The sequence below is a fragment of the Sphaerisporangium sp. NBC_01403 genome (genome assembly GCF_045040145.1).
GTDB lineage: Bacteria > Actinomycetota > Actinomycetes > Streptosporangiales > Streptosporangiaceae > Sphaerisporangium > Sphaerisporangium viridialbum.
This window is the reverse complement of sequence record NZ_CP109534.1, coordinates 4340215-4570900: the sequence shown is the minus strand read 5'-3', so window position 1 is coordinate 4570900 and position 230686 is coordinate 4340215. Positions and strand designations below refer to the sequence as shown.

Below are 230686 nucleotides of genomic sequence, written 5' to 3'. Positions count from 1 at the left end.
AGGCTCAGGCGGCCGCGCTACCCGCTCCCGTCGCCTGCTCCGGCTGCTGGCAGCCCGCCCTGCAGACAAGCTGGCAGTGGCAGCTCTCGTCCCTGCCGACCACCCCCTTCGCCGATGTGCAGATGTACGACATCGACGGCTTCGAGGCGGGCAGCGCGCTGGTCAAGTCGCTGCACGACACCAAGCCGGGCCGCGGGGTCGTCTGCTACATCAGCGCCGGATCGTACGAAGACTGGCGTCCTGACGCCGCGCAGTTCCCCGCCTCCGTGCTCGGAAAGGCTCTCGACGGATGGGCGGGCGAGCGCTGGCTCGACATCCGGCAGTACGCCGGCACGCTCGGCACGATCATGAAGGCCCGCCTGGACAGGTGCAAGGCCGCCGGGTTCGACGCGGTCGAGCCGGACAACGTCGACGGCTACACCAACGACACCGGCTTCCCGCTGAAGGCGTCCGACCAGCTCGCGTACAACTCCTGGCTGGCCAACGAGGCGCACAGGCGCGGCCTGTCCGTGGCGCTGAAGAACGACAACGAGCAGATCCCGCAGCTCCTGCCGTACTTCGACTTCGCGCTCAACGAGCAGTGCTTCCAGTACTCCGAGTGCACCACCGCCGACAACGGCTCCTACGGATACGACCAGTTCGTCAACGCGGGCAAGGCCGTGTTCGAGGTGGAGTACAGCCTCGCCACCTCGAAGTTCTGCACCAAGGCCAACAAGGCGAACTTCAACTCGTTGAAGAAACACCTGAACCTGGACGCCTACCGCGTTCCGTGCCGTGGTGCCTGAGTACGACCTGCTGGTCGTCGGCGACGCCAACCCCGACGTGGTGCTCACCGGAGCGCCACGTCGGCCGGCGTACGGTCAGCGCGAGGAGCTGGTGGAGCGGGGCGAGCTGGTGCTCGGCGGGTCCGGCGCGATCACGGCGTGCGGCGCCGCGCGGCTCGGGCTGCGGACGGCCTTCGTCGGCCGCGTCGGCGCCGACGCCGCGGGGCGCCTGGTCCTCGGGATGCTCGCCGAGCGCGGGGTGGACACCCGTCACTGCGTCGTCGACGAGCGCCCGACCGCGCTCACCGTGGTCCTGGCGCGGGAGGGCGCGGGCGGGCGGGCGATCCTCACCGCGCCGGGGTGCCTGCCGTACCTCACCGCGGACGACGTGCCGGGGCACCTGCTCAGGGCCGCCGCACATGTGCACGTTTCGTCGTACTTCCTCCAGCCGGGCCTCGCCGCCGGGCTCCCCGCGCTGTTCGGGCAGGCGCGCGGCACGACCAGCCTGGACACCAACGACGACCCCGCGGGGGAGTGGCGGGGGCTGGACGAGGTGCTCAAGACGGCCGGCGTGCTGCTGCCCAACGCCGCCGAGGCGCTCGCGATCACCGGCGAGCCCGCCGTCGAGAAGGCCGCCGAGGCCCTCGCCCGGCGCGGCGTGCTGCCGGTCGTCAAGGACGGCCGCGACGGTGCGCTGGCGTGGGCCGACGGGGCCGCCGTACGGGTGCCCGCGCCGTACGTGCCGGAGGCCGAGATCGCCGACACCGTCGGCGCGGGCGACTCCTTCAACGCCGGATTCATCGCGGCCCGGCTGCGCGGCCTGGACCTTCCCGGGAGCCTCCGCGTCGCCGTGGCCTGCGGATCGCTGTCAACCCGTGCGGCAGGCGGAACCGCCGCCCAGCCCACCTGGGACGAGGTGCACAACCAGTGAAGATCGTATTTCTCGGCGCCGGGAGCGTCGAGTTCACCCAAGGGCTACTGGCCGACCTGTTCGGCTTTCCCGAGCTGCGCGAGCGGGACGACCTGGAGATCGCTCTCCACGACATCGACCCCGAGCGCCTGCGGACCGCCGAGGCCGCCGCGCACTACATCGCGGCAGCGGGAGTCTCGGCTCCGCTCCCGGTGAAGATCACCGCGCACCTGGAGCGGCGGCCCGCCCTCGAAGGGGCCGACTTCGTGATCAACATGATCCAGGTCGGCATGATCGGCGCGACCCGCACCGACTTCGAGATCCCCGCCCGGTACGGGCTGCGCCAGACGATCGGCGACACGCTCGGCGTCGGCGGGATCTTCCGGGCGCTCCGCACCTTCCCGGTGCTGGAGGGCATCGGCCGCGACATCGCGGAGCTCTGCCCCGGCGCCTGGCTGCTCAACTACACCAACCCGATGGCCATGAACGTGTGGTACCTCAACGCGGCCACCCCGGTGCAGAACGTCGTCGGGCTCTGCCACTCGGTGCACTGGACCATCCACGACCTGTCCGAGCTGGTGGGCGTGCCCATGGACGAGGTGTCCTTCCTCGCCGCCGGGGTCAACCACCAGGCGTGGGTGCTGCGGTTCGAGCGCGCGGGGCAGAGCCTCTACCCTCGCCTGGACGAGGCCATCGAGCGCGACCCCGGCCTGCTGCGCAGGGTGCGCGTCGACATGTACCGGCGGCTCGGCGTCTTCCCGACCGAGAGCAGCGAGCACTCCTCGGAGTACGTGCCGTGGTACCTGCACAGCGACGAGGAGATCGAGCGGCTGCGCATCCCGGTGGGCGACTACATCGGCATCAGCGAGGAGAACGTGCGGCGGTACGAGGCCACCCGCGACGCGCTCGGCGCCGGGAGGCCCATCACGGTCGAGGCCACCATGGAGTACGCGCCGCAGATCATCCACAGCGTCGTGACCGGCGCCCGGCGCGTGGTCTACGGCAACGTCGTCAACCGCGGCCTGATCGGCAACCTCCCGCCCGGGTGCGTCGTCGAGGTGCCGTGCGTGGTGGACGCGCTCGGCGTGCGGCCGATGGCGGTGCCCGACCTGCCGCCGCAGTGCGCGGCGCTCAACCGCGCGTACGTCGCCGTCAACGAGCTGACCGTGCGCGCGGCCCTGGAGGGGCGGCCGGACCACATTCGGCACGCGGTGATGGCGGACCCCAACGCCTCCGCCACGCTGACGGTCGAGCAGATCTGGGCCCTGTGCGACGACATGGTACGGGCGCACGGCGACCTGCTCCCTGAGTCACTGAGAGGTGCCGTGTGAGCGGATCGCCGGCGCGCGGAACGACCGAGGAGGAACCGGTGAAGACCATTCCCGTAAGGAGGCCCCGGTGAGCCGGGCCTGGCGGAGCGGCACGCTGGCGGCCGTCGCGGCCGGGCTCGCCGCGGTCGTGGGGCTCGCGGCCTGCGGCGCCCCGGCCGAGGAGGCCGCGGGCCCGGTGAAGGTGGTCTGGTGGCACGGCCAGGTGGAGACCCAGGCGAAGGTGATCCAGGATCTCGCCGCCGACTACAACCGCACCCATCCGGGCGTCCAGGTCGTCCCCGCCGTCGGCACGACCAATGTGGACGACATGCTGCAGAAGGTGCAGGCCGCGCTCGCCGGCGGCGACGCGCCCGACATCGCGTACATGTACGGATCCTGGTCGGCCCACCTGGCCAAGAGCCCCAAGGTGTACGACCTGACCAAGCTCGTGAAGGACCCGGCCTTCGGGTGGGACGACTTCTGGCCGTCGGAGCGGGCGGCGGCCGAGGTGAACGGGAAGGTCATCGGCGTCCCCGCGATCGTGGACAACCTCGCGGTGGTCTACAACAAGAAGCTGTTCGACGCGGCGGGCGTGCCGTACCCGTCCAAGGACTGGACCTGGGAGGACTTCCGCGCCGCCGCCGCGAAACTGACTTCTCCCGAAAAAGGCGTATATGGCACGGCATATCCGGTCACCGGGAGCGAGGACACGGTATGGCGGTTCTGGCCCATGCTCTGGCAGCAGGGCGGGTCGATCGTGTCCCCGGACGGCAAGACGGCGGCGTTCGACACGCCGCAGGCCGTTCAGGCGTTGACGCTCTGGCAGTCGATGGCGCGTCAGGATAAGTCCGTATATCTGGACCAAAACGGGGAGAAGTTCCTCCCGCTGTTCCAGAGCGGGAAGGTGGGCATGGTCATCGCCGGGCCGTGGGCACTCCTCGACTTCATCGACCACAAGATCTCGTACGGCGTCCAGGTGCTGCCCGGCTACGGCGGCAACCACGAGACCATCGCGGGTCCGGACAACTGGGTCGTGTTCGACAACGGCTCGAAGCGGACCAAGGCCGCCACCGACTTCCTGACCTGGATCACCCGGCCGGAGCAGGACGCCCGCTGGACGCTCGGCCTCGGCAACCTGCCCGTCCGCAAGGCCACGATGGAGCTCCCGGCGTACAAGCAGTTCGTCAAGGACTTCCCCGACGTGGACGTCTTCACCGCCAACCTCGACAACGCCAAGCAGGCCCGTCCGGCGCTGGAGAGCTATCCGGAGTTCTCCGAGAAGGTCGGCGACGCGATCGGGCAGGCGCTGATCGGCGGCACGCCCGTACAGCAGGCGCTGGACCAGGCGGCCAAGGACGCGGGCCGCGTGCTCGCGAAGTCGCGGTGAGCGTGACGGTGGGCGTCAGGCGGGTGCCCGTCCGCGCCGGCGCCCGCCGCCTGCTTCCCGACCTCACCGGCTGGGGCTTCGTACTCCCGGCCACCCTGGTGATCGTCGGCCTGTCGCTCTTCCCGGCCGCGTGGGCGCTGCTGCTCTCCCTCCGCGACGGCGACCTGATCTCCGGCGGCGCGTACGTGGGCCTGCAGAACTACCGGGACATGCTGGACGACCCGGACCTGCTCGCCGCCACCGGGCACACCCTGCTGTACACCGTGCTGTTCGTCCCCGGCTCGGTGATCCTCGGGCTGCCCCTGGCGCTCATGCTCAACCGGCCCATCCGGCTCATCGGGTTCTACCGTACGTGCATCTTCGTCCCGTACGTCGTGTCAGCCGCCGCCACCGGGATCCTCGCCAACTTCGTCTTCGACCCGGAGTTCGGCATCGCCAACACGGTGCTGCGGGCGGTGGGACTGCCGCCGCTCGGGTTCCTCCAGGACCCCGGCCAGGCGATGATCGTGCTCGTCGTCATCTCGCTGTGGGGCGGCATCGGGCTCCCCGCCGTGGTCTACCTCGCCGCGTTGCAGGACATCCCGCGCGAGCTGACCGAGGCGGCGCGGGTGGACGGGGCCTCGGGGCGGCACGTGTTCCGGTACGTCATCGTGCCGCAGCTCCGCCCGGCCACGGTCTTCCTGGTGATCTGGCAGACGATCGACGCGCTCCAGCTCTTCGACCTCGTCTACACCACCACCAAGGGCCAGCCGCTCGACTCCACCACAGTGATCGTTCTCTACCTGTACCAGCAGGCGTTCCAGCTGTTCCACTCCGGGTACGGCGCGGCGGTGGCGTACGGGCTGTTCGTGCTCACGCTCGCGGTCTCCTCCGTCGCCCTGTGGTACTCGCGCCGAGGGGAGGCCCACGCATGACCACCGCGACCGGCCCTGTCAGTCCTGCCGGCTCTGCCGGCCCTGTCGGCGTGGTCGGCGTGGTCGGCACTGAGAACCCTGGGAGCCGGGGCGCGACCGGCGGCGGCATGCCGGGAGGGAAGAGCGGGCGGCCGTGGCTGGCCCATCTCATCCTGATGCCCACCGCGCTGGTCTTCGCCGCCCCGCTGGTGTGGATGGCGCTGACGGCGTTCATGCCGGACACCGACATCAACCGCTACCCGCCCCGCGTCTGGCCGTCGCACTTCACGCTCGCCGGATTCGCCCGGATCTTCACCGAGGACGACTATCCGCGCTGGCTGATGAACACCGTCCTCGTCTCGGCCGTCGCCGTGGCCGGGCACCTGGTGCTCTGCTCCCTCGCCGGGTACGGCTTCGCCCGCCTGCGGTTCCGGGGCAGGACGCTGACCTTCGCCCTCGTCATGGCGACCGTCATGGTCCCGGCCCAGGTGCTGATGATCCCGACGTTCCTGATGTTCCGTAACCTCGGGCTGATCGACACGCTCGGCGCGGCCTTCGTCCCCTGGCTCGCCTCGGCCTTCGGCGTCTTCCTCATGCGGCAGTTCTTCCTCTCACTGCCGCGCGAACTGGAGGAGGCCGCGACGATCGACGGCTGCTCCCGCCTCGGGGTGTTCTTCCGGATCGTGCTCCCGCTCGCCCGGCCGGCCCTCGCGACGCTGACGGTGTTCACGCTGCTGGGCGCGTGGAACGACCTGATCTGGCCGCTGATCGCCATCAGCTCGGAGGACACCTACACCCTCCAGATGGGCCTCGCCACCTTCGCCGGCGCCCGCCACACCGAATGGTCCGCCCTCATGGCCGGCAACCTCGTCGCCACCCTCCCCCTGGTAGCCGCCTTCATCCTGGCCCAGCGCCACTTCGTCGCCACCATGAGCTTCTCCGGCCTCAAGTGACCCCGGCGGGCAGTGACGAAGTACTTCCCGGACAGCAGGATCTGTCCGTACGACCACGAACCGGCGCCATTCGGAACTCGCTGAAAGTAAGCGCCGTGCCATTAGTGTGACGGGGGCCGGACTTGGCGGGGGTCGCTGGGGGCGATTTGGGCGGGCCTGGAGAGGGAGGTCTCTGCGCTGCCCTGGCCTGGTCGATGTGTGGCCGTTTGATGTCTGCCGATGCCATCGGTTCGGATCCGGAATGCGATGGTCTGAGTCGGCGCGGCCTGGTCTTTCCGGGTGCTTTTATGCGCTGTCGAGCGGGACTACTTCAGTGATTTCAAGGGAGTGGGTCGCGGGGCTGTCGATGTGGATTCTCGTATTGGGCTTTGGCGGGCTGTTCTTTCTTAGTCCCAGGTGGTGCCAGCGGTGCGCGAGTAGCTGTCCCAGGTGGTGCCGGCGGTGCGGGAGCGGGAGTCCCAGGTGGTGCCGGCGGAGCGGGTGGAGGTGACCGAGGAGAAGATGGAGTTGGTCATTTCTCTGTCTCTTTTCGTGTGGGCTGTGTATTTGTTCTCGCACAACCAACTCTGCGGGAATCGCGACCCGCAAACCAGATGAACGGGCGGCAGCAAGCTGCACCGCCGTGACCGCTTCCTGCCACCCCCGGGCCAGACATCCGCCCGAGAACCCGCACGCGCGACGTAGCCGCAGGTCGGACCGCTCGTCCACAAGTGACGCAGGCCACGACGTCGCGGAACCGGCTGGTACGCGGTCACGCCGGCACGTCCTGGAGCGTGCCCCGCGCGGACCTGGGGCCCGCGTCGCGGGGGCACTCCGGCGGGCCTGGATATGGCAGAGGCCCTTGAAGGGAGATCTGGCCGGTGGGTCTGGGACGAGAATGTCCCGGCGTCACACCTGCGCCATTTGGATGACTGAGGCTTCGATGCTCACCGATGCCACCGGTTCGTAATCACGGTGGTCTTAGTCCCGGTTGAGCAGAGCCTGTCCAGAAACTTTCTGACGTACTGTCGAGCGGAAATATTTTCGGTCGTAATGATAGAACTGTGACTTTCTTAGTCCCAGGTGGTGCCGGGAGTGCGGGAGTAGCTGTCCCAGGTCGTTCCGGCGGTGCGGGTGTAGGAGTCCCAGGTGGTTCCGGCGGTGCGGGCGGAGGCGGTGGAGTTCGTCATTTCTTCGGCTCTTTTCTTGGGGGCTGTGTATTTGTTCTCGCACAACCAACTCTGCGGGAATCGCAACCCACAAACCAGACGAACCGGCGGCAGCAAGCTGCACCGCTGTGACCGCTTCCTGCCACCGCCACCCGGGACATGCCAGTCTGAGCCATAACCCCAGGTCAGGACGTCAACCTGCCTGCGGGCGCGAGCGCGCGAAGGTGGTCCCGCTCGTTCGTGATGCGGGGACCGCACGGCCGGGCGCCTGGGAAACGCGGGACGGTCCGGCCGCGCGGCCTGGCCCTCGCCACTCTGCGGCCGGGCCGCGTTCCAGCCGCGTACCGAACACTAATCCTTTCGGTGGAGGGCCCGCAAGGGATATGCCTGTTCCGTTATGGCGGATAAGGTCGGTCCTTCGAGCGGTGAGGCTTTCATGGTGGGTCGGCGATCCGGTGGGCCCTGGCTTCCACCGGGCCGCCGCTCACGTGGCCACCGATGACCCATGGCCAGGTCGTCGCCGGGCTCCTAGGATTCAGTGGTGCTCGTCGTCGGCGCGCGCTTCGCGCGGGTCGAGGAGCGAAGGGAAGTCACCGGGAGGTCTCCCGGGGATGATGGCTCCTACAGAAAGATGTCTGACGAATGTTGAGCAGTCTCGTCGAGAGCATCCGGAGTGGTGCGATCGAGGTGGTCGACCTCACGGCCCCGCTGAGTTCGGAGACGCCCACCCTCATGCTTCCCGAGCCCTTCGGGAACACCGTGCCGTTCCGGCTCACCGAGATCAGCCGGTACGACGACCGGGGCCCCGCCTGGTACTGGAATGACATCACCACCGGCGAGCACACCGGCACCCACTTCGACGCGCCGGTCCACTGGGTGACCGGGCGTGACGGCGAGGACGTCTCCCAGGTGCCGCTCGCGCGCCTGATCGCCCCGGCGGTGGTGCTCGACTTCGCCGCCCGCGCGGCCGCGGACCCCGACTTCCTGCTGGAGATCGAGCACGTCAAGGAGTGGGAGAAGGCCAACGGCCCGCTGCCCGACGGCGGCTGGCTGCTCTACCGCACCGGGTGGGATTCGCGGTCGGGCGACCAGGCGAGCTTCCTCAACGCCGACGAGACCGGGCCCCACACTCCGGGCATCTCGGTCGAGTGCGCCAGGTGGCTCGCCGAGGAGGCCCCGATCGGCGGGCTCGGCGTGGAGACGGTCGGCACCGACGCCGGGGCCGCGCACTCCTTCGACCCGGCCTTCCCCTGCCACTCGTTCCTGCTCGGCGCCGGCAAGTACGGTCTGACGCAGCTCCGCAACCTCGATCGGCTGCCCGTCACAGGCTCGGTGGTCATCGCTCCGCCGCTGCCCATCGTGGGCGGCTCCGGCAGCCCGGTGCGAGTGCTGGCGCTCGTCGAGCGATGATCGTCGCAAGGGCCGTCGGCGGGGTGCTGGCGGAGCTGGGGGTGGACACCGCCTTCGGCGTGGTCGGCAGCGGCAACTTCCACGTCACCAACGCCCTCGTGGAGCACGGCGTCCGGTTCGTCGCCGCCCGTCACGAAGGCGGCGCGGCCACCATGGCCGACGCGTACGCCCGCATGAGCGGCTCGGTCGGCGTCCTCAGCGTGCACCAGGGTCCCGGTCTGACCAACGCGATGACCGGCATCACCGAGGCCGCCAAGAGCCGCACGCCGCTGCTCGTCCTCGCCGGCGAGGCGCTGGAGCCCCGGTCGAACTTCCACATCGACCAGAGCGCGCTGGCCGAGGCGGTGGGCGCGGTGCCCGTACGCGTGGAGTCGCCCGCCACCGCCGTCGCCGACACCGTGCGGGCCTTCCGGCTGGCGGCGCACGACCGCCGGGCCGTCCTGCTGAACCTCCCCCTCGGCGTGCAGGGACAGCCGGTCGAGGGCGGCCTTGAGCCGCTCCCCGCCGCCGGTCAGAGCGCCCCGAGTCCCTCACCCGAGGCGGCGGCGGAGCTGGCGAAGGTGCTGGCCGGGGCGCGGCGTCCCGTCTTCGTCGCCGGGCGCGGGGCCCGGCACGCGCGGAGCGAGCTTGAGGAGCTGGCCGCCCGTACGGGTGCGCTGCTCGCCACCTCGGCCGTCGCCCGGGGCCTGTTCAAGGGCTCTCCGTGGAGTCTCGACGTCAGCGGCGGGTTCGCCTCCCCGCTGGCCGCCGAGCTGATCCGCGAGGCCGACGTCATCGTCGGATGGGGCTGCGCGCTCAACATGTGGACGATGCGGCACGGCGCGCTGATCGGGCCCGCCACCACCGTCGTCCAGGTCGACCTCGACCTGGACGCCCTCGGCGCCCACCGTCCCATCGGGCTGGGCGTGCTCGGCGACGTGGCGGCCACCGCGCGGGCGGTGACGGCCCTGCTCGCCGAACGCGGCTCACCGGCCGCGGCGGAGCCTCAGGAGCCGGCCGCGGAGGGGTACGGCCGTCGCACGCCCGCCATCGCCGAGAGGATCGCTCGCGAGGTCGCCTGGCGGGACGTGCCGTACGCCGACGAGTCTGGTGACGGCCGCATCGACCCCCGCACGCTGTCGATCGCCCTGGACGACCTGCTACCCGAGGAGCGCGTCGTCAGCGTCGACTCGGGGAACTTCATGGGTTACCCGTCAATGTTCCTGTCGGTGCCCGACGAGTACGGCTTCTGCTTCACCCAGGGCTTCCAGTCCGTGGGCCTCGGCCTCGCCACCGCCGTCGGCGCCGCCCTGGCCCGGCCCGACCGCCTGCCCGTCGCGGCCCTCGGGGACGGCGGCGCGCTCATGGGCATCGCCGAGCTGGAGACCGTCGTACGCCTCGGCCTGCACATGGTGATCGTGGTGTACGACGACGAGGCGTACGGCGCCGAGGTGCACCATTTCGGCCCGGACGGGTATCCGCTGGACCAGGTGCGGTTCCCGCCGGCCGACATCGCGGCGATCGCCCGGGGGTTCGGGTGCGCGGCGGTGACCGTGCGCGAGCGCGCCGACCTCGCGGCGGTGTCCGGCTGGCTGGACGGTCCGCGCGACCGGCCGCTCCTGATCCAGGCCAAGGTGACGGCGAGCCACGGCTCCTGGTGGCTGGAGGAGGCCTTCCGGGGCCACTGAGACGCCAAGTTACTCACGCGTAGGTTACGGTGCAGGCATGGCCGACATCCTGTACCCCCTGGTGATCGGGACAGCGCGAGGGCTGTTCAAGGCGCTCGACCTCAAGATCGAGGTGAACGGCGCCGAGCGGGTGCCGAGGAGCGGCGGCGCCGTGCTGGTCAGCAACCACGTGAGCTACCTGGACTTCATCTTCGTCGGATACGGCGCCTACCCCTCCCGCCGGCTCGTGCGGTTCATGGCCAAGAAGGAGGTCTTCTCCAACCGGATCTCCGGGCCGCTGATGCGCGGCATGCGCCACATCCCGGTCGATCGGTCGGCGGGTGCGGGCGCGTACGGCAGCGCCGTGGCCGCCCTGCGCGCGGGCGAGGTGGTCGGCGTGTTCGCCGAGGCGACGATCAGCCGGTCCTTCACGATCAAGGACATCAAGAACGGCGCCATGCGCATGGCGTCCGAGGCCGAGGTCCCGCTGATCCCGGTCACGGTCTGGGGGACGCAGCGCATGTGGACCAAGGGCCGCCCGAAGGCCCTCACCCAGCGGCACGTGCCCATCACGGTCGACGTCGGGGAGCCGTTGTTCCCCAAGCCGGGGCAGGACATCGCGGAGCTCGCGGACGGCCTGCGCACCCGGATGTCCGAGCAGCTCGACCGGGTGCAGCGGAGCTATCCCGAGATCCCGCAGGGCGTGTGGTGGCAGCCCGCCCACCTGGGCGGCACCGCTCCGACCCCCGAGGAGGCCGCCGCCCTGGACGCCGCCGAGCAGCGGGCGCGCCGCCGGGGCTGACCACGGGCCACCGCAGGCCGTGCCGTAACGTGACCTTATGCAGCGAATGAGTGACAGAGAGTGGCGCGAGTTCGTGCTCGAAGGGACGCGCACCGCGAAGATCGGGGTCACCCGGGCCGACGGCCGCCCGCACGTGACGCCCGTGTGGTTCGTCCTGGACGGCGACGACCTGGTGTTCACCACCAGCGGCACCGGCCAGAAGGCCAAGAGCCTGCGCCGCGACCCGAGGGCCGCCGTGTGCGTGGACGAGGAGCGGCCGCCGTACGCGTTCGTCATGATCGAGGGCACGGCGGCGATGTCCGACGACCTCGGCGAGCTGACCAAGTGGGCCACCGTGCTCGGCGGGCGCTACATGGGCGAGGACCGCGCCGAGGAGTTCGGCAGGCGCAACGGCGTGCCGGGGGAGGTCGTGGTGCGCATCCGCATCGGCAAGGTCATCGCCGTACGCGACATCGCCGCCTGAACCGGTCTACTCTCATCTGCGGGATCGCACCCCCCGCTGGCCTCCGAGCCGGCTGGACGTGACGGCTTCCGCTGCCCGGCACCTCTGCCTCGATGGTCCAGGGGACGTCGTGGGCGAGCAGCCAGGCTGTGTATGCATGCAATCTGCATGCTAAATTGGTGGCATGGGAACGATTCAGATTCGCGATGTCTCCGATGCGACCGAGCGGACACTGAAGGCACGGGCCGAGCGCGAAGGCAAGTCACTGACGGCCTACGTGCGCGATCTTCTGAACGAGGAGGCCGCCACCCCCACTCTGGACGAGGTGATGGCCAAGATCGCTTCTGATGAGCCGGTGCCTTATGACCCTGACTTCGTCCGCGAGACGATGCGAGAGGGTCACCGGTGAGCCTGGTCGTGGACGCCTCGATCGTCTTCCGCCTGCTGGCCAACGTGAAAGGCGACGATCTTCTCCGCCAGCGGTTGGCCCGCAAGCTGCACGCCCCGGCCTTGATCGACGTCGAGATCGCCTCGGTGGTGCGTGGGCACGTGATCACCAGTAAGCCGGAGGTGCGGATCACTGAGGCCCGTGCCCGGGTCATGCTGGAGCGCTACGCGCAGCTGAAGATCGTCCGGCACTCGATGCTCCCTCTGCAGCCGCGAGTGCTGGAGCTTCGGAACAACCTCACCGCCTATGACGGCATGTACGTAGCGCTCGCTGAATCACTGGGCGTGCCGCTGCTCACCGATGACGCCAAGTTCGCCGGCTCGGCGGGGCACCGAGCGGAGATCCACCGCTATCCGCCGCCGTTGGTATAGATCGCCGGGCGCTCCTGGCGCCCCGGAGCGTTCATCGGGCCGGGGGTCAGCCCATGTGGGGGTAGCGGTGGTCGAGGGGTGGGTTGAAGGTCTCCTTGATGGCGCGGGCGTTGACCCAGCGGATCAGGTTGAAGATCGACCCGGCCTTGTCGTCGGTGCCGGAGGCGCGGGCGCCGCCGAAGGGTTGCTGGCCGACGACCGCACCGGTGGGCTTGTCGTTGATGTAGAAGTTGCCGGCCGCGAAGCGCAGGCGCTCGGTGGCCGAGGCGATGGCGTACCGGTCCTGCGCGATGATCGACCCGGTCAGCGCGTACGGCGACACGCTCTCCATCTGGTCGAGCACGGTGTCGAAGCGGCTGTCGTCGTACACGTGGACGGCCAGGATCGGGCCGAAGTACTCCTTGACGAAGATCTCGTCCTCGGGGTCGGAGCCTTCGAGGATGGTCGGCCTGACGAAGTAGCCGGTCGAGTCGTCGTACGAGCCGGTGAGCACGTCGATCGAGCCGGTGGCGCGCGCCCGGTCGATGGCGGCCTTGTTCTTGGCGAAGGACCGGGAGTCGATGACGGCGCCCATGAACGTCGACAGGTCGGTGGCCACGTCGCCCACCGTCAGCGACTCGGCGGTGGCCACGAGGTCGTCGCGGATCGCCGACCAGATCGAGCGCGGGATGTACGCCCGCGAGGCCGCCGAGCACTTCTGGCCCTGGTACTCGAACGCGCCGCGGATCAGCGCCGTGGACAGCACGCCGGGGTCGGCGGAGGGGTGGGCGAGCACGAAGTCCTTGCCGCCGGTCTCACCGACCAGGCGCGGGTAGCCCCGGTAGGAGGCGATGTTGGCGCCGACCGTTCCCCACAGGTGCTGGAAGGTCGCGGTGGAGCCGGTGAAGTGAATGCCGGCCAGGTGCGGGTCGGTCAGCGCGACCTCCGAGACGGCCGCGCCGTTGCCGGTCACCAGGTTGATGACGCCCGGCGGGAGCCCGGCCTCCTCCAGCAGCCGCATCGTGAAGTGGGCCGCGAACTGCTGCGTCGGCGAAGGCTTCCAGACGACGACATTTCCCATCAACGCCACGGACGTCGGCAAATTTCCGGCGATGGCGGTGAAGTTGAACGGCGTGATCGCGAGCACGAAGCCTTCCAGCGGCCGGTACTCCATGCGGTTCCACACGCCCGGCGACGAGATCGGCTGCTCGGTGAGGAGCTGGCGGGCGAACGACACGTTGAAGCGCAGGAAGTCGATCAGCTCGCACGCGGCGTCGATCTCCGCCTGCTGCGCCGACTTCGACTGGCCGAGGATCGTGGCCGCGTTCAGCGTGGCGCGGCGCGGCCCGGCGAGCAGGTCCGCCGCCTTGAGGAAGATCGCGGCGCGCTCGTCGAACGACAGCGCCCGCCAGGCCGGGGCGGCCTTCAGGGCCGCGTCGATGGCGGCGCGCACGTCGGCGGCCGAGGCGTCCGCCGTACGGCCGAGCACGTGGGCGTGGTTGTGCGGCTGCACGACCTCGATCGTGGCGCCCGCGCCCATGCGCTGCTCGCCGTCGATGGTCATCGTCAGGTCGATCGCGGAGCCGGAGAGCTCCTTGACGCGGCTCTCCAGCGCGGAACGCTCGGCGCTGCCGGGGGCGTAGCCGTAGATCGGCTCGTTGACCGGGACGGGGACGTTGCTGACGGCATCCATGGAAGACCTCACTTGGAGCGGAGTGAACGCAGGAAGAAGGCGACGTTGGCGGGACGCTCGGCGAGGCGGCGCATGAAGTACCCGTACCAGTCGTCGCCGTAGGGGACGTAGACGCGGACCGAGGACCCGGCGCGGGCGAGCGCCTCCTGCTTGTCGGTCCTGATGCCGTAGAGCATCTGGTACTCGAAGGTGTCGCGTTCACGTCCCACGCGGTCGGCCAGCAGCTCGGTGATGGAGATGAGCCGGTCGTCGTGCGTGGCCACCATGGGGTAGCCCTTCCCCTCCATGAGGATACGCAGGCACCGCACGTACGCCTTGTCCACCTCCCCCTTGCTCTGGTGGGCCACGGAGGCCGGCTCGGCGTACGCGCCCTTGACCAGGCGGACCCGGGACCCCTCGTACGCCAGCTCGCGCAGGTCGGCCTCGCTGCGGAACAGGTAGGCCTGGACGGCGACGCCGGTCGCGGGGAAGTCCTCGCGCAGCGCGCGAAGGATCGACAGCGTGGAGTCGACCGTGGTGTGGTCCTCCATGTCGAGGGTCACGGTCGTACCGGCGTCGCGCGCGGCGGCGCAGATCTCCCTGGCGTGATCGAGCGCCATGCCGTGGCCGAGCACCTGGCCGACGGCCGACAGCTTGACCGAGACCTCGGCGCGGCCACCCAGCCCGAGCGGGCGCAGCGCGTCGAGCACCGTGACGTAGGCCTTGACGGTCTCCGCGGCGGCCTTGGCGTCCCTGGTCTCCTCGCCGAGGTGGTCGAGGGTGACCGACAGGCGGGCGTCGGTGAGGCGCTGGACGGCGGACAGCGCGTCCCCGGCGTCCTCGCCGGCGACGAACCGGTCGACCACGTGCCGGGTCACCGGGAAGCCTGAGACGGCGCGGCGCGCGAGCGGGCTTCGCGATACCGCGAGAAGTACGGAACCGAGCATGTTCACCACCATAAATCCGCAGCTCAAAGCCTTCCATGGACATCCGCCACGGGCCACGACTACCCCCTTCATACAGATGTATGACAATGGGCAGGTGGACCTGCAGGAAATCGTGGACGACATCGCTCGCATCCTGGACGCCTCGGCGACGCTGGAGGACCGCACCTTCCAGTTGCTCGCGTACGCGGCCCAGAGCGGCGACATCGACACGGTGAGGAGCGAGTCGATCCTGCGCCGCCGCGCGTCGGACGAGGTGCGCGCCTACTTCGAGGGCTTCGGCATCGCCTCGGCGGCCGGCCCGGTGCGCATCCCCGCCGACGAGGGGCTCGGCGTGCTCGCCAGGGTCTGCGTCCCGCTGCGCCACCGTGAGGTGACCTACGGGTATCTGTGGCTGCTCGACTCCGGCATGCTGAGCGACCTGCGCCTGGCGAGCGTGTCGCCCCTGGTCGGCCGGGCCGCCGCCGTCCTCGCCCAGGAGGCCCGCAGCCGCCAGGACCTCGGCGCCCGCCTGCGCGACCTGCTTTCACCCGACCCGGAGGTCCGCGCCTCCGCGGGCCTGGACATCACCGGCCCCGTCGCGGCGATAGCCGTACAGGCCGCGTCGGGACGGGTGGCGCCGCTGTGGACGCTGCCGCGCGGGGTGCTCGCCGACGCGGGCGACCCCCTCACCGCCGTCCTCGCCCCCGCCGCGCAGGCCCGGGCCGTCGCGGCCAGGGTGCGGGGGATGTACGGCACGGCCGCCGGCGTCGGGGGCGCCCGCGACGACCAGGCGGAGGCGTGGCGGAGCTGGCGGGAGGCGACGCTGGCCCTGCGCGCCGCCCAGCGGGTGCCGAGGTTCGCCCCCGTCGCCGCCTGGGCCGACCTCGGCGTCCACCGCGTGCTGGTGCGGCTGTCGGGGGCCGAGCTGGCGGACCTCGCGGCCGAGGCCGGAGCGCTGGACGGCGAGCTCGCGCGCACGGTGGAGACCTACCTCGACCGGGGCGGGCAGGCGCGCGAGACCGCCGCGCGGCTCGGCGTGCACCGCCAGACCCTTTACTACCGGCTGGCGAAGGCCGAGCGCGTCACCGGGCTCGACCTCGCCGACGGCGAGAGCCGTCTCCTGCTCCACCTCGGCCTCAAGGCGGCCGAGCTCCTCAGGGGCCCTGGCAGCCCCTCGCGTCACGGAGCGCGGTAGATCTTGACCCAGTCGACGAACATCGACACCGTCTTCGGTGTCGAGGAGTCGCGGCACGGCGACCACTGGTTGCAGACCACGTCGTTCTGCAGCGTCAGGTGCATCGGCCGCCCCTCGGGAACGCGCGGCCCGGTGTAGTCCCAGGTCTGCTTCCCGTCGAGCCAGAAGGTCAGGCGTCCCGGCAGCCAGTCGACGGCCACCGTGTGCCACTGGGTGAAGTCGGCGCGCATCTGGCTCTGTGCCTGCTCGGCCTCGCCCCTGTGGATGTAGATGCCGCCGGTGCGCCGGGTGGGGTCGATCACCTCGGCGAAGTCGATCTCGGAGTACTCGCCGCCCTGGCTGCTCGGCCACAGCAACGTGACCAGGGAGTAGCCGGCGCCGGCCTCGCCGCGGAAGCGCACCTCCCACCGGCCGTAGGTCTGGGACAGGTGGCTCGCGACGCCGCCCGAGAGGTCCTTGCCGTCGTAGAAGCCGCCGGTCATCTGGAGCATGCCGTCGTGGACCGCCGTCGCGCGGGCCGTGCGGGGGTTCACCTGGGCGTCGGGGGAGTCGTACACCTCCCACTTGTTCCTGTCGATCTGCGTGCCGTCGAAGTTCTCCACGAACACCGGGCCGCCCCACCTGGCGTCCGGCCGCGCCTGCACCCGCTCGCCGGCGGAGGGGGTGGCGCCGGGCTGCCCCGGGGTGCGGTCGGCGGCCGGGGGAGGGGCGCTGGGGGGCCTGGACGAGAGGCCGCCCGGCGGCGGAGGAGCGTCCGGCCCCCCGTACGGGCCGTCGCCCGAGGCGGGCGGGGAACCGGGCCGCCCGTACCGGTGGTCGTAGACCGGGGGCGGGGGATAGCCGGGGGCGTCGCCCTCACCGGGGCCCGCTCCGGAGGGGCGGCTCCCGTAGGGCGGGCGGCTCGCGACCGGGCCGGCGTGCGGAGGGTGGCTCTGCGCCGCGGCCGGGGGAGAGGCCGTGCCGTGCGCGGCCGGCGGGCGCGTCCGGCCCTGGGAGTGGCCGCCGTACGGGCCGTCGCCGCCCGGGCTGGGACAGAGGCTCAACGTCGTCGCCGCTACGATCATGTATGCGCTACGAATCGACATGCGCCCATGAAAGCAAGCATCTTCCCCTGATCACAGTGTTATAGCCATTTGGCGTTCCCGGCGGGCTCGCACAGCTTCACGGATCCGGTGGTTAGCCCCACACTTAGCGTTGTGTCGGATTTCGAGGTTCTTGTTCTAGGTTCCGGGCCCGGCGGGCAGAAAGCGGCCATCGCCGCGGCCAAGCTGGAGCGCCGCGTCGCGATCGTCGAGCGTCGCAACATGATCGGCGGGGTGTGCATCAACACCGGCACGATCCCGTCCAAGACCATGCGCGAGGCGGTGCTCTACCTCACCGGCCTCAACCAGCGCGAGATGTACGGCCAGAGTTACCGGCTCAAGGAAGACGTCACGGTCGCCGACCTCACCATGCGCACCTCCCACGTGGTGGGGCGTGAAGTGGACGTGATCCGCAGTCAGCTCTCGCGCAACCACGTCACCACGCTCGTCGGCTCCGGCAGGTTCGTCGACCCGCACACCATCGAGGTGGTCGACGAGTACGGCAAGGGAAGCAAGGTCACCGCCGACAAGATCATCATCGCCACCGGCACCCGGCCGGCCCGCCCCGAGAGCGTCGAGTTCGACGACCGCACGGTGATCGACTCCGACGGCATGATCCGGCTGGAGCGGGTGCCGGACTCGATGGTGGTGGTCGGCGCCGGGGTGATCGGCATCGAGTACGCCTCCATGTTCGCCGCCCTCGGCACCAAGGTCACCGTGGTCGAGCGGCGCGAGCGCATGCTCGACTTCTGCGACCTGGAGGTGGTCGAGGCGCTGAAGTACCACCTGCGGGACCTCGCGGTCACCTTCAGGTTCGGCGAGACGGTCGCCGCCGTCGAGCGCAGGGCGCGCGGCTGCGTCACGGTGCTGGAGAGCGGCAAGAAGATCCCCGCCGAGACCGTGATGTACTCGGCGGGCCGCCACGGCGTCACCGACGGGCTCGACCTCGAAGCCGCGGGCCTGGGCGCGGACGACCGGGGCCGCATCTCGGTCGACGAGCACTACCGCACGACCGTGCCGCATGTCTACGCGGTGGGCGACGTCATCGGCTTCCCTTCGCTGGCCGCCACGTCCATGGAGCAGGGCCGCATCGCCGCCCACCACGCCTGCGGCGAGCCGCTGAGGGCGATGTCACACCTCCAGCCGATCGGCATCTACACCATTCCCGAGATCAGCTTCATCGGGAAGACCGAGGACGAGCTCACCAAGTCCCTCATCCCCTTCGAGGTGGGCATCTCCCACTACCGGGAACTCGCGCGCGGGCAGATCATCGGCGACACGTACGGCATGCTCAAGCTGCTGGTGTCGCCGGACGACCGGGCCCTGCTCGGGGTGCACGTCTTCGGCACAGGGGCCACCGAGCTGCTCCACATCGGCCAGGCGGTCATGGGCTGCGGCGGCACGGTGGACTACCTGGTGGACGCGGTGTTCAACTACCCGACCCTCGCCGAGTCGTACAAGGTCGCGGCTCTGGACGCCATGAACAAGATCCGGCGGATGGCCCGCTTCGCCGAGTGAGCGCGAGTACCGCACACGCGTGAGCCCGCGCCACCGGAGGGTGGCACGGGCTCGGATCGCGCGGGGGGAGCGGATGACCGCTCAGGCGGCCTCGGCCTCCTCGACCTCCACCTCGACCTGGTGGCGGCCGGTCACGTTGTCGTAGACGCGGACCAGCTCGCGGCTGATGCGCTCCATCGAGTAGCGCGAGCCTGCGCGGTCGGCGCCGGCGAAGCCGAGGGCGGTGCGGCGGGTGAGGTCGCCGAGGAGCCGGCGGGTGCGGCGGGCCAGTACGGCGGGGTTGTCGGGGCGGATCAGCATGCCGGTCACGCCGTCGACCACCGAGTCGAGGTGGGCGCCGGCGGCGGAGGCGATGACGGGGACACCGCAGGCCATGGCCTCAAGGGCCACCTTGCCGTTGGGAACCGCGATCGGCAGCGAGAGCACCACGTCGGCGCTGCGCATCAGCTTGGCGACGCCGTTGTGGGGAACGTGGCCGAGCAGGGTGACGCGGTCCTCGACGCCCACCTCCTTGGCCAGCAGGCGCAGGCGCTCCAGGTCGTGCTCGGTGTCGGGGGCGCCGGCCACGGGGCCGCCGGCGATCAGCAGTTCGGCGCCGGGGATGCCGTCGAGCGCCCTGATCGCGGTGTACGCGCCGCCGCCGGGGGTGATGTGGCCGACGTGCACGAGGCGGGGGCGGTCGCTCCGGGTGAGGGCGGGGCCCTGGCGGCGGAAGCGCTCGATGTCGACGCCGTGCGGGACGACCGCGATGTTCTTGCGCGGCACGCCCATCCGGATCAGCTCGGCGGCCTCGTCGTCGCAGGAGGCGATGACCGCGTTGGCCCGGCGGCCGATCGCGCGCTCCAGCCGCACCCGTGCCGCCTGGCCGCGGTCGGCGCCGGGCCGGATGCGGGACGATCCGAGCTGGTGGAAGGTCTGGGTGATGGGTACGTCGAGGCCCTCGGAACCGGCGATGGCGGCGAGCCCGCCCGTCCAGGAGTGGGCGTGGACGACGTCCGGGCGGTCCTTGCTCCACCGCTGCATGAGCTGCGCGCTGAAGTCGGAGATGTACGGCATGAGCGCGTTCTCCGGGAGCGGCTCCGCGGGGCCCGCCGTGAGGTACTCGATGGTCACGCCGGTCGCCACCTTCACCCGCGGCTTGCGGTCGGCGGCGTTGCGGCGGGTGTAGACGGTCACGCGGTGGGCACCGCTCAGCTCACGGGCGATGGCCGGGATGTCGGCGGGAAGATCGTGCACGGAGACGATGGCGATGTTCATGGCACACCTCAGGAGAGCCGGGTCGTGTCGACCCACAGACGTACTGAGTTGTGCCTGCGTCTTAGGCACTGAATCTGTGACTCAGTGTACCGACGTCCGGAACCAGGGAAACCCCTCAAGGTAAAAAAATCTCAAGAAAGGTCGTGCTCCGGTACATCTTCGGCCGCTGACCTGCGAACTTTCCGGCGAGCACTCACAAACCGGACGGCACGCACGGTCATCAAGCCTCCTCCCCGGGGAGCCGCAGACCCGGCAGGCCGTCCCAGCCGATGAGCCGGATGAGGTGCCCGACGTGGCCCGCGAGCGGGCTCAGCACGAGCACCCGGCCGCCGGGGAGGCCCGAGGCCGCCTCGGCGAGCACGCGGAGCCCCGCCAGGTCGACCCGCTTCCTGGACGGGCGCAGGGCAGGGCCCCCTCAGCGGGTGCGGCGCAGGGCGAGGATGGTGGTCTCGTCGAGCACCTGACCGCCGCAGAAGGCCTGGTGGTCCTCCTCCACGGCCTTGACGACCGCGCCCGCCGACTGCCCCGTGCAGCGCGTGAGCACCTCGGTGAGGCGCCCCTCGCCGTACGCGAGCTCGGCCTGGCCGGACCTGCCGCGCGAGCCGGCGAGCCCGTCGGAATACAGCACCAGGGTCTCGCCGAGGGCGACGCTGATCTCCTCCACGGGGATCTCCGCGCCGGTCTCGATGCCGAGCGGCATGCCGCCTCCCAAGGTGAAGCGCACCCCGCCGTCGCCCTTCAGCACCGCGGGAGGGTGGTTGCCCGCCGACGCCAGCCGGACGCGGCCGCCGCGCCTGCCCGGGGTGACGAACCCGGCGGCGACCATGACGAACATGCCGGTGTCCTGCATCACCAGGGCGTCGTTGAGCTTGGCCACCACCGCTCCCGGGTCGTCCTCCCACACGCTGAGCGTGCGCAGGCCGCCGCGCACCATCGCGGTGACCGACGCCGCCTCATCTCCCTGGCCGACCACGCCGCCGACGGCGAAGCCCCAGCCGTCCTTGACGCGGAAGACGTCGTAGAACTCCCCGCCGATCGCTCTCGGCCCGGCGCCCGTGTGGTACGCCGCCGCCGTGTCGTAGCCGGGGACGTCCGGCAGGTTGCGGGGGAGCACCCCGGTCTGGAGGGTCTCCGCCGCCTGGGACCTGCCCTGGAAGAGGCGCTGGGCGCGCAGCGCCAGCCCGATGTGGGCGCCGGCGTCCTCCATCAGCGCGAGGTCGGCGAGGCCGAACGGGGGCCGCTCGCGCAGCCGCAGCAGCGTGACGACGCCGTGGGTCTCCCCACCGGCCCGGATGGGGACGCTCAGCACCGACCCGGCCCGCGTCGTGTGCAGGACCGGGGTGCCGTCGGGCAGCACGCCGAGCAGCGAGTCGTCCTCGACCATCTCCTGCACCACACCGCCCTCGCTCGCGAGCACATGGGCGACGAGCGGGGCCGCCGAGGGGTCCATGCGCTCCAGGGTCTGCACGAGGCGGGCCACCGGCTGGTTGGTGGGCCCGATGACCAGCGACCGCTGCGCCGCGCCGTTGCGCACGACGTCGGCGAACACCCAGTCGGCGGCGTGGGAGGCGAGCAGCCGGCCCGCCCTGATGAGCGCGACCGGCTCGCTCAGGCTCTCCTCGTCCAGGAGCAGCCGGGTGAGCTGCGACATCAGCTCCTGGCGCCGGGCCGTGCCCATGACGATCGACTCTTCGGGCGCCGGCTCCGGCTCGGCCTCCTGGCCCGGCTCCGGCATCCGCACCTCGACGGGAAGCGCCACCGCGGCGATCATCTCCTGGGGCTCCCCGGGCATGCGGAGCTGGGTCAGGACGAGCCGTACGTTGTGGGCGCGGCCCTGGTGGGCCAGCCGCGTCGGGAAGGCCGCGGTCTCCCCGGTGTGGAGCACGGAGGTCAGGTGGGAGCGGAAGGCCGCCCGGCGCGAGACGTCCACCAGCAGCGGGAAGGCCCGGCCGGTCAGGTAGCCGTCCGGGCTGCCGAGCAGGCGGGACGCCTCGGCGTTCACGCGGCGCACCGTGCCCGCGTTGTCGAGCACGATCACCGGCACCGGCATCGTGCGGTAGATCGTCCGCAGCAGCTTGAGCTCGCGGTTGGAACCGCTCTCCTTGCCGCCCGGCCTGCGACGCGACTTGCCGAGCTCGCCGATCGAGGCCCGCAGGAGGTCGCGGGCGGTCTCCAGCTCCACGAGCGCGGCGTCCAAGGTCGGACCCGGGTCGCCCGGGTAGGCCGAGCGCGTGTCGCGGAGGGAGGATATGCGGGCCGTGAGGCCGCTCAGCGCCTGTTCGAGCGCGGGAACATCAGTAGGGTCGGTCAATTGTGGTCCTTCGTATGGCCGAGGGGAGCGTGGGTTCCCCTGCTAGACCGTACGTCAAGAAGGGGCTCCCCATCGATGAGCACCTCGCGGTTGGAATTAACCTGGCATTCAAGGGAAGCGGGAGCCTTGTATGGAGACCATGAGGATGTTCAGCCCCACCCTCGCGCGTGACCTCGCGGCCCTCGGCCGCGTACACGAGGGCACCTCCATGGAGAGCGTGCTCCGGGGGATCACCGGCGCCGTGGCGGTGGGCGTGCCCGGTTGCGCGGGCGGCACGGTCGAGCTGCGGCGCGAGGAGCGGCTCATGCTCTCAGCGTCCCACAGCGACCTGATCGCCCTGGTCGACCGGGAGCAGGCGCTCGGCGAGGGCCCGTCCGCGGAGGCGCTCGCCACCGGCAGGAACGTCGTGGTCACCGACGTGCTGCTCGACACCCGCTGGCCCCGGTACGCCGCGACGGCCGTCAAGCACGGAGTGCGCTCGATCCTCGTGCTGCCGATCGCCGTCGACGGCGCGACGCTCGTCCTCGGCCTGTACGCCGTGCGGCCGGGCGCGTTCGCGGGCGGCTCCGCGGAGTCGCTCGCCACCCTGCTGACCGAGCAGCTCACCGTGGCCCTCGCCAACATCTCGGACTACGACGACGTGCTCACCGACGCCGCGCAGCTCCAGGAGGCGCTCGCGGGACGCGCGGTGATCGACCAGGCCAAGGGCATCATCATGCACGCCAGCGGCTGCTCGGCGGAGGCGGCCTTCGACGAGCTGCGCCGCCTGTCGCAGCACCACCAGGTTAAGGTCGCCGACCTCGCCCGCCTGCTGGTGACCGAGCACCAGAGCAAGCACGGCGGGGCCGTGCCGTCCTGACCCGGGGCCGTCGCTCCTCATGATTCGCGGGACTCCAGCGCCACGCGCCGGGGTGGATCAGGCCTTGAAGGCCTCCAGCGCCTCGTCGAGGGTGTCGTACAGGGGCAGGCGCTGCGCGAGGCCGGTCACCCACATCACCTTGGAGTTGGAGTACTGCACTCCGACCAGGGCGAAGTGGCCCTGCGCCGCCATCGTGCGCTGCCAGTGGTGCACGATCAGCCCGAGCGCGCGGGAGTCCATGAACGTGACGCCGGCCAGGTCGAGCACCAGGTCGGGGCCGTAGTCGTCGGCGATCTCGGCGAGCCGGTCGGTGAACTGGTCACGGGTGGTCGCGTCGAGGATGCCGGTCACCTTCACGACGGGCACCCCCTCGGCGACCGCCGAAGTAAGGGTCAGGGCCGAATCTGCCCTATCTGGAACGGTCACCACGCGCCTCCTCGCCGCTTCCCTGGCGCATGGCGCCAACCCCCTCGGGGGGTCAATCGCAACATTACTGTTGCCCGGGGGGTAGCAATACTCTTGATTTTTAGGGAATACTGGAGCCGAGGTCCAGCAGAGGGCCTCGTCTCGACAGTAGTACGCGAGGCGATGGCGGCTCTGCATGGGCATTGCCGGTTGCGCCTCGCTTGCAAGGCATACGAGGGAGCAGCAATGGCTGCCGAGGACCGCACTTTCCCCCAGACCGACGTCACCGCCGAAGACCTCCTGCGCGAGCTCGTGGAGCCGGGCATCACCGAGGCAAGGCGAGCGCGGCTGCGCGAGATGATCGTAGAGATGCACCTCCCCATGGCGAGGGAGATCTCCCGCCGGTACCTCCACCGGGGCGAGCCCATGGAAGACCTGCTCCAGGCCGCGTACGTGGGCCTGATGAAGGCGATCAACGGGTTCGACGCCGAGCTTGGGCACAGCTTCAGAGGCTATGCCATGGTGACCATGACCGGCGAAGTGAAGCGGCACTTCCGGGACAGGACCTGGGCCGTCCGGGTCCCGCGTCTTTACCAGGAGCGGCGCTCCGAGCTCAACCGGCTCGTCGCCGACTTCACGCAGGAGCTCGGCAGGTTCCCCACCGTCGCCGAGCTGGCCAAGCGCATGGGCATCTCCGAGGAGGACATGCTCCTCACGATGGACGCCTCCGCCGCGTACAGCACCCTGTCGCTGGACGCCCCGATGGGCGCCGACGACGACGCCGCCGCGCTCGGGGACCTCATCCCGGACGAGGACGACGAGCTGGCCACGCTCGTGGACCGCGAGGCCATCAAGCCCCTGATCGACCAGCTGCCGGAGCGGGAGCGCAACATCCTGCTCCTGCGCTACTACGGCAACATGACCCAGGCCGAGATCGCCGCCGAGTTCGGCATCTCCCAGATGCACGTGTCCCGCATCCTGCGCAAGGTTCTCGACCAGCTCCGGTCGCAGCTCGTCGCCACTTGCTGATTAATCCGCCCCTCCCTGGGCACTCAACCGCCGAACAGAAGTTACGCGGAGGGGGCACTTCCCTCACGGACCGGCAACCCGGGGTATCTTCGTCGGTGTAAATCGGCGGCCCCAGGGTGCAGGGCGACCTTTCCTAAGCTGATCGCTCTTGGAGGCGGTTATCGGGTGAACGAGGACGAAGTCCCTCCTCCCCGCTTCCTCACGGACGGGAGCGGCCCTTCGCCGCTCCCGTCCGGCGCGGCGGTCAGGGAAATGACGTTCTGCGTGGGAGACCTCCCGGACGTTCGAGACTTCGCCGCCCTCCAAGCCCGCAGGGCGGGCATGGTCGAGGGGGACGTCGGCGACTACCTGGTCGCCGTCAACGAGGTCGCCACGAACGCCGTGACGCACGGAGCCGCCAAGGCGCGGGTGCGCGTGTGGTGCGAGGGCGGCGACCTCCTGATCGACATCCACGACGACGGCCACTGGATCCCCGGCGAGCCGCCGGGCATGGTCGCTCCGCACGACTACTCGACCAGCGGGATGGGCCTGTGGGTGGCCAGGCGGCTGGCGAAGAAGCTCATCCTGAGAACCGGCGCAAACGGGACAAATGTCGTGATGCGCTTCAAGATCTGACAAACCTCTGTATGTCGGTCTCCAGTGGGGTACGTCCCGGGGTATGACTCAGCGAATCCCTCGCGTGCTCGTCGTGGGAGGCGGCTACGTCGGGATGTTCACGGCCCTCCGCCTGCAGAGGAAGCTCCGCCGCGACGAGGCCCGCGTGACCGTGGTCGACCTGGACTCCTACATGACCTACCAGCCCTTCCTGCCGGAGGCGGCGGCCGGGAGCGTGGAGCCGAGGCACGTCGTCGTCTTCCTGCGCCGCGTCCTGCCGAGATGCGAGATCCTCAGCGGCAGGGTGACCAGGGTCGACCTCGCCTCGCGCACGGCCGACTTCGAGCCCTACGGGGGGCCGGGGCGCCGGCTCGAGTACGACTATCTCGTGTTCGCGCCCGGTTCGGTCTCCCGGACGCTCCCGATCCCCGGCCTCGCCGAGTGCGGCATCGGCTTCAAGACCCTGGAAGAGGCCATCCACCTGCGCAACCACGTGCTCGCCCAGCTCGACCTGGTGGCCTCGACCACCGACGACCGGGTACGGCGGCGGGCGCTGGCGTTCGTCTTCGTGGGTGCCGGCTTCGCGGGCGTGGAGGCCCTCGCCGAGCTGGAGGACATGGCCGCCGAGGCGTGCCGCTACTTCCCCGCGATCAAGCCGTGGGACATGCGGTGGATGCTCGTCGAGGCCACCGACAAGATCCTCCCGGAGGTCGGCCCGGAGATGGGGCGGTGGACCGCCGAGCAGCTCCGCGGGCGCGGCATCGAGGTGCGGACCGAGACCCTGCTCAGATCGGCGGAGAACCACCACATCGTGCTGAGCGACGGCGACGAGTTCGACGCCGACACCCTGGTGTGGACGGCCGGCGTCAAGCCGAACCCGCTGGTCAGATCCGGCGACCTGCCGCTCGACTCCCATGATCGGGTCAAGGTCGACCCGTGCCTCGTCGTCGAGGGCACCACCTTCGCCTTCGCGGCCGGTGACTGCGCCGCGGTTCCCGACCTGACCAGGCCGGGGGAGACCACCGCGCCCAACGCCCAGCACGCCGTACGGCAGGCCGGGCGGCTGGCCGACAACCTCATCGCCACCCTGCGCGGCGAGAGGCGCAAGCCGTACGTGCACAAGAGCGTCGGCTCGGTCGCGAGCCTCGGACTCTACCGGGGCGTCGCGAACGTCTACGGGCACCAGGTCCGCGGGTTCCCCGCCTGGCTGCTGCACCGGGCGTACCACCTGTCGAAGATCCCGACGTTCAACAAGAAGACCCGCATCCTGGTGGACTGGACGCTCGGGTTCTTCTTCAAGCGCGAGATCGTCTCGCTGGGCGCCATGCAGGACCCCCGCCAGGAGTTCGAGCTCGCCGCCCGCTCCGGCTTCCGTGCGTCCCGCGAACGCGCTCCGGCCCACTCGGGAGCGGGCAGGTTCGGCGGCTAGCTCTTCAGGTCCGGCGTGCTTCGGGATGCGGCGGGTGGGTCCGGCGTGCTTCGGGATGCCGCGGGTGCGTCCGGCATGCTTCGGGAGGTGGCGGTTCGGGCGGGCAGGCGAAAGGGCGCCGCCCCGGTGGGACGGCGCCCTTCCTCTCAGACCGTGCGACCCGAGGCCCGGTTGGGTCGGCACGGCGTTCTCGGTGCGTCGCGCCCTGACTGCCCCGTGGGGCGGCTCCGGCGCGTCGCAGGCTCAGCCGTTCGGGGGAGCGCCGCTGATCTCGGAGAGCGGCGACGAGGGCTCACGCTCCAGCGCCATGTCCCCGAGGGAGACGATGCCGACGGGACGGCCGTGGTCCACGACCGGGACCCGCCGGACGGCCTTCTCGCGCATCAGCCGGATGACCTCGTCGGCGTTCTGGTCGGGCCGTACGGTGACCAGCTCGGAGCTGCACAGCGCGCCCAGGGGGGTCGATTCGGCGTCCCGGGCCTCGGCGACGGCGCGTACGACGATGTCGCGATCGGTGACGACCCCGCACAGCCGGTCGTCCTTGGTCACGAGCACGTCCCCGATGGCCTGGTCCCGCATGAGGCGAGCGGCCTTGGAGACCGACGCGTCGGCGGGCAGGCAGATCGGCCGGTGCGTCATGACGTCCCGTACCTTCTGGTTCATCCTGGACACCCCATCTCTGCTTGCTCTCTGTGGGCCGGCGACCGGTTGTCCGTGGGCCGGCGGCTTGCTCTCTGGGTCAGCGGCTTGCTCTCTGGGTCAGCGGCGGGCACGCCCGCGCCAGGTGCCGCCGACGGTCGAGGTGCCGATGCCGGCCTGGTGAAGGGCCAGCAGGCACAGCCCGAGCGCGATCAGCGCCGTGGTGGAGATGCCGATGCTGGTGCCGATGAGGCTGAAGAGGAAGGCGATACCGAAGACGATCGCCGCGACGATGGCAAGCATCGATTACCTCGCTTCTCGTGAAGCCGGGGAGCTTCCGTGCCCGGCGGTGGAGTAGGACGGTCCGACGAGCTCTTCGAGCAGGGAGCGGTAGTCGCGCAGTGCCAGCCGGAGCTGCTCGGTGTCACCCTGGTCGCTGTTCTTCCAGCGGTCGACGAGCCCCTGCCTGCGCGAGGTGAGGGCCGTGACGGCCTCCTCGACGAGCTGGTCGGCCCGCTCGACGGCGTCCCTGGGGTCGTCGACGAAGCCGGCCTGGACCTCGCGCCAGCGCTGCTGGAAGTCGATGGATCCAGTACCCGCGCCCGCCGTGCCGTGCACGTCGTTGTCGTTGACGCCTTCGCTCGCCGCGAGGACGGGCTCCGGCTCCAGGTCGGGTACGCCGGCCGTCAGGCTGTCGTCTTCGTCGGACCGGGTCGGGTAGTCGGCCTCATCCGGATACACGATCAGATCGGCCTGCTCGTCCTGCTTCACCCGCGGGCCGTCGCTCTCATCCTCGCCTAGCCCCGGAAGATCGTTCCGATCGGGGAGGTCGTTCGGTCCGGTGAGGTCATTCCGGTCACGGAGGTCATTCCGGTCGTCGAGGTCGTTCGGGTCCGTACGGTCGTCCGCCGTGCCGGCGGGGTCCAGAACCTGGCCGGTCTCCGGGTCGCGGAGCGGTTCGTCCGTGGTGTCTCGGCGATAGGATTCCATCGCTGGTCAGCCTCCCTGGGTGTTGCGGTGAGCGGTACGGTCCTCGGCCAGTCGCCTGTCGTCCACGGAGCCCCGCTGATCGGGACTCACGGCCGCCCTGTGATCGGATGCCACGGCTTCACGGCCGTCAGGGTCCACGGTTCCCCGGTCGGGGGCGACCGCCGCCCGCTGGTCCGGGTCCAGAGCCGCACGGCGGTCAGGGTCCACAGTCGCGGTGTGGCCGGAGTCCAGAGCCTCGCGGCCGTCGCGGTCCACGATCCCGTTGTGGCCGGGGTCCACGGTCTCCCGCTCGGCGTGGTTCGAGGCGACGGTGTCCTCCAGAAGCTCCTCGAACAGGGCGCGGTAGTGCACCATGGCCTGCCGCAGCTCCTCGGTCGACGCCTCCTGCCTGGCCGCGCGGCTGCTGATCTCGTGGGCCTTGCGGTAGTGGTCGAGGGTCGGGCCGTGGGCCACCGACAGGTCGGACACCTGCTGCTCGAATCCCTCGGTGGGGTAGCCGCGGTCGGCCATGACGGCGGTCACGAGGTGGTCCGCCTCGGTGACGGCGAAGCCGGGAGCGTCGACGAACCGCTCCTGCACCTCGGTCCACTTCTTCGAATAGGTCGATCGGGTCTCGGGGGCAAGCGGCCTGATGTTCAGCTTCGCGTGACGCTGCTCCCTTTCGAGCAGTTCCTGCTCCGCCTCGCGGCGGTTGTCGCGTTCGCTCAGCGTCCGCTCGTACTCGGGGCCGAAGCGCTCTTGGAGCCGGCGCCTGCGCTGTTGCTGCGTCACGAGGTAGCCGACGGCCAAGATCGCCACCACCGCGGCTACAACGACGGCCACCCAGGTGATGGTCATGTCTGCCTCCGGTTATGTGTGCCTTTGTAACCCCCCGACTGCCCGAGATGGAGACCGCAAAACAGAGTCAACGCATGCGTTTGGTCAAGCAACACCCCCCGAAACCACCACGGCCACCCGCCAGGCACCCCTCCGAACCCACCACCCCCCGAACCCGCCACGGCCGCCCGCCTGGCACCCCCGAACCCACCACCCCGCCGTCCACCCGGCACCCCCCGAGGACGAGTCCACGCTGTGCTCGCTCACGGCCCTGCCGAAAGGGTCCGACACCTCGTTCGTCACGACCCCGGACGGTACGCCGCTACCCCTCGTCCCCTTCCGCTCCTTCCACTCCTTTCGCAGGGACGTCTCGTCGCTGGGAGAGCCTCTCCAGCGCCTCGTCCAGGACGGACCGGATGTGGGAGTCGCCGGCGGCGGGCACCTCGTAGAAGCCCTCGTCCTGGCCGTAGGCGATGTCCAGGTCACCGTCGACCAGCCGCTGTGCCCAGCGCAGAGCCGTGTTGATCTTTGTCTGCGGCACGTCACCGCCCTGGGCGATTGCGGAGAGGTTCCGGAGGTTGGTCGCGGGCCCGGTCTGGTTGTGGACGCGGTTCAGCTTCCATGGGATGGCCTTGCTGTGGTCGAGCATCGGCTTGGCCAGGCCCGCGTTCCGCTTGGCCTGCAGGACCCCCGACTCGGTCACCCCGAAGTGCTCGGCCAGCTCCGCGTTGGACCGTCCCGCGGCGACGAGCCGCCGCAGCTCTTCCCGGTCGATATGAGCCTTCCGCCCCATGAGCCCATCCCACTCTCGATCGCCCCACCAGTGACACAGCCCTATGTTCCCGGCCCCCTGATCATCCGTCATCCCATGGCGTAGTCCCGTGAGATCGCATGGCGTACCCCCTGAGGCACCCATTCCCCGGCCCGGTCGGCACTCTCGTACGGCGAACCAGCCACCACGGCCGGGGGAGGCGTACGCACGACCCCTCGATCTGCGCTAAGGTTGTTCTCGCTCGCCTAGGTGAGCAACGGGACGTAGCGCAGCTTGGTAGCGCACTTGACTGGGGGTCAAGGGGTCGCAGGTTCAAATCCTGTCGTCCCGACCAGGTTTTAGCTGGTCGGCAAGGGTTTCGGAGTTTCTCCGGAGCCCTTTTTCCGATCTTCGGGAGCCAACTGGAGTCAAGTGCGCTCAGGGTGTTACGCAGGTGGCAGGCTCCTCGCTCGACTTCGTCGGCTCTCCCCGGCCCCTTGGCCTGTGACCGGTGGCAAGCATCGACGGCGCTGGTTGTTCGCGGTTCACTCCGTCCTTCAGAGACCTAACGGGTATATGGACAGCTAGGTGCGGTGTCGGTCCTTGAGGGTGCCACGTTCGGCTGGCGTGGGCAGGATCACGTCGGCGCCGCCCTCGTAGGGTGGTACAGCCAGCGGGGCCGAGGAGCACGTTGCTGATCTCGTCGTCTGCGACCGCTCGAAGTACGGTGTCGAGGATGCCGGGCCTCCACGGTCGTGTCTCGGCGGCGTAGAACTGCGTGTAGGTGCGGAATTCGGGATCCTCGTCGGGCTCTTCGATGAGGATCTGCCAATGCTGTGCTGCCGGCACGACCTCTGATCGTCTTGGCGCCGCTGGGGGGTGAGTGCTGGAGTGTTCGTCCATTCGGTCGTAATTTACGGCCTGGACAAGGTGGGGTAGTGGTGCCGCGCTACCTACACGGAGTTGTGATCGGCCGCCGGAGCCGCGGACGGGGCGAGCGGCAGGACATACTCCTCGGCCAGCTTCGCCAGGTGCAGCGGGAGCGGCCGGGAGAGGGGGTAGTACTCGTCGTGGAAACGCAACTGGTGGACGGCCGCCGCGACCACGGCGGGCCGGTCCGGAGTCGTGTCAGTGCGCCCAGCGGCCGCTAGAGCTGCCTCGGACAGGCAGCACAGCACGGTGAGTTCCAGCGCTTGAGGGTTCCAGGCCGTGGCCGCCGGGCCGTGTGGCCACTTATCATCGGAAACCAACTTGCGGAGATCTCGCCGTACAGTGCCCGCAGTCGGCGGCTTGCCGACGGTGCTGACGAACACCCGGTGGTCCGGGCCTGCGTCCTGTGCCGCCCACAGACCTGCGGAGAACCCCGGCGTCTCCTCCTTGGTCTCACCGGGTGCGTACCACTGGGACGTCTCACCACGGTTGTTGGCGTCCCGGAGCAGCACCATCCGCAGGTCCGTCCCGTAGAGCGCGAGCCGGGTGGGCGGCTCCCCCTGGAAAGTGACCATGTCCCTGGCCAGCTGCCCGTTGTTCAGACCGGGCCAAGCCTCACGTAGGTTCCCGCTGTTCACCAGGAGTAGGGTTGGTCGGTTGCGCACCTGGTAGAGCAATGACCTGATCTGGCGCTCGACCTCGTCGCGTCGCGCATCTGTGGTCGCAGTGGCCCGACCTGATCGGGTATGTGCTGCGGCGCCGCCGGTGGCGAGGGTGAGCAGCAGTTGGGCGTAAGGCACCCACTCTTTACGGGCGTCGTCCCAGCCGCGCACGGGGTGCGTCAGATCGTGTGGGCGTATAAGGAGGGCGACCAACTGCTGTCCGGCCTGGCGGGTCGGCCCGTTAGCCTGCCGCCGGACGTGCCAGAGTGCGAGGTACTGAAGGTCGTCCGCCAACTCCTCGTCCAGCTGCTGATCGGGTGGCACTACAGCGCCGAGCTGGCGCATGCCGTCAGCTAGCGCGGAGCGGGCGCGCAAGGAGACGGGCCCCTCGGCGTCTTCCGGTACGACGATGAACTGGCTGACCCGGCCTGCTGCGGCGCAACCGTGCCGCAGTGCGCTTTTAGGATCGGAGTCCTGCGCCAAGAACCGCTCGGGGCCCAGCGTCTCCACGATCGCCAGCGCCACCGGTGCCGTTCGGGGACTGAGCTGGGAGGCCAGTTGTGTGGCGCGTTTCTGCACGGCTTCGGCCAGTGCCTGGGCTCGTGACCGACCGGATCCCCTGTCGATCTCCAGCGGTGCGCCCAGAACCTCGAGTGGCCGAGCCCGGAGCGCGACGCGCAGGTCACCGACCCGCCACTCGTGGTCGCCATCCACTCTGGCGAGAACAGGTGGGAGGCCCAGCCACTCACGGAGTGCTGCTACCACCTCGTCCCGAGTCTCTTCGGTCTGCCAGAGCACGTCCACCAGAAGCGGCTGTCCATCGAGTGCGGCTCGCACTGCGTCGCGTCGAGCCTGCACGCGCTGCCGGGAGCGCGTCTCCTGCTTCTCTGAATCCTTCGTCTGTGCAGTGGGTAGCAGGGCAGGCTTGGACTTCCGGTGCGCGCGTTCGAGGTTGGACACCCGGCGTAAGAGAGGTCGAAGGCCATCTTCGACCCAGCGGTCAAGCAGTGATCGTTCGAGCGGCATGAGTCCGGTACCGACACCGTGCGGGCCCATCGCGGTGCTGTGCAGGATGCCCGCCGCAACCCCGTCCCGGCCCTCAAGCCAGTCGACCGATTCGGCGATCAGCTCGGCTGGCTCGGGGTAGACGCGCAGCACATCCAGGTTGGGCAGAAGGTCGACGAGGCTCTGCCGGCTCCAAGCGAGCATGCCGAGACGGCGGTCGAAGGCCAAGGAATTGGCGGTGAGCCGTCGGCGCGAACCGTTGGCGCCTGGCCACGGTAGCGGCGTATCGAGCAGAACGGTTGCGCCGCGGCCCTCCGGCAACTGGACAGGCGACCGAGTGGCCCAGCGGCGGATCCCGTACGAGACGTGCACTCGAATCCGTGCGGCGAATGGCACTGTCTGGACGGTGACGGTCACCACTCCCGAGTAGTACCAAGTGCGCTTTCCCTGGGTGTACATCCGCGGTGGCCAGCTGACAAGCTCGACCCCTTGGCCGCGGGTGACCAAGCGGAAAGAGAGGTCGACGCCGTTGAGATGGAGGGGGCGGGCGGCGAGCATGGCGCCGATCCGCTCGGGCAGCAGATGGTAGAGCCTACGGTCGGGCTGGGCTGTGCCACCCGGCGAGAGCTCCGCTGCAGTGAGGTCTACAGACTCACGCCGCCACTGCGGGGTGCACTGATCGATCAGCGCCAGCGCCCGGTCCAGGGCATCTCGGTGATCGGCCACACGCTCAGCGTCGGATTCGGTACTGGGCGGCAGAGTCATCACCCAGGAGGCCAGCAGTGGGGCGACCAACTCGGCGGGCATCTCCTCGGACGCGTAGAACCAGGGCACCTCGGCACTGCCGCCGACTCCGCGGCCGGTGGCCACCAGCCCCGGGGCGGTGGCCCGCAGCAGGTCGTTGAGCTTGCTGATCGGCAAGCCCATCGGTTGTTCCCGGCGGCGCCACCGTCGGCGGTAAAGGTCCATGAATCCGGCTCGCAACTCCTCGGGGAAGCTGATGACCCGGTACTGCTCAGTCCAAGGCATGGCCTCCGGGTCCGGTTCATATGCGGTCATACTGATCAGGTGGTACATGCGGTGCTCCTCTCATCGATGGACTGTGTGAGGCAGCGGTCGAGTGCTGTCCACATCGGCCGGTAGAGCGCCTGAACGATGTGGCGGTCGGCCGCAGCCTTGGAGGTGCCCGGGGTGAAGTAGGGCTCCAGTACGGCATGGATGCTGTGCAGGAGGCTGGTCTGCGGCGTGTCCAGCTGGCCGACGGCCAGGTTAGGCGCGAACGCGGCGTCGACGAAGGCGACTCGGGTGGGCACGGCACCGCGCACGGAGCGGCCTATCACCTGCCAGATCAGCACGAGCAGGTCCCAGGTGACCTGTTCCCGATCATCACCCAGCCGGCTCCACGCCATGCTCCTGGCAAGTACTTGGTACCACTGGGAACGGGCCAGGTCTCTGACTTTGCGGGCACCAAGGCCCAAGGTGGGTTCACCCTGGACCCACCTGTCGAACTCCCCGCCGTCGATGGCCCGTACGATCCAGTCGTTGATCGCGTGCACGGCGAGGCCGAGGTCATCGGGACGTGGGTTGGGCCGGGCGAGGAAGTAGATCGACCCGATCGCGGCGTGTCGGCGATCGAGGTCGAGGATGTTATGTCCGCGCTCCACCGCCAATAGGGGGGCCACCAGGACGTCGGCACTGGTGGTGGACAGCGTCTCGACGTCGCCACGGCGCAGCACGGGCGCGTGACGCTCATCATCGTCCGACCAGATACCGGCGTCGGAGTCGTCGTCGGACACCAGCCGACGGACGCTGCCCTTCCAGCGCGTGTTGAGGGTGTGGAGGGTGTCCGCCACGACCTTGGCCTCCTCGTAACTGCCGACAAGCAGCAGGATGTGGCGGCGATTCTCTGGGAGGAGCCTCAACTCCTCCTGCAGACGGCTGATTCCAGCGTCGTCCTTGCCGAGGGCGATGGCCATCCGGCGCAGGATGTCCGCTCGCCGGTCGAGTGGCTCACCTGAGAGCCGCTGCGCCTCGTTAGGCTCATAACACGAGCAACCCGCGCGGCACTCACAGTCGTCGCGGACGAACTCGAAGCGAAACTCGCTCTGTTCGGCGATCCGGTCCAGTTCCTCCGGGGCTGGTTCGATGATCACGCCGATTGGCACTGAGATGTGGTAACGGCTGGAGCGCCCGGCCCAGCTGCTGCCCGACATCAGTAGGACATTGGTGCCGGGGCGGCCGTCTATCGTGGGGAGGTCGGGCATCGCCCTAAGCAGTTCCCGGCCGACTCCGCTGCACCGGAAGAAGCGCAGCTCTCCGCTGCGTATGCCGCCACGGTCCGGACCGTCCATCAGGAATTGGAAACCGATCACGTTACCCATGGGCGCTTCGGGCACCATCGGTCCATAGTCGAGTGGCCTGCGGTACATCTCGTTGAAGCCCAGGTTGAGTGCCTTGGCGACGCGTGGCCACATGGCGTTGATCAGGGCGAGTTTGGGCTCCAGTGCACTGAGCAGCAGGGTGAACTCGAAGTGGGCCATCAGCAGGTCAAGCCATTTGTCAGGACTTTCGGGCAGGCGGTCCTTCCTTCGGCGCTTGGTCGGCTTGTGTCTCGTCCGGTCCCGCCCTGCTGCCTGAGTTCGCTCGCCATTGGCGCAGGTACGCAGCTCCTGGTAGCGTCGCCGGCCCTCGTTAGTCTGCTCCAGCAGCGGGCCGAGGTCGAACAGGTCGTAGAGCACCTCCTCCAGCCGCCTCCGAGTACGCTCTCGGTAGTTGGTATGGAGGAGTTCGCCGAGCAGGCCGGTGAGCTTGAGGCCGTCCTCGGTGGGCTGCCGCCGGTCACCGAACGGGTTCTCTCGGAAGGCGTCGAGGATCTCGGTCAGTCGACGTCGCGCCTCCCGGTAGGGGTGGTCGGCGTCGGGTTCCGCTGCCTTGGTCGACGTGTCGTCGCGGTCTTCCGGCAGCGGGTACCGCTCCTCCAGCAAGCGGAGTTGGAGTGTCCACGCGCTGAAGTACCCGGTCCTGACCCAGCTGCGCAGGTCGACGTCGCGCACCAGCATGGCGACCAGTCGGTCGGCTGCGGTCTGCGTGGTGTTGACGGCGGCCGACCAGTTCTCCACCTCTCGGTCGGACAGCTGGATCCGGCCGGCGCCGGCCAGTTCGCGGATGCGGTGCTGGTTGACGTCGTCGAGGAAGGATCGGGTGTCGGGGCCGCCGCCGATCAGCGGAATGGCAGGCGCAAACATCCGGTCGAACTGCATCTGGACCCGGTCCGCCTCGTCGACGATCACCAGGTCACTGCGCCGACAGGCGAGTTCGAGGTAGCGGATGCGCTCGTGGTTCTGCGGGTGCGGCACCGCCGAGTCGACAAGGCTGGCCGACGTGGCGACCCAGATGGCCGCGCCGACCAGCTCGCGAGCGCCGTGGTGGCGGGGACAGCCGGACCAGAACGGACAGGCTACCCGGCGCCGCATCCACGGGTCGTCCGCGTAATCGCCGCGACGGCTGGGCGGATGCAGCCTGGCGCATGGCGCCTCGCCAAAACCTAGGAGGTCGTCGGTGAGTTGGTCGTCCGCGTGCCGCAGCGCGTTCAGGGCGCAGGACGTGCTCAGGTACGCGAACCCGGGGTCGTCGTGGATAAGCAGGTTGCGCTTGCCACGGCCGACCAATCGGCGATGCAGCCGCTCCGCGTGTTCCTGGCGGCCTGATGCACCGAGCACTGGAGCGGCCGACCCGGGAACGTACATGTTGTACAGCTGGACCAGCTTGAGCTGTTCGGCGACGTCTCCGACGACGATGGTTACCCGGAGCTCCCGACGGGCCAGGTGTACTGCCAGTATGTCCCGCAGGGTGCTCTTGCCAGCGCCGACGATGCCCAGCATGTGCTGGATCCGCGCCACCTCGAACCTGTCGTCGAATTGAAACTCATCGTCCTGGCGAGTAAAAAGATGGATTGCTTTCAGCCGACCGACCCAGTTTGCGGATTCTATCGAGTCCATGAATGCCGCAGTCTCCAGCAGTTCGTCCCGGTGGAAGGTCAGCGGCTCTCCTCTGTTCGCTGGCAGGGCCTCGAGGTCGTGGCTGACCGGCGGCGGCGTTACATGCTTGGGCAGCTGGACGGTGGTGAGGCGTCGGCCGATCGGGAAGGCGTGTCGGCCAGCCTCCGCGAACCTAAGGGGCCGTCCGGCGAACGCCGGTGCCTCGCGCAGCAGCCGCTCGTAGGTCTCCCAGCGGTCCGGCGCCACCGACAGCGATAGGCGCCGGCTGGCCGGCCGGTCCGGGTCCGCAACCTCGTAACCTCGCAGCTGGCGGTCAAGCCGCTGGTACTCCTGGAGTGCCTCGGTCCAGGCCAGTCGACGGCCCCAGGTCCACAGCGTGTGCCGGGCCGTGCGGAGGGTCTGCTGCTCAACCAAGTCGACGGCTCCCCGGGCCCGCGCGAACGGGTATCCACTGAACAACGTCCAGGCGTCCGCCGCCGGCGCGCCGGCGGAGAACCTCTCCTGTAGGAGGAGCCCGAACTCGATCTCGCACAATGAGACCAGCCGAGCGGTCTTCAGCTGCGGGGCGGCGTCCGAAAGGCGGTCGATCACTTCGCCTAGGGACTGGACGGTGCTACGCATTGTTTCTCCTCATTCGATTGGTCGGCTGCGGTGCAGTGAACTCGCTCGCGGACAGCAGGCGCACCCGTGCATCGACCGGCAGTGCGCGGTCGAAACCCTGTCGGTACCAGGGGTGCACCGCCAGGTCGTCCGGCACCACGACATCCAGCGGTTCGCCGAGTTGGGCAGCGATCTTCGCCGTCTGCAGGGCGGCTGGCGCCGGTTGTTCTCGATCGTGGACCTGAAAAGCGCGGAGCGTTCTATCCCGATCGGTGACGTAGTGGACGCCCAAGCCAAGCGGGAGCAGCCGGGGTTGCTCCGCGAGCCGCTTGCGAACGGTCAGTTCGGTGCGGCCGGGGAGCGCTAGGAATAGCCGCAACGCGAGTGGCAAGGCCAGAGCTTGTCGGGGCTGATGGGATGTTTCGAGCTTGCCGTCACCCTGTGGGCAACCCCCCTCGCACCAGAGACCATCCGCCATGGACTTGGCGAGCAGTCCGCAGTCGGTACAGCGGTGCACCAGCCCATCGGCTGAGAAACAGTCGGGTACGGAACCGTAGAGTTGCTTTACCAACCTCCAGGTCAGGGCCACAGCTGGCTGGAGCATCTCCACTGGGTCGAAGCGGAGGATGACCGCCCGGCGGATCAGGAAGTCGCGGCACGCTGCGAAGCGTTCCGCAGTGCCGCAGGCGGCGGCCAGTTCGGACAACAGGGTCTCGGCCTTCTGTTCCAAGCCGCCGTGCGGCCCCAGGGAGGCCAATTCGGCACAGGTCCGGGTCGGCTCACCCGCCGCCGGGTGGATCAGGCGGGCGTTGGAGGTCAGAAAACCGCTGGGCAGTGCCAACGGCCATTCCGTCGGCCTGCGCTCCCGGCACCACCGCAACAACTCGGGCACTCCAGCAGGCATTGGCAGGCTCTGGATCAGTCCTGCCAACACCATGCGATCCAAGGCCAGCTGGAGGCTAGGCGGGTAGGGCAGCTGGAATGCCGACGACCGGGCTATTGAGGTCAATTCGATCACGCCGCAGGCGACCGCGACCAGTAGGTCGATGTCCGTCTGTTCGTGCTTAGTCATCGGCCCGCGTCCGGTCCTGCCGACTGCATCTGCCGCGCCGAGCACCACCTGGCCATCTCGCAGGTCGCACAGTCGCGGCCGGGAACGGCCTCGAAAAGGGTCTCGGAGTGCCAGCCCGACACCTGCTCGCGCAACACCGCCTCGGCGGTCGTCTGGATCGTGAGGGCGAACGGGTCGAGGGTGCGCAGGTCGACGCCGTTGGGGCGCAGCACTTCAAGTTCGACCCGTCCTCTGGCCTGCGGGCCGGGCAGCACGCCACCGCCGATGATCCGGACGGCGAGAGCCAGTTGGGGGTAGGTGGTCATCACGTTGCGGCAGGAGCGGTCGCTGCCGGAGGTCTTGGTCTCTCGCCAAACCCAGGAGTTCCCATCCTGGTACAGCAAGTCAGGCTCCGCCAGGACGAGCAGGTCAGCTGCAGTGTCGTCGAACGCCAGCCGGGGTTCAGTCCGGATCTCCGCCTGCGGTCCGGCCGTGCGCAGCGGGCATACCTCGGCGTGGTGGCGCAGCAACTCGGCGCCCAGTTGCCGCTCCTCGCTGGGGAGTTGGTAGCCCTCGGGTACCCAGTCCGCTGGAATCTCGGGGCTGCACAGCGTGCGCGGCTGTCGGCCGTGTTGCGCGGCGAGGAAGGCATGGACGGCCCGCCCGCGCTCAACGGCTGCGCCTCGCTCCGCGATGTCGTCGACCGGGAGCCGCAGGCCGCGCAGATAACTACGGGCCGGACAACTCCGGTACCCCCTGCTGGTGGTCGAGGACCAGCTGCGACGGGGCCGGCTCCGATCAGCTATCCCGAGCAGCCCCGCGGCTCTTGGAAGCGCCGGGCAGACCGGCGCGACGGCGCACGAGACACAAGCAGTGCCGGGTCGGTATTCCCGACTGTCGAGCAGTGCGCGGACGGCGGGTGCTCCTTCGGCCCGGTACACGGCCAACGCCTCGTCCCGGGTTCCGCTGAAGACCAGATCTGTGCGGCCGTCTGACAGGGCGAACTGGACGACCCTGACCCGTTCGAGCCGGGGATCCGGGTTTCCCTCCGCCGCAATCAGAGCGGCCACTGCACGTTCCGCCGCACTGCGCGTACGGAGGCGGTTGACTGGCAGGCGAAGTTCGCGCAGTCGGCCGTCGCCCGACTCGAAGCAGCGGCCCCAAGCGGTGATTCGGTACTCCACGGTGTTCGAGCCGTCGCCGATCGGGCGGCGGTACCGGTAGACCCATGGGCTGGGGGCGGGGCGGAGAGCCGGGTCTGCCGGGAACGCCTCTCGGTACATTTGCACTGCGTGTTGGGTCCACTGCTCTAAGCCATCGTGCAGCGGACGCCGCCGAGCGGCGCGTGGTGCGCTCGGTTGTAGTTTTCCCAGTGGCCGTTCGAGTTCGTCGGCCGCGGTCATGAATGGGCCGTTGGGGAACGACTCGAGCGTCTCAGGTTTCCAGGCGGCCCGCTCGCGCGCCCGCAGTCCGCGAGCCTTGAGTGCGTCGGCCGCCGGACACCGGTACTGCTCCGGACCGAACATGCCGAGGCGTATGTCGACAACGGTGGGATTTCCGACGAGACCGTCGGGTGGCCAACTCCCTGTCATAATGTCCTCACTTCTCTGCACCCCGGGTATGGCCGAGCCGCCCGGGGATTTCCTTTTCCGTATGGAGCGGATGCGTTGCTTACTGGGACTCTCCTCAAAGACCGCTACCGAGTGCTGAAAAAGCTGGGCGAGGGCGGTGAGGCCGAAATCTTCGTCGCACGGGACGAACAGCTTCGGCGGAACGTAGCGGTTAAATTCCAACTTCCCCGGGCCTTCGAGTCCACGGAGACTTATGTGTACAACGGCAAACGGATCGAGCGGGAGCGCGAGCGACTCGCAGACCTCTTGGACGTTCGAGGAATCCCCCGGGTTCTCGACCAAGGCCATCTCGACGGAGGCCGTGGTCGCCAGTACCTCGTTATGGAGCTCGTCGCTGGCGTCACGGTCAAATCCTGGATCGCAGCGCACCAGCCAGTGCCGACCGCCCCGGCCGTAGCGGTTCTCGCACAGCTCTGCGAGACCCTTGCCGATCTCCATGCCAAGGGATACGTCCACTGCGACGTCACGCCGAACAACACGATGGTGCAGCCCAACGGTCGGGTTTGGCTACTGGATGTCGGCATTTCCGTCAGAGCTGGGGAGCTCAACGATTTTCCCAGCGGCAGCCCCGGCTATGCCGCACCGGAACAGTACGATCGGGCGGCGGTGCTGACTCCACAGGTCGATGTCTTCGCCCTCGGCGTGATGCTTTTCGCGATGATTGTCTCAGAGCTGCCGTACAGCGGCCTGGGAGTCCCGCTTGACGGCATTGCCGCGGCCTTTCCGAAGGACTTCCGGGCTCAGATGACCGACGAGCTGCGAGACCTGGGGCTTGCCATGGTCTCGGTCGACCCGCGCGAACGGCCGAATGGCATGGGCAAGGTGTTGCGCCTCCTGCAGCCAATGCTGCCGGCACCTGGCTCCCCAGCCGCGCCAAAGGCCACTCGCCCCGATCCGACGGCCTACTACCGCCTCGGGTCGTCAGCGCCGTGATTCGCTCGCGGGAGACACACCACCGGTTCGCCGTCACGGTAGGCGCCGTAACCGCTCTACGGCTGCGTCGGTGTCGATCTCACCGTGTTCACGCAACAGGAACTGAGCTCGTTCGATCATCTCCTCCGCCTTACGGGGGCGGCCAGCACCGCGGTGCGCGTCCGCGAGCCAGACCAGCGTTCTGGCTTCCCTGCTCCAGTAAGTCAGCGACTGGTACAGATTGCGAGCACGCTCGAAGTTCGCGACGGCGGCCTCGTGCTCTCTCAGAGCCACTTGGATCCGACCTAGGCTGAACAGCGCATGCGCCCAACCGTTGAAATCGTCTGTGCCTTCCAACAAGCTCAGTGACTGGCGGCAGTACTTCAAGCTCTCATCGTATTGGCCCAGGTCATATCGGACGCTTGCGATTCCGTTCAGTGCGGCTCCTTGGTTGAGGAGGTCGCCGAGCTCCGCGAACGCGGATAGAGCAACAGTGAAGTGCTCCAGTGCCTCGCTCGGTACACCGCTCTCACGGAGCACGACGCCAAGGATGTGGCGGCCCATGGCGGCGCCTGGGACGTCTCTGTTTTCCTCACTTACTCGTACGGCGCTGCGTAGTTCTCGCGTCGCCTGCGCAAGGTTTCCAAGACCACGATGGGTTCCGGCGCGCATTCGGTGAACCATGGCCACGTCTGCTGGCCGCGCCACTCTCTCAGCGGCTGCGAGGGCGCTGGTCAGGTACTCAAGAGCGTCCAGATTGCGACCGGAGCGCCACTGGAACGTCACGAGGGTCATTGACAGTAACCACGTGTAGCGGTCGAGTCCGCGCTTCATGGCCAGCCTGACCGCAGCCGTCAGTGTCGAGTACTCAGCCTCAAACCAGGACATCGCGTCCGCCGCGTGAGCCGGAGCGACGACCTTGACGCCCTGGGGCTCGCCGATCGGTAGTCGACGGCCTGGGTCCAACCTGCAGTCGCAGACCCAGGCGTTGTGCAGCAGGAAGTACAGCACCTGTTGTACTACCCGGGCCTGCTCGGCTTCGTCCTGCAAGTCCGCCAGTTCGGCAGCGTAGACGCGGACCAAGTCATGCAGGGCGTAACGTTCGAAAATTGGCTCGGTCACCAGGCTCATCCGCATCAGATCGTCGATCGCGTCGTTGGCGCCGACAGCGTCGTCCGGTGGGAGCGCTCGAAGCGCCGCCCAGCTGATCGTCGGCCCGGGGTGAAGCGCCAGTTGCCAGAAGAGCTTTGCCGCTGGCACTGACAGCAGCTTGTGGGAAGCCTCCAGTGACAAGCGCACGCTCAGGTTCTCTGAGCCCAGATCGAGGGAACGCAACCTGGTGCTTTCCTGCCGTAGTTCGCGGACCATGCGTGCAAGTGCCTGCGCTGGGCGCCGTGCGATTCGCGCAGCCATGATCCCCAGTGCCAGGGGTACGCCGGCGCAGTGTTCGACCAGGTCGTCGACGAACGGGACGACCGTGCGCATCTGGTCCTCACCCAGCCGGGTCCGCAGCAGTTCGGTGGCATCCTGCCGGTCCAGCGGAGCGAGATCGATGAGTTCAGCGCCTTCTCTGATTGCCAACCCGTGCATTTGGTGACGGCTGGTGACGACCGTTGCGCTGGCCCCTAACCCGGGCAGCAGCGGGCGAACATGGTTCTCGTCGCGTGCGTTGTCCAGGATCAACAGGACCGCGCGATCCGCGAGCGCGGTCCGGTAGGCGGAGACCATGCCGTCCATCGTTGGAGTTTTGGGTCGCGCTCCGAGGTCGTTCAGGAATCTGGCGAGGATGGGGCCGTGCCGTTCTGGCTCCCCTGGGGAGAATCCGCCGAGGTCGGCGTAGAGGATTCCGTCGGGAAAATCCTGCTCGACGAGAGTCGCTGCCTGAATAGCGAGAAAGGTCTTCCCGACACCTGGCATGCCGACGAGCGCGGCGACTCGACTCCGGCCGGGCGTTCGGCCCAGGAGCGTTGCCGCGAGCCGGTCGAGTTCGGGCTGACGGCCGACCCGCTCGACGGGATGCAATGGAAGTTGACGGGGCTTCGGGCGGACCATTACGGGTGAGACGGCGGCTGTGGGACGGTCTGGATCCCCTGCCTCGTCGTTGAGCAGCAGGTGGACAGTGGTTCGCCCGAATCGGTGCTCCCAGGAAGCAAGCAACTGCTCGATCTGGTCTTGTCGGCCGAGGGCACGTAGAGCGTGAACCTTGAGTTCTAGCAACGTTCCGCTGTCCGGCCAGTGTTCCAGCGCCGAGTCGACCCGGGCGAGCGCAGGCAACGCCTTCTTACATTCCAGTTCGGCGAGGACGCAGGCGGCCGTGGCCTCGCGCAACTCCTCGGTGAGTTTGATTCGTTTCTGTTTGAATCCCTCGCCGGATAGGTCCTCCAGAGGCGTTCCACGCCACTCGCCGAGCGCCGATCGGAGCGCCTTGAGTCGCGCTGTTGCGTTCTCCGCGGCGTCTGCGGCGCGCCGGAATTCCTTAAAGCGGGCATAGTCGATGCATTGTGGATCGGCCCGGATCTGACAGAACCCACGTTCGTTACGCTGGGTGACCCCTGGCAGGGATTGTCGCAGGTGATGAAAGCATTGACGAATTCGGTTGGCGTTTGAATCCTCGCCCGGCCACAGGCAGCGTGTGACGCTAGCGTGTGACGCGCGGTGACCGGGTGCCAGCAACAGGACAGCGAGGAGTTCGAGAGCCTTCCCGGACTTCATCTCGACCGGTTGCCCCGCTTGAAGGGCAGCCACTGGCCCTAGTACGCGAAATTCCATAATTATCAGCCCCATTCCAGCGGCGGCGCGCCGCGATCGGCCGGCACTAGAAAGCATGCCACGGGGCTCCACGCACCCATTAACGTTCGGCTAACGCTTGTGGTTTGGCAGTTCCCTAACCCATCTGCCACGCTGTCGTCATCCCACCCCACTGTTCCGGCGGCTTGCCGGATGACCTGGGCACGTGCCTAAACATAGCTATGGGAACCCAAATACGGCTTTATGGCGCAAACCCGGACGCCGGGGGGCGCAACGCCCAAAATAGGAGAACCTATGAATTTCATGCAGTGCAAGCGTGTTCGGCGCGGCATCTGGCGCTCGACACCGAGCCGACGGGTCAAGGCAACAGTGCCTCCTCGGCGCCCCCGGCCCCGCCCGGCGTCTCAGCCACCTCGTAAGCCAGTCTCGATCGTGTGGCGCGGCGGATTCTAGAGGTCGGCCCGCTTCGCAGCTGAATGGATCTTTGAAGGCGAACCGTTTGCTGGAATCGAGTAAAGCCGCGTCGCTGTAGAGACCGGCCTGAATTGCACAGGGTCGGCGCGGAAGCAGGTCGAAGAACGCCTATCGGGAGGTGGGTCGGGGAAGCCCGGCCCACCTTAGGTGTTTCTGCCGTCGGTCGGGAACGGCTTGGTCGCCAACTTTGGTGGTGCTGAAGGGGCTCCTCCGCGTTGACCTCGGTGACGATCGCAGCCCGGCACTGCGAGGTGTGCTCTTCCTGCTGTCTCAGAATGTCGAGGTGGACGCCCTGCATACGCCAAGAGCCGCCTTCAAACTGTACGAGGCCTGTTTCACGCCTTTGAGCGGGGAGCCAATCTGGGGAGCCAACGCTTTCAAACTGGTTCCGACCGCTTCCGACCTGACCGGAAGTTTTCCCAGGTAGAAGGCTCCCCGTCCGACGCCCTCAGATCTTCCCAGACACCCAACTCGTGGCTGGGGGTCAAGGGGTCGCAGGTTCAAATCCTGTCGTCCCGACCAGTTCTTAGCTGGTCGCAGCAGGTCAGGGCCTTGTCTCACTTCGGTGAGACAGGGCCTTTCTGCTGCCCGTCTCACAATCACTCACATCCGCTTATCCGAGCAGGGCGTCCAGCCGATCGGCGGCGACCTTCAGGTGACCGGCGTCCAGGCCCTGGTCGGATAACGCCTTGCGAAGTTGGGTGATCAGCTCGACCGTCGTGGCGGCGATCGCGTTCTGTGAGGTCTTCGGCCGCTTGGAGCGAGGCTGGAACGCCGCCTCGCCCTCGGCGCGGTAGCGGGCGATCAGCTTGGACACCCAGCCCCTGGACACCCCGGAGGCGCGGGCGACCTCTGCCTGCGAGCGACCCTCGACGACAACCGCAGTGATCACAAGTTTGGCCTTCGACGCGGCCCGACTGTCGACCGCCGAGATTTCCTATGTCCTGAACCAGGATACTGTCGTCCCGACCGGGTAACACCAGGTCGGCAAGGGTGTCACGAGATCACGTGACACCCTTCCTCGTTGATGAGTGACTACGCGCCCGGACGCACACACCACCCGGCGGACAACCCCTTGGTTTTCCCCGGAAACGGTATGCCCTCAAGCTCACCGACATCGCCGCCCTGCTCCTCGAAGCCGACCCGTACGCCCATCCCTGCGGCACGCACCCGCAGGCCGGCATCGCCGTCACAAGAGCGCCCACACGAACGTCTCGGCGGCACGCACAATCCTCCCCGCGAGGTGACCAAGCTCCGGACGAGTACGGCTGACCTGCAAGGTCATCGGCTCGCTCGGGCGATGACCTCCTCGGTCGTCAGCGGCGCCCTGGGGTGATGGGTCAGACACAGAGGTGTACGCACCTTCGTGAACCTCGCGCCCTCAGGTGCGACGTAGAACTGGCCGCTGCGAAGCGAACCGATGTCATCGGCCCTGCCGCCTTTGACGCGGGCCATCGCCTTCGCGGCCTCGATCTGTACATCCGCATTGAGCAGGCCGTAGAACTGTGTCGCGGCGTTGCCCGGGATCCGGTTGTGCAGGCCCTTAGGTGCCTGGGTCGCGAACACCAGCCCGAGCCCGTATTTCCGGGCCTGGGAAGCCAACGCGAGTGTGCTCTGCGTGCACGCGGTCGTAGCGCCCGAGGGGGCGAAGGTCTGCGCTTCGTCCATGACGAAGAGCCCACCGAGGGGCAGGTCACCGGCGGGGTTCTTCTTGATCCAGGCGAACAGCGCCATCTGCAACTGGTTCACGAAGGACTGCCGCTCGGAGTCACTCTGTAGCCCCACGAAGCTGATGACCGAAACCCGGGCCCGCTTTCCTGCGGCCGGAGTGAGAAGTCGCCCTGGATCGACTGGCTCACCTTCTCCTCCGAACAGTGGATCGGTCACGACAGCAGCCCGGAGAACCTGGGCAAGCCCATCCGCGATCTTCGCCGCTCCGCTGATCTGACTGACGTCCTCGGGGAAGTCCGCGAGCAGATTGATCAGCCCGTCGAGGCCGCCATTCTTGTACTTTCCGAAGTGGACAACCGCCTCCATGAGCACCGCCCGAGCGACCTGGGACTTGCTGCTGCCGCCTTCCGCCTTCGCTCGTGGGGTGAGCGCCGCCATGGCGGCGTGAACGGCTTCGTTGAACTCGTCGACGTCGTCCCGGACGCTGGAGAAGTCGGGCAACGGCTGGAAGGCCAGCGGACGGCCCTTCTCCCTGCGTGGTGTCCAGACCACGACATCGGTGTCCGCGATGTAACGAGCCGCCCGGCCCCTATCACCCGGGCCCCAGGCGGAAGGCTCCTCCGGCCATGCGTCGCCGAGACGGGCGAGGTCATTGTTCGGGTCGAGCACGATCGAGGACACGCCCTGAAGGGCGCACTCTTCGATGATTCGCCTGATCAGAACGGTCTTCCCCGAGCCGGATCCCGCGAAGATCGCAATGTGCTTACGGAGCGCCTCCAACTCGACGGAGACCGGATGCCCGCCATCGTCTGAGCGCCCCACGGTCAGCGACGGCACCCCGACCGGCCGGCTTTCCGGAGAGTCGTCCGAGGTACCGGTCTCGTGAGTCGGCAGAGGCTTCGCCTGCGCGGGCGGCCCCTCAGGGGCTTTTGGGGCTCGAGGCTCCTGCGAAGCAGTTGGATCCGGCCAATCACTCAAGGCGTCCTTGAGGAGCTTGAGGTCGGCGGTGGGTTTCCTGCTGGCGATCCACTGGTCGAGGTGCGGGACGCTCTCCGCGAAGAGATCCCGCAGGGCGCACAGCACAGTGAGATCCTCTTCGTCGGCCGCGATCACCCGACCGCCCCTGGCGTGGAAGCCGGCAACTGCTTCCTGGGTGACCGGCCCGGAGTTCCACGGAATGTTCCGGATGATGATCAACCGACGCTTGGGACTCTCCTCCGCGAGACCGGCTTTGAGCGCCGCCTTTCGGAGCCGAGTCAACGCCGCGAGATGGTGCGTGGCGGCGATGCCGCGGAACGCCCAATGGATCTCATCTTCAGTCGCCTCGTTCAGGACTTGCTTGAGACCGGCGTGAAGAGAGGTCTTCCGGCCCATCGGCGGGTCGACCCGGTAGCGCGCGAACGTCCCGCGCTGCTCCACGATCCAGGCCCGGAGGCCCGCCGAAATCAGGCCAGGAAGAACCGTGTCCTCCAGTTCGGCATCCAGCGCTCCACTGACGTCGGCCGAATCGGCCAGCATCGCGAACTTGATGTCGATCGCCCGAAGCACTTCCTCCTCGGGATCATGCTTCATAAAACGATCGTCCACGTTTGAGGGCGTGTCGAGGCTGTCCAGCTCAGTGATCTCGCCGCCCTGGAGCAGACACTTCTGGATGTGCTTGTATAGACATTCCAGGACCTCACGCGGAGTGTAGAACGGAGCCCGCGCGAAGGCCTCCGGCTTGATCGGCCACGTTGGATATGGCCGGTCGAAGCCAATGTCCTTGAAGTGCTCCGCGAGTCGCACGGTGACGAGCTCCGCCCCAACCTCAGGAGTCGGAATGCGCCGAAGGAACGTGGCCTTCCGAAAGCGGTCCTTGAAACTTTTGACAGCCAGCTCCTCAAGAATCGTCCACGTCTCCGGCAGGCAGGAGAGAACCGTCAAGGTTCGGCTGGACACCTCACGGAGGTTGGTCAGCCCATGAGCGAACTGAAGAACCGCCGAGGTCGCCGGACTGTTGGAGCTGCCCTCGGCAAAGAGGCTGCTCTGCGCGATGAACGCGTCGAGTTGGTCGAAGGCCATGACGCTCGGGCCAGTCAACGCCAGCAGCCGCGAGATGTCACGGACGATCTCCTGTGGAGATTTGCGGACCTGCCGGAATCCCCACCCCAGCCGGTAGCTCTCTCCATCCTCGATTGAGCAGATGTAGGACTCGCCGATGTCCGCCAGGGCATCGTCATTAGCCCCTAGGAGCACAAGAGCCCGAGCGACGTCTTGTGCCTCTCTGCCAACCCGGCGATCGATTCTGCAGAGGGATTCGATGAACTGATCGAGATCTTCGCGGGTGACCATCTGGTTACCGATAATCGTCTGATGGGTCTTTCGCGGGAGCTGCATCAGGCCTGTCAGATTGCGAAGAAACCGCTTGAGCTGGGTCTCCTCATCTGTGCCCACCCGAGCCAGCCCGTCCTGGATGGACACGACGGCGCTTTCCCAGAAGTTGCGGGCGTCGAGAATGCCCATGAGGAAGAAGTAGCCATCGCGCTGGATGGCCTGCTCACGCAGCCAGCTCATCAGGTGCGTCTTTCCGCTTCCGGCGCCACCCTCAAGGACCACCCCGATCGGGCTGGTCACGGGAGAGTCGGCGGCGGCATCCAGTCCCGAGCGAAGAGCGTAGGAAGCCGCCGGGTGCATCTCGGGCACGTGGAACGGTACCGGCTGCCAGACATCCTCACTGGCGTTGACGGTCGAGAAGATCTTGAGACTATCCAGCGCATACCATTCGGTAACCATCGTCACGCTCCGACGCGGAACTGATGGTTGGGTGTGCTGCCAATGATGATCGCGGCAGCGTGGTCTTCGGGCCTCAGGTCACCCACGATCGCAACGGGCTCGATGTCCGCACGCCCTGCCAGCATCATGGTGCGCAGAACGTCGTCCTGGAGATCCCGATCGATGTCGGCCAGGAGGGCTCGCAGCTTGGTCATCGCGGCCCACCGCCCAGCACCGGGCGTGATCTTCGCATAGGCCTCGCGAATCCGGCCTTCCACTTCCTCCGGCGACACTGTCGTCACCGGTGTCTGAACGGGTTCCTCGACGATTGAGATCGCTGCTTTGGGCGCCAAGAGGGACCGCAGATACAGAAGAGCCAGCGCCTTGCCCGACCGGGAGGACACTGGGACTCCCTTGCGTACCTCCTCGATCGCGCGATCTTCACCAGCCGGTGTGATCGCGTACCACAGAGCGCGATTGGCTTTGGTTTCCGACTCGATCAACTTGGCGTCGATGAGACCCGCACGGTTCTTGGCATCGAGCTCCAAGCCCCATTCATCCTTCAGATTCCTGTGGGGCAACGTGGTTCCGAGCTCCCTTAGCACGAGCAGAGCTGCGACCTGCCGGTACGTGAGTCTTTCTTCGGACATCAGCCTGCTCCTTCGCTCATTCCGAGGCGTCGCGCCCGGAGAAATTCGTCGATGTGGCGCAAAACCCCCCGTAGGTCGCCCATCACCTGCTGGTTGGTGAATCGCAACACCGTGAACCCGTCACGTTCCAGGTGCCGGTCACGAATCTGGTCACGCTCCATTTGGGCGGACGTCGCGTGTTCCGGTCCGTCGAGTTCCACGACGCACTTCTCCCGGACCCATATCAGATCCGTGCGAATCATGACGAACAACGGGTCCTTAGACTGATACGTCTGATTCCAGGTCCGGCCTTGAGCCCAGTCGCATTCCGCCAGGGCCGCCTCCAGCGCCTGCTCCACCGTGCTCCCCGCGTGCGGCCTTCCGGCGATCGGCGGCACTCCCATCGTCGCGGTGAGCGGCGGTGCCGTCATCTCTTCGGCCAGTCTCCTGACCGCTGCGGGTACCTCCAGGTAGAGGGTTTCGACGCGGCGTAGTTCGGGGCCGACGAGCCAGATCCCCATGCCGCTCCGGTGCGCCAGCCATTCGCATCCGGAAACCAGGAGCGTCTCTCCATGGGAGGTCAGCTTCTCCGGCACATAGATGACCAGCGCCGCCGATTCGCGGCCGAACGTGGAGGCGATGACCCGGGCCAGACCAGCCGCCCGCGACTCCGTAGGGAACGATCGTCCCTTTGGACCGCGCCGCCCGGGAACCAATGGGCCGCGGTGCTGGATGGCCCGGGCGGCGAGGTCGGCCAGGAACGGTCCGAAATGACGGGTGCTTGATGCGAGGCGCATCGCGAGGATCCTCGCCGCCGCCATTCCGCCACCGCCGGGGCCGGAGAGCCCCTCCCCTCCGGGTAACCAGGCCGGGAAAAGCCCAATGGCCAGTATTTCCAGATCGCAGAGGATGGAGTCCACCACCTCTGAGACCGAATCACCTTCAGCTGCGGCGTAGGTGATGACGGCGGGGCCGGTCTCAGGTAAGGGATTCAATAACAATTCCATCACATTGGCGTCAATGTTGGAATCGACTCCGGCAAGGCGGAGCACCCTCCCGACCGGGAGATCGCCCCACGACAATGGCACACCGGCTCCCTCTGGACACTCCTCTGAAAACGTGACTTTGCGAAGGGTATAGGGCACGCGAGGTGACGAGTAGGAACTCCAAAGATGTCGTCCGTTTCGGAGGTTACAAAACCATCCAAACGGTCATGCTGCGATGGCGTATTCCGCCTCGTTGTCTGAGAGCACTTTGACGCCTGATCCAGCGGTCCGGATAGTGACCGGGGCTACCGTCCAGAGCACCCTCCGGATCCGGATCAGACAGGGCATCGATGATCCGGAGCGAGGTGAAGCCCGGATTCGTGGGGTTCGTCAGCGACAGCGGCAGCCGATCCGGTAGGCGCCGTACACGTCGGAAGGGAATCTGCAAAGTTTGCCTGGTACAGGTGTGTCCGTATGTTTTGTGGATGGGAGGCTTGGCGATGGACGACGAAATGCAGTTGATTTGGGCGTTGGCCTTCTGCGATGTTCAGTTCCCGGGACCGGGCGGCGGAGTGGATCAGCGCCCGCCGACTGACAGGGATGCTCACCGAGTACCCGCTCGACGTTCCGGTCTACGACTGGGCTGTTGACAGAGGGCATCTGGGTGACTATGAGCTGAAGCGCGATCGAGCGGATGAAGCACACTGGTTCCGACAAGGCGGGGTAGACGTTCCGGATCGTTGCGCGGGCCGGAGCATCGCCGCTGTCGAAGACCACGCTGGTGAAGTCCAGGTCGTGACCCTGCCAGGACACCGCGGCGTTCTCGCGCAGGTAGGCGGTGATCAGGCGGATGATGGTGTGCCGGACCTCGCGCAATCCGGCGAATAAGGCGCCAAGTCCTGACGTCGCTCGCAGCTCTGACGAAGGCGTCCAACGTGCAATCTCGGTTCACCCCGGTTCTGCGGCGGCTGCGGATTGCGAACCGGCCAGCAGATCGGGCAACTGGCTGGTCGCTGCAGCCATTGCCAGCATGTCCTGGTACGCGCGCCAGTGCGCGATCTGGCCGTCGCGGACCTTGAGTACGCCGATGAAGGGAGCCGAGGCGCGCTGCCCGGTGGCCGGATCGGTCCCGGACAGCTCGTATTCGGTGATGATCACGTCGGGGTCGGTGGTCTCATATACCACGACCTTCCCCACCTCCAGGCGTACCGGCAGGGCGGCCCGGCCGGCGCGGGCGAAGGCGAGGAACTGCTCACGCCCGACAAAGCGACGCGGCCTGCCGAGCAGGGCGTTTCCGCCTCGGTGATGATTTGACCCTTATGCCTGTTTTCCTACCGACGGGTCACGGCCCGCTCGCGCCCCTGACGCTCGGATGCGGTCATCCCCTGCGGACACGGTTGAGATGCGGGATGCCTTCCTCGTCGACGAACAGGCTCTCGTTGGTGGGATATCCGGCGTCGGCCTCGGCAGCGACTGTCTTGAGCCGGTCATGCGGCCGATCGCAGAACGTGGTGGCGTGGAAGGCCGGAGCCTGGTCGAAATCCGGCGCGAGCAACGGACGGCTCATGTCGTCGGCCGCTCCGCTGACTCGATGTTCGACCTACGCGCTTGTCGGGGGCATTGGATGCGTCACGCGGGTGAGCGTGGAGCATCTTTCGCTCCGACCGGTGTGACGAGGCCGGTCTCGTAGGCCAGCACCACGGCCTGAACCCGATCCCGCAGGTGGAGCTTGCCTAAGATGTGCCCAACGTGGGTCTTGATCGTATGCTCGGACACGACGAGTTCGGCCGCGATATCCGCGTTGGTAAGGCCTTTGGCGACAAGGGTGAGGACCTCCGTCTCTCGTGGGGTCAGGTCGGCCAGCCGCTCCGGGCGCACCGGCGGTGTCGACCGGTCAGCTCGGATGAAGTCGGCGATGAGCCGCTTGGTCACGGCTGGGGCCAGCAGAGAATCGCCCGCGGCGACGACCCGCACGGCTGTGACCAGTTCGGTCGCGGTGGCGTCTTTGAGGAGGAATCCGCTGGCGCCCGCGCGGAGCGCCTGGTAGACGTACTCGTCGAGGTGAAAGGTGGTCAACACCAGCACCTTGAGCGGCTGGTTGGCCGGCGGCTCGAGACCCGCCGAGAAGTCCAACGCCGGTTCGTCGTGCGTGGACCGCTCGAGCAACCGGCGGGTCGCCTCCAGCCCGTCCAGCTTCGGCATCCGGATGTCCATCATCACCACATCCGGTCGCTCACCCCGCCGGCTCAGCTCCGCGATCGTCGCCAGCGCCTCCACACCGTCCCCGGCGGTCCCCACCACTGAAAGATCCGGCTGCGCGTCCAGCAGGAACGTGAATCCTTCCCGCACCATGGCCTGGTCGTCGACGATGAACACCCGCGTCACCACAGTGCGCCACAGTGGTCGGTGGTGACCGGCACTGCGGCGCTGACAGTGAACCCGCCGTCCGGTCGTGTCTCAGCGGCCAACTCGCCACGCACGATCGCTATCCGTTCACGCATCCCCGCGAGACCGTGCCCGGACCCCGCTGGTGCCAGCCGGGTGGGCCGGGGCGGCGGTTCGTTGTCCACCCTGATCCGCACCTGGTCCGCCGCGTGCCGCAGCTCGACCCGCACCGGCGCTCCCGGGGCGTGCCGCCGCGCGTTGCTCAGGGCCTCCTGTACCACTCGATACAGGACGAGGCCAACGGTGGGCGGCACCGGGTGGGGGTTCCCGTGCACCGTCAGCGTCGCCGGCACGCTGGAGGAGTGAGCCTCGGCCACCAGGGCTTCGATGTCACCCAGGCCGGGCTGCGGTGTGAGGTCCACTTCGTCATCGTCGCGGCGCAGGACGCCAAGGAGCTGGCGGGTCTCGTTGAGCGCCTGCCGGGTGGCGTCGCCCACCGCGGCGAACTCAGCGCGCACCGGATCATCATCCGGCGCCGACCGCAGGCCGGCCAACCGGTATGGCGCGGTCTCCGTCCGCACCGCGATAAGGGACAAATGGTGCGCGATGATGTCATGCAGCTCACCGACGATGCGGGCCCGCTCCTCCAGCACGGCCCGCCGGGTCTGCTCCTCGGCCACCGACCGATTCACCATGTCAAGTTGCTGTTCGATCCGGTCCTGCCGGCCGACGCCCAGGCCGGCCAGCGTGGCGGCGCCTACCGCCAGAATTCCCGATATCACGGCTCCGGACAGCGGCCCGGTGCCGACCGCCACCCCTGCTGGGACGACCAGCAGGAGGCTGACCCCGGCGACGGCCAGGTCGCAGGGCAACGGACAGCGCGCGATCGTCATCATCAGGACCGGGAGATACAGCAGCATTCCGGGTGTCCAGGGTGACCCAAGGTCGCGCCCGCCACCCCCGTGGGCGAGCACCGCCGCAACGGCCAGTGTCAGCACGGTGCCCACGACGGTAAGCCGCCAGGCCATCAGCGGGCGGCGCCGCATGATCAAAACCGGAATCATGTGAAGCAGGACGACGACCGGCACCACCGCGCCCCCGTAATCGGGGAGATACCCGTTGCTGACCTCGCCCGCGAACAGCGCTGCCACCGCTACCACGAGCAGCACCCGCTGGGCATACCGTCTCCGGCCGGTGCCCCAGGCGGACGGCGCCAGGTCCCGGTCCCTCCCGGTGATCAGCACGTATCGCACCGCGTACCCTGCCCGGCCGGCAAACCCGCCGAGACCAGCCCCGCCTACCGTGCTGTCCACACCGGCCAGGCTAACCAGCGGAAGACCCGTCCGCATCGCTCCGTGGGGCGATCCTCACCATCACCATCAGGTCGCATATCGGCCGCGCAGGCGGCGACGGGGATGAGGCGGAAGATCAATCAGCAGACCGACGCTGATGAGTCCCCGCAACTCCCAGCCTTGCCGCATGGGTACCGCAGAGCTGACATCCTCGCCCGCCCGGTCAAACGCAACCGCCATCGCCGATCCCTCCCCGCGCCGCCTCGCTCGGATGCTTGCCGGCTTCGGGTCACTGTGGATCGCTTGCGCGCTCGCGACCGCGCTCGCCAGCGAACTGGGCCGGCCGGGCGGCATCGACCTGATCCGCCCCACCTTCAGCGAGCTGATCTTCACCGACCTCGGCGCGCGCCTGGTTGGCATCAGTATGGTCGCGCTCGCCTCCGCATCGATCTGCATCGCTTTCGCGCTGATCGACCTGCAAGCGCCGGCCGACCGCCTCGCCTGGGTGCTGATCGCCGGCTGGACCGGCGCTCTGGTGCTGGCCGCGATCTTCCCAATGTCGCCGGTGGGAGCGCTGCCGACCTGGTCTGACGCATTGCACCGTTACACAGCACTTGTCGGGTTCGTCTGCCTGCCGGTGGCCGGGCTCCGGCTGGCCCGTCGATTCCGAACCGATCCCCACTGGCGATCGACGGTAGCCCTCGTCCGACTGCTCTCCACGGCGAGCCTCCTCGGCATCGCCGCGTTCGTTGCCACATTCATCCCGACCAATGACCCTATGTGGCTGCTTGGCGCACGGCAGTACAGCGGCATCACCGAACGCCTACCGCTGGCCACCAACATCGCGTTGCTGGCCACACTGGCGGCGGCAGTACTGCATGCCGCCGCTCCGCCTGGAGCGCGGCGAAGGTGTGGTGGGTGTGGCGCAGCACCGGGTCCCGGACGTGGGCAAGACAACGCGCCGTCTTAGGCGTCGAACATCGCGAAGAGGGTGTTGAGGCCTTCCGCCAGGAGCGGGTGCGTGAAGATCGCGTCCGCCAAGGCGGTGTAAGTGAGCTTGCCCAGCATGGCGACCTGGATCATGGTCAATATCTCGCCGCCTTCACTGCCGAGGACCGCGCAACCCAGGATCCGCCCGCTGTCCGCGTCGACGACGGCCTTCATGAAGCCGCGCGTCTCCCCGGTCTCGATGGCCCGAATGACGGCGCTCATCGGGAGCTTCGCCACCCGGATCGCGCGTCCTTGCGCCTTGGCCTCACGCTCGGTCATGCCGGCGCGGCCAAGCTGCGGGTCGATGAACACCGTGTACGGGACGATCCGGTCCCGCGTGCTCGCCTTCTCGCCCCTGATGAGGTTGGCGTGCAGGATGCGGTAATCGTCGTAGGAAAGGTGGGTGAAGGCCGGGCCGCCCTTGACATCCCCCATCGCGTAGACGCTGGGGATACTGGTTTCCAGGTACTCGTCGACCTCGATGAAGCCGTGATCGTTGACACGGATGCCGGCCGCCTCGAGGGTGAGCGCCTCGGTATTCGGGATGCGGCCGATGGCCGACAGCAGATGCGAGCCTTCGAACTGTCGCTCACCGTCCTCCGTGCGAACGGTGAGGCGCAGGCCGCCGTCGACCGACTCAACCCGGACCGGCGTCGACGAGATCAGGACCGTGATCCCGTCATCGCGCAAGATAGCGGCGACCTCGTCCGAGACGTCCTCGTCCTCGAGCATCATCAGACGCGCCGCGCTTTGGATGATGGTCACCTCGCTGCCGAACCGGCGGAACATCTGCCCGAACTCAAGCCCGATGTAGCCGCCACCGAGGATGATCAGGTGCTCCGGGAGTTCGTCCAACTCCATGATCGATGTTGAATCGAGCACGGGGACGTCGCCCGCGCCGCTGATCGCCAGCGGCTTGGGCCGGGCACCCGTGTCGATGACGACCACCGGCGCGCTGATCTGCCGCGTCCCGCCGTCCGTCAAAGCGATCTCGACCGTCCTCGGCCCCGTGAAATGGGCCTCGCCTTCGATCACGTCAAGCCCGTCCTGCGCCAGACGGCTCACGTAGTTCTGTCGCGCACCGGCGACCATGGCCCGTTTACGCTCGCGCACCGCGGCCAGGTCCACCGATACCGAACCAATACGCACGCCGTACTCCGTGCCGCGGCGCGCTTGGTAGGCGAGGCGCGCGCTGGCGACCATCGTCTTGGTCGGGGTGCACCCCGTGTTGACGCAGACGCCGCCGAGCTGGTCGCGCTCGGCCAGCGCCACCTTCTGGCCCGCCTTCGCCAGCTCGACGGGCAGGAACCGGCCGCCCTGGCTGGTCCCTATCACGATCGCGTCGTAGCGCTCATCGGCCATTGCGTCTTCTCCCCGCGCCGTCTTCCGCATGCGTCACCAGCTGTCGTACGCCCCGGCGGATCAGTTCTCCTTAGCGAAAAGCCGGTTGCGCGCAGCGAGCCACTGTTCGCGTGTACCGGTCTTGTCACTGATCATGGTTCCTCCCCCGGGCTACCGCGGTTGATAGTGGGTTGAGACACCGTGGGCGGCACGAACTGACCGATGACCGTCCGGCCTGATCGGTGTCACTACTTCTCGTACCCACCCGCGGGGCGCAGGGCCGCTGGCGGGGAGCCCACGCCCCCGTCTCCACCAGACCTTTGCCCGCTTGCGCGCGATGTACCAGCCGAGTTGGGCCAAATTGGTGCGCAGGCCGTACCCGCCACACCGGGCGTCTGACGACAGCCATGACGACAACGACGACACACAACAGCACATGGACACCGGCCGGGATCGCGGGCGGGGTCGACCAGGTCGACCAGGTCGACCACTGAGGCGGTACGGCGGGTGGTGGCGCGGTCAGGGTTTGCGCGCGAGGCCGCCGGCGCAGGCCACCATGCCGCTTGAACTGCATGGATGAGGTATTCGGCAGGCGCACAGACCACCCACGCGCAGGCGGCCTGATCACCATCAGTGATCGAACAGAGCCCCGCAGGATCTCTGCGGAGCCGCACTAGGACGCCCTAATAGTTGACCAACGTCCGCCGCGCCGTACCCGCACGGTGATACGTCCGATTCCCCGACAGATACGGACATGTCACACGTTGGTCGCAAATTTCCACCGAGCTATGACAAAAGCGAAAAATCTCGTAAACATGATCAACGCCCTCTCGGGGTCCACATGGAGGGCACTCAAGATCTTGTGGCCACCCCCACACTTTTCCGAAAGGCCTGGAATGAACTCTAGGTCGGGCAGACATGCCCTCGCCATCACAGCAGCAACCGCCGTCATCGCCGCGATCGGTGCGGTCCTCACACCGACCGCGGCGGTGGCGGACACGGTCGGCCCTAACCTCAGCTACGTCGTCAACGCCGTCGACAAGGGACACACGGCGGGTGCCGCCGCCGCGGCGACCGAGGCCGGCGGGCAGGTCATGATCTCGTACGCGCAGATCGGCGTGGTCATCGCGCGCTCCACCGACCCCTCGTTCGCCCAGAACGTGAAGACCGTCGCGCACGGCGACGCCGTCCTCTCCGCGGGAGCGACCCGGACCGCGGCCCTGCCCGCCATGGCCGAGAACACCGAAGAACTCGACGAGTACGTGCCGGACGCTCTGGAGAACGCGACCCGCCAGAGCGACATGATTCTCATCGGCGCGCGCGCGGCCCACGGGGTCGACCTGGGTAGCCCCACGGTCACCGTCGGCGTTCTGGACGACGGAATCGACGCCAATCACCAGGACCTCGCCCCGGTGGTGGACCAGTCGAAGTCGGTGAACTGCGTGGGGACCGGCGCCCCGGACACCACGCCGGGCGCGTGGCGGCCTACCAGCGTCACCGCCGATTACCACGGAACGCACGTGGCCGGGACCATCGCCTCGGCGAAGAACGGCGTCGGCATCGTCGGTGTCGCGCCCGGCGTCAAGCTCGCCTCCATCAAGGTCGTCAACTCTAGTGGCTTCATCTACCCGGAGTACGCGATCTGCGGCTTCATCTGGGCAGCCGAGCACGACATCCAGGTGACGAACAACAGTTACTACATCGACCCGTGGCTGTACTGGTGCGAGAGCCAGGCCGACCAGGCACCGGTCGTCGAGGCGGTCCGGCGCGCGGTGAACTACACCACCGGGCACGGCATCCTGAACGTGGCGGCGGCGGGCAACGAGAACCAGGACCTCGCCATCAAGACGGTCGACACCACCAGCCCGGACGACACCACCCCGGTGCGGCGCACCCTCGACCCCAGCTGCATCGACCTGCCGGGCGAACTGCCCGGCGTGGTGACGGTGTCGTCCGCCACCCAGCCCACCGCCCCTGCCTCCGCCGTCGGGCCGTGGTACCCGGGCCTGACCGCGCAGCCGGCCCGATCGTCGTTCTCCAGCTTCGGGCTCGGGATCGTGGACGTGGCCGCCCCCGGATCGAGCATCTATTCCACCTCGCCCTCGAGCGGGGTGAGCAGTTACCGGACGCTGTCCGGCACCTCGATGGCCTCGCCGCACGTGGCGGGCGTCGCCGCGCTGCTGGTGTCGAAGCATCCCGGAGCTACCCCCGACTACGTCGCCGAACTGCTACGCAAGCAGGCCATTCCGCTCGCCTGTCCCACCTCCGGCACCGATTTCATCCAGGGTCGGTGCAAGGTTGACCCGGCGCACCCCGCAGTCAACGGTTTCTTCGGGTACGGCCTCGTCAACGCCTACAAGGCGGTCACCGAGGCCGAGGACGTGACACCGCCCACCGTCACGGTTACCGGAGTCAGCCAGGGCGAGCAGATCGTCCTTGGTAAGCCGGTGGCTCCTGCCTGCTCGACGACCGACGATGACAGCGGCGTGGCTCAGCCCGCCACGCTGTCCGTCATCGGTGGACCCACGGTGAACTACTTCACCGCCACCTGCTCCGGCGGTCGGGACCGTGCCGGCAACCGGGCCGCCCAGGTCAGCGTCACCTACCAGGTGGTCTTCGACTGGCGGAACTTCGGGGCGCCGGTCAGCGTCGACAAGGTCAACGTCGTGAAGGCCGGCAGCGCCGTTCCGATCAAGTTCGGCCTCGGTGGCGACCAAGGGCTCGCCATCTTCGCGGCGGGCTTCCCCGCGCTGCGCGCGACGGCGTGCGACACCTCGGCTCCGCGGGAGGTGGCCGAGCAGACGGTCACCGCGGGTTCGAGCTCCCTGACGTACGACCCGGTTGCCAAGCAGTACCAGTACGTCTGGAAGACGGAGAAGTCCCTGGCGAAGACGTGTGGGCGCCTGGAGGTCACGTTGACCGACGGCACCACCCACACGGCGAACTTCATGTTCTCCTAGAATCCGCCTCCGGCGGCGGCCCGGGGCAGGCGCCCTGGGCCACCGCCGGATCTACAGGTCGGCGACTTGCGAGGCGGCCAGCGGCGCGGGGCCGGCGTCCAACATCTCGACGGCTGGCTCGCGCGGCTGCGACGGGATCTTCTGGTGGCCGGGGGATACCGACGACGAACCGGGTGTGGCCGCTTCCCGCGCCTGGACCCCGCCCGCGCGATCCCCTTCGACCCAGGCCGACCCCGCGCTGCTGTGCCCAGTGGGCTGCCGGATGCGCGCCTGGCCGGCCCCTGCTTCCACCACTCACATGTGGAGCGGACCGGTCTCACGCGTCCTGTCCGATGTCCTCGTTCCACAGGTCCGCGTTGGCGGCAATGAACTCGGTCATGAGCGTGACGCACTCCTCGGAGTCGAGGACGAGCACGTCCACGCCGCTCCCGGCGAGCCATTCGTGCTGCCCGGTGAAGGTACGGCTCTCGCCGACGACCAGGCCGGTGATGCCGAACTGGCGGATCAGCCCGCTGCAGTACCAGCAGGGCGACAGCGTCGTCACCATCGTGGTTCCCCGGTAGGTCCGCTGGCGGCCGGCGGCGCGGAAGGCGGCCGTCTCGCCGTGGACCGACGGGTCGCCGTCCTGGACGCGACGGTTGCGGCCCCGGCCGAGCAGCCGGCCGTCCGCCGCGAACAGCGCGGCGCCGATCGGGATGCCGCCCTCGGCGTACCCCGCTCTGGCCTCTTCGAGCGCCACGCTCAGCATGGCGTCCGGACTGACAACGTTGCTGGTCATGAACCCACTATCCCCGCCAAAGCGACCGCGAGCACACCCCGGCTCTCCGCCGCTCGGGGCTCCAGCGGTGTCACGCGTGCGAGGCGCCGTGCGCAGACACCCCCGGCCGGCGCGCGAGCCTTGCGAGGCGTCGTGCGCAAACCGGCCGGGGTCGGTCGCGGGGCCACTTCCGGTGGGCTACGGCCCGGAGGGGAGCCCGTCCAGCTCAAGCAGGCGGCGCCGTATCTCGGTGACCTGGAGCGGCTCGGCGATCCCGTCCCACGGGGAGAGCGCGTCCAGCCCCTTGTCGCGCTGCGCCCTGGCGTTCCGCGGCTCCGCCGTCGCCAGGCGCAGCCGCGCCAGCGCGGTGGTCACCCCGGTCGCCGGGAGCCGCCGCAGCGCCGACCGGAGAAGCCTCGCGGCCTCCTTGCGTCTGGTCTCCGGCAGCGTGGCCGCCTGGTGTACCTGGCAGCGTGCCTGGCCGATGGTGTCACCTGACCGCGCGTACAGCTGGACCGCCTTCTTCCAGCCCGCCGTGGCGTCGTGCGCCCGGTCGAGGTACCAGTTGACGAGCGCGAGCAGCTCGCGGGCGTGGGCCTCGGCGTTTACGTCGCCCGCGTGCCGCGCGATGTGGAGCGCATGCACCAGCGTGCCCAGCGCGTCGGTGTACAGGCGGTTCGCCTCGTCCGTCCGGCCCTGCGAGGCGCTCACCTGCCCCCGGCGTATCTGCAGGACCGCCAGGTTGATCCATCGGGTGGCCTGCCCCGCGGCGTCGCCCCCCGGTAGGGCCTGGCCGTACCGGACCAGGGAGGCTTCGACGGCGGCGAACTCGTCGCCGGTCGCGAGCAGCGTCGCCGCGCGGGCCAGGTGGATCTGCGCCGGCCAGGACTCGACGCCCTCGCGTAGCCCCGCGGCGCTGTCGAGGTGCTCCTGCGCCGCGCCCGGCTCGCCGAGCACCAACGCGATCAGGCACAGGCGCAGCTCGGCGGTCGCCCGTACGTCGGCGTCGCCCAGCGCCTTGGCCGCGGACGCCAGGGCGCGGGCGGCCTCGCGGCGCTCCTTGTGGCGCTGTTCCAGCAGGAACCACACCTCCAGGGCGTCCGCGATCCGCCACAGCGGACCCGCGGCCCAGGCGGCAGGCCGGCGTGTCCGCAGTATCTGCAGCAGCGCCTTGTCCTCGACCTCGAACCAGTCGCGGGCCTCCTGCCTCGGGAGTAACTCGGCGAAGGAGTCCGCCCGGTCGGCGAAGCGCTCCACCAGGCGCTGCCACGCCGCCTTCCACTCGTCGTCCGGCGCGGTCACGATCGCGCGGGCGGCCTCCACCACCCGGATCCGGGACTCACGGACCTTCTCCACCAGGCCGTGGTGGCTCAGCTCCTCCATCGCCTGCTCCACCTCGCGCATGGACACGCCCGCGAGCGCGGCGGCCGCGTCGCCGCCGAGCTCGGCGATCGGCGCGCGCGCCAGCAACGCCAGCAGACGGTGCGCCGCCGGCCTCACCCGCCGCACCTGCATGTCGAGCAGCACCTGGAGGGTGCGGTCGTGCGCGCCCTGTTCCAGGTCGGCCACGAGTGTGGCTATCGTGACGTGCGGATTCTTCGCCAGCCAGCGGCCGATTCCGACCGCGATGGCGGGCCTGCGCAGGAACAGGCCCGCGAGCCTGCCGGTGGCCGAGGGATCGGCCTCGACGCGGTCCGTGGCGATCTGGGAGCGCAGCAGCGCCACGCCGTCGCGGGGGTCCAGGAGGCCGACCTGCACGACGGCGACGCCCGTCGGGACCGGGTCGTCCGCGCCGGCCTTCGGATCGCCCGCGATGATCACCCAGCTTCCCGGCACGCGGCGGGGAAGCCACTCCACCTGACTCCACCGTTCGACGTTGTCCAGCACGAGCACGCCGCCGGCGTCCCGGAGTGCGGCGAAGACCTCCTGCCCGGCCTCCTCGGGGTCGTCGATCGACCCCAGTGGGTGGCCGAGCGTGCGCAGGACCCGCTCGATCACGCTCGTGGTGTCCTCGGGCTCGTCGCGGTCCTGCCCGCGAAGGTCGGCGTAGTACTGCCGGTCGGTCTCGGGCGCCAGCCTCCACGCGGCGTTGACGGCCAGCGCGGAGGTGCCTATGCCCGCCACGCCCCGCACCACGACAAACCCCCGGTCGACGGCGCGGTCGATCACTTCGCCGAGCTCGGCGTCCCTTCCGATCAGCGGCTCGACGCGTGAGGGAAGCCCCTGAGGGGAGCTCGGCGGCGGCGGCACCTTCTCGCGTGAGCGGAGCCATTTGATGGCAAGCAGGAACAGGGCCCCGCCGATGAGGAGCCAGACCGGGATCAGCGGCCTGAAGAAGGCGAGTGCCAGGTCCATGAGCGCGGCCCCGCCGACCGAGGAGCCGAAGGCGATGGCCAGAACCAGGAGCTCGTTGCGGTTCTTCGGTAGTGCCGAGCGCAGCGCGGCCACCCACGGCTTGGACTTCCGGGGCGGCCCTTCGGGGGGCGCGGTCGCGGGTGAGCTCATCGGCGCACTCCCTGTGTCAGTCCCTTGACCAGCCATCGCCCGGTCGCCGCGAGCAGCAGCACCGGCACCGCGGTCAGTACGACCCCCTGCGCGGCGAGCGCGCCCGCGGACGTCGCGAACTGCCGCGCCTGCTGGAGCAGGACCAACGGAGCCTGGTCGGCCGCGGGCCAGCTCAGCAGCAGGCCCATCACCAGGTCGTTCCACGCGAGCACGAACGCGAGCACCGCCACCGTGACCACGGCGGGCCCGCTCTCGGCCGTCATCTGGAACATCGCGGAACGCCCCTGGGCGAGCGGACGCAGGACCACCGGGCGGGGCACCGACATGAAGGCGGTGCGCAGCAGCAGCACGCCCAGCGGGAGCACCAGCGCGGCGTGGACCAAGCTGAGGATCACGGTGCTGCCCAGCCACGTGCCCAGCGCCGTCCCGAGCGGCACGGCCAGCACCTGCGGCGGCAGTACCGCGAGCACGACCGCCACCGCAGCGACGCCTCGCCGCGTGCGCCGGGGCAGCTGGCCGGGCGTCAGCGCGTACGCGGCCGGCACGGCGAGCAGCACCACCAGAACGGAGACCAGCAACGCCCGCTGCGCCGACGCCCCGAGCGCGTCGGCGAAGGCGCCGTCCGCGAACGCCTCGCCGTACGACCCGGGACCGTAGCCTCCGGTCCACCAGCCCGAGGTGGCCGCCGCGTCAGGAGATCGCCACGAGGTGAGAAGGAGCGTGACGAAGGGGAACGCCCACACCACGGTCACCACCGCTGAGATGAGCCGTACGGCCCATCTCGGCCGCCCCGGCGCCGGGGCCCGCCCGCCCTCCTGGGGGCGTACCGCCTCCGGCCAGTCACGGCGCAGCCGCCACAGCACGAGCGTCACCACCGCGACCGCCAGCGCCGTCAACAGGATCGCGAGCGCCGACGCCCGCCCGTCGCCGAGATCGTCGCGGTGACGCCACCAGAAGAGCCCCACGACGTCGACCTCGGCCTGAACCGAGCCGGGCGCGCCGATCAGGACCAGGTCGAACACGCGGGCCGCCGCCGTGAGCACGACCAGCATCACGAGCGCCGCGGTCGGGAACAGGGCGGGGAGCACCACCGTGCGCAGCCGGCGGAGCATCCCGGCGCCGAGGACGCGGGCCATGCGCAGCAGGTCCGCCGGCACGTTGGCCAGGCCGACGTGGAACACCAGGAACGCCAGCCCCGTCCACTGCCACACGAACGCAAGGCCGAGGACCAGCCAGATCCAGCGGGTGCCGAGCATGATCGGGCCACCGGGCAGCAGGGCGCTCGCCACACCTCGGGCGGGATCGGCGTCGAAGATCAGGCGGAAGGCCACACCGGCTGTCAGCGGCGAGGTGACGGTGGGCAGGCCCAGCACGACCAGGAGCAGGCGTCGTGTGCGCGGCCCGGCGTCTCTGGCGAGCCATGCCAGCCCGAGACCGACGCCGCAGACCACCAGCGCGAGCGCGAGCCAGACGGCGTTGTGGAGCAGGGCCACCCAGACGTCCCGATCGGTCAGGACCTGCTGGTAGTCGGCTCCGACAGGAGCACGGGTCACGCTCGTCACGAGGGTGGCGGCCAGGGGCGCGAGCAGCACGGCGGCCGTGAGCAGGACCGCGGGCAGCAGATATCCCCATGCCGTCCACCGGCTCGGTCCGTGCCACCTGGCCGGTGCGCGCGTGTCGTGACGCGGCGCCACCTCGAACAGGAAGGAATCACCGGCCGCCACTACGAACCCCCCGCCTCGCTCAGCGCGGTCAACGCGTTCATCGCGCGGCCCACGGCCGTGTCGGGCTTTTCATCGCCGACGGTGACCGAGGCGAACAACTCGGTCAGCACCCGCCACAGGCCCTGGCCGTCGCCGCCCGCCAGTGGGCCGGTGAGCTGATCGGAGAGGTCGAACTCGACGTTGCCGCGCACCTGCTGCGCAAGCTCCTTGAGCTGATCCGGGTAGTCCTGGTCGTACCGCGGGTTGAGCGACAGGAAGCCCCCGGCGCCGGCCCACTTGCCGAGCCGGGTGGCCTCGTTTCCGGTCAGCCTCTCGAGCAGCTGCCTGCCGCGCTCTCCGCTGGACTTCAGCGCCACCACGGCGTCGCCCCCGACCAGCACGGGCGGTTGCGGGCCGCCGTGCCCGGGGAAGAGGAAGTGCTTCGCCGGAGGCGGCTCCCCCTGTGGGCGGGGCGTGTAGCGGTCGATGACCGGCCAGGCGAAGTCGCCCGCGGCGACCATGTCCGCGCGGCCGTACCGGAAGACGTCGAGCACCGACTCGTGGAACTGGGTGGCCAGGGCCCGCCTGCCTCCTCCAGGGAGAAGATTCTTGATGGACCACAGCCTGGCCAGGCAGCAGAGCGCATGTCTCACGGATGCGCTGGACCAGAGCGTGGGCTGGTCGTTCAGTCTTCTGTACGTGTCGCGGTCGATGCCGACGAGGACGTTCTCGAACCAGTCGCTGAGCACCCAGCCGTCGGCGGCCCCGATGGCGAGTGGCGGATGCCCGCACTTGGCCCGCGCCTCGCACGTTCGCACCCACGCGTCCCAGTTGGCGGGCGGCTGCGTAGGGGGCCCCTGCCGGTACCACACCAGTGACTTGTGCGCGACCTTGAACCACGCACCCTTGACCGACCCGTCGTTCTCGTTCCACAGGAGGCGAGGCCAGAAGGAAAGGTCGTCCGGGGAGGAAATCGTCTGCAAGCGATCGCGGATGGCTTTGTCCTGCACCAGCCCCGGCCGGGACACTATCGCGACGTCGGGCGTGGCCGCCGGGGCCACCGGGTTTCTGAGCAGGGCGGCGATGTTGTCCCCCGCCGAGTACACGATGGTGTTGGGCTCGTCCAGGACCTCGCGGAAGCGGCTCAGCTCCCAGCCGCTCCACACCACCGCGATCCGCAGCGGGGCCTCGCCGCCGCACCCGGCGAGCCCCGCGGCCGCCAGGCCCGACAGCACGGCGAGCGCCCGCCTACGATCCATCGGCATCGACGACCTCCCAGGAGCCGGTGGGCGTGCGGAGCGTCTCCACCCGGTGCCTGTCATCGCTCACCACCAGGACCGGCAGGTCGGGATAGGCCTTCAGGCTCTCGCTCACCGCCGCGTGACAAGGGGTGTATCCGGCGCGGTCCTCGATCACCACGGCCCGCGCCGCCTGCCAGTGACACATCGCGCGGGCGAGCGCCACCCGGAGCCTTTCGTCGGGGGAGAGCTCGTGGGGCCGCCATGCGAGGAACCCCTGGAGGTTGAGCCGCCCGGCCACGTAGTTCACCTGCCCTTTGTGGAAGCCGCCGCCGCGGGGGCCGCGCAGCCCGAACGCGATGTTCTGCTCGACCGTCAGGTGGGGGATCAGGCCGCCGCCCGCGGGAACCAGGGCGATGCCGCGCGCATCGGCGGGCAGCGAGATGATCTCGCGTCCGGCGATCCGTATCCTGCCCCTGAGCGGCCACGCCTGTGCGAGCAGCACGTCGGTGAAGGCCTCCGCGTCGGCGGCGTCGCCCGCCAGCACGACCGCGGTCTCTCCGGCCTCCACGACCAGCGGGTCGGGCTTCAGTGCCCGAAGGTCACCGCCATGTTCCCAGGTGAGCCCGTCGAGCTGAAGCTGTAGTCCGGGCACGGATTCATCAGCTCCGGCGAATGGGGGGTTTTCTGTTTTGTATAGCGTAACCGCCGGTGGTCGAATTCTCTCCCGCGAATCGATTTCTACGCCCCGCGGACACCGGAATTCGTACGGTGCGCCCTCCTCAGGGCGTACGCGGAGCGGGGGAGATGCGCGGGGATCGCCGGTGACGGACGGACGCTCAACGGGCCACCGACCGGCTCGCCTCGTCTTTGGAGATGTCGTACGACGCCCCGCAGAAGGCGCACTGTATTCCATACTTCGTCCGAACCGGAAACAGGGGGACGAAGAACAGGGTGAATTTGGTCGCGTGCCAAACTGGCGACCTCGCGTAATCAGGTGTCGCCTATTCGATGAGTCTGAACCTGATGTCTGTCACAGAGAGTGGCCGTCGCCTGGAGCGTCGGCGGCGATACGCCAAGCAGTACAGAACAGGCCGGCCCAGCCGTGGCAGATGCTGGTGTTGTTGATCTGAGCGAGCTGTTGCGGGTCGGACAGGCACCCCAGTACGGCAGCTTCAGCTAGGCAGGTCGCCGGTTGCTTGGCCGGCCAATTGCATGGCGCGGGCCTGGCCGGGGTGCCGTAAGACACAACGTCCCGCCGGGCTGGCGTCGGTTGGGAGAGTCGGTGTCGAGGGGGAGAGAACGCAAGAGGTCAGCGGGCTGAGGTTCGGCCGTGTCGGTGGCGGGGGGATGACTTTCGGGGGGTGAACTGGGACAGGTCGTGGATGTGCAGGGCCTTTTCTATGTCGGCGACCCGATGGACCACGGCGGTGAAGCCGCGTTGGCCGAAACGGCGGTGCTCCTCGGCCTCGAAGACCTCACCCAGGCGGGCGAACTCCCTGGCGGGCGTCACCTTGCGGAAGACGGGGAACACCACGGTGTCCTCCCGGGCCTCGTGGGGCTCGTACATGCGGATGAAGGCGGCCATGTCGGAGACCAAGGCGTGGCGCTGGTGGGCCGAGGCCTTGGAATGGTGGGTGGCGGCAAGGATGCGGGCGGTCACCTCGCGTCCCCGCTTGTGCTGCAGTTCCAGGACCGAGACCGTGTGACGGAGTCTGCCGGCCTCGCGCAGGCGCGGGAAGACGTACTTCTCTTCCAGGTACTCGTGGTAGCGCTCGATGAAGTCGCGGATGATGCGGGCCGCGGCGTGCAACGGCTGGACGGGCACCTGCTCGCCGCGCTGGATCCGCCGGATCCCCTCCCGGTACACCAGCAGGATGCTCTTCAGCACCCCGTGCTCCCGCATGAGGTCCTCCGGAGGAGTCACCCCCGGCTTGTGCCCATGCCCGTGGACCTGCGAAGGGGACGCCGCCGCGAGAGCCGGGGTGTCGGATCCGGGATAGACGGCGAGGGGCACCGCGCCGGCCAGGGCGACGGTGGACAGGCTTAGCAGGTCACGGCGGCTCACCGCCGACGAGTGATGATCTTCCACAATATCTCCGTTTTGCCCGGTTCTCAGGTTTCACCGCACGCACCCGCGTGTGCACGGGAGAGGTCCCCCGTCCCGCTGGGCCCCACGCCGACACGTGGGTAAATGCTTGATCTGCGGCATTGCCTCCGACTCCTCCTGCCTCGGGTCATGTGGCTTCGCGGCCGTGACCGGATCAGGCGGGCGTCGCGCGAGCAGCGCGTTGGCCGTGATCGAGCCGTCAATGACGTATCGGACGCGTCCGACGCGTCATTTCCGGGTCCTGTGCGGCATTACGGTCGATACATGAACAAGGCAGAACTGATCGAAGAGGTCGGCAAGCGCCCCGGAGCCGATCAAAAGAGCGCATGATATCGGACGGTGCCGCAGCTATTAATAGGCGCCCCTCGTGACGGTTCAGTCGCTTCACCGCAGCGATAACAGCGCTAAGCCCCGCCTCGTCGTAAGAGCTTAATTTTCCGATGTCAAGGACGAGCAGTGGAGGAGAGAGTCCATTTATGGCCGAGACGATAGGTCGGCAATCTTGATCTTGTCCCGTCGTGCCTTAGTTGGGCTCGGACATACTACTTGGGCGTAAAGTTCGGTGGTGGATGGTCGATGTAGGAGCCGCCCGCCGAGAACGCATATTTGCTGCACGGCGACAAGGAGTTAAGGATGTCACCCCGCATAAAGAGCGATGATATGTTCCCGCTCCTGATAGTCGGGCCCTATGTGCTGCTCATTATCAAGTTCGCTGTTGATACCTGGCCGAAGGCCGGCACGGGGGGAGGACTGGAGTTCCTGCTCAACCTCCTCGTGGCTGCGCCTTTCAGCTTCGTCTTCGCGGCGATCATGTGGGGTGTGCGGCCTGTGGTCAACGTTGGGGCGCACGGCTTCCTCGTGACACTCGTGTTGGCCGGGCTCGTCCAAGCCATGCTCATCTGGTGGCTCATGCTGCGAGGCCTCGGTCGGCGCCGATCAAAGTGATTGCCGTGCAACGCACGGCCTGACCGTGCCTCCCCCTGTGGGGCTGTCGGGGTCGGGGAGGTAGTAGGCCGACTGATAGTCCCATAGTGCTTTTGGTTGTCTGGGCGCTTTACCAGGTGGGTGCATTCGCGTTCCAGTCCTTCAATAATGAACCGATGATCGTCGTGCAGATGTCCATCAGGCTTGCGGCGAGAAGGTCGCACTGCTCGGCGATGCGACTACTGTCGCGGCGATCAGGGAGCTGAACAGGGAGGTCTGGCGGCTCGAATGGATTGCGCGCGGGCTGTTGAACCCCGACGAGGACATGCGGGAGGCCTGCAACCAGTCGCTGGTCAAGGCGTTGAACTCCGCCCACCAGAAGATCAGGAAGGAACTCGGCGTTCCGGGAAGCTTCTTGGCGAGGGAGCCCGGTCCACCCCACGAGCCCACCCTGCCCTCCGCTCCAGGCTGAAGCCCAGAAGTAACGTCTGCCCATCGTCTGTTGTCTTCCTCGGGTGCGTATGACTTGGAGTGGTCTAGTTCTGATGGCGCTCAGGTGAACCTGATCAGACCTGCTCTCGCTCTCACAGGCTGTGCTCCTGCGGCCGTCGAGGGGGTGAGCACATGGCCAAGCTCTTGCCGACCGTGCCCGAGGCGCCCCTGGTGACTGAGGTGACAGGAGACCAGGCCACCATCCGAGTCCAGTACACCGACCTGGGGATCTCCGACGCCAACCGCCAGTGGGCAATCACCGCCTACGCCCTGGCCTTCGGCGGGCTGCGGCATCATGTGGCCGCGGCCGGTGCCCCTTCGTGCGGAGCGGCGGCCTACGGACAGCTTGGAGGTGGCCCCTCCTGACCAACCCGGGGCCCCCGGAGAAGAACGATGTTCGCCTCCGGTTTCCCTGGACGTCAGGGACATGATCTCGTGTGTTGGTTGATTACCGGCACTCTCGCCGTCGACATACGCATTGACGACGAGGAGCACGTGTTATGCCCTTCAGATCTTCGTACCGCCGGGCCTCGGTGCTTGGGACGGCCCTCGCCGTCGTCGCCGGGACCGGTGTCGCCGTCTCGGCGCCGGCCGCGCTCGCGGCCCCCGGCTCGCCGGGTACACGGCCGTCGTTCTGCCAGCACGACAATCGCAGCACGCCGTTCGCGAAGTACCTGTGTGCCAAGCCTGGTGATCTGCTCGACGTTCGCATCGGTGATGTGCACCCGACCCAGCCGTCGCTGGGTTATGACGAGGTTTACTACAAGCTCGGCCGCTACACCCTCGGCAAGGACGCGATCAACAAGAAGTTCGACGACTGGTGCGAGGCCGACGGTCGGGTAGCGGCGGCGTCGGTGTCGCCCGGCGCGCGCCTGGACAAGCCGTCCTCGTTCACGTGCCAGCTCGCGGTCGGCGCGGAGACGGCGGACGGCATCGCCGCCATGAAGACCGTCGTCATCGGTCCCGGTGGCGAGCCGTTCCTCACCGACGGGCACCACACGCTCACATCCTTCTTCGAGACCCCCGACGGCGGCGCCGACCTGCACGTCCGGCTGCGAGTGCAGGCCAACCTGAGCACCCTCACCCGTCAGCGCTTCTGGAACGAGATGCGGGCGCACAAGTGGGTGTGGCTGCGCGGACCCAACGGCAACACGGTCACCGTGAACAAGCTGCCGACCAGCGTGGGGCTGGCCAACTTCACCAACGACAAGTACCGCAGCCTGCTCTACTTCGGTCGTGACATCGGCTACGCCCAGAACGGGCTGCCGTTCCAGGAGTTCTACTGGGGCAGCTGGGTCCGCGACGCCAAGCCGATCAACCTGGCCACGTGGGACCAGAAGGACCACGCCAGCTACCTGGCCACCGTCAAGGCACTGACCGAGGCGATCACCGCGTTGCCCAAGAACACCGTCGTCGACAACGGCTTCACCGCCGCCGAGCTCGGCGCGCTGGCCAAGTGGAACGACGGCAAGGCCGCCGACAAGGGCGAGTTCGACAAGCTGAGCAAGCCGTACTCCGACGCCAAGCCCGGCAAGCTGGCCTACACGCTTGAGTACAAGCGGGTGCACGGCCTGAGCTGAGGCCTCCGAAGCGGTACGGACGGGCGGTGACCGTCATCCTGCATGACGGGCGGCCTCCACCAGCGCGTGAGCAGCCTTGCGCTCGGGTCGCCGCTGTGGGCGGTAGCGGACCAGCGTGAACCCGCTTTCCCCGACGTGGCCCAGAGCCGCCGGTTTGCTGTTCAGCGCACGCCGCATGACCGGGTCCGGCTCGCGCTGTCGAGCGCGTTGAATCGGTCCGCCAAGTCCGGCTGTATGGTCGCTATCGGCACGAGTGTCCCGAACAGGCGTTGGCAGCCCGATGCCGACCGACTACCTAATTGCACGGAAGATCGATTGGGTGTCAGAAAGAAGTAGGGCCCGGGCCGGGAAACGCTCCCTGGCCCGGGCCTTCGTTCGTGGAGCGGGTGACGGGAATCGAACGTGCGCTGTCAGCTTGGGAAGTACATCGATCACATCACGTAGGACCGCTGACCTGGGCCACAGGCCCGTCCTGAGTGACCGTGGTTGACCTCTCGTCACCCTGGTTAATGGCACGCTAATGGCACGAACGTAGGGCGGTTCGATGGAGCTGAACAAGCAGGTCGCAGGAGGGATTGCGGAGGAGTACTTGGCTCGGTGGCGGCGCGTGGCCCTCTACGACGAGCTTGCGCTCATGGAGCAGAACGGTGACAAGGATTACGAGAACGTCATCGGTGAGGACGGCCAAGAGTACAAGGTCCTTTTCTACGCGCTTCCCGGCGCGGACGGAGCACTTCGGATGGTGGTTGCTGTGAACCACCGTAGGCTCCGCTCGGCTGTTGCCCCTCTGACTCGCGAAGCGATCATTCGCTCAGACGGTTCCTACGTGGAGTAAAGGCGGGTAGCGAACTCCCGCAGCCCCTGCCCCTGGTCTGCTCGGCTTGTCCTGGGCGATGGTGGCGGGATGATCAGGCACCGCACCACTTATGGGCCTCAGCGTTGGAGCCGCGATCATCTCGGAACCGGAGCCCCCGCCGGAGGCAGGGTTGACCCGCACTTGGAACCGGGCGGGGCCTGGCACGATAGCGGGGTGGCCACCTTCACCGACCTGGTCTTTGGTAGCAATGGCGACTTGCAGTCGGACGCGGCTGAAGTTTCGAGGGTGCTGGAGGTGTCCTTCAAGCGGCGCGAGAGTTGGTATCGCGGGGGTAGCTACCTGCACTCCACGGGCGGGCCTGGGGGTGAGGAGGTGTCCGTGCAGCGCAACGCGGAGATGGATGAGCTCGCCGAGCCGGATCATCCTGATGTTCTCACGCTGGTTCGGGTGGAAGGCACAAGTCGGCCGGAGGAGATTGAGCATCGGCTCAGCCAAGCAAGCTTCACCCTGATCCGCCGATTCACTTGGGACGAGGAAGCTCAAGGTGGCTCACGCGAACCTAAGCCGCTGCCGTCGAGAACAGAGAGGCCAGGAGCGATGTAACTGGTGCGCGCGGCGTCGCGTATATCCCGTGACGTCGCCGACCATGCTGTCCGGCGAGCTGGCTATCTCAAAGTGCCGGCCACCAAGGAAGCGCTTCGGGATTCCGAACCCATAACCTGCGGATTAAAGCCACCAGAGGGAACAGAACGTCGGCTCAGGTTCACGGGCAGGCTTTCTGCTCGTGCCCGACGGACCGAGTGGTAGATGGCGAAGGTCGAGTTAGCGGGAACCATGACGCGGGCGATGGTTTCCGCGCGCCCGCAGCCTTCGACGTTCAACCAGTGCTGTAAGAGATAAGACGAGCCCGCAAGAAAGGCCTGTTCCGAGGCCGATGAGAGCTGTCAGCAACCAGGGAATTGGGCGCTCGCCATTGTGCCATGAAGTTGCAGAAAAGAGAAGGAACAACGCGAGGCCTCCGGCGATCCCCCATCCCATTCCCCACACGAAGGGCCTTTCGGCCGCCGCTCGCTGCCGACGCGTTGGCGGATGGTCGCCACCTAATGCCTTGTCTATACGACGGATGAATCCGTCCTGGCTCTGACTATCTTCCGCCAACATTCACTCCTAACGATTTGCGTCTCTGCAGCCGAAGGCGGAAAATGTGTATTCATACACACTTTCCGCCTTCGGTGAGCGCTGTGCGAGTTAGATCACCGGACTCCGCTTGTTAGGGTCACCAGGGTCTATGTGCCCCCTTATAGAGCCTCTGGCGGTCGGTCAGCAGGCACTTGACCGCCGCCGGATAGCGGCCGCCCCACGTGTCGGCGAAGGCGTCGATGCGCCGCTGGACGAGGTCGACCAGCGGCTGGCCGACCGTGAGGTCGTCACTCAGCTCGCTGGTGTCGAAGATCTTCCAGTAGTCCGCCTTCACCTCGGCCTGGTCGCCGGCCGAGACCTTCGAAGTCATATTGCGGGCGCGGTGAACGAGACATCTTTGGCGCGGCGACGCGGGGAAGACCTGTTCGGCGGCGCTGATCAGACCGGGGGCACCGTCGGAGACGATCAGCAGCGGCGGCTTGAGGCCGCGGGCGACGAGGTCGGTGAGGAAGTCGTGCCAGGCGTCGGTGGACTCGGCTGCGGCGGCGGCCAGGCCGGCGAAGACCGGCTTGCCGTCGCAGGTGATGCCCCAGGCGGCCAGGATCGGCTCGGCCCGGCTACTGCTGTCGTGCATCTTGAAGTGGGAGGCGTCCAGGAACAGGTAGTCCAGCTCGACGTTCGACAGATCGCGGCGGCACCAGGCGTCGTACTCGGCGGTCTGGTTGATCAGGCGGGCGCCGAGCCGGGCGACGTCCTCGATGACCTCGACCAGGTCACGATCGGAGGCGAACAGGGCGTCGATCTTGGCACGGATGGCCTGGATGGGCGATACACGACGGGTCACGAGCGTGGACCTCTTTCGTGCGAACTTGGCGGTTCAACACGCCGAACCTACGCTCGTGAGCTATTTACACCGCAACTCGGACGCGACCCTAGTGATAGGGAATTGAAGTTCTGTGTCACAGGTGGGATGGGCCCGATGGCTTCGGCCGCGAACACGTGTTCCCGCGCTCTTGAGTGGAGTGACGCGTGTCACTTCGCGTCATGTCACGTCTCAGCGATCCGCGGTGTCCTGAGGGCATGAGCGAACACAACACACCCCGCAAGGTCGTGGTCATCGGTGGCGGTTACGCCGGAACGCTCGCGGCTAACCGTCTGCGGATGCGCGACGACGTCGACATCACTCTGGTCAATCCGCGCCCGGAGTTCGTCGAACGCATCCGGCTGCACCAGTTCGTGGCCGGCACCGGCGACGCCACGATTGACTACGGCACGCTGCTCGGCGAGGGCATCCAACTGGTCGTCGACAGCGCCACGCGTATCGACACCGCCGCCCGCACCGTGCGACTGGCGTCGGGCCGTACCCTGGACTACGACTACGTCATCTACGCGGTCGGCAGCACCAGGGCCGTACCGTCATCGGTGCCTGGCGCGGCCGAATTCGCGTTCGACATCGCTGAATTCGAGTACGCGCAGCGGCTGCGCGCCAGGCTGGAGGACTTGCCCCTCGATGCTCCGGTCACCGTGGTCGGCGGCGGATTGACCGGCATCGAGACGGCCGCCGAGTTGGCCGAGCAAGGGCGCAGGGTCACGCTGGTGTGTGGCCGGACCCTGGCGCCGACATTCAGCGCACCTGGTCGCCGATACATCGCCAAGTGGCTGTCCCGGCACGGTGTCGTGGTGCTCGAGGCCTCCGTGGTGAGCGAGGTGCGGCCGGACGCGGTCGTCGTCGCCGACGGTGGAGTGCGTACGAGCGCGCTGACCATCTGGACGGGTGGTTTCGGTGTGCCGGAGCTGGCGGCGGCGAGTGGGCTGCGCACCGATGCGCTCGGCCGGCTGCTCACTGACGAGACGCTGACCAGTGTCGACGACGACCGCATTGTCGCGGCCGGGGACGCCGCCGCACCATCGGGCCGGCCGCTGCGGATGAGCACGTACGTCGCCGGGCCGCTCGGGGCACAGGCCGCCAACACCGTGCTGAGCCGCATTGCGGGGACCAAACCGGCGGTGATCGACGTGGCTATGTCGGGGGCGTGCGTCAGCCTAGGCCGACGCGCCGGCATACGACAGCTCGCCCGCAAGGACGACACCGCGATGAACGTCTACATCGGCGGCCGCATGGGCGCGGTGATCAAGGAGAAGACCTGTAACTTCGTGGTGGACAATAGAATCCGCCGTGAGGCGCGCGAGCCGGGTTCGATGGGCTGGCTCAAGGGCGGCCCGCGTCCCGGGCAGCCGGACTCCGCTGCGCGGGTGGTCACCGCCCCGTGAGCACCGATGAGCATGCCGAGCGGTTCACCCTGTTGCGGCCGCTGCTGTTCACGATCGTCTACGAGATACTCGGCTCGGTAACCGAATCCGACGACGTGCTGCAGGACAGCTATCTGCGGTGGGCCGACGTGGACCTGGCGACGGTGCGGGACACCAAGTCGTATCTGGCACGGCTGGTGACCCGTCAGGCTCTCAACGCGTTGCGGGCGAGCGCGCGCCGTCGCGAGGACTACATCGGCTCGTGGCTGCCCGAGCCGCTGCTGCTCGAGAACAACGACGCCTCGGCCGATGTGGTGCTCGCCGAGTCGGTGTCGATGGCGATGCTCGTGCTGCTCGAAACGCTCACCCCCGATGAGCGTGCGGTGTTCGTGCTGCGCGAGGTGTTCGGCTTCGGCTACCACGACATCGCCACGGCGGTGGGCAAATCCGTGGCGACGGTGCGTCAGGTGGCGCACCGCGCCCGCGAGCACGTACAGGCGCGGCGTAAGCGCTTCGAGCCCGCCGACGCCGCGACGACCGCACAGATCACCGAGCAGTTCATGACCGCGGCGGCCACCGGTGACCTGGAAGCGCTGCTCTCGCTGCTCGCACCGGACGTCACCTGGACCGCCGACAGCGGCGGCAAGACCGCCGCGTCACGCCGGCCGGTGGTGGGCGCGCAGAAGGTGGCCCTGGTCCTCATGAGGCTGTTCCGCCTGGAGCGGCTGGCGGACCTGCGGATCGAGATGGTCAACTGCAACCACACGCCCGCGATAGTACTCAGCGGCGAGCGCCCAAAGGGCGTTTTCCTGATCGAGATCGCCGATGGGAAGATCACCAACTTCTACGCCATCCGCAACCCAGACAAACTTCTCGCGGTGGCGGCTCCGCGTCAGATCAGCCGGTAGGAGGAGCCAGCAAGCCGCAGCGGACGAGGTCGCAATCGCGCATGTCTGTCACAAACGGGTCGGCCCCAGCGACCCCCGTCTTGTCCGCAAGACAGTACCCCTTCACTTGGCACAACGGCGAATAACCGCGCGCGAACGAAACACCTCATCAAGGCGTCCCATGGTTTCGAATGCGCTTTGCTCGAGGTCAAAGGGGTTATCGCCGGTCCCCGACCCGCAATGGACAGTTATCGCCGCAGGCCGGTGGCACAAGACGCTAAATGTCAGTCGCCTTTCACGATGACCAAGGAGTTGACCATGACCGACACGCAGGTAGTGATCGCTGGGGCGGGGCCGACGGGGCTGATGCTCGCGTGCGAGCTGCGGCTCGCCGGGGTCGATGTGCTCGTGCTTGAGCGTCTCCCGGAGCCTCGAACGGTGGAATCGCGGGCCGGTGGTCTACACATCCGCACGATGGAGACACTCGATCAGCGGGGCCTCCTCGACCGGTTTCTCAAGCGCGGACGGCGGAGGCAGGGCGTGCACTTCTCCGCCCTCCGGCTCGACGTATCCGATGTGACGGCGCGGCATCCGTACGTTCTCGTCATCTTGCAGTCCCAGGTGGAACGGCTGCTGGAGGAGCGCGCGGCGGAGGCCGGGGTACGGCTACGACGCGGCGCCGAAGTGGCGGGGTTCACCCAGGACGAAACGGGTGTCACGGTGGAGCTCGCGGACGGGTCACGCGTCCGGGCCGACCACCTCGTCGGCTGCGACGGCGGCCGCAGCACCGTGCGCAAGCTCGCAGGCATCGAGTTCCCTGGCACCCCGGCCACGATGACCGCTCTGCTCGGCGACGTCGAGCTCGCCGAGCCACCCGCGGACGACATCTTCCAGGAGCGGCGCGAGCACGGCAGCTTCTCGGTGCTGTCGTTCGGCTCGGACTGGTACCGGGTGCTGACCAACGAGTTCGATCACGTCGCCGACCGGGACGAACCGGTGACCCTGGAGACCCTCCGCAAGGCCTTGCTCAAGATCGCTGGGACGGATTACGGAATGCACTCGCCGCGCTGGCTCTCCCGGCATGGCGACGCGGCACGCCAGGCCGACCGCTACCGCGAGGGCCGGGTTCTCCTCGCTGGCGACGCCGCGCACATCCACTTCCCGGCGGGCGGTCAGGGCCTGAACACCGGCGTGCAGGATGCGGTCAACCTCGGCTGGAAGCTCGCCGCCGTCGTCCGCGGCCAGGCCCCGGACCTGTTGCTCGACACCTACCAGACCGAACGCCACCCGGTCGCCGCCCGCGTGCTGCAGAACACCCGCGCCCAGACCGCACTCTGGCGGGTGGACGATCACACCTCCGCTCTGCGCGAGGTGCTGCGCGATCTCATCGGCATCGATGAGGTACGGCTGCGCCTGGCCGGTGTGATCACGGCGACCGACATCAGATATCCGATGGAGGGGACGGACGACCTCCTCGGCCGGCGGATGCCGGATCTCGACATCGGACATGGCCGCGTCTACGAGCTTCTGCACTGCGCCCGTGCGGTTCTGCTGGATCTTGGTGGTCTCCCGCCGCTCGACGCCGTCGTGACTGGCTGGGCGGACCGAGTCGATCTCGTCCGCGCCCGTCCTGCCGAGGGCTCCGACCTCGTCGCGGACGCCGTATTCATCCGTCCCGACGGACATGTCGCCTGGGTCACCCGCGCCGGCGAGCGGCCAGACCTGGACGCTCTCCGGACCGCCCTCACGACGTGGCTCGGCCCGGCCAGTCTTGCCGGTGCGCACTTACGCCACCGGCCCGCCCTGCGCCCCACGCCAACCCCGGATTAGCGCGCAAATCCCCGCCCCACGACGACGAAACCACACAGCTCAACGAGCTGACCACAGGACGGAACCCCAAACGTGTCCTAAATGTCAGCCGCCTTTCAATCATCTGGTGGCGCAAGAAGTTCACACAATCACAGGATGGATGGACAGAAATGACGAAAGCTCTGGAATTGTCGCTGCAGATGCGGCGGAACGGGCTCAACCCGGTCGAGGAACTGGCCCGGGCTCGCGACAGCGAGGGTGTGGTGCGGGTGGAGACGCCGTTCGGCCTGCCCGCGTACCTGGTCTGCCGCCATGAGGACGTTCGCCAGGTGCTGGCGGATCCGGCCCGGTTCAGCAGCGCCCTGACGCCGTTCCCGGGATCCGGGCAGATGAACGCCGACGAGCTGGCCAAGATGCAGGCCGGGCAACTGATCGGATTCGACCCGCCCGAGCACACGCGGTTGCGCCGGATGCTAACTCCGGAGTTCACGGTACGGCGGATGCGCAGGCTCGAGCCGCGGATCACCGAGATCGTCCAGGCGGCTCTGGACGATCTGGAGCGGGCCGGCAAGCCGGCTGATCTGGTGGAGCACTTCGCGCTGCCAGTGCCGTCGCTGGTGATCTGCGAGCTGCTGGGCGTGCCGCATGCCGACCGCGCCGAGTTCCACGAGCGTGCCGTGCGCCTGCTGGACACCTCCTTGCCGATGGAGCAGCGCGTCGCGGCGCAGCGGGAGGACCGCGTCTACATGGCCGGCCTGGTGGCCCGAGCCCAGGCGGATCCGGGCGAGGACATGCTGGGCATGCTGGTGCGCGAGCACGGCCACGATCTCAGTACCGATGAGCTGATCGGCATCGCGGGACTGCTGCTGCTGGCCGGGCATGAGACGACCTCGAACATGCTCGGCCTGGGCACCCTGGCCCTGCTCCGACACCCGGACCAGCCGGCGATGATCCGCGAGGATCCGGCCCAGGTCGAGCCCGCCGTCGAGGAGCTGTTGCGCTGGCTGTCCGTCGTGCAGTCGCTGCCGCCGCGCACGACCACGACGGATGTGGAGATCGCCGGGCACGCCATCCCCGCGGGCTCGCTCGTGATCTTCTCCCTTCCTGCCGCCAACCGCGACCCTGCCTTCGTCGACGATCCCGAGACACTCGACATCACCCGGGGAGCAGCCGGCCACGTCGCCTTCGGCCACGGTGTGCACCACTGCCTCGGGGCGCCGCTGGCGCGGATGGAGATGCGCATCGCCTTCCCGGCACTGCTGCGGCGCTTCCCCGGCCTCGCCCTGGCCGATCCGTACGAGCAGGTGGACTTCCGCGTCTTCAGCATCGTGTACGGCGTGCACACACTGCGGGTGACCTGGTGAGCCGATGGCCGTCGAGACCCGGCACCTCACCCACCCAGCACCCGAACGGACAGCCCGGGAGAGGGAGCCCCTGGTGTGGCGGGAGCGACCGCGACGTAGCCAGGACCCAGGTGGAGGCCCCGCGCTGATTCACCGACACGAAGGGTGCCGAGCATGACGGCGACTACCTCAACGATCCACCGGCCGCGCCGCTGGGCCTGCGCTATCCGCGGACGGCCGCGAGCCGGACGGCCAACGGACCCCGGCCGGCCGCGTCATAGGTCGTCACCCATTTCTATGAACAGCGGGGCCGTCCATGATGGCGAGGTCGTACGACGGCAGACCGAACGACCTCATCTTCGCGGACGGCTGAGTAGCGCTCCGTGGTCACCAGTGAGAATTGGCCTCACTTCGCTGCCGAGGATGGCCGCCGCTAGCCGCAGGTCAACGTCAGGGCAGCGCAGGCCAGACGGCGATGGCCTCGCTGTACGGGAAGATGCCGACGACGCCGCCGAGGAGCCGTTGTACGAGCCGCAGGTGAAGAAGCTTTGCGTCAGCCCCGTCCGAGGACGCAGAACTCGTTGCCCTCCGGGTCGGCCAGGACCTTCCACGGAACATCGCCCTGGCCGACGTCGGCGGCGGTGGCGCCCAGAGCCCGTAGCCGGGCTACCTCCGCCTCTTGATCCTCAACGGGGTACGGCAGCAGGTCGAGATGGACGCGGTTCCACACGGTCTTCACGCCGGGCGTGCGAAGGAACTTCAGATACGGGCCGACACCCTTGGCGGAGCGCAGCAGCGCATGATCGTCGGTGACCTCGTGCAGGGTCCAGTCCATCGCCTCGTCCCAGAACCGGGCCATGGCCCGCGGATCGGCGCAGTCGACCACCACCGCGGCGATCGGCCCGGTGTCCCGGTAGATCGATCGAGGCTCCAGCACGCAGAACATGTTGCCCTCCGGGTCGGCCAGGACTGTCCACGGGACGTCGCCCTGGCCCACGTCGGCGGGCGTCGCACCGAGCTCCTTCAGGCGCGCGACCAACTCCGCCTGATGGGCGGCAGAGGTGGTGGCGAGGTCGAGGTGCACGCGATACTTCACCGTTTCGGGGTCCGGGACGGTGACGAGATCGACGTAGAAGGCGTCGGGGTCCGGCCAGGCGAAGCCCTCGGGTTCGAGGTTGGTCACGCCGGGTCCCTCGCTGGAAACACCCCAGCCGAGCGCCTCCGCCCAGAACCGGCCGAGCGCCGAGTCATCCCGAGCCTTGAAATTCACCTGAATAAGTCGCAGCGCCATGCCGCCGATCATATGCCCAGGTAGATGGGCATTATGAACCAGCCAGTGGGCCATACGCCACTCCCGTCCCGCGGACGCAAACCGTCGGCGCTTCGCTCCGGGCGCTCCACGTTGATCCGCGGCCCGGCGACTGCGGGTTGGCAGCGACGAGGAAGGGCCAGAACGCCCAGGACCCGAGCGGGTAGGGCCAAGTCTCACGCGAACATGAATGCGCTTCACCGGAGTGGGGCCAGCGCTCGCGCGAAAGTGGGTCCACTTCATGCTCCTGAAATCAGGACCAGGTTGACTGAGACGCCTACGTGGAGCGCTGCCTCATCGAACAAGTTCCATTCGTCGTGTTCTCCCGAGGTCGTCTCATCCAATCTGGTCCATCTCAACGGAATGCTCAGGTCGTCTCACTCAATGTGGTCCAGGGCCTCAAGATTCTCGAATGCCGCAGGGGCAAACGGAGTCACCAGAGGGTTCCGAGGGAACGCAGCGTGATCTTGCGGTAGTGACCTTCAGCCAACGGAAGTAACGTGGCGGATCATGACTCGGCCGTGGGAGCAGCGCCGTCTTGCCCGGCGAACAGCTCCAGGGGTAGTACCAGCGCAGCTCGTTGCCGTTGCGGTGCATCCGCCAGACGGCGTCCTGCTGAGCGCGGGCCGGCACCGCCAGGGCCTCGGCCTGGTGGGTGTCGGCCGGCAACGGTCGGTGCATGGCCATGTCGGTGCGCAAGATGTTCACCAGCACGATCGCGTCCTGGCTGTCGGACTTCTTGCGGGAGACCGCGTGCCGTTCCCGGTAGCGCGAGGCCTGATCGGGTTGATGGCGAACACCGGGCGGCCAGAGGCGCGCAGGCATGCCACCAGCGGGCCGCGGGGCGTTTCGATCACGACCGGGATCATGTCGTCCGGAGGAAAAGATCTCTGTCTCGGCAGGAACGAGCGCAGCGAGAGCCGGGTTGCCCTCCGCCAGGCTGGCGCAACACCAAAACCGCCCGGGAGGGCACGGCCCGACACCCTCGGTGCGGAGCCGTGAACTCGATTACGAACCTGCACCCGCTCTCCCGACGGCCGGGTCGTCGTCAGCGTCTACTCCAGCGGCGCCATCGGCCGACTCGTTCCCGCCGATGTGATCGGCTTGATCCGCTACCTGCGGGAGCCCCACGCCTGCCACGGAGGCCGCCCAGCCGTAATGGTTCGCTGACAGGGTTCCCGGGCTCGACGAACGTTCATCCGGGGCCGGCCGGATCGCAGGGCGATGTCCGCTGCGCGACCCGGCGAAGAAATGGTCCCTATGGGACGTATATACATCGGTTTAATGGATTTTAGGCGATGCATTTGGTGTGCCGATCCGCTATTCAATGCAAATGTGCCAAAGGTTCGTGCCCACGCCTGTGGTGATGCGTCCTACCTGGTCAGGACACCTTCACTGCGGTCAGCGGCCCCGGCATCACGTCACAGACTCGTAAGAGTCAACGAATGCATTCCGCTGTAGCGTCGGACTGTGATCGATCATTTCGCCATGAGCGGTCGTCCGCCGCGTTCGCCCGCGGAATGCGGGCCGGTTCACGACAATCGCGGCGGTCCCGGCTTTCCTGCTACGGGATCCGACGAACGGGGGGACGCCGCGTGATCGGTGCCTTCTATGAGGACGCCTTGATGGGAGGGGACGTGGACGTCGAGTACTCCGACGGACGGGTCCGGCCCCTGGCCGCCGAGCGGTGGCTGCGGCCGATCGAGGGTGACGGGGAACTGCTGGCCAGGTGCGGCGGGCCGACGCTCGACGTCGGTTCCGGACCCGGCCGGCTGACCGCGGCCCTGGCCCGGATGGGCGTGCCGGTCCTCGGCATCGACATCACCCCGCTGGCGGTGACGCTGACGCGGTGCGCCGGTGCGCCGGCGCTGCGCAGAAGCGTCTTCGAGCGGCTGCCCGGCACCGGCCGCTGGGCCGTGGCGCTGCTGGCCGACGGGAACATCGGCATCGGCGGCGACCCGGACGCCCTGCTGCGCCGGCTCCGCGAGCTGGTACGGCCCGGCGGCGCGGTGATCGCCGAGCTGGCGCCGCCCGGGTCGCCGAGCGGGGTGGAGTGGGTGCGGCTGCGTCGCGGCGGGCAGGTGGCCGACTGGTTTCCCTGGGCGACGGTCTCCGCCGACGACATCGGACCGCTCGCCCGCAGCTGTGGCTTCCCTTTCGCGGATCAGTGGAATGAGGCGGGACGATGGTTCGCCACCCTGACCTGAAGAACCCGCAGAATCTGAGGGACCCGAGGGATCCGCAGAGCCTGGAGGGACTGCTGCCCGCAGTGGCGAGACTGGCCGGCGGCCACACCGTGCTGATCGCGGGCTGACCTGCCCGATGCGGTCAGTGCGCGGCCATGCTCAGGCGCACGGCGTCCAGCGTCGCGGCGAACCGGGTGCCGGGGGCCTGCGCGGCGACGTGGAGGGCGTCGGCGAAGGTGTCGACGTCGCGCAGTTCGGGCATGAGGGCCGTGCTCAGTCCGGCTTGGCGCAGGCGCCGGAGCTGGGCCGCTCCGGTGCCCGGTTGTGACATGGGCACTCCGAGCAGCAGTGCGGGGTCGGGGCGGCGCAGGCCGAGGAGCCAGAAGCCGCCGTCCGCGGCGGGGCCGTACACCGCGTCATGCCCGGTCAGCGCGTCGGCGGCGGCTTCGAGCAGGGGCGGGGTGAGCTGAGGGGTGTCCATGCCGACGAGCACGGTCGGCACGGGGTGCAGCCCGTGGGCGTCGGTGAAGGCGGCCGCGAGCCGCTCGTCCAAGCCACGCCCGCGTTGCGGGATCACCGTGAAACCGGGAGGCAGCCAGGGACCTGGCAGCCCTTGGAGGGCGAGGACCTGGTGCGGCGCGCACGTCGCGGCCACCGTGTGCAGGGTGTCCTCCAGGGCGGCGGCCGCGAGCCGGGCGGCCTGTTCCTCGGTGCAGGGCGGGCAGAGCCGGGTCTTGACCTGGCCGGGTACCGGCTCCTTGGCGATGACCAGGATCTGCGTCACGCGGTCTCCCTGATGACCCGCCGCATGTCGCCGATGGCGCGCACGGTGCCGCGTACCGTGCCGGTGACCTTGGAGGGGCCCGCGCGCGGAAGGTAGTCCACCTCGGCCTCGGCGATCCGCCAGCCGTCCGCGGCGGCGCGCAGCACCATCTCCAGCGGGTAGCCGAACCTGCGGTCACGCAGGGCCAGGGCGAGGAGCCCGGTGCGGCGGGCCGCGCGCATCGGGCCGAGGTCGTGCAACGCGGCCCCGGTGCGGCGGCGCAGCCGGTGGGCCAGCAGGGCGTTGGCGGCGCGCGCGTGCGGCGGCCAGGCGCCGGGCGACCGGGCGATCCGCCGGCCGAGCATCAGGTCGGCGTCTCCGGCTCCTACGGGCCCGGTCACCCTGGGCAGTTGCCGCGGGTCGAGGGAGGCGTCGGCGTCCATGAAGGCGACGATGTCCGAGGTCGCGGCCAGCAGCCCGGCGTGGCAGGCGGCGCCGAACCCGCGCCGCGGCTCCACGAGCACCCGGGCCCCGAGGTCGGTGGCGATCTTCACCGAGTCGTCCGCCGACCCGTTGTCCACCACGATGGGCCGGTAGCCGGACGGCATGCGCTCCAGGACCCAGGGAAGCGCGGCCTCCTCGTCCAGGCACGGCAGTACCACGTCGATCTCCATGGGTCCGACGCTAAGGCAGGGCAGGCCTGAAGATTCTTACGGTGTGGTGACGCCGTCTTCAAAATAAGCCCAGCTCAGACCTACTGTTACGGTGTGGCGGAAAGATCGGATCGGGGAACGGCCGCTCCTGCCGTCCGCATGTACGAGGCGGGCGGCGGGAGCGGCCGCCGGACGCGCGGGGCGCTCGCCGGGTGGGCGGTGCTGATCGCTGGCTGCTTCGCTGTGGGGGCGGTCCTGCACGCGCTGGGCGTGCTGCGGATCGATCACCTGCCGCCGCTGCACGCGCACTTCCGGGTGCTCACGGTCACGCTGCTGCCGGTGGTCGCCTTCGCGGTGGTCGCCGTACGGAAACTGCCGGGATGGGTCAGGCAGGGCGGGTTCGGACGAGCCCTGCTCGTCGCCTACGGGTGCGCGCTGGCCTGGACGATCTTGTTGGCCATATCGGCCGACGGACTGGCCGCACCGTTCACCCACCGTGAGGAGTACCTAGCTGTGCTGCCCGCCGTGGGTCACGACCCGCTCGGCTGGCTGGCCGGCTTCACGCAGCGGCTGCCGGAGTATCCGACGCACGTGCGGGGGCATCCGCCGCTGCCGGTGCTCGTGGTGTGGGCGCTCGCTGCTGTGGGTCTGGGCGGGCCGTTGTGGGCGGCGATCCTGGTGATCCTCGTCGGCTGTTCGGCCATGGTGGCGATCGGGCTGACCGTGCGCCGCCTGGCGGGGGAGGAGGCGGCCCGGCGGGCGTTGCCGTACCTCGCCCTCACCCCGGCCTCGGTCTGGATCGCCACCACGATGGACGCCTTCTTCGCCGGTGCCGGCGCGTGGGGCGTCGCGCTCCTGGTGCTCGGCCGGAGTACCGCGGCCAGGACGTGGTTCGCGGGCGGGGCGGGGGTGCTGCTGGGCGCTCTGCCGTACCTGAGCTACGGGCTGGTCCCTTATCTGGTGATCCCGCTGGCCGTCGCCGTGCTGGTCCGGCTGCCGCGCCCGGCGGTGCTCGCGGCCCTGGCGGGTGCGGCGGCCGTGACGGGCGTGTTCGCGGCGGCGGGTTTTTCGTGGCTCGCCGGGGTGGCGGCCACCCACGCGGAGTGGGCGGCCGACCCGGGCGCGGCCCGCCCCTACCTGTACTTCCTGGTGGCGAACCTGGCCGTCCTCGCTCTGATCACCGGACCGGCCACGACTGCGGGCCTCGTCCACGCGGGGCACCACCTCACCCACTGCCCGGCCGTCACCGCGGTCGGCGGGAATCCTCGTGCCCACATCCCCATGTCCGGGATCGCGGCCGCCGTGATGAACCTGGCACGCCGCCACGGGATCGCCGCCGTGGTGGCCGCGGCGCTGGTAGCGGTGCTGGCGCTGGACGTCAGCGGGGTGACGCGGGGGGAGGTGGAGCGCATCTGGGTGCCCTTCGCCGTGTGGATCGGCCTGTCGGCGGCGTACGCTCCCGGCCGCCGCATGCTCGCCGCGCAGGTGGTCACCGGCCTGCTGCTGCAGGGGCTGGTCGCCTCCCCCTGGTGACCGGTGGCCATCCCTCTCGCGTCGCCGACACGGTCCGTGACCCGGACCTCACATGGGCGAGTCAGGCAAGAGGAGCGCCGGCGAACTCCTTCATGCCCTCGGCGAAGGTGGTGCGCGCCCGGAAGCCGAGTTCCTCGGCGGCCCGGCCGGGTGAGGCCACGATGTGCCGGACGTCGCCGAGCCGGTACTCGCCGGTGAGGATGGGGTCCGGGCCGCCCCGCTCGGCGGCGAGCGCGGCGGCCATCTCGCCGACCGTGTGCGGCTCGCCGCTGGCGATGTTGTACGCGGCCAGGGCTCCCGGCGTGCCGCCGGACAGGGCGGCGAGGTTCGCCCGGGCGACATCGCGGACGTGCACGAAGTCGCGCCGTTGCCGGCCGTCCTCGAACACCCTCGGCGCGCGGCCCGCCTCCAGCGCGGACCGGAAGATCGCCGCCACCCCGGAGTACGGCGTGTCCCTGGGCATCCTCGGCCCGTACACGTTGTGGTAGCGCAACGCGACCGCCGTGCCGCCGGTCTCCCGCGCCCAGTTGGCGGACAGGTGCTCCTGGGCGAGCTTGGTGCTGGCGTAGGCGTTGCGCGGGTCGGCGGGCGCGTCCTCGCTGATCGTGACGGGCGCCACGGGCGAGCCGCACCAGGGGCAGCGCGGTTCGAACCACCCCTGTGCCAGGTCCGCGGCGGCACGTGGACCCGGCCGCACCCGCCCGTGCCCGGGGCATTCGTAGGCCCCCTCTCCGTAGACGACCATCGAGGACGCCAGCACCAGCCGCCCGATGCCATGCCCGGCCATCGCCGCGAGCAGGACGGCGGTGCCATAGGCGTTGACCGACGTGTACTCCGGCAGGTCGGCGACGTCCACGCCGAGCCCGACCTTGGCGGCCTGGTGCACCACCGCCTCCATGCCGGGGAGCACGCGGTCCAGGACGGCGGCGTCGCGCACGTCCTCCCCGTTCCGAAGATCGACACCCGTCACGTCGTGCCCGGCCTCCTCCAGCGCCTCGACGACATGACTTCCGATGAACCCGGCCGAACCGGTCACGAGTATCCTCACCCGGCCGACGGTAGGCCCCATCCCACCGGTCCTGGCGGAACGGCCCAGGAGCGTTCGAAGGCCGTAAGAATTCTTGGCCGGCACCGGCGGCTGCCTTTCCCGGATCCCAGGCACTGAACTATGGGGTTGCCACACCATCCCGGCCGACGGCAGCGCCCCGTAAGCGGTCTCCTTGCGCTGCCAGGGTCGCGCCGGTGACGTAGCTCGACCGTGGCGAGGCGAGGAACAGGATGGCCTCGGCGATCTCCGCCGGGCGGGCGGTGCGGCCCATGGGCAGTCCCTTGGCGATCTCCTCGATGCTCTCGCCCCATTCGACCAGGACGCCCGCGGTACGGGTTGGGCCGGGGGCGGCTCTCGCTGCTCCGCGAGGCGGACCCCTACCGACCGGCTGGCCCTGGCCCTCCTGTCGGCCCTGCAGGGCGGGCTGCTCCTCGCCCAGATCCGCCGCGACACCACGGCCCTGGAGGCCGCCCTGGACACGACGCTCGCCCACATCGCGTCCCAGGCCACCTGAGGTACGCGGTCTTCCCGCTGCTCCCGCTTGGGGAAAGCCATTCCCCCGGAGAGGGAGTATGACGGAAAACAGGGCGTCGTCCGACTTTGGCCGACGGTGTTCGCGGTGAGGACTGGCGGTAGGTCGGTGGCCGGCTTCTGCCTGCACCGGCTTCGGGGGGATCATGTCGGATGCGTCGGACGGGCGCCGCCACCATCAGGGCCGGTCTGCGGCAAGCAGGCCCGGCGCGCGGCTGAGGGGGTACCTGCGGGGGCAGGAGCGTCCGCCGGGCCCGTTCCGGCCGGAGTTCTGGCGCAGTCCGCTGCGTGGCCCGTGGCTCACCTCCGTGTTCGGGCTGGTGCTGCTGGTCGGGCTTCCGCTGGTGGCCATCACGGGCCTGATCTCGTACGCCGCCTATGATCCCCGGCTACCGGGCAACGACATCACGCCGGAAAGAGGGCTGTTCGGCTTCTATCTCTTCGACTGGCCGACCAGCCCGGTCTGGCTCTACCGCGTCACCCAGGGCGTGCACGTAATCCTCGGCCTGACGCTGGTGCCGATCCTGCTGGCCAAGCTGTGGTCGGTGATCCCCAAGCTGTTCGCCTGGCCGCCGACCGGCAGCCCGGCGCAGACGCTCGAACGGGCCAGCCTGCTGCTCCTGGTCGGCGGCGCGGTCTTCGAGTTCGTCACCGGCATCCTCAACATCCAGCTCTTCTACGTCTTCCCCTTCTCCTTCTACCCGGCGCACCTGTACGGCGCATGGATCTTCCTGGCCGCGCTGGCGGTGCACATCGCCATCAAGCTGCCCCGGCTGCTCACATCCCTGCGATCCCGCAGCTTCCATCAGGAACTGCGCACATCTCTGCGCGACACGCGCCCGGAACCACCTGACCCCGACGGCCTGGTCGCCGCCGCTCCCGCGCCGCCGACCATCTCACGCCGGGGCCTGCTGGCCTTCGTCGGCGGCGGCTCCCTGGCCGTACTCGGCCTGTCGGCCGGGCAGACGATGGACGGCCCGCTGCGGCGTACGGCGCTGCTCGCCCCGCACGGGCGGTACTACGGGTCCGGGCCGAACGACTTCCAGGTGAACAAGACGGCGGCGAGCGTGGGCGTCGTCGCGGCCGAAACCGGGCCCGGGTGGCGGCTGACGGTGCATGGCGCCCGTCAGGTGCGGCTGTCGCGTGAGGAGCTGCTGGCCATGCCGCTGTACACCTACCGGTTGCCGATCGCGTGCGTGGAGGGATGGTCCACCGAACAGACGTGGACCGGCGTCCGGCTCACCGACTTGGCACGTTTGAGCGGGGCGGACGGCGGCGCGGGCGTCTACGTCCGCTCGCTGCAGCGGGGCGGCGTGTTCAGCCACGTGTCGCTGAGCCCGGGGCAGGCGACCGATCCCCGTTCCCTGCTGGCGCTGCGGGTCAACGGCGCCGACCTGTCGCTGGACCACGGGTTCCCCGCCCGGATCATGGTGCCCAACGCCCCCGGCGTGCACAACACCAAGTGGGTGCGCGAGCTCGACTTCCGGGCCCCGCCATGAGGGGCGGGATCAGTGCCATGAGGGGCAGGATCGGCGCGGCGCGCCGGCGGGCGCGAGAACGCTATGGCGCCGGTCTGTGGCACCTGTTCGCGCTGTTCGCCTGCTTCGGGGTGGCCGCCTACGCCCTCACCCGCGTCATCGCCGCCGGCATCCTGCTGGGATTCCTGCTGTGGTTCCTCGGAGCCGTGATCCTGCACGATCTCGTCGTCCTTCCTCTCTACTCCGCGGCGGACCGTTGCCTACAGCGCCTCCCAGCGGTGGGCGATAGGCGACCGGGGCCGTCGGTCGCCTACCTGCGGGTACCGGCGGGGCTGTCGGGGCTGCTGCTGCTTATCTGGTTCCCCCTCATTTTGCGCGCGTCCGAGTACAACTACCGGAAGGCGACGGCCCTGAGCACCGACCCGTACCTCGGCCGATGGCTGCTGGTCACCCTGGCGCTCTTCGCCGGGTCCGCACTCGTCTACGGTGTGCGGCGCGCGGCCGGCGGCCGCCGGGCCGGCAAGGCGCACTGGTGAGCACCCGGCCGATCGGCGACTACGCGATGTTGTCGGACTGCCGGTCGGCCGCCCTGGTGAGCCGCGACGGCTCGGTGGACTGGCTGTGCCTGCCTCGCTTCGACAGCCCCGCGATCTTCGCCCGGCTGCTCGATGACGATGCCGGCCACTGGACGATCGGCCCGGCCTGCCCGGCCGAGGTCACCCGCCGCTACGTCCCCGGCACCCTGGTGCTGGAGACCACATTCCGTACCCGTGAGGGCACGCTGGTCCTGACGGACGCTCTCGCCCTGGGCGCCGGGGAGCGTGGGCACGATCTGGGAGCGTCCTCCGCCGGGATGGTGCTGCGGCAGGTGACCTGCGTCGAGGGCAGTGTGGCCGTGGACGTGGCCTACGCGCCGCGTCCGGAGTTCGGCCTCGTCCACCCGCTGATGCAGCCCGTCCGCGGCGGTCTGATCGCGCGTGGCGGTGCGACCGCGCTGACCCTGTCCAGCCCGGTGGAGTTGCGGGTGAGCGGCTCCGTCGCGGACGCCGCCGTCACCTTGCGCGCCGGGCAGAGCCTCGGCTTCGCGTTTCAGGCCGGCTGGGCATGGGACCCTGATCCGCCGTGCCGCACCTCTCGCGAGGTACGGCGCAGGGTCAAGGACACTGTCCGGGGCTGGCGTTCGTGGTCACGGCTGCACGCGAACTACGAAGGCCCCTGGCGCGATCTGGTCGAGCACAGCGGCAGAGTGCTGAAGGCGATGACGTACGCCCCCACAGGGGCCGTCGTCGCCGCGGTCACCACATCCCTGCCCGAGTGCATCGGCGGGGAGCGCAACTGGGACTACCGCTACACCTGGGTCCGGGACGCCAGCTTCACCCTGCAGGCCCTGTCCACCGCCGCCTGCGAGATCGAGGAGACCGCCTTCTTCGGCTTCCTGGCCCGCGCCTCGGCCACACAGCTCGATCGCGGCGCCGATCTGCAGATCATGTACGGCGTCGGCGGCGAACGCGACCTGAGCGAACGACGCCTGCCGCACCTGCGCGGCTGGCGCGGCAGCTCTCCGGTACGGGTAGGCAACGACGCCTGGCACCAGGCCCAGCTCGACGTCTACGGGGAGTTGCTGGACGCCGCCCACCAGACCTACTGCGATACCGGCCCGTTCGACCCGTTCACCCGCGCGATGCTGGTCGGGGTGGCCGAGGCCGCCGCCCGTCGCTGGAGGGAGCCGGACCAGGGCATCTGGGAGGTCCGCGGACCCAGCCGGCACTTCACACATTCCAAGCTGATGTGCTGGGTCGGGCTGGACCGGGCCATCCGGCTTGCCCCCCTGCTGGGAGCGAGCGGACGCGTCGGTGACTGGACGCACATACGGGACGAGATCCGCGCCGCGATCCTGAGCCAGGCGTGGAACGAGCGCATCGGCGCCTTCACGCAGACCTTCGGCGGCACCGCCCTGGACGCCGCGCTCCTGGTGGTGCCGCTGGTCGGATTCCTCGCCCCAGACGATCCACGGGTCCGGTCCACCGTGCGCGCCATCGCCACCCGCCTGAGCGACGCCCGCGGCCTCGTCCACCGCTACCACGCCGCCGACGGGCTCGCCGGACAGGAGGGCACGTTCCTGCTGTGCACCTTCTGGCTCGCGCACGCCCTGGCCCTCACCGGCGAGCAACCCGCGGCCAGAAGGGTGTTCGAGACCGCCGCCTCGTACGCCAACGACGTCGGCCTGCTCGCCGAGGAGGTCGACTCGGCCACCGGAGAGCCGATCGGCAACTATCCGCAGGCTCTCAGCCACATCGGCCTGATCAACGCAGCCCATGCCATACGTGACACATCTCGGTCTCGCAGGGCGATGAGCGGATGATCGTGACCGAGGAGATCGGTCACGTCGAGATGCTCGCGACGATGGACGCCCGGCTGCTGGAGGGCGCGCCGGCCACCGCGACCACCAAGATGGCGATGCTCGACCCGGTGGTGGACGCGGTGCAGGGCGGGATGGACCCGCAGCAGGCCATCACACCATGATGACCTTGACCCGCTGAATGCCACGGAGACCTGCTGTTGCAGTTGTGCGCCAACCACGCCGACGCGTTGGTGAACGCGCTGATCGAGATTCATACGCGCACCGGTGGGCTGATGCGGCAGCGCTGGCGCATCGACGGGTTCCGCAGCCCGCAACGCCCGAGTGGAACCCCCCGTGACCTGCTCGGATTCCACGACGACGTCGCCAACCACTTCCTGACCGACGTCAAGGGCCGGATCGACAAGTTCATCTGGGCGCATCCGCCCTCTCCCGAACCGGCCTGGACCGCCGCCGGCACCTACCAGGTGATCCGCATCGTCCAGATTCCATCTGGACGAATGGAATCGGGTACCGGTCGCCCTGCAGCAAAAGATCTTCGGTCGGCACAAGATCACCGGTATTCCGTTGAACGGCGGCGCCAACCTCGACTCCCCGCTGGTCTACGACCCAAAGGCGAGGTCATGCCGTTCAACTGCCCGAGCACCGAGGTCTCCTGCATGCCGGTCAGCGCGAGCACAGGGACGTGGTCGAGCTTGGCGTCGTACAGCCCACCGGCGTCGGCCGTTACAGGGGGGTGCGTGGGCCCGGGTGCGGCTTACCGGCGCGCACCTGGCGTGCTCTGGAACCTGTTACCCGCGTCGCCCTTCCCGGCGGCGAATCAGGCAAAACCACGGATCGAGGCGGCATACGCGGCCCTTTGTGCGGTCCTTGCCGCCGATTGACGAGGTCACGTGGTACGGGCGCACCGGCCTGCCATCCGTACCGATTGCGACGGGAGGCATGAGGCGGTCGTCAAGGTTCGGCCGTGCTGTCAAGGATCGGACTTCATCTCTTCCCCATCGGCCGGGCCATTCGGCTCTGCCGGGCTGTGCTCACGGCGAGCCGCCTGGTGCCTTGTCCCGGGTGATGACGGAAATCGAGCCCCTGGGCTCGAACACCGCCAGGTGCACGTTCGCAAGGTCGGTGACGCCGTGCTGACGTAGCACGCTGTCCAGATCCCGGCTGGTCATGCAGCAGCGGCGCAGTTCCAACCGCTGCACCACACCGTCATGGACCAGTACCCGCAGCGGTGGATCCACGAGATGGGCAACCCCGGGAAAAAGGCGCAGGCGGACGACCACCAGATGCGCGAGCAACAACGTGACCAGGGCTGCCGCCCCGGTCATGCCCGAGGCGTCGGTGGCGGTGGCGGTACGCCCGATGATCGCCCCTACCGAGATGGCGGTGACGAAATCAACCGGGGAGAGCTCGGCCAGCGAGCGGCGGCCGCTGAGCCGGAACGCCACCACAGCGGTGATGAACAACGCCAATATCTTGACGGCAGCATGCAGGGCACGCTGGGGATCACCAACCAGCGCATCGAGGATCGCGTTCACGCCGTGGTTGTCCGGGCCCGGGCCTCGCGCCGGCTTCCCACCGGCCGGCCCGCGTCTGTCCCCGCCTCAACGAAGAGCGACACGACGGGCGAGGTAAGAGCAGCCACCAGTCTTCCCACTTGTGAAAATAGGCGCCCAGCCGGCACCTCAATTGCATGGGTTTACCCTGTCGGCGTTCTGTGAAAACGATCAGAAGCTCTGTACGGGGTTCTAGCATTGGGAGGAGCGCATCACCTCGTAGTGGCTCCCTTTTCGCACGTCAGTGGGGTTGACTCCACCCTGCAAGAAGATTGCGGCTTTTGTGGTGGTTTGCCGGTTTGTGCTGGGTAAGGGTCGTGCGTGGGTGCCATGCGAGACCCTCCCAACCTGTGGCGGCCGGCCGCGTTCGGTGACGGGGACCTCGTCGAGCGTGATCTGTTCGCGGCCCCGTCGGCGCAGGACGGCACGACCGCCCGCGGCGCGGACGTTGCGCACCCAGTTCGCATTCGGGCCGAGCATCGCCACCAGATACCGCTGCCCGTCGAGCTCGGTGACGGTGATGGGCAACGAGATCTGCCGTCCTGAACGTCTTCCGGTCACTTCCAGCGTCGCGGTCTGCCGGGGTGTGAGAACTCCCGACGCATACAGCAGCGCGTCGACGCGATTCACCGCTCTCATGAGAGCTGTCGGCCGGCCCGTGCGTCCGCGGTAGAGCGCGCGCTTCACCGCAGCGATGCCGCCGAGGATGGATGGTGGCACTCGACTCACCGCAGCCCATCGGAGTCGGCCGTGAGGGGACTCATGCGTTCGGCCCCTTGCGGCTGCTTTCTCCACACGAGGATGACCGCAAGGATTTCTGCCAGGCAGGGGAGCATGCCGACCCAGCCCAGCAGCGACGACCAGGAGCACTGACGATGGGCCAGACACGCGAAGGACTCGGCGAGATGGCCGACCCCGCAGACTTGGTCACCGCGCTGGTCCAGGTAGGACCCAACCACTGGTCGCCGGTGTCATGGAAATATTCCAGTAGTCGGCGTAGCGGTCGCCGTGGCGCATTAGCTCGTCGTGGTCGCCTTCTTCCGCGATCTGGCCGCCGTCCAGGAAGACGATGCGGTCGGCGTGTTGGACGGTCCGTAGCCGGTGCGCGACCATCACCACCGTCCGGCCCGCCATCAGGCGCTCGATACCGTCGTGGACGGCCGCCTCGTTCACCGGGTCCAGGGCGGAGGTCACCTCGTCCAGCAGCACGATGGGGGCGTTCTTCAGCAGCGCTCGCGCGATTGAGACGCGCTGGCGCTCACCACCCGACAGCAGTGCGCCGCCCTCGCCGACGTTCGTCGCCCACCCGTCGGGCAGTCGCTCGATCACCTCGTCCAACCGCGCCGCGGTCGCTGCCGCCCGCATCTCGGCTTGGTCGGCGTCGGGACGGCCCAGACGCACGTTCTCCTCGATCGTACCGTCGAAGAGATAGACCTCCTGGAAGACGATGGCGATCTTCGCCATCAACACTTCAGTGCTGATCGCGCGCACGTCCACGCCCCCCACGCGCACCGCGCCCGCGTCCACGTCGTAGAACCGCGCGAGCAACTGCAGCAAGGTGCTCTTGCCCGCTCCCGACGGCCCGACGACGGCGAGCCGTTGTCCCTGCGGCACGGACAACGACAGGTCGTCGATCACCGTGCGGCCGCCCTGCCGGAAGGTGACGACGTCGAACTCCAGGTCATGGCGTTCCGGCTGGATCGGTTCGCGAGGCTCCGGCAGCGGCTCGGTGCGCAATACCGTGTCGAGTCTGACCAGCTCGGAACGCGCGCCGCGCACCTTGCCACCGATATCCGACAGCGACAGCAGCGGATCGGCGCAGCGGGCGGCGAGCACCAGGATCGTCAAAACCTCTGCCGCCCCGATGCTCCCGCCGAGCGCGAGGTAGGCGCCCAGGATCAGCAACACGGTGAACATCGCCTGCACTGTGAGCGTCAAGCCCACCGCACCGGACAGCGCCGACAGCGTGGAACGGCGGGACGCGCGCTGGACTTCCCGCAGCGAGTCGTCGAGCAACCGGAAGCGTTCGTCGGTCCGGCCGCCGGCTCGCAGCACCGGCTGGGCCTGGAGATATTCGATGACGCGCCCGGTGGCCTCCTTGTCACGTTCGTGGCGCTCGGCGTCGGTGGCGGCACTCGAGCGTGCCGTCCAGATCTGGATCGCCGCCACGACGGGTGCGGCGACCAACGCGGCCAGCCCCATCTGCCAGTTGAAGGCGAGCATCACGACCACGATCGTCAGGGGAGTCACGCAGGCGGAGATGAACGGTGCCAGCAGATGCGCGATCACGCTCATCGCCTGCAGGAGGCCGCGGCTGGCCATGACGGACACCTCCCCGACGCGGCCGGCGCTGTACCAGCCGATGGGCAAGCGGGCCAGATGCTCGCCGAGCCGGTGATACATGCCACGCAACATCGTGGTCCCGACGCGGAAACCGGATGAATCGCTGCGATAGCGCAGCGCCGCGTAGGCCGCGGCCGCGGCCCCGAATGCGATCAGCGAGGGCCAGGCGTCTCCGGGTGCGCTCCCGAACAGTGCTCGCAGCACGGGAACCAGCAGTGCGTAGGCCAAGCCCTCGGCTATCGCGGTCGTCGTCATCAGGGCCACGGTGCGACGCACCGGCTGGGCGTACTCGTGTCCCAGCACGCGCAACAGCATTCGAATCATCGGGGCTCGTCTCCTCGCAGTACGCCACCAGGGGTCTCGGTCTCGTCGGCGATCGCCGATCGGTGGGATTGCCAGAACGCGGCGAACTTTCCGCCTCGTGCCAGCAGCTCGGCGGGGCTGCCGCGCTCGACGATCGACCCGTTCTCCAGCACCACGACGGTGTCGGCGTCGGCGACCGTCTCCAGCCGGTGGGCGATGACCAGGATCGTGCGATCGCCCGCCATCGTCGCCAGGGCCCGGCGCACCGCCTGTTCGGTCTGCGGGTCGGCGAATGCGGTCGCCTCGTCGAGCACCAGGACGGGCGTGGCGGCGAGCAGTGCGCGTGCGAGCGAGATCCGCTGTGCCTCGCCACCCGACAGTCCGGTGTCTTCACCGATCACCGACTCGTATCCGCGCGGCAGCTCAAGAATTCGATCATGAATGTTCGCCAGCCGGGCGGCGCGAACCACGTCATCGCGGTCGGCATGCGGTACCGCCAGCGCGATATTGTCCGCGACCGACGCGCGCAGCAGTCGAACATCCTGGAAGACGAAGGAGACCAGCCGGTAGAGCTCCCGGCTGCCGATCTCGCGCAGATCGACACCACCCAGGACGACCGAACCGTGACTCGGGTCGAAGAACCGCGGCAACAGCTGAACCAGCGTGGACTTCCCGCTTCCCGACGGCCCCACGATCGCGGTGATCGTCCCCGGCTCGAGCACCAGGTCGATCCCGCGCAGCACCTCGTGATCGCCTTCGTAGGCGAATCGAACCTCACGCAATTCCACCCGGTGACCCTGTGGTGCGACCGGGTGCGCAGGCTCCGCCAGCGACCGCACCGCAAGCACGTCCCGGATCCGGCCGACCGCGCGGCCGGCGGCCTGCATCTCGTCGAAACCGTGGCCGAGGGCCGCCACCGGAGCGGTCAGGCCCAGTCCCAGCAGCAGGAAGGGCAGCAGGTCCGCCGGGGCCAGGCCACCGGACGTGATCAGAACCGTACCGCCGATCAGCACGACCAGCAGCACGAACGGCGGCGACAGCGCCAGCTGCATCCCGGCGGCGATCACGGACATGCCGCGCACCCACCGGAAGAAGATGCTGACGAAATCGTCCGCGGCCGTGAGGAATCTGCGGTGGGCGCGCTCGGATCCGCCGAACGCCTTGACCACCGAGATCCCCTGGACGAACTCGACGACGGAACTCGCAATACGTCCCATGGCCGCATCGAATTCCTTCTGCTCGCGCAGTCGGCTCGGGGTCATCATCAAGGGGACCAGCGCCATGGCAAGCACCACCGGGATCAGCGTGATCAGCGTGAGCCGCCAGTCGATGGTGAACAAGTAGATCAGCGACACCAGCGGCACCACGAATGCGGAGACGAGCTCGCCGGGGGTGTGGGCGATGAACGGATGCACGGCACTCACGTCCTCACCCACCACCTTGGCCAGCTCGCCGGTCCGGCGCCGGGAGAACCAGCCGATCGGTACGCGTCCCAGCCGCGCGGCCAGTTGCCGGCGAAACGACAGTTGCACCTGGCCGTCGACAAGATGCCCGATTCCGGACGACGCGGCCGTGAACAGCAGCCGGACGAACAAGCCGACCGCACCCGCGATCACCACGAACCACACATGACCGTGATCGATCGGGCCGGGCGACAACAGAGCACGACCCAATTCGACGACCGCCAGCAGCGGTGCCAGACCCGCGACAGCGCCGATCACCTGCAGGAGGACAACGGCGGAGAAACTCCAGAGATAAGGACGACGCAGCAGCCCCGCCAGGCTCTGTTCTGCCGCGGAGTCGGTATCCGGTGATGGCGTGGACAGTTCCCTCGCCTTGGCAAGGCCGGTGGTGGTCATCTCTTCCCCGTCTTCAATCAATCTCGTTGCGGCCAAGTCCGTGGTCGAGCCGAGAGTCGTATGCCCGGGTGGGCCCACCGACTGTCACCTCGTCCATGGCGACGATGATGTGGAACAGAAACCGGCAGGCCGGGACCCGTCACCCAGCGAGGGCGCCCCGGAGGAACTCGACGATCTCCGCCCGCGCCGCCTTCGCTTGCCGCACCACGCCCGGCATGCTGAGGAACGCGTGCGTCGCTCCGCGATACTCGGTGAGCCGCGCGGGCGTCCCGGCCGCCCGCAGTCGTTCGGCGTAACAGCGGCCGTGATCGGCCACCGGATCAAGGGTCGGCACCACCACGAGCGCTGGGGCCAGCCCGCTCAGGTCGTCGGCATACAGCGGCGACACCGCACGAGGATCCTTTCCCGGCGGAACCGCGAGCCGCTGGAACAGCCGCATCTGCGTCATGGTGAGGGTCGGGCTGTGGGCGTGCTGGCTCATCGAGGCGTGGTCGAACCCCGTCGAGGTCAGGTCGACAGCGGGGTTGACCAGCACCTGCGCCCGCAGGAGCAGGCCGGACTCTCTGGCCCGGATCGCGGCCAGGGCAGTGACCATCGAGCCGGTGCTCTCACCGAAGACGGCGGTCCGTGCCGGGTCGACTCCCCACTGCGCGGCGTGCTGCACCACGTGCCGGAGTACGTCCCAACCGTCGTCGACGGCCGCCGACAGCGGAGTCTCCGGGTCGATGAGGCGGTGCTCGACCGAGACGACGACCGCGGGCAGTCGCGCGGCGAGGTGGCTGTTCACCCAGTCGCTCTGCACCGCCGTGCCCACGAACCCGCCTCCGTGCACGTGGAGCACGAGTGGCAGGCCGGCCCGGTCGGCGCCTTCGCCGCCGCGCCCGGGCGAGGGCCGGTACACCCGGACCCGGAGCCCGCGGCCGGGCAGCGCCACCTCCCGCCACTGGATCGTGGCGCCGCGGTCTGGAAACCCGCTGATCAGCCGCGCCAGACGGGACGCGCGCTTGCGGTTCACCGCGTCGCGCAAGGCGACCAGTTCCTCGGCCGTCATCGCCAACCAGTCCGGCTCCCTTCCCAGGGCATGCAGCAACCGGATGCCCAGCGGCGGCCGCTCCGTACCGGTGACCTCGCTCATGTCTCCTCCTCAGTCCAATAGTTTCGCTACTTCAAGTAGCGATACCGATAGTAGCGCAAGAGGTTATCGTGTGGGCATGACCCGAGCGAGCACATCCGCCAGACCACCCGGTCGCCCGCGCTCCGGCGTCAACGCCGTCGTCTTCGCCGCAACGCTGCGCACGGTCCACGAGCTCGGCTACGCGCGTGCCACCGTCGACCGCATCGCCGCCGCGGCCGGCGTTGCGAAGACGACGATCTACCGTCGCTGGCCGTCGAAGGGCGCGCTGATCGTGGACTGCCTCCTTGACGCGTTCGGCCCGGTGCCGCTGGAGGGCGCCAGTCGAGCCGAGCTCATGTCCTCGACCATCCGCTGGACCGCGGCGAAGATCAGCGAGCCCGGGGTGGGCGACGCGTTCGCAGGCGTGTTCAGTGACGCCGTCAGCGATCCGGCCCTGCGCGAGGTCCTGTCCGCGCAGTTCCAGGACCCGTACCGGCTCGCGCTCCAGGACGCGCTCGGCGAGCCGGAGGACCGGGTCCTACTCTTCATTGACGTCGTCGTCGGAACCTTGCTCCACCGGATGGGCATGACCGGCGAGCCGATGGTCAACGCCGACGTCGCCGCACTGGTCGAGATGGTTCTGCCGCACTTCGCTGACAGTTCCGGTCCGACCTAGACCTGCTGTCGAACTGGGGATCAGCTCCGACAGCGACGACTCGGCCAGAGCCCGGGCACTACGGCTCCTGCGCTCAGCGGGCGATATCGCCGCACGATGGCTCGACCTCGTGGGTGATCGTGGATAGTGAGATCTAACGCGAAATCGCGCCCGTCCTGTCGGCCGTCGTGGGCCGGCAGGTCATCAGATGGGAGCGAAACATGAAGCAGACTCAGACGATTCCGGAGACGTTTCTCGGCGTCGGTTACACAAGAGACCGAGCTGGGCTGCCGCTTGAGGCGGTGCGTGTTCCCGTCCCGCAGCCGGCGGCCGACCAGGTTCTGATCCGCGTCGCCGCCTCGTCGCTCAACCCGCTGGAGTACAAGCTGGCCGACCTCAATTTCATGGGACGGACGCCCCCCGTCGTTCTCGGTCTTGACCTCGCGGGCGTCGTGGTCGCCGTGGGCAATGGTGTGAGTGGCATAGCCGTCGGCGACGCGGTGGCCGCCATGGCCGATTTGAACGGTGATGGCGGTTGGGTCGCAACGGGCGGGAGCGGAGGGGAAGGCGGCTATGCCGTCGCACGCCAATTCCTCACCGTCCCCAAGCCGCCATCCCTGAGCTTCCGCGATGCGGCGGCGCTTCCGATGTGCTTCCTGTCCGCTTTCGTGGGTCTTTACCGGGCCGTCCAGGCCGGTGACACGGTCTATATCCCGGGCGGTGGGGGCGGCGTCGGGCATCTCGCCGTGCAGATGGCGGCGCGTGCCCTGGGGGCCGGACTAGTCATCAGCAGCGGCAGCACGCCGCAATCGATGGCGCTGGCCCGGCAGTCCGGCTCCCATCACATTTTCAATTATAAGAGCGACGACATCGCCGCCGAAATCGCGAAGCTGATCAGTAGGCGGGGCGTTGACCTCGTCTTCGACGCCACCTACAGCGAGCAGGGCTTTGTCGAGACCGCGAAGACCGTCCGGCGGGGCGGCAGCTGGATCGTGCTCGGCGTCGGCCCCGGCAAGACGACACGCTTGATGGAAACGCACAGCCCGGTGGATGCCATCCTGGCCGAGCGGGGCGCCAAGCATGTCAACGTCAATCTGCTGCGCTACTTCTCCGAACCCGCCACGCTCGACAGCGAGGCGCATGCCTTTCTCCAGCGCGGGATGGCTCTGGCGATGGAGTGGGCGACGCAGGGACTTGTGGTCCCGCACGTCAGCCAGACCATCGACAGCACCGTCGAGGCGATCAATGCGGGACTGCATTCGCTGAAGGCGGGCGGTGGCGTACCGGGCAAGGTGGCGGTGATCGTGGATCGCGACCTTGCCGCGGGGAAGTGACGGGCGGTCGCCTGTTTTCCCACAGTGATGCGCGCAGGCGAGCGACGAGTTCGTTCGCGTGCCGGCGGAGACCAGGCCCATCTCGACGGCCTCGGTGCCGCTGAAGATCCGGCCGCTCAGCAGCAGTTCCATGGCCCGGGAGACATCGGTCAGCCGGGGAGGAGTCAGGTGCAATTGGATTCCGGCGCGAGCCCACGCTGGATGCCTTGGGCCCTGGCGGGCGAACATGCGCAGCAGGTCGTAGGCGCGGACTTGGTTGGTCACCAGCGACCCGGAGCATGTCCGGCCACAGCGTGATCACCTTCCTGGTGTTCACCTTGTTCCGGGCGATCGCCTCCAGCACCCCGTAGTCGCCGGTGGAGCCGTCGGGCAGCTCGGAGCGCCAAGAACCGCTGGTCGCCCAGGTCGGCGAAGCGCGGCGCGAACCGGTAGCCGAGCATGGAGAAGATCCCGAACACCATGTCGCTGTCACTGGCCTGGTCGGTCGTGACGACCTCGGGCTTGGGCCCGGCATCCGGGTTGATCACAGAAACGAAAGGGGGCAGCGCGGCCGGGTCACCGGGCGTGAGAGACGCGGCCGCGGGCGAAGGTCAGCGGACCTTGCCGAAGAACTCGCGGATGTCGGCGGCGACGTGATCGGGCTGCTCCATGGCGACGAAGTGGTGGCCGCCTGGATTGTCTTCCGGCCAGTGAACGATGGTGTTGTGTCGTTCGGCGAGCCGGCGGATTCCGGGCGGTCCGCTGTACACGCCGGTCGGCGCCGCCGTCTGACCCTCCGGCCAGCCGAAGCCCGTGCTGTCGTAGTAGGGCCAGGATGAGGTTCCCAACGTCCCGGTGAGCCAGTAGAGGCTCACGTTGGTGAGGATCAGGTCGCGATCGATCACCTGCTCCGGCGGTTTCGCGGCGGTGGTGAACTCCTTGAACTTCTGCGTCATCCAGGCCAGCGCGGCGACCGGGGAGTCGTGCCATCCGTAGGCGAAGGTCTGGGGCGCCGCGCGCAGCAGCCCATGATGGTCCACGCCGCTCATCCAGTCCTGCTTCTGAAGCTGCGCGTAGGCCGCCCGCTCGTCGTCGGTCATCTCGGGAACGTCGTCTTCGGTGGGGAAGCCGAGCCCGCTGATGACATAGACGCCGATCACGTGATCCGGGGCGACCTTGGCGACTTCCGGGGCGACGTACGCGCCGAAGTCCCCGCCCTGGGTGCCGTAGCGGTCGTATCCGAGGCGGTGCATCAGCTCCGCCCAGATCCGCGCCACGCGCGTGGCGTTCCAGCCGGTCTCGCGCGGCGGCGCGGAGAACCCGAACCCGGGCACCGACGGCACGACGACGTGGAACGCCTGAGACGGGTCGCCGCCGTGCGCGCGAGGATCGGTGAGGGGGCCGATGAGGTCGGTGAACTCCACGAACGAGTTCGGCCAGCCGTGGGTGAGGATGAGCGGCAGGGCGTCGGGCTCGGGGGAACGCACGTGCAGGAAGTGGATGTCCTGGCCGTCGATCTCGGTCATGAACTGCGGAAACTCGTTCAGCCGCGCCTCGTGCCGCCGCCAGTCGTATCCGCTGCGCCAGTATTCGGCCAGGTCCTTGAGATAGCCGGCGGGGACGCCCCGGCTCCACTCCTCGCCGGGCAACTGCCGGGGCCACCGGGTGCGGGCCAGCCGGTGGCGCAGCTCGTCCAGGTCTGCCTGGGGGATATCGATGCGGAAGGGGCGGACCTCGGTGCTCATGACTCTCCTCAGTGGGTACGCCCGCCGCGCGGCGGGCGGGATCCCGCCACGCCGTTCCCGGCAGGCCCGGGTGGTGCGTCGCGGTGACATGAGCGAGAGTAGGAAGCATGTAGGTCAGTTCCTGTCCCATATGGCCGGGCATGATGGACCCCATGAGCGACACCCCCGCACGACTGCTCAAACTGCTGTCCCTGTTGCAGACCCCGCGCGAATGGCCCGGCAGCGAGCTGGCCGGGCGCCTGGGGGTCAGCCCCCGTACGATCCGCCGGGATGTCGATCGCCTGCGTGAGCTGGGTTATCCGGTGCGGGCGACGATGGGGGCGGTGGGCGGCTACCGGTTCGCCGCGGGTAAGGCCATGCCACCGTTGCTGCTGGACGATGAGGAGGCGGTGGCCATCGCGGTCGGCCTGCGCATGGCGGCCGGGACTCCGGTGGACGGCATGGAGGAGGCGTCCGTGCGGGCCCTGGCCAAGCTGGAGCAGGTGCTGCCGTCCCGGCTGCGGCACCGGGTCGTCGCGCTGGCCGCAGCCCTGGTCCCGATGCTGACCGGGAACGGGCCGAGCGTTGATCCGCAGAACCTGACGGTGCTCGCCGGCGCCGCCGCCAACCGCGAACGCCTGCGGTTCGCCTATCAGACGGGTGACGGGAGCGAGACCAGACGCCTGGTCGAGCCGTACCGTCTAGTGGCGGCCGCACGCCGCTGGTACCTCCTGGCCTACGACAACGATCGCGACGATTGGCGGACCTTCCGCGTCGACCGAATCAGTGATCCGCGGCCGACCGGCGTGCGGGTCCCGCCCCGCGAGTCGCCCGAGCAGGACGCGGCCGCCTTCATCACCGACAGGCTGTACTCGTCGGCACCCACCTACGAGGTGCTGGCGACCCTGCGTCTTCCGGCCGGCCAGGTGGCGCAGCGGCTCGGCACCGTCCCGGGCGACGTCCAGCCGATCGACGAGCACAGCTGCCGCCTGCACGGGCGCGCCGACACCCTGGAGTGGCTGGCCTCGCGGCTGCTCATGCTCGGCTGCGAGTTCCAGGTGCACGAGCCGCCGGAGCTGCTGGCGTACCTGCGTGCGGCGGGCGCCCGCGCCGTCCGCGCCGCAGGGGGTCCCGACGGGACCGGCCGCCTACCGGCAGACGACCGGGATGTCAGCACCGCTTCAGGCGGAGGCGTCGGCGTGCCACCGACCTGATGGCCGACTACTGCCATCCTTCGGACCCATTGCCAGAGCAAGATCGGCAGTGGGGCCGGCGGAATGGTCCAGACGTCGGCGAGGATGTACTGCCGGTGCCCTGCCCAGCTCAAGCGACGGATCGTGCGCGGACGACCAGGTGATCAAATACGCGACGGCGCTGCGGGGACGGCATGGAATGACCTGCTTGAGGCAGGGGCGATGTAACCGTCGCCGGGTCAGCCGATCCGGGCCTTGATGAGGTCGGCCAGCTCCTCGGTCGCCTGCAGGCATGCCTTGGAGTAGCGGGTGAACTGCGGGAACCCGTGCGTCAGATCGGGGTTGTGGACGTAGGTCAGGCCGTTGTCGGCCGCCGCGAGCTTGCGGGCGTAGGCGTGGCCGACGTCGCGCAGCGGGTCGAAGCCGTTGGTGACCAGGATCGCAGGCGGCAGGTCCGCGTGCGAGGCCGCGTTCATCGGGGTGATGTACGGGTCGCGGCTGTCGTCGGTGTTCTTGAGCAGGTTGCGGACCATCTCGTAGATGCCGTTGGTCTCCAGGTACAGGCCGGTGCGGTTCTCACTGCCGGCGGGCGTGTCGGCGGGGAAGGCGGCCTCGGGGAACAACGGGACCTGCAGCGCCAGCCGCGGGCCGCCCTCGTCGCGCAGCTTCAGCGCGAGGACACACGTCATGTTGCCGCCCGCCGAGTCGCCGCCGAGCGCGATCTTCTCAGGATCCACCCCCTGCTCGGCGGCGTGGTCGAAGAGCCAGCGGACGGCGTACTCGATCTCCTCGATCTGCACCGGGTACTTCGCCTCCGGCGCGAGCTGGTAGTCCACGACGTAGGTGGCGATCCCGGCGCGCTGGGCGATGACCCGCATCGCGGTCTCGAACTCATCCAGGGTGCCGTAGGTGAAGCCGCCGCCGTGGATGTAGACCAGGGCCCCGATTGGGTCGCTCGTCGGCGCCGTCGGCGTGTGTCGGCGCACGGTCAGCGACCCGTGCGGACCGGGCAGCACCAGGTGCTCGACCGAGCCGATGTCCGGCCATGGTCCCTTGCCCAGCACGGTGTGATCCCGCCGGCCCTGGGCGATCGGTACGTCCGCGCCGAGCGTGGGGCCGTTCGGCAACCAGGCGGCGAGCTCCGGATCGAGGGTTCCCCGCCCGACGGACTCCGGAATCGTGGTGCGGTCGTATACAGGCATGATTCCCCCAGTTGTCTGTCCTTCGAGCGCCCGGTCCGGATGAGGTCACGTCCACGCGAGTGGTGTATGAGTTGACCTTCGCGTGATCCTGTTTCTGCAGGTTAAGCGGAAAGTGCCTGCGGGATGGGGTCCTGGGCCGGTGTGTCGCCCCTGATGATGCGGATGCGGGCTTTGGCCAGAATGTCCAGGTCCATGTAGCCACTGTTCCCTGTGGTGATCCAGCCGTCAGCGCCTTCGAGCTGCCTGGTAGTGCGGGGGCGCCGTCGGCCGGGCCGGCGGGTTGGTCTGGCCGCTCGGCGTCAACGCGACCGACCCGGGTGACCCTGATGTCGTCATTAAGACGTTCGACCTGCCTGCCGGCGGGGTCGCCGTTGTGCGGCGGTGGCAGGATCACCACGGCGTCTTCCACGAGTTCGTCGTCCTGGCCCTCTTTCTCCATCGTTATCTGGGTTGCCAAGCGAACTTGCTGGTCAGCCGCATGAAGGTCGTTAAGCCACGTTGGGCAAGTAGATCCCGGCATGCCGAGCATGGGCCGGGCGCGAAGGTATTCGAGCGCGTGGGGAAGCGATTGATCAGCGGTGGGCCGTTGCGATGAGGCGTCGCAGTGCGGCGTGGGCGGGTGGGGCCCATGTGGGCTTGCCGCCTGGGCGGCCGTGGACGCCGGCGTCTCCGATGAGGATGCCGGTGAGGGCGCGTCCCACCGCCCATCCGCGGGCGCGGCGCAGGGTCGCGGCGTCCGGGGCCGGCTGGTAGGCGCGATGGAAGCGGTCGGCGGTGCCGTCCGGCAGCAGAGCCCACGCGGCGGCGAGGTCGCAGGCCGGATCGCCCGCGAAGAGGTCGCCGAAGTCGATCACGCCGCAGAAGGTGCCGTCCGCGGTGAGGACATTGGCCGGATGCAGGTCGCCGTGGAGCCATAGCGCCGGGCCGGCCCAGTCGGGCGCGGCGGCGGCGTCTTCCCAGACCGCGCGGACGGCGTCCGGGTCGGGGATGAGCCCCAGCTCGGTGGCCGAGGCGAGCTGCTTGGCGAAACCCTCGGAGTGGTCGGCCAGCGGACCCCCGCGGTCCCGGCCGGTGGGCGCCTCATCGGGGGCAGGTTGGTGAAGTGCCGTCAGGAAGGCGGCCAGGACGTCGGCAGCCTCCGTGGCGCGCGTGACGGGGGCGCGGTCGGCAGGCTCGCCCGGCACCCAGGTGGTGACGATCCAGGGTCGCGGAAACCGCGCGGAGGGCTTGCCGAGGCGCTGCGGGACGGGAACCGGCAGCGGAAGGCGAGGGGCGAGGACGGGCAGCCAGGTGTGCTCCTTGCGCAGCAGCGCGTCCGCAGACTGCGTCGCCCAGGGCAACCGGACGGCGAGGTCGTCGCCGAGCCGCCATAGCTGGTTGTCCCAGCCGCGCGCGCCGAGCCGCAACGGGTAATCGGCCAGGTCGGGGTGCTGGTCGCGCAGCAGATCTCGCACCAGCTCCGCGCTGATCTCGATCTCGGTGTGGGTCATGCGGAGCAACAGTAGCCGGATGGCGGCCGCCCGTTCCGGTTGCTGGAGGGGGAGCCGGCTCGTGAAAGGCGCGGGCGTCTGGACCTCGCTCACACGGTATTCGGCCGGTACGGGCCTGGGCGATCGGCGCCGAGCAGACCAGGCAGGTAGCGGCCTCGGTGGTGGTTGTTGCGTCCCATTGATTCTGAGGCAGTCTTGCGCGTTCAGCTGGGTGCCGATCATCCTGCGGTAGCCCGCCGTCGTTCAGGAACTGCAGCAGGTGCAACGTCTTGAAGATGCGCCCGTAGTGGGCGAAGGCCTCGCCCAGGCCGGTGGTGCGGTCCCGGCACGCTGCGCAAACTCGCTGTTCATCCTGGACGCGATCTTCAACCTGGACGGTGGCCCGAAACCGGAGACGGTGATCAGCGACACCGGCTCCTACTCCGACATCGTGTTCGGGCTGTTCGCGATCTGCGGCTACCAGTTCTCCCCGCGCATCGCCGACCTGGCCGACACCCGGCTTTGGCGCACCAACACCCGTGCGGTGTACGGGCCGCTGGAGCACATGTCCCGCCACACCATCCGCCTGGACCGGACCCGGGCCCGCTGGGGCGACATGGTGCGGGTGGCCGGGTCGCTCACCACCGGCAGCGTGCGCGCCTACGACCTGATCCGGATGCTGTCGGCCGGCGGTCTGAACGTGGTCAACGACCAGGTGATGGGCATCTTCTTCTGGCGGCGAATAATCGTGCACCTGATCTTTCAGCTCGTTGGGATCCTACGCGCTCTGCGTTTGTTCCGATATAGCCGTCATCATCCCTACCTTCTTATCGGTACGCGACCCCATCCTCAGGGGATCACCGGTAAGTATGATGACGGAAGCTTTAATCGGCTCCCAGTCAGGCCCGATGCGGCATTCATTATCGGTTGGTCGACTTCGAGCACCGCTGCGAAGGATTCGCTGGCCGCCGTGTGTTCGTCGGTGTGGTGTTCTAGCGCGAGGGTATGGCGAAGACGGATACGCGACACGCGGCGGGAATTCGGCGGCAATCTCGTGTCTGACCGCGACCTCGGCCAGCGGCGGCCCTCGCGGAACTGAGCTCGATGGATCTGGCTTACCGTCCAGGCCAGCGTGCTGCGTGATGAGAGGCCTGTATAAGGGTCCGCTTCGTATCAGAGCGAATGAACCATGTCTTCGAGAGGGGTAGGGCCGAAGGGAATGAGTGATCAACCACCGAACACGACTACGGATTCCGGTATCCCCGTGCCCAGCGATGAGTACTCACTCACGGCCGGCCCCGCCGGCCCTGTGCTGCTGCAGGATGCCTACCTGATCGAGAAGCTGGCCCACTTCGTCCGCGAGCGTGTCCCCAATCGCGTGTACCACGTCAAGGCCAGCGGCGCCTTCGGCTACTTTGAGGTGACCGCCGACGTCAGCCAATGGACCAAGGCCGCCTTCCTCAACCAAATCGGCAAGCGCACACCGATGCTCGCGCGCTTGTCGCTGGTGGCCGGCGAAGAGGGCTACCCAGACACCGACCGCGACGTGCGCGGCTTTGCGCTCAAGTTCTACACCGAAGAGGGCAACTACGACCTCGTCGGCAACAACACGCCGGTCTTCTTCATACGTGACCCCATGAAGTTCCCGGACTTCATCCACTCCCAGCAGCGCCTGCCCGACACCAACATGCGCAGCAACAACATGCAATGGGACTTTTGGACGCTCTCGCCCGAGTCGGCCCACCAGGTGACGATCCTGATGAGCGACCGGGGTACGCCACGCACTTTGCGCAACATGAACGGCTACAGCAGCGACACGTACATGTGGGAGAACGCCGCAGGCGAGAAGTTCTGGGTCAAGTACCACTTCGAGACGGAGCAGGGCATCGAGAACATGACCGACGCTGAGGCCAAGGCTATGCGCGCCGAGGACCTCGACTACCACCGGCGTGACCTGTGGGAGGCGATCACCCGCGAGGACTACCCGTCCTGGCGCCTTGGGATGCAGATCATGCCGTATGAGGAAGCGGCCGACTACCGCTTCAACCCCTTCGACGTGACCAAGGTCTGGCCGCACAAGGACTACCCGACGATCCCCATCGGCCGGATGGTGCTCGATCGCAACCCCGAGAACTTCTTCGCCCAGATCGAGCAGGCCGGGTTCGACGTAGCGAACTTCGTCCCGGGTATCGGACCCAGCCCAGACCGGATGGTGCTGGGGCGGATGTTCGCCTACGCCGACTCCAGCCGCTATCGCACCGGCCCGAACTATGCGCAGCTGCCGGTGAACCGGCCGATCAACGAGGTGCACAACTACAACAAAGACGGCCCGATGCGCTACCACCACAGCGACGCCCAGCCCGTCTACGCACCCAACAGCTACGGCGGCCCGCGAGCCGACCCACAGCGCTACCACGACCCGAGCTGGTTTGTGGAGGCCGCCGAGATCATGCGCACGGCCTACGAGGCGCACAAGGACGACGACGACTTCATCCAGCCCGGCACGCTCTACCGCCAGGTGATGACGCCGACCGATCGGGACCACCTGGCCGGAAACATCGTCTCCCACCTAAGCCAGGGAGTGGAACGCTTCATCCAGGAACGCGCGGTCAACAACTATTTGACGAAGATAGACGCCGATCTTGGTACGCGCGTCGCCCATGATCTGGGGCTGGCGACTCCAGCACGGTAGAGTTGGCCGCCCGTGTCCAGCGCCGCACGTCGAATCGCAGACGTGGTCGAATCGCTTCCGCAACAGTAAGCGGAATGTAGGCTGCGGCAGCCGCCCATCCCAGCCACGACATGCAGATGTGCAGGGCGGTTCGCGTCGCCTCCGGTGCGCCGAGCCGGGCCGAGGCATCCAGCAGCGCCGAGCAGGCGAGTGCGCTGATCGCCAGCGCACCTCCCAGCACCCACTGGTCGCCCTCACCCAGCACCACCTGCCGGAAGTCGAAACGGCACACCACCACGCCGTACAGCACCAGACCGAGCACGAAAGCGGCCGCCGCCGCGTACATCTCCCAGCGCTGACCGGTTCCTCGTGCGAGTTGCGCCGCCAGCACGGCGAGCGCCTGCGGTGCGACACAGACCAGAAAGTTCGTCCCGACAGTGGGGGTCGACCAGTGCGCGAGCACCGGCGGCAGGCCGAGACCCTCGACTTGATCAGAAAGAAGCGGCCGGTCATCGCGGTCGGCCTACTGAACGCGATGCCTGCCTGGTCATGGACGGGCCGGCGCGCCACCCGGCGGTCGCCGGGGGATTGACCCCCGCCGATGCCGGGTGGCGCGCCGATTCTCTCAGGCGTGGCTGTGACTCAGGGGCTCGTGCACCGGTAGCCGGACGGCGTCTGGGTGTCGCCGTTCGGCCGGCCCGCCTGGAAGCCGAAGGTGGTGCTCTGGCCGGGGCCGAGCGCGCCGTTGTGCCCGGCGCTCCTCGCCGTGACGGTCTGCCCGCTGACGGTCAGCGTGGTATTCCACGAGCCGGTGACGGCGTGGCCGCTCGGCAGCGTGAAGGTCACCGTCCAGCCGTTGATCGCGGACGTGCCGGTGTTGGTGACCGTGACCGGCTGGATCACGTACCCGTTCCCCCACTGCGACTGGACGGTCACCGTCACCGAGCATCCGCCGGTGCCCCCGCTGCCCGGGGTGGTGGTGACGGTCGCCGAGTTCGACACCGGCGAGAGGTTGCCCGCCGCATCGCGGGCCCGAACCTGGTAACGGTACGTGGTGTTCGCGGTGAGCCCGGTGTCGGCGAACGAGGTAGTGGCCGAGGTCCCCACCTGCGTGAAGGCGCCGCCGGACGCGCCCGGCGCGCGCAGGACGTCATAGCCGGTCACGCCCACGTTGTCGGTGGAGGCGGTCCAGGTCAGGGTGGTGCCGGTGGAGGTCGTCCCCGACACGGCGAGGCCGGTCGGCGCGGTCGGCGGGGTGGTGTCGCCCCCGGTGGTGGCCGGGGGGACGCGGACGATGCGGTCGTCCTGCGCCACCGGGGTGCCGCGGCCGTCCCTGTTGCTGGTCGTCACCCAGAGCCAGCCGTCCGGCCCGACCGCGACCGTGCGGAGCCGCCCGTAGGCGGACTGGAACTCGGCCAGCGGGGTGCCGGGCGTACCGGCGCCGGTCAGCGGCACCGTCCAGAGCCGCTGGCCGCGCAGCGCGGCGACGAAGAGCGTGTTGTTGGCCCAGGCCAGCCCGCTCGGCGACGCCTCGGCGGTCGTCCACGTGACGATCGGGTTGCGGAAGGAGGGGTTGGTGCATGTGCCCTCGCACGTCGGCCAGCCGTAGTTGGAGCCCGCGACGATCTGGTTGACCTCGTCCCAGGTGTTCTGCCCCAACTCGGCGGCGTACATTCTGCCCTGGGAGTCCCAGGTCAGGCCCTGGACGTTGCGGTGGCCGTAGGTCCAGACGCGGGAGCCCGCGATCGGATTGTCCGCGGGCACACCGCCGGTGGGCGTCATACGCAGGATCTTCCCTGCGGGGCTGTTGACGTTCTGAGCGTTGGCGGAGTCGCCGGCGTCGCCGGTCGCCACGTAGAGCATGCCGTCCGGCCCGAAGGCGATGCGGCCGCCGTCGTGGAAGGTGTTGCTCGGGACCCCGGAGAAGAGCACCGTCTGCGTCTGAGGCGCGGTCAGTTGCAGCCTGACCAGGCGGTTGTCCCCGGCGGTGCTCGTGAAGTAGGCGTACACCCAGCCGTCCTGGGCGTAGTTGGGCGACACGGCGATGCCGAGCAGGCCGCTCTCACCCGAGGCGCTCACCCCACTGATGGTGGCGACCGCCGTGGGCGTCTGGCCCGGCCGCACCTGCAGGATGCGTCCGGTGTTGCGTTCGGATACCAGCGCGCTGCCGTCCGGCAGGAACGCCAGGCCCCAGGGCACCTGAAGGCCCGTGACGGAGACCTGCGCTCGGGAGAAGTCGAAGCCGCCCACCACCTGGGCGCGCGCCTCGGGAGCGGTGACGACCAGCGCGAGCAGAGCCAGAATCAGGGCAGGGACGACGCGGGCGCGCATGATGGACTCCTTGACCGGATCACTGTGCGGATGTCGGCACCGTAGGCACGCGGGCCGCGGGACCTCAAACACCGCGATCGGTTCGCCCTGACAATCTGGGAGGACGATGCCGCGCCGCTGAAACTTTCATGTAAGAGGCGAAAGTTGCGGCTCGTCGGCGGTTTCGTTCCACAAGATCGAACAAATCGGACGGGCTGCGACAGCCGGTCAGGATCGCGGGCCGTGAGCGCGTCTCGGTTGGCAAAGGGCGTCCGCGTCACCGTCGTACAGATCATGGCGTCCATCCACTGGTTCTACGGGATCGCCTGGGCGAGGACTGAGACACCCGCGTGCGTCAGCGGTGGGCGGCGTCTGAGGTGCCCTTTTCGACCAGGAAGCCGCCGGATTGGTGGTGCCACAGCCGGGCGTACGGCCCCTGGGCCTGGAGGAGTTCGCGGTGATTGCCCTGTTCCACGATGCGGCCCTGGTCGATTACGACCAAGCGGTCCATGCGGACGACTGTGCTCAGCCGGTGCGCCACTACGAGGGCGGTACGGTCACGCATCAGGCCCCACAAGGCTTCCTGGACGAGGATCTCGCTCTCGGAGTCCAGCGCGCTCGTGGCCTCGTCGAGCAACAGGATCGGCGCGTCGCGCAGGATGGCGCGGGCGAGGGCGACGCGCTGCCGCTGGCCGCCGGAGAGTTTGACGCCGTGCTCCCCGACCAGCGTGTCGAAGCCGCTCGGCAGAGCCTCGGCGAACTCCGTGACGTGCGCCGCCTGCGCGGCCCGGTAGATCTCGGAGTCGGTGGCGCCCGGCCGGGCGAAGGCGATGTTGTCGCGCAACGACCGGTGGAACAGGGCGGGCTCCTGGGGGACGTACGCGATCAGGCTGCGCAGGTCGGCTTGGTTGAGCCGCGTGATGTCCTGTCCGCCGATCAGGATCCGGCCGCCGTCGATGTCCATGAGGCGGAGCAGCAGCCGGGTGAGGGTGGTCTTGCCACCGCCGGACCGGCCGACCAGGCCGATCTTGGTGCCGGTGGTGATGTCCAGGTCCAGGCCGTCGAACAGGAGCGGATTGCCGGCGTGCGCGAACGTCACCTGCTCGAAGTGGACGCCGGCGTCGGCCGGGCGCAGCGGTTGCGGGTTGTCCGGGTCGACCACGCCCGGCGGTGTGAGGAGAAGCTCGGTGAACTGGGCGGCCTCGGTGAGCACGCTCTCCATGCGACGGTAGATCTGGTTGAACTCGAACATGAGGTTGATCGCGTTCGCGTAGTAGGTGAACGTCACCACGATGACCTCGACGCCTAGGCCACCGCGGAGGGAGACGGCGAGGAGCAGGCCGATGGTGCTGGTGAGCACCGACAGCGGTGCGACGACGGTGTCCACCCGGAGGTTGCCGTAGTCCCAGGAACGGAGCGTCAGCCCGCGCTGCTCGGCGAGCCGGGCCCGGTGCTCCAGGGCCTCGCGGTCCTCGGCGGCGAACGCGCGGACCGTGTCCATGTTGGCCAGCACGTCGGCGACGTGCCCGGACACCCGCACCTTGGCGGCCTCGCGCTGGTCCACCAGCCTCTGGCGACGGCGGATGAGCGGGGCGACGAGGAAGCCGGTCACGATGATGAGGCCCACGAGGACGAAGACCAGTAGCGGGTGATACCGCCACAGCACCACCGAGGCGAACGCCAGCGGCACCACCTTGGCGATGATCGAAAACGTGAGCGTGTCCGTGAAACCCTCGAACCCGCTGGAGAAACTCAGCACCCGTTTGGTCAGCGAGCCGGCGAAGTTGTCGTGGAAGAACGCGGCGTCCTTGGCCAGCAGCTTCTCCATGCCCACCACACCGAGCCGCTCGATACCCCTTGCCCCCGTACGGAACAGGAAGTGCAGACCCACCCGCCACAGCGCCTCGCCCGCGATCAGGAACGCACCGAAGCTGAGCACGTACGGCATGAGCACGGCAATGGTGCTGTCCCCGCCCTCGGACAGACGCCCCACGATCCCGCCTACCGCCAGCGGCGCCAGATAGAACAGGCATATGTTCCCCAACGCCGGCGAGATCAGCGCAGGCACGGCGACCCGCCACTGGTTCAGCAACTCCCCGTTGTAATACCGCAGCGCCAGCAGAACGGCCGACCTTCGGGCGGACGGTTTGTCTCCGGGGGAATCAAGTAATTCCAGCACGGCCATCCACCCCTCTGAATACCCACGGCTATGGCCATGTTGACGCAGGGTGGGCGGAAGGGGCGACCGATTTTCGCCGGCCCAGCCACCGGAGCTCATCCGCGTTGATCTCGGTGACGATCTGGCCTTGGTGAGCGCGGGCCTGATCTCGTGACGGTAGACCGGCTCTGTCGCTGCGTGCTGACGTGGGGGTGCGGGGGCAGAGCCCCCTGCGACAGTGCCGGCGTCAAGTCCGCAGTCCTTGACAGGGCCGAACCCAGCGCGATATAAACCATCTGGTTATAGAACCGGAAGGTAATTAACATGGCTGCCGACGTTCTCGACGCAACGTTCGCCGCACTGGCCGATCCGACCCGGCGAGCGATTCTGGCCCGGCTGATGGAAGGCGAGGCCACGGTGACCGAATTGGCCGCGCCGTTTGCGATGAGCCAACCGGGCATCTCCAAGCACCTGCGGGTGCTGGAGCGCGCCGGACTGATCTCTCGCGGACGCGACGCGCAGCGCAGGCCCTGCCGGCTGGAGGCCGGCCCGCTCAAGGACGCCATTGATTGGCTGGCGAGCTACCGCTCCTACTGGGAGGAGAGCTATCAGAGGCTGGACGACCTGCTCGGCGAACTCAAGCACGGCGGACCGAACGCCGTTGAACGGGAGAGCCCGTGATGTCGCGGCAGGAGAAGACGGAAGGTCTGACGGTACGGGCACTGTCCGACACCGACCTTGTGCTGACCAGGACGTTCGCCGCACCCCGCCGGCTCGTCTTCGACGCGTTCACCCGGCCCGAGCTGCTCCGGCGGTGGCACGGCGCGCGCGGCTGGCACCTTGTCGTCTGTGAGATCGACCTGCGTCCGGGCGGTGTCTGGCGCTTCGTGTCGCGCGGGCCGGGCGGTGCCGAGTTGGGCCACGGCGGGGTGTTCCGCGAGGTCGACGCGCCCGGCCGGCTGGTTCAGAGCGAGGTCTACGACGGCTGGGACGCAGGTGAGGCCCTCGTCACCACCGTCTTCGACGAGCAGGACGACCGGACCGCGATGACCACCACGGTGCGCTACCCCTCGCGGGAGATCCGCGACAGCGCGCTCCGTACCCCCATGAGACGCGGCGCGGACGAGGCGTACCAGCGTCTCGCCGAGATGCTCAACGAGACGACCTTGAAAGGCGAGCTGCGATGAACGACACCCAGCCCACGCAAGCCGAAATCCCGACCGACATCGCCGATATCCCGGCCGACCTCACCGCACCGCCCGTCCGTCCCGGCATGCTTCTCCTGGAGCTCGTCCCGGTGCCCGTCACGGACATCGACCGGGCCAAGGCCTTCTACGCTGACCGCCTCGGCTTCCGCGTGGACGTCGACGTGCGGCCCTCGGACGGGGTTCGAATCGTCCAGCTCACCCCACCGGGCTCGGCCTGCTCGATCGCCCTGACCGAGGGCATCTCATCCCTCGACATGCCGGTCGGCACGTTGCGTGGCCTGCACCTGGTAGTGAGTGACATCGAGGAGGCTCGCGAGGCACTCCTCGAGCGCGGTGCGGACGTGGGTCCGGTCGAGGACCTGGGCGGTGTCTACTACGCCCACTTCGCCGACCCGGACGGCAACACCTGGACTCTCCAGCACATGCCCTGGCGCGTCTAAAAGGAGCGGGCACGCTTAACCGGCGGCCAGGACGTCAGGAGTGGGCTCAAGGTGCTGATCAGCGGATCGCCGAAGATGCACAAGGTCTGTTCCCAGGGGTGGCCGAAAGTGCCGGTCGTCATGTCCTCGGACAGGAAGACGTAGTAGTCCCCGTTGGGAAAGATCTCGACGGGCCAGCGCGGATCGTCGTCGAGGGCCTGGCGGTGAGGCCAGAACCACCAGCAGGGGTGTTGCCAGTCGAGCACGAGCAGCCGTTGTGACGCCGTGAAGGCGCGGGTCATGGCCAGCAGGCCGAGAGCGTTGACGGCGTCCTCCGCGGCGGCGAACTGGGCTGGTTCGCTGGTGAAGATGGGGGCCAGGTCGATGGTCACCGACGGGGTCGGTTCGTTGAGGCGCCGGGGGCAACATCCGGCGCAGCACGTCCTGTGTCCGCCAGAACTCCAGCCGGCCACGCCCTTCACGAAGCCGGCCGTGTTCCCTGTCCTGCTCGTAGTAGGCGAGCAGTTCCCGTGTCACCGTCATACCTGATCATGGTGTGAGTCTTGCGCCGCGAGCAAATGGGTTACCCCCAAGCGCTTCGCCCGGCTTCAAGGCCGACGTACCCGCCGCCGACGATGACGGCCTTCTCGACCTCGCGGAGTTCGCCCTTGAGCACGTCGAGACCGGCGATCTCGCGGATGCTGTACACGCCCGCGAGGTCGTGGCCAGGCACCGGAAGGGCTCGGGCGCGATCTTTGCCGATTCCATGTAATACCTATTGAAATAATAGGTATTATGAACCCCGCCGGATCCAGCGCACCGCAACCCTCCGCACGCTGAACATCCGCACACTGAACAGGAGCCGTCTCCGATGCCCACTGCCTACGTGTTCACCGCACACGGCGGACCGGAGGTCGAGACCTTCGCCGACCTGCCTCGGCCCACACCCGGGCCGGGACAGGTGCTGGTCGCCGTCCGCGCCGCGGGAGTCAACCCGGTCGATTGGAAGCGCCGCGCGGGATTCCTGCCACCCGGCGCGCCCGAACCGCGGTTTCCGGTCGCGCGTGCCCGGACTCGCGCCGTCCTCGACACGGTCGCCGAGCTGGCCTCGGCGGGGGTGCTGCGACCGTTCGTCACCGCCGCCTACCCCTTGGCGCAGGCTCCGCGGGCGCTGCGTGCGGTCGAAGCCGGCCACGCCCGCGGCAAGATCGTCATTGAGATCGCCCCGTGAGCGAGCGAACCAAATGGGCACAGCGGCGTTTCGCTCACGTGCCCGACGGAGGAGGGCCCGTGAGCGCATCCATCGTCAGCGACCGTGACACCGAGCCGGACGGCGTCGCGGCCACCGGTGCTCAAGTAGACGCGGTCGAGACCAGTCGGCCGCACCCGCTCGACAACCCGGCCCGCTCCTCGCTGACCGGGCCGCACGCGCACTTCGCCGAGCGGCGCGGCAATGTTCTGCGCTACCCGGCCGACGTGTCGCCGTTCGTGGCTCTCCCCGAGGTCCCGACCGCGCAGGACTGGGCCGACATCGCCGCGCTGGCCGGCCCGGGCGGGCTCGTCCCGCTCGCCGGCGTCGCCGTCCCGCCCCCGGCCGGATGGGAGGTCGTGATGCGCGTTGCCGGCGTGCAGATGGTCGACGACGGCGTCGCCGCAGGTCCGGACGACGAGGCGATCCGGCTCACGGTGGCCGACGTGCCGGAGATGCTCGCCCTGATCGAGCGCACCAAGCCCGGTCCGTTCCTGCCGCGCACCATCGAGCTGGGTACCTACCTGGGCATCCGCCGCCACGGCGAGCTGGTCGCGATGGCCGGTGAACGGCTTCACCCGCCCGGCTGGACCGAGATCAGCGCCGTCTGCACCGACGCCGCCTACCGCGGGCAGAGCCTGGCGACGCGGCTCGTGCGCGCGGTCGCCGCCTGCATCCGGGCCCGCGGTGAAGCCCCGTTCCTGCACGCCGCCGCCGTCAACACCAACGCCATCCGCCTCTACGAGTCGCTCGGATTCCGGCTGCGCCGCACTGTGACGTTCCAGGCCGCCCGGGTCCCCGATGATGTCGCCGTCGGCTGAGTGGACGTCCGCGAACGTCAGCGTCGAGGCGGCGGTCGCGGACGTACCCCGCCGGGGCAACGTCATCGCCCGGCTCCCTGGCGCCGACGCGTGGCCGGACGACGTGCGCGGCCGGACGACGTGCGCGGCCGGACGACGTGCGCGGCCGGATCCATCCGGTGCTGGCCCGGGCCCGGTGTGGCCGCGGAGCCCCGGGGTGCGGCGGTCAGGCCGGCGGCCGGGCGGCCGGCGCGTGCCAGTCGGGTACCTCGGCGCCGGGCACCGTGAAGGACTCGAAGTCGGTGGTATCCCGGAAGGCCGGCACGGTGTAGAGATCCCGGGCGTACGCCCACAGGTGCGGGTACTCACGCAGGCCCGGGTTGATGGCGCGGTGGGCGTTGGGTCCGACGTCGTAGCGGACCAGGGTCACCCAGAGCCGGATGTCGGCCTCGGTCACCGTCGACCCGACCAGGTATCGCCGGGTCGCCAACCGCTCGTCGAGCGTGGCGAACGCGTCCAGCAGCGCGGCGCGGGCCCGTGCGCCGTCCGGGCCGGGCCGGCCGGCCGCGGCAGCGCCGTAGTTGACCGCCGGGCCGAGCCAGGCGTCGAGCTCCTCGATCTCGTCGCGGTGCCGCTCGGGGTAGGTGACCACGAGCGGCTCGGCGAGGTGCCGGAATCGGGTGCCGACGTCGATCCCGATGCCCTTGAAGTCGTTGCTGACCACGGTCGCGGTGGCCCGGTCCCACAGCGTCGGCACCGAGATGTGGCCGTCGAAGCCCTCCTCCGTCGCCTCGTAGGCTTCCCGCAGCAGGGTGAAGCCGTTGACCGGGTCCGGCCCATACAGCTCGCGGAACGCCCAGCCCCGCCCGTCCCGTACGTTGTCCACGTACGAGACGCTGACGACGTCGTCGAGGCCGGCGAGGGCCCGGGCGATCGTCACCCGCTGCGACCACGGGCAGAACCAGCCCGCGTACAGGTGGTACCGGCCGGCGCGCGGCGTGAAGCCGGTCGGGCCGTCCTCGGTGATCCGGCCGGTGAATCGGTAGAGCGGGCGGGGGTCGTCGGCCCGGCGGGTGACGTGGTACTCCCCGTAGGTCGTGGTGTCGACGGGGCTGGCCAGCCTGAACTGAGACAGTCTTGACATGGGATACCTCCGAAAACCGGAGCACTGGAACCCCTCCAAATCCTACTTGGAATGTAGGTTTTAGGTCCAGCCTCCGGGTGCCCGCCTGGACGCGGGGAAATCGGCCGGCGGTTCGAGGCCGAGATTCTCGCGGAAGGTCGTCCCGGTGTAATCCGGCTTCACAATCTTTCGCTTGCGCAGCTCGTGCAGCAATCCGTTCACGACGAAGTCGTGCTGGACGGGATCGGCCAGGCCCTGCAGGGCGATGACATCCAGGACGCCGGCGCGGAACCGCTCCTCGATGGCGTCCGCGAGTTGTTCCGGCGTGCCGGCGACGGACCAGTGGCCGGTGTCCTGCGCGGCGATGATCAGCTCCCGGAGCGTGTAGCCGCTGCGGACGTACTCGCTGAAGATCTCGACCCGTCCGCGCCGGCGGTTCACCGAGGAGAGCGCCGGTAGCAGGCTCTCGGGGAGCTTCTCGTCCAGCTTGGCCTCGGACAGGTCGATGCCGCCACCGAACATGTCCGCGAGCTGTTTGCGGCCGAGCTCGAAGTCGATCGACTCGTGCCTCTCCAGGACCAGGCGTCGCGCCTCGGCCTCGGCGCCGTAGGTGGCGTGGAACGAGCTGAAGATGAGCGGAAGCCCGGGGCGGCGCCCGAGCTGCGCGGCGAGGCCTCGGACCTTGTCGGTGTAGTCCCGGGCGATCGCCATGGTGGGGAGGGCGGTGAAGACGATCTCGGCGTACCGGGCGCCGAGCGCGATCCCTGCCTCCGATTGCCCGGCCTGGATCTGCACCGGGCGCCCCTGCGGCAGCGGGGGGATGTTCAGCGGTCCAGCCACGGTGAAGTACTGGCCGGCGTGGTCGATCGGCCGGACCTTGGCGGGGTCCAGGATCGCCCGGCCGTCCGGGCCTGTCCGGAGGGCTTCGGGGCGCCAGCTGTCCCAGAGCGCGTTGACCACCTCGAGCGACTCGGCCGCGCGCGCGTACCGCTCCTCCGGGCTGGGCAGGTCGCCGGGGCCGAAGTTCTCCTCCCCGATCGAGGAGGTGACCAGGTTCCAGGCGGCCCGGCCGTTGCTGACGTGGTCGAGCGTGCCGAACATCCGGGCGAGGTTGTACGGGTGGTGGAAGGTGGTCGAGACGGTGGCGATCAGGCCCACGTGGGTGGTGACCTGGCTGAGCGCGGCGACGTAGATCAGTGCTTCCTGGGACCCGATGGTCCCCTGCGCGCCGAAGGTGAGCAGGTCCGGGGCGAAGAGGGCGTCGATCCTGGCCGCCTCGGCGAGCTTCGCGACCCGTACGGCTGTGTCCAGGGTCGAGCGGTCCGGGTCGAGCGCCAGCTCGTACGTACCCGGGTGGCCGCCCGCACCGGTGACCGTCCGGAGCGTGCGGGGTTGGTTCGTCGTCACAGGTGCCGTCCTCTGCGAGTCGAGGGTGGGTGGTCCGGCGGGTCCGCTCGACCGGGCCCGCCGGCGGGCCGGGTGCGCAGGGGTCAGGCATACCGCCCGCCGGGGATGGCCGCGAGCAGCTCGCGGGTGTAGGCGTGGGTCGGGCGGTCGAAGAGTTCGCCGGTCGTGCCGATCTCGACGATCCGGCCGGCCCGCATGACGGCCACCCGGTGGGCGATCTGCCGCACCACGGCGAGGTCGTGGGAGATGAACAGGTACGCGACGCCGGTGGCCGCCTGCAGTTCGGCGAGCAACTCGAGGACCTGGGCCTGCACCGAGACGTCCAGCGCGGAGACCGGCTCGTCGCAGACCACGAGGTCCGGGGAGAGCGCCAGTGCCCGGGCGATGGCGACCCGCTGGCGTTGCCCACCGGACAGTTCCGCGGGCCTGCGGTCCAGGACCGAGGCCGGCAGCGCGACCCGGTCGACGAGCTCGCGGGCGCGCGCCCGCCGGGAGGCCCGGTCGCCGACGCGGAACACGCGCAACGGTTCGGTGATCACCTCGCTGATCGGGAAGCGCGGGTCGAGCGACGCGTACGGATTCTGGTAGATGAGCTGGGCACGCCGGCGCAACCGGCGCAACGCCTCCCCCGGGCCCGGGTGATCTCCATGCCGTCGAAGGAGATCCTCCCGGCGCTCGGCTCCACCAGGCGCAGGACCAGGCGGGCCGTCGTCGACTTGCCGGAGCCGGACTCGCCGACGAGGGCGAAGGTCTCGCCCCGGTTGATCGAGAAACTCACGTCGTGCACCGCGCGCACCGACCGCGTGGCGCCGCCGGCCACCCGGGGGAGCGGGAACTCCTTGGCCAAGTTCTCGACCGTCACCAGGGGCCGGTCGGCCGCCGCCCGGCCCGGAGCGGGCCGCGGCGGCGCGGCCGGGCGGGCGACCGCCAGGCTCGGGGCGCTGCGCAGCAACTGCCGGGTGTACGGGTGGCTCGGCTGATCGAGGATCTGCCGGGTCGGTCCGGCCTCGACCACCCGGCCGCGCGACATCACCACGATCCGTCGCGCCCGGTCGGCGGCGATGCCGAGGTCGTGGGTCACCAGCAGGACGGCCGTGCCGAGCGCCTCGGTCAGGCTCTGGATATGGTCGAGGATCAGCCGCTGGACGGTGACGTCGAGCGCGCTGGTCGGCTCGTCGGCGATGATCAGCTTCGGCTTGGCGGCGATCGCCATGGCGATCAGTACCCGCTGTCGCATCCCGCCGGAGAGCTCATGCGGGTACTGCCGGGCCCGGACGGCCGGGTCGGGCAGACCTGCCCGCTCCAGCAGATCGACGGCGTCCAGCGGCGCGGAGCGGCGGTCCGCCAGGCCGTGCAGCCGCAGCACCTCCGCCACCTGGTCACCGATGCGCTGCACCGGGTTGAGCGACACGGTCGGGTCCTGTGGGATGAGCCCGATCTGAGCCCCCCGGACCAGCCGCAGCTCCCGCTCGGGCAGGCCGGCGAGGTCCCGCCCGCCGAACCGGATCCGGCCGGCGTCGATCCGGCCGGTGCCGGGCAGCAGGCCGATGACCGCGTGTGCCGTCGTGCTCTTGCCGGAGCCCGACTCGCCGACGACCGCGACGATCTCACCGGCGCGGACCGTCAGGTCCACGCCGTCGACGGCGTGGACCACCCCCGACCGCGACCGGTAGGAGACCGCGAGGTCGCTGATTTCGAGGAGGTCCTCCGGCATCACGGCCGGACCGTTCGGCGTGCTCATCGCTGGGTCGTCAACTCTCCGTCGAGGGCGCGGGCGATCCGGTTGGTGGCCAGGACGGTGGCCGCGACCATCAGGCCGGGCAGCGTCGAGAGCCACCACGCGTTCGCCAGGTAGTTCCGGCCGGTGGAGATCAGGGTCCCCCACTCCGGGGCGGGCGGTGGGGCGCCGTACCCGAGGAAGCTCAGCGACGACACGGCCAGGACCGCGATGCCGAATTCGAGGGTGGCCAGGACGAGCACCGGGCCCATGGCGTTCGGCAGCACGTGCCGGAGCAGGACCGAGTACCAGCGGGCCCCGGTGGAGCGGGCGGCCTCGACGTAGACGGCCTGGCGTACCCGCAGCACCTCCGCCCGCATCACCCGGGCGAAGCTCGCGACGCTGGCGAGACCGACTGCGACGGCGACCTTGACGGTGCCGAAGCCGAGCGCGGTGACCAGGGCGAGGGAGAGGAACAGCGCGGGTATGGCCAGCAGCACGTCGACGATCCGCATCAGCACGTCCTCGCCCCACCGGCCGACGAAGCCGGCGACCAGCCCCATCGTGCCGCCGACGACGAAGGCGACCCCGACCGCGATCAACGTCGCCTTGAGGGAGAGCGCCGCGCCGTGCACGACCCGTGAGTAGAGGTCCCGCCCGAGCTCGTCGGTGCCGAACCAGTGCTGGGCACCGGGGCCCTGGAACCGGTCGACGGGTACCCCGAGCAGGGGGTCGCGCGAGGTGAACAGCGTCGGCCAGAAGGCCGCCAGCACAACGAGGGCGACCACCAGGGTGGAGAGCACCAGCCCGGGACGCCGCAGCAAGAACCGGATCATCCGCCGCACCTCGGCGCCGCGGATGACGCCCGGCTCGACCGGTTCCGGGTGGTGCGGTCGGTCCGGGTCCGGCCCGGTCCCCGGCAGCACTTCGCCGGCCAGCGATTGACTCATCCGGTACTCCTTGGCCGGGCGGCGGCGACGACGATTCGCGGATCGAAGAGCGGGTAGATCAGGTCGACGGCGAGGTTGGCCAGCACGAAGGTCAATGCGCCGAAGACCACGACGCCCTGGACCACCGGAATGTCCTGCACCGTCACGGCGCTGACGGTCTCCCGGCCGACGCCGTTGCGGGAGAAGACCGTCTCGACGACGACCGAGCCTGCCATCAGGTTGCCGACCAGGATGCCGACCATGGTGAGCGCCGGCAGGGCGGCGTTGCGCAACGCGTGGCGCAGGTGGACCCGGATCCGGCCCGCGCCCTTGGCCCGGGCGGTCTGCACGTACGGCTCGTCGAGCGTGGTCAGCAGGCTCTTGGCGAGCAACTGTGTGAGCATCGCGCCGGTCGGTACGGCGAGGGTGACCGCCGGCAGGATCAGGCTGGCCGCGCCCTCGTCGCCGAACGCGGGCAGCAGCCGGAGCCGGAACGACAGGAGCTGGACGAGCATCAGGCCGATCCAGAAGGTGGGCAGCGACACGCCCAACGCCGGCAGCGACACCAGCAGCTGACGCAGCCAGCTGTGGGCGGTGTAGGTCGCGTACAGGGCCAGCGCACCGCCGACGAGGACGGCCAGCACCAGGGCGGCGGCCGTCAGTTGCAGCGTGTAGGGCAGCGCGTCGGCCAGCGTCGAGGTCACCGGCCGCCCGGTCGCCACCGAGTTGCCGAAGTCGCCGCGCACCGCCCGGCCCAGGTAGCCCAGGTACTGGACAAGGATCGGCCGGTCGAAGCCGTACTCCCGGCGCAGCGCCTCGAGCTGCGCCGGGTCGATGGCGGCCTGGTCGAGCCCGCCGGCGGCCATCGCCGAGACCGGATCGCCGGGCAGGAAGTCGAGTACCAGGAAGGAGACCGTGTAGGCCGCCCACAGCACCACCACCGCCTGCCCGAGGCGACTGGCTAGATATCGACGCATGCTCGGTTGCTCCTCCCGCCCGCCCCCGGCCCCCTAGCTCTTCCAGGTGTCGTGCAGCTGGATCCGGCTGGACGCCTCGAAGTCCAGGTCGTGGACCCGCTTGGAGACGCCGAGCTCGGTGGTCAGCTCCACCACCGGGATGATGTACGCGTTCTCGACGATCAGCCGCTGGGCCTGGCTGACCAGGGCTTGGCGCTTCGTGGTGTCGGTGGTGGCGGCCTGTTCGGCCAGCACGGTGTCCAGCTCGCCGGCGTGGAGCCGGTACACGTTGGCCAGTGCGGTCGAGTAGCTGCTGCGCAGGATGTCCGGGTCGGCCCGGGTGATGTTCCCCCACAGCGCGTCGAAGTCGCCGGACTGCTGTATCTGGGTGATCTGGGCGATCGGCTGCTCCCGCAGCTGGATCTCGACGCCGACCGCCTTGAGCTGCTGCTGGATCAGTTCGAGGGTCGGCCGGTTCGTCGCGGCGTTGGCGAACCAGTTGACCGTCAGGCTCAGCCGGACGCCGTCCTTGGTCCGGATGCCGTCGGCACCGGGCCGCCAGCCGGCCGCGTCCAGCAGCGACGCGGCCTTGCCGGGATCGGCCGCGAGCTGCGCGCTGAGGTCCGTGTAGAACGGGGTGGTGTGGGCCAGGATGCTGGTCGCAGGCTTGCTGCCGGTCGGGAAGATCGTGTCGACGATCTGCTGCCGGTTGATCGCCGCCTGGATCGCCTGGCGCACCGCGGGGTCGCGCGACAGCGGCCGGGAGTTGTTGAGCCCCAGGTTGAACACCACACCCGGGTTGGCCCGCGCCTGCAGGGTGACGTTGCCGCTGCCCTGCAACGTGCTCTCGTCGGCGAGGCCGACGCTGCCGATGGCGTCGACCTGTCCGGACTGGAGGCCGCCGGTGCGGACCCCGGCCTCCGGAACGATGGTGAACACCACCTTGTCCAGGTAGGCCTCGCCGGGCTTGCCCCACAGTGACGACCCCCAGTTGTAGCCGGTGCGCCTGGCCAGGGTGATCGACTGGTTCGCCCGGTATCCCTCCAGCGTGAACGGGCCCGACCCGGCGATCCCCTCGGTGCAGCGCTGGTCCGCCGTCTTCCGGGCGCTCGCCGACGAGACCAGGCCGAGCGAGAAGGTCGACGTCGCCTGCAGGAACTGGGCGTTGGGCTGCTTGAACGAGACCTCCGCGGTGAGCTCGTCGACGACCCTGGTGCCGGTGTACCCGCTGAGGTAGCCGATCGCGAGGCTAGCCTTGGCGCCGAGCTTGGGCGCGGTGTCGAAGGTGTCCTTGACCGCCTGGGCGTTGACGGGCGTCCGGTCGCTGAACGTGGCGCCCGGACGGAGGTGGAAGGTGAAGGTCCGCGCGTCCGGGCTCACTTCCCAGCGCTCCGCGAGCCAGGGAACGATCTTGCCCGTGGCCGGATCCTGGTCGGTCAGCGAGTCGACGATCTGCCGCAGGGCGTAGATGGTGTCGTTGCTGCCGACCTGCTGCGGGTCGACGCAGCCGGCGTACGACCCGACCGCCAAGGTCAGCGTTCCGCCGGCCTTGGCGGCGTTGCCGTCGGCGCTGGCGGTTCCGCCGCCCGAGCCGCAGGCGGCGGTCAGCAGGATCGACCCGGCCACGGCGAGCGTCGTGATCAGCCGCCGGCGGACCACGGTGGACTGTGGGGCTCGTTGCACGTGTACTCCACTCGAATCGAGAGAGGCGCCGAGGTCGCCCCCGTGCTGGGCTGGCCGGGGCGTGCTGTCGCCCGGGCATGCGGTTCAGCGGTCGCTCAGCCGCGACAGAGGGAACTCGTGATCCGCTGCAGGTCGATGTGGCGGCGGGAGAAGCTCAGCAGGGAACGGCTCGAAGCGGCCTCGGGCGCGACGACGTACACCTGCGTGGGCAGCAATGTTCGCCTCCTCGTCGGCCGCACTGTACGGCCCGTCAGCTCGCGTCGGCGCACCACATCGTGCCGCCGGGGCAGGCCCGGCCGGGCCTGACCTCTCGCCGCGCTCATGGTAGGCAGCCGGTAATATTTAAGTCAATACCTATAGGAAAAGTAGGAAATTAGCGCCTTGCATCGTCACTCTTCGGCCAGCACGATGACGTTGTCATCCGCTCCGAGGCTCAGGGGCGTTGTCTTGGGCGGATTCAGGCTCACTCCGTAGGAGGGCGGCTGGTCGCCGTGGCGCTTGAGCCGGTAGCCGATGGCGGTCTGTCCCCGCCGTTTGGCCGCCTCGATGACGGTGGCGAAGTTGGTGTCCATGCCGGGGGTGACGTAGTCGGACGCGGGCCTGAGGTAGATCTCCGATCCGGACGGGTCGAAGAGCTGGGTGAAGACCCCGTGGAGGTGGCGGTTCTCGGCGAGCTGGGTCAGCAGCAGGCTGATCATCTTGGTGCTCACGATGAAGTCGTCGGCCTTGGTGACCTGGAAGACCTCGCGGTTGTTGTCATCGTTGATCTCGGTCACGATGGAGTACGGGTCGCCGAGCCGTACCTCGATGTCGCGCAGGTGGAGCAGCGTCACCAGCGTGCGGTCGTCGGCATGGTCTGGATCGACGCTGTCGTCCGACAGCACGATGACGTGCTTGTAGCCGCCCAGGTCGAGCGCCTCCAGCGATCTTCTGCTGGTGGGTTGGCAGTGCTTGTAGCCGACGGTCAGGCGCTGTCGTCCGGTTTCCAGGACGTGGTCGGGTCTGCGCGGGGCGGCGATGTCCACCACCGAGTCGCACTCGACGAGACGCTCCAGCAGGTCGATGATCTTCGTGGCCCGGGAGTTCCAGCCGATCAGCAGGGTGCGGTCGGGCACCGGCGGCTGGTCGGGGACCGAGGTGATCGCCTCTTCCTCGATCGGGGGAGGGGAGTCGGCCAACTGGATGAGCAGGTCGTCCTCTGCGAGCACGATCATGTGATCCTTGGGGTCGATGGAGGTGTCCATCGGAGGGTTGAGGACTACTCGTCCATCGATCTTGCGCAGCCCGATCGGGACGCCGAGGTCGTAGGCGTTGAGCGCCTGGCCGTAGGTCGACCCGACCAACGCGGGCTCGGGCCGGATGTAGATCTCGTTCCCGGCGAAGTCGAGCAGGTCGGTGCAGACCGTGGACAGGCCCGACTGGCGGTGTGACTGCACGACGAGGCGCACGGCGATGTCGTCGGCGTCGATCACCAGGGCCGCCTCGCCGCCGGCCAGGCGGGCGGCGGCGAAGTTCTCCGAGTCCTGCACAGCGGCGACCACGTGCGGGCGGACCCCGCGCCAGGGCCGATTGCTCAGCAGCAGCAGTGCCTTGATCACGTCGATGTCGGCGTCCTCGCCAGAGGGTGGCAACACCATGATCGCCTTGGCCGTGTCCGGGCTCACCAGCTCCAGATCAGCTCGTTTGAGCGGGCTGCCGGAGCGGCAGATCACCCGCGTGCGGCCCGTCTCGCCCAGGCGGGATCTGATCTCGTGGTCCATGTCGGCCTTGTCGCGGTCGGCGAGGATGACCACGCGGGAACGCCGCTGGCCCTGGTTGGCCTTGACGAGCTCCTCGATGACGGTGAACACCTGCTCCGACCAGCCGAGCAGGATCGTGTGGCCGTGCTCGATGAGGCGGGACCTGCCCTTGCGGAGCTGGGCGATGCGGTTCTCCAGGCCGGTGGTGAGCACACCGATCAGCGAGCTGACGATGAAGATGCCGCCGATGGTGACGGTGAGCATCAGGGCCAGGAACACCGGGCTGCCGGTGTCGCCGCCCATGGTGCCGGGGTCGATGGCCCGCATCAGGGTCATCCACGTGACGCCCAGCCAGCCGCCGTTGTTGCGGGTGTCCACGTGGGTGAAATTGACCACCAGGGCGGTGACCAGCGCGATGAGCACGATCGATGCCAAACCCAGCCAGCCGATGAGGGCGGGTGTTCCGCGGTCCATCGTGCCGTCGAACCAGTACCGCAGGCGATCACGCAATCTCATCCGCACTGCTGATGCTCCCCCGTCCATCGTCATCACAGCAAAACCGGCGCCTGAAGGCCGCCGAGTAACGATCATTGAAGCAAGCATGGCAGCCGGCTCAGATAGCCGGAGTCCACATCGACATGGCGCTACCCTCGCACCGGACCCTTCTGGTGTCCTCTGCCATAGGTGTGGCCTCCGGCGCGATCCGCGATTCCGCGGTGCCCGCACTCGAGCTGAACAACAGCAGCCAGTCCAACCCGCGCGGTGATCACACTCCCGGACGGGCCTTTTGCCATGGTCAATCGTTACGTCAGGAACTCCCGTGCGCCACGCAGCCTCGTCCCAAGGCGTCGCTGTGTCATGGCGCAGTTCAGCCGCACATCGAGGGGTCCAGGGAGATCGGTGTCAGCGCGGCGGCCGTAAGGCAAACGGCCCACGTCCAGGCCATCACGACGGGCGATGAGCCGGCCGAGTTCGTATCGGCTGACCGCATCGGCTCCGGCGACGTGGTGAATCCCGTGATGCTGGGAACGCCCGAGCTCCAGGAGCGCCGCGGCCAGATCGCTGACGTGGACGGGGCAGCGAACATCGTCGGTGAACAGCACTCCACGCCCATGGCCGGTGGCCAGGGAATGCACCAGTTCCTCGTGCGCAGAGCCACCAGCACCGATGATCAAAGATGTGCGAGTGATCACCGCGCCCGGTGCCACTGCCTTCACCGCCACCTCGGCGGCCGCCTTCGCCGCACCATAAGGGCTCACCGGATCAGGGACGCACTCCTCGTCATAGTCCATCGCCGTACCGGAGAAGACCGCATCGCTGGAAACATGGACCAAGCGGCCACCGGCCATGGACGCGGCAATGGCGACATGCGCGGCGCCATCCGCTGTCGTCGTCCAATCCTTGTTCCGGTAGGCGGCGTTGACGATCAGGTCCGGCTGGAGTGTGCCGATCAGGCGGACGGCATCCTCACGGCGACGAACATCGAGCGGCAACCAGTCGACCCCGGGTACCTCTCTTGGGCGGGTCAGATAGGTTGCGGTCACCTCATACCCGGCTGACACGGACTGCCGTACGAGTTCGCTGCCGAGCAGGCCGCTAGCACCGACGATGAGGATTCGCATGGCCGGTCACCGTAGCTCATCGCGCTGATGAACGCTGCTCGCCTCGATGTACCGAAAGGGGCAGAGCGCTCATTGCCGGCGCCGGTCTTCTTGTGCTGTCCAGAGGGAACATCATGCGCCGGTGCAGTCGCCATCCTCGTCGGCGGCTCGCTTGATCCGCGCGACCGCGCCCTGGACGGTCAGCGGCTCATGCAGCCGGTCGAGCGCCCATTCATGCAGAGCGGCGAGCGTGTTGCCCACACCGTCCCCGCGTGACAGCGGAGCGCCGGCGAACTGGGCCTGGCCGCCCGCGCGATGCGGCACCACGACGAGGCGGCGCGCCAGCTCGTTGGCGACCGCCGCGCCGTAGTCGTTCCTCACGATGTGCAGGGACAGGTCGAGGGCGGCCCCCTTGCCCGCCGAGGTCAGCACCGATCCCTCATCGACGTAGAGCACGTCCGGTTCGACCTTCAGTCGTCGCACGCCAGGTGCGCGCCGCCTCGTCGCGTGCGCCCACCTCGGCGACTCGGGCCAGGAGAAGCTCGGCAAGCAGCCCGCCAGGGCCACCGTCCCGGAGCCAGGCGGCCGCTTGCACCGCCTGAGATCCATTATCTGGCCAAGATTTGGCGAAGGGCCAGACGCGGCGTCGAGTGCCATCCATAGGTCTTCATAGCGTGGCAGTGTGGGCGGAACCTTCCGAGGTGTGAACTCCAGGCGCGTGTCGCCTCTGTCCGCCTCCGCTGGTTACCGGCGCTGGGTGTGCTGGCTGGGGCTGATCTTGGCGGCGTTCGCCGCCGGTGAGATCGCCGAACCGGTGCTGCCCGCTCCTCATCTGCTCACCCCGCTGCTGGCAGGTCTGGCCCTCGCGGTGCTCGGGCTCATCGCCCACCAGGTTCCCGGCGGGCTCAACCGCGCTTGCCAAGCCGCGCTCGGAGTCCTGATGGGCAGCTATCTCAATCCGGCCGGCTTGCACCAGGCCGCCGCGGCCATGCTCCCTCTGTCCGTCGTCACCGCGGCCACCATCCTGCTCAGCCTGGGCGCCGCCGCCGTCATGGCACGCATGGGGCATGTCGACTGGCCCAGCGCCACGCTCGGGATGGTGGCCGGGGGCTCGGCCGCTGTCGTCTCCATCGCCGGTGACCTGAACGCCGACGGCCGCCTGGTGGCCTTCCTGCAGTACCTGCGCGTCGCGATGGTCGCCGCGACCGCCCCGCTCCTGGTGAGCTGGCTGCTCGCCTCCCACTCGGCCGCGAGTCCCCTGCTCGACACCGACGGCGAACTGGGACCGGTCGTCACCGGCGCTCACCAAAGCGTCGGGCTGATCCTGCTGGCCTCCGTCGCGCTCGCCGGCACCCTGATCGGCCGCGCCGTACGCCTGCCGAGCCCCGCACTCCTCGGTCCTATGCTGCTCACCGCCGCTCTCACCCTCAGCGGCACGGTCGAGGGCTTCGCTCCCACCGGCTTCCTGCGCACCGTCCTGTTCACCGTCATCGGCCTGGACATCGGCCTGCGCTTCACCCGTCCCGCCCTGGCACGTGTAGGCCGTCTGCTGCCCCTGGCCGTGGCCTGCACGATCACGGTCAGCGCCGCCTGCGCCATACTGGCGTGGCTGCTCGCCACCATGGAGCACATCCCTCTCGCCGACGCCTACCTCGCCACCACTCCCGGCGGCATCAACGCCGTTCTCGCCACGGCCGTCGCCACCCACGCCGACGTCTCGCTCATCTCGGGCGTGCAGAGCTTCCGGCTTTTCACCATGGTCTTGCTCGCTCCCTTGCTGATCCGCCTCAGCCGTGGTGAAGGTCAGCGGAGGGGAGGCCCAGGAGACGCCTCCCAGGCGGAGCCGTAGTGGCCGTTGCCGTAGTTCTCGTTGCCGATCTCCCAGTACTTCACGCCGTACGACTTGAGGATCTTGATGCTGCCGCGATCGTGATCGGGGCGGGCGGGGGCGTCAAGGACGAGATTTCAGGACGGAAGCGGCTCCCTGCGCAGCCTCGTGATCGCACTTGGCAAGGCGCTCAACGTCTGTTCCCGGCTGCTATAGGTGAGGAAAAGGGTGTCGTCGCGATTCGCCGGAGGAAATGAACCGGAATAGCAAAGCTCTGTCCTCGCGAAACCGTACGCGGCTAAAAGGTCCTGCTTGCGGGCGTTCTTCAAGAACACGATTCCGGTGTCCCAGTCGCTTCTGAACAGCTCGATCGTCAGTATCTTGGCCAGGGGGAGCAAGACGCCCGGTAATCCTTTTCCCCGCCAGCTCGGGTGGACCCAGTGTCCACCGTAGTGTGCCACCGCGCCGGAGATGACCGGCGTATCCGGAGGCAGAACGAGATCCAGCGGCCCGCCCATTCCCGCGGGGAGCGGATCGAACCACAGCCTCATGGAGCTTATGTGCCGGACGAAGTCGTCAGTGTGGACCATCCGCACCGCGATGCACGCAACGGTTCGTCCGCCGCAGTCCTTGACATCCAACCAGTAGCTGTTACATGGAGAAATGGGACTGCGCTCTGGATCGAAAGTAGGATTTATGCCATCGGCTTGCACTGCTGTCCGCATATGACGGACCCAGCCTGAGATGTCTTCGTCGTACCCCAGCGTCAGCCGCTGCCGGCTGAACCAGCCTTCGGATTCCCTGAGAAACTCGTTCAGCGCCGAGGCGACGGCCACCGACCTACGGCCTATCTCCAGGATCTCATCGAGCATGATTTCAACCTCCGAACTCCTTGTGCCGCGTGGGCCTCTTCAAATGCGGGAGCGCGAAACAGGTGGGGATCCCGGTATAGTGGACAAAATCTGAGCACTCGGACGCCGGCTGAGCCGTGTCCGCTGTTCGCCCAGGAACTCACGCCGTCCTTGTGAATCACTAGTGACCCCTTATCGAGGCCGATCCTCGTGGCGGAGATTCGCAGGCGGAGTCGCGGATGTTCAGCTTCATGCGGCCGGCGGGATGAAGTGGCGCGGGACTCTTGTGCGTGCCGCGTCGACGCCCCTCAGCTCGCCAGGTGCACACCGCTCTCCCGGCCCAGCCCGCTGCGAAGGTAGGTGAGAACGGCGAGGACGCGGACATTGACGTCCGCGCGCCCTTCGTTGTCGGCGAGTCCGAGCTTGTGGGAGATGGCTGTGATCCGCTTCTCGACGGTCTTCACGCTGTAGGCCAGGCGTCCGGCGATGGCGACGTTCGAGTAACCCTCCGCCACCAGCGACAGGACCTCGCGCTCGCCGGGAGTGAGGCGGTGCAGGGGATCGACCGTGCGACGGCGCTTCACCAGCCGTCCGACGACTTCCGGATCGATGACGACATGGCCCTGGGCGATGCGGTCGATCGCATCGAGGAGAGCACGCGCGTCCGGGACCCGGTCTTTGATCAGGTACCCGACGGCATGGTGGGCGGTCGACAGCAGGCGCATGGCATATGCGGTCTCCCCGTAGTGGGACAGGACCAGCAGCCCTGTGCGGGGATACCGGGCCCGGAGGACTTCGGCCGCGCACAGACCTTCGTCCCGCTGTCCGGGTGGGAGGCGGATGTCGAGGATGACGAGGTCAGGGGGAGCGGCGTCGACCAGACGCATCAGCTCGTCCACGGTGGCGGCCTGGCCCGTGACGGTGAGCCCGTTCTCGCTGAGCACCTCGCTGAGCAACTGGCGGAACAGGCCGGAGTCCTCGGCGATCATTATGCGCATGGCAGCTCCACTACTACTCGCGTTCCCCTGGCGAGGGGGCTTTCCAGCCGAAGAACGCCGGACAGCGCTTTGACCCGCTCGTCGAGTCCACGCAGGCCCGAGCCCTTGGTGGCGTCGGCGCCGCCGGCGCCGTCGTCGGTGACCTCGATCAGCAGGCGCCGGTCGCGCTGCTCGACTTTGACCCCCGCCCGCGTGGCGTTCGCGTGCTTGTAGGTGTTGCTCAGCGCCTCGGCGATGATGAAATAGGCGGGCTGTTGGACATGTTCCGCCCAGCGCACCGCAGGGACGCTTACGGTCACCGGGATGGGCGCGCGCTCGGCCAGCTCCTCCACGGCCACGCACAGCGTCTGCTCGGCAAGGGCCGCGGGATATATCCCCCAGGCGGTCTCGCGCAGTTCCCTGATGACTTCGGAGAGCTGCGCGGCCGCGTCGGCGAGCCGCGGGTCGGGCCGATCTCCCGGCGGCCTGTCCACCGATCGCTGGACCATCATGGAGATCGCCAGAAGTCTGTGCTGCACCCCGTCATGGAGATCCCGCTGGATGCGGCGGCGCTCGGCGTCGACCGCGGCGACGAGCCGGCCATGTGAGACCCGGACTTCGTCCCGCGTCTTGTGCAGCTCCTCGTGCAGGCGTGCGTTTTCAAGGGTCAGCCGCAGGAACGCCGTCGCCGCGTCCAAAGCTCGCCGGCGGCGGAGCCGCGGGTCGTGGAGCGAGGCGGCCAGAAGGCCCCGTCGCGTCGGCCGGTGCCCGGTGAGGAGCGCCGGTAGGTGCCGTGCGATCCTTGTGAGCCCCTGATAGAGGGCCGGCGGTGCGAGCCGTCCCCGTCGTGTCATCGGCACCGTGGCCCGGTCCCATCGCAGGGTGGCCGCTGGTTGACAGAAGGCCGTGTGCCGAGCATCGGGGCCGCTCCGGATCGGGCTGTCATGCGACGGAGTCTCCACACGCCGTCTAGTCGCTCACTTAAGACGAGGCTCGTCCCGGCCGGGCGCCGCTTCCACCGCCGGGCGTGACCCGGGGGCGGCGAATGGGTCTCCCGGGCGGATCGTCGGGATATCCCTCAGCGGGTATAGGGCATTCCCCATTGGCGTCCAGGGCGCGGAAAACGAGGCTGTGCATCGTTGACAGGGCGGGACCGAACCGTCCGATGAACACCGAAAGGAGGCGATGGCAATGGACACGCAGCGCGAGACCATCGTCGCGGTCCAGGAGAGCATGGTCGTCGAGGAGGCGGAGTTCGTTCCGGCCCTTCTCCAGGACTGCTGACGCTTTCTGGTCGAACCGCGGGGCCCTGCCGTCGGATGGCGGTCCGGGGCCCCGCCCTCCTTCGGACGCGCCATGCGGGCGTGCATCCGCCCCCGGGAGAAGAGCATATGGAACTGACGGTTTCTCCATCACTGAGGTTGCTACCGCCATCGGACCTCACGGCCGGCCGCTGGTACGCGGAGGATGCGGCCGAACCCAAACGCTGGCGCATCGAACTTCCGGCCGCCGCCTGTCTTCTGATGTGTTTCGCGGCGGGCCGGGACCGTGAGACGCTGGCCGGTGATGTCGCGTCGAAGACCGGAATAACCCGGCCAGAGGCCGACAGGCTGATCGAGACATTGCTGGACATCGGCCTGATCAAGGACGCCGCCGTTCCCGCCGCTGAGCGACAGGAACGCTTCGGCGAGGTGCAGCGCCAATGGAGCGAGTTCGGCTGGGTCGAGGCCGCGGAATATCACGCCGGCACCTATGACTACCCCTTTCTGGACTACGCCGAAGGGGGCCGGATAATCGACACGGCGCGAATGCGGCAATATGTCGAGCAAGAGCCGGACGATATCCGGTACAAATACTACGACGGCGCGCCTCGCCTGGATCTTCCCGCCCCATCGCCCGAACTGGCTCCCGGCTCTCTCGCCGACGCCCTGATGCCGGTTCCCCATCGCAAACCAGACAAAGACGCCCTGTTCGCGATCCTCTCGCTCACCTTCGGGGAGATAGGAAAGATCCAGAACGGACGCTGGCAGCGCGTCCCCATGATGCGCAGGACAAGTCCCTCGGGAGGCGCGCGGCATCCGTGTGAGGGGTACGTCATCGTGTTCGACGTCCCAGGAGTCGAAGCGGGGACCTACCACGTTCTGCCGGAGGGACCGCGGCTGGAGACCGTGCGCGCGGACGTCCCGAGCCCGGAGGAGTTCGCCGCGATGTTCCCCGTGGAGTTCCACCGGCTCGAGCACGCCATCTCCGCCGTCATCGTGCTCTCCTGTGTCTTCTCCCGGAACATGTATCGATATCGAGAGCCGAGAACGTTCCGCACCGTTCACAATGACGCGGGCCACCTCGCGGGCACCGCCGCCATGATCGCGACGTCCATCGGCGTCCGCTCCTATGTGGAGTACGTGGGGAACGACACCGAGATCGAACGGTTTCTCGGGCTCGACGGATTCTCTGAGGGATTCATGCTGACGGTCTCCCTGACGACTCCCGGCGTCAGCCCGCAGGCCAGGAACGAGCGCAGGGACCTCCTCGTCCGGAGCAGGAGCGAGCCGGCCGAAGGAGGCCACGAGTGACCGAGACGTCTGTGGTGACACCCGACGGGCAGGAGCACTGGCTCCCGCTTGTCGCCATTCGGCCGGGCCACGATCGCGGACTCGCCGTCATCAGCGACCCGATCAATCACCGGCGGGCCGCTGTCGACGTCGAGAGCCTGGTCAACGCCTTGCTTCCCTCCGCCGGTCGGCCCGAAGACGTGGATCGCGCCGAGAGGCTCACCACCGAGTTCGAACGGCGTGGCTGGCTGCCGGCCGGTGAGCTCGGACCGGACCGGCTCGCCATGATGCGGCGCTGGTGGGAGCGGGGATGGCACCCGTCGCTGAGCTACTACCTGTGGTCCCGGCATCACAACTTCAGGGACTCCGATGATCCGCGGGGAGCCGCCCGGCGTTCGGCGTTGAGCGAGTACCTGCGGCGCGGGGAACCCCGGCCCCGGGTGAAGCCGGAAGGGGCCCGCGTCCCGCTGCCCGCACCGCCGGCGCCGCCCGCGGACCGCACGTTCGGGCGGCTGCTCATGGCCCGCCGTACGGTGCGGGGCTATACACCGGACCCGGTGGGCATCGACAAGCTGAGCGGTGTCCTGCATCACGGGCTCGACGACATCCGCGCACTCCGGGAACTGCCGAAGGACGACCCGCTGAACTGGCTGCGGTCACACGGATCTCCGTTCGACTTCTATGTCGTCAACTACGCCGCCGAGGGGCTGGATCCCGGCATCTATCACTACTCGCTGGACGAGCACGTCCTCACCGCCGTCGCGCATGGCGACCACCGGGCGGACATGGTGAAGGTCCTCGTAGGGATGCGCGGCCCGGAGACGGCCGCGTGGACCTTGGTGATGGTCGCGGACTTCCAGCAGTACCAGTGGCGGTACCGCCACGAGAGAGCGCTCCGTCACATCTACATGGCGGCGGGGCGGATCGCGCAGCGCCTCATCCTGGTCGGCTTCGGCTTCGGCCTCGGATCGCTGCCCACTCCCGCGACCCGCGACCAGGACACCTGCGACCTCCTCCGCCTCGACCCCGTCCGCCAGACCCCCGTCTACACGCTGACCATGGGGCCGGCCCACCTCTCCGGAGACAAGGATGACTGAGACCACCGTCCGGCTGCAGGCCGGCTGGACATGGAAAGAGGAGGGGGACGACGTAGTGGTGTCGTCCCCCCTCCACCCGAAGCGGCTGCGCGTCCGGGACGCGGACCGGTCGGCCCGGCTCGTCCTGCGCCGGCTGAGTGAGGGCGTGGGCGTTCCGGACGGGCGTGAGGCAGGCGAGTCCTTCGCCGGCGCGGACGGACCGATCGCGTCGGCGCTGCTTAGGAGGCTGGAGGAGCTGGGCGCGGTCGTGCGGCGGGTGCCCGGCGACGACGTCATGGCTCTGTCCGGAAAGGACCTCTACGACCGGCAGATCCGGTTCATGAGCTACTTCGAAACCGACGCGGTCTCCGGCATCGCGATGAACCGCAGGCTCCAGGACGCCTGCGTGATGGTGCTGGGCATGGGCGGGCTCGGCGGCTGGATAGCGCTTCTGCTGGCCAGGCTGGGCGTGCGGCGCATCGTCGGAGTGGATCCCGACCGCATCGAACTCAGCAACCTTCACCGGCAGGCGCTGTACGGACGCTCTGACGTGGGGCGTCTCAAGGTCGAGGCGGCGGAGTCCGCGCTGCGGGCGGCCGATCCCGATATCCGGTACACGGGGCTGGACCTGTGGATCAACGAGCCCGACGATCTCATTCCGTTCCTCGACGGTGTGGATCTCGTCATCAACGCGTTCCCGTACCTGCCCTCGTTCGGCAACGCGCCCGGAGCCGCGGCCGAAGCGGCCCTCGCCGCCGGCGTCCCGGCCCTGAACATGCCCATCACGCACGGCATCGGGCCGCTCACGGTGCCGGGGGAGACGGCGTGCATCCGCTGCGCGTGGCCGGTGCTGCTTTCCGACTACCGCATCGGCGAGGAGAACTCCGTGTCCAACCCGCTCTGGGCGGGCAAGGGATTCCTCGCGGCGCTGGCGCCGCGTCAGGCCATCTCCGCCGGCGTCGTGGTCTGGGAGGCCACGCGATTCCTCAGCGGCATGGACCGTGCGCGCACCCTCGACGGGTTCGCCACCTTCGACGTGTCGGACTACGGAGGCCACAGGTTCGTGGAGGTCGCCAGGAATCCGGACTGCGAGCTGTGCGGTACGGCGGTCCTGAAGCGGGACCCCAGGCGCGCGGTGCCCGAGTGGGGCGAGTCGTGAGCACCGGCGGAACGGAAGTCGCCCCGCCCGCCGATCCCATCGACGTCGTGCTGGGGCGCGACGGGATCTACCGGTCCTGCGCGGAGGAGATGCCGCTCAGCCGTGCCGAGCTGGTCTGGCGGGCGGTGCGGTCGCATCGCGAGACGAACGACGCCTACGACCGTTACTGCGTACGCCAGGGCCTGCCCGACCAGGATGATCCGGAGCTCCCTCTCGATCGCGTGCCCCTGTTGCCCACGGTCCTGTTCAAGCGCGATCCCGCCCTCGTGCTCTCGAAGGGAGGGACTCCGCCGCTGACCGACACGACCAGCAGCGGCACTCTCGGCACGGTCTCCACCGTCCCGCGGTGCGACGCCACGCTGATGCGGTTCTTCGGGACGGTGGCCATCGGCGACCGCGAGATCCTCGGCTCCGAGACGTTCGACCGGGCGGTGTTCAACGTGGGTCCGACGATCCACGACGCTCCGAACCTCTGGATCGCCATGGTGATGGCCGGCGTCGGCGTCATCATGCCAAGCCGTTCCTATCTGGACGAAGAGCGCTTGCTGGCCGAGGAGCTCGCGCGCGACCTGCAGCGGGACGGCAGGGACCGCAACGTCCTGCTGGTGGGCCCGCCGCCGCTCCTGCTCGATCTGGCCCGGGTGGCCGCGCAGGACACCCGCCTGCGGCTCGGGCCCGGTTCCCAGGTGCTGACGATCGGCGGCTGGAAACGGCGCGGCGGGGAGATGGTGGAGAAAGCGGCCTTCCGGAGCCTGATGGCCGACGCGTTCGGACTGGAGCGCGACGACCAGGTGCGCGACACCTACAACATGGTGGAGCTGAACTCGGTGCTGTTCGAGTGCGCGCACCACGCCCTTCACGTGCCGCCCTGGCTGGCGGCGATGGCCCGGGACCCGCGGACGCTCGCCGTCCTGCCGTCCGGGGCCGGTGGCCTGCTGTCGTTCCTCGACCCGACCGCCGTCAGCTATCCGTGCTTCATCCTCACCGACGACTTCGGCTCCGTGAGGTACGACGCGCACTGCGCCTGCGGGATGGCCGGCGACACGGTGACGATCGAACGCAGGGTCAACCGGGTCGAAAGCCGTGGATGCGCGCTCAAGCTCGATGTGGAAGGACGAAGCTCGTGAACGACGAGACGCAGGTCTTCGAGGTCGAGGGGAGCCCGGTCACGATAACGGTCGACGCTCCCGCCGGGCCAGAACGCGGCACGGTGATGATGCTCGCCCCCTTCGGGATGAACTCCGGCTCCCTCTTCGCCCCCGCTTACGTAATGGCCCACAACGGGCTCCGGGTGCTGCGTGTGGATCCTCGCAACGCGCCCGACGGCACGGCGGGGGCGGTGCGGGGACTGCGGCTGTCCCGCATGTCTCGCGACGTCGGGGAGGCCGTGGACCGCTTCGCGCCCGACGCGCTGTTCGCGATGAGCCTGTCGGTGCCCGCCGCCGTCAGGGCCCTGCGCGGCCGCGGCGGCGTGCGCGCCGCCAGCTTCGTCGTACCGGTGGTCCATGTGCGTGCGACCGTGCGGGAAGTGTGCGAGGAGGACTGGTACGACCGCGCCGAATGGGACGCCGAGACGGAGACCGTGCAGGTGCTCGGGCACACGATCGACGTCGACCTGGTGCGCGACGGCCGGCGGCACGGATTCGAGACTCCTGACGACACCCGTCGCGACCTCGCCGACGTGTCCGCGAGGGTCTCCTTCGTCGCCGGCGATCGTGATCCTTGGGTGGACATCGCCGAGGTCCGCGCCGTGGCGGCCTCCGCCGGCGTCGACGTCGCCGAGATTCCGGCGGCAGGCCACCTGCTCTATCGCAACCCGGTCCTGGCGATGCGGTTCTTCGAGCGAGCGGCCGGGTACCTGCTCGGCGTCATCGCCCCGGACGCGCCTCCTGTGGCCGTCCCCCCCTTCAACGAGATCGTCAGCACGCTCGAGAGAACGCGGCGCGCGGCGCGGACATCGGACGCGCCGGCCGGCGGCGGCGCTCCCGAACGCGCCGGGTCCGTGGCCTGAAGACCGGAGGCGAGTCACCGCGATGAACTACGAGACGCTGGACATCCCCATGATCCTCAATGGGGAACTGATCCACCCGGATCAGGCGGACGAGGTGCGGGTGCTGACCTACGAGTCGGGTGTACGGGTACGGACTCCTCGTCCGACACCCGAGCACGTCGCCCGGGTCGCGGGCGCCCGGCGGACCGTAGGCCGCCGCCTGGCCGCCCTGAGCACCGACGAGATCACCTTCTTCCTCGGCGCCGTGAGCGACGAATGGCTGTCCGGGCAGTCGGAGGGACGACGTTTCGCCGAGGAGTACGGCCACCGGGTCACCGGATACGCGCCCGGCATGATGACCGAGGACTACACGACCATCGGCCACTTCATGAACGAGAGGTTCCACACCTACGATCAGATCGCCGCGGAGTTCGGCAACGAATGGATCCTCGACGAGTGGGTGCCGCACCAGCTGTGCCACATCAGGGCCTTCCCCCGGGGGCTGGTCGTCCAGTACCTCGTCGGCAACCTGCCGCTCTCCTCCCTCTACAGCCTGCTGCGCGGGGTCATCACCCGCAACCTGACGCTGGCCAAGCTGCCGTCGCGCGACCCCGTGAGCGCGTACGGGCTCGTCAGGACGATGCTCGAAGTGGACCCCGGCCATCCGATCAGCCAGTCGCTGTCCCTGTTCTACTGGCCCCAGGACGATCCGATCGGTGACCTCGCCCTGAAGGAGGCCGACTCGGCCTGCGTCTGGGGAGGCGCGCCGGCGGTGGAGTACGTCAAACGCCACGTGCGCGAGGGCGTGCCGGTGGCCGAGTTCGGGCCCAAGTGGAGCGCGGCGGCGATCGACCTCACCGCCTGCGATCCCGACGAGGCGGCCTACCGGCTGGTCGAGGACGCCTGCTTCTACGACCAGGAGGCGTGCTTCAACACCCAGCGTGTCTACGTGCGCGGCGACGTGACGGAGTTCGTCGACCGGCTCGCCGTGCACCTGGAGCGCTTCTCCACCCGGTTTCCGCTGGTGGGAGCCAACCGCGACGCGCTCGCCCATCGATCGGCCACCACACTGGAGGCCGGCTACCTCGGTCTGGCGACGCGGTCCGGGCACGACTGGGCGGTCATCGTCGCGGACGGCGAGGAACCCTCCGCGCACCCGTTGACCCGCACGCTCATTCTCCATCCGGTGCGGCGGTGGGAGGAGGTCACGCGGCGACTCGACGCGCGCTCCCAGACTCTGAGCGTCTTCCCGCACGAGCTGTCACGGGAATACGGGACCGAGTGGGCCGCCGCGGGCGCGGACCGGATCACCGACCTGGGCTGGGCGCGGATGCCCCGGGCCGGGTGGACGCATGACGGGGTCTACGGCATGCATCCCATGGTCCGCCTTGTGGTCCTGGAGCGTCCACGGGCGGAATTCGGCAAGTACTACCCGCGCCCGGAGGACTACTCCGGCTGGCAGCGCAAGCACTTCGCGGGTGAGGAGTGGTGGGCCGTCCCCTGGTTCCTGCGCGGCGGTGCCCCGGCGGCGCAGGCGGCAGGCGAGGTCTCGAGCACATGACCGAGCCGCTGCCCGGGACGCGAACCGTGCCCGCCGTCCAGCTCGATCCGCACGGCGGCCAGGACCGTCCGGTCACCGTCGGCGTCGCCGGCGGCGGGACCGTGACCCTGACGCCCGGGCCGTGGACGCCGGGTGAGGAGGTCGCGCACTGGGTGATCCCCGATCTGGCCGACGCGCACGTGCACGTCACCGGAATGCCGCGTGAAGCGGCCGCCGGCTTCACGGCGGCAGGCGTGCTCAGGGTGCGGGACCTCGGGGGCGAGGTCGCGCACACCCGGGCCTGGGGCGGCGCCGAGGGGCCGCACGTCGTGTCGTTCGGCGGCCAGCTCGACCAGGCGCCTTTGCACCCGCACCTGTCGCCCGCGCTCGGGGCGACGGGGATCCGGCACTTCGGGGAGATCGCCGAGCATCTCCGCGACCTGGCCGCCGGCGGGGCGGCGGGCATGAAGCTCTACTACGGGTTTCCCCCCGAACTCGTCGAACCGGCAGTACGCGCCGCCCACGAGGCCGGATTGCGGGTCGCCTGCCATCTGGGCACCGGTACCCTTCCCGGGTTCTCCCGGATCCGCACGGGCAGGGCCATCGAGGCCGGCGTCGACTCGATCGAGCACGTCCACTCCCTCACGGCCGACCTGGTGCCACCGGACCTGCTCGACTCGTTCCTGCGCGACACCATCGAGACCGTCGGAGCGGCTTTCGGACGCGTCTTCACCGCCTGGTCCCGGATCGACGTGGACGGGGACGGCGCGCGTCGGTTGATCGACGTGTTCCTGCGGCGAGGAGCCGTGCTCGTCCCCACGCTCACGCCGTTCGCCCTGATGACCGCCGAGGAGGCGGGAACCGGGCTCGTCGGGATCTTCAGCCGCCAGCGCTCGGTGGACCGGCACGTCCTCGACGCCGGGATGGCCGCGATGCTGGAATTGGTGAAGGTCATGAACCAGGCCGGCGTCGCCGTCGCGCTCGGCACCGACAGCGCTAATGGAACGGGCGTCGGGCCGGGTGCGAGTACGGCGCACGAGATCCGGCTGCTGCTGGAGGCGGGACTCGGGGAGCGCGAGGTCCTGCGCATGGCCTGCCCGTCGCCCGCCGTCGCGGACCGGCTCGGCCTGCCTGAGATCGGGACGGGCAAGAGCTTCGTCGTCCTGAGCGGACGGACCCTGCGCGAGGCGATGCTCGCATGGAACGTCGCCATGGTGGTCAGAGCGGGGGACGTCGTGCACCTCGCACCGGACGCCCCCTTCGTCGCGGTGCCGGCTCGTCCCTGAACGCCCGCGCGGACCCGCCTCCGCGGGCCGGGACGCTGCTCCTTGTGAATTACTAGCGAGCGCTTACGGGGGAAGGTCAAGGAGAATTCACTGTCTTTCGTGGCCGCCGCGTATTACGCGGTCCTGAAATGCCGGCGCCATCTGTCACGGCGAGGTCAGCCGGCCTTGGCGACGGCGGCGTCCCACCGCAGGGGCGACATCTTCAGACCGGCGACCGCCATCACGCGATTCCTCCACATACCCAGGCCCGCCTGGCCCGCCAGCCGCGCGAGCTTGAACAGATGCCGCGTCTCCGCCTTCTGATCGCCCACGGTCGAGGCGACCAATGCCAGGAACCAGTCCACAGGACCCAGGAAGGCGATGGCGGCTCCCACCGATATCCGGCCGCTGTAGGGCGCGAGGAGGGAATAGGTGGCCGCACAGGCATCGATGTCTCCGACCGCCGCCTGTGCCGCTCCCTGCAGGCAGGTCACGGTGAGCCAGGACCAGTCGAGTGGCGGCGGCAGCCATCCCTCCGCCGCGAGGTTCCGCGCCTCCTCCAGCCTGCCCTGCGCGCACGACATGAGCACCTGCAGCAGTTGGTCCATGCTCGGGTGGACGCCGGCGATCGCGTCGATCAGCGGACCCGCGTCGGCGATCGTCCCGCGCTGGTAATGGAGAAGGACGCGACCCACGGTCACTATCGAGCTGGCGTACCACATGCCGATGCGCTCGGCCTGCCGCTCCGCGTCCGCGTACATGCTCTCGGCATCGTCGAACCGTCCAGAGATGGCGAGAAGCCCCGCGCGCCACAGAGTGTGCTGGAAGCGCGGCCATGGCAAGGGCATCCGGTTGAGTATGCCCTCGCAGCGCGCGGCCGCCTCGTTCGCTCCCGTCAGGTCGAACAGCTCCAGACGGCGATAGCTGCGCATCATCTCCGAGAGCAGCTCGAATTCGGGAGTCTGCGTGCGTCGCGCCAGCTCTCCGATCTCCTCGGCGATCTCCATGGACTGCTGGGTGTAGATGCTGCTCGGGAGCGACAGATAGCGTGCGTTGAGTATCCGCATCAACAGCTGCGGATCATCGAGCCGCCGGGCCATCTCGACGGCTTCCATGGAGTAGAGGCCGGAGCGCGGATCACCGCTGCCGTCGTGCAACTCCTGCGCGAGCCCGGCGAGCAGGCGGGCCCGCTCTGGGCTGTCGTCTTCCGGCAGAGAGCGCAACGCGAGCTCGAACCGGTGCACCAGCTGGAGCTCTACCTCCCCGTAGGGGTTGCGCAGGTTCCAGATCGACGGAGCGTCCAGCGCGGTCAGCGCGCGAGCGATCAGGAGGGGGCCGCCCCGGTCGCCGGCACGGTCGGCGACCCGGATCGCCTGCGCGCGCACATTCCTGGCACCGAGAGCGTCCCCCGCTTCGAGCAGCGCCTTCGCCTGCCGGAGCAGCAGCTCCACATGATCGGCCGGATCGCCGGCGGACGCGCCGTGGACGTTCACCGCGTGGGACCACCACGTGGCCGCCTCCTCATAGGCCAGGCGAAGGGTCGCCTGCTCGGCCATCGCCCGCGCCCAGTGGGCCGCCTCCGCGTACGCCGTGGGCCCTGCCTCGATCGCGTGATGGGCGATGACGGCCACGTCCACCGCCGGGCGGGTGGCGAGCGCGTTCATCACCTCGCGATGTATCGTCGCCTTTCGCAACGGAGGGATCTCCTGGATGAGAGCCTCCCTCACCAGGTCGTGCGTGAAAGCCATCCGGTTCGCCGTCGACACGATCAGCCTGGCCTTGACCGCCTGGTCGAGCAGGTCGTAGGCCCCCGCCTGGCAGACCTGGGCGACGACGTCGGGGTCGAATTCCCTGCCGATCAACGCGGCGACCTTCAGCACGTCGCCCACCTCCGGGCCGGCCGCTGTCAGCCGCTGGTGAACGAGACTGGCGACCGCGTCCGGCAGTGTGTCCAGCGGGTGGCCGTTGGCGAGCATCCGTAGCGTCTCGCGAACGAAGAACGGATTGCCGCCGGTGCGCAGGGTCACCCGGTGCGCGGTCTGCTCGTCGATCTGGGTGCCCATCGTGGCGGCGATCGCCTGTACGGCGCCGGCGTCGAGGCCCGGCAGTCGAAGCCGGAGGAGGTCGTAGCGGGCGAGCCGGCCGAGGACGTACTCGATGGCGGACAGGTCCCCGCTGTCCCGGAACGCCATGACCAGCGTGAGGGGCACGTACCCCCGCGAGTCCTTGATGAGCGCCGTCACGTCGCCGAGCAACTCGAGCGTCGCGAGATCGGCCCAGTGGAGATCATCGAAGATGATCACCAAGGGCTGGATCCGTGCGATGCCGACGAGCCAATCGGCGATGGCGCGGTGGCGCTGCATCTTCGCTCCGACGGCCGAACCCGTCGGTACCTCGTCGTCGAGGAGACCGGTGAGGGCCTGCCGGTCCAGAGGCGGGTGGATCTGTGCGAGCGACCTGAGAACCTGGATCCAGGGCCAGAGCGGCGGAGCTCCTTCGATCTCCTGGCAGCCGCCCCAAAGAGCCAGATGGCCGAGCTGGGAGCTTCGCCCGCCGAAGGCCTCGAGCAGCCATGTCTTGCCGATGCCGGTCTCGCCGCTCACCGCGACGGTGCTCACGTCGCCGCGGTGAAGCAGCGTCTCCATTTCCGCGAGCTGCTGGTCGCGGCCGAGCCCGGGCGATGGCGAGGGCGCGCCGGTAAGGACGGCAGAGGGGCCGGCAGGAGTCAAGGTGGCGCGCTTCGGGGAGAAGGTGATGGCTTCGGCGTGCTTGAGGATGTCGTCTTCCAGTATCTGCAGCTCGTGACCGGGATCCAGACCGAGATGATCGACGATCAGTCTCCTGGCCCGGCGCAGTGTCGCGAGGGCGTCGGCCTGCCGTCCGGAGCGGTAGAGAGCAAGGGCCAGCAGCCACCACAGCCGCTCCCGCAGCGGTTGCCTGCCGGTCTCGGCCTCCAGGTCGTGGATCACCGCCTGGGGCCGGCCGAGATCCAGCTGCGCCTCGGCGCGGCGCTCGATCGCCACCAGGCGTAGCTCGCACAGGCGGTTCACCTCGGTAACCGCCCAGAGCTCCCCGGCGAACTCGTTGTACGGCGTGCCGCGCCAGAGCTCCAGAGCCTCGTCCAAGCGGGCGAGCGCCTGCTCGGACGGGCGGTGTTCGGCGTCGGCGACGAGGGTGGCGAACCGCAGCGCGTCGACATCGGCCGTGTCCAGAAGATAGCCGGGCCGTCGCGCGACGAGGAGCCGCGGGGGCGTGCGCGGCGCCCGCGCCGGCTCGATCGCCCGGCGCAGGTTCGACACGTAGACGTGAAGCGAGGCCAGGGCGGTCGCGGGAGGAGTGCCCTGGTAGAGATCGTCGATCAGCGTGTCGGTGGAGACGACCGCCCCCGGGTTGATCGCCAGCCGGGCCAGGACGGCTCGCTGCCGTGGGCCACCGAGGCCGACGGCAACCTCGCCGTCACGTACTTCAAAGGGACCCAGGACGCGGAAATCCATGCCCCCCACCTTGTCGCCCAGGAGATACGCCGGCTGGTTCAGGATCCTTTTCGGGGATGAAATATCCATTATCGGGCTTCCGCAACATTTGTCGTGGATCTGTGACAGAGAGAACGCGTCATGTAAGCCTCCCCCTCGCAGCGAGATCAGACGTGGAGAAGTCTCCTGTCGCCGACTTGGAGATAGAGCCGCACGGTTGGGACGGCTGGAATCCCCCGGATCCATCCGTGGGGAGCGCTTCAACACAAGAACTCCTTAAGAGTCGCCGGATCCTCCAGACGGGTGAGATGCCGGGCATGGGGCGTATCGAGAAGGCCGTTTCCGGGCGGAAATCGCCGGCGGCGGGCGGGACGGCGGCCGGCGTCACTCACGTGACTCCGGTCGCATCGACCGACGGCACGTTTCGAGGTTGCGGAGGCAGGCCAGCAGGACGGGCTGCCCCTGGTCGACCTCGGCACTCAGCAAGGAGATCGCACGCTCGAACGCCCGCGCGGCGACCTCGGGCCGGCCACGCTTCCAGAGGGTCATCGCGAGATTGTTGAGCGCGACCGCGAGTTCCGGATGAGCCGGGCCCAAGAGCTTTTCCTTGATCGTCAGGACCTTGCGGTAGCCCTCCTCGGCCGCCGCGAGATGGCCCTTCGAATAGTGGATCGAGGCGAGGTTGTTCAGGCAGGAGGCGACTTCGTAGTCTTCTGGGCCCAACCGCGTCTCGAAGACGGCGAGCGCCTCCACCAGCAGGCGCTTCGCCTTGTCGAGGTCGCCGAGCGCGTGGACGATCGCCGCCAACGCCGCTTTGTCGGCGGCTAGCGCCGGGTCCGCGGGGCCGTGGGTGCGCCGCCGGATCTCTACCGAGCGGCGGGCGAAGGGCTCCCCCTGCGCGTGCGTCCCGCGCGCGTGGTTCAGCCCACCGAGATTGTGGTACAGGGTGGCCATGAAAGGGTGGGCATCGCCCAGTTCCGCTTCGACGATCGCGAGAGCCCGGCGATAGAAGGACTCGGACTCCTCGAACCGTCCCGTGTACTTGTGGAGCACACCCAGGCTGTTGCAGATCCGTGCGACCGTGAGGGAGCCGGGTCCCGGCGCCTCCTCGGCGAGCGTGAGCGCGCTCCGCAGTATCTCGTCCGCCCGCCGGTACCTTCCCCTGATACGGAGCAGGTCGGCGAGGGCGTCCAGTCGGGCATCCTGAGGTGCTCCGGCGTCACGGGTGATCTGGACGGCCCGCTCCAGCGTCCGTTCGGCCTCGTCCAGTCGTCCGAGCCGCCGGCACCTCTCCGCCGCCGCCAGCAGAGCGTCCAGCGCGTCGTCATCGCGCATGGCCGGCACCCATGCGGTTCGCTGTGGGGGTGAGGAGGCGATCGATCCTGGTCGCATGCAGGGCGACGAGGCCGAGTGCCACAGCCAGGCCCACGAAGAGCAGGGATCCGTGCCCGGAGCCGAGCGCCGCGCCGGCCACCGCCGGTCCGATGATGTACCCCAGCGTCTGCGAGAAGCCGTAGGCCCCGTTGTACCTGCCACGGCCGACGTCGGACGCCAGGTCGTTCACGATGACAGGAACACTTGGGGCCATGAGCGTCTCACCGATGGCGAACAGGACCATCGCGGTCATGAACGCCGCGACGGCGGCCGGGCCGCCGCCGAGATGCGCGGCGCCCACCACGGTGAGCCAGGCGACGGCCATGAGCGCGGCCGACAAGGCGAACGCGAGGGCACGGCGACGACCGGTCACGAGACGCAGGACGAGTAGCTGAGCGAGAACGACCGTGCAGGTGTTGGCCAGGAAGGTCAGCTGCAACGTGGCGGCGTCGAGGCCGCCGGTCTGGATGGAGAAGATCGGGTAGGCGCTGTAGTACTGGGCGTAGCCGCAGGTGAACACCACGGCGACGGAGACGCAGATCCGCAGCAGCACCCGGTCGGCGAGTATCTCGCGGTACCCACCGCGGGCGCCGGGACTCCGGACCTGGTATCCGGGGACAGGGTGACCGCGACCTGGCGCCCTGGCGACCAGCACGGCGAACGTGAGGAAGGTGCCCGCGTCGACCAGGTAAATCGTGACGAAGGTCTGCGGTGCGGAGAAGTCCACCAAGAAGGCGGCGAGCAGGCTACCGGCGCTGAGCCCGACATTGAGCAGGGCATGCCGTACCGCGAAAATCTGTGAACGGCGCTCCGGGGAGACCGAGGTGCTCAGCAGCGCCTGGAACGACGGCTCGGTGACCGCGACACCGCACCCGTAGACCGCGGCCCAAAGGGCGGCCTGCCATGCGCTCCGTACACCGACCATTCCGGCGGTTCCGGCGGCGGCGAGGACAAGGCCCGCCGCGGCGGGCCGCCGTGGACCGAAGAGGTCGGAGAGCAGCCCGCCGACGGGGGTTCCCACCAGTCCGGCGATCGCGATCGTCGAGAGGACGAGCCCGGCCGAACCGAGCTCGATTCCCCGCACGTCATGCAGGTAGACGAGGAGGAAGGGGAGAGTGAGACCGGCTCCGACCGCGGACACGGCGTCGCCACAGAGGATGAGCCACGCGTTCCCGGGAAGACGTGGAACCAAATCCTTGAACGGCATCTGCTCCGCCTGTTCTTGCGTCCGCTGACACGAGCGCCCTGGGGCCGGCCCGCTCCCCATCCGGCTACTCGCCGGAGCTCGTCAGAGTGTTCAGGCGAGGACGGTCTCGTTGTGGTTGGTGGAGAGGCCGGGCTCGATGACGGTCTCGTTGTGGTGGAGGGACATGAGGTCTCCTTGTGGAATCGGGGGGCTCGGCCCGACGGTTGATCGGGACGACTGTCTTGACAGTGACAAGATGGCCTTGTGGCTCACTTGTGGCTCGCTGGGATCGCTGCTCAGGGGCATGGCCGCGAGAGGCGCTGATCCGCCGGCCGTGCTATCGCTTGACCGCCTGGCCCTATGGCCTGAGGATCAGGGGGAGCGACATGGGTCCTCGTATTCCCACCAGGGGCTTGTAACGGATTTCGTTCCTGTCCACCGCGAGCTCGATGCCGGAGAACCGCTCCAGAACGGCGGCGACGCTCACCCGGAGCTCCAGACGCCCCAGGGCCGCCCCGACGCATCGGTGGATCCCGTGGCCGAACGCGAGGCTTTGCTTGGTGACCCGATGCAGATCGAAGGTGTCCGGGTCGGCGAACTGGCGAGGATCCCTGTTCGCCGACCCGATGAGAAGGAACAGCGCATCGTGGGCCGGGATTCTCGTACCGCCGATTTCGATGTCCTCCTTCGCGAAGCGCCACAGGGACGTGGTGGCGGCGCCGTCGTAACGCAGGACCTCCTCCACCATGGCGCTCATCAGGGACGGATCATCACGCAGCTCCCGCATCGCCTGGGGATTGTCGAGAATGGTCAGCACCGCCGTACCTGTCAGGCCGATGGTGGTCTCGTAACCCGCGATGACGAGCCCGGCGCACGAGGCCACCAGCTCCGTCTCGGTCAGCCCCTCGCCGTCGTGCGCCAGGATCAGGGCGGACATCAGGTCGTCGGACAGGTCGTTCCTCTTGACCGCGATCAGCTCGCGGATGTAGCCGGCCAGCGCCGCGGCCGCGTCCACCGCTTCGCCCCGTCGCGCCGGGTCGGCGGTGAAGATGACGTCCCCCCACTCGCGCAGGCTCTTGCGGTCGGCGGACGGAATGCCCATCACCTCGCATATGACCGATACCGCCATGGGCGTCGCGAACCGGTCCAGGAGGTCGACCACACCTCCTGGCCGCAAGTCGTCGAGCAGCCTGTCGACGATCTCCTTGACGGTGCGCTCCCAGTGCTGGACCCGTGCCGCGGTGAAGGTGCTCGCCACCAACCTCCGGTACCGGGTGTGCGCGGGCGGGTCCACCGTGGACATCGAACGGTCTATGTCCCCACCGGCGCCCAGGACGAGCCCGGCCTCCCGGAACTCCTTTGTCGCCCAGGTGGCGTCATTGCTGATCCGCTCGTCCGTGAAGGCCGCGCGCACGTCGTCGTAACGGCTGACCAGCCACACCCGCACATCGGTTCCCGGAACCGTCACCGGGTGGACGGGGTGGTTGTCCCTGAGCCATTCATACGTGGGATATGGATTCTGGAAGTACGGCTCCGTGAACGGGGCGGCAACTGATGATTCTGGCATGAGTCGTCCTTCTTCGGCAGCAGAGAACGAGGCCCCGCATTTGCGGTGGCAAAGAGGCCGGTCGACGAATAGGCCATTGCGCGCACGGCGAGCGAGAAGACGGCCCTCGGGGACTGAACCGGCGGACCCAGGATCAGCCCTTCGAGTCGCGCCTGTCAATAATCGAACTCCGAGGGGGCGATTCTTTTGAATCACTAGTGGGGCCTTAATCGGCGTGGACCGGCGGCGACTTGTCCGCCCGTACACCGCGCGCCTGCGGCAGGTGGCCTCAGGGCTCCTGGTTTTTACTCTTTTTCAGGCCCTTTAAGGCGCGTCGCGAAACGTGCCAGGTGATTCACAAGGGGACCGGGTGAGGCTGCGTCGTCGCGTTCGCGCGGTCACGGTGCACGGCCGTCCGGGAGAGCGAGAGGCTCGGACGGGAAAACGTGAGGCGCGAATGTCATCCCCGCTGGTCATCTCTATAGGAGATCCGATTAACGCCGACGAAACATCCGCGTCGTGGACTGGTCCGGCCGTCGAGTCATCCGCCGCTCATCAGGTCGCTCCCTTGTCCGATCACCCCCGCGGGCCGGCCGGCCGAGAGAGCCGGAGGGCAGACGTGACAGATCTGCACCGGACGATGTCGGAGCCGGTCTGGAACTCCATCCTGAAGACGTCGGTAGGGGTGGGGAAGCTCGACTACGAGCTGTACCTCCGGACTCAGGATCTGCTCTCGCTGCAATCGGCCGTCTGGCCAACGGCGCCAAGGCGATGGACGGCGTGGAGGCCGCTCTGGAGCTCGGAGTGCTCGACGCGCTGGAGCACGCAGAGGTCACCGTGGCCGAGATGAGCACAAGGCTGGGACTGGTCCAGGGCCGCCTGTACAAGATGCTGGACTGCCTGGAAGGGGGACCGGTTGGGCTTCGTCGGCGGCGACTTCCTCAACGGCCCTCTGCCACGTGGCTACGACGGGATGTCGTTCGTCCGGGTGCTGCATGACTGGCCGGTCCCAACCGCTCGCACACTGCTCCGGAAAGCACACGAGGCGCTGGAGCCCGGCGGGCGGGTCATGATCTGTGAGGAGTTCCGCACTCCCGAACGTCTCGCCGGGCAGTTCTTCTGGTCGTACTTCCTCATGGGCGTCGACGCCTGCCACAGCCGGCTGTACGACATCGAGCACTACACGCGGCTTCTCGGCGACACCGGTTTCGTGGAGATCACCGTGCTGCCGGGGCCCGTCGAGGTGATCCTCGCGTCGCGTGATGGAGAACGCCAATCTTGTCATTGACAAGATGGTCCGCGACGTGGGATCTTGCCAATGGCAACCGGCCCGCAGGAGGCAGCCGACCATGGGGTCGCGCGCTCGTGGATGGGCGTCGCAGAACTCGTGGTTCCGAAGGAGATCTGGTGAACAGTGGATCAGCCGTACGGCGTGCCGGGCTCGCGGTGGGGGTCTCCCTGCTGCTCGTCAGCATGGGGGGTCCGGCCGCACAGGCGCAGGCCCCGGGAGGGAACAGCGGGGACGGCACCGTCGCGGCCGCGCTGGCGACCGCCCCCGTGCCCGGTGGCTTCGCCACCTGGAGCGACCTGATGGGCATGCAGAACAAGCTCAACACGGCCGCGGAGAAGATCCGGCAGGCGGCCGCGGCGAGCGGGCGGAGCGGTTACGCGAGCGTCATCGCCGCGCCGGAGAACCGGGAGCTCCTCGTGTACTGGCAGGGCGAGGTGCCCGCCGCCGTCCAGCGCGTCATCGGGGAGCAGAACAGGTCCGTTCCCGTCCGGGTGCTGCCGGCGCGCTACAACCAGGAGCAGCTCCTCGCGGAGGTGCGTCGGCTCGGCGAGAACGACGCCGTCGGGGAGGTCGCCCCTCGCGCGGACGGCAGCGGCCTCGACGTGCGGTGGGCGAAGGGGCGGTCGCGGGCCCAGGGCCTGGCCGCCGAGAACCTCCTGGCCACGGCGACGGTGGACGTGCGCGTGGACACGGCCGCGGGCGAGGTGGAAACGACCCCCTTCGCGGGAAAATGCGCGGACGGCGCCTCGTGGTGCCGTGAGGACGACGCCCCTGCCTACTACGCGGGGGCCAGGACGATGAACTGCACGGTCGGGTGGCCCATGCACTACCAGGCCGCCACCCGTCTGCTGAGCGCCGCGCACTGCGCCGACCTGAACCAGGTCATCTTCGACGGCGGCGGCGACCGCATGGGCCCGGTCATCAACGACAGCCAGCGCCAGGACACCATGATCATCGACGCGCGGGGGGCCGGCCGCATGTGGGACGGCGGCTGGCAGAACTCGACGTACACCAAGCCCATCGCCGGAGCGTCGTTCAGCAACGTCGGCAACTGGCTGTGCACGTCGGGCGCCTCCTCCGGGGTCCTGTGCGGCATCCAGGTCAAGGCCAACAACCTCGAGGTCGGTACCGCCTATCCGCTGGTCAGGGCCGAGCAGGTCAACCACACCAGCGCCGCGGGTCACGGCGACAGCGGCGGCCCGGTCTTCGAGCTGACCAGTGCCAACAGCAAGGTCATCGCCAAGGGGACGATCTCGGCCGGCGACGTGCAGGCCAAGGTGAGGTGCACGGGCGAGATCTGGCAGGAGCGGGAGTGCGCGTGGCGCATCTACTACGCCGACACGACCCAGGCCCTCGCCCGGTACCGCGCGGTCATCGTCGTGGACGGCCCGCAGCAGGGCTTGACGGCGGACGTCAAGAAGTAGCCGTTGGTGCGGGGTGACGGAGACCGGCGCGCCGGCCTGGCCGAGATTCGAGGGAGTTGAAAGCGCTGTGAGCGAGAACATCTGGACCGACTTCGCCAAGAGCTATGACCAAATGATCCCCGAGCTGAACTGCTATCAGCGGATGCTCGGAAAGATCCTCCGGGACACGGAGGGCCGCCGGACCGTGATCGACGCCGGGTGCGGAACCGGCCTGGTCAGCCAGGCGCTGATCGACCGCGGTCACGAAGTCCTCGGTTTCGACAACAACCCCGCCATGCTTCAACGGGCTCATGACAAGAAGGCGGAGGCGCCGGGCGAGGCTCGCGACCGATGGACGGTCATGGACGGAAGCGTGGAGCGGTTTCCGTCCCAGGCCGTTTCCGACGCGGACGCGGTCGTGCTCAATAACGTCCTTTTCTACGTCCGGGACGTCGAATCGGCGCTGCTTGAGGTCTTCTCTCACCTGAAGCCGGGGGGCGTGATGATCGCCACCGGCCCGAAACGCCGGCCCGACCTGCAGAAGGTGCTTGAACACTCCATCGCGGAGTGGCAGGCGGAAGAGCGTTTCACCGAGGACCTCCAAGCCGCGCTGGCCCATCATTCGACCTGCGCCCGGAAACTGACCACCGACCCCGACGAGATGGTGACGTTCTTCGAAGTGGACGAGCTGGTGGACACCCTGCGGCGCCTGGGTTTCTCGCGTTCTCTGGTCGCGGACGGCGACGACTACTTCGGTGAGAACTACTACGTTTGCATGCAGAAATGAAGTGAGGTGTCCCGTGGAGAACTCCGAGATCAATCCCAGGTTCCGGCGTAACCTGGGGATTCTGGACGAAGAATCGATGAAGCGGGTCGCGGACACCCATGTTCTCGTGGCCGGAGTGGGCGGTGCGGGCGGGCAGTGCGCGGTGGACCTGGCCCGCCTCGGCTTCGGCCGGGTGACGCTCGCGGATTTCGACGTCTACGAAGTGCACAATTCCAATCGTCAGGTCGGCAGCTTCGACAGCACTGTCGGCAGGCTCAAGACCGAGGTCGTCGGGAAGATGTGCCAGGACATCAACCCCGAGCTGCTGATTCGCGAAGCGACGGAGGGCGTGACCGAAAGCAACATCGATTCCCTGCTTTCGGGGTTCGGCGGAAAGCCGGTGGACTACGTCGTGGAGGTCATCGACATCGCCGGCTTCAGGGCGAAAGAGTGGCTGCACGAAGCATGCCGGGAGCGGGGCATCGTCATCATGACCGGCCTGATGCTGGGATTCGGGGCCGCCTTGCACGTCTTCCAGCCCGAAGCGCCTCTCTATGAGGATCTCTACATGCTTCCGGATGGGCGTATCGATCTACCCAAGATCATCCCCCGGCTCGGCAGCTATATCGTGCAGGAGCATTGGGACGCCTGCTTCGCCGGGCGTGGACACGCTCCCACGTGCGTGATCGGAGCCACCACCGCGGCCGGGATGATGGTGAGCGAGATCATGCGAGCCATCCTCCTGGGGCGGGACCAGATGGTGTCATACCCCGAATACCTGTATGTGGATTTCTTTGACCACCACTATGTCCGAGGCTCGGTCGTCCCCGCGTGAACGCCATGGACGCGCTTTTCACCCTCACGCGACCTGACGAGAACGGCCCGGCCGTGCTCTGGGGCGGGACGTGCGAGTCGGGAAGCCTCAAATACCTGACGTACGAGCTCTGCCTTGACGCGGTTCCGGACGATGCCCGGGGATTCGTCGAGATCTCCGGTTCGTCGACCGCGCTCGCCCTCGATGTGTTCGGGAGAAAAAGAGGGCTGCCGACCGTCGCCCTCACGGATGCCTCCGGCCGCGATCATCTCATGAGCCGCGGCTTCCGTGGCGAGGCGCGGACGATCACGAGCCTCGAGGAAGCTCGCGAGCTTTGCCTTCAGTACGAGCAGGCAGGCTGGTTCTGGCCGAAGCAGTTCACCAATGTGGCCTTGGTGAGGTGCGTGGAGCTATGGGGATCGCATCTTTTGCGGGAAGTCCGCGAGAATTGGCCGGAAATTCGCTATTTGGTGTGCGGATTCGGTACGGGCGCCACTGTCGCGGGATTGCACCGCGTTTTTGCTCCGTTGGGGTATTCGGTCATCGGACTGCAGGCCAGGGAAGGCGATCCCGTCCCTGGTTGGCGGAACTATGCCCGCCAGAATCTGGGTGACCAGGATCTTTTCCATCGCTTTCAGGAGGAGATCCCGCTTTCCACCGCATCCGAAGCTGAAAGCTCCGGCGCAGGTGCTCTGGATTCGCTCTTGAGGTATGCGAACGTCCATGCCCATCCGGAGCAGGTGCTGGTGATCTCTCATGACGGCCGCCCTCGGCCTGGGAACTGATCCTCGGCCTGGGAACTGATCCTCGGCCTGGGAACTGATCCTGCCTGGGCGGCTCGCCGCCCCTGAACCCGCGCGAGGGGATCGACCGAACGGCAGACCACCACCCCTGTGAGGTCAGGCGTCCCTCAGGAAGGAGCGCACCAGCTCAGTGATCTCCGCGGGAGCGGTCTTCGGCGTCCCGGCGTTGAACGGCGGCCGCGGCGCGTACTCCAAGCCGAGCTGGATCGCCATGGCCATGTCCTCGCCCGCCAGCAAGGACGCGAGGTAGAGCGCCATGTCGATGCCGGCCAGCACGCCGGCCGAAGTTATGATCTTGCCGGCAGGAATTCAAGGTGATCGATTGCCTTGGTCGGGATGCCCTGAGATGGTCTTCGCCATGCCTACCTTCTCCGCACCCGATGGAACCGAGCTCGCCTACCACGCGTTCGGCGAGGGCAGCCCGGTGATCTGCCTGCCGGGCGGCCCGATGCAGGACTCCGTTTACCTCGGTGAACTCGGCGGACTGTCGGCGCACCGGCAGTTGATCATGGTGGATCCTCGGGGCACCGGCCGGTCCGCGACACCCCAGGACGCCACCTCCTACCGCTGCGACCGGCTCGTCGACGACATCGAGGCCTTGCGCGTCCACCTCGGTCTCGACCGCATGGACCTCCTCGCACACTGCGCCGGCGCGAACCTCGCGGCCCTCTACGTGGCTCGCCACCCCGACCGCGTCAGCAAGCTCGTGCTGATCACCCCCAGCACCTTCGCCGTCGGCGTCGCGGCCACAGGGCAGGCCCGGCTGGAGCTCGCCCGGCTCCGCAAGGACGAGCCCTGGTTCGAGGCGGCCTTCGCGGCTCTTGAAGCGATCGTCGCCGGCAATGCCACCGCCGGCAGCTGGAAGGCCATCGACCCCTTCTTCTACGGGCGATGGGATGCGGCGGCACAAGCTCACCTGGCGGCCCAGGACGGCCATCAGAACGCCGAAGCCGCAGCCGCCTTCGGCGCCGAGGGCGCGTACGACCCTGATGCCACTCGCGCGGCGCTCGCCGCGTTCGACGCGCCGACGCTGCTTGTCGCCGGAGAGGTCGATCTGAACTCGATCCCGAGCGTCGTGGCCGAGTTCGCCGGGCTGTTCCCGGACGCCGAGTTCGTCGTTCAACCAGGGGCGGGCCACTTTCCGTGGCTCGATGACGCCGACCGGCTCGTGGCGACGACCGCGACGTTCCTCGAGCGGGACGATGCGCATGCCGCGGTGGAGAAGGGGGCTTTCAGGCGGGAGTTCGTGAGGTGAGCCGGCCGCGTGCGTGGGGGCAGGAAGAGCGGTCAGCGGAAAGTGCGGCGGTAGGCGGCCGGGGTGGTGTCGAGGGCGTTGTGGAAGCGGCGGCGCAGGTTCACCGCGGACGACAGACCGACGCGCTGGGCGATCGTCTCGACCGGGAGGTCGGTCTCCTCCAGGAGGGCGCGGGTGCTGGCGATGCGCCGGTCGAGGAGCCAGCGGCCGGGGGAGACGCCGAGCTGCTCGGAGAAGTGGCGGCTGAGGGTGCGCGGTGACATCCCCGACCGGGTGGCCATGTCCCGCAGGGTCAGCGGGCGGTCGAGGTTGGCGGTGATCCAGTCGAGCAGCGGGGCGAGGGAGCCGGGGACCGGGCCCGTCGTCGGCAGTGCGGGGTACTGGCGCTGGCCGCCCTCCCGGTGCGGGGCGGCCGACAGCTGACGGCCGATCCGCATCGCCAGGGCGGCGCCGTGGTCGCGCCTGACCTGGTTGAGGCACAGGTCGACGGTGGTGGCCGAGGCGCCCGCGGTCGCGACGTCGCCGTGGTCGACGTACAGCACGGTGGCGTCGGCGCGGACCCTCGGGTAGCGCCGGCCCAGCTCGCCGGTGAGCTCCCAGTGGGCCGCGGCGCTGCGGCCGTCCAGCAGGCCAAGGCTCGCGGGGATGTGGATGCCCGAGCAGATCCCGACGATGCGGGCGCCGCGGGCGTGGGCGGCCAGGACGGCGTCGCCGAGCTCGGCGGAGATGTCCGGCCCGGGGCACCAGCCCGCGATGAGGATCGTGTCGGCCTCCGCCAGGGCCTCCAGTCCGTCGGTGACGACGATGTCGGCGCCCATCGTGGTCGCGATCGGGCCGGGCCGCTCTGCGCAGAGCCGGAAGTCGTAGAGCTGGGGAATGTCGGGGCCGTGGTAGCCGAACACGGCGGACGCGCAGGTCACCGGGTACATCTCCTGCGGCGGCCCTACCAGCGCGACCACACGGTTCTTCATGGCACGAATGTACCCAATGATGTCATTCCGGACGTCTGTGCGGGGATGGCCGCATGTTCAGAATGAGTGGTCATGGAGTTCGTCGGATGACCGCGATCCTTGATCGCGAAGCGGTCCCGGGCGTCCCGGAACCGCTCTGGACCAGGAATTTCTCGCTCTACTTCGCCGCCCGGGTGGTGTCGCTGCTGGGCGACGCGATGATGCCGGTCGCGGCGGCGCTGGCGGTCGGGGCCATTTACGGGGTTTCGGGCGTGGGGTACGTTCTTGCCGTCTGGACGGCGCCCTTCGTGCTGTTCGTTCTGTTCGGCGGGGTCTTCGCCGACCGGATCGGCGCGCGCGCCATGATGGTCGGCGCGGACCTGGTCCGGATCTTCACCCAGGGCGTGCTCGCCGTCGCCTTCTTCGCCGGAGCCCCGCCGCTGTGGCTGCTGCTGGTCGCCTCCGCGCTGTCCGGCACGGCCGCCGCCATGTTCCAGCCGGGCGTGAACGGCATGATCCCGCTTGTGGCGAAGGACCCCCAGCGCGCCAACGGCACCCTCAAGATCGCTGACGCGGCCACGCAGCTCGGCGGCCCGGTACTGGCGGGGCTGCTGATGGCGCTGACCGGCGCGGGCGTGGTCTACGCCTTCGACGCGGGCACCTTCCTGCTGAGCGGCCTCTGCCTGGCGCTGATCAGGTTCGCCCCCGCCGCCGGGGTCAGGCAGCCCTCGACGGTCCTGCTCGACCTGCGGCGCGGCTGGGTGGAGTTCCGCTCCCGCAGCTGGATGTGGTCGGTGATCCTGGTCTGGGTGTTCTTCGGCATGCTGGTCTTCGGTCCCTACATCCCGCTGGGCTCCCGGCTGATCGGCGACCGCCTCGGCGACGCCGCCTACGGCTGGGCGATGGCGGGCCTCGGCACCGGCACCGTGATCGGCGGGCTCGTCGCGATCCGCTTCCGTCCTCTTCGCCCCCTGGCCGCCGGTGCCGTGGCACTGATCGGCTTCGCCTGCATCCCCCTGTCGGTCGCCCTGGGGCTTCCGCTTCCCGCGCTGATGGCCGGTCACCTGCTCGGCGGCGCCTCCTGGGCGTTCTGGTCGGTGATGTGGTCCACCAGCGTCCAGACGCAGGTGGCCCCGGACGTGCTCAACCGCGTCACCGCGTACGAGGTGGCCGGCTCGGTCTCCGGCGTGGCGGTGGGCCAGGCCCTGGTGGGCCCGGTGTCCTCCCTGGTCGAACCCCGTGACCTGCTGTTCCTCTCGACGGGCGTCAGCGCCGCGGTGTGCGCGGCGCTGCTGCTCATCCCGCCGATCCGGAGGCTCCGCCGGGTCTGATCACTCGCGCGCGAAGTGGCGAGGACCGCGTCCGCGAGCTGCCGGACCTGCCGAAGGCTAGGGGCGGGTGGCGCTCACCAGCCAGACCGCGCCGGGGATGCGGACCCCCTCCGAGGTCTCGTACGCCACCAGCCCCGCCCGCAGTTCCTCCCGTGTCCGCTCGACGACGGCCTGGTCGACGTCTCGGAGGTTGAAGCGGACCGGTCCCTGGCCGAGGATGAAGTCCGCCGCGTCGGCGGCGTCGCGGCCGTAGTCCATCAGCGCCTTCACCGGGGTAAGGCTCACGCCGGTGAATCCGGCCTCGTCGAGCACTTCGCGGATGCGGGCCGCGTCGACCAGGGATCCCATCCCGCGCGCGGCGGGCGACGGCCCGCGCATCAGCGGCTTGAGCGCCACGGTGGCGCGGGCGTAGTCACTGTCGGGGGTGCCGCCCTGCGGGCCCATGAACGCGAGCCGCCCGCCCGGCCGCAGCGCACGCCGGATGTTGGCGAACGCGGCGACGTGGTCGGTGAAGAACATCACTCCGCCGCGGCTGATCGCGACGTCGAAGGCGCCGTCGGGGAACGGATGGACCTGGGCGTCCCCCTGCTCGAACCTGACGTTGGCGATGCCCTGCTCCGCCGCGTCGGCTCGGGCGCGCTCCAGCATCGGCGCCGAGATGTCGACGCCGACGACGTGCCCTCGGGACGCCTTGCGCGCGGCGAGCAGCGTGGGCTGGCCCGTACCGCAGCCGATGTCGAGGACGCGGTCGCCCTCCTCGATCGCGGCGACGCGGAAGAAGTCGTCGTCGAAGCCGGTGACTGTCGCGTTGTAGCGGGCGGCGTTGTTCGCCCAGTTGACGCCTTCCCAGCCGTTCCACGCTTCGGCGTGGTGGGTGTTGGCGATGGCCTGCATGGCTTTCCTCCTGTGAGTCGATGACTAGAGTTGAACTCTAGAGTCGAACTCTAGATATAAGCTATAGCCATGAGTCAGGTCAAGGGCGAGGACAAGCGGGCTCGTAAGGCCAAGGAGACGCGGCGGCGCATGCTGGATGCCGCGTGCGAGCTGTTCGTCCAGCAGGGGTACGGCGCGACGGCGCTTCAGCAGATCGCCGACCGGGCCGGCGTCGCCGTGCAGACGATCTACTTCACGTTCGGCAACAAGCGCGCGCTGCTCAAGGAGCTGGCCGACGTGTCGATCGCGGGCGACCAGGAGCCGATCGCGACGATGGATCGGCCGTGGTTCCACGAGGCCCTCGCCGCCGAGACCGCCGGCGCGCAGTTGCGGCTCCACGTCCAGGGCACGCGAGGGATCCTGGAGCGCGTGGCTCCGATCACCGAGATGCTGCGCGCCGCCGCGCTGGCCGATCCGGGGATCGCCGAGCTCTGGGACCAGGACACCGACCCGAGGTTCACCGTCCACGCGACGGCCGCCCGGTCGCTGGTGGGCAAACCGGGGATCCGTCACGGGGTGACGGCCGAGCACGCCGCCGACCTGCTGTTCGGCCTGCTCAGCCCGGAGCTCTACCTGGCGTTCGTCCGCGACCGCGGCTGGTCGCCCGACCGGTGGGAGCGCTGGTCGCACGACACCCTGAGCTCCCAGCTCTGCTCTGGGTGAGATCGCTCACCAGGCCGTCCGGCGAGCATAATCACGGTCTATGAGGGACAGGCCGGAGGGTGTGGAGGAGGCCGCGCTGGTCTCGGCGCTGGCCGACGGGTGGGGGGTCGAGGCCCGCTCGGCGACGTACCTCCCGGTGGGAGCCGGGAGCTACCACTGGGCCGTGGCCGACGGCGGCGGGCGGCAGCGGTTCGTGACGGTCGACGACCTCGGCTTCGAGGACGGTTCGCGGGAGGCCGCCTTCGGCGCGCTCGGACGGGCTTACGACACCGCGCTGGCCCTTCGACGGGACGCCGGGCTCGGATTCGTGGTCGCGCCGATCCCGGCCCGTACCGGGTCGACGGTGTGGCGGCTCGATTCGCGCTACGCCGTTTCGGTGTTTCCGATGGTGGACGGCGAGGCCGGGCAGTTCGGCGCGCACCGGCCGCAGGACCTCGCCGAGGTGGTCGAACTGCTCGCCGAGCTGCACCAGGCCACTCCGGCCGTCGCGGCCGGCGCTCCCCGCGCCGACCTGGCGCTGCCCGGCAGGGACCGGCTCCAGGACGCGTTGCGCGATCTTGACGGGGAATGGGCGGGCGGGCCGTTCTCCGAACCCGCCCGGCGGCTGCTGGCCGCCCGCGCCGACTACGTCGAGCGGTCGCTCGGCGACTTCGACCGGCTCGTCGAGCAGGTTCGAGGCACGGCCGCGGACTGGGTCGTCACCCACGGTGAACCGCACCCCGGCAACCTGATCCGGGGCGCGGCCGGTCTGAGGCTGGTGGACTGGGACACCGTGCAGGTCGCCCCGCCGGAACGGGATCTGTGGATGGTCGCGGGCGATTCCGGCGGAGTGCCGGCGGCCTACACCCGTGCCACCGGGCGGCCCGTTCATCCCGCCGGCCTCGCCCTCTACCGGCTGTGGTGGGACCTCGCCGACATCGCCATCTTTGTGGACGAGCTTCGCCGGCCGCATGGCACGGGCGAGGACATCACCGCGTCGTGGACCTACCTCAAGGGCTACCTCGAATGAAGCGACTCGAGCCGTCGTTGATCGTCAGCAGCAGCCCAAGCGGCCGTGACGGCACGCCGGGGCGTACCTCCGTTCAGAAGAGGGTCAGCGGCTCGACGGGGATCGGCTCGGGGAGCGGCTCGAGCTCGGGCAGGCGGGCGCGTACGTCGTCGTGGAAGCGGCGGGTGAGCGTCAGCGCGTCGGCGTTGTCGGGGGTGTGGATGAACATGGTCGGTGAGCGGCCTTCGCGCAGCCAGCCGGTGACCGTGCCGACCCACTGCCGCCAGCCCTCGGTGGCGGGCGCCGTGGCGTTCCTGCCGAGGTAGCGGATGATCGGACGGTCGGTGAGGGCGCGCGACCGGCGTGGCATGCGCGGCTTCTTCGTCCACGCGTCCCGCTCGGCGTCGGTGGTCGGAGGGCTCTCGAACAGGGCCGTGGTGTCGAACGGGACCCACTCGGCCCCGGCGCCGGCGAGCACCCCTTCGAGGAGCCTTGCGGATCGCCCGTCGTCGAAGAACGCGCGGTGGCGGACCTCGACGGCGTACCTGTGCGAGCGGGGAAGAGCGCGGAGGAAGCCCGCCAGGGTGCCGAGGTCGGCCGGGGCGAACGATCCCGGCAGCTGGATCCAGAGGGCATGGGCCCGCGGCCCGAGTGGCTCGATCGCCGCGAGGAACGACCGGAGCTCCTCGTCGACGCCGATGAGGCGGCGCTCGTGCGTGAGCGGCTTCGGGAGCTTGACCACGAAGCGGAAGTCGGGAGCGGTCTGCCGCGACCACGACTCCACCGTGCTCCTCGCCGGGGTGGCGTAGAACGTCGTGTTGCCCTCCACCGCGTTGCACCAGGTCGCGTAGGACCGCAGGCGCTCGCCTGGGGGGAGCGGATGGGGGAGGAACCGCCCCTGCCATGGCGCGTGAGTCCACATCGCGCATCCCACATGAAGCCGCATGGACACGACGTTATCGAAGGCCGGCAGAGGAAATGACCCCCTCCACGACGAGCGGCCGGCCGTGAGCGTGCTCCCGGTGTTTCCAACCGGGACCACGCCACACGGCCGGCCGCTCATGCGCCCGGCGACCTCGAAGGGCTAGCCGCCGTTGATCACGAAGGTCGTCCCCGGCTGCCTGACGATGTTGCCGGTGGCCGAGTTGGTGATGGTCACGTTCGTCAGCGTCGCGTTGCCGCGAGCCCCGCTCATGGCCAGGATGCCGGCACCGTTGTTGGACTTGTCGATCCGCACATTGGTGATGGCGACGTTCGGCATGTTGCCGCCGCCCGTCTTGAACTGGATGCCGTCGTAGGTCGAGTCATAGATGTCGGTGTCGCGGATGGTGACACCGGTGATGTCCCTGCTCGACGGGAACAACGTGATGGCTCCGAACTCCTGGTCCTCGTTCCAGAAGACACCGCCACCCCGGTAGATCGCGTTGTTGGCGATCAACGTGGTCCCCGAGAAGGGCAGGGGACTGTGGTCGGTGGCCAGCATGATGCCCGGGTAGTTCATGGTGTCGTAGATCAGGTTGTTCTCGATCGAGTTGTCGTAGCCGCCGTAGATCGCGATGCCGTTCGCTCGCCAGGGCAACTGGATGGTGTTGTTGACGAAGTGGTTGTCGTGCGTGTTGTCGACGACCTGGTCCTTCACGGCCTGGTTGGCCCAGACGGCCAGGGCGTCGTCGCCGGTGGTGCGGAACGAGGAGTTGAACACCCGCGAGTTCCGCGTGCCGTTGGTGAAGTTGATGCCGTCGGCGTAGGTGTCGCGGATCCGCATGCCGCTGAACTGCAGTCCATCGGCAGGGCCCCACAGGGCCGGGATGTTGTCGTAGTCACGGCCGACCCAGACACCCACGTTGGCGTGCTCGATCCACACATTGGTGATCTTGGTGTTCAGGCCGAACCGGCCGTTCAGGCCCACTCCGCCCTCGTCGTTGCCGTCTCCGCCGCGAATACGGCCGGAGCCGAAGATGGCGATGTCGGAGATCTGGGTGTTGCTGTCGATGTCGAAGCCGAAGTTGCCCTCGTGCGGGTGGTTGATGCCGCCCACCACGTCCTGCGGCTCGGTCAGCGTGTAGAGCTGGGAGTGCCACATGCCCGCGCCGCGGATCGTGACGTTGCTGATGCCCACCTGGTTGTACTGCCCCCGGTTCAGCGGGTCGTCGGTGAGGATCTTCTGCTCCTGCCGCCACTGCCCCGCGGGGATCCAGACGCAGCTGATGACGCCGTTCTGGTTGTCGGTCACCGCCCGCTGGATGGCGGCCGTGTCGTCGAGCCCGTCGTTGGGCACCGCACCGTACTGCGTGATCGAGGTGCAACCGGCCGGCTGGCTGGTCGGGGGCGCCACCTGCTCCAGGTCGATGAAGTCGACGATGTAGAAGGACGCCGTGTCCGTCGCGTCGCGCTGCAACTTGAACTTGGTGCCGGCCGGGTAGGACTGCGCGAGCAGCGCGTGCGACTCGTCGAACAACCGCCGGGCGTCGGCCTGGGGGGTGTTGGTCAGCGCTTCCGGCCCATCGGTGTTCCCGTACAGCCAGCTGTGGCGCGACGAGAGGGTCAGCTTCTGGGCGAAGGTGCCGTTGATGTAGAGGCTGAGGGTGGCGTCGATGCCCCCGCCGTTCGGCGCGTCGGGGATGGAGTTGCGCACCACGATCGAGTTGGAGGGGTTGGTCGAGGTGAACTCGACGAACTGCCCCGTGCTGTTCAGCCGCACCGACTTGCGGCCGGAGGACTCGGTCGCGAAGTTGGTGTGCCCGAAGGTGCGCAGCGGGTCGGCCTCCAGCAGGGTGCCCTGGTAGCTGGCGGCTTCGGCCTCGTACTCGACCCACGGGACCGCGGCCCCGCGCCCGACCACGATGGCCTGCGAGAACGTGTTGTTGTTCTCGTTCGTCTCCGCGACGACGTTGGTGGCGTCGGCCGTGGCGGTGATGGTGGCGCCACCGCTGGTGGCGGTCCAGCTTCCCGTGACGGCCACGTTGGCCGTCGCGCCCGCGGCGATCGGCGCGGTGTTGGTGTTGAGCGTGGTGCCGCCCACCACCAGGCGGGTGACCGTGGTCACGCTCACCGCGGTGTTCCCGCGGTTCTTCACCGCCACGTTGAACGTGACCGCCGCTCCGACGGCCGGGTTCGACGGGTTGGAGCTGATGCTGAGGACCTGCAGGTCGGGACCCGGCGCCTCCGCGACCACCAGCGGCGACGCCGCGGTGAGGGAGTTGTTGTCCTCGTTCTGCTCGAAGACCGTGTTGTCCGCGTCCACCGTGGCGCTGACCGGGTAGCTGCCCGCGGGGCGGGTGCCGATGTTCTGGGTCACCGTCGCGGTGCCGTTGACGGGCAGGGCGGGTATCGCGACGGTGCCGACCAGCGTGCCGCCGACGTAGAGGTTGACGCTGTCCGCGCCGGATGCCGCGGTGCCCGCGTTCTTGACCGTGGCCGACACCGTGATCGCGTTGGTCTCGATCGGGGAGGTCGGGGTCCACGAGAGGTTCGTGACCGTGAGGTCGGGGTTCGGCGCCGGGACGCCGATGACCTGGAACTCGGCGACCTGCCCGCCGGGTGCGCCGGTGTTGCCGGCGAACTTCAGCTGGACGTCGGCGACGGTCGCGGCGAAGTCGATCTTCACCGAGTTGCCGCCGGAGGCCGGGTTGAAGGTGTAGTTGGCCGCCGACACCAGGTTCTGGTACGTCGTGGCGCTCTGCTCACGGCCCAGCACCTGGATGTTCTGCGTGCGGGTGCCCCACGAGGCGTCGGGGTTGAGCTTCAGCACGACCGAGCTGACGCTGGCGTTGGCGCCGAGCTTGACGGTCAGCGTGTTCGGGAACGCGCCGGAGTTGGCCTCCCAGTAGGTGGCCACGTTGTTGTCGTTCGCGTTCGCGGCGACGAACGTGTGCACGTGGCCGGACTCGACCATCTGCTTGCCGATCGCCAGGTTGGTCCCGGGGTCGCCGGTGCCGTTGCGGGTCACCGAGTTGCTGCTGGGCGACTGGTTGCCCGCCGCGTCCTTCGCCTTGACGTAGTAGCTCACGGTCGCCGTGGCCGGCTGGGTGTCGGTGTAGGTGGTGACCTTGCCGACGCTCGCCCGCAGCTGGTTGTTGGCGTAGATGTCGTAGCCGGTGACGCCCACGTTGTCGGTCGAGGCGGTCCAGGTCAGCTGGATCTGGGTGCCCGACGGCTGGGTGTAGGCCAGGTTCGCGGGCGCGGTCGGGGCCTGGTTGTCGCCGCCGGTGCTCGCGCCGTACAGCTCGAACTCGGAGATCTGCGCGGCGGGCCAGCCGGTGTTGGCGGTGATGTTGACGCGCCAGTACCGGTAGGTGGCGGCGCCGAAGTTGATCGTGACCGTGTTGCCGGTCGCCGGGTTGAACGTGTAGTTCGCCGAGGCGACGACCGTGGTGAAGCCGGAGCCGTCGGCGCTGCCCTGGATCGAGAGTGTCTGGGTGCGGGTCTGCCAGGTGGACGGCGCGGGCACCTTCAGGACGACCTGGTCGACGCTGGTGGCGGTGCCGAGGTCGACCCGCGCCCACTGCGGGAAGCTGTTGTTCGCGCTCTCCCAGTAGGTGGACTGGTCGCCGTCGTTCACGGCCGACACCGCGTATCCGGCCGTGGAACTGCTGGCTTGGGTCGCCTTGCCCGGCGACAGATTGGGTCCGCCCGCGGCGGAGGCCGGGACGACCGGCCCCACGGCGAGCAGGCCGGCGGCGACCATGGTCGCCACCAGCCGTAACGGTAGGCGCAGCATTCTCATTCGCGTTCTTCTATCTCTCGTCATGCTCGACAGGGTCGGGGCTTGAAGGCATGCGCCTTCACCGCACACGGATGGGGGGGCAGGTGCACGGACGCAGTGCATCCCTGAAGTTGCGAGGAACGGCGAGAAAACGAACATTGCTTTGCAAGATTCTTGCGTAGCGTTGGCCAAAGGTTACATAGGCGCTACAGTCACGTCAACGGGTGGAAAACAGCTTTCTGGACAGGCCCGACGCCGGATGTGACAACGGGTCAGAGCGACCGTGAACGCCCGCGGCCAGTCCCACCAGAGGGGGTGACGCGGGACGCCGAGCCCGTCGGGCAGGTCGCGTACGACGTCACCGGCGGAGAGCATGGTGCTGACCCCTCCGTCGCCCGCGGAACGCGCGCAGAACATCGCCACCCACCGCTCGGTGAGGATCCCGGCCTCGATCAGGTTGGGATGCGGCGTTCTGTGCGGTTTCCTCGTCTCTTTTGGCGGGGGGTGTTCTCAATAGGAGGTTTGAGGTAGAAGATCGTTCTACCTACTGTCTCTTTTGAGGTGTACGTGAAGAAACTCCTTCGGGCCCTTGTCGTCCCGTTGCTCGCCGCGGGCTTCGTTCTCACCGGCTTCACCGGCCCCGTCCGCGCGGATGCCCCTGTGAGCGATGCCGAACTCGCGCTCCATTGGCAGACCGCGTGGGACACCTACAGGTTCTACGACACCGCGCCTCCCGTTCCGGGGTCGGGGCGGAGCAGGGACACGACCCAGATCTCGGTCGTGATCAACGCTCCCGTGCGGCAAGTGTTCGATAAGTACTCGAATATCAACAACCACATCGGCAGGGCCGCGTTCCTGAAGCGCGTCGTCACCCACAAGGACACGTGCCGGCACGACACGCGTTACATCAACTTCACCGCCATCGAGGACATCCCCTACGAGGGCGCGATCGTCACCAGCGAGACCCACGCGCAGCAGCGGATTCACCAGGATGATCTCTATTACGAGACGGACACCTGGTCGCTGCCCAACGTCGTCACCCACCAGAAGATCGTCTTCAGGAAGCTGACCGGCGGGAAGACCGAGGTCACCGAGCGCCTCACCTTCGACGCGGACACTTCGCTGATCGATTTCGTCGTCACCAACGGCACCGCCTCCCACCAGCAGACGCAGGTGGGGCTCAAGGCGGCCATCGAGCGCGGCGAGCTCTGATCCGCGGCCGGGCGGGGCTCGTTCTCCGGACGCCCCGCCCGGTCCGCCGCCCGCGGGCCGGTACGTGTTCCACTGCCAAGCGCGCGTCAGGCGGGCCAGGCCGTGCGTTCGCGCAGCCACGCGAGGGCCGCTTCGCCCTGGGCGGCCTGGAAGGCGCGGAGGGTGGGCAGGCCCGGCGGGGCAGGCTGGCGCGACTGGCGGACGAAGAACCCGGCGAGCGCGGCCAGCACCGTGGTCACCGCCGCAGGGTCGGCGTCCCGGCCGGCCGGGTGGGCGGCGAAGACGGTCTCGGGCGGCGGGCCGCCCTGCATCCGCACGCTCGGCAGCATCTGCAGCAGGTCGTACCACGGAGCGCCGACGAACGCCCACGGCCAGTCGACGACCATCACCTCGTCGGCGGTGAGCAGGAGATTGTCGCCCCGGATGTCGCCGTGGACCAGGCTCTCGCCCTTGGCCGCCGCGGGCCAGCCCTCCTCCAGGTCCGCCAGCGCGTCCAGGTGGCGCGCGGCCCATGGGGCGAGACCGGCCAGGTCGTCCTCTCCCGCGTCACGCGCCGCGGCCAGCCGTCGTCAGCCCTGGAACTGCTCGCCGAGCCGCTCCTCCGCGGGTGGGGCGTCGACCGGGGAGGGGGTGAGCGCGACGGCCAGCCGGTCGAGCGCGGAAAGGACCCGTTCGAGCTCGTCGGACCGCCACGGATCGGCGGGCGGACGGCCGTCCACGTCCTCGAAGAGCAGCGCCACCCAGCCGCCGGAGTCGAACGAGGCCAGCAGCTCCGGCGCGGGCACCTCCGCGGGGAGCGCGGCGGCGATCCGGGCCTCTGCCCGGTAGATGCCGGCGGACTCGGGGTTCGGCTCGGGCCCGACGGCCTTGGCGAACGCCCGCTTCCCGTTCGCCAGCGTCAGCCGGACGGCGGCGCCCGGTGAGAATCCGCCGGTCTGGGTCACGGCCTCGGCCACCGGCGCGCCCAAATGGGTTTCGACGGCCTGGCGGATCTCTTGGGGCACGGCGTGCCACGGCAGGCGCACACCGGTCGCGGGAGCGTTCATGGTCTCATTCTGGGTGACAAATGATCACGAGGTGTTCAGTCGAAGGCCAGGAAGACCGTTTCCTCATGGCGGCCGTCGTGCTGGAGGCGGATGTCGAAACGGTGGACCCCGTCGCGCTCTTGGGTGGCGAGAAGGGTGGCCCGGCGCTCGGGCGGCAGCGACGCCAGGAGCGGCTCGGTGGCGGGGTCGGTGAGCTCGGGCAGGTAGACACGGGTGTACAGGTGGTGCAGCAGGCCGCGGGCGAACACGCAAACCGAGACGTACGGCGCGCCGCCCGGCGGCAGGGTGCGCACCGCGTAGTGGCCGTCGGCGTCGGTGGCGACACGGCCGAAGCCCGTGAAGTCCAGCCCGGTGCGGCCGATGATCGCGCCGTTGAACTGGTCGCGGCGCAGTGAGCCGGGGGCGCCGGCCCGCGACCCGCCGGGGGAGGGCTGCCAGAACTCCAGCATGGCGTCCGGGATGGGCTGCCCGGCCCCGTCGTAGACCCGGCCGTGGACGGTGAGGGCGCCGGGGTGCCCGGCGGGGGCGATGTCGCCGCCCCCGGCGAAGGGCAGGGCGTACCCGTAGAAGGGGCCCACGGTCTGCGACGGGGTGGGCGGCCGCGTGTCGTCCTGGCTCGGGTGCGGGGGCGGGGGAGTCATCGGGTCTCCTCGGTCCAGGTGGCGGCCGGGCCGGAGAGGACGATGTCCCAGCGGTAGCCGAGTGACCACTCGGGGGTCGACAGGTCGTGGTCGTAGGCCGCCACGAGCCGGCCGCGGGCGGCGTCGTCGGTCACCGACTGCATGATGGGGTCGAACGCGAACAGCGGGTCGCCGGGGAAGTACATCTGCGTGACCAGCCGCTGGGTGAAGGCCGTGCCGAAGAGCGAGAAGTGGATGTGCGCGGGCCGCCAGGCGTTGTCGTGGTTGCGCCAGGGGTAGGCGCCCGGCTTGATCGTGGTGAACGCGTACGCGCCCTGGTCGTCGGTCAGGCAGCGGCCGACGCCGGTGAAGTTCGGGTCGAGCGGGGCCGGGTGCTGGTCGCGCTGGTGGGCGTACCGGCCGGAGGCGTTGGCCTGCCAGATCTCGACCAGCTGGCCGGGTACGGGACGCCCGTCGCGGTCGAGCACCCGCCCGGTGACCCGGATGCGCTCGCCCAGGGGCTCCCCGGTGTGCCGCCGGGTGAGGTCCGCGTCCAGCTCGGTGACGTCGGTGACGCCGAAGACCGGCCCGCTCAGCTCGACCGCGTCGGGGTCGCGCAGGGGGATCAGCGGCCGCGTGGGATGGCGCAGCACGGTGCTGCGGTAGGGCGGGTACGCGCGCTCGGGGTGGGTGAGGCGCGGCGCGCCGCCCTCGACGGCCTTGGCGTACGCCTGGTGCGCCTGGGCGATCTCGGCGCTGATGACCTCTTGCGCGGGGGGCGCCGGAGGAGTGGTGGTCATGGTCTGCCTGTCACCTTTCGAGGACGAGGGCGAGGCCCTGCCCGACGCCGATGCGGAGGGCCGCCACACCGGTGCCTGAGCCGGCGGCGAGCTGGTGGGCGACCGGCGGGGGCGATGTGTGTTCGCCTGGTGAACTTTAGTTCATTATCGTAGGATCGAGTTTGTGCCTTCGGCGGCGGTCCTGTCAATCGCCGGGCATGGCACCGTTCCCGGCGGAGGTCGCAAGACGTGGAAAGAGCATGACCGGCGAGACGGTCCCGCCACCCGAGGCGGTTGGCCCGCTGATCAGGGGCCTGGCGGTCGTCGACCGGCTCTCCGTGGCCGGCGGGCGCAGGAGCGTGGGCGACCTCGTGCGCGACACCGGTCTCGCGCGCTCCACGGTCGACCGCATCCTGAGCACGCTCGCCCGCGTCGGTTACGCGCGGCTCGACGGCCGGGACGCGGTGCTCACCCCCGCGCTGATGGAGCTCGGCAACGCCTACCTGGCCGCGTCCGGGCTCGCCGGCCCGCTCGGCCCGCTCGCCGACCGGCTCGCCGAAGAGCTGGACGAGTCGGTCTCGCTCGCCGTCCCCGACCGCGACGGCGTGCGGTTCGTGCACCAGGCGACCCGCAGGCGCGCGATGTCGGTGGCCTTCCGCATCGGCGATCGCCTGCCCGCCGAGTGCGGGGCGGTCGGGGCGCTGTTCGCGGCCGACTGGTCCGTGGACGACTGGCGGCTCTGGCGGCGCCGCCGGGAGGCCGACCCTGGCAACGCCGCCTTCCCCGTCGTGCCGCGCGGCGCCGAGCGCGCCGCCGCGTCGTTCGAGGAACGCATCACCCGCGCGCGGCGGGACGGGTGGTCGCTGGACGACCAGCTCATCGAGCCCGGGCTGGTCGCCGTGGCCGTGCCGGTTCGCGACGGGGCGGGACACCAGGTGTGCGTCGTGAGCGTGGTCAGCCACACCAGCAGGCACGACGTCGGCTCGCTCCTGGAGGCGGTGCTGCCCCGGCTGCGGGCGACGGTCGCCGCGATGGAAGGCACGCTGGCCTCCCCCGGCACGTCCTCCGGGTCGCCTGCGGGCGCGCCGGAATCGGCCGGTACGGCTTCTGGGCGGCCGGCCGCCGTCCGTCCGGCCGCCGTCGCTTCGGTGTCCGACCGGGCGCGTACGTCGAAGCGGGAGCTCGGGTCGGAGTTCGTGGAGTCGCTCGCCCGGGGCCTCCGCGTCCTCGCGGCCTTCGAGGAGGCCGGGGTGCCGCTCAGCGGGCTGGCCGAGGCGACCGGGCTGGCCAGGGCGACCGTCCGGCGCTCGCTGCTCACCCTCGTCCACCTCGGATACGTGGCCGTGGAGGGCTCGCTGTTCCGGCCGGCTCCTCGGGTCCTGGATCTGGGGTTCGCCTGTCTCTCCAGGCTGACGCTGCCGCAGATCGCCCGGCCGCACCTGTCCTGGCTGGTGGAGCGCGTGCACGACTCGGCGTCGATGGCCGTCCTCGCCGGGGACGACATCCAGTACGTCGCCCGCGTCCCCGCCGTGCCCGCCGTGCGCATCATGAGCGTCGACATCACGCCGGGCACGAGGTTCCCCGCGTACGCGACGTCAATGGGACGGGTCCTGCTGGCGGGCCTGCCCCCGGCCGGGCGCGCCGCGTCCCTGGCCCGCGCGGACCTGAGGCGGCTGACGCGCCACACGGTCACCTCGGCCGAACGGCTCGCCACGCTCGTGGACCAGGTCGCGCGGGACGGCTACGCCCTGGTCGACCAGGAGCTGGAAGAGGGGCTGCGCTCCGTCGCCGTCCCGGTGCGCGACCGCGGCGGTGAGGTCGTCGCGGCGGTCAGCGTCTCGATGCACGCCGGCAGGGGCACCACCGGGCAGGCCCGCGAGAACGTGCTCCCGCCGCTGCGGGAGGCGGCGGCGCGCATCGAGGACGACCTGCACGTGGCCGGCCGCTTCACCCGCATCCCCGCCGGCTGACCCGGCCGCACGAGGACGCCGGGGTGTCGCCCCTCTACATGAACGGAGAGTCGTGCCAGTAGGACGGCATCACTGGCCGCATAACGCGTGCGCTTCCAGACCCCCGTGGTGATGCGAGGATGCCCCGTCAGGACGTCCTTCTCGCATCTCTCAGCTCGCGCTTGAGGACCTTTCCGGTGCCGCTGATCGGAAGCGCGTCGACGAACTCCACCGACCGGGGCTTCTTGTAATGCGCGAGCCGGGCGGCGGCGAACTCGATCAGCTCCTCCTCCGAGACCTCGCTCCCCACGGCGCGGCGTACGACGGCGTGGATCGCCTCACCCCAGGTGGGGTGAGGCATCCCGATGACCGCGGCCTGTTCCACTCCCGGGTGCAGCATCAGGGTCCTCTCCACCTCGATGCAGAAGACGTTGATGCCGCCGGTGATGATCATGTCCTTGAGCCGGTCGACGATGGTGACGAATCCCTCCTCGTCGACCACCGCGACGTCTCCGGTCTTGAACCACTCTCCCGAACGGCTGTGCGCGGTCTCGTCGGGCATCCGGAAGTACTCGCGGGAGACGGTGTCGCCGGCGAGCCAGATCTCCCCGCCTGTGGTCCCGTCGTGGGGGACGTCGTCGCCGTTGGGGTCGACCACCCGCAGCAGGGTGAGCGTCATCGGCTTGCCGACCGAGGCCAGCTGCCGGACCTGCTGCTCGGAGCCATCGGTGAACTGGTCCTCGGGGCGCAGCACGGCCGCGCAGGAGTAGCTCTCGGCCATCCCGTACAGCGGGTAGAAGATGTCTCCGACCAGCTCTCGCCCGCTCCGCAGGAGCGCCGCGGACAGGGGCGAGCCGCCCGTGTTGATGCCGGTGAGGCTGGAGAGGTCGAACCGCTCGCGATCAGGCTCGGCGAGGATCATCTGCAGCATGGTGGGCACCAGCACGGTGTTGGTCACCCGGTGCTCGGCGACAGCACGCAGGAACGTGCCGGGGGCGAACCCGGGGTGGATCACGGTCCGGCCGCCCTTCATCATCACCGGATGCAGACCTGCGGGGCCGCCGGGATTGAAGAAGAAAGGAATGCACTGCAGCGCCGTACCGCTTTCCGGGACCGGCATCTCGGCCAGCCAGTTCAGCATCGCCGCGACCGCGTTGCGGTGCGTCATCATCGCGCCTTTGGGGATCCCGGTGGTGCCGCTCGTCGCGCCGAGCTGGTAGACGTCGGTCTCCTCGACCGTGACCGGTGGCTCGTCCCTGGACGCGGAACCGATGAGCCGCTCGAGGTCCAGGTCGAAACCGTGGCCCTTCCCGATGCCGATGACGTGGCGGGCGGTCGGGACCTCGGGGAGCCATGCGCGTGCCTGGTCCGCGAGGTCGGCATGCACCAGCACCGCGGCCGGCTCCACGTAGGCGAGGTACGAAGCGATCTCCTGGGCCGCCAGGCGGATGTTCGTGGCGGCTCCGACGACACCGGATTTCGCACACGCGAAGAAGAACTCGATGTACTCCCCGCAGTTCGGGGCGAAGATGGCGAGCCGGTCGCCCTTCCGCAGGCCGAGACCGAGCAGCGCGTTGGCGAAGGCGTTGGTCCGGGCATCGAGCTCCGACCAGGTCCGGGTCGGGCCACCGGGCACGACGACCGCGTCCTGGTCCCCGAAGAACTGTGCGTTGCGGCGCACGATATCGCTGACGAGCATTACGAAGATCCCACTTTCCCTGCGGCGCCATCGGGGTGAGGCGAAAGTTCCCGCCCCACCCCTGTGACCTGCCATCTTCCTGGTCGAGGATCAGGCCTCCGCAGCGAGGTCCCTCTCACGGAGGTTCACCACCAGTGACTTCACCCGTGTCATCGCCTCGATGGACGGCTTCACGCCCTGCGTGCCCATGCCCGAGGCCTTGGTGCCGAGGAACGGGAAGTGGTCCGGTCCGCGGGCCGTGCGGCCGTTCACCTGGACGGTTCCCACGTCGAGTCGTGCCGCGATTTGAATCGCGGTGTCGATGTCACTGGTGAAGATGGCCGCCTGGAGTCCGTACTCCGACCGGTTGCTGATTCGGATCGCCTCGGATGCGCTGCTGACCCGAATGATCGGGAGCACCGGAGCAAAGGGTTCCACCCAGGCCAGTTCCATCTCCGCGGTGACGTGATCGACGACGGTGGGCTGCATGAGGCCGCCCTCGCGGGTGCCTCCGTGGATCAGCACGGCACCGCCGGCGACCGCGTCATTGGTCATCCTCTCCGCGTCGACCGCCGACTGCGGGTCGACCAGCGGGGTGATCTGGGCGTTGTCCCGCGGGTCACCAACGGTGAGCTTCGCCGTCCGCTCCGCGATCTTGGCGACCAGCCGGTCCGCCACGCTGTCGATCACCAGGACCCGCTTGACCGCCGTGCAGCGCTGGCCGCTGTAGGAGAAGGCGCCGGCGACGATGTCGGCGGCGGCCGCCTCGATGTCGGCGTCGGCGAGCACGATCGCCGGGTCCTTGCCACCCAGTTCGAGGAGCAGCGGGATCATCCCGGCCTTACGGGCCAGATCGGCGCCGGTCTCCGATGATCCGGTGAACGTGATCAGGTCGACGCCCGGGTGCTGGACCAGGTAGTCACCGATACGGGAGCCGCGGCCCGTGACCACCTGGAGGATCTCCGGAGGGATGCCCGCCTCGTAGGCGAGCTCGCACATCATCAGCCCGCTCAGGGCGCCCTGCGACGGAGGCTTGAGCACGACCGCGTTACCGGTCACCAGACCGGGCGCGATCTTGGAGACCGCCAGGTTCACCGGGTAGTTGAACGGGGGGATCGCCAGGACCGTGCCGAGCGGCACCCGGTGGACGATGGCCAGCTTGTTGCGGGCCTGCCCGGGGAAGGAGTCGGAGAACTGCGACTCACCGATGATCCGCTTGGCGTCCTCAGCGGTGTGCCGTATGTAGTCAGCGGACCGGATGACCTCGTCCCTGGCGTCCTTGCGCGCTTTGGCGACTTCCATCATCAGCACGTCGCCGATCACCGTCGCGTTCTCCGCGAGCAGGCCGGCGAACTTGTGCAGCAGGCCGGCGCGCTCGATCAGGGGCCGGGCGGCCCAGCGCGGCTGGGCTCGGTGCGCGGCCGCGAAGGCCGAATCGATCTCGTCGTGCGTGTACTCGTGGACGCTGCCGATGACGGACCCGTCGACCGGTGAGACCACCGGCAGGGTCTGGGCGTCGTTCGCTTCCCGCCACTCCCCAGCGAGCCGGTACCTGTTCGCTGGCGCAGTGACCGTTTCACCAGTCATAGTCGTCGTTTCCGACCTCTCCGTATCGTGGGCGAGTGCGGCGCGCCGGACATCGATCGAAGCGATGGCCGGCAGGTGACGCGCTGCCTGTGCTGCGCCGAAGCCCTCCGCACGGGCTTCGGCGGTGACTCCTGCCGATCTCTTCTCGCAGCCTCGGCGTAGTCCGTCTTGATCCTGCGCAGGACTTTCGCGCGGATCTCTGACGTCGCGAGTGATTGCACTCCAGTATTATTGTGAGATATAACGTTCAACGTCAACAGGAAGTTTCTCGAGGGTCGCTCCGGCGGCCGCGAAGACCCCGGCGAGGAGTCCACGTGTTCGACCGGTACTACGACGAGCTCAACGTCGGCGACAAGCGCGAGTTCACCGGTATCACCATCACCGAGACCCACGTGGTGAACTTCGCCGGCGTGACCGGTGACCACTTCGGTCTGCACATGGACGCCGAGTACGCCAAGACCACGCCGTTCAAGCAACGCATCGCACATGGGCTGCTCGTGCTCTCCTGTGGCGCCGGGCTCATCCCCCTCCTGCCCGGCCGCGTCGTCGCGTTCCTGGGTATGGAAAAGGTCAAGTTTCTCGCCCCGTGCTTCATCGGAGACACCATCCACCCGGTCATGGAGATCCTCGAGAAGAAGGACAAGGCGCCCGGAGGCGTGGTGACCATCAAGGAGGACATCCTCAACCAGCGCGGCGAGGTCATCATCTCGGCGCTGATCAACATCTGGGTCGGCTCCCGGCCCGCCGATGACTCGGAAGCCGCGCGTAAGGGCCCTGAGGTCGCGCTCGCGAAGTGACGCGGGCACGGAGTCCGGAGATCACGCGGCTCGCTCCGTGATCGCGGCAGCCAGTGGTGAACGCCCCGCTGGCGTGGCCGGCCGGAGACTCCTCCCGGGGGCGCGCCGGCTGTTTTGCCAACCCGCCATTCTTAAGCTCTTTCGCGAGGCTGACGGTATGGGAATTGATACCCTTAACGGATTCCGTCAACTAACAGTTGGTTGACGACGCAACGACGAAGAGGAACGCCATGGCAGCTCGTCATGCGCCATCGACTCGCACAGGATCAGCGGAAACCGCGCCCAAGCGCGGCAGTCGCCCGACCTCTGATCCGGCCGAGCCGGGCGGCAAGTCCAAGGGCACGGAGAGCGACGCGCTCAGCATCGGTGAGCTCGCCGAACAGACCAACGTGTCCACCCGCACGATCCGCTACTACGAGGAACTCGGGATTCTTCCACCCCCCGAGAGAACCACAGGCGGGACGCGCCGCTACCCACGCGAATACATCTTCTACGTAGAGGGTGCTCGCATCCTGAAGCAGCTCGGCTTCGGTCTCGACGAGATCGCCGAGCTGGGCCGGTTCGCGCTGACCGGCGCCTCCGCGTCCAAGCGGACGCAGGCGATCCTCCAGGAGAAGCTCTCTGAGCTCAACCACAGGATTCGGGTGCTCAACCGCCTGCACGACCTCGTCGACGAAGCCGCCAAGTCTCGCAAGACCGCCGGTTCCCCGGCGCCGACCCTGCTGCGCTGGGTCAGCGAGGAGAACGGCGACGCGGACCTCGAGGCGAGCTGACCACACAGAAACCATCAACCCCACCGGAGCCGTCGATGGAACGCACACTCTTCGAGTCCGACCACAATGACTTCCGGGACGCCGTACGCCAGTTCATCAAGCGGCACGTCGCCTCGGAGTACGACCGTTGGGAGGCCGAGGGCCTGGTCGACCGGAAGCTGTGGAATTTGGCCGGGGAGTCCGGCTTCCTCGGCATGGCCGTCCCCGACAAGCACGGCGGTGGGGGTGAGCCGGACTTCCGCTACAACGCGATCCTCGTGGAGGAGTTCGCGCGCAGCGGCGCGGCATCGCTCAGCTCGGGCTTCGGACTGCACAACGACGTGGTCGCGCCGTACCTCCTCGAGCTGGGCACCGAGGAGCAGAAGCAGCGCTGGCTGCCCGGCTTCTGCTCGGGCGACATCGTCACCGCGATCGCCATGACCGAGCCCGGTACCGGCAGCGACCTCAAGGCGGTGCGCACCACCGCGATCCGTGAAGGCGACTCCTACCTCCTCAACGGCACGAAGACGTTCATCACCAACGGCATCCACTCCGACATCGTGATCGTAGTGGCGAAGACCGACCCCTCGGCCGGTGCGCGCGGTATCAGCCTGCTCGTCGTCGAACGCGGCATGCCCGGCTTCCTCCGTGGCCGCAAGCTGGCCAAGGCGGGCATGCACTCCCAGGACACGGCCGAGATGATCTTCGAGAACGTGCGGGTGCCCACCGCGAATCTCCTCGGCGAGGAGGGCAAGGGCTTCTCCTACCTGATGAACAACCTGCCTCAGGAGCGCGTCTCGATCTCCGTCGTCGCCGTCGCCGTCGCGCAGGCCGCCCTTGAGTGGACCGTGCGGTACTGCCACGAGCGCAAGGCGTTCGGCCAGGAGATCGGCAGCTTCCAGAACAGCCGGTTCAGGCTCGCGGAGATGGCGACCGAGATCGACATGGCCCAGGTCTACCTCGACCGCGCGATCCTCGAGCTCAACGCCGGAACGCTCAGCCCGGTCGACGCCGCGAAGACCAAGTGGTGGACCACCGAGCTGATGAAGCGCACCACCGACACCTGCCTGCAGCTGCACGGCGGGTACGGCTACATGGACGAGTATCCGATCTCGCGGGCCTGGCGCGATGCCAGGATCCACACGATCTTCGGCGGCACCACCGAGATCATGAAAGAGATCATCGGCCGCGACCTCGGCTTCTGACAGCGGGCTGGGCCATGGGGCTCGTAGGCCTGTGGGAGTCAGATACGGTGCGCGAGCTCGTACGCCTGCCGGGTCGCGAACGAGATCCGGCGCGGCGCGTAGGCGTCACCGAGGATGTGCAGCTCCGGCACCCGGTCCCGCAACGCGGTGTACAGCGAGGACTCCGCCTCTCCTCCGCACGCCAGCACCACCGAGTCGTAGCCGATGTGCTCGTGTGAAGTCCCGGAGAAGACGTTGCGGGAGACGACGCGGCCCGGCTCGATACCGGCCACCCGTTGCATCACCTCGATCCGGGCGCCCGCCGCCGTGAGCTTGGCAAGGGCCGCGCCGATCGAGTACTTCCCCACCAGGGGTGCGATCGAGGGCGTCGGGTAGAGCACGGTCACGTCCTTGCCGAGATCGGTCAGGTAGCCCGCGATCGTGAGCGGCTGCATGTGGTCCTCCATCGCGACCACGAGCACCTTCTGACCGGCCTGTGCCCAGCCGAGCATGACCTCGCGCCCCTCGACCACGAACGGCTGGTCCGCGCCGGGGATCGCGGGGCGGCGGGCTCGGGCGCCGGTGGCCACCGCGACGACGGCGAACCCGGCGTCCACCACGGCATCGGCCGTCGCCGCGCGATCGAGTCGGACGTCGACGCCGAGGCCGGCGAGACGCCGCTCCTGGAAGGACAGGAAGTCCGCGTATGCCGCGTTCTCGGCCGCCTTCGCCGCGACGCGCATCTGCCCGCCGACCTCACGCTCACGCTCCCAGAGAGCCACCTGGTGGCCGCGCTCGGCCAGCAGGCCCGCCAGCTCGAGGCCGGCCGGCCCCGCGCCGGCGACGAGTACCCGCTTGGGAGACTCGGCCCGCGGCAGCGGCGGCTCACTCTCGCGCCCGGTACGCGGGTTCACCGAGCAGCCGAAACGCATTCCCTCCACGACGACCCGGTGCAGACAGTCGTTCGTGCCGATACAGGGCCGGATCTCCGAGGCCCGGCCGTCACGGGCCTTCGCGATGAGGTCACCGTCGGCGAACATGGCCCGGGCCATACCGACGACATCGGCATGCCCCTCGTCGACGATGCGGGCCGCCGCGGCGGCCGTCGCGACCCGGCCGGTGTAGACGACCGGGAGGTCGAGCGTTTCCCTGAACCGGCGCGCGAGGTCCGACCACTGGGCGACGGCGTAGTTGTGCGGCTGGATGTAGCTGGGGGCGCCCCAGTTGTTTCCGACCACGCAGTGCAGGTAGTCGATGGTCCCGCCGGCCTGCAGCGAGGTCGCGATGGCCAGCCCCTCGTCCAGGTCGTAGCCGCCCTCGAACAGCTCGTCCATGTTCAGCCGTACCCCGACGGTGAAGTCCGGGCCGACCTCCTGGCGGATCCGGCGCAGCACGTCGAGGAGCAGGCGCATGCGGCCGGAGTGGTCCCCGCCGTACTCGTCCTCGCGGTGGTTGGTAGCGGGGGAGAGGAACAGCTGGAGCAGATCCTCGTGGTTGGCGTGCAGCTCGACACCGTCAAGGCCGGCGGCCTTGACCTCACCGGCGGAGAAGGCGTACTCGTCGACGAACAAGGCGATCTCGTCGGGCGTCAGCACGTGCGGGACCTGGTTGTTGGTGTAGTTGGCCAGCAGGCCCGACGGCGAGTGCGGCATGCCGCCCTGCATGATCAGCTGTGCCGCTGCGTACGCGCCGGCGGCGTGGATCGCCTCGGCGTACCGCGCGGCCCGCTCACGGAACCGCGGCAGCCGGAAGACGCCGCGCATGGTCGCGCCGAGCCCGGTCGGCTCGAAGCCGGGGATGGCCACGTTGCCGACGAATCCGTTGATGCCGCAGATCCAGGCGGCACCGCTCTCGGCGCGCTGACGCCAGTAGGCGATGTTGGCCTGCGCCTGCCGTTCGCTACCGAACAGGTCACCGGTCAGGCGGCCGTGCGGCGGCAGCATGATCCGATTGCGCAGCTCCATGGTGCCGATGCGAATCGGCTGGAACAGGAGGCTGCCTTGGACCTGGTGCGACATATCGTTTCCCCTAATTCTTCGCTGCGCGCCGGCCGGCGAGGTAGGCGAAGACCATGGCCGGGCCGAGCGTCCCTCCGGCTCCGCCATAGGCCATCCCGGTGGCGGCGGCCATGGCGTTGCCCACGGCGTACAGTCCCTCGACCGGAGTGTCGTCGACCCTGAGCACCTGACCGGTGGTCGTCGTCCGTGGACCGCCCTTTGTGCCCAGCGCGCTGGGGTGGACCGGCACGGCGTAGAACGGGCCGGTGGTGAGGGTCCCGAGCGTCGCCTGCGGAGTGCGGTAATGGGTCTGGTCGCCGCACCAGCCGTCGTACACGCTCTCGCCGCGGCGGAAGTCGGGATCGTGCCCGGCCCGGACGTGGTCGTTGAAACGCGCCACCGTCGCCGCCAGCTCGGCCGCCGGGACGCCGATCCGCTCCGCGAGGCCGTCGAGGGTGTCGGCGCGGGCCGGCCAGCTTGGGGCGCCAGAGCCCGGGGCCGTCCCGAAGACGCCGTACTTCTTCACGCACGCGTCGTCGAAGACGAGCCAGGCCGGAAGGTTCGCGTAGGCGAACGCGCTGACGTCGAAGGCGTGGAAGGCGGCACCGAGCGCGTTGTAACTGGCGGCCTCGTTCGTGAACCGCTGTCCCCGCGCGTTCACCATGAGCGTCCCGGGCAGGGTCCGCTCGCGTAGCAGGAGGGTCGAAGTGGTCGACCCGTCCGCGGCCGGCACGAGAACGACGGGCACCCACCAGGCCTCGCGCATGCCGCTGAGCCGGACGCCGATCCGCATCGCCAGACGTAACCCGTCCCCGGTGTTGCTCGGCACACCGGGTGGGTGGGTGATCGGTCCGCGGAGGAAGTCCCGCACCAGCTCCGGGTCGTGCTCGAACCCGCCGGTGGCGATGATGACCGCCTTCGTCGCGCGGACCTCATGGGACCCGGACGCGGACTCGAAGCGGACGCCGGCGACGCGGTCGTCCTCGACCAGCAGTTCGGCGGCTCGCATGCCGGTGCGGGGCTCGATCCCCCGGTCCAGGCAGCCCCGCAGCAGTGCGGCGACCAGACCACGGCCCAGGCCCTCCTGCGAGGCGGACGTCCGCTGCCGCAAGAGCTCCGGCGCGATGACGCCCGTCCCGCCCCCACTGGGGATCTCGCTGATGTAGAGGCGCCGGGGACCACCGACGAGCCGGTCCCGCCAGGCGCCCAGCTCGTACGTGCTGACCAGTTCGGGCTCAAGCGAACGACCTCCGCCGGGCAGGCCGCCGGGGTGTTCGGGGTGGTAGTCAGGGTATCCGGGGACCAGCTTGAGCTGGAGCGGGGTCTCGCGTTCGAGCCAGTTGAGCGTGGCGGCGACATTGTCGACGAAGGCCTCGACCATCTCCGGCCGCATGCTGCCGTTGGAGAGCGAGTGCAAGTAGGCCAGCGACTGCTCGCGGCTGTCGGTGACACCCGCCTCGGCGGCGTATCTGTTGTCCGGGAGCCAGATGACGCCACCGGAGAGCGCTGTGGTCCCTCCGATCCGGTCGGCCTTCTCGAACAGTCCTACCGAGGCTCCGTCGCCGGCTGCCGCCAGCGCCGCGGTCAGCCCGGACGCTCCGGTGCCGAGCACCACCACGTCGTATCCGTCCACGAAGGCACCTCCTCAGGGCGAGGGCAAGAGCCTATCTCACTAAACGTCTTACGTGTAGGGTTAGATTCTTGGCGAAGACGTCGTCGAGAGGATCACCGAGATGGCCGCTCAACCACCAGAGACCGCCGATCCGGTGACCGCAGAAGCGAGCGCGCCGGCATCGGTTCTGACCTGGATCCGGCCGGTCCTGTTGATCATGTGTGCGGGAGGGGTGTCCCAGGGCTTCGCCCGCTTCACCTTCGCGTTCATCCTCCCCGACATGACCGAGGACGTGCTCGGGTCCTACAGCGTGGCCGGCCTGCTCGGTGCCGCCAACCTCGGCGGATACCTGATCGGCGTCATCGCGATGACCTCTCTCGCCGGCCGCTTCGAGAGTACCCGGCTGCTCAAGGCCGGCCTGGCGCTGACCGTGCTCGGCCTGCTCATCGTCGCGGTCGCCCCGTGGACGCCACTGCTCTTCGCCGGCATGGGGATGGCCGGCCTCTGCAGCGCGGCGGTCTGGATCCCGATTCCCTCGATCATCGCGGCGTACGCGCCACAGCGCCATCGGGGGATCGGGTTCGGGCTCGCCACCGCCGGGATCGGCATCGCCGTCGCGCTCACCGGCCCCCTCGTGACGCTCGTCCAGCGGCTGTTCGGCGACGGCGAGTGGCGTCAGGTGTGGGCCGCGGAGGTCGTCCTGTCGGTGGTGATCCTGGTCCTGCAGCTGCTGTTCCTGAAGCCGATCGGCACCCATACGGCCGGCCCGTCGCGGCGCGGGTCCCTGCGCAGCAGGCTGCCGGGGGCGAGCACGCTGCTGCCGGCCCAGTTCCTGTACGGCATCAGCTACGCGCTCTTCACGAACTACCTCGTCGCCGCGCTGCAGGACGACATGGGCTTCGAGCTCGCGTCGGCCACCCAGATCTTCTCGTTCCTCGGCATCGCCAGCATCTTCGGGGGCGTCGTGGGCGGGCGGACCTCGGACATGTTCGGGCGCCGCTTCGTCCTCGCGGCGTTCATGGTCGCGATCGGCATGGTGGCCCTGGTCATCCCGCTGCGCTGGAGCGACGGCATGTACGTGTCCGCGATCGCGTACGGGATGCTGATGACGGCGATCGGCACGGTGCTGGTCGCCTACCTCAGCGACGTGCTCGGCCCCAGCGAGATCGGTGCCGCGTTCGGGAGCGCGACGATAAGCCTCGGATCGGCCCAGTTGATCGCCCCGCCCATCGGCGGCTGGCTGGCCGACGCGACCGGCTCGTTCGACCTCACCTTCTACGTCGCCTGCGGTACCGGCGTTCTCGCCGGCATCGTGGCGGGTTTCCTTCCGAACACGCGGAAGGGACGCCGGCCGTAGCCGGCGCCCTTCCGTGATCCCGTGACTCAGTGACCTGCCATCGACACCTTGTCCGGGTCGATCTTGATGTCGATCAGGATGGGCCGGTCCCTGGTCTCGATCGCGGCGAGTGCCTCGTCGAGCTCGGCCAGGTTGCGGACCGTGAAGCCCTGACCACCGAGCGCCGTGGCGATCGGGCCGAAGTCGGGCCACTCGAAGGTGGAGATGGCCGGATCCATGTCCTTGTTGCGGAACTGGATGTGCTCGGCGCCGTAGGCCGAGTCGTTGAACACGACGACGACCAGGTCCACCTTGTGCCGCACGGCGGTGTTGAACTCGGCGAGGCCGCCGAGCATGAAGCCGCCGTCACCGGTGATCAGCAGGGTGGGCCGTCCGGGGGCGCCGAAGGACGCGCCGACCGCGTTGCCCATGCCGAGGCCGATCGAGCCGTAGTTGACGGTGTGCACGTACGCCCTGGGCTCCGGGCAGTGCAGCATGGTGAACGCGTTGAAGATGAACCGGCCGCCGTCGAAAACCAGCGTGCGGTCGTCAGGGAACGCCTCCTCGACCTTGAGCAGGGCGGTGCGGATGTCCACCGTCTCCTCGGTGCTGAGGTCGGTGAACTTCGCGTCGGAGTACGCCGCGAGACGCTCGGCGAGCTCGTCGGAGGCGAAGCCGGTGGGCTTGACCTCGGCCTCGTCCAGCCAGCCGACGATCGTGTCCGCCACGGTCGCGGCGTCGCCGACGATGCCGACGTCGCTGGGCGAGAACCGGTTGATGCTCTCGCGCTCAAGGTCGACGTGGATGACCTGCTTCTTCTCCAGCACCGAGCCCTCGGCGGTGGTCCACTTGTTGAGACCGGCGCCGAAGGCGATGATGCAGTCGCTCTGTGCGATCGTGTCGAGCGCGACCTCGTGCGACAGGGTGCCGCAGATACCGAGGTCGTGGCGCTCCCCACGGAACAGGTCCTTGCCGCGCAGCGTCGTGGCGACCGGGGCGCCGATGCGCTCGGCCAGCCGCAGCAGGGCCGCCTTGCCCTCCGGCGTGGCGGCACCGCGACCGGCGAGCACGATCGGACGGTCGGCACTGGCGACGATGCCGACCGCGGCGTCGAGCGCGGCCGGGTCCGGCGCGACCGCCTGGGAGCCGACGAACTTCGGCTCGACCTTCCGATACTGGACGTCCTCCCACTGGAACTCGACCGGGACGTTGAGCACGATCGGCCGCTTCTCCAGGTGGGCCCGCCGGATCGCCACGGCCAGGTCATCGAGCACGGTCTGTGGCGAGCGGACCTGCTCGAAGCCGGCGCCGGTCGGCAGCACGACATCCCGCTGCGGGATGTTCTGGAAGTTCTCGCGGTCCACCACGGCCGTGTCACCGGCGATGAGGAGGACGGGCGTGTGGTCCTTCACGCTCTCGACGAGGGCGGTCACGGTGTTGGTCAGCGCGGGGCCGTGGGTCACCGTGGCGACACCGAGCCTGCCCGACGTACGGGCGAACCCGTTGGCGGCGAGAACGGCGCCGGCCTCGTTGGAGCAGGAGTAGTACTTGCCCCCGGTCACGCGCTCGAAGCTGTCCATCATGTACAGGTTGGCGTCCCCGAGGACTCCGAAGATGGTCTCCACGCCTTGGTCGGCAAGCGCGCGCGCAATGGCTTCATGGAACTGCATCTGAGCTCCCTAATTCGGTCTGCTGGCACTCTGGCAAATCTGCCCTTGCACGTCAATAGATAGATCGCGTAAGTTTGGCCGGTACGACGAGTAGGAAAGAGCAGGTGCGGGAGATGGCCGAACGGTTCGATGTCATCGTGCTGGGCACGGGCGCCGCCGGGCTGACGGCGGCCGTCACCGCCGCCGGCGGTGGCGCGCGAGTAGGTCTGTTCGAGAAGGCACACGAGGTCGGGGGCACGGCCGCGTGGTCCGGTGGTCACGTGTGGATCCCCAACAACCCGCACCAGGCCGTGATCGGGGTCCAGGACAGCGAGGAGGAGGCCTTCGAGTACATCATGTCGCTCTCTCGCGACATGATCGAGGAGTCCCTGATCCGCGCCTACCTCAAGGCGGGCCCCGAGATGGTCGGCTTCCTCGACCGATCGGCGGGTACCGAGTTCCATGCCGTCGCGGACTTCCCCGATTACCACCCGGAGCACCCGGGAGGAAAGCCCGGTGGCGGCCGCACGATCGAGTGCCCGCTCTTCCCGTTCGACGAGCTGGGGGAGTGGCAGGACAGGGTCACCCGCAGCCCGTACTACCCCAACCAGCACCTGACCATGAGCGAGACCTCGCTCGGCGCCGTCGTGCCTCAGCTGCCGTCCGAGGAGGAGTTCGCGCGCCGCGCGGTCCGCGACGAGCGCGGCCGCGGGCAGGCACTGATCGGACGGCTGCTCAAGGCCTGCCTCGCCGCCGGGATCGAGCCGAGGGTCTCGCACCGGGCCCGTGAGCTGGTCGTCGAGGACGGCCGGGTGGCCGGCGTCCGCTTCGACACCCCCGAGGGCCCGCGCGAGGCCCGCGCCACCTGGGGGGTCGTCCTCGCAACCGGTGGCTTCGAGTGGAACGAGGAGCTCAAGCGGGCCTTCCTGCGGGGCCCCCTCACCCACCCGGTGTCGATGAGAACCAACACCGGGGACGGCCTGCGAATGGCCATGAAGGCCGGCGCGATGCTCGGGAACATGCGCGAGGCGTGGTGGATCCCGGCCGCCGATCTGCCCGAGGGCATCAACGACATGAACCGCGCGATGATCAGCGCCGAGCGCACCCGCCCGCGCTCGATCATGGTCAACAGGAAGGGCCGCCGCTTCACCAACGAGGCGGCCAACTACAACGCCTTCGGAGGCGCCTTCCACGTCGAGGACGTCGCGTCCTTCGAGTACGCCAACCTTCCCTGCTGGCTGATCTTCGACCAGGGATACCTGCGCGCCTACGGCACCGTCGGTCCCCACCCGGCAGGCGAGGAGCCCCCGGCGTGGCTGGAGGGCTTCGAGACCCTGGACGCGCTCGCCCTGCACCTGGGTGTCCCTGCGGAGGAGCTGAACGCCACGGTGCGGCGCTGGAACGAGCACGTGGACAAGGGCGCCGACCCCGACTTCCACCGCGGCGAGAGCGCCCACGACCGCTGGTGGGGCGACCCGGCGTACAAGCGTGACGTCCGCGGCACCCTCGGCCGCCTGGACGAGGCGCCGTACTACGCGATCCCCATCAAGAGCGGCGCGCTCGGCACGAAGGGCGGCCCGCGGGTCGACCCCGACGCCCGGGTGCTCGACATCGACGGCGAGCCGATCGAGGGTCTCTACGCCGCGGGGAACGTGATGGCCTCCCCGTTCGGCATGACCTACGGCGGCGCGGGCGGCACGCTCGGTCCTGCCATGGTCTTCGCCTACCTGGCCGGCCTGCACGCCACCCGGGACCTCGCCGGCTGACCGCGCCGGCCGCCGTGGACACGACGGTGCCCCCGCCCGGATCGGGCGGGGGCACCGTCGTTTCGGTTTCGGCGGCTGACGGCCCAGGTAGGCGGAGGGCGGGCGTCAGCGCTTCGGCGGGGTGCCGGCGATCCAGGTCAGCTCACCGACGACGTCGATGTGGTCGGCCAGGTTGCCCGGATCGTCGATGGGCGCCGGGGTGAACCTGCCGTCCTTGTACTGGGAGACCAGGTTGTAGGGGTTGGAGATCTGCGGCATGCTCTCCGGCGCGTGGGCCGGGTCGGTCGGGTGGGTCAGGAAGCCCTTCCAGGGAGTGTTCTCCTGGAGCTTCTTCAGCACGGACTCCTTGGTGATGTCGCCCTTGATCGAGCTGAGGATGTCGTAGGCGTACTGCATCGAGGAGGCCGCGACCGCGGTCTGGTTGGTCAGTTCCAGGCCGGGTGAGCTCTTGGCGAGCACGTCGCGGTAGGTCTTCGCGTCCGCGCTGTCGTAGTCGGACGGGACCGAGGCGAACGCGATGTAGAGGCCGTTGGCGGCCTCTCCGGCGGCGTCGAAGACCTTCTTGGTGGCCGGAGTGGCCGAGACGCCGATCTTGGCGGTAAGGCCGGCGATCTTCGCCGCCTGGAGCATCCGGGGTGCGGGGCCCTCACCGACGGCCAGGATGACCGCGTCCGGCTTCTCCGCGGCGATCTTCGTCAGGGTGGGGGTGAAGTCCGTGGCCGTGGGGTCGAACTCGGTCATGAAGTAAGCGGCGCCGCCGAGCTCGGTCCACAGCTTCTTCAGGGCCTCACCGACCTGCTGTCCTGAGGGGGTGTTGGTATAGGCGACGGCGAGCTTCTTGCTCCCGGTCGCCGCGAAGTGCACCGCGATCGCGGGGTAGGAGCCGACGGCTCCGGGGGTGGTGGGGAAGTTGACCTTGCTGGTGTACTCGTCGGGGCTGACCGGCCACCCGCCGATGTTGGCCAGGCCGGCCTTCTCCGCCGCGGGGAGCGCGTTGGCGCCGAACGCGAGCGAGGAGTCGTTGACCAGAGAGACCACACCCGAGTCGATCAGGTTGTTCAGGCACTGGGAGGTCTTGGCCGGGTCGCCGTGGTCGTCGCAGCTCTCCACGACGACGGGACGACCGCCGATCCCGCCGAGGTCGGTGTTGATATGGGACGCCCATGCCTCGTTGACCGTCTTCACCGAGGCGTTGGACCAGGCGGGATTGGTGATGGTCAGGATGGAACCGAGCTTGATCGGGTCGCCCTTGAGACCGCCGGTGCCGGCCCCGGCGTCTTTGGGCTCCTCCGCCGAGCAGCCCGCCAGCGCGAGGGCCGCGACCGCGATGGCGGCCGCACCCGTTCGAAGACTCCGTGAACGTGATTTCATGCTGTTCGCTGCTCCTTGGTATCGGTCATGACTTGGTGGAGGTCGGTCATCAGGGGGTGAATACCGGCGGCTAACGGCCCAGGTAGGAGGACTCGATCTCCGACCAGCGCTCCACCAGTTCCGCGGCGGTGCCCTGGGTTCTGATCCGGCCCCCCGACAGCACGTAGCCGCGCTGGGCGTACTTCAGGGCGAGATGGATGTGCTGCTCCACCATGAGCACGGCGAGCCCCTTGGACACGGCGATGTCCCGCAGCGCGGCGAACAGCCGCTCCACGATCACCGGGGCGAGTCCCATCGACATCTCGTCGACGAGCAGCACCCGCGGGTTGGCCACCAGTGCCCGCCCCAGGGCGAGCATCTGCTGCTCGCCGCCGGACAGCACCCCGGCCCGCTTGTTGTGCCGCTTCTTCAACTCGGGGAAGAGTTCGAGCACGTCGAGGCCGCCGGGTTTGGCGCTCAGCCGAAGGTGGTCGTCGACCGTCAGCGAGGGAAAGAGCGACCGGTCCTCGGGGATGTGCGCCAGACGCTTGCGGGCGATGACGTGCGGGCTGTGCTTGAGCAGCGTCTCGTCCGCGAGCCTGATGTCGCCCGCGGATACCTTCACCATGCCCGAGCACGCCAGCAGCGTCGTGGTCTTGCCCGCCCCGTTGGGGCCGAGCAGGCTGACGATCTCTCCGGCGCGGACCGACAGGCTCACGGCGTGCAGTACCTGGATGCGCCCGTAGCCCGCGTTCACACCCGTGATGTCGAGGATGGTCGCTCTGCTCCCCGCGGGGACCGGAGCGTTCTCGGGCAACGTGCTGGTCATGACATTCCTCCGGTGACGGGCTCGGTGGTGGTCACGTCCGTGCCGAGGTAGGCACGGGCCACTTCCGGGTCCTCGCGGATGACGGAGGGGGGCCCGCAGGCGATCCGCTTGCCGAAGTCGAGGACCTGGATGTCGTCGCAGACGTTCATGATCAGGTCGACGTCGTGGTCGACGAGCAGGACGGTCGTCTCACCGGCGGCGACCAGGTTCCTGAGCTTGGCGCCGAGCAGCTGCGACTCCTGCGCGTCGAGACCGGCGGCAGGCTCGTCCAGGAGCAGCAGGCGCGGACCGGCTGCCAGCGCCCGGGCGACGGAGACCAGCCGGGCCGTTCCGTGGGACAGCTCGGACGGGTACCTGTCCGCGGCCCAGGCGACGTCGAGCCGTTCGAGCGCGTACGCCACGGGGTCCGCCAAGGGACCACCCGCGTGTACGCGCGCGTACGTCTGGAGGTTCTCCCGGACGGTGAGCTCCATGAAGAGTTCCAGCGACTGGAAGGTGCGGATGATGCCTGCGCGGCTCCGGCGGTGCGCCGGCCAGGAGGTGACGCTCTCACCGTCCAGCCGGATGTCGCCCCCGTAGCGGACCATGCCGGTGATCGCATCGATCATCGTGGTCTTGCCGGCACCGTTGGGGCCGATCAGCCCGACCAGGGTTCCGGGCTCAATCGCGAAGCTGACCGAGTCCACGGCGGTGACGCCGCCGTAGCGGACGGTCAGGCCGTCGAGTTCGAGCAGGCTCATCGCTTCCTCTTTCTGTTCCGTGTGGGGGAGGCGTCAGCGCTTCGGCGGGGTGCCGGCGATCCCGGCTTCGGATGCCGGTCCGGCCTTGGACGCCGGTTCGGCCCGTGCGGGTCCGGCCTGGGAGGTGCCGCGGGCCCGGCGTCCCCGGAAGGTGTGCGCCAGCGAGGCCATGCCGTCGGGGTGGAGCTGAACGGAGATCAGCAGCGCGCCGCCGGCGATGATCAGGTGGTAGTCGTCGAGACCTCCGACGGCGAGCAGCTGTGAGAAGAGACCGCCGCCGGCGCCGAGGCCGGCGATGATCGCGCCGCTGACCATGCCGATACCGCCGATATAGGCCATCACGATCACGTTCAGCGATTCGAAGACGGTGAATCGCTCGTAGGAGAAGACGTTCGCCTGGTAGCCGAGCAGAGAGCCACCCACACCCGCGATGAACGCCGAGAGCGCGAACGCGGCGAGCTTGTAGTGCTTGATGTTGATGCCCGCCGCTACGGTGGCCGCCTCGTTCTCTCGCACCGCCAGGGCCCTTCGACCCGGAGTCGAGACCCGCAGGGCGGAGAGCAGGGCGGCGGCGGCGATGACGACCACGAGGACGAAAACGGCGAACCCGGTGTCGCTGAGCTCGTAGCCGAAGATGCCGGCGGGAGCCACGCGGTTGTAGCCCTTGCCGCCCAGCAGGCGGCCGTCGGAGAAGACGGCGACCTGGCAGACGAAGGCCGCGCTGAGCGTGACCAGTGCGAGGCTCGGGCCGCGGACCCGGAGCGACGGCAGCCCCACCAGCAGGCCGACCAGCAGTGCGATCACTCCGCTGAGGAGGATGACCAGCAGGAACGGCACCCCGGCGCTGGAAAGGATCGCGGTCATCATGCCGCCGATTCCGGCGAAGGCGACCTGTGCGAGCGAGATCTGGCCGACGAAGCCGGTGACCATGACGACCGACAGGGCGATGAGGATGCCGGCCAGGGACACGACACCCGCAGAGAGCCACGAGGGGCGGGCGGAGTAGATGAACACCAGGCCGATCGCCAGCGCGATGATCGGGCCGATCACCCGGTAGCGCGGCGGCAGGCTGATCGGGAGCCGGCCGCGCACGACCTCACCACGGGCGGGCAGCAATCGTCCTGAGAAGATCATCGCGAGAATGACGACGAGCGCGGGGAGGGCCTGGGATCGGCCGGGACCGGTCCACAGCCAGGTGTACCAGGAGCCCTCGGCTCCCGTGACCACCTGGAGCGCCGACTCGACCATGCCGAGGCCGAGGCCGGCGGCGACCGCGATGCCGAAAGAGGTGAACCGTGCGAGCAGCGCGGCAGCGAAGACCGGCACGACGAGCAGGGTCAGGGCTTTGGCGTCCAGGCCGGCGATCGGGCTCAGCATAACGCCGGCGATCGCGGCCAGAACGAAGCCGACAGCCCAGGTGAGCGCACCGATGAGCACGGGCGACAGACCACTCAGCGAGGCGCCCTTCTCGCTGTCGGAGATGGCGCGGACGGCCAGGCCGATGCGGGTACGGCGTGAGACGACCGCGAGGACGGCCGCTAGGACGACGGCGATCGCGGCGAGGATCAGGCGGTCCATCGGCAGGTTCACGCCCAGGACGACGATCGGGGTCGAGGAGACCACGGAGATCGGCGTCTTGGTCTGTACGTCGAAGAGCACGGTGGCCAGGCCCTGGAGCAGCAGGAGTAGCGCCAGTGTGGCGATGATCCGGGCGAGCACGGGGGAGTTGCGCAACTGCCGCATGACGGCGAGATAGAAGGCGAGCCCGAGTACCCCGGCGAACACGAGGGTGACGAGCGACGACGGCAGGACGGACCAGCCGAGGTCGTCGCGCAGCGCGAAGAAGACGTAGGCGCTGATCATCGCGACGGCACCGTGGCTGAAGTTGAGGACTCCGGTCCCCCGGTAGATCGCCACGAGGCCCAGCGCCAGCAGCGCGTAGGCGCCGCCGAGTCCGAGCCCCAGAAGCGCGAACTGCATCACAGACATCTGGGTGTCCTGCCTTCGACCGTTGTGGTTCGGGTGGCTGAAAAGTAGTCTTCTTTACGTAGAACGTCAACGATTAACTTGCATTTAACCGTAGGGAGACATCCGCATGTCAGAAGCCGCTGTCGTAGAGGTGCAGGAACTGGAGGGGCGCCGTTGGGCCGCCCTGGTCGCCGCGGACACGAGTACGCTTCGAGAACTCTTCGCGGACCGGATGTCCTACACCCACTCGAACGCGCTCGTGGACACCAAGCACAGCTACATCAACGCGATAGAGGACGGCACGGTCTCCTACGTCGCGGTCGACCCCTCAGACGTGCAGGTACGGATCTTCGGCGGTACCGCGGTGGTCACCGGTCGTGCCGTGATCGACGCACGGGGCGGCGGGACCGACTTCCGGCTGCAGGCCCGCTACAGCGCGGTATGGGCGAAACTGGATGGTCAGTGGCGGTTCGTCTGCTGGCACTCCACGCCGCAGCCCGGGTGAACCGCCGCGCGCGGCGGCTCCCCGGAGGCACCGCGCCCGCCGGCTCTTAGCGTTCCCCCGCGACTCTGACGTGCCGCAGGACGCGCCGCTCCTTGAGGCCTGTCGTACGAACGGTCCGGACGGTGACCGATCACGCTCCGGAGAGCGGACCGTTCAACTTCAACTGGTGGCGGAGGTAGTACGCCGAGAGGAGGAAGAAGCTCTGGCCGAGCGCCATCTTCCCGAGCGGGACTCCCGGGCCGCCGGGCGGAAGGACGATCCGCCCGATGCTTCCGTCCGGTTCCACGATCCCCGCGACCGCGTCCAGGGCGCGCACGGCGGGTTCGACGAGCTGGTCGGAGACGACGCCGAGCTCGATCGCGAGCGCGGCGGCATAGCTGAACATCACGGTGCCGGATGCCTCGAGCGCCGTCGCCGGATCGTCGAGGAAGTCGTGGAAGAAGCCGCTCCGGTCCTGGAGGGCGGCCATCGACTCCAGCAGAGTCGAGAGGATCTCGCGGGTGGCCGCCGCGCTCGAATGGTCTGACGCCTCGGAGAGCACCTCCGCGGCGGCGCAGATCAGCCAGCCGTTCCCCCGGGACCAGAAGGTGGATTCGGTGAACGAGTTCGGCCGCTCGCGCCACACGTGGCGGGACAGTTTGTCAGCGGGGTCGATGAGCCGCCGTCCGGCCAGCAGGATCTGGTGGTACGCCTCGTCGACCAGTTCGGGCCGGTTCAGGACGCGCCCGAGCCGGGCCAGGGCGCCGCACACGGGGTAGACCTCGTCGATCCACACCTCCGGTGCGGCGCCGTTCATCAGCAGAAATCCCTCGCTCGTCCTCGGACCGCGAAGGACCGCCTCCATCTGCCGCTCCGCGGCTTCGAGATAGCCGGAATCCTGGGTTCGCTCATGCAGCATGGCGAGCGGATAAGTGAAATACGCGCTGACGCTCGCGGTGGCGGTGAACTGCCGCATGATCGCGACGTCCATGACCCGGAAGGCACCGAAATTCAGATTCGTGGTGCCCCCGTAACACAGCCTTCCGTCCGAGGTCTGGGTGGCGATGGCCCGGTCGAGCCACCGCCGGACGGTCGGCACGCCCTGCGGGTGGTCCCACAGCAGAAGCGCCATCATGCAGCCCTGGCGCTCCCAGTAATCATGTTCCATGTCCAGTTGGAGCGCATTGCCGAAAACGCGCCCGACGATCTCGTCGTTGATGTACTCGACTCTCATGCCGGTTCCTTGCCTAGAACATGCGCGGCCGTTGCGAGGCGATAGGGATTCTTGAACGCCGAAGATACACTGTTGACGTCGAACGTCAAGGGTTCGCTAATATGGGCGAATGCAAGCGTTCTAGGACATCCTGCCCGGCGGCGTGGCACAGGGAGATGACTCGATGGAGCAGACGGAGCCGTTGTCCGTCCAGGACCGCATGGATATCGCGGACGTGCTGGCCACGTACTGCCTCGCGCTGGACGACCGGGACTGGGGCCGGCTGGCGTGGGTGTTCACCGAGGACGCGGTCGCCGACTACGCGAGCAGGGGTGTCAGCCAGGGCTTGGACGCCATCACCGGCACGGTGCGCGCCGCACTGGAACCCCTGGACGCCTCCCAGCACTTCATCGGGACCTCGCTGGTGGAGACCGATGCGGAGGGCGTGGCAGGGCGCACCTATCTGATCGCCCAGCACATCGCGTCCGGCACTCCCGGAGGCGACGCCTTCACGGTCGCCGGGACGTACATCGACCGGTTCGTCCGCACGCCGGACGGCTGGCGGATCCGCCACCGGCAGCTGAGCCGGGTGTGGACGCAGGGTAACCCGGCCGTGCTGTCCGCGCGCTCCGCCGAGCTCGCGGGAGACGAGGACGCGAGTTCGGCGGAACCGAGGTCGTGACGGTTACGGCTCGACCCACGCAATGACAAGGCCGGCACCCGTACCCGGGACGGGTGCCGGTTGTGTCGTGGGAGGGCTGGCGCAGAGTGAGGGTCAGTCCAGGCCGGTACGCAGTGCTGTGAGTCCGGACTGGACGAGGTCCGGGACGGCCGGGCCGGCCTTCTCGAAGTTCTCGCCGACCGTCTGCCCGGCCAGATACCGGGAGTGGATGCCCTCGGCGATCACCGCCAGCTTGAAGTAGCCGAACGCCACGTAGAAGTGCAGCGCGGACAGGTCGAGCCCCGAGGCGGAGGCATAGGCCTCGGCCAGGGCCGCGCGGTCGGGGAATCCGGGGTTCGCGGCCACCGCGTGGCGGGTGCCGGTCACGTTCTCCGTGATCTCGTCCCAGTACACGAGCATCAGGCCGAGATCGGTGAGCGGGTCGCCCAGAGTGGACATCTCCCAGTCGATGACCGCGGCGATCCCGCCGCCCGGTTCACCCTGGTGGTCCGGCACGAAGATGACGTTGTCGAGCCGGTAGTCGCCGTGGACGACGACGGCGCGCTGCGCGGGCGGCACCGCCCGCTCCAGGCGGCGGACCAGTTCGTCGATCCCCGGCAGCTCACGCGTCGCCGACAGGGACCACTGCCGGGCCCACCGGGAGACCTGCCGCGCCACGAAACCGTCCGGACGGCCGAAGCCCTCCAGCACCGCCGGATCGGTCGTGTGGAGGGTGACGAGCACGTCGACCAGGTCCCGCGCGCACCGGGCGGCGACCTCGGGGGCGAGGCCCCTGGTGTCGTCGGCGCTCCGCAGCACCGGCCCGTCCACCCGCTCCATGACGTAGAAGTCCGCCCCGAGCACGTCGTGGTCCTGGCAGAGCAGGACCGGCCCGGGTACCGGGACAGCGGTGCCGTGCAGCGCGTCCATGACCTTGTACTCGCGGGCCATGTCATGGGCGGTCGGCAGCACGTGGCCGACCGGCGGCCGGCGGAGCACCCAGTCCGCGCGGCCGTCGGTGAGGCGATAGGTGAGGTTGGAGCGGCCGCCCTGGATCAGGGTCGCCGTGAGCGGCCCGGCCAGGCCGACGGCGGCGTCCAGGTACGGCGTGAGGCGCTCCAGGTCGACGCCGACGAGCGGGCCGGCCGCCGCGGGGGCCGGTTCAGCGGCCACGGAACTCCGCCTTACCGACCCCGTTCTCCACGAAGCTGGTCATGCCGATCGACCTGTCCTCGGTCGCGAACAGCCCGGCGAACAGACCGCGTTCGATCTCCAGGCCCGAGTCCAGGGAGACCTCAAGACCCCGGTCGATCGCCTCCTTGGCGGCGCGCAGCGCCATGGCGGGGCCGCGCAGGTACGGAGCCACCAGTTCCTTCGCCTTGTCCAGCACCTCCTCCGGCTCGACCACGTGGTCGACCAGGCCGATTTCCAGGGCCTGCGGCGCGCGGAGCATCCGGCCAGAGAAGATCAGGTCCTTGGCCCGGCCAGGGCCTATGAGGCGGGGCAGCCGCTGGGTGCCTCCCGCGCCGGGGATCACTCCGAGCAGGATCTCCGGGAAGCCCAGCCGGGAGTCGGTCGCGCAGACCCGCAGGTCGGCGGCCAGGGCGAGCTCGCAGCCGCCGCCCAGGGCGAAGCCGTTGATCGCGGCGACGACCGGCATGGGCAGCCGGGCCAGCGCGGTGCACGCGTCGCCGAGCGCGCTGGAGTCGCGGACCGCCCTGCGGTAGTCCCAGTCCAGCATCTCCTTGACGTCGCCGCCTGCCGCGAAGACCTTGGGGCCACCGGTGACGATGACCGCGCGGGCGTCCTCGGAGGCGCGCACCTTCCCGATGATCTCGATGAGTTCCCGGACCAGCGGCTGGTCGAGCGCGTTGACGGGCGCCTGGGTGAGGGTGATCGTCGCGAGCCGGTCGGTGATGTCGAGCGCGACCCTGGTCCGGTCACCCATGGTCGTACCAGCCCTTGCCGGTCTTGCGGCCGTGGTCGCCGGCGCCCGCCATCCGCACAGAGAGCTCCGGCGGGTAGAACTTGGGGTCGACGGTGTCGGCGAAGATGTTGCGGGAGGCGTTGACGAACACGTCGACGCCGGTGAGGTCCATCGTCTCCAGCGGGCCCATGGCATGGCCGAAGCCGAGCCTGCAGGCGGTGTCGACGTCCTCCGCGGTGGCCACGCCGCTCTCCACGAGCTTCACGGCCTCGACGGTGAGCGCGACGATCAGGCGGGTGGTGACGAATCCGGCGATGTCGCGGTTGACGACCACGCAGGTCTTCCCGAGGTCCTCGGCGAACGACGTCGCCTTGGCCAGGGTCTCGTCGCTGGTCTTGAAGCCGCGGACCACCTCGCACAGGCGCATCATCGGGACGGGGGAGAAGAAGTGGGTGCCGATGACCTGCTCGGGCCGGCTCGTCACCGAGGCGATCTGGGTGATCGGCAGGGCGCTGGTGTTGCTCGCCAGGATCGCCTCGGGCGGACAGATCCGGTCGAGCTCGCGGAACACCTTCTGCTTGACGTCGAGGTTCTCGAAGATCGCCTCGACGGCGACATCGGCGTTCCCGGCGGCTTCGAGGTCGGTGGTGGTGATGATCCGCAGCAGGGCGGCCTCCGCCTGCTCGGCGGTGACCTTCTCCTTCTTCGCGAGCCGCTTCAAGGACGTCTCGATCTCGCGGCGCCCGCGGTCGAGCTGGCCCTGGTTCAGGTCCTGAAGGATGACGTCGTAACCGCCGAGCGCGGCGACCTGGGCGATACCGGAGCCCATCAGGCCGGCGCCGACGACTGCAAGATTGGGCACGATGGTTTCCTTCAACGTGGTCAGGTGGTCAGGTGGTCAGGTGGTCAAGCGGGTAAAGCGCTGCGAAGGGGCAGGCGCCGGACGTGTCCGGCCGGTCATCCCTGGTCGCGGGCCGCCGAGCGGCGGCGTACGGCACGCTGGGCGATGGACATGCGATGCACCTCGGAGGCGCCGTCGTAGATGCGGAACGGGCGGACCTCGCGGAGGAACAGCGAGAGCGGCAGGTCGTGCGAGATGCCGAGGGCACCGTGGATCTGGACGGCCCGGTCGACGATGCGCCCCACCGCCTCCGCGACGAACGTCTTGGCGATCGACGTCTCGGCGGAGGCGCGCTCCCCCTGGTCGAGCAGCCACGCGGCGTGGGTGATCAGGCTCCGGGAGGCGGCCAGGTCGATCTCGCTGTCCGCGAGCATCTGCTGGGTCATGCCGAGCTGGGCGAGCTTGCCGCCGAACGCCTCGCGCTCGGCGGCGCGGTCCAGAGCCATGTCCTGGGACCGCTGGGCGAGGCCGAGCCAGCGCATGCAGTGGGTCAGCCGGGCGGGCGCGAGGCGGACCTGCGCGTAGGCGAACCCTCGGCCGACCTCGCCGAGCACGGCGTCGGGGGCGACCCGGCACTCGTCGAACTCCACCTCGCCGTGGCCTCCGGTGAAGCCGATGTCGAGGCTGCCGACGTGCCGGACGACCCGCATCCCGGGGTTGCCCGCGTCGACGAGGAACATCGTCGCCCCGGCGGGCTGCCCTTGGTGCTCGGGCGTGAGGGCCATGCAGATCGCCCAGGCCGCGCCGTCGGCCCCGGTGATGAACCACTTCTTCCCGTTGACCACCCAGGCGTCACCGTCCCAGCGGGCCGTCGTGCGCAGCATGGAGGGGTCGGAACCCGCTCCGGGGCTCGGCTCGGTCATCGCGAAGCAGGAGCGGACCGCGCCGCTCACCAAGGGAGCGAGGTACTTCTCCTGCTGCGCGGGCGTGGCGACCTTGTGCAGCAGGTGCATGTTGCCCTCGTCGGGCGCCGCGCAGTTGAGCGCGAGCGGGCCGAGGAGGCTGTACCCGGCCTCGCGCAGGATCACCGACTGGGCGGTGGTGTCGAGACCGAGCCCGCCCCACCGCTTCGGCGCGGTGGGGGACAGGAGACCCGCGGCGGACGCCGCCTCCTGCAGCCGGCGGCGCGACTCCTCCGTCGGGGACGTCCCGGAGGCGGCCAGTTCCCGCTCGGCCGGGATGACCTCGTCGCGTACGAACGCCCGGACGCGGTCCCGCAGCTCCAGGGTCTCCGGATCGGGGGTGAGGTCGACGGCCACTACTGCGCCGTCCAGCCGCCGTCGACGATCAGGCTGGATCCCGTGATGTAGCTGCCCGCGTCGGACGCGAGCAGCAGCAGGGCTCCGACCAGCTCGTCGGCCTCGCCGAGGCGGCGCATCGGGATGCTGGCGTGCGCGGCGGCCGCGGCCGCCTCGTTCTCCCTGATCGCCGCCGTCATGTCGGACACGATCAGCCCGGGGACCAGCGCGTTGACGCGGATGCCGCGCCGCAGCGTCCACTGCATGGCGAGGTCGCGGGTGATGCCGAGCAGTCCGGCCTTGGACGCGCTGTACGCCGGCTGCGGGGCGTCGGTGGAGACCAGGCCGAGGACCGACGAGACGTTGATGATGGAGCCGCCGTGCTTCGCGTCGATGCACGCCCGGCCGAAGGCCTGCGCCATCTGGTAGGCGCCGGTCAGGTTGACCTGCAGGACGCGGGCGAACTCGGCGGGGTCGTCCTTGTGCGTGGGTACGACCCGGCTGATCCCGGCGTTGTTCACCAGGATGTCCACGTCGCCGAGCTGCTCGCGCGCCGCGGCGACCAGCCCCGCGCAGTCCGCGGGGTCGGCCACGTCGGTGGGGACGGCGACGCAGCGGCGGCCGAGGGACTCGACCTTGCGCTTGGTGTCCTGAAGGAGCTCCACGCGGCGGGCGCCGAGCGCGATGTCGGCGCCGGCCTCGGCCAGGGCCAGGGCGAACGTGACGCCGAGCCCCGACGAGGCGCCGGTCACGATCGCGACCTTGCCCTCCAGGCTGAACCGGTCGAAGACGCTCATGAGGCGGCCGCCTTCGCGCTCGCGCGCTCCCACTCGGCGTCCAGGATGCCCTTGAGGTAGGCCAGGCGGTCCTTGCCGGAGACGAAGTCGAACTTCACGGTACCGAACGGGTCGATCTTGGTGCGCAGCAGGTCGAGCTGCTCCCGCGTCGGCACGGCCGTGGTCGGCACGTCCTTCGGAACCTCCAGCTCGAAGCCGGTGCTCTCGACGACGGTCTTGACGTCGACGCCCGGGTGCACGCTCTCGATGCGGAACGGCCGGTCGTCCTCGTCCTTGACCAGGACGGCGAGGTTGGTGACGACGACGATCGGGCCCGGCTGCAGGCCGGCCGCCTCGCGCGCCTCGGCGCCGACCTTCCACCGGGTCCCGGTGACGAACTCGACCTTCTCGACCAGCGTGCGCGTGTTGTGGTTGCCGAAGTAGGCGATCATCTTGCGGTACATCTTGATCACCTCGGCCGCGCCCGCGCCGCCGGGTAGGCGGACCTTCGGCGAGTCGAACGGGCCGATCGTGGAGAGGTTGATCGCGCCGTCGCCGTCGAACTGGGCCGAGGACACGGCCTCGACGCCGCCATGGTTGGCCAGGTGGATCGAGTTGACCTCGGTCAGCATGCCCCAGCGGCAGGCCGCGCCCTTGTACGCCGCGGCCTCGGCACCGGTGAACGAGAGCTGGATGGGGGCCATGCCCACCGCGTCGAAGCCGGCCATGTAGGCGCCCTTGGCGTGGGTGAGCTTGGCCAGCATGTACGAGGCGTAGGCGAGGGGGGTGAAGGATCCCATGACGGTGACGCCCTGCTCGTCGACCTCCGCCGCGACGCGGCAGGTCATGAGCTCGTGGATCTCGTAGTCGGTCATACCTGTGCTCCTTCGATGACCTCGGCGACGTCCACGAGCGCGGCGAGCACGTGGTCGCGTCCCTTGAGGACCCGGGTCCGGTAGTTCTCCTCGCTCTCGCCGCGGATCTGGTCGATGTAGCCGGAGAACGAGGGGCCCGCCGCGGCCGCCGCGTAGTCCATGATCTCCCAGGCGTCCATGGCGTAGCGCGGGACGTGCGAGGTGGGGTGTGCCCCGAACGGTGCCTCGATGACCGCATTGACATAGAAGCCGGGGAGCTTGGTCATGTGCGCGTTTGCCACGATCACGCTGCGGTCGACGACCTCCTCGCAGGTGACGATGACCTTCTTCGCGGCCTTCGCCATCTCCACGTCGGGGCCGGAGGTGTTGTCCCACTGCGCGTTGCCCTCGGCGTCGGCGCGCAGGGCATGCACGATCGCGACATCGGGCTGGATGGCGCGGACCGCGGTGAGCTCCTCGCCCGTGAACGGGCAGGTGGTCGTCGCGTAGATGTCCGGGTAGCGGGCCGGGATGTCGGAGCCGAAGGGGCCGCGGTAGGGGAGGAAGGGGACTCCGCGTCCCTGCGCCTCCAGGCCGATCAGCAGGCCGAGGCCGGTGTACTCGGTGAACGGCAGCTTCCCGGACTCCACGGCCTTGCGCACGTTCGGGGCGAGGCCGAAGGCCTCCAGGGTGACCATGGCGAAGGACAGGTGGCCGAGCGTCCCGGCGGCGGCCATCAGGTCCATGTCGGCCGAGCCGACGACCGTGATCGCGTGGATGTCCTTGCGTCCGGCGCGGATCAGCTCGCGGACCGCGGCCATGGGGTGGTTGGCGAACCAGCCGCCGCCGAAGGCCACGGAGTCGCCGTCCCGGACGAGGTCCCCGAGTGACTCCAGGGGCACGACCTTGTCGGGCATCTTGCTTTCGCTCATGGCTCCACCACAGTTCTCTGGTCGGACACGGTTCCTCCTCGGCGGGTTGCGATCCGCAATCTATCGTTAAACGTCAGATGCGTAAAGCGGCCGGGAGGGTCGCCTCACCGGTTCAGTCCGCGCAGGCCCTTCGCTTCCATGAAGTCGGAGATGCTGGTCCACACCTCGTCCTGGCGGAGCATGACCTGGTCGGCGATGGCCTCGATGTCGGCGGCGCGCCGGGGGTCGAGGCGGGGGCCGCAGTCGATGGCGACGCATGCGAAGTACGCGGAGGGCCAGGGGAGTTGCTCGATGGACGAGGCGATCTTGTCGAGTTCCTCCTGGAGGCTGTCATGCTCGACGACCCGGCTCACGATCCCGGCGCGCAGCGCCTCCTCGGCGTCGATCACGCGGGAAGTGAGGATCATGTCCTTGGCGAACGCCTCCCCGGTCGCGCGGGCGAGCCTGCTGGTGCCGCCGACGTCGGGGACGATGCCCATGCGCATCTGCGGCATGGCGAAGACGGCGCGGTCGCCGGCGATCCGGATGTCACAGGCGAGCGCCAGCTCCAGGCCGGCGCCGATGACGGGGCCGTTGATCGCCACGACGCTCGGCTGGGGGACACGCTCGAAGCGGTCCACGATGTTGGCCCAGCGGCGGATGAACGAGGGATAGCTGCCCTTCTCGACCTCCAGCGAGGCGCCGATCGCCCCGAAGTCGACACCCGCGCAGAAGGCGGGCCCGTTGCCGGTGAGGGTGACCACACGCAGGTCGTCGCGCGTCTCGACATCGGCCATGACCTGGTCGAGCTCGTCCCAGGCGGCGAAGGTGAGGGCGTTCCGCTCGTCGGGCCGGTCCAGCGTGATGTCGAGGCGGGTTCCCGAATCCGCGAGCGTCAGGGTCTCCAGACCTTCGGTCGTCATGTCCGTCTCCTAGGTGCCTGTGGTGGCCTCGGCCGCGGGAGCGCCGAGATGCGGCAAGAATATGCTATGTAACGTATAACGTAAGCAAATACACACCGGTCGTGCCGGGGCGTGAACGCTCTGGCGTTCGGGCGCGATGTATGTAAGACTGACGTTGAACGTAAACAATCAAGTTTGTCTGTTGGGGGAGCCGTGGACGCCGCGACCAGCCCGGCGAGCCAGGTGGCCGCCGGGAGCGTGCTGCACGCGGGCCGGCTGATCACCGGGATCGAGAACGGGCACGCCGTCGCCCGCGTCGCCCTGCGCGAGCTGGCGGAGCACCGCGGCAGGGCGCAGCTCATCGGCGTCACCGGGCCACCCGGCGCGGGCAAGAGCACGCTCGTGGCGTCGCTCATCCGCGAGTTGAGGGGCCGGGGCCGGACGATCGGAGTGATCGCCGTCGATCCGTCAAGCCCGTTCAGCGGCGGGGCCCTGCTCGGCGACCGCGACCGGATGCTCGAAGCGTCCAGCGGGGACCGGGGGGTCTTCATCCGTTCCCTCGCCTCGCGCGGCGCCTCGGGCGGGCTCGCCGCCGCCGTCAACGACGCGGTCGACGTGATGGACGCGATGGGCAAGGACGTCGTCATCGTCGAGACCGTGGGCGTCGGCCAGGGCGAGTTCGAGATCGCCAAGATCGCGCACACCGTGATCCTGGTGCTCGTTCCTGGATACGGCGACGCACTGCAGGCCATGAAGGCCGGCATCACCGAGATCGCCGACGTGGTGGCCGTCAACAAGGGCGACTCGCCCGGCGCGGACCAGACCGTCAAGGACCTGTCCGCGCAGGGCTTCGAGCGGACCGACCCCAGCGGTGGCAAGCCCTGGAGCGTCCCCGTCGTCAAGGTCTCCGCACTGCGTCACGAGGGCGTCGCCGAGCTCGTCGCGGCGGTCGACGAACACTACGCGGCCACTGGCGAGACGCAGTGGAGGGTCGTGGGCGAACGTGCCCGCCGGCACGCGCAGTTCATCGCCTTCGTCGGCGACCGGCTCCGCGAAGAGCTGCTCGGGGCCGCGGGATCGGCCCTCGGCGACCGGCACCTGGCCGATCCCTACGGGGCGGCCGAGCGTTACGTCCAGGAACTGCTCCAAGCCCACCACTGGCTCACGACCCAGCCTCGCGCCGAGGCCGCCCCAGGAACGGAGACGAAGTGACATCTCTGCTGAGCAGCAAGTTCGAGGCTGCGAAGGAGGCGTGGGCCGCGCGCCGCGCCCGCTACGCCGACAGACTGCGACCGGCCAAGACGATCTCGGGACTCCCCGTGAAGACCGTCTACACCCACGAGGACACGGCCGGCTCCAACCTTGAGGAGATGCCGGGCGTCTACCCCTTCACCCGCGGTCTGCACCCGGACGGCTACGCCCTGACGCCGTGGATGCAGCAGATGGTCTTCGGCTACGGGACCATCGAGGAGACCCGCGAGAAGATGGAGAAGATGGTCGCCGAAGGGATGGAGGGATACTTCGGCCACAAGGTCTTCAACACCGTCTACGACATTCCCGCCATGTACGGCATCGACGCCGACCACCCCGAGGCCGCAGGCAACATCGGCCAGTGCGGGGTGCACATGAGCACCGGTGACGACTACGACGAGCTGGTCCGCGACTGGGACCTGAAGTCCACCAACTTCTCGATGATCACCGGCGACAACTGCCTGCCCGCGCTCGCGCTGCTGGCCGCCGCCGTGGAGCGCCGCGGCGAGCCGACGGCGCTGATGCACGGCAACTCGATGAACTGGTACCCGCGTATCGCCGTCCAGGACGTCCCGTCCTGGGAGCCCAAGTGGGGCTACGCCCTGATGATCGACCTGATCAAGTGGGCCAAGGACAACGCTCCCGACTGGAACCCGGTCAACATCTTCATGTACGGCCTGTCCGAGGCGGGCGCCACGCCCGTGCAGGAGCTGGCCTACGGGCTCTCCTGGGGCAAGTCGATCATCGACGCGGGTCTGGCCGCGGGCCTCGCGCCCGACGAGTTCATCGGCCGTCTGTCCTTCCAGATCGGCTGCACGGTCAACGTCTTCGAAGAGGTCGCCAAGTTCCGCGCGCACCGCCGCATGTGGGCGAAGCTGTGCAAGGACGCCGGTGTCACGAAGCCGTCGAACATGCACGCCCGCGTCCATGTGCACACCAGCGGGTACGTCCTCACCCAGCAGCAGCTGATGAACAACAACGCCCGCATCACGCTGCAGACCCTGGCCGCGGTGCTCGGCGGTGTCCAGTCCATCCACACCTGCTCCTACGATGAGGCCGTCGGTGTGCCGACCGAGGAGTCGCACCGCACCGCGCTGCGCACTCAGCAGATCCTCATGTGGGAGAGCGGCGTGCGCGACGTCGCCGACCCCCTCGGTGGCTCCTGGTTCGTCGAGAAGCTGACCGACGACATGGAGGCCGAGGCCTGGAAGATCTACGAGGATCTCGAGGCCTCCGGCGGGTACCGCGAGGGCATCGAGACCGGCGAGGTCAAGCGGAACATCGACAACGCGTCGTACGAGATGAAAAAGCTGATCAACAGCGGTGAGCTCCCGGTCGTCGGGGTGAACCGGTACGTCTCGGACGAGACGGAGAACTACGAGCCGTTCCGTATCGACGAGTCCATCGAGGACAAGGCCAAGGCCCGCCTCGACGCCTACCGGGCGAAGCGGGACCAGGCCGCGGTCGACGCCGCGCTGGAGGACGTCAGGACCGCCTGCCAGGCGCTCAAGGACGGCACGGGGCCGCTGATGCCCGCGCTGGTCGAGGCGGCACGCAAGGGCGTGACCAACGGCGAAATGATGGTGCCGATGCGCGAAGCGTTCGGCTGGTACGTCAGCGAGTGAGCCTGCACACCGCAGAGCGACTGGCACGTCAGGCAAGGAGTAAGCCGTGTCCAAAGAGCACATCAAGGTCCTGCTGGCCAAGAAGAAGATCGACGTCCATGGGCGCGGTTCGAAGCTGATCGCGCGTGAACTGCGCGACGCGGGCATGGAGGTCGTCTACTTCCGGTTCGGGGTCCCGGAGGAGATCGCCGAAGCGGCGCTCCAGGAGGACGTCGACGTGGTGGCCGTCAGCATCATGACCAGCGGGCAGACGCAGATCGCCCGTGCCCTGATCCCGGCGCTGAAGGAGCGCGGTATGGACCAGGTCCTGGTCATCATGGGCGGCATCATCCCGGAGGTGGACTTCGAGCCGCTGCAGGACCTGGGCGTCCACCGCAGCTTCCCGCCGGGGCTTCCGGGCGGTGTGGTCGCCGAGTACATCCGGGAGAACGTCGGAACGGCCACCCTGGCCTAGTCCGGAGTCCGGCGTGTACGTATCGCGAATCGTCATCGGTTGAGGGGATCATTGTGGCAACGCTGTCGGGAGTGGACGGCAAGGGAATCGTCGTCACCGGTGGTGGCGGTGGGCTCGGGTCGGCCATGGCCGCCGAGTTCTGCCGGCTCGGTGCCCGGGTGGTCGTCTGCGGGCGGACCAAGGACACCCTGAACGAGACCGTCCAGGCGATCGAGGCGGAGCTCGGCCCGGGCAAGGCGTTCGCGGTCACCGTGGACGTGCGCGACCCCGCCTCCGTGGCGGCGATGGCCGACGAGGCCACCGAGCTGCTCGGCGCGGTCGACGGGCTCGTCAACAACGCCTCGGGACTCTTCCCGGTCAAGGCGGAGAAGCTGACCTCGAACGGGTTCGACTCGGTCATCAAGATCGTGCTCAACGGGACCTGGCACTGCACCTCCGAGGTCGGCCGGCGCTGGCTGGAGGCAGGCCGCGAGGGAGCGGTGGTCAACGTGCTCACGCCCTACGCCTGGATGGGGGCGCCGGGCATTGTGCACAACGCGTCGGCCAAGGGCGGCGTCCTCGCCATGACCCGTACGCTCGGCGCGGAGTGGTCGGGCCGGGGCGTCCGGGTGAACGCGATCGCGCCGGGGTGGATGCCCGTGGGCGGCACGGACTTCCTCGCGGGGGATCCGGCGGTCCGTCAGCGGCTGATCGACGCGATCCCGGCAGGCCGCCTGCTGAAGGCGGAGGAGACCGCCCGCGCCGCGGCGTACCTGCTGTCCGACGACGCGTCCTACGTGGTCGGGGAGGTGCTCACCATCGACGGCGGGCACCACCTGTCGAAGGGGCTCTACGAGTTCATCGACGAGCTGCCCGGCCGGTAGGCGGGGCACGCGGCGCCGCGCGACAGGAGCGGCGAAGCGAAATGAGCGGGGCTCCCGGGTTCGACCCGGGAGCCCCGCTCATTCGCGTTCGTGCCGCTCAGTCCGTCGCGGCCCGCGGGTGCGGGTACCAGCGGCCCGCGGCGGCCTCGGCCGCCTTGCCGCGGTACAGGAAGGCGAACGAGCGCTGGGCGAAACGCCAGCCCTCCTCGGTCCTGACCAGGCTGTCGGTGTAGACGCCGGTGAACGCGAAGGCGTTGCCGGCGCCGTCGGCGGCGGTCTCGGAGACGTACCAGGTCGCGGTGGCGTTGTCGCCGTCGACGTCCACGTGCCCGCTGTGGGTGAGCTGGATCAGGCGCTGGAAGTTCTTGAGCAGGCCGGCCAGCACACCGCTGATCGCCTCGCGGCCCGTCGCCGTGGGGACGCCGGGAACGTGCCACTCCCCGTCCTTCGTGAACAGGCCGGCCAGCTCCTCGGGCGCGCGCCGGTTGACGGCGTCGGTGAAGCGCGCGGTGAGGTCGCGGATCTCGATCTGGCTGATGACATGGTCGGAGACCACGGGCACTCCTCGGATGGGGTCAGGTCAGGGGTCGGACAGGAGGTGGGCACGGCCGGCCGGCACCGGTCGGGCCGGGCTCCGTCGGGCACCGGGCCGGTCAGGGACTGGGGATGCCGCACCCGTTGGGGGCATTGCCGGCCAGGACGTCGTCGAGCGTGTAGCCGGTGGCCGGGCCGTGGTCGGGGCCGGGACGCGCGATCTGGAGCAGCGTGCCGTACGCCTCGCGCGGGTGCAGGAAGACCTCGTGCCAGTCGGGATCGGCCACGGACGCTCCGTGTACCCGGTAGCCGAGCCCTTCGAGGGCGGTGATCGTCTCCGTCATGTTCCGCACCGTGAAGGTGACGTGGTGCAGCCCGCCGAGGGAGCTGCGCTCGAAGAAGCTGTCGAGGAACGCCGACCCTTCGAGCGGTTCGAGGAGTTCGACCTTGCCGCCGCCCCGGAACCGCAGCTGCAGTCCCCGGTAGCCGACCCGGACGTTGTCGCCGCCGAGGTAGAACTCACCGCCCAGCATGTCCCGGTACAGCGGCAGCAGGTCCCGGATCCGGTGGGCGGCCACGGCCGCGTGGTCGAACGCGGCGTCCAGCGGGAGCCCCGGGAGCCGCGGGAGCCTCGGGCGCCGCGGAAGCGCGGGAGTCACAGCCCCCGCCGCCCGAGCTGCTTGGCGATCATGTTGCGCATGATCTGGTTCGTCCCGCCGGCGATCTCGTACAGCTTGGTCTCGCGCCAGTAGCGCTCCATCCCGTACTCGACCATGTAGCTGTAGCCGCCGAGGATCTGCATGCCGCGGGCGGCGCACCTGGTGCCGGCCTCGGAGCCGTGCACCTTGGCCATCGAGGCCTCCAGCGTGCAGTCGAGGCCCTGGTCGAGCCGCCAGGCGGCCTGCCAGGTGATCAGCCGCGCGGTCTGCACGTCCATCGCCATGTCGGCGAGCATGTGCCCGACCGCCTGGTGCTCGATGATCGGCTTGCCGAACTGGACACGCTCCTTGGCGTACTTCAGCGCCATGTCCAGCGCGCCCTGGCCAAGGCCCGTGCCCTCGGCGCCGACGTAGATCCGCTCGGCGTCGAGGAGGTCGAAGATGATCCTGGTGCCCTGGCCGGGCTCGCCGACGAGGTTGCCGGCGGGCACCCGGACGTCGTTGAGGAATACCTCGCACGTGTGGGTGGACTGGCCCGCGAGCTTGCGCAGCGGCCGGACCGTGACGCCCTCGGCGCCCTTGGGGACGAGCAGGACGGACAGGCCCTTGGAGGACGTCGCGCCGGGATCGGTCCTGACGAAGGCGAAGATGTAGTCGGCGGTGTCGGCGCCGGTGGTGAAGACCTTCTGCCCGCTGATGACGTAGTCGCCGCCGTCGCGCACCGCGCGGGTGGACAGGTGGGTGAGGTCGGAGCCGGCCTCCGGCTCGGACAGGCCCATGGCGATACGGACGGTCCCGGCCGCGACCTGCGGAAGGATCTCCTTCTTCTGTTCGTCGGTCCCGAACCTGGCGATGCCCTTGGCGCAGAACGTGGCCGTGGGGAGCCAGGCGTAGGCGAGGGCGGCGCTGGCGCGGGCGACCTCCTCCACGGCGATGCAGATGGAGATCTGATCCGCGTCCGACCCGCCGTACTCCTCTCCGAACGCCAGCCCGCACAGGCCCAGCTCGGCCGCTCTGCGATACAGCTCGGAGTTGAACTCCTCGTCGCGGTCGAAGCGCGCGACCTCGTCGATGGGCGCGGCCTCCTCGAAGAACGCCCGCAGGGTCTGCCGCAGTTGCTGGTGCTCCGCGCTGATGCTGAAATCCATGCCGCCTCCTGGCGTGCTACCGCGTACTTGTGCTGGGGTCAGGGGCGGCCGGGTTTCACCCGGGCCCGGCGCAGTTCCTTCTTGAGGATCTTTCCGGTGGCGCTGATGGGCAGCGCGTCGACGAACTCGACCGAGCGCGGCTTCTTGTAGCCCGACAGGCGCCCGGCGGCGAAAGCGATCAGCTCGTCCTCGGTCAGGGCCGACCCCTTGCGGAGGCGCACGATCGCGTGGATCGCCTCGCCCCAGGTCTCGTGCGGGATGCCGATGACGGCCACGTGCTCCACCTCGGGGTGGTCCTGGAGGACGCGCTCGACCTCGATGCTGAACACGTTGATGCCCCCGGTGATGATCATGTCCTTGAGCCGGTCCACGATCGTGATGAAGCCCTCGGCGTCGACGACCGCGAGATCGCCGGTCTTGAACCACTCGCCTTCGTGGCACTTGGCGGTCTCTTCCTCCATCCGGTAGTAGCCGGGGGAGATCGAGTCACCGCTCAGCCAGATCTCGCCCGAGGTGCTGCCGTCGTGCGGCACGTCGTGACCCTCCAGGTCGACGACGCGGAGCTTGATCAGGACGTAGGGCTTGCCGACCGAGGACAGTCTGCGTACCTGCTCCTCGCTGCCCGAGGTGAACTGGTTCTCGGGGCGCAGGACCGCGCCGCACGAGTAGCTCTCGGCCATGCCGTACAAGGGGAAGAAGACGTCGCCGACGACTTCGCGGGCCCGCTTGAGCGTTTCGACGGAGAACGGTGAGCCGCCGGAGATGATGCCGCGCAGGGAGGACAGGTCGTAGTTCTCGATGCCCGGTGCGGAGACCACCATCTGCACCATCGTCGGAACGATGATCGTATTGGTGACCCCGTACTCCTGGACCAGGCGGGGGAACTCGGCCGGGTCGAACGCCGGGGGGACCACGGTGCGGCCGCCCTTCATCATCACCGGGTGCAGCCCGGCCGGGCCGCCGGGGTTGAAGAAGAGGGGGATGCACTGCAGCGCGGTGCCGCGCTCGGGGATCGGCAGCTCCGCGAGCCAGTTGAGCATGGCGGCGATCGCGTTGCGATGGGTGAGGATGGCGCCTTTGGGGACTCCGGTCGTGCCGCTGGTGGCGCCGAGCTGGTAGATGTCGTCCTCGTCGACGGTGACGGCCGGCGGGCCGGCCGGGGCCTCGCCGATCAGCCGCTCCAGGTCCAGGTCAAAGCCGTGGTCGCCGCCGAAGCCGATGACGTGCTTGACCGAGGGCACGTCGGGCAGCCAGGCGCGGGCGGTCTCGGCGAGGTCGGCGTGGACCAGGACGGCGACCGGTTCGACGTAGGACAGGTACGAGGAGATCTCGTACGCCGCTTGACGGATGTTGGTGGCCGCGCCGATGACGCCCGACTTCGCCGTGGCGAAGAAGAACTCGATGTACTCTCCGCAGTTCGGGGCGAAGATCGCGAGCCGGTCGCCCTTGGCGAGTCCGAGGGCGGTCAGGGCGCCCGCGAACCGGTCGGTGCGGACATCCAGGTCCGCCCAGGACCTGGTGGCGCCCCCCGGCACCACGACGGCCGGCTCGTTTCCGAAGAACATGGCGTTGCGGCGAACGATGTCGCTGACCAGCATCCAGCTACTCCTCGCGTTCAGGGAGCCGGGTCCGCCCCCCTGGTGCTCTCGATGCGGTCACTGTAACTTAATCTAACGCTGAACGTAATGTGTTGATTCATTTTTTGTGTGAGGCGGGTGGTGACATGCGTTATCTCGATCTTGTCCGCGCGGCGGCGACCCGGTTCGGGGACAAGACGGCGGTGGTGGGCGATGACCGGCGGATCTCCTTCGCCGAGCTGGACGATCAGGTGGGGCGGCTGGGGGCCGTCCTCCGGGACGCCGGCCTGCGGCCGGGTGACAGGGTGGCGCTGCTCGCCGCCAACGAACCGGAGTACCTGGAGATCCAGGCCGCGTGCCTGCGCTCCGGCTTCGCCCTGGTTCCGCTGAACGTCAGGCTGGCCCAGCGCGAGCTGCACTTCATTCTCACCGACTGCACCCCGTCCCTGCTGGTCGTGGGCCGTCGCGAGGAGAGGCGGGGAGCCGCGCTGGCCCGTGAGGCCGGGATCGCGAACGTGCTCGGGCTCGGCGGCCCGCGGGAGATCCCCTCGTACGACGCCGCGCTGGATGCCGCGAGCGCCGGGCCTGCCGCCGATCCGGACGATCCCGAGCTGCCCGCCACGATCCTGTACACCTCGGGCACCACCGGCTCGCCCAAGGGTGCCGTCATCGACCGGCTCGGGTTCACCGCCCGCGTGATGGTCAACGCGGTCGAACTGGAGGTGCGGTCCGACGACGTGCACCAGGCCAGCCTGCCGATGTTCCACATCGCCGCGTTCCTCGCCTACGCGCACACCCTCGCCGGTGCCACGGTGGTGATGCTGCCGGAGTTCGAGCCCGCTCTCGCGCTGCGCACCATGGAGCGCGAGCGGGTCACCACCACGGTCCTGGTCCCCACGATCATCGCCATGCTGCTCGACAACCCGGCCATCGACGGGATCGACCTGTCCGCCCTGCGCCTGATCATCTACGGCGGCTCGTCGATCGAGCCCGGGCCGCTGCGCCGGGCTCTGGAACGCTTCGGCTGCGGCTTCCACCAGCAGTACGGCATGACCGAGACAGGCGGGCAGACCATCCTGCGCCCCGCCGACCACGACTCGGCCGACATCGAGCGCCTGGCGTCGGCGGGTACGGAGGCGGCGTCGCTCGAGGTCATGGTCGTCGACGACGAGGACGTACCGGTCGCCCGGGGCGAGGTCGGCGAGATCGTCTGCCGCGGCCCCTCGGTGATGCTGCGCTACTGGAACCGGCCCGAGGCCACCGCGGAGGCGCTGCGCGGCGGCTGGATGCACACCGGTGACATGGGCTACCGCGACGGCCGCGGCTACCTGCACATCACCGACCGGCGCAACGACATGATCATCACCGGCGGGGAGAACGTGTACCCGCGCGAGGTGGAGGCGGTGCTGGTGGAGCACCCGGACATCACCGAACTGGCGGTGGTCGGCGTGCCGGACCCCAAGTGGGGCCAGGTGGTCACCGCCGTCGTGGTCGGTGACGCCCCTCCGGACGACGAGCTGGGCACCTGGGCCAGGGAGCGGATGGCCGGCTACAAGGTCCCGCGCCGGTGGGTGAGGGTGGACGGGCTGCCGCGCAACGTCACCGGCAAGGTGCTCAAGCACCAGCTGCGCACGGAGCTGTCGGAGCTGTCGGCGCGGACGGAGCGGCCGGAGCCGGAGTGACCGGAGCGGCCGGGACGGACACGTCCGCCCGTGACCGGGGGTGGCCACGGGCGGACGTGCGTTCCGGGTGGCCCGCACCCGCGCCGGTGGGGGTCAGTCGCCGCGGAACCGAGGTGGGCGCCGCTCCAGGAAGGACCGCACGCCTTCGGTGAAGTCGTGGGTCTCCCACAGCTCGGTGACCCGCTCCTGCTCCAGGTCGAGCTGCTCCGCGAGCCCCAGCACCGTCGCCCGGTCGACCAGCTCGCGCACCCGCAGCAGGGCCAGCGGGGGCGCCGCGGTCAGCGTCCCGGCGAGCCGCTGGGCCTCCTCCAGTGCCGAGCCGTCGGGGACGACGGACTCGGCCAGGCCGAGCGTCACCGCCTCGTCGGAGCCGACCGGCTGGTTGCGCAGCAGCAGCGAGACCGCCCGGGACGAGCCGAGCATCCGGGTCAGGAAGTACGAGACACCCCCGTCCGGGGACGCCCCGATGCCCATGTAGCCGGGGATCAGCCGGGCGCCCTTGCCGACCACGCGAAGGTCGGTGGCGAGGGCGAGGCCCATACCGGCCCCGACCGCGGGGCCCTCGACCGCCGCGATCAGAGGGACCGGCAGGCCGCGCAGCCGCTTGATGGAGCCGTGCAACCCCGCGACCAGGGGCGTGAGGACGGGCGCCGGGTCCCCGGCAAGGGCCCGGCCGACCAGGGACAGGTCCGCGCCGGCGCAGAACGTGGCGCCCCGCCCGGCGAGTACGAGGGCACGAGCCCCCCGCTCGACGAGGGACGCCGCCGCCGCCCCGAGGGATTCCACCAGCTCGACCGTGAGGGCGTTCCGCTGCTCCGGCCGGTTCAGCTCGATCGTTCCCACCCGGTCGGTGAGCGAGGTCACCAAGGCTGAGTTCTGTTCCGGTGACAAGGAGAGCTCCTTCGGGACGGGCGGCTCAGTAGCCGATGGTGCGCAGGCCGTGGTCCATGCACATGTAGGGGACGCCCATGCCGAGGCGGGCGAACGTGGCGTCGCGCGTCTCGTCCGGGCCGAACTGGTTGAGCAGCGGGAACGATGTGCAGACGTACTCCGCGTCGATGAAGACCGAGTAGTACTTGATCCGGTCCTCGTCGATCCGCAGGCCGCTGGCCTTTTCGTAGACCTCGAACATCTCGTCGCGCGGCAGCAGCGCGTCCGCGCCCCGCCACAGGGCCGAAGCCCAGTCCTTCATCGGGTCGCCGAGGTGGGCCTGCTCCCAGTCGGTGAGCGCCACCACCTGGTCGCCCCGGTAGATGAAGTTGCCGATGCCGACGTCGCCCCACACCAGGGAGGTGCGCTGGACCTCGGCCGGCACGTTGCGCTTCAGCCACGAGAACAGCGCCTCGACCACGGGCATCGGCTCGGGGTCCGCGGCGCGGTAGGCCTCCTCGTAGTGGGCCAGTTCCAGCAGGGCGCAGTCCTCGGGGCGCTGCGGCACGGCCATGAACTCACCGAGCCCGGCGCCGTCCCAGTCGAGGGTGTGCACGGCGGCGAGCTTCTCGGCGAGACCTGCGCCGATCCGGCGGCGCATCTCCTCGTTGCCCGGGGCGAACAGCTTCCCGGCCGACGCCGATCCGGCGACGGTGCGGCGTACGTAGAACGGGGCCCGGCCGATCAGCGAGGCGTCGGTCTCGTACCACAGCGCCTCGGCGACCGGGACCTGCGTCGGGGTCAGCGCGGCGAAGGTGCGGTACTCCCGCTCCAGGCCGACCGGGACGACGGAGCCCTCCGGGTGGTCCACGCGGAAGGTCAGCGCGTCGGTGAACGGCGCGCCGTCGCGGACTCCGGTGACACCGGCGAACCAGGTCTCCCGGGACATGCCGCCGACGTTGCGCTTGAGCGAGGTGATGTCGAGCGACTCGGCCTCGAGCCGGTCGCGGAGGTAGGCGCGGACGAGGCCGGTGTCGAGCCCGGCGACCGGGCTCTGCGCGGCGGTCATGACGCCACCGGCCCGAACGACATGAACAGCGGCTCGACCATCGGTTTGGTCCGGTCGACCTGGCGTCGTACCAGTCGGTGCACCTCGTCCCTCACTTCCCGCACGGCGGGGATCTCGTCTCGCGCGTCGGTCTCGTCCAGCCAGCGCATCACCGCGACGACGCTGCCGCGCAGCTCCTCATTGCGCGCGGTCGCCTCGCCGAGATCGCGGGTGGCCCGATCGGGGGCGGGTGAGAGCGCCAGTTCGGCCAGCTCTCCCCACCGGGGGCCGTCCGCGCCGGACTCCGCGCCCAGGGCGGCGGCCCGGCCCCCGATCGCCGCGAGGATGGCGATCATGTCCGCGCTGTCGGCGTCCAGCGCGTCCGTCTCACCGGCGAGGCGGAGCTGGAGGTGCTGGAGGACCAGGTCCATCGCGGTGCCGGTGTAGCGTGCCCAGCGGTCCTCGATCTTGGGGAGAAGGGTCTCGTTCAAGGAGAGGCGGAGGCTGGCCAGCAGTTCATCCGGTGACGGTCGCATAGGCACCTCTTCGGATCCGGGGCAGTACAGTACGGGCGAACCTAACGTGAAGCGTTAAGCAAACGCAAGAACCTCTTGTATGACGGCTAACGTCAATGGTCAAATATGGACCACGACCGTCGCTGAGCCGGGACCGCGCGACCGTTCCCCCGCGCCTGCCCGTCTCCGTCTCCGTGCGGCGTTTCAGGCACCCGTCGCGGCGAGGGTGCCGAGCTCGAGCAGCGGCTGGTAGGAGTCGAGCAAGGCCCGCCGGGCATCGGCAACGCTTCCCGCCTCGTAGCGCATACCGCTCACGTTGACGAACAGCACCTCGTCGACACTGCGGCTGTACTCGTGGATCCGGGCGATACAGTCCCCGGGCGTCCCCGCCACGACCAGCTGGTCGACCACCTCGTCGGTGACGGCGCGGCGTGCCGCGTCAAGGTCGCCGTCGCGGACGAGCCGATCCACCTCGTCGGCGACGCGCTCGTGGCCCTGCTGGCGCAGCAGGGAGTCGTAGTGGGGGTGAGGCTTGCCGGCATACAGGTTGACCACGGCCGCGCGGGCCGCGTCGCGGGCCCGTTCGGGGTCCTCGTCGACGGCGACCAGCGTCGCCATCATGACCCCGAAGTCGTCGCGGCCGGAGATCTGCCGGCAGGAGGCCGCGATCTCGGCGACGAACTCGGCCGACTGCAGGGTGCCGAGCGCGATGCCGTCGGCGATGGTCGCCGCCAGACGGGTCATCCGAGGCGCTGTGGCCGCGAGGTGAATCGGGATTGACGCGCGGAACGGGTCGGCCTGCGAGCGCCAGCCCGTCATCCGGTGGATCTCGCCGTCGTAGTCGACCTGCTCACCCCGCCGCGCGCGGGTGACGAGCCGCATGAGCTCGACGTACTCCCGCATCTTCGGCAGTGGCCGCCTGACGGGGACGCCCTGGTAGCTCTCGTTGGTGACCTTGTTGCCACTGCCCACGCCGAGCACCAGGCGGCCTTGGGACACCTCGTCGAGGTCGACGGCGCTCATGCCGGCGATCATCGGTGTCCGGGCGTGTGCGTTGAGTACGTACGGCCCGAGCGTGACCCGCTCGGTCCGCGCGGCCATCGCGGCCAGCGGAACGAAGCCGGATCGCCAGGCCTCGGCCACGTAGACCCCGTCGAACCCCGCTCCTTCGGCACGTGCGGCGAGCTCGGCCATGTCGGGCACGGTCATCCCGCCACCGCCGGCCAGCATCAAGCCGACCCGCACTTCCTGGCCGGGCACGGCCGCGTCCTTCGGGGGTCTCGGGTCCATAGAGTCTCCAACTCCTAAGATGTGACGTTCAACGTCAAAAATCTCCGTTAAAGTATTGCATAACATCTAACGTGAAGGGTGAAATGGGGCATGGCCATCACACCGATCCTCGCCGAAGACGAGTACATGCACGAGCCGACCGATCACCCGCAGTTCAATGAGTCGGCCTACTACAACTTCGTGGACGGTGAGTCCGGCTTCGCGGTCCTCATCAGGATGGGCAACCGCGTCAACGAGGGACACGCGGAAGTCACCGTCCTGCTCTATCTGCCTGGCGGCAAGGCCGCGATCCGCTTCGACAGGGCGAAGATCAGCGCCAACGACAGGTTCGAGGCGGCGGGTCTCAAGTTCGAGGTCGTCGAGCCGCTGCGGAAGATCAAGGTCACCTTTGACGGCACTTCGTACCTGCTGGGCAGGGGCACCGACCTCGAGAACCCGAAGAAGGCGTTCACCGAGAGCCCGATCGTCCCGGTCAAGCTCGAGCTGCACTACGAGAACGTCGTCCCGGTCTACGGGCTCGGCGGGGGCTCGGGCATCCAGGGCGCCGAGGACAGCATCGCGGTCGGTCACTACCAGGGCCCTTGCAGCGTCCAGGGCTGGGTCGAGGTCGACGGCGAGCGCCGCGAGATCAACGGCCTCGGCTTCCGCGACCACTCCTGGGGCCCGCGCAAGTGGCAGGGCCCGCACTACTGGCGCTGGATCTCCTGCATGGTCGACAAGAAGAACGGCTTCGTGGCCTGGAGCCAGAAGATCGGTGACACCCAGGCACCGGGCAATGGCATGGTCCTGCGTGACGGCGTCGTCGAGCTGGTCGACAAGGTCACCGTGAAGAGCGAGTACGGCGACGCGCCCTACTATCCGACCTCGATGCGCGTCTCCATGTGCACCGAATCGGGGGAGACGGTCGAGGCGAGCGGCACCGTCTACCACAACGTCCCGCTGCGCAACCGTCGCGACGGCGAGGTGGCACGCCTGGCCGAGGTCCTGGTGAAGCTCGACTACCAGGGCCGGACCGGCTACGGCATCTCCGAGTACCACGACCGCATGAACGACGGCATCCCCGCGGGGATGAACGAGGTATGAGCCGGACCATGAAGGGGCTGCGCTTCGCGGAGCACGGCGGTCCCGAGGTTCTGAGCTGGGATGACATCCCGGTCCCGGTTCCGGGCCCCGGCGAGCTGCTCATCGAGGTGCGCGCCTTCGCGATCAACTGGGCGGACCTGCTCGAGCGCGCCGGGAGGTATCCCGGTGCCCCGGAGCCGCCCTACGTCACCGGGCACGACCTCACCGGCGTGGTGGCCGGCACAGGACCGGGCACGAACGGTCCCGCGATCGGCGCCCGCGTCTTCGGGGTGATCCCGCGGGGCGGCGCCGCCGCGCAGTTCATGACCGCGCCGGCCGACCAGGTCTACCCGGTGCCCGATGCTCTCGACGACGCCCAGGCCGCCGGTGCCGCCGGCCCCTACCTCACCGCGGACGCGGCGATCGTGACCCTCGGCCGGCTGGAGAAGGGCGAGGACGTCCTGATCCACGCCGCGGCCGGCGCCTACGGCTCCGCCTGCGTGCAGATCTGCAAGGCATACGGGGCCGGTCGCGTCATCGCCACCGCCGGGTCGGACGCGAAGGTCGAGCGGATCAAGGAGTGGGGAGCGGACGTCGTCGTCAACTACACCGACGACGACTTCGTCGAGGTGGTCCGCGACGTCACCGGCGGTCGCGGGGTACCGCTGGTGCTCGAGTCGGTCGGAGGTGACGTCCTCGGCCGCAGCTTCGAGTGCGTGTCGCCCGGCGGCCGCCTGGTCAGCGTCGGCGCGAGCAGTGGCCGCAGCAGCGACCGGTTCCGTCTGCACACGCTGTTCGAGCTCGGCATCTCGGTGTCGGGCTTCACGCTTGGCAAGTGGCTGCTGGACAACCCCGAACTGGTCCGTCCCTCCGTGACCCGGGTCCTCGACCTCTTCGAGAACCGCCGCGTCGCCCCGGTGATCGCGCGGATCTTCCCCGCGTCGGAGATCGCCGCCGCACACGAGTTCCTCGCCGACCGGCGGTCCATCGGCCGCACGGTCGTCACCATGACACCCACTCCCTGAGAGCGAGAAATGGCCGAGGCCTACATCGTCGGTGCCGTCCGTACCCCCGTGGGGCGACGGAAGGGCAGCCTGAGTCAAGTCCACCCCGCCGACCTCGCCGGGCACGCCATCAAGGCCGCCGTCGAGCGCGCCGGTGTCGACGCCGGTGACATCGAGGACGTCATCCTGGGCTGCGTCGACCAGCTCGGCGCCCAGTCCACCAACGTCGCCCGTACCGCGTGGCTGTCGGCCGGCCTCCCGGAGCACGTTCCGGGCACCACGATCGACCGCCAGTGCGGCTCGTCGCAGCAGGCGGTCCACTTCGCGGCCCAGGGCGTCATGTCCGGCACCCAGGACCTCGTCCTCGCCGGTGGTGTCGAGGTGATGAGCCTGGTCCCGATCTCCAGCCCGGCGATCGTAGGCGAGCAGCAGGGTCTCGGCGCGCCCTACGACGGTCCCGGCTGGATCGACCGCTACGGTCCCCAGGAGGTCTCGCAGTTCCGCGGCGCCGAGCTGATCGCCGAACGGTGGGGCATCACCCGTGAGGCGATGGAGGAGTTCGCGCTCAGCAGCCACCATCGCGCGCTCGCGGCGCAGGCGGCCGGCGCGTTCGACGACGAGATCGTCCGGTTCGGTGACCTGACCGCCGACGAGGGTCCGCGCGCGGACACCACGCTGGAGAAGATGGCCGGCCTGAAGACCCTGACCGAGGGCGGACGGATCACCGCCGCCGTCGCCAGCCAGATCTCCGACGGCGCGGCCGCGCTCGTCATCGCCTCCGAGGACGCGGTCAGGCGCTACAACCTGTCCCCGCTGGCCCGGGTGCACACGATGACCGTGACCGGTGCCGATCCGATCCTCATGCTGAGCGCACCGATCCCGGCCACCCAGCAGGTGCTCAAGAAGGCCGGACTCTCGAGCGACGACATCGACCAGTACGAGATCAACGAGGCGTTCGCGCCCGTCGTGCTCGCCTGGGCTCAGGAGCTCGGCATCGACCCGGCCAAGACCAACCCGCTCGGTGGGGCGATCGCCCTCGGTCACCCACTCGGCGCGACCGGTGCGCGGCTGATGGCCACGCTCGTGCACAACCTCCGTCGTACGGGCGGACGCTACGGCCTGCAGACGATGTGCGAGGGCGGCGGTATGGCCAACGCCACGATCATCGAAGCACTCTGACCTGATTCCTCTCCCGCCTGGGAGCCGGGCGATCGTCTGTTGACATATTAACGTTTAACGTAAAAAATCAAATCCTATCACCGAGGAGCGATCTCAGATGGCTGACATGGAACGCGTCGACAAGGAGACGGTCTACGTCGAGAAGTACCCGGCGGACCGCTACGCGGTGGTCACGCTGCACCGTCCCGAGGTGCTCAACGCGGGCAGTCCGACGCTCTTCCGCGAGCTGGCCGAGACGATCCAGTCCTTCGAGGACGACGACGAGGTGCGCGCGGTCGTCCTGACCGGCGGCAACGGCAAGGCGTTCTCGGCCGGTGCCGACCTCGGCGGGATGACCTTCGACAACATGGGCACCTGCCGCCACTTCATCCGGCTGGCGCACGCGCCCTTCGAGGCGATCGAGCGCCTCGGCAAGATCGTCATCGCCGCGGTCAACGGCTACGCCTTCGGCTTCGGCACCGAGATCGCGCTCGCCTGTGACCTGGCCATCGCCTCCGACAAGGCGCGCTTCGGCCTGCGAGAGATGAACCACGGCCTGGTCCCGGCCGTCACGATCACCCGTGGTGTGGACATGATCGGGCGCCGACGCGTCGCGTGGATGGCCTACACCTCTGACGACATCAGCGCCGAGGAGGCGCGGGAACTCGGCTTCGTCAACAAGGTCGTCCCGCACGAGTCCCTCCTCGAGGAGTACACCGCGCTGGCCACACGTCTGGCCAAGCGCGCCCCGCTGGCGGTCGCGGCCACCAAGTGGACGCTGAACAAGGCCGCGGGCGGCCACTACCGCGAGGGCGAGAACCTGATGCCGGCGATCTTCGCGTCGGCCGATGTCGCCGAGGGCCGCAAGGCGTTCGAGGAGCGCCGCGCGCCGGTGTTCCGCGGCGAGTGATCCGCGAACGACCGGTTATCGCCCCCATTCGAGAGGATTCGAGCTTCCATGAGTGTGTTGGATCAGTTCAGGCTTGACGGGAAGGTCGCCATCGTCACCGGCGCCTCCTCCGGCCTCGGTGTCGGTTTCGCCCAGGCCCTGGCTGACGCCGGTGCCGACGTGGTGCTCGGCGCCCGTCGCGTCGACCGCCTCCAGGAGGTCAAAGGCAAGATCGACGCGATCGGGCGCCGCTGCGTCGCCGTCCCGACCGACGTCTCCAAGGTCGAGGACTGCAACGCCCTGGTCAACGCGGCGGTCGAGCAGCTCGGTGATGTGCACATCCTGGTGAACAACGCCGGTGTCGGCCACGCCGCCCCGGCGCACAAGGAGGACCCGGAGGACTTCACCCGGGTCATCGGCATCAACCTGACCGGCGCCTACTACATGGCCCAGGCCTTCGGCCGCCACTGCATCGCGGCGAAGCACGGCGGCTCGATCATCAACGTGTCGTCGGCGCTGGGCATCAGTGGTGGCGACATCCCCCAGGTGGCCTACTCCTCGTCGAAGGCCGGCATGAACGGGATGACCCGCGATCTGGCCATGCAGTGGTCGGGCCGGCGCGGTATCCGGGTCAACTCGCTGGCTCCGAGCTTCTTCTCCTCGGAGCTGACCGACCCGCTCCTGGCGTCCGAGGTCGGTACGGCCAAGGTGCTCGCCCGTACGCCCATGGGCCGTGTCGGGGAGACCCACGAGCTGTACGGCGCGCTGCTGCTGCTCGCGTCGGACGCGGGCTCTTACATCACGGGCATCACCCTGCCGGTCGACGGCGGGTGGAGCCTGCACTGAGGTGCTTGTCCGCGGTACGCCGGCCGCTCGTGGCTCCGGCGCGGGCGCGTGGAACGGGACGCATGCATCGGACGAGCACAGGAGAAGGAGACTCGATATGGCTGGATCCCCTGACGGCGGACACGTCATAGTCGTGGGAGCGGGACTGTCCGGTATCGCGACGGCCATCGGATCGGCGTTGCGCGGGTGCTCGGTCACAATCCTGGAAGCGGCTGACCTGGTGGGCGGTGCGGCGGCCTACTCCGGTGGCCAGGTCTGGGTCGGCGACAACCACGTGGCCCGGCGGGAGGGGATCGAGGACGACTCCCTGGGCCTGACCGAGCGGTATGTGCGCGACATCGCGCATGCGGCGCCGGAAGCGCTCGATCCGCGGGCGATGGAGCACTGGTTGACGGTGGCGCCGGAGGCGATGCGCTACTGGGAGGACATCGGCGCCATCCGCTGGACGGTGATCCCGGGCCTGGCCGACTACCACGCCGAGGCCGATGGCGCGCTCGGCGCCGGGCGGTATCTGACCAACGAGGTCATCGACGGCCGGATCCTGGGCGGCTGGCGGGAACGGCTACGGGTGAGCCCGTACTTCCCGGTGGGGACCACGTACGCGGAGATGTTCGTCGAGGGCCGCAGGGTGAGCGGCGACGACAGCGGCGACGGTGACGGCGCGCGTCACGAGGGCGCCCAGGGCTTCGGCCTCACCCGTGAGGCGCCGAAGTCGTCGGGTCGGGCCGAGGACACGCCCGACCCCCTGACCTTCGGCACCGGAGTGGTGGCGAGCTTCCTGGCCCGGGCGCTCCAGGAGAAGGCCATCGAGATCCTGACCTCCCATCCTGTGGCCGAGTTGCTGCGGGACGGCGAGGGTGGTGTCATCGGCGTGCGCGCGCAAGGGGAGCAGGGGCCGGTCGAGTACTACGGCCATGTGGTGCTGGCCACGAGCAGTTACGACTGGAACCCCGGCCTGGTCAGTGAACTGCTCGGGCTCGGTCCTGAGGACTTCGGGAGCATCGCCCCGCAGAGCCTGCGGGGAGACGGGATCACCCTCGCCCGCGCCGTCGGCGGTGCGGTGGCGAAGATCCCGCCGACCAGTGTCCCGATGCTGCCCGGGTGGGAGTCGGCACCGGGTGCCGGTTTCGCCTATGGTCCGGAGTTCGCGAAGCCCCATGCGATCATCGTGGACCGGATGGGCCGCCGCTTCTGCAACGACTCCTACTGGGTCGACATCGTGGCCAAGGCGCTCGACCCGGACGACCCGCACCTGCCGTTCTTTCTGATCTGGGACGAGCAGCACCATCGCAAGTACGGTCTGGGCGCCGTGCGGCCCGGCGGCGACTATCCAGAAGGGACGGTCACCTCCGCGCCCACGCTGCGCGAGCTCGGGGAGGCCCTGGGGATCGACGGTGTCCAGCTGGAGAACACCGCGGCCTCGTTCAACGAGCACGCCGAACGCGGCGAGGACCCGGACTTCGACCGGGGGACCCTGGACTACGTCCTCCGCTTCTACGGCGACGCCGCGCATCGCCCCAATCCGGTACTGGGAAGTGTGGCGAAGCCGCCCTTCCACGGGCTGCGACTGAGGTTCTTGGGGACCGGTATCGGGTCCAGCGGAGTGCACATCGACGAGGTCGGCCACGTGCTCGACGAGCAAGGGAAGGCCATCCCCGGGCTGCACGCGGTGGGATCGTGCGCCGCGCTGACCGCCGCGGGCAGCGGGTACAACAGCGGGTTCGCGCTGAGCCGGGGTCTCACCCTCGCCTACACCGTCGCCCAGGAGCTGGGCGCCTAGCCACCGGCGGGCGCTGTCGCACAGGCGCTCGCCGGCCGCACTACCTCGTGTCCATTTCGTGTCGAATTTCGCGGCGTTAAACGTTGTTACCTACCGTTGAACGTGAAATGCTCAATCGCCTAGACGGTCGTCACATGGGGGTGTGACCAGTGGAGGTTCCAGTGCGTACAAGAATGCAATCCCGCTTCGCTCTCGCCTCGGTCGGCCTGCTCGCGGCCATCGGGCTCGTCGCCTGCGGCGGTGACAAGTCGGAAGCCCCGTCCGCGGGTGCGGACAAGACGGAGACCATTCGCGTGATGATGTATCCGGCCCAGTCCTACCGGCTGCCGGTGATGATCGCGGAACAGCAGGGGTTCTTCAAGGCCCGGGGAATCAAGCTCGAGATCACCGAGCAGCCTGCCAGCATGCAGGGCATGCAGGGGCTGGTGGCGACGAAGTCCGATATCGGGCAGGTGACCGTCGGCACGCTTGGTCAGGGCTGGCAGGCCGGTACCAAGGGCGCGTTCTTCTGCGGTGGCATCAACGTACTCCAGACCACGATGATGGCTCCGAAGGACAGCAAGCTCCCGTCGGCGGATGAAGGCGCCGGCTGGCAGGAGGTGCTGAAGGCCCTGGAGGGTAAGAAGATCGGCATCCAGACGCCGGTCGGGTCGGGTCTCCAGCTGATGTTCGCGGCCGCCCTGGCGGAGGCCGGGGTCAAGGACGTCACCTATGTGAACCTCGGTGGAGGCAGCAGCGCCGCCATCGCGGCGCTCGGCAACGGCAGCGTCGACGCGGCGCAGGTCAACCCCACCGGCACGCAGTTCATCATGAACGCGAAGTCGGGCAAGCCGCTGCTGTACATGTCGAAGGGCCCCAAGACCTACAAGGACTACTACGGCAGTGGCTGGGTGGCGCCCACGAAGTTCCTGGAGGAGCGGCCCGAGACGGCCAAAGCGTTCTGCGAGATCATGGGCGAAGCCGTGAAGTTCATCCAGGATCCGGCGAACCGGGAGATCAGCACGTCGGTACTGGCGAAGGACACCGGGGTCAGCCCGGAGGTCGCCGGGCTCGTCGTCGACCAGGTCTACAGCGACTACTCCACCGAGCTCGACAAGGACACGCTCACCGCGACGTTCGACGCGTACGTCTCCCTCGGCATCCTGAAGGCCGAGCCGAAGCCGTCCTGGGACTCCCTGGTGGTCATTCCCAAAGCCTGACCGGGACCGGCATCCGGCAGGCCGGGCCCAGGGCGGCCACCGCGTCGCCCCGGACCCGGACCGCACCACCACGAGCAAGGAAGTGGCCGGGATCCCCGTGGTCATCCGTACGGCGGCATGGTCCTGAACTGCGGCGTTGACCGTAGAATCCGGGATGATGCTTGCCATCTAGCGTTTAACGTGAGATTTTGTCACACGTGACCCCGGCCACTTCGAAGACCACTGAAGAGCAATTTGCGGTGTTTCCCCCATGTGCATCAGCCGACTCCGAAAGTTGAGAGGGACTTGGTGACGTTGGCAGCCAAGACTGAAGGGAGGCCGACCATGACGGTCGAACCCACCGTCGAATCCGGAGCATCCCCGCTGATCTCGTTCAAGGACGTGAATCAGGTGTTCCGGCTCCAGGGACAGCGGGCCGGGGACGGCGCCGCCTCCACGTCCAAGGAGGTCGTGGCCCTCAAAGGCGTCAACGTCGAGATCCAGGCCGGCCAGTTCGTCGCGCTCGTCGGTGCGAGCGGTTGCGGTAAGACGACGATCCTGAACATGCTCGCCGGCCTGGTCCACCCCACTCAGGGCGAGGTCAGGCTGGCCGGCAAGGCTCCCGAGCTGCCGAACCTCGACATCGGCTACATGTTCGCCCGGGACGCGCTGCTTCCGTGGCGCAGCGCCCGCAAGAACGTCGAGCTGCCGCTCGAGACCCGTGGCTGGACGCGCAAGGAGCGCCAGGAGCGGGCCCGCGAGATGCTCGACCTGGTCGGGCTCAAGGGCCGCGAGTCCCAGTACCGGCTGCAGCTGTCGCAGGGCATGCGTCAGCGGGTGGCGCTGGCGCGGACGCTGGCCGCCGACCCCTCGATCCTGCTCATGGACGAGCCGTTCGCCGCGCTGGACGCCCGCACCAAGCTCACCCTGCAGGCGGAGTTCCTGCGGATCTGGGAGCGGCGTCAGGGCGGCGACAGCCGCAAGACGGTCATCTTCGTCACCCATGACCTGCAGGAGGCCGTGCTGCTGGCCGACCGCGTGATCGTGATGTTGCCCAACCCGGGTCGCGTGGCCGAGGACCGGGTCATCGAGCTGCCGCGCCCGCGCGCCGAGCACCTGGGCGAGATCCAGTTCACCGACGAGTTCAAGCGCGTCACCCACGACCTGTTCGAGCTGCTCGAGGGCGCCATCGGCGACCGGGCACCCCGGGTCGCGAGCTGAGGGGTCGGAGACCATGACCATGACCACCGGCAGGCTCACTACGGCGTACGCGGACGTGGCGGAGAAGAAGACCGCCAAGCATCGCCGTCTGGTGCAGTCCAAGGCATTCATCTACACCGCCCGTGTGCTGCTCTGCGTCGGGTTCCTCACCCTGTGGGAGATCGCCTCCCGTAAGGGCTGGGTCGACGAGACGCTCTTCGGACGTCCCAGCGGTGTATGGACGGCGATGCTGGAGTACCTGCCGTCGGAGCGCAGCCTCGTCTCGCTGAAGGACACGGGCAGCGCGGTCGGGATCTCGTTCGTGGTCGGTTCGGTGTCCGGCACGATCGCCGGACTCGTGCTCGGGCTGAGCCCGACGCTGAACGCGATCATCGGCCCGTTCCTGGCCCCTATCAACAGTGTGCCGCGCATCGCGCTGGCGCCCCTGTTCATCACCTGGTTCGGGCTCACCATGACCGCCAAGGTGGTTCTGGCCGTGAGCATCGTCTTCTTCATCCTCGCCGAGAACGCCCGGTCGGCGGTGCGGTCCGTGGACGCTGATCTGATGACGATGGCGCGCGTGGTCGGGCTGAAGCGGTCCTCGCTGCTGCTGAAGGTGGTGCTGCCCTCTGCCGTGCCGACGATGTTCGCGGGACTCCGGCTGACATTCACCTATGCGCTGCTCGGCGTCGTGGCCTCGGAGATGGTCGCCGCCACGGGCGGCCTCGGCCAGGACATCGTCCTGTACTCGTCGTCGTACCAGATCAACACCGTCTTCGCGATCCTCGTGGAGCTGATGTTCATCGCCGTCCTCGTGAACTGGCTGTTCACCGCGACTGAGCGGCGTCTCCTCATCTGGCAGGTGTCCTGATGACGGGAGCGCTGATCAAGGGCTTTCGCCTACGGCCTACCGGCCGCACCGCACCACTGAGCGTCCAGGACTGGCGGGAGCGCGCACGCCGGCGTGTCCCTGACATGGTCTGGGCCTACATCGAGAACGGCTCGGACGACGAGCGGACCCTGCGGGACAACCTGGCGGCCTATCAGGACTGGTACCTCAACCAGCGGGTACTCACCCGGACGGCCAAGGTGGATCTCGGTGTGACCATCGCGGGCACCTCGCTCGAGATGCCGGTCATCCTCGCGCCCACCGGGTTGGCCGGTGCGGCGCACTGGCACGGTGACCTCGGCGCGGCACGAGCGGCGGAGAACAGCGGCACCCGGCTGGTGCTCAGCAGCGCGTCGACGTACTCCATCGAGGAGGTGGCGCGGGGGACGGCCGAGAACCACTGGTTCCAGCTGTACCCATGGCGTGACCGCGCCCTGATGGCGTCGTTGATGAGCCGTGCCAGTGACAACGGCTTCACCGCGCTGTTCGTCACCGTCGACGTGCCCGTGTACGGCAACCGGCTCCGTGAGCAGCGGACCGGGATGAGGGTCCCGCCGACCCTGACCCCCTCGCGAATGCTGAACGCCGCCACCCGACCACGCTGGTGCTACGGCTACCTGCGCCACCGGCGCACCACGCTGAAGAACCTGGTGCCGGTCGGCGGACACCTCGACGGCTTCGAGTCCCTCGAGGTCCAGTCGGAGAACCTCACCGCGGACATCGGCTGGGACGATCTGGAATGGATCCGTTCGCGCTGGACGGGGCCGGTCTACGTCAAAGGGGTAATGGATCCTGATGACGCCGAGCGGGTCGTGGATCTCGGCGCGGACGGTGTCGTCGTCTCCAACCACGGCGGCCGTCAGCTGAACGCCGTGCCGCCCACTCTCCGAGCGCTGCCGGCGATCGCCGAACGGATCGGTGACCGAGCTGAGGTGATCCTGGACGGTGGCATAAGGTCCGGATCGGATGTCATCGTGGCCCTTGCTCTGGGAGCGGATGCCTGTCTGATCGGTCGTCCGCTGGTCTACGGGCTCGCCGGCGGAGGCACACAGGGGGTCACCGACGTACTCGGCATCTTCAGGGAAGAGATGACCCGAAGCCTGACGATGATGGGGATAGCCGCCGTGGGTGGCCTGAATCGCACGAGCGTGACGCCTCGACGGTACACGCACGACATGTGAGCACCTGATTACGGTCTTGTCCGGGCATCGCCCGTCCCGGGCGTTGTGTCCCCGGGGCCGGGCCCCCGCAGGGCAAAGGTAAGCGCACCCCAGACGCGGGTTTGAGTGTTCCCTGACCGTCCCCCTCCTAGCGTGGCCGTAGCCGGTACGCGCCGGGGGGATGACAGAGGGGCAGGCCCTGAGCGGATGACAAGGACCACCCGGGGGGCCGTCGGGCTCCTCGCCGCAGGGGCCGTGCTGGCGCTGCTCGTGTCCGCCTGTTCCGGGGGCGTCGAGCCGAGGGACGCCGAGCTGCCGTCCATGCCGCCGGAGGGCCCGGCCGTCGCCGCGCCGGTGCCGCAGGCCGGCGCCAAGAAGGCCGAGGTCGCGGACGTCTACGCCAACAACCGGCCCGGCATGCTCAGCCCCGTCGTCGCGGGGTTCCCCTCGCTGGTCTACGTGCCCAACAGCGAGAGCGGCACGGTCAGCGTGATCGACCCCAAGACCTACCAGGTCATCCGGCACTTCAGGGTCGGCAGCCGCCCGCAGCACGTCGTGCCCTCGTGGGATCTGAAGACGCTGTGGGTCAACAACAACGACGGCAACACGCTCACGCCGATCGACCCCGCGACCGGGAAGCCGGGCAAGGCCATCCAGGTCGAGGACCCCTACAACCTGTACTTCACCCCGGACGGCACCACCGCGCTGGTCATGGCGGAACGGCTGAACAGGCTCGACTTCAGGGACCCCAAGACCTTCAAGCTGCGCGAGTCGATGGACATGCCCTGCCGCGGCATCAACCACGCGGACTTCACCGTCGACGGCTCGACCTTCCTGGCCAGCTGCGAGTTCTCCGGCCACCTGGTGGCCGTGGACCTGGCCCGGCGCAAGGTCAGCGAGGTCGTCAACCTGCCGGCGCATCACAGCATGCCCCAGGACGTGAAGCTCTCTCCGGACGGCACGACGTTCTACGTCGCCGACATGGCCAAGGGCGGCGTCTGGCTGGTCGACGCCGAGCGCTTCAAGGTGCGGCGCTTCGTGCGGACCGGCGCCGGCGCCCACGGGCTGTACGTCAGCCGGGACTCCAAGAACCTCTACGTCTCGAACCGCGGCGCGGGGTCGGTGTCGGTGGTGTCGTTCGCCGAGCACAGGCCGATCGCCACGTGGCACATCCCCGGGGGCGGCTCCCCCGACATGGGCGGCGTCTCGGCCGACGGCCGCCGCCTGTGGCTCGCCGGACGCTACAACAGCGTCGTGTACGTGTTCGACACCCACGACGGGCACCTCGTGCGGAAGATCCCGGTGGACGCGGGGCCGCACGGCCTGGCCGTCTACCCGCAGCCCGGACTTCACTCCCTCGGCCACACCGGTGTGTTCCGGTGAGCCGGCCACGCGCGACCCGGGCGAAGGCGGCGCGGCGCTCCCGGTGAGACCGGGGGAGCCGCCGCCCGCCCGGGGGAGCCCATTCCCGGGCGGGCCGTTCCAGGCGGCGGCGGGTCAGCCGACCGGCACCTGGTAGTCCTTGGCCAGGCCGGAGACGGAGGCCTCCTTGAGGATCACCGCGCCGCCCACCGCCGACCTGTCCGGCTTGACCACGTACGAGGCGCGCGAGGCCGGCTGGTCGACGTGCGAGAAGTCCATCGGCGTCCCGAAGCCCCCCTCCCAGGACGGCTGGGAACGGTGCGCCCTGACGATGCCCTCCCGGCTGAGGTCCTTGGCCTCGCAGGCCTTCTTCAGCGCGTCCCCGACGATCACCGCCGCCGAGTACCCGGCGCCGACGCCGCTGTCGACCGGCTGGCCCGCGTACTTGGCCTGGTAGTCGGCGACCAGCTTCTGGATGGCGGGCAGCGGCGCGCTCATCGGGGCGCCGGCGGTCATGATGAAGTAGTTCTTCAGCAGCGCCGGGGCGGCGGGCGTCCCGAGCAACTGGGGGCTGTAGGCCGAGTTGCTGGCGACGAACGGGATGTCCATTCCCCTCGCCGCCGCCACGCCGACCAGGGACGCCGCCTGCCTGGGGCCGACCGACACGAGGACCGCCTTGACGCCCGCGTCCTTGAACGCCGACACCTGGGCGCTCATGTCCTGGTCGGTGGCCTTGATCTTCTGCTCGACGACCGTGAGACCGAGCTTGCCCGCCGCGTACTTCGACCCGTTGAGCGCGCTCTCGCCGTAGTCGCCCTCGAAGTACAGGTGACCGATCTTGTCGCCCGCCTTGATGCCCTTCTCCCCGGCGAGGAACTCCACCCCGTTGATCATGTCGAGGTCGTACGTGGTGCCGGTGACCTGGATCGCCTGGCCGCCGAGCAGGCTCGTGGCCCACGCCATGGGGATCGTCAGCAGCTTGTCGGCCTCGATGCGCTGCTTGAGCGCCGTGACCATCGGCGAGCCGATGAACTGGGTGATCGCCGCCGACTTCGGCGCCACCTCGGTGTAGGCGGCCACGGCCTTCTGGGCGTCGTAGCCATGGTCGCGCACGATGCCCGCGATCTTGCGCCCGCAGACCCCGCCGCCCGCGTTGACCTGCTCGAAGTAGAGCTGCTGCGCCTGGGTGATGCTCTTGCCGAGCGACGCGTAGGGTCCGGTCAGGTCGGTGAGCAGGCCGACCGAGATGGTGTCCGCGGTCACGCCGGGGCCGGTCCTCACCCCGTCGCCCCCGGTGGCGGGCTCGCCGCCCGTGGCCTTGCCGCTCGCGCAGGCGCTGACCGCCAGCGCGAGCGCCGCCATCGTGGCGGCTCCGGTACGGATGCCGAACTTGCCCATGTCAGCTCCTGGTGTCGGGAGAGGGGGACGGAGATGGTGAGGAAGAGAGCCGGATCTCCCGGGCGCGGTCGAGGGACGTCCGGCCGGCGACGGCCGCGCGCAGCCTGCCGAGGAGCCCCGCCAGGCCGCCGGGCAGGAACAGCACCACCGTGACCACGGCCGCGCCGTACAGGATGCGGGCCGCCTCGGCGGGGGACACCCCGCCGGAGCCTGGCTCGGCGATGAGCGGCAGCGCGTCGCTGTAGCGGGTGAGGAGCTGGGGCAGCACCGAGACGAAGACCGCCCCGGCGACCGCGCCACCGACCGACCCCAGCCCGCCGATGACGATCATGGCGAGGTAGTCCAGCGACAGCAGCATGCCGAAGTGGTCCGGCACGGTCCGCTGGAAGACCAGGGCGAGCATCACCCCGGCGAGCCCCCCGTACATCGAGGACAGGACGAAGACCCCGGCCCGGTAGCGGGCCACGGGGACGCCCATGACGCCCGCGGCGATCTCGTGGTCGCGGATGGTGTTCATGGCCCGCCCCGGACGGCCGCGCAGCACCCCGCGCGCGAACGCGGCGGCTCCGAGCACCGCGAGCAGCCCGAGGAACCACAGCCGCTCCAGCGCGCCGAACGGCACGTCGAAGACGACCAGCGTGGGGGAGTCGGCGAAGGCGAGCCCGAACAGCTCCAGCGGCGGTACGGCCCGGCCGTTGTAGCCGCCCGTGATGGGCTCGGCGTTGAAGAGCAGGTGCTGCCCGAGGAAGATCAGCGCGAGGGTGGCGATGCCGAGGTAGGCACCCTTGAGGCGGCCCGCGATGGGGCTGAACAGGCCGCCCGCGAGGCCCGCGGCCAGCACGGCCAGCACCGCCGCGAGCGGGGTCGGCAGGCCGAGACCTCCGAGCGCGTGCCGGGCGCCCTGCTCGGGCTCCGCGGCGAAGTACACGTAGGCGTAGGCGCCGACCGCGAGGAAGAACGCGTGGCCCATGGACAGCTGCCCGGTGGAGCCGGTGAGCAGGTTGATCCCGATGGCGCCGACGGCCGCCGACATCGCGAACAGCCCGGTCTGCAGCCAGAACCCGTCCAGGTAGAAGGGTATGGCCGTCGCGACGGCCGCCGCCGCCACCCAGGCCACGAGCCTGGCGAGCCCGGGCCGCACGGCGGACGTCGCGCCCGGCCCTCGGGCGGGCGTCTCCCTGGGGCCGGTCACGGGCGGTGGTCCTCCCGGGGTGTCGCGGGGGTCAGACACGGGCGGTCTCCCTCGTTCCGAACAGGCCCGCCGGGCGCAGGAGCAGGATGACGACCATGACCAGGAACGGCGCGACGTCCCCGATGCCGCGCCCGAGGAAGGCCAGCTGGTTCTGGTAGCCGGTCATGAGCGCCTCGGTGACCCCGACGACCAGCCCTCCGACCAGGGCTCCGGTCGTGGAGTCGAGCCCGCCGAGTATCGCCGCCGGGAAGGCCTTGATCGCCGCGAACGAGGTGCCTCGGTCCAGGCCCGGCGTCGGGAACACGCACAGGAACACCGCGGCGACCGCCGCCAGCGCCCCCGCCACCGCCCACGCGCTCAGCGAGACGCGCCCGAGCCGGATGCCCATCAGCGAGGCCGTCTCGGCGTCCTCGGCGGTGGCCCGCATCGCGATGCCCCAGCCGGTGTACTTGAACGCCAGCAGGAACAGCGTGATCAGCGCCGCGGCCGTGACCAGCGCCACGACGCGCGTCTCGGCGACCGTCACCGGCCCGAGGTGGACCACCGAGTCGCCCCAGGGGTCGCCGAGCGCGAGGATCTCGGTGCCGATCTGCCGGGTCAGCTCGGTGGTGAGCACGATGTCGACGCCGATGGTGACGATCGCCAGCACGCCGTGCGAGGCCACGTCGGCCCGCCGGATGACGAGGAACTCGACCAGCGCCCCGATGACCGCGGCCGAGGCGACGCCGATCAGCAGCGCGGCCCAGAACCCGGTCACCGGCTGCAGCCTGGCGACGAGGTACCCCCCGGCCAGCAGCAGCGACGCGTGGGCGAAGTTGACCACCTCGGTGGCCTTGAAGATGACGACGAAGCCGAGGGCGATCAGCGCGTAGACGGCCCCGATGGAGATCCCGTTGACGAGCAGCTCCAGGAACGTGATCACATGTCCTCCCGCTCGGAGCCCGTGCCGAGGTAGGCGTGGATGACCTGGGGATCGTCCTGCACCTCTTCTGGGGTGCCGTCGGCGATGCGGCGCCCGAAGTCCAGGACGGTCACCCGGTCGGCGAGGCGCATCACCATGCCCATGTCGTGCTCGACGAGCAGCACCGAGATGCCGAGGCTCTCCCTGACCGCGACGATCAGCTCGGCCATGTCCAGCCGCTCGCCGCCGTTCATCCCGGCCACGGGCTCGTCGAGCAGCAGCAGCCTCGGCTCCATGCACAGGGCCCGGGCCAGCTCCACCCGCTTCTGCACGCCGTACGGCAGCAGTCCCACGGGCGTGCCGAGGCGGTCGCCGAGCCCCACGAAGGCGGCGATCTCACCCGCGCGGTCCCGGTGCCGCGCCCACTCGCGGCGGGCGCGCGGCAGGCGCAGGCCGGAGGAGACGAATCCGGCCCTGGTCAGCCGGTGACGTCCGAGCATGAGGTTGTCGAGCACCGGCAGGTGGCGGGAGAGCGCGATGTTCTGGAAGGTCCGGGCGACCCCCAGGGCGGCGACCCGGTGGGGCGGCAGCGCCGTCAGCTCGGCGTCGCCGAACCGGACGCTGCCGGAGGTCGCCCGGTACACCCCGGACAGCACGTTGAAGAAGGTCGACTTGCCGGCGCCGTTCGGCCCGATGACCGCGTGCACGGTGCCCGGCGCCACGGTGAAGCTCACGCCGTCCAGGGCCGTCAGCCCGGCGAAGCGCACGGTCACGTCCCTGACCTCAAGTGACGGCATACCGTCCGGTTGGTATGACAGGGTCACGAGGACCACCTCGTGAGCGTCCTGCGCCCTCGCGCGGTCGCTTCGGCCGGGACCTCGCCCGGCGGGCCCGCGACGCCGAGGTACCGGCGCCTCACCTCGTCCCCGGCCGCCAGCTCGGCGGTCGGGCCGTCGAGCACCACCTCGCCGACCGCGAGGACGTAGGCGTGCGAGGCCAGCGACAGGGCCAGCGCGACGTTCTGCTCGATGAGCAGCACCGAGGTGCCACGGGCGTTGATCTCCTTCACGGTCTCGGCGATGCGGGCCGCGACCAGCGGGGCCAGGCCCAGGGTGGGCTCGTCCAGGAGCAGCAGGGCGGGGCGGGCCATCAGGGCCCTGCCGATCGCCAGCATCTGCTGCTCGCCCCCGGAGAGCAGCCCGGCCCGCTGGCGGGCGCGCTCGGCCAGCACGGGGAACAGGCCGAGGACCTCCTCCCGCGTCCGCGCGGCGGCCTTCCCGCCGCGGGCGCCGAGCGCGCCGGCGCGGAGGTTCTCCTCGACGGTCATCCGCGCGAACACGCGCCGCCCCTCGGGAACCTGCGTCACGCCCCGGGCGACGACGGCCGGCGCGGGCACCCCGGACAGCCGCGCGCCCGCCCAGGTGATCGTCCCGCCGCCGACGGCTCCCCGGTGGAACCGCAGCGTGCCCGAGATCGCCCGGAGCAGGGTGGTCTTCCCCGCGCCGTTGGCGCCGAGGACGGCCACGATCGATCCGGAAGGCACCCGGAGTGACACCCCGCGAAGCGCGCGCACCGGGCCGTAGTTCACCACCAGTTCGCTGACCGCCAGCCCTGCGTCACCGGGCGGGGGCGCCGTGGCCTCCATGTGCTCCTCCTGACAGTCGGTCAGGCACACGAAACGCCGTACGCGCATCGTCGTCCAGATCCGGCGGTGAAGTCGGGACCGGTGCCCACCTCCGCGGGAAGGCCGTTGTGCGCCCGCACAACGGCACGTCACGAAACGAAACCGAACCTTGTTCCGTATGGGAGCGGATGGCAGGCTCTGAAGGATGGCCGCCAAGCGAAGCGAGCACGTCGACGAGAAGGTCCGGGACGTGCTGCGCATCGCCGCCGCGCGGCTGCTCGAACGCCTGCCGGAGCTGACCGGCGAGCTGGTGACCCGGGTGCGCGAGGGCGACGAGGCGTACCGCAGGCTGGTCTCCCTCGAAGAGCACTGGCGGAGCACGGAGGAGGGCCTGAGGATCGGCATCGAGGCGATCCTGCAGAGGCCGGAGGAGCGCCGTGACCTCGAGTTCGCCAGGCGGATGGCGGGGCGCCGCGCGGACCAGGGCCTGCCCATGGACTCGCTGATGCGCATGTACCGGCTGGCCGCGCAGGTGACCTGGGCAGGGTTCGTCGAGCTGATCGAGCGCGAGCGTCCCGAGCTGCTCGGCGCCCTGGTGCGTACGGCGACGCACGTCTGGCACGCGATCGACAGGCAGGCCCTCATGGCGGCCGACACCTACAGGCGGCGCGAGAAGGAACTGCTCGGGCGCAGCAACGAGCGGGTGAACGCGCTGCTCGACGACCTGCTGGAAGGCACGGGCGACGCGGCCGTGGCGCGATCCGCCGCCGCGGCGCTTGACCTGCCGGAGCGCGGACGTTATGCGGTGGTCACAATCAGGCTCCCGCCGCGCCAAGATCACTACGGCCACCGCGCCGGCCAGGCCTGCCAGGCCCCCGCCCCCGCCAGACCCGGCCATGCGCTCAACGGGCCCGGCGGGCCCGGGCCCGGCGTGGACGCCCATCCCGCGGCGCTCGGCGCGATGCGGCTGCTGTGGCGCATGCGCACCCAGTACGAGGTGGCCGTCGTCGCCCTCGGGGACG

Annotated in this window: 200 protein-coding genes, 1 tRNA gene and 6 pseudogenes (2 of these 207 running past the window's edge); 95 read left to right on the top strand and 112 right to left on the bottom strand. The window is 69.1% G+C overall.

Annotation, left to right across the window (positions count from 1 at the left end):
- From OG589_RS20570 to OG589_RS20545, 6 genes are all read left to right on the top strand, one after another.
- Positions 1-785: the 3' portion of an endo alpha-1,4 polygalactosaminidase gene (locus tag OG589_RS20570; protein WP_405151368.1), read on the top strand. 85 nt of this gene lie to the left of the window's left edge; only the last 785 of its 870 coding nucleotides appear in the window; its start codon lies off the left edge, out of view; it ends in the stop codon at positions 783-785.
- Entirely contained in the window at positions 778-1695 is a 918-nt protein-coding gene (locus OG589_RS20565; protein WP_405151366.1) for a carbohydrate kinase family protein, read from the top strand. Before OG589_RS20570 ends, OG589_RS20565 begins: the two co-directional genes overlap by 8 nt.
- On the top strand, positions 1692-3005 hold the full coding sequence (locus tag OG589_RS20560) for an alpha-glucosidase/alpha-galactosidase (RefSeq protein WP_405151364.1): 1314 nt from the start codon (positions 1692-1694) through the stop codon (positions 3003-3005). The genes OG589_RS20565 and OG589_RS20560 overlap by 4 nt, the downstream gene beginning before the upstream one ends.
- Positions 3006-3072: 67 nt before the next feature.
- Complete coding sequence (locus tag OG589_RS20555; RefSeq protein WP_405151362.1) at positions 3073-4371, top strand: ABC transporter substrate-binding protein; 1299 nt, start codon at positions 3073-3075, stop codon at positions 4369-4371.
- The gene (locus OG589_RS20550; RefSeq protein ID WP_405151359.1) at positions 4368-5285 is read left to right on the top strand and encodes a carbohydrate ABC transporter permease; all 918 of its coding nucleotides are present in this window, start codon (positions 4368-4370) and stop codon (positions 5283-5285) included. Before OG589_RS20555 ends, OG589_RS20550 begins: the two co-directional genes overlap by 4 nt.
- The gene (locus tag OG589_RS20545; RefSeq protein WP_405151357.1) at positions 5282-6217 is read left to right on the top strand and encodes a carbohydrate ABC transporter permease; all 936 of its coding nucleotides are present in this window, start codon (positions 5282-5284) and stop codon (positions 6215-6217) included. Before OG589_RS20550 ends, OG589_RS20545 begins: the two co-directional genes overlap by 4 nt.
- Before the next feature lie 386 nt (positions 6218-6603).
- Here the strand turns inward: OG589_RS20545 and OG589_RS20540 are convergent, their stop codons facing one another.
- Complete coding sequence (locus OG589_RS20540) at positions 6604-6732, bottom strand: hypothetical protein (RefSeq protein WP_405151355.1); 129 nt, start codon at positions 6730-6732, stop codon at positions 6604-6606.
- 1275 nt (positions 6733-8007) lie between these two features.
- On the opposite strand from OG589_RS20540, the gene OG589_RS20535 reads away from it, so the two are divergent.
- From OG589_RS20535 to OG589_RS20510, 6 genes are all read left to right on the top strand, one after another.
- Entirely contained in the window at positions 8008-8775 is a 768-nt protein-coding gene (locus OG589_RS20535; RefSeq protein ID WP_405151353.1) for a cyclase family protein, read from the top strand.
- A complete protein-coding gene (locus OG589_RS20530) occupies positions 8772-10442 on the top strand; it encodes a thiamine pyrophosphate-binding protein (protein ID WP_405151351.1) in 1671 nt (556 codons plus the stop codon). The genes OG589_RS20535 and OG589_RS20530 overlap by 4 nt, the downstream gene beginning before the upstream one ends.
- Positions 10443-10479: 37 nt before the next feature.
- Positions 10480-11223 (top strand): lysophospholipid acyltransferase family protein, encoded by a 744-nt coding sequence (locus tag OG589_RS20525; RefSeq protein ID WP_405151349.1) that lies wholly within the window; start codon positions 10480-10482, stop codon positions 11221-11223.
- Between the two features lie 46 nt (positions 11224-11269).
- The gene (locus OG589_RS20520; protein ID WP_405151347.1) at positions 11270-11686 is read left to right on the top strand and encodes a PPOX class F420-dependent oxidoreductase; all 417 of its coding nucleotides are present in this window, start codon (positions 11270-11272) and stop codon (positions 11684-11686) included.
- A gap of 163 nt (positions 11687-11849) precedes the next feature.
- A complete protein-coding gene (locus OG589_RS20515) occupies positions 11850-12074 on the top strand; it encodes a FitA-like ribbon-helix-helix domain-containing protein (protein ID WP_405151346.1) in 225 nt (74 codons plus the stop codon).
- A complete protein-coding gene (locus tag OG589_RS20510; RefSeq protein ID WP_405151344.1) occupies positions 12071-12484 on the top strand; it encodes a type II toxin-antitoxin system VapC family toxin in 414 nt (137 codons plus the stop codon). Before OG589_RS20515 ends, OG589_RS20510 begins: the two co-directional genes overlap by 4 nt.
- A 46-nt stretch (positions 12485-12530) precedes the next feature.
- Here the strand turns inward: OG589_RS20510 and pruA are convergent, their stop codons facing one another.
- Together pruA and OG589_RS20500 are read right to left on the bottom strand one after the other, a co-directional pair.
- A complete protein-coding gene (pruA, locus tag OG589_RS20505) occupies positions 12531-14156 on the bottom strand; it encodes an L-glutamate gamma-semialdehyde dehydrogenase (protein WP_405151342.1) in 1626 nt (541 codons plus the stop codon).
- Between the two features lie 8 nt (positions 14157-14164).
- Positions 14165-15082, bottom strand: coding sequence for a proline dehydrogenase family protein (locus OG589_RS20500; RefSeq protein ID WP_405151340.1), 918 nt, complete (start codon positions 15080-15082; stop codon positions 14165-14167).
- Between the two features lie 94 nt (positions 15083-15176).
- Between OG589_RS20500 and OG589_RS20495 the strand changes: the two genes are divergently transcribed.
- Entirely contained in the window at positions 15177-16256 is a 1080-nt protein-coding gene (locus OG589_RS20495) for a PucR family transcriptional regulator (protein ID WP_405151338.1), read from the top strand.
- Here OG589_RS20495 and OG589_RS20490 read toward each other — a convergent pair.
- Positions 16241-17341 (bottom strand): family 16 glycosylhydrolase, encoded by a 1101-nt coding sequence (locus OG589_RS20490; protein WP_405151336.1) that lies wholly within the window; start codon positions 17339-17341, stop codon positions 16241-16243. The genes OG589_RS20495 and OG589_RS20490 overlap by 16 nt on opposite strands.
- Positions 17342-17452: 111 nt before the next feature.
- Here OG589_RS20490 and sthA point away from each other — a divergent pair, with 111 nt between their 5' ends.
- Positions 17453-18856, top strand: a complete 1404-nt coding sequence (gene sthA, locus OG589_RS20485; protein WP_405151334.1) for a Si-specific NAD(P)(+) transhydrogenase — start codon at positions 17453-17455, stop codon at positions 18854-18856.
- Positions 18857-18937: 81 nt separating this feature from the next.
- On the opposite strand, the gene OG589_RS20480 is transcribed toward sthA, so the two are convergent.
- From OG589_RS20480 to OG589_RS20470, 3 genes are all read right to left on the bottom strand, one after another.
- Entirely contained in the window at positions 18938-20113 is a 1176-nt protein-coding gene (locus OG589_RS20480) for a glycosyltransferase (protein ID WP_405151332.1), read from the bottom strand.
- 220 nt (positions 20114-20333) lie between these two features.
- A complete protein-coding gene (locus OG589_RS20475) occupies positions 20334-20474 on the bottom strand; it encodes a hypothetical protein (protein WP_405151330.1) in 141 nt (46 codons plus the stop codon).
- 54 nt (positions 20475-20528) lie between these two features.
- Entirely contained in the window at positions 20529-22424 is a 1896-nt protein-coding gene (locus OG589_RS20470; protein WP_405151328.1) for a SpoIIE family protein phosphatase, read from the bottom strand.
- A 130-nt stretch (positions 22425-22554) separates the two neighbouring features.
- Here OG589_RS20470 and OG589_RS20465 point away from each other — a divergent pair, with 130 nt between their 5' ends.
- A complete protein-coding gene (locus OG589_RS20465; protein ID WP_405151326.1) occupies positions 22555-23283 on the top strand; it encodes an ANTAR domain-containing protein in 729 nt (242 codons plus the stop codon).
- Positions 23284-23340: 57 nt separating this feature from the next.
- Here the strand turns inward: OG589_RS20465 and OG589_RS20460 are convergent, their stop codons facing one another.
- Positions 23341-23709, bottom strand: coding sequence for an STAS domain-containing protein (locus OG589_RS20460; protein ID WP_405151324.1), 369 nt, complete (start codon positions 23707-23709; stop codon positions 23341-23343).
- 225 nt (positions 23710-23934) lie between these two features.
- On the opposite strand from OG589_RS20460, the gene OG589_RS20455 reads away from it, so the two are divergent.
- From OG589_RS20455 to OG589_RS20445, 3 genes are all read left to right on the top strand, one after another.
- The gene (locus OG589_RS20455; protein ID WP_405151322.1) at positions 23935-24717 is read left to right on the top strand and encodes a SigB/SigF/SigG family RNA polymerase sigma factor; all 783 of its coding nucleotides are present in this window, start codon (positions 23935-23937) and stop codon (positions 24715-24717) included.
- 165 nt (positions 24718-24882) lie between these two features.
- Positions 24883-25332: an ATP-binding protein gene (locus OG589_RS20450; RefSeq protein ID WP_405151320.1), complete on the top strand. Its 450-nt coding sequence runs from the start codon at positions 24883-24885 to the stop codon at positions 25330-25332.
- A 43-nt stretch (positions 25333-25375) separates the two neighbouring features.
- Positions 25376-26740 (top strand): NAD(P)/FAD-dependent oxidoreductase, encoded by a 1365-nt coding sequence (locus tag OG589_RS20445; protein ID WP_405151319.1) that lies wholly within the window; start codon positions 25376-25378, stop codon positions 26738-26740.
- Between the two features lie 243 nt (positions 26741-26983).
- Here the strand turns inward: OG589_RS20445 and OG589_RS20440 are convergent, their stop codons facing one another.
- The 5 genes from OG589_RS20440 to OG589_RS20420 form a co-directional block, all read right to left on the bottom strand.
- The gene (locus OG589_RS20440) at positions 26984-27403 is read right to left on the bottom strand and encodes a CBS domain-containing protein (RefSeq protein ID WP_405151317.1); all 420 of its coding nucleotides are present in this window, start codon (positions 27401-27403) and stop codon (positions 26984-26986) included.
- A 96-nt stretch (positions 27404-27499) separates the two neighbouring features.
- The gene (locus tag OG589_RS20435; protein ID WP_405151315.1) at positions 27500-27682 is read right to left on the bottom strand and encodes a hypothetical protein; all 183 of its coding nucleotides are present in this window, start codon (positions 27680-27682) and stop codon (positions 27500-27502) included.
- 3 nt (positions 27683-27685) lie between these two features.
- A complete protein-coding gene (locus OG589_RS20430; protein ID WP_405151313.1) occupies positions 27686-28369 on the bottom strand; it encodes a hypothetical protein in 684 nt (227 codons plus the stop codon).
- A gap of 6 nt (positions 28370-28375) precedes the next feature.
- Positions 28376-29206, bottom strand: coding sequence for a hypothetical protein (locus OG589_RS20425; protein WP_405151312.1), 831 nt, complete (start codon positions 29204-29206; stop codon positions 28376-28378).
- Between the two features lie 301 nt (positions 29207-29507).
- The gene (locus tag OG589_RS20420; RefSeq protein ID WP_405151311.1) at positions 29508-29978 is read right to left on the bottom strand and encodes a hypothetical protein; all 471 of its coding nucleotides are present in this window, start codon (positions 29976-29978) and stop codon (positions 29508-29510) included.
- 236 nt (positions 29979-30214) lie between these two features.
- Between OG589_RS20420 and OG589_RS20415 the strand changes: the two genes are divergently transcribed.
- Positions 30215-30291 (top strand) — tRNA-Pro (locus OG589_RS20415).
- A gap of 598 nt (positions 30292-30889) precedes the next feature.
- Here the strand turns inward: OG589_RS20415 and OG589_RS20410 are convergent.
- The 4 genes from OG589_RS20410 to OG589_RS20395 are packed head-to-tail and all read right to left on the bottom strand — an operon-like array spanning position 30890 to position 39252.
- Positions 30890-33610 carry a pPIWI_RE module domain-containing protein gene (locus tag OG589_RS20410; protein WP_405151310.1) on the bottom strand — a complete coding sequence of 907 codons (2721 nt, stop codon included), beginning with the start codon at positions 33608-33610 and terminating at the stop codon, positions 30890-30892.
- Positions 33598-37152 carry a hypothetical protein gene (locus OG589_RS20405; RefSeq protein WP_405151308.1) on the bottom strand — a complete coding sequence of 1185 codons (3555 nt, stop codon included), beginning with the start codon at positions 37150-37152 and terminating at the stop codon, positions 33598-33600. Before OG589_RS20405 ends, OG589_RS20410 begins: the two co-directional genes overlap by 13 nt.
- The gene (locus OG589_RS20400; protein ID WP_405151306.1) at positions 37145-38203 is read right to left on the bottom strand and encodes a hypothetical protein; all 1059 of its coding nucleotides are present in this window, start codon (positions 38201-38203) and stop codon (positions 37145-37147) included. Before OG589_RS20400 ends, OG589_RS20405 begins: the two co-directional genes overlap by 8 nt.
- Positions 38200-39252 carry a PD-(D/E)XK nuclease family protein gene (locus tag OG589_RS20395; RefSeq protein ID WP_405151305.1) on the bottom strand — a complete coding sequence of 351 codons (1053 nt, stop codon included), beginning with the start codon at positions 39250-39252 and terminating at the stop codon, positions 38200-38202. Before OG589_RS20395 ends, OG589_RS20400 begins: the two co-directional genes overlap by 4 nt.
- 633 nt (positions 39253-39885) lie before the next feature.
- Here OG589_RS20395 and OG589_RS20390 point away from each other — a divergent pair.
- Positions 39886-40746 (top strand): serine/threonine-protein kinase, encoded by an 861-nt coding sequence (locus OG589_RS20390; protein ID WP_405151303.1) that lies wholly within the window; start codon positions 39886-39888, stop codon positions 40744-40746.
- A gap of 33 nt (positions 40747-40779) precedes the next feature.
- Here OG589_RS20390 and OG589_RS20385 read toward each other — a convergent pair whose 3' ends face one another.
- The 5 genes from OG589_RS20385 to OG589_RS20365 all read right to left on the bottom strand — a co-directional run bounded on the left by OG589_RS20385 (position 40780) and on the right by OG589_RS20365 (position 50050).
- Positions 40780-43437 (bottom strand): ATP-binding protein, encoded by a 2658-nt coding sequence (locus tag OG589_RS20385; RefSeq protein WP_405151301.1) that lies wholly within the window; start codon positions 43435-43437, stop codon positions 40780-40782.
- Between the two features lie 1123 nt (positions 43438-44560).
- Positions 44561-44839, bottom strand: a complete 279-nt coding sequence (locus tag OG589_RS20380) for a helix-turn-helix domain-containing protein (RefSeq protein ID WP_405151299.1) — start codon at positions 44837-44839, stop codon at positions 44561-44563.
- Between the two features lie 389 nt (positions 44840-45228).
- Positions 45229-48390, bottom strand: coding sequence for an ATP-binding protein (locus OG589_RS20375; RefSeq protein ID WP_405151298.1), 3162 nt, complete (start codon positions 48388-48390; stop codon positions 45229-45231).
- 2 nt (positions 48391-48392) lie between these two features.
- Positions 48393-49019: a hypothetical protein gene (locus tag OG589_RS20370; RefSeq protein ID WP_405151296.1), complete on the bottom strand. Its 627-nt coding sequence runs from the start codon at positions 49017-49019 to the stop codon at positions 48393-48395.
- Positions 49019-50050 carry an endonuclease domain-containing protein gene (locus OG589_RS20365; protein WP_405151294.1) on the bottom strand — a complete coding sequence of 344 codons (1032 nt, stop codon included), beginning with the start codon at positions 50048-50050 and terminating at the stop codon, positions 49019-49021. The genes OG589_RS20370 and OG589_RS20365 overlap by 1 nt, the downstream gene beginning before the upstream one ends.
- 534 nt (positions 50051-50584) lie before the next feature.
- On the opposite strand from OG589_RS20365, the gene OG589_RS20360 reads away from it, so the two are divergent.
- Positions 50585-50872: a hypothetical protein gene (locus OG589_RS20360; RefSeq protein ID WP_405151292.1), complete on the top strand. Its 288-nt coding sequence runs from the start codon at positions 50585-50587 to the stop codon at positions 50870-50872.
- A gap of 60 nt (positions 50873-50932) precedes the next feature.
- Here the strand turns inward: OG589_RS20360 and OG589_RS20355 are convergent, their stop codons facing one another.
- The 4 genes from OG589_RS20355 to OG589_RS20340 form a co-directional block, all read right to left on the bottom strand.
- Positions 50933-51271, bottom strand: a complete 339-nt coding sequence (locus OG589_RS20355; protein ID WP_405152083.1) for a nuclear transport factor 2 family protein — start codon at positions 51269-51271, stop codon at positions 50933-50935.
- Positions 51272-51362: 91 nt separating this feature from the next.
- Positions 51363-51551: a hypothetical protein gene (locus OG589_RS20350; protein ID WP_405151291.1), complete on the bottom strand. Its 189-nt coding sequence runs from the start codon at positions 51549-51551 to the stop codon at positions 51363-51365.
- A gap of 62 nt (positions 51552-51613) precedes the next feature.
- On the bottom strand, positions 51614-52369 hold the full coding sequence (locus OG589_RS20345; RefSeq protein ID WP_405151289.1) for a response regulator: 756 nt from the start codon (positions 52367-52369) through the stop codon (positions 51614-51616).
- Positions 52366-53613 carry a sensor histidine kinase gene (locus OG589_RS20340; RefSeq protein ID WP_405151288.1) on the bottom strand — a complete coding sequence of 416 codons (1248 nt, stop codon included), beginning with the start codon at positions 53611-53613 and terminating at the stop codon, positions 52366-52368. Before OG589_RS20340 ends, OG589_RS20345 begins: the two co-directional genes overlap by 4 nt.
- A 235-nt stretch (positions 53614-53848) precedes the next feature.
- On the opposite strand from OG589_RS20340, the gene OG589_RS20335 reads away from it, so the two are divergent.
- The gene (locus OG589_RS20335) at positions 53849-54631 is read left to right on the top strand and encodes a DUF998 domain-containing protein (RefSeq protein WP_405151286.1); all 783 of its coding nucleotides are present in this window, start codon (positions 53849-53851) and stop codon (positions 54629-54631) included.
- On the opposite strand, the gene OG589_RS20330 is transcribed toward OG589_RS20335, so the two are convergent.
- Entirely contained in the window at positions 54628-56013 is a 1386-nt protein-coding gene (locus OG589_RS20330; RefSeq protein ID WP_405151284.1) for a mercuric reductase, read from the bottom strand. The two genes, OG589_RS20335 and OG589_RS20330, sit on opposite strands and share 4 nt — an antisense overlap.
- 875 nt (positions 56014-56888) lie before the next feature.
- Here OG589_RS20330 and OG589_RS20325 point away from each other — a divergent pair.
- On the top strand, positions 56889-58952 hold the full coding sequence (locus OG589_RS20325) for a S8 family serine peptidase (protein ID WP_405151282.1): 2064 nt from the start codon (positions 56889-56891) through the stop codon (positions 58950-58952).
- Between the two features lie 51 nt (positions 58953-59003).
- Here OG589_RS20325 and OG589_RS20320 read toward each other — a convergent pair whose 3' ends face one another.
- From OG589_RS20320 to OG589_RS20285, 8 genes are all read right to left on the bottom strand, one after another.
- Positions 59004-59243: a hypothetical protein gene (locus OG589_RS20320; protein WP_405151280.1), complete on the bottom strand. Its 240-nt coding sequence runs from the start codon at positions 59241-59243 to the stop codon at positions 59004-59006.
- A gap of 25 nt (positions 59244-59268) precedes the next feature.
- Positions 59269-59730, bottom strand: a complete 462-nt coding sequence (locus OG589_RS20315) for a nucleoside deaminase (protein WP_405151279.1) — start codon at positions 59728-59730, stop codon at positions 59269-59271.
- Between the two features lie 177 nt (positions 59731-59907).
- Positions 59908-62214, bottom strand: coding sequence for a hypothetical protein (locus OG589_RS20310; RefSeq protein WP_405151278.1), 2307 nt, complete (start codon positions 62212-62214; stop codon positions 59908-59910).
- The gene (locus OG589_RS20305; RefSeq protein ID WP_405151276.1) at positions 62211-63938 is read right to left on the bottom strand and encodes an ABC transporter permease subunit; all 1728 of its coding nucleotides are present in this window, start codon (positions 63936-63938) and stop codon (positions 62211-62213) included. The genes OG589_RS20310 and OG589_RS20305 overlap by 4 nt, the downstream gene beginning before the upstream one ends.
- Entirely contained in the window at positions 63938-65182 is a 1245-nt protein-coding gene (locus OG589_RS20300; protein ID WP_405151274.1) for a hypothetical protein, read from the bottom strand. The genes OG589_RS20305 and OG589_RS20300 overlap by 1 nt, the downstream gene beginning before the upstream one ends.
- On the bottom strand, positions 65166-65810 hold the full coding sequence (locus OG589_RS20295) for a hypothetical protein (RefSeq protein ID WP_405151272.1): 645 nt from the start codon (positions 65808-65810) through the stop codon (positions 65166-65168). The genes OG589_RS20300 and OG589_RS20295 overlap by 17 nt, the downstream gene beginning before the upstream one ends.
- 657 nt (positions 65811-66467) lie before the next feature.
- Positions 66468-67247 carry a hemerythrin domain-containing protein gene (locus tag OG589_RS20290; protein ID WP_405151270.1) on the bottom strand — a complete coding sequence of 260 codons (780 nt, stop codon included), beginning with the start codon at positions 67245-67247 and terminating at the stop codon, positions 66468-66470.
- A gap of 217 nt (positions 67248-67464) precedes the next feature.
- Complete coding sequence (locus OG589_RS20285) at positions 67465-67722, bottom strand: STAS domain-containing protein (RefSeq protein ID WP_405152082.1); 258 nt, start codon at positions 67720-67722, stop codon at positions 67465-67467.
- A 176-nt stretch (positions 67723-67898) separates the two neighbouring features.
- Between OG589_RS20285 and OG589_RS20280 the strand changes: the two genes are divergently transcribed.
- The 6 genes from OG589_RS20280 (at position 67899) to OG589_RS20255 (ending at position 71681) form a co-directional block, all read left to right on the top strand.
- Positions 67899-68210, top strand: coding sequence for a hypothetical protein (locus OG589_RS20280; RefSeq protein WP_405151268.1), 312 nt, complete (start codon positions 67899-67901; stop codon positions 68208-68210).
- A gap of 286 nt (positions 68211-68496) precedes the next feature.
- Positions 68497-68661 (top strand): hypothetical protein, encoded by a 165-nt coding sequence (locus OG589_RS20275; RefSeq protein WP_405151266.1) that lies wholly within the window; start codon positions 68497-68499, stop codon positions 68659-68661.
- A gap of 152 nt (positions 68662-68813) precedes the next feature.
- Positions 68814-69047, top strand: a complete 234-nt coding sequence (locus tag OG589_RS20270) for a hypothetical protein (protein WP_405151264.1) — start codon at positions 68814-68816, stop codon at positions 69045-69047.
- Positions 69048-69181: 134 nt separating this feature from the next.
- On the top strand, positions 69182-70261 hold the full coding sequence (locus OG589_RS20265; RefSeq protein WP_405151262.1) for a ParB-like protein: 1080 nt from the start codon (positions 69182-69184) through the stop codon (positions 70259-70261).
- 544 nt (positions 70262-70805) lie between these two features.
- Positions 70806-71096, top strand: a complete 291-nt coding sequence (locus OG589_RS20260) for a hypothetical protein (protein ID WP_405151260.1) — start codon at positions 70806-70808, stop codon at positions 71094-71096.
- Positions 71097-71291: 195 nt separating this feature from the next.
- Positions 71292-71681 (top strand): hypothetical protein, encoded by a 390-nt coding sequence (locus OG589_RS20255; RefSeq protein WP_405151258.1) that lies wholly within the window; start codon positions 71292-71294, stop codon positions 71679-71681.
- 673 nt (positions 71682-72354) lie between these two features.
- On the opposite strand, the gene OG589_RS20250 is transcribed toward OG589_RS20255, so the two are convergent.
- Positions 72355-73062 carry a transposase gene (locus tag OG589_RS20250; RefSeq protein ID WP_405151256.1) on the bottom strand — a complete coding sequence of 236 codons (708 nt, stop codon included), beginning with the start codon at positions 73060-73062 and terminating at the stop codon, positions 72355-72357.
- A gap of 236 nt (positions 73063-73298) precedes the next feature.
- On the opposite strand from OG589_RS20250, the gene OG589_RS20245 reads away from it, so the two are divergent.
- The 4 genes from OG589_RS20245 to OG589_RS20230 all read left to right on the top strand — a co-directional run bounded on the left by OG589_RS20245 (position 73299) and on the right by OG589_RS20230 (position 78528).
- Positions 73299-74489 (top strand): NAD(P)/FAD-dependent oxidoreductase, encoded by a 1191-nt coding sequence (locus tag OG589_RS20245; protein ID WP_405151254.1) that lies wholly within the window; start codon positions 73299-73301, stop codon positions 74487-74489.
- Positions 74486-75376, top strand: coding sequence for an RNA polymerase sigma factor SigJ (gene sigJ / locus OG589_RS20240; protein WP_405151253.1), 891 nt, complete (start codon positions 74486-74488; stop codon positions 75374-75376). The genes OG589_RS20245 and sigJ overlap by 4 nt, the downstream gene beginning before the upstream one ends.
- A gap of 219 nt (positions 75377-75595) precedes the next feature.
- Positions 75596-77185 (top strand): FAD-dependent monooxygenase, encoded by a 1590-nt coding sequence (locus OG589_RS20235; protein ID WP_405151251.1) that lies wholly within the window; start codon positions 75596-75598, stop codon positions 77183-77185.
- 149 nt (positions 77186-77334) lie between these two features.
- Positions 77335-78528 carry a cytochrome P450 gene (locus OG589_RS20230; protein ID WP_405151250.1) on the top strand — a complete coding sequence of 398 codons (1194 nt, stop codon included), beginning with the start codon at positions 77335-77337 and terminating at the stop codon, positions 78526-78528.
- Positions 78529-79060: 532 nt separating this feature from the next.
- On the opposite strand, the gene OG589_RS20225 is transcribed toward OG589_RS20230, so the two are convergent.
- Both OG589_RS20225 and OG589_RS20220 read right to left on the bottom strand, forming a co-directional pair.
- Complete coding sequence (locus OG589_RS20225) at positions 79061-79798, bottom strand: VOC family protein (RefSeq protein ID WP_405152081.1); 738 nt, start codon at positions 79796-79798, stop codon at positions 79061-79063.
- A 576-nt stretch (positions 79799-80374) separates the two neighbouring features.
- Positions 80375-80682: pseudogene (locus OG589_RS20220) on the bottom strand (transposase); the annotation flags it as partial.
- A 759-nt stretch (positions 80683-81441) separates the two neighbouring features.
- Here OG589_RS20220 and OG589_RS20215 point away from each other — a divergent pair.
- A complete protein-coding gene (locus tag OG589_RS20215; protein ID WP_405151248.1) occupies positions 81442-82023 on the top strand; it encodes a methyltransferase domain-containing protein in 582 nt (193 codons plus the stop codon).
- Entirely contained in the window at positions 82002-82130 is a 129-nt protein-coding gene (locus tag OG589_RS20210) for a hypothetical protein (RefSeq protein ID WP_405151246.1), read from the top strand. The genes OG589_RS20215 and OG589_RS20210 overlap by 22 nt, the downstream gene beginning before the upstream one ends.
- Positions 82131-82144: 14 nt before the next feature.
- On the opposite strand, the gene OG589_RS20205 is transcribed toward OG589_RS20210, so the two are convergent.
- Together OG589_RS20205 and OG589_RS20200 are read right to left on the bottom strand one after the other, a co-directional pair.
- Positions 82145-82786: a TIGR04282 family arsenosugar biosynthesis glycosyltransferase gene (locus OG589_RS20205; RefSeq protein ID WP_405151244.1), complete on the bottom strand. Its 642-nt coding sequence runs from the start codon at positions 82784-82786 to the stop codon at positions 82145-82147.
- The gene (locus tag OG589_RS20200; RefSeq protein WP_405151242.1) at positions 82783-83439 is read right to left on the bottom strand and encodes a glycosyltransferase family 2 protein; all 657 of its coding nucleotides are present in this window, start codon (positions 83437-83439) and stop codon (positions 82783-82785) included. The genes OG589_RS20205 and OG589_RS20200 overlap by 4 nt, the downstream gene beginning before the upstream one ends.
- 93 nt (positions 83440-83532) lie before the next feature.
- On the opposite strand from OG589_RS20200, the gene OG589_RS20195 reads away from it, so the two are divergent.
- A complete protein-coding gene (locus OG589_RS20195) occupies positions 83533-84951 on the top strand; it encodes a hypothetical protein (protein ID WP_405151240.1) in 1419 nt (472 codons plus the stop codon).
- 61 nt (positions 84952-85012) lie between these two features.
- Here the strand turns inward: OG589_RS20195 and OG589_RS20190 are convergent, their stop codons facing one another.
- Together OG589_RS20190 and OG589_RS20185 are read right to left on the bottom strand one after the other, a co-directional pair.
- Positions 85013-85999: an NAD-dependent epimerase/dehydratase family protein gene (locus tag OG589_RS20190; protein WP_405151238.1), complete on the bottom strand. Its 987-nt coding sequence runs from the start codon at positions 85997-85999 to the stop codon at positions 85013-85015.
- 118 nt (positions 86000-86117) lie between these two features.
- Positions 86118-86492 (bottom strand): SDR family oxidoreductase, encoded by a 375-nt coding sequence (locus tag OG589_RS20185; protein ID WP_405151236.1) that lies wholly within the window; start codon positions 86490-86492, stop codon positions 86118-86120.
- Between the two features lie 184 nt (positions 86493-86676).
- On the opposite strand from OG589_RS20185, the gene OG589_RS20180 reads away from it, so the two are divergent.
- The 6 genes and pseudogenes from OG589_RS20180 to OG589_RS20155 all read left to right on the top strand — a co-directional run bounded on the left by OG589_RS20180 (position 86677) and on the right by OG589_RS20155 (position 91507).
- Positions 86677-88029, top strand: a complete 1353-nt coding sequence (locus OG589_RS20180) for a molybdopterin-dependent oxidoreductase (protein ID WP_405151234.1) — start codon at positions 86677-86679, stop codon at positions 88027-88029.
- 17 nt (positions 88030-88046) lie between these two features.
- Entirely contained in the window at positions 88047-88544 is a 498-nt protein-coding gene (locus OG589_RS20175; protein ID WP_405151232.1) for a hypothetical protein, read from the top strand.
- Positions 88541-90370 (top strand): glycoside hydrolase family 15 protein, encoded by a 1830-nt coding sequence (locus OG589_RS20170; protein ID WP_405151230.1) that lies wholly within the window; start codon positions 88541-88543, stop codon positions 90368-90370. The genes OG589_RS20175 and OG589_RS20170 overlap by 4 nt, the downstream gene beginning before the upstream one ends.
- Positions 90370-90522 (top strand): annotated as a pseudogene (locus OG589_RS20165) (manganese catalase family protein); the annotation flags it as partial. The gene OG589_RS20170 and the pseudogene OG589_RS20165, both read left to right, overlap by 1 nt.
- Positions 90523-90558: 36 nt before the next feature.
- A pseudogene (locus OG589_RS20160) lies at positions 90559-90663 on the top strand (hypothetical protein); the annotation flags it as partial.
- Positions 90664-90859: 196 nt separating this feature from the next.
- Positions 90860-91507 carry a hypothetical protein gene (locus OG589_RS20155; protein WP_405152080.1) on the top strand — a complete coding sequence of 216 codons (648 nt, stop codon included), beginning with the start codon at positions 90860-90862 and terminating at the stop codon, positions 91505-91507.
- Here the strand turns inward: OG589_RS20155 and OG589_RS20150 are convergent.
- The 5 genes from OG589_RS20150 to OG589_RS20130 all read right to left on the bottom strand — a co-directional run bounded on the left by OG589_RS20150 (position 91402) and on the right by OG589_RS20130 (position 97563).
- Entirely contained in the window at positions 91402-91905 is a 504-nt protein-coding gene (locus OG589_RS20150) for a DUF421 domain-containing protein (protein ID WP_405151228.1), read from the bottom strand. The genes OG589_RS20155 and OG589_RS20150 overlap by 106 nt on opposite strands.
- Before the next feature lie 210 nt (positions 91906-92115).
- Complete coding sequence (locus tag OG589_RS20145) at positions 92116-92562, bottom strand: nitroreductase/quinone reductase family protein (RefSeq protein ID WP_405152079.1); 447 nt, start codon at positions 92560-92562, stop codon at positions 92116-92118.
- 288 nt (positions 92563-92850) lie between these two features.
- Complete coding sequence (locus OG589_RS20140) at positions 92851-94590, bottom strand: ABC transporter ATP-binding protein (RefSeq protein ID WP_405151226.1); 1740 nt, start codon at positions 94588-94590, stop codon at positions 92851-92853.
- On the bottom strand, positions 94587-96428 hold the full coding sequence (locus OG589_RS20135; protein ID WP_405151224.1) for an ABC transporter ATP-binding protein: 1842 nt from the start codon (positions 96426-96428) through the stop codon (positions 94587-94589). The genes OG589_RS20140 and OG589_RS20135 overlap by 4 nt, the downstream gene beginning before the upstream one ends.
- 139 nt (positions 96429-96567) lie before the next feature.
- Positions 96568-97563 carry an alpha/beta hydrolase gene (locus OG589_RS20130; RefSeq protein WP_405151222.1) on the bottom strand — a complete coding sequence of 332 codons (996 nt, stop codon included), beginning with the start codon at positions 97561-97563 and terminating at the stop codon, positions 96568-96570.
- A 76-nt stretch (positions 97564-97639) separates the two neighbouring features.
- Here OG589_RS20130 and OG589_RS20125 point away from each other — a divergent pair, with 76 nt between their 5' ends.
- Positions 97640-98218 carry a TetR/AcrR family transcriptional regulator gene (locus OG589_RS20125; protein WP_405151220.1) on the top strand — a complete coding sequence of 193 codons (579 nt, stop codon included), beginning with the start codon at positions 97640-97642 and terminating at the stop codon, positions 98216-98218.
- 200 nt (positions 98219-98418) lie between these two features.
- Positions 98419-99531 carry a zinc-binding alcohol dehydrogenase family protein gene (locus OG589_RS20120; protein WP_405151218.1) on the top strand — a complete coding sequence of 371 codons (1113 nt, stop codon included), beginning with the start codon at positions 98419-98421 and terminating at the stop codon, positions 99529-99531.
- 216 nt (positions 99532-99747) lie between these two features.
- Here the strand turns inward: OG589_RS20120 and OG589_RS20115 are convergent.
- Positions 99748-100052 (bottom strand): annotated as a pseudogene (locus tag OG589_RS20115) (Tn3 family transposase); the annotation flags it as partial.
- Positions 100053-100121: 69 nt separating this feature from the next.
- A complete protein-coding gene (locus OG589_RS20110) occupies positions 100122-101255 on the bottom strand; it encodes an epoxide hydrolase family protein (RefSeq protein WP_405151216.1) in 1134 nt (377 codons plus the stop codon).
- Positions 101256-101407: 152 nt separating this feature from the next.
- On the opposite strand from OG589_RS20110, the gene OG589_RS20105 reads away from it, so the two are divergent.
- Positions 101408-102448 (top strand): helix-turn-helix transcriptional regulator, encoded by a 1041-nt coding sequence (locus tag OG589_RS20105; protein WP_405151214.1) that lies wholly within the window; start codon positions 101408-101410, stop codon positions 102446-102448.
- Between the two features lie 218 nt (positions 102449-102666).
- Here the strand turns inward: OG589_RS20105 and OG589_RS20100 are convergent, their stop codons facing one another.
- Positions 102667-103629: an alpha/beta hydrolase gene (locus OG589_RS20100; RefSeq protein WP_405151212.1), complete on the bottom strand. Its 963-nt coding sequence runs from the start codon at positions 103627-103629 to the stop codon at positions 102667-102669.
- A gap of 572 nt (positions 103630-104201) precedes the next feature.
- Positions 104202-105119 (bottom strand): aminoglycoside phosphotransferase family protein, encoded by a 918-nt coding sequence (locus tag OG589_RS20095; RefSeq protein ID WP_405151210.1) that lies wholly within the window; start codon positions 105117-105119, stop codon positions 104202-104204.
- Positions 105120-105378: 259 nt separating this feature from the next.
- Here OG589_RS20095 and OG589_RS20090 point away from each other — a divergent pair, with 259 nt between their 5' ends.
- Complete coding sequence (locus OG589_RS20090; RefSeq protein WP_405151208.1) at positions 105379-106197, top strand: Tn3 family transposase; 819 nt, start codon at positions 105379-105381, stop codon at positions 106195-106197.
- Between the two features lie 120 nt (positions 106198-106317).
- Positions 106318-107790 (top strand): catalase, encoded by a 1473-nt coding sequence (locus OG589_RS20085; RefSeq protein WP_405151206.1) that lies wholly within the window; start codon positions 106318-106320, stop codon positions 107788-107790.
- On the opposite strand, the gene OG589_RS20080 is transcribed toward OG589_RS20085, so the two are convergent.
- The 3 genes from OG589_RS20080 to OG589_RS20070 all read right to left on the bottom strand — a co-directional run bounded on the left by OG589_RS20080 (position 107708) and on the right by OG589_RS20070 (position 112258).
- Positions 107708-108232: a hypothetical protein gene (locus OG589_RS20080; RefSeq protein ID WP_405151204.1), complete on the bottom strand. Its 525-nt coding sequence runs from the start codon at positions 108230-108232 to the stop codon at positions 107708-107710. The two genes, OG589_RS20085 and OG589_RS20080, sit on opposite strands and share 83 nt — an antisense overlap.
- Positions 108233-108411: 179 nt before the next feature.
- Positions 108412-110100: a PQQ-dependent sugar dehydrogenase gene (locus OG589_RS20075; protein WP_405151202.1), complete on the bottom strand. Its 1689-nt coding sequence runs from the start codon at positions 110098-110100 to the stop codon at positions 108412-108414.
- Between the two features lie 334 nt (positions 110101-110434).
- Positions 110435-112258 (bottom strand): ABC transporter ATP-binding protein, encoded by a 1824-nt coding sequence (locus OG589_RS20070; RefSeq protein WP_405151200.1) that lies wholly within the window; start codon positions 112256-112258, stop codon positions 110435-110437.
- 303 nt (positions 112259-112561) lie between these two features.
- On the opposite strand from OG589_RS20070, the gene OG589_RS20065 reads away from it, so the two are divergent.
- From OG589_RS20065 to OG589_RS20055, 3 genes are read left to right on the top strand one after another with little or no spacing between them, the layout of a single operon-like run.
- Entirely contained in the window at positions 112562-112918 is a 357-nt protein-coding gene (locus tag OG589_RS20065; protein ID WP_405151198.1) for an ArsR/SmtB family transcription factor, read from the top strand.
- Complete coding sequence (locus OG589_RS20060; RefSeq protein WP_405151196.1) at positions 112918-113424, top strand: SRPBCC family protein; 507 nt, start codon at positions 112918-112920, stop codon at positions 113422-113424. The genes OG589_RS20065 and OG589_RS20060 overlap by 1 nt, the downstream gene beginning before the upstream one ends.
- Positions 113421-113885, top strand: coding sequence for a VOC family protein (locus OG589_RS20055; RefSeq protein ID WP_405151194.1), 465 nt, complete (start codon positions 113421-113423; stop codon positions 113883-113885). The genes OG589_RS20060 and OG589_RS20055 overlap by 4 nt, the downstream gene beginning before the upstream one ends.
- On the opposite strand, the gene OG589_RS20050 is transcribed toward OG589_RS20055, so the two are convergent.
- Positions 113882-114337: a DUF2716 domain-containing protein gene (locus tag OG589_RS20050; protein ID WP_405152078.1), complete on the bottom strand. Its 456-nt coding sequence runs from the start codon at positions 114335-114337 to the stop codon at positions 113882-113884. The genes OG589_RS20055 and OG589_RS20050 overlap by 4 nt on opposite strands.
- A 110-nt stretch (positions 114338-114447) precedes the next feature.
- Complete coding sequence (locus OG589_RS20045; RefSeq protein ID WP_405152077.1) at positions 114448-114627, bottom strand: FAD-dependent oxidoreductase; 180 nt, start codon at positions 114625-114627, stop codon at positions 114448-114450.
- Between the two features lie 108 nt (positions 114628-114735).
- On the opposite strand from OG589_RS20045, the gene OG589_RS20040 reads away from it, so the two are divergent.
- Both OG589_RS20040 and OG589_RS20035 read left to right on the top strand, forming a co-directional pair.
- Complete coding sequence (locus tag OG589_RS20040; RefSeq protein ID WP_405151192.1) at positions 114736-115095, top strand: zinc-binding dehydrogenase; 360 nt, start codon at positions 114736-114738, stop codon at positions 115093-115095.
- A 59-nt stretch (positions 115096-115154) separates the two neighbouring features.
- Positions 115155-115934, top strand: a complete 780-nt coding sequence (locus OG589_RS20035) for a GNAT family N-acetyltransferase (protein ID WP_405151190.1) — start codon at positions 115155-115157, stop codon at positions 115932-115934.
- A 205-nt stretch (positions 115935-116139) separates the two neighbouring features.
- On the opposite strand, the gene OG589_RS20030 is transcribed toward OG589_RS20035, so the two are convergent.
- From OG589_RS20030 to OG589_RS19985, 10 genes are all read right to left on the bottom strand, one after another.
- Positions 116140-117057, bottom strand: coding sequence for a glutathione S-transferase C-terminal domain-containing protein (locus tag OG589_RS20030; RefSeq protein WP_405151188.1), 918 nt, complete (start codon positions 117055-117057; stop codon positions 116140-116142).
- Between the two features lie 60 nt (positions 117058-117117).
- On the bottom strand, positions 117118-118443 hold the full coding sequence (locus OG589_RS20025) for an NtaA/DmoA family FMN-dependent monooxygenase (protein WP_405151186.1): 1326 nt from the start codon (positions 118441-118443) through the stop codon (positions 117118-117120).
- 83 nt (positions 118444-118526) lie between these two features.
- Entirely contained in the window at positions 118527-119054 is a 528-nt protein-coding gene (locus tag OG589_RS20020) for an ATP-binding cassette domain-containing protein (RefSeq protein WP_405151184.1), read from the bottom strand.
- Positions 118979-120184, bottom strand: coding sequence for an ATP-binding cassette domain-containing protein (locus OG589_RS20015; protein WP_405151182.1), 1206 nt, complete (start codon positions 120182-120184; stop codon positions 118979-118981). The genes OG589_RS20020 and OG589_RS20015 overlap by 76 nt, the downstream gene beginning before the upstream one ends.
- Positions 120181-121110 (bottom strand): ABC transporter permease, encoded by a 930-nt coding sequence (locus tag OG589_RS20010; RefSeq protein WP_405151180.1) that lies wholly within the window; start codon positions 121108-121110, stop codon positions 120181-120183. The genes OG589_RS20015 and OG589_RS20010 overlap by 4 nt, the downstream gene beginning before the upstream one ends.
- The gene (locus OG589_RS20005) at positions 121107-122066 is read right to left on the bottom strand and encodes an ABC transporter permease (RefSeq protein WP_405151178.1); all 960 of its coding nucleotides are present in this window, start codon (positions 122064-122066) and stop codon (positions 121107-121109) included. Before OG589_RS20005 ends, OG589_RS20010 begins: the two co-directional genes overlap by 4 nt.
- Before the next feature lie 33 nt (positions 122067-122099).
- The gene (locus OG589_RS20000) at positions 122100-123728 is read right to left on the bottom strand and encodes an ABC transporter substrate-binding protein (RefSeq protein ID WP_405151176.1); all 1629 of its coding nucleotides are present in this window, start codon (positions 123726-123728) and stop codon (positions 122100-122102) included.
- A gap of 389 nt (positions 123729-124117) precedes the next feature.
- On the bottom strand, positions 124118-125983 hold the full coding sequence (locus OG589_RS19995) for a CASTOR/POLLUX-related putative ion channel (protein ID WP_405151174.1): 1866 nt from the start codon (positions 125981-125983) through the stop codon (positions 124118-124120).
- A 287-nt stretch (positions 125984-126270) separates the two neighbouring features.
- A complete protein-coding gene (locus tag OG589_RS19990) occupies positions 126271-127089 on the bottom strand; it encodes an SDR family oxidoreductase (RefSeq protein ID WP_405151172.1) in 819 nt (272 codons plus the stop codon).
- A 111-nt stretch (positions 127090-127200) separates the two neighbouring features.
- Entirely contained in the window at positions 127201-127551 is a 351-nt protein-coding gene (locus OG589_RS19985) for a hypothetical protein (protein WP_405151170.1), read from the bottom strand.
- Positions 127552-127786: 235 nt separating this feature from the next.
- Here OG589_RS19985 and OG589_RS19980 point away from each other — a divergent pair, with 235 nt between their 5' ends.
- The gene (locus OG589_RS19980) at positions 127787-128917 is read left to right on the top strand and encodes an AbrB family transcriptional regulator (protein WP_405151168.1); all 1131 of its coding nucleotides are present in this window, start codon (positions 127787-127789) and stop codon (positions 128915-128917) included.
- A 116-nt stretch (positions 128918-129033) separates the two neighbouring features.
- On the opposite strand, the gene OG589_RS19975 is transcribed toward OG589_RS19980, so the two are convergent.
- From OG589_RS19975 to OG589_RS19965, 3 genes are all read right to left on the bottom strand, one after another.
- Complete coding sequence (locus OG589_RS19975) at positions 129034-129768, bottom strand: hypothetical protein (RefSeq protein ID WP_405151166.1); 735 nt, start codon at positions 129766-129768, stop codon at positions 129034-129036.
- Positions 129769-130055: 287 nt separating this feature from the next.
- Complete coding sequence (locus OG589_RS19970) at positions 130056-130745, bottom strand: response regulator (RefSeq protein ID WP_405151164.1); 690 nt, start codon at positions 130743-130745, stop codon at positions 130056-130058.
- Positions 130736-131422 carry a sensor histidine kinase gene (locus OG589_RS19965; protein ID WP_405151162.1) on the bottom strand — a complete coding sequence of 229 codons (687 nt, stop codon included), beginning with the start codon at positions 131420-131422 and terminating at the stop codon, positions 130736-130738. Before OG589_RS19965 ends, OG589_RS19970 begins: the two co-directional genes overlap by 10 nt.
- A gap of 666 nt (positions 131423-132088) precedes the next feature.
- Between OG589_RS19965 and OG589_RS19960 the strand changes: the two genes are divergently transcribed.
- Genes OG589_RS19960 through OG589_RS19930 form a run of 7 tightly spaced genes read left to right on the top strand, consistent with a single transcriptional unit; the run spans position 132089 to position 140327 of the window.
- Positions 132089-133297, top strand: coding sequence for a hypothetical protein (locus tag OG589_RS19960; RefSeq protein ID WP_405151160.1), 1209 nt, complete (start codon positions 132089-132091; stop codon positions 133295-133297).
- Entirely contained in the window at positions 133294-134373 is a 1080-nt protein-coding gene (locus OG589_RS19955) for a SagB/ThcOx family dehydrogenase (RefSeq protein ID WP_405151158.1), read from the top strand. The genes OG589_RS19960 and OG589_RS19955 overlap by 4 nt, the downstream gene beginning before the upstream one ends.
- Positions 134366-135511 carry a ThiF family adenylyltransferase gene (locus tag OG589_RS19950; protein ID WP_405151156.1) on the top strand — a complete coding sequence of 382 codons (1146 nt, stop codon included), beginning with the start codon at positions 134366-134368 and terminating at the stop codon, positions 135509-135511. Before OG589_RS19955 ends, OG589_RS19950 begins: the two co-directional genes overlap by 8 nt.
- Complete coding sequence (locus OG589_RS19945; RefSeq protein ID WP_405151154.1) at positions 135508-136638, top strand: hypothetical protein; 1131 nt, start codon at positions 135508-135510, stop codon at positions 136636-136638. Before OG589_RS19950 ends, OG589_RS19945 begins: the two co-directional genes overlap by 4 nt.
- A complete protein-coding gene (locus OG589_RS19940) occupies positions 136635-137522 on the top strand; it encodes an alpha/beta fold hydrolase (protein ID WP_405151152.1) in 888 nt (295 codons plus the stop codon). Before OG589_RS19945 ends, OG589_RS19940 begins: the two co-directional genes overlap by 4 nt.
- A gap of 22 nt (positions 137523-137544) precedes the next feature.
- Entirely contained in the window at positions 137545-139062 is a 1518-nt protein-coding gene (locus tag OG589_RS19935; protein ID WP_405151150.1) for an acyl-CoA reductase, read from the top strand.
- Positions 139059-140327 carry a hypothetical protein gene (locus OG589_RS19930; protein WP_405151148.1) on the top strand — a complete coding sequence of 423 codons (1269 nt, stop codon included), beginning with the start codon at positions 139059-139061 and terminating at the stop codon, positions 140325-140327. The genes OG589_RS19935 and OG589_RS19930 overlap by 4 nt, the downstream gene beginning before the upstream one ends.
- Positions 140328-140482: 155 nt before the next feature.
- Here the strand turns inward: OG589_RS19930 and OG589_RS19925 are convergent, their stop codons facing one another.
- The 4 genes from OG589_RS19925 to OG589_RS19910 all read right to left on the bottom strand — a co-directional run bounded on the left by OG589_RS19925 (position 140483) and on the right by OG589_RS19910 (position 147906).
- A complete protein-coding gene (locus tag OG589_RS19925; RefSeq protein ID WP_405151146.1) occupies positions 140483-143800 on the bottom strand; it encodes a BTAD domain-containing putative transcriptional regulator in 3318 nt (1105 codons plus the stop codon).
- A 363-nt stretch (positions 143801-144163) separates the two neighbouring features.
- Positions 144164-145114, bottom strand: a complete 951-nt coding sequence (locus tag OG589_RS19920) for a tetratricopeptide repeat protein (RefSeq protein ID WP_405151144.1) — start codon at positions 145112-145114, stop codon at positions 144164-144166.
- Positions 145104-146294: an MFS transporter gene (locus tag OG589_RS19915; RefSeq protein WP_405151142.1), complete on the bottom strand. Its 1191-nt coding sequence runs from the start codon at positions 146292-146294 to the stop codon at positions 145104-145106. The genes OG589_RS19920 and OG589_RS19915 overlap by 11 nt, the downstream gene beginning before the upstream one ends.
- Before the next feature lie 403 nt (positions 146295-146697).
- On the bottom strand, positions 146698-147906 hold the full coding sequence (locus OG589_RS19910) for a cytochrome P450 (RefSeq protein ID WP_405151140.1): 1209 nt from the start codon (positions 147904-147906) through the stop codon (positions 146698-146700).
- A gap of 889 nt (positions 147907-148795) precedes the next feature.
- Between OG589_RS19910 and OG589_RS19905 the strand changes: the two are divergent.
- The 5 genes and pseudogenes from OG589_RS19905 to OG589_RS19885 form a co-directional block, all read left to right on the top strand.
- Positions 148796-149173, top strand: a pseudogene (locus OG589_RS19905) (methyltransferase); the annotation flags it as partial.
- A 119-nt stretch (positions 149174-149292) separates the two neighbouring features.
- Positions 149293-150600 carry a hypothetical protein gene (locus OG589_RS19900; protein WP_405151138.1) on the top strand — a complete coding sequence of 436 codons (1308 nt, stop codon included), beginning with the start codon at positions 149293-149295 and terminating at the stop codon, positions 150598-150600.
- Between the two features lie 67 nt (positions 150601-150667).
- The gene (locus OG589_RS19895) at positions 150668-151366 is read left to right on the top strand and encodes a class I SAM-dependent DNA methyltransferase (RefSeq protein ID WP_405151136.1); all 699 of its coding nucleotides are present in this window, start codon (positions 150668-150670) and stop codon (positions 151364-151366) included.
- Between the two features lie 13 nt (positions 151367-151379).
- Positions 151380-152180: a ThiF family adenylyltransferase gene (locus tag OG589_RS19890; protein WP_405151134.1), complete on the top strand. Its 801-nt coding sequence runs from the start codon at positions 151380-151382 to the stop codon at positions 152178-152180.
- A gap of 5 nt (positions 152181-152185) precedes the next feature.
- Positions 152186-152944 (top strand): pyridoxal-phosphate dependent enzyme, encoded by a 759-nt coding sequence (locus OG589_RS19885; RefSeq protein ID WP_405152076.1) that lies wholly within the window; start codon positions 152186-152188, stop codon positions 152942-152944.
- Between the two features lie 114 nt (positions 152945-153058).
- Here the strand turns inward: OG589_RS19885 and OG589_RS19880 are convergent, their stop codons facing one another.
- A complete protein-coding gene (locus OG589_RS19880) occupies positions 153059-153238 on the bottom strand; it encodes a hypothetical protein (protein ID WP_405151132.1) in 180 nt (59 codons plus the stop codon).
- Between OG589_RS19880 and OG589_RS19875 the strand changes: the two genes are divergently transcribed.
- A complete protein-coding gene (locus tag OG589_RS19875; RefSeq protein ID WP_405151130.1) occupies positions 153219-154217 on the top strand; it encodes an alpha/beta fold hydrolase in 999 nt (332 codons plus the stop codon). The two genes, OG589_RS19880 and OG589_RS19875, sit on opposite strands and share 20 nt — an antisense overlap.
- A gap of 32 nt (positions 154218-154249) precedes the next feature.
- Here OG589_RS19875 and OG589_RS19870 read toward each other — a convergent pair whose 3' ends face one another.
- Complete coding sequence (locus OG589_RS19870; protein WP_405151128.1) at positions 154250-155188, bottom strand: GlxA family transcriptional regulator; 939 nt, start codon at positions 155186-155188, stop codon at positions 154250-154252.
- 86 nt (positions 155189-155274) lie between these two features.
- On the opposite strand from OG589_RS19870, the gene OG589_RS19865 reads away from it, so the two are divergent.
- Complete coding sequence (locus tag OG589_RS19865) at positions 155275-156498, top strand: MFS transporter (RefSeq protein ID WP_405151126.1); 1224 nt, start codon at positions 155275-155277, stop codon at positions 156496-156498.
- A 57-nt stretch (positions 156499-156555) separates the two neighbouring features.
- Here the strand turns inward: OG589_RS19865 and OG589_RS19860 are convergent, their stop codons facing one another.
- Positions 156556-157392 carry a class I SAM-dependent methyltransferase gene (locus tag OG589_RS19860; RefSeq protein WP_405151124.1) on the bottom strand — a complete coding sequence of 279 codons (837 nt, stop codon included), beginning with the start codon at positions 157390-157392 and terminating at the stop codon, positions 156556-156558.
- A 69-nt stretch (positions 157393-157461) separates the two neighbouring features.
- Here OG589_RS19860 and OG589_RS19855 point away from each other — a divergent pair, with 69 nt between their 5' ends.
- Positions 157462-158094: a TetR/AcrR family transcriptional regulator gene (locus tag OG589_RS19855; RefSeq protein ID WP_405151122.1), complete on the top strand. Its 633-nt coding sequence runs from the start codon at positions 157462-157464 to the stop codon at positions 158092-158094.
- A 40-nt stretch (positions 158095-158134) separates the two neighbouring features.
- Positions 158135-159103 carry a phosphotransferase enzyme family protein gene (locus OG589_RS19850; protein WP_405151120.1) on the top strand — a complete coding sequence of 323 codons (969 nt, stop codon included), beginning with the start codon at positions 158135-158137 and terminating at the stop codon, positions 159101-159103.
- A 73-nt stretch (positions 159104-159176) separates the two neighbouring features.
- Here the strand turns inward: OG589_RS19850 and OG589_RS19845 are convergent, their stop codons facing one another.
- Both OG589_RS19845 and OG589_RS19840 read right to left on the bottom strand, forming a co-directional pair.
- Positions 159177-160028: a DUF72 domain-containing protein gene (locus OG589_RS19845; protein ID WP_405151118.1), complete on the bottom strand. Its 852-nt coding sequence runs from the start codon at positions 160026-160028 to the stop codon at positions 159177-159179.
- Between the two features lie 138 nt (positions 160029-160166).
- Positions 160167-163808, bottom strand: coding sequence for a CARDB domain-containing protein (locus tag OG589_RS19840; protein ID WP_405151116.1), 3642 nt, complete (start codon positions 163806-163808; stop codon positions 160167-160169).
- 546 nt (positions 163809-164354) lie between these two features.
- On the opposite strand from OG589_RS19840, the gene OG589_RS19835 reads away from it, so the two are divergent.
- Entirely contained in the window at positions 164355-164999 is a 645-nt protein-coding gene (locus OG589_RS19835) for a hypothetical protein (protein WP_405151114.1), read from the top strand.
- Positions 165000-165085: 86 nt separating this feature from the next.
- Here OG589_RS19835 and OG589_RS19830 read toward each other — a convergent pair.
- From OG589_RS19830 to pcaH, 3 genes and pseudogenes are all read right to left on the bottom strand, one after another.
- A pseudogene (locus OG589_RS19830) lies at positions 165086-166045 on the bottom strand (phosphotransferase family protein).
- 35 nt (positions 166046-166080) lie between these two features.
- The gene (pcaG, locus tag OG589_RS19825; RefSeq protein WP_405151112.1) at positions 166081-166686 is read right to left on the bottom strand and encodes a protocatechuate 3,4-dioxygenase subunit alpha; all 606 of its coding nucleotides are present in this window, start codon (positions 166684-166686) and stop codon (positions 166081-166083) included.
- Complete coding sequence (pcaH, locus tag OG589_RS19820; protein ID WP_405151110.1) at positions 166683-167465, bottom strand: protocatechuate 3,4-dioxygenase subunit beta; 783 nt, start codon at positions 167463-167465, stop codon at positions 166683-166685. The genes pcaG and pcaH overlap by 4 nt, the downstream gene beginning before the upstream one ends.
- A 239-nt stretch (positions 167466-167704) precedes the next feature.
- Here pcaH and OG589_RS19815 point away from each other — a divergent pair, with 239 nt between their 5' ends.
- Complete coding sequence (locus OG589_RS19815) at positions 167705-169414, top strand: IclR family transcriptional regulator C-terminal domain-containing protein (RefSeq protein ID WP_405151108.1); 1710 nt, start codon at positions 167705-167707, stop codon at positions 169412-169414.
- 127 nt (positions 169415-169541) lie between these two features.
- On the opposite strand, the gene OG589_RS19810 is transcribed toward OG589_RS19815, so the two are convergent.
- Together OG589_RS19810 and OG589_RS19805 are read right to left on the bottom strand one after the other, a co-directional pair.
- Complete coding sequence (locus OG589_RS19810; RefSeq protein ID WP_405151106.1) at positions 169542-171092, bottom strand: class I adenylate-forming enzyme family protein; 1551 nt, start codon at positions 171090-171092, stop codon at positions 169542-169544.
- 90 nt (positions 171093-171182) lie between these two features.
- Complete coding sequence (locus tag OG589_RS19805) at positions 171183-172658, bottom strand: aldehyde dehydrogenase family protein (protein WP_405151104.1); 1476 nt, start codon at positions 172656-172658, stop codon at positions 171183-171185.
- Positions 172659-172972: 314 nt separating this feature from the next.
- Between OG589_RS19805 and OG589_RS19800 the strand changes: the two genes are divergently transcribed.
- From OG589_RS19800 to OG589_RS19790, 3 genes are all read left to right on the top strand, one after another.
- Positions 172973-173455 (top strand): MaoC/PaaZ C-terminal domain-containing protein, encoded by a 483-nt coding sequence (locus tag OG589_RS19800; protein WP_405151102.1) that lies wholly within the window; start codon positions 172973-172975, stop codon positions 173453-173455.
- A gap of 230 nt (positions 173456-173685) precedes the next feature.
- Entirely contained in the window at positions 173686-174228 is a 543-nt protein-coding gene (locus tag OG589_RS19795; RefSeq protein WP_405151100.1) for a MerR family DNA-binding transcriptional regulator, read from the top strand.
- A gap of 35 nt (positions 174229-174263) precedes the next feature.
- Complete coding sequence (locus tag OG589_RS19790; RefSeq protein ID WP_405151097.1) at positions 174264-175412, top strand: acyl-CoA dehydrogenase family protein; 1149 nt, start codon at positions 174264-174266, stop codon at positions 175410-175412.
- Positions 175413-175450: 38 nt separating this feature from the next.
- Here the strand turns inward: OG589_RS19790 and OG589_RS19785 are convergent, their stop codons facing one another.
- Together OG589_RS19785 and OG589_RS19780 are read right to left on the bottom strand one after the other, a co-directional pair.
- A complete protein-coding gene (locus OG589_RS19785; RefSeq protein WP_405151095.1) occupies positions 175451-177409 on the bottom strand; it encodes an FAD-dependent oxidoreductase in 1959 nt (652 codons plus the stop codon).
- A 10-nt stretch (positions 177410-177419) separates the two neighbouring features.
- A complete protein-coding gene (locus OG589_RS19780; RefSeq protein WP_405151093.1) occupies positions 177420-179021 on the bottom strand; it encodes an FAD-dependent oxidoreductase in 1602 nt (533 codons plus the stop codon).
- A 100-nt stretch (positions 179022-179121) separates the two neighbouring features.
- Between OG589_RS19780 and OG589_RS19775 the strand changes: the two genes are divergently transcribed.
- Positions 179122-180357, top strand: coding sequence for an MFS transporter (locus OG589_RS19775; RefSeq protein WP_405151091.1), 1236 nt, complete (start codon positions 179122-179124; stop codon positions 180355-180357).
- A gap of 26 nt (positions 180358-180383) precedes the next feature.
- Here OG589_RS19775 and OG589_RS19770 read toward each other — a convergent pair whose 3' ends face one another.
- Complete coding sequence (locus OG589_RS19770; RefSeq protein WP_405151089.1) at positions 180384-182006, bottom strand: thiamine pyrophosphate-binding protein; 1623 nt, start codon at positions 182004-182006, stop codon at positions 180384-180386.
- A gap of 113 nt (positions 182007-182119) precedes the next feature.
- Here OG589_RS19770 and OG589_RS19765 point away from each other — a divergent pair, with 113 nt between their 5' ends.
- Entirely contained in the window at positions 182120-183751 is a 1632-nt protein-coding gene (locus OG589_RS19765; protein WP_405151087.1) for an FAD-dependent oxidoreductase, read from the top strand.
- 105 nt (positions 183752-183856) lie between these two features.
- Here the strand turns inward: OG589_RS19765 and OG589_RS19760 are convergent, their stop codons facing one another.
- The 4 genes from OG589_RS19760 to OG589_RS19745 all read right to left on the bottom strand — a co-directional run bounded on the left by OG589_RS19760 (position 183857) and on the right by OG589_RS19745 (position 188659).
- The gene (locus OG589_RS19760) at positions 183857-185122 is read right to left on the bottom strand and encodes an ABC transporter substrate-binding protein (RefSeq protein ID WP_405151085.1); all 1266 of its coding nucleotides are present in this window, start codon (positions 185120-185122) and stop codon (positions 183857-183859) included.
- A gap of 70 nt (positions 185123-185192) precedes the next feature.
- On the bottom strand, positions 185193-185930 hold the full coding sequence (locus tag OG589_RS19755; protein WP_405151083.1) for an ABC transporter ATP-binding protein: 738 nt from the start codon (positions 185928-185930) through the stop codon (positions 185193-185195).
- Complete coding sequence (locus OG589_RS19750; RefSeq protein WP_405151081.1) at positions 185927-186670, bottom strand: ABC transporter ATP-binding protein; 744 nt, start codon at positions 186668-186670, stop codon at positions 185927-185929. Before OG589_RS19750 ends, OG589_RS19755 begins: the two co-directional genes overlap by 4 nt.
- Before the next feature lie 33 nt (positions 186671-186703).
- On the bottom strand, positions 186704-188659 hold the full coding sequence (locus OG589_RS19745; protein WP_405151079.1) for an ABC transporter permease: 1956 nt from the start codon (positions 188657-188659) through the stop codon (positions 186704-186706).
- A 106-nt stretch (positions 188660-188765) separates the two neighbouring features.
- On the opposite strand from OG589_RS19745, the gene OG589_RS19740 reads away from it, so the two are divergent.
- A complete protein-coding gene (locus OG589_RS19740; RefSeq protein ID WP_405151077.1) occupies positions 188766-189143 on the top strand; it encodes a nuclear transport factor 2 family protein in 378 nt (125 codons plus the stop codon).
- A gap of 130 nt (positions 189144-189273) precedes the next feature.
- On the opposite strand, the gene OG589_RS19735 is transcribed toward OG589_RS19740, so the two are convergent.
- A complete protein-coding gene (locus OG589_RS19735; RefSeq protein ID WP_405151075.1) occupies positions 189274-190356 on the bottom strand; it encodes a glycoside hydrolase family 88 protein in 1083 nt (360 codons plus the stop codon).
- A 163-nt stretch (positions 190357-190519) separates the two neighbouring features.
- On the opposite strand from OG589_RS19735, the gene OG589_RS19730 reads away from it, so the two are divergent.
- Entirely contained in the window at positions 190520-191017 is a 498-nt protein-coding gene (locus OG589_RS19730) for a nuclear transport factor 2 family protein (protein ID WP_405151073.1), read from the top strand.
- A 93-nt stretch (positions 191018-191110) separates the two neighbouring features.
- Here OG589_RS19730 and OG589_RS19725 read toward each other — a convergent pair whose 3' ends face one another.
- The 8 genes from OG589_RS19725 to OG589_RS19690 form a co-directional block, all read right to left on the bottom strand.
- Positions 191111-192169 (bottom strand): phosphotransferase family protein, encoded by a 1059-nt coding sequence (locus OG589_RS19725; RefSeq protein ID WP_405151071.1) that lies wholly within the window; start codon positions 192167-192169, stop codon positions 191111-191113.
- Positions 192159-192944 (bottom strand): enoyl-CoA hydratase/isomerase family protein, encoded by a 786-nt coding sequence (locus tag OG589_RS19720; protein ID WP_405151069.1) that lies wholly within the window; start codon positions 192942-192944, stop codon positions 192159-192161. Before OG589_RS19720 ends, OG589_RS19725 begins: the two co-directional genes overlap by 11 nt.
- Positions 192937-193785: a 3-hydroxyacyl-CoA dehydrogenase family protein gene (locus OG589_RS19715; RefSeq protein WP_405151067.1), complete on the bottom strand. Its 849-nt coding sequence runs from the start codon at positions 193783-193785 to the stop codon at positions 192937-192939. The genes OG589_RS19720 and OG589_RS19715 overlap by 8 nt, the downstream gene beginning before the upstream one ends.
- Before the next feature lie 95 nt (positions 193786-193880).
- Positions 193881-195083: an acyl-CoA dehydrogenase family protein gene (locus tag OG589_RS19710; protein WP_405151064.1), complete on the bottom strand. Its 1203-nt coding sequence runs from the start codon at positions 195081-195083 to the stop codon at positions 193881-193883.
- Positions 195083-195859 (bottom strand): SDR family NAD(P)-dependent oxidoreductase, encoded by a 777-nt coding sequence (locus tag OG589_RS19705; protein ID WP_405151062.1) that lies wholly within the window; start codon positions 195857-195859, stop codon positions 195083-195085. Before OG589_RS19705 ends, OG589_RS19710 begins: the two co-directional genes overlap by 1 nt.
- Positions 195856-196713 carry a CoA-transferase gene (locus OG589_RS19700; RefSeq protein WP_405151060.1) on the bottom strand — a complete coding sequence of 286 codons (858 nt, stop codon included), beginning with the start codon at positions 196711-196713 and terminating at the stop codon, positions 195856-195858. Before OG589_RS19700 ends, OG589_RS19705 begins: the two co-directional genes overlap by 4 nt.
- Positions 196710-197624, bottom strand: coding sequence for a CoA transferase subunit A (locus tag OG589_RS19695; RefSeq protein WP_405151058.1), 915 nt, complete (start codon positions 197622-197624; stop codon positions 196710-196712). The genes OG589_RS19700 and OG589_RS19695 overlap by 4 nt, the downstream gene beginning before the upstream one ends.
- 104 nt (positions 197625-197728) lie before the next feature.
- Positions 197729-198526 carry an enoyl-CoA hydratase/isomerase family protein gene (locus OG589_RS19690; protein WP_405151056.1) on the bottom strand — a complete coding sequence of 266 codons (798 nt, stop codon included), beginning with the start codon at positions 198524-198526 and terminating at the stop codon, positions 197729-197731.
- Positions 198527-198718: 192 nt separating this feature from the next.
- On the opposite strand from OG589_RS19690, the gene meaB reads away from it, so the two are divergent.
- The 4 genes from meaB to OG589_RS19670 are packed head-to-tail and all read left to right on the top strand — an operon-like array spanning position 198719 to position 202698.
- On the top strand, positions 198719-199717 hold the full coding sequence (gene meaB, locus OG589_RS19685) for a methylmalonyl Co-A mutase-associated GTPase MeaB (RefSeq protein ID WP_405151054.1): 999 nt from the start codon (positions 198719-198721) through the stop codon (positions 199715-199717).
- Positions 199714-201381: an acyl-CoA mutase large subunit family protein gene (locus OG589_RS19680; RefSeq protein ID WP_405151052.1), complete on the top strand. Its 1668-nt coding sequence runs from the start codon at positions 199714-199716 to the stop codon at positions 201379-201381. The genes meaB and OG589_RS19680 overlap by 4 nt, the downstream gene beginning before the upstream one ends.
- A gap of 46 nt (positions 201382-201427) precedes the next feature.
- The gene (locus OG589_RS19675) at positions 201428-201835 is read left to right on the top strand and encodes a cobalamin B12-binding domain-containing protein (protein ID WP_405151050.1); all 408 of its coding nucleotides are present in this window, start codon (positions 201428-201430) and stop codon (positions 201833-201835) included.
- Between the two features lie 53 nt (positions 201836-201888).
- Entirely contained in the window at positions 201889-202698 is an 810-nt protein-coding gene (locus tag OG589_RS19670) for an SDR family oxidoreductase (RefSeq protein ID WP_405151048.1), read from the top strand.
- A 97-nt stretch (positions 202699-202795) separates the two neighbouring features.
- Here OG589_RS19670 and OG589_RS19665 read toward each other — a convergent pair whose 3' ends face one another.
- The 4 genes from OG589_RS19665 to OG589_RS19650 all read right to left on the bottom strand — a co-directional run bounded on the left by OG589_RS19665 (position 202796) and on the right by OG589_RS19650 (position 206637).
- Positions 202796-203254, bottom strand: coding sequence for a nuclear transport factor 2 family protein (locus OG589_RS19665; protein ID WP_405151046.1), 459 nt, complete (start codon positions 203252-203254; stop codon positions 202796-202798).
- Between the two features lie 97 nt (positions 203255-203351).
- Positions 203352-203891 carry a VOC family protein gene (locus tag OG589_RS19660; protein ID WP_405151044.1) on the bottom strand — a complete coding sequence of 180 codons (540 nt, stop codon included), beginning with the start codon at positions 203889-203891 and terminating at the stop codon, positions 203352-203354.
- On the bottom strand, positions 203888-205039 hold the full coding sequence (locus OG589_RS19655) for an acyl-CoA dehydrogenase family protein (RefSeq protein WP_405151042.1): 1152 nt from the start codon (positions 205037-205039) through the stop codon (positions 203888-203890). The genes OG589_RS19660 and OG589_RS19655 overlap by 4 nt, the downstream gene beginning before the upstream one ends.
- Before the next feature lie 38 nt (positions 205040-205077).
- The gene (locus tag OG589_RS19650; protein ID WP_405151040.1) at positions 205078-206637 is read right to left on the bottom strand and encodes a class I adenylate-forming enzyme family protein; all 1560 of its coding nucleotides are present in this window, start codon (positions 206635-206637) and stop codon (positions 205078-205080) included.
- 125 nt (positions 206638-206762) lie between these two features.
- Here OG589_RS19650 and OG589_RS19645 point away from each other — a divergent pair, with 125 nt between their 5' ends.
- A complete protein-coding gene (locus OG589_RS19645; protein ID WP_405151039.1) occupies positions 206763-208298 on the top strand; it encodes a class I adenylate-forming enzyme family protein in 1536 nt (511 codons plus the stop codon).
- A gap of 93 nt (positions 208299-208391) precedes the next feature.
- On the opposite strand, the gene OG589_RS19640 is transcribed toward OG589_RS19645, so the two are convergent.
- The 4 genes from OG589_RS19640 to OG589_RS19625 form a co-directional block, all read right to left on the bottom strand.
- Entirely contained in the window at positions 208392-209189 is a 798-nt protein-coding gene (locus OG589_RS19640; RefSeq protein WP_405151038.1) for an enoyl-CoA hydratase/isomerase family protein, read from the bottom strand.
- A 25-nt stretch (positions 209190-209214) separates the two neighbouring features.
- The gene (locus tag OG589_RS19635) at positions 209215-210237 is read right to left on the bottom strand and encodes a phosphotransferase family protein (protein ID WP_405151036.1); all 1023 of its coding nucleotides are present in this window, start codon (positions 210235-210237) and stop codon (positions 209215-209217) included.
- Positions 210234-210707, bottom strand: a complete 474-nt coding sequence (locus OG589_RS19630; RefSeq protein WP_405151034.1) for a hypothetical protein — start codon at positions 210705-210707, stop codon at positions 210234-210236. Before OG589_RS19630 ends, OG589_RS19635 begins: the two co-directional genes overlap by 4 nt.
- 228 nt (positions 210708-210935) lie before the next feature.
- Complete coding sequence (locus OG589_RS19625) at positions 210936-212021, bottom strand: LLM class flavin-dependent oxidoreductase (protein ID WP_405151033.1); 1086 nt, start codon at positions 212019-212021, stop codon at positions 210936-210938.
- 90 nt (positions 212022-212111) lie between these two features.
- Between OG589_RS19625 and OG589_RS19620 the strand changes: the two genes are divergently transcribed.
- From OG589_RS19620 to OG589_RS19570, 11 genes are all read left to right on the top strand, one after another.
- A complete protein-coding gene (locus OG589_RS19620; RefSeq protein ID WP_405151031.1) occupies positions 212112-213104 on the top strand; it encodes a hypothetical protein in 993 nt (330 codons plus the stop codon).
- A complete protein-coding gene (locus OG589_RS19615; protein ID WP_405151029.1) occupies positions 213101-214108 on the top strand; it encodes a zinc-binding alcohol dehydrogenase family protein in 1008 nt (335 codons plus the stop codon). Before OG589_RS19620 ends, OG589_RS19615 begins: the two co-directional genes overlap by 4 nt.
- A 9-nt stretch (positions 214109-214117) precedes the next feature.
- Positions 214118-215266: an acetyl-CoA C-acetyltransferase gene (locus OG589_RS19610; RefSeq protein ID WP_405151027.1), complete on the top strand. Its 1149-nt coding sequence runs from the start codon at positions 214118-214120 to the stop codon at positions 215264-215266.
- Positions 215267-215363: 97 nt separating this feature from the next.
- Complete coding sequence (locus tag OG589_RS19605) at positions 215364-216155, top strand: enoyl-CoA hydratase/isomerase family protein (protein ID WP_405151026.1); 792 nt, start codon at positions 215364-215366, stop codon at positions 216153-216155.
- A gap of 48 nt (positions 216156-216203) precedes the next feature.
- Positions 216204-216980: an SDR family NAD(P)-dependent oxidoreductase gene (locus OG589_RS19600; protein ID WP_405151024.1), complete on the top strand. Its 777-nt coding sequence runs from the start codon at positions 216204-216206 to the stop codon at positions 216978-216980.
- Between the two features lie 97 nt (positions 216981-217077).
- Positions 217078-218760 (top strand): FAD-dependent oxidoreductase, encoded by a 1683-nt coding sequence (locus OG589_RS19595; RefSeq protein ID WP_405151023.1) that lies wholly within the window; start codon positions 217078-217080, stop codon positions 218758-218760.
- Between the two features lie 173 nt (positions 218761-218933).
- A complete protein-coding gene (locus OG589_RS19590; RefSeq protein WP_405151022.1) occupies positions 218934-219959 on the top strand; it encodes an ABC transporter substrate-binding protein in 1026 nt (341 codons plus the stop codon).
- 324 nt (positions 219960-220283) lie between these two features.
- The gene (locus tag OG589_RS19585; RefSeq protein WP_405151020.1) at positions 220284-221159 is read left to right on the top strand and encodes an ABC transporter ATP-binding protein; all 876 of its coding nucleotides are present in this window, start codon (positions 220284-220286) and stop codon (positions 221157-221159) included.
- Between the two features lie 13 nt (positions 221160-221172).
- Entirely contained in the window at positions 221173-222009 is an 837-nt protein-coding gene (locus OG589_RS19580; protein WP_405151019.1) for an ABC transporter permease, read from the top strand.
- Positions 222009-223208 carry an alpha-hydroxy acid oxidase gene (locus OG589_RS19575; RefSeq protein WP_405151017.1) on the top strand — a complete coding sequence of 400 codons (1200 nt, stop codon included), beginning with the start codon at positions 222009-222011 and terminating at the stop codon, positions 223206-223208. The genes OG589_RS19580 and OG589_RS19575 overlap by 1 nt, the downstream gene beginning before the upstream one ends.
- Positions 223209-223394: 186 nt before the next feature.
- Entirely contained in the window at positions 223395-224570 is a 1176-nt protein-coding gene (locus OG589_RS19570) for a hypothetical protein (protein ID WP_405151015.1), read from the top strand.
- A 114-nt stretch (positions 224571-224684) separates the two neighbouring features.
- Here the strand turns inward: OG589_RS19570 and OG589_RS19565 are convergent, their stop codons facing one another.
- From OG589_RS19565 to OG589_RS19545, 5 genes are read right to left on the bottom strand one after another with little or no spacing between them, the layout of a single operon-like run.
- Positions 224685-225947: an ABC transporter substrate-binding protein gene (locus OG589_RS19565; protein ID WP_405151013.1), complete on the bottom strand. Its 1263-nt coding sequence runs from the start codon at positions 225945-225947 to the stop codon at positions 224685-224687.
- Between the two features lies 1 nt (position 225948).
- Positions 225949-227178, bottom strand: a complete 1230-nt coding sequence (locus tag OG589_RS19560; RefSeq protein ID WP_405151011.1) for a branched-chain amino acid ABC transporter permease — start codon at positions 227176-227178, stop codon at positions 225949-225951.
- Entirely contained in the window at positions 227171-228061 is an 891-nt protein-coding gene (locus OG589_RS19555; protein ID WP_405151009.1) for a branched-chain amino acid ABC transporter permease, read from the bottom strand. Before OG589_RS19555 ends, OG589_RS19560 begins: the two co-directional genes overlap by 8 nt.
- Positions 228058-228837: an ABC transporter ATP-binding protein gene (locus OG589_RS19550; protein WP_405152075.1), complete on the bottom strand. Its 780-nt coding sequence runs from the start codon at positions 228835-228837 to the stop codon at positions 228058-228060. Before OG589_RS19550 ends, OG589_RS19555 begins: the two co-directional genes overlap by 4 nt.
- Positions 228838-228860: 23 nt before the next feature.
- Positions 228861-229685 (bottom strand): ABC transporter ATP-binding protein, encoded by an 825-nt coding sequence (locus OG589_RS19545; protein WP_405151007.1) that lies wholly within the window; start codon positions 229683-229685, stop codon positions 228861-228863.
- Positions 229686-229869: 184 nt separating this feature from the next.
- Here OG589_RS19545 and OG589_RS19540 point away from each other — a divergent pair, with 184 nt between their 5' ends.
- On the top strand, positions 229870-230686 hold the 5' portion of the coding sequence (locus OG589_RS19540) for a PucR family transcriptional regulator (protein WP_405151005.1). The gene runs 476 nt beyond the window's last position; only the first 817 of its 1293 coding nucleotides appear in the window; its start codon is at positions 229870-229872; its stop codon lies beyond the right edge, outside the window.

Bases quoted from the DNA above. Each gene is read 5' to 3' on its own strand.
- OG589_RS20545 (WP_405151357.1), top strand. From the start codon at position 5,282: ATGACCACCGCGACCGGCCCTGTCAGTCCTGCCGGCTCTGCCGGCCCT.
- OG589_RS20540 (WP_405151355.1), bottom strand. From the start codon at position 6,732: ATGACCAACTCCATCTTCTCCTCGGTCACCTCCACCCGCTCCGCCGGC.
- OG589_RS20535 (WP_405151353.1), top strand. From the start codon at position 8,008: ATGTTGAGCAGTCTCGTCGAGAGCATCCGGAGTGGTGCGATCGAGGTG.
- OG589_RS20530 (WP_405151351.1), top strand. From the start codon at position 8,772: ATGATCGTCGCAAGGGCCGTCGGCGGGGTGCTGGCGGAGCTGGGGGTG.
- OG589_RS20525 (WP_405151349.1), top strand. From the start codon at position 10,480: ATGGCCGACATCCTGTACCCCCTGGTGATCGGGACAGCGCGAGGGCTG.
- OG589_RS20520 (WP_405151347.1), top strand. From the start codon at position 11,270: ATGAGTGACAGAGAGTGGCGCGAGTTCGTGCTCGAAGGGACGCGCACC.
- OG589_RS20515 (WP_405151346.1), top strand. From the start codon at position 11,850: ATGGGAACGATTCAGATTCGCGATGTCTCCGATGCGACCGAGCGGACA.
- pruA (WP_405151342.1), bottom strand. From the start codon at position 14,156: ATGGATGCCGTCAGCAACGTCCCCGTCCCGGTCAACGAGCCGATCTAC.
- OG589_RS20500 (WP_405151340.1), bottom strand. From the start codon at position 15,082: ATGCTCGGTTCCGTACTTCTCGCGGTATCGCGAAGCCCGCTCGCGCGC.
- OG589_RS20490 (WP_405151336.1), bottom strand. From the start codon at position 17,341: ATGTCGATTCGTAGCGCATACATGATCGTAGCGGCGACGACGTTGAGC.
- OG589_RS20480 (WP_405151332.1), bottom strand. From the start codon at position 20,113: ATGAACATCGCCATCGTCTCCGTGCACGATCTTCCCGCCGACATCCCG.
- OG589_RS20465 (WP_405151326.1), top strand. From the start codon at position 22,555: ATGGAGACCATGAGGATGTTCAGCCCCACCCTCGCGCGTGACCTCGCG.
- OG589_RS20455 (WP_405151322.1), top strand. From the start codon at position 23,935: ATGGCTGCCGAGGACCGCACTTTCCCCCAGACCGACGTCACCGCCGAA.
- OG589_RS20445 (WP_405151319.1), top strand. From the start codon at position 25,376: ATGACTCAGCGAATCCCTCGCGTGCTCGTCGTGGGAGGCGGCTACGTC.
- OG589_RS20440 (WP_405151317.1), bottom strand. From the start codon at position 27,403: ATGAACCAGAAGGTACGGGACGTCATGACGCACCGGCCGATCTGCCTG.
- OG589_RS20435 (WP_405151315.1), bottom strand. From the start codon at position 27,682: ATGCTTGCCATCGTCGCGGCGATCGTCTTCGGTATCGCCTTCCTCTTC.
- OG589_RS20430 (WP_405151313.1), bottom strand. From the start codon at position 28,369: ATGGAATCCTATCGCCGAGACACCACGGACGAACCGCTCCGCGACCCG.
- OG589_RS20425 (WP_405151312.1), bottom strand. From the start codon at position 29,206: ATGACCATCACCTGGGTGGCCGTCGTTGTAGCCGCGGTGGTGGCGATC.
- OG589_RS20420 (WP_405151311.1), bottom strand. From the start codon at position 29,978: ATGGGGCGGAAGGCTCATATCGACCGGGAAGAGCTGCGGCGGCTCGTC.
- OG589_RS20410 (WP_405151310.1), bottom strand. From the start codon at position 33,610: ATGTACCACCTGATCAGTATGACCGCATATGAACCGGACCCGGAGGCC.
- OG589_RS20405 (WP_405151308.1), bottom strand. From the start codon at position 37,152: ATGCGTAGCACCGTCCAGTCCCTAGGCGAAGTGATCGACCGCCTTTCG.
- OG589_RS20400 (WP_405151306.1), bottom strand. From the start codon at position 38,203: ATGACTAAGCACGAACAGACGGACATCGACCTACTGGTCGCGGTCGCC.
- OG589_RS20385 (WP_405151301.1), bottom strand. From the start codon at position 43,437: ATGAAGTCCGGGAAGGCTCTCGAACTCCTCGCTGTCCTGTTGCTGGCA.
- OG589_RS20375 (WP_405151298.1), bottom strand. From the start codon at position 48,390: ATGGTTACCGAATGGTATGCGCTGGATAGTCTCAAGATCTTCTCGACC.
- OG589_RS20370 (WP_405151296.1), bottom strand. From the start codon at position 49,019: ATGTCCGAAGAAAGACTCACGTACCGGCAGGTCGCAGCTCTGCTCGTG.
- OG589_RS20360 (WP_405151292.1), top strand. From the start codon at position 50,585: ATGCTCACCGAGTACCCGCTCGACGTTCCGGTCTACGACTGGGCTGTT.
- OG589_RS20350 (WP_405151291.1), bottom strand. From the start codon at position 51,551: ATGAGCCGTCCGTTGCTCGCGCCGGATTTCGACCAGGCTCCGGCCTTC.
- OG589_RS20335 (WP_405151286.1), top strand. From the start codon at position 53,849: ATGGGTACCGCAGAGCTGACATCCTCGCCCGCCCGGTCAAACGCAACC.
- OG589_RS20330 (WP_405151284.1), bottom strand. From the start codon at position 56,013: ATGGCCGATGAGCGCTACGACGCGATCGTGATAGGGACCAGCCAGGGC.
- OG589_RS20325 (WP_405151282.1), top strand. From the start codon at position 56,889: ATGAACTCTAGGTCGGGCAGACATGCCCTCGCCATCACAGCAGCAACC.
- OG589_RS20315 (WP_405151279.1), bottom strand. From the start codon at position 59,730: ATGACCAGCAACGTTGTCAGTCCGGACGCCATGCTGAGCGTGGCGCTC.
- OG589_RS20310 (WP_405151278.1), bottom strand. From the start codon at position 62,214: ATGAGCTCACCCGCGACCGCGCCCCCCGAAGGGCCGCCCCGGAAGTCC.
- OG589_RS20300 (WP_405151274.1), bottom strand. From the start codon at position 65,182: ATGCCGATGGATCGTAGGCGGGCGCTCGCCGTGCTGTCGGGCCTGGCG.
- OG589_RS20280 (WP_405151268.1), top strand. From the start codon at position 67,899: ATGTCACCCCGCATAAAGAGCGATGATATGTTCCCGCTCCTGATAGTC.
- OG589_RS20270 (WP_405151264.1), top strand. From the start codon at position 68,814: ATGGCCAAGCTCTTGCCGACCGTGCCCGAGGCGCCCCTGGTGACTGAG.
- OG589_RS20265 (WP_405151262.1), top strand. From the start codon at position 69,182: ATGCCCTTCAGATCTTCGTACCGCCGGGCCTCGGTGCTTGGGACGGCC.
- OG589_RS20260 (WP_405151260.1), top strand. From the start codon at position 70,806: ATGGAGCTGAACAAGCAGGTCGCAGGAGGGATTGCGGAGGAGTACTTG.
- OG589_RS20245 (WP_405151254.1), top strand. From the start codon at position 73,299: ATGAGCGAACACAACACACCCCGCAAGGTCGTGGTCATCGGTGGCGGT.
- OG589_RS20235 (WP_405151251.1), top strand. From the start codon at position 75,596: ATGGACAGTTATCGCCGCAGGCCGGTGGCACAAGACGCTAAATGTCAG.
- OG589_RS20230 (WP_405151250.1), top strand. From the start codon at position 77,335: ATGACGAAAGCTCTGGAATTGTCGCTGCAGATGCGGCGGAACGGGCTC.
- OG589_RS20225 (WP_405152081.1), bottom strand. From the start codon at position 79,798: ATGGCGCTGCGACTTATTCAGGTGAATTTCAAGGCTCGGGATGACTCG.
- OG589_RS20215 (WP_405151248.1), top strand. From the start codon at position 81,442: ATGGGAGGGGACGTGGACGTCGAGTACTCCGACGGACGGGTCCGGCCC.
- OG589_RS20210 (WP_405151246.1), top strand. From the start codon at position 82,002: ATGGTTCGCCACCCTGACCTGAAGAACCCGCAGAATCTGAGGGACCCG.
- OG589_RS20200 (WP_405151242.1), bottom strand. From the start codon at position 83,439: ATGGAGATCGACGTGGTACTGCCGTGCCTGGACGAGGAGGCCGCGCTT.
- OG589_RS20180 (WP_405151234.1), top strand. From the start codon at position 86,677: ATGTCGGATGCGTCGGACGGGCGCCGCCACCATCAGGGCCGGTCTGCG.
- OG589_RS20175 (WP_405151232.1), top strand. From the start codon at position 88,047: ATGAGGGGCAGGATCGGCGCGGCGCGCCGGCGGGCGCGAGAACGCTAT.
- OG589_RS20145 (WP_405152079.1), bottom strand. From the start codon at position 92,562: ATGAGAGCGGTGAATCGCGTCGACGCGCTGCTGTATGCGTCGGGAGTT.
- OG589_RS20140 (WP_405151226.1), bottom strand. From the start codon at position 94,590: ATGATTCGAATGCTGTTGCGCGTGCTGGGACACGAGTACGCCCAGCCG.
- OG589_RS20135 (WP_405151224.1), bottom strand. From the start codon at position 96,428: ATGACCACCACCGGCCTTGCCAAGGCGAGGGAACTGTCCACGCCATCA.
- OG589_RS20130 (WP_405151222.1), bottom strand. From the start codon at position 97,563: ATGAGCGAGGTCACCGGTACGGAGCGGCCGCCGCTGGGCATCCGGTTG.
- OG589_RS20125 (WP_405151220.1), top strand. From the start codon at position 97,640: ATGACCCGAGCGAGCACATCCGCCAGACCACCCGGTCGCCCGCGCTCC.
- OG589_RS20120 (WP_405151218.1), top strand. From the start codon at position 98,419: ATGAAGCAGACTCAGACGATTCCGGAGACGTTTCTCGGCGTCGGTTAC.
- OG589_RS20110 (WP_405151216.1), bottom strand. From the start codon at position 101,255: ATGAGCACCGAGGTCCGCCCCTTCCGCATCGATATCCCCCAGGCAGAC.
- OG589_RS20105 (WP_405151214.1), top strand. From the start codon at position 101,408: ATGAGCGACACCCCCGCACGACTGCTCAAACTGCTGTCCCTGTTGCAG.
- OG589_RS20100 (WP_405151212.1), bottom strand. From the start codon at position 103,629: ATGCCTGTATACGACCGCACCACGATTCCGGAGTCCGTCGGGCGGGGA.
- OG589_RS20095 (WP_405151210.1), bottom strand. From the start codon at position 105,119: ATGACCCACACCGAGATCGAGATCAGCGCGGAGCTGGTGCGAGATCTG.
- OG589_RS20085 (WP_405151206.1), top strand. From the start codon at position 106,318: ATGAGTGATCAACCACCGAACACGACTACGGATTCCGGTATCCCCGTG.
- OG589_RS20075 (WP_405151202.1), bottom strand. From the start codon at position 110,100: ATGCGCGCCCGCGTCGTCCCTGCCCTGATTCTGGCTCTGCTCGCGCTG.
- OG589_RS20065 (WP_405151198.1), top strand. From the start codon at position 112,562: ATGGCTGCCGACGTTCTCGACGCAACGTTCGCCGCACTGGCCGATCCG.
- OG589_RS20060 (WP_405151196.1), top strand. From the start codon at position 112,918: ATGTCGCGGCAGGAGAAGACGGAAGGTCTGACGGTACGGGCACTGTCC.
- OG589_RS20055 (WP_405151194.1), top strand. From the start codon at position 113,421: ATGAACGACACCCAGCCCACGCAAGCCGAAATCCCGACCGACATCGCC.
- OG589_RS20040 (WP_405151192.1), top strand. From the start codon at position 114,736: ATGCCCACTGCCTACGTGTTCACCGCACACGGCGGACCGGAGGTCGAG.
- OG589_RS20030 (WP_405151188.1), bottom strand. From the start codon at position 117,057: ATGTCAAGACTGTCTCAGTTCAGGCTGGCCAGCCCCGTCGACACCACG.
- OG589_RS20015 (WP_405151182.1), bottom strand. From the start codon at position 120,184: ATGAGCACGCCGAACGGTCCGGCCGTGATGCCGGAGGACCTCCTCGAA.
- OG589_RS20010 (WP_405151180.1), bottom strand. From the start codon at position 121,110: ATGAGTCAATCGCTGGCCGGCGAAGTGCTGCCGGGGACCGGGCCGGAC.
- OG589_RS20005 (WP_405151178.1), bottom strand. From the start codon at position 122,066: ATGCGTCGATATCTAGCCAGTCGCCTCGGGCAGGCGGTGGTGGTGCTG.
- OG589_RS19995 (WP_405151174.1), bottom strand. From the start codon at position 125,983: ATGAGATTGCGTGATCGCCTGCGGTACTGGTTCGACGGCACGATGGAC.
- OG589_RS19990 (WP_405151172.1), bottom strand. From the start codon at position 127,089: ATGCGAATCCTCATCGTCGGTGCTAGCGGCCTGCTCGGCAGCGAACTC.
- OG589_RS19975 (WP_405151166.1), bottom strand. From the start codon at position 129,768: ATGCTCGATGAGATCCTGGAGATAGGCCGTAGGTCGGTGGCCGTCGCC.
- OG589_RS19970 (WP_405151164.1), bottom strand. From the start codon at position 130,745: ATGCGCATAATGATCGCCGAGGACTCCGGCCTGTTCCGCCAGTTGCTC.
- OG589_RS19950 (WP_405151156.1), top strand. From the start codon at position 134,366: ATGACTGAGACCACCGTCCGGCTGCAGGCCGGCTGGACATGGAAAGAG.
- OG589_RS19935 (WP_405151150.1), top strand. From the start codon at position 137,545: ATGAACTACGAGACGCTGGACATCCCCATGATCCTCAATGGGGAACTG.
- OG589_RS19930 (WP_405151148.1), top strand. From the start codon at position 139,059: ATGACCGAGCCGCTGCCCGGGACGCGAACCGTGCCCGCCGTCCAGCTC.
- OG589_RS19925 (WP_405151146.1), bottom strand. From the start codon at position 143,800: ATGGATTTCCGCGTCCTGGGTCCCTTTGAAGTACGTGACGGCGAGGTT.
- OG589_RS19920 (WP_405151144.1), bottom strand. From the start codon at position 145,114: ATGCGCGATGACGACGCGCTGGACGCTCTGCTGGCGGCGGCGGAGAGG.
- OG589_RS19910 (WP_405151140.1), bottom strand. From the start codon at position 147,906: ATGCCAGAATCATCAGTTGCCGCCCCGTTCACGGAGCCGTACTTCCAG.
- OG589_RS19885 (WP_405152076.1), top strand. From the start codon at position 152,186: ATGGACGCGCTTTTCACCCTCACGCGACCTGACGAGAACGGCCCGGCC.
- OG589_RS19875 (WP_405151130.1), top strand. From the start codon at position 153,219: ATGTCGATGCCGGCCAGCACGCCGGCCGAAGTTATGATCTTGCCGGCA.
- OG589_RS19870 (WP_405151128.1), bottom strand. From the start codon at position 155,188: ATGAAGAACCGTGTGGTCGCGCTGGTAGGGCCGCCGCAGGAGATGTAC.
- OG589_RS19865 (WP_405151126.1), top strand. From the start codon at position 155,275: ATGACCGCGATCCTTGATCGCGAAGCGGTCCCGGGCGTCCCGGAACCG.
- OG589_RS19860 (WP_405151124.1), bottom strand. From the start codon at position 157,392: ATGCAGGCCATCGCCAACACCCACCACGCCGAAGCGTGGAACGGCTGG.
- OG589_RS19855 (WP_405151122.1), top strand. From the start codon at position 157,462: ATGAGTCAGGTCAAGGGCGAGGACAAGCGGGCTCGTAAGGCCAAGGAG.
- OG589_RS19850 (WP_405151120.1), top strand. From the start codon at position 158,135: ATGAGGGACAGGCCGGAGGGTGTGGAGGAGGCCGCGCTGGTCTCGGCG.
- OG589_RS19845 (WP_405151118.1), bottom strand. From the start codon at position 160,028: ATGCGGCTTCATGTGGGATGCGCGATGTGGACTCACGCGCCATGGCAG.
- OG589_RS19840 (WP_405151116.1), bottom strand. From the start codon at position 163,808: ATGAGAATGCTGCGCCTACCGTTACGGCTGGTGGCGACCATGGTCGCC.
- pcaG (WP_405151112.1), bottom strand. From the start codon at position 166,686: ATGACTCCCCCGCCCCCGCACCCGAGCCAGGACGACACGCGGCCGCCC.
- pcaH (WP_405151110.1), bottom strand. From the start codon at position 167,465: ATGACCACCACTCCTCCGGCGCCCCCCGCGCAAGAGGTCATCAGCGCC.
- OG589_RS19815 (WP_405151108.1), top strand. From the start codon at position 167,705: ATGACCGGCGAGACGGTCCCGCCACCCGAGGCGGTTGGCCCGCTGATC.
- OG589_RS19810 (WP_405151106.1), bottom strand. From the start codon at position 171,092: ATGCTCGTCAGCGATATCGTGCGCCGCAACGCACAGTTCTTCGGGGAC.
- OG589_RS19805 (WP_405151104.1), bottom strand. From the start codon at position 172,658: ATGACTGGTGAAACGGTCACTGCGCCAGCGAACAGGTACCGGCTCGCT.
- OG589_RS19795 (WP_405151100.1), top strand. From the start codon at position 173,686: ATGGCAGCTCGTCATGCGCCATCGACTCGCACAGGATCAGCGGAAACC.
- OG589_RS19790 (WP_405151097.1), top strand. From the start codon at position 174,264: ATGGAACGCACACTCTTCGAGTCCGACCACAATGACTTCCGGGACGCC.
- OG589_RS19785 (WP_405151095.1), bottom strand. From the start codon at position 177,409: ATGTCGCACCAGGTCCAAGGCAGCCTCCTGTTCCAGCCGATTCGCATC.
- OG589_RS19775 (WP_405151091.1), top strand. From the start codon at position 179,122: ATGGCCGCTCAACCACCAGAGACCGCCGATCCGGTGACCGCAGAAGCG.
- OG589_RS19770 (WP_405151089.1), bottom strand. From the start codon at position 182,006: ATGCAGTTCCATGAAGCCATTGCGCGCGCGCTTGCCGACCAAGGCGTG.
- OG589_RS19765 (WP_405151087.1), top strand. From the start codon at position 182,120: ATGGCCGAACGGTTCGATGTCATCGTGCTGGGCACGGGCGCCGCCGGG.
- OG589_RS19760 (WP_405151085.1), bottom strand. From the start codon at position 185,122: ATGAAATCACGTTCACGGAGTCTTCGAACGGGTGCGGCCGCCATCGCG.
- OG589_RS19755 (WP_405151083.1), bottom strand. From the start codon at position 185,930: ATGACCAGCACGTTGCCCGAGAACGCTCCGGTCCCCGCGGGGAGCAGA.
- OG589_RS19750 (WP_405151081.1), bottom strand. From the start codon at position 186,670: ATGAGCCTGCTCGAACTCGACGGCCTGACCGTCCGCTACGGCGGCGTC.
- OG589_RS19745 (WP_405151079.1), bottom strand. From the start codon at position 188,659: ATGTCTGTGATGCAGTTCGCGCTTCTGGGGCTCGGACTCGGCGGCGCC.
- OG589_RS19740 (WP_405151077.1), top strand. From the start codon at position 188,766: ATGTCAGAAGCCGCTGTCGTAGAGGTGCAGGAACTGGAGGGGCGCCGT.
- OG589_RS19735 (WP_405151075.1), bottom strand. From the start codon at position 190,356: ATGAGAGTCGAGTACATCAACGACGAGATCGTCGGGCGCGTTTTCGGC.
- OG589_RS19730 (WP_405151073.1), top strand. From the start codon at position 190,520: ATGGAGCAGACGGAGCCGTTGTCCGTCCAGGACCGCATGGATATCGCG.
- OG589_RS19720 (WP_405151069.1), bottom strand. From the start codon at position 192,944: ATGGGTGACCGGACCAGGGTCGCGCTCGACATCACCGACCGGCTCGCG.
- OG589_RS19705 (WP_405151062.1), bottom strand. From the start codon at position 195,859: ATGAGCGTCTTCGACCGGTTCAGCCTGGAGGGCAAGGTCGCGATCGTG.
- OG589_RS19700 (WP_405151060.1), bottom strand. From the start codon at position 196,713: ATGACCGACTACGAGATCCACGAGCTCATGACCTGCCGCGTCGCGGCG.
- OG589_RS19695 (WP_405151058.1), bottom strand. From the start codon at position 197,624: ATGAGCGAAAGCAAGATGCCCGACAAGGTCGTGCCCCTGGAGTCACTC.
- OG589_RS19690 (WP_405151056.1), bottom strand. From the start codon at position 198,526: ATGACGACCGAAGGTCTGGAGACCCTGACGCTCGCGGATTCGGGAACC.
- OG589_RS19655 (WP_405151042.1), bottom strand. From the start codon at position 205,039: ATGGATTTCAGCATCAGCGCGGAGCACCAGCAACTGCGGCAGACCCTG.
- OG589_RS19650 (WP_405151040.1), bottom strand. From the start codon at position 206,637: ATGCTGGTCAGCGACATCGTTCGCCGCAACGCCATGTTCTTCGGAAAC.
- OG589_RS19645 (WP_405151039.1), top strand. From the start codon at position 206,763: ATGCGTTATCTCGATCTTGTCCGCGCGGCGGCGACCCGGTTCGGGGAC.
- OG589_RS19635 (WP_405151036.1), bottom strand. From the start codon at position 210,237: ATGACCGCCGCGCAGAGCCCGGTCGCCGGGCTCGACACCGGCCTCGTC.
- OG589_RS19625 (WP_405151033.1), bottom strand. From the start codon at position 212,021: ATGGACCCGAGACCCCCGAAGGACGCGGCCGTGCCCGGCCAGGAAGTG.
- OG589_RS19620 (WP_405151031.1), top strand. From the start codon at position 212,112: ATGGCCATCACACCGATCCTCGCCGAAGACGAGTACATGCACGAGCCG.
- OG589_RS19615 (WP_405151029.1), top strand. From the start codon at position 213,101: ATGAGCCGGACCATGAAGGGGCTGCGCTTCGCGGAGCACGGCGGTCCC.
- OG589_RS19610 (WP_405151027.1), top strand. From the start codon at position 214,118: ATGGCCGAGGCCTACATCGTCGGTGCCGTCCGTACCCCCGTGGGGCGA.
- OG589_RS19605 (WP_405151026.1), top strand. From the start codon at position 215,364: ATGGCTGACATGGAACGCGTCGACAAGGAGACGGTCTACGTCGAGAAG.
- OG589_RS19600 (WP_405151024.1), top strand. From the start codon at position 216,204: ATGAGTGTGTTGGATCAGTTCAGGCTTGACGGGAAGGTCGCCATCGTC.
- OG589_RS19595 (WP_405151023.1), top strand. From the start codon at position 217,078: ATGGCTGGATCCCCTGACGGCGGACACGTCATAGTCGTGGGAGCGGGA.
- OG589_RS19590 (WP_405151022.1), top strand. From the start codon at position 218,934: ATGCAATCCCGCTTCGCTCTCGCCTCGGTCGGCCTGCTCGCGGCCATC.
- OG589_RS19585 (WP_405151020.1), top strand. From the start codon at position 220,284: ATGACGGTCGAACCCACCGTCGAATCCGGAGCATCCCCGCTGATCTCG.
- OG589_RS19580 (WP_405151019.1), top strand. From the start codon at position 221,173: ATGACCATGACCACCGGCAGGCTCACTACGGCGTACGCGGACGTGGCG.
- OG589_RS19575 (WP_405151017.1), top strand. From the start codon at position 222,009: ATGACGGGAGCGCTGATCAAGGGCTTTCGCCTACGGCCTACCGGCCGC.
- OG589_RS19570 (WP_405151015.1), top strand. From the start codon at position 223,395: ATGACAAGGACCACCCGGGGGGCCGTCGGGCTCCTCGCCGCAGGGGCC.
- OG589_RS19565 (WP_405151013.1), bottom strand. From the start codon at position 225,947: ATGGGCAAGTTCGGCATCCGTACCGGAGCCGCCACGATGGCGGCGCTC.
- OG589_RS19550 (WP_405152075.1), bottom strand. From the start codon at position 228,837: ATGCCGTCACTTGAGGTCAGGGACGTGACCGTGCGCTTCGCCGGGCTG.
- OG589_RS19545 (WP_405151007.1), bottom strand. From the start codon at position 229,685: ATGGAGGCCACGGCGCCCCCGCCCGGTGACGCAGGGCTGGCGGTCAGC.